Annotated in this window: 187 protein-coding genes, 3 tRNA genes and 1 pseudogene; 91 read left to right on the top strand and 100 right to left on the bottom strand. The window is 46.9% G+C overall.

What is annotated here, in order from left to right:
• The 5 genes from H8K32_RS12280 to H8K32_RS12260 form a co-directional block, all read right to left on the bottom strand.
• On the bottom strand, window positions 1-124 hold a 124-nt coding region (locus H8K32_RS12280), incomplete at its 3' end, for a GTP-binding protein (RefSeq protein ID WP_017454492.1).
• 77 nt (window positions 125-201) lie between these two features.
• Window positions 202-276: transfer RNA gene (locus H8K32_RS12275), tRNA-Thr, on the bottom strand.
• A gap of 34 nt (window positions 277-310) precedes the next feature.
• Window positions 311-384 (bottom strand) — tRNA-Gly (locus tag H8K32_RS12270).
• Window positions 385-433: 49 nt separating this feature from the next.
• Window positions 434-518, bottom strand: a tRNA-Tyr gene (locus H8K32_RS12265).
• 72 nt (window positions 519-590) lie between these two features.
• Complete coding sequence (locus H8K32_RS12260) at window positions 591-1,337, bottom strand: MgtC/SapB family protein (RefSeq protein ID WP_186912821.1); 747 nt, start codon at window positions 1,335-1,337, stop codon at window positions 591-593.
• A 394-nt stretch (window positions 1,338-1,731) separates the two neighbouring features.
• On the opposite strand from H8K32_RS12260, the gene H8K32_RS12255 reads away from it, so the two are divergent.
• From H8K32_RS12255 to H8K32_RS12240, 4 genes are all read left to right on the top strand, one after another.
• Window positions 1,732-1,896 carry a hypothetical protein gene (locus tag H8K32_RS12255; RefSeq protein WP_186912820.1) on the top strand — a complete coding sequence of 55 codons (165 nt, stop codon included), beginning with the start codon at window positions 1,732-1,734 and terminating at the stop codon, window positions 1,894-1,896.
• A 14-nt stretch (window positions 1,897-1,910) separates the two neighbouring features.
• Window positions 1,911-2,273, top strand: coding sequence for an arsenate reductase family protein (locus H8K32_RS12250; RefSeq protein ID WP_186912819.1), 363 nt, complete (start codon window positions 1,911-1,913; stop codon window positions 2,271-2,273).
• Window positions 2,274-2,275: 2 nt separating this feature from the next.
• Window positions 2,276-3,094: a hypothetical protein gene (locus tag H8K32_RS12245; protein ID WP_186912818.1), complete on the top strand. Its 819-nt coding sequence runs from the start codon at window positions 2,276-2,278 to the stop codon at window positions 3,092-3,094.
• A gap of 157 nt (window positions 3,095-3,251) precedes the next feature.
• A complete protein-coding gene (locus tag H8K32_RS12240; RefSeq protein WP_186912817.1) occupies window positions 3,252-3,575 on the top strand; it encodes a YXWGXW repeat-containing protein in 324 nt (107 codons plus the stop codon).
• Between the two features lie 186 nt (window positions 3,576-3,761).
• Here H8K32_RS12240 and H8K32_RS12235 read toward each other — a convergent pair whose 3' ends face one another.
• From H8K32_RS12235 to H8K32_RS12220, 4 genes are all read right to left on the bottom strand, one after another.
• The gene (locus tag H8K32_RS12235; protein ID WP_186912816.1) at window positions 3,762-5,318 is read right to left on the bottom strand and encodes an HDOD domain-containing protein; all 1,557 of its coding nucleotides are present in this window, start codon (window positions 5,316-5,318) and stop codon (window positions 3,762-3,764) included.
• A gap of 147 nt (window positions 5,319-5,465) precedes the next feature.
• Window positions 5,466-7,097 carry a tetratricopeptide repeat-containing response regulator gene (locus tag H8K32_RS12230; RefSeq protein ID WP_186912815.1) on the bottom strand — a complete coding sequence of 544 codons (1,632 nt, stop codon included), beginning with the start codon at window positions 7,095-7,097 and terminating at the stop codon, window positions 5,466-5,468.
• Between the two features lie 203 nt (window positions 7,098-7,300).
• On the bottom strand, window positions 7,301-7,498 hold the full coding sequence (locus H8K32_RS12225; protein ID WP_186912814.1) for a DUF2905 family protein: 198 nt from the start codon (window positions 7,496-7,498) through the stop codon (window positions 7,301-7,303).
• A 283-nt stretch (window positions 7,499-7,781) separates the two neighbouring features.
• Entirely contained in the window at window positions 7,782-8,969 is a 1,188-nt protein-coding gene (locus tag H8K32_RS12220; RefSeq protein ID WP_186912813.1) for a class I SAM-dependent methyltransferase, read from the bottom strand.
• Between the two features lie 45 nt (window positions 8,970-9,014).
• On the opposite strand from H8K32_RS12220, the gene H8K32_RS12215 reads away from it, so the two are divergent.
• From H8K32_RS12215 to ttcA, 3 genes are read left to right on the top strand one after another with little or no spacing between them, the layout of a single operon-like run.
• A complete protein-coding gene (locus H8K32_RS12215; protein ID WP_186912812.1) occupies window positions 9,015-9,842 on the top strand; it encodes an SDR family oxidoreductase in 828 nt (275 codons plus the stop codon).
• Between the two features lie 15 nt (window positions 9,843-9,857).
• On the top strand, window positions 9,858-10,256 hold the full coding sequence (locus tag H8K32_RS12210) for a dihydroneopterin aldolase (protein WP_186912811.1): 399 nt from the start codon (window positions 9,858-9,860) through the stop codon (window positions 10,254-10,256).
• Window positions 10,257-10,261: 5 nt separating this feature from the next.
• Entirely contained in the window at window positions 10,262-11,215 is a 954-nt protein-coding gene (gene ttcA, locus H8K32_RS12205; RefSeq protein WP_246447309.1) for a tRNA 2-thiocytidine(32) synthetase TtcA, read from the top strand.
• Between the two features lie 49 nt (window positions 11,216-11,264).
• Here the strand turns inward: ttcA and H8K32_RS12200 are convergent, their stop codons facing one another.
• The 4 genes from H8K32_RS12200 to H8K32_RS12185 form a co-directional block, all read right to left on the bottom strand.
• Entirely contained in the window at window positions 11,265-12,929 is a 1,665-nt protein-coding gene (locus H8K32_RS12200; protein ID WP_186912810.1) for an ATP-binding protein, read from the bottom strand.
• Window positions 12,930-13,114: 185 nt separating this feature from the next.
• Window positions 13,115-14,095 (bottom strand): substrate-binding domain-containing protein, encoded by a 981-nt coding sequence (locus H8K32_RS12195; protein WP_186912809.1) that lies wholly within the window; start codon window positions 14,093-14,095, stop codon window positions 13,115-13,117.
• A gap of 205 nt (window positions 14,096-14,300) precedes the next feature.
• On the bottom strand, window positions 14,301-14,702 hold the full coding sequence (locus tag H8K32_RS12190; RefSeq protein ID WP_186912808.1) for a DoxX family protein: 402 nt from the start codon (window positions 14,700-14,702) through the stop codon (window positions 14,301-14,303).
• Between the two features lie 29 nt (window positions 14,703-14,731).
• Window positions 14,732-15,334 (bottom strand): FMN-dependent NADH-azoreductase, encoded by a 603-nt coding sequence (locus tag H8K32_RS12185; RefSeq protein ID WP_186912807.1) that lies wholly within the window; start codon window positions 15,332-15,334, stop codon window positions 14,732-14,734.
• A 162-nt stretch (window positions 15,335-15,496) separates the two neighbouring features.
• Between H8K32_RS12185 and H8K32_RS12180 the strand changes: the two genes are divergently transcribed.
• Window positions 15,497-16,417: a LysR family transcriptional regulator gene (locus H8K32_RS12180; RefSeq protein ID WP_186912806.1), complete on the top strand. Its 921-nt coding sequence runs from the start codon at window positions 15,497-15,499 to the stop codon at window positions 16,415-16,417.
• Between the two features lie 103 nt (window positions 16,418-16,520).
• Here the strand turns inward: H8K32_RS12180 and H8K32_RS12175 are convergent, their stop codons facing one another.
• The 15 genes from H8K32_RS12175 to H8K32_RS12105 form a co-directional block, all read right to left on the bottom strand.
• Window positions 16,521-16,868 (bottom strand): LssY C-terminal domain-containing protein, encoded by a 348-nt coding sequence (locus H8K32_RS12175; RefSeq protein ID WP_186912805.1) that lies wholly within the window; start codon window positions 16,866-16,868, stop codon window positions 16,521-16,523.
• A gap of 31 nt (window positions 16,869-16,899) precedes the next feature.
• Window positions 16,900-17,379, bottom strand: a complete 480-nt coding sequence (gene rfaE2, locus H8K32_RS12170) for a D-glycero-beta-D-manno-heptose 1-phosphate adenylyltransferase (RefSeq protein ID WP_186912804.1) — start codon at window positions 17,377-17,379, stop codon at window positions 16,900-16,902.
• Between the two features lie 114 nt (window positions 17,380-17,493).
• Complete coding sequence (locus tag H8K32_RS12165) at window positions 17,494-18,339, bottom strand: ferritin family protein (protein ID WP_186912803.1); 846 nt, start codon at window positions 18,337-18,339, stop codon at window positions 17,494-17,496.
• Between the two features lie 125 nt (window positions 18,340-18,464).
• On the bottom strand, window positions 18,465-19,406 hold the full coding sequence (locus tag H8K32_RS12160; protein WP_186912802.1) for a CysB family HTH-type transcriptional regulator: 942 nt from the start codon (window positions 19,404-19,406) through the stop codon (window positions 18,465-18,467).
• A 70-nt stretch (window positions 19,407-19,476) separates the two neighbouring features.
• A complete protein-coding gene (locus tag H8K32_RS12155) occupies window positions 19,477-20,541 on the bottom strand; it encodes a sulfate/molybdate ABC transporter ATP-binding protein (protein ID WP_186912801.1) in 1,065 nt (354 codons plus the stop codon).
• A gap of 18 nt (window positions 20,542-20,559) precedes the next feature.
• Window positions 20,560-21,468 (bottom strand): sulfate ABC transporter permease subunit CysW, encoded by a 909-nt coding sequence (cysW, locus tag H8K32_RS12150; protein ID WP_186912800.1) that lies wholly within the window; start codon window positions 21,466-21,468, stop codon window positions 20,560-20,562.
• The gene (gene cysT / locus H8K32_RS12145) at window positions 21,465-22,331 is read right to left on the bottom strand and encodes a sulfate ABC transporter permease subunit CysT (RefSeq protein WP_186912835.1); all 867 of its coding nucleotides are present in this window, start codon (window positions 22,329-22,331) and stop codon (window positions 21,465-21,467) included. Before cysT ends, cysW begins: the two co-directional genes overlap by 4 nt.
• Window positions 22,332-22,619: 288 nt before the next feature.
• Window positions 22,620-23,471: an EAL domain-containing protein gene (locus H8K32_RS12140; protein ID WP_186912799.1), complete on the bottom strand. Its 852-nt coding sequence runs from the start codon at window positions 23,469-23,471 to the stop codon at window positions 22,620-22,622.
• A gap of 51 nt (window positions 23,472-23,522) precedes the next feature.
• Window positions 23,523-23,738, bottom strand: coding sequence for a TOBE domain-containing protein (locus tag H8K32_RS12135; RefSeq protein ID WP_186912798.1), 216 nt, complete (start codon window positions 23,736-23,738; stop codon window positions 23,523-23,525).
• Window positions 23,739-23,795: 57 nt separating this feature from the next.
• Complete coding sequence (locus H8K32_RS12130; RefSeq protein ID WP_246447308.1) at window positions 23,796-24,719, bottom strand: ATP-binding cassette domain-containing protein; 924 nt, start codon at window positions 24,717-24,719, stop codon at window positions 23,796-23,798.
• The gene (gene ssuC / locus H8K32_RS12125) at window positions 24,712-25,623 is read right to left on the bottom strand and encodes an aliphatic sulfonate ABC transporter permease SsuC (RefSeq protein WP_186912797.1); all 912 of its coding nucleotides are present in this window, start codon (window positions 25,621-25,623) and stop codon (window positions 24,712-24,714) included. The genes H8K32_RS12130 and ssuC overlap by 8 nt, the downstream gene beginning before the upstream one ends.
• A gap of 22 nt (window positions 25,624-25,645) precedes the next feature.
• Window positions 25,646-26,797 carry an FMNH2-dependent alkanesulfonate monooxygenase gene (gene ssuD / locus H8K32_RS12120; RefSeq protein ID WP_186912796.1) on the bottom strand — a complete coding sequence of 384 codons (1,152 nt, stop codon included), beginning with the start codon at window positions 26,795-26,797 and terminating at the stop codon, window positions 25,646-25,648.
• 24 nt (window positions 26,798-26,821) lie between these two features.
• The gene (locus H8K32_RS12115; protein WP_186912795.1) at window positions 26,822-27,805 is read right to left on the bottom strand and encodes a sulfonate ABC transporter substrate-binding protein; all 984 of its coding nucleotides are present in this window, start codon (window positions 27,803-27,805) and stop codon (window positions 26,822-26,824) included.
• A gap of 142 nt (window positions 27,806-27,947) precedes the next feature.
• Window positions 27,948-28,547 (bottom strand): NADPH-dependent FMN reductase, encoded by a 600-nt coding sequence (gene ssuE / locus H8K32_RS12110; protein WP_186912794.1) that lies wholly within the window; start codon window positions 28,545-28,547, stop codon window positions 27,948-27,950.
• A 70-nt stretch (window positions 28,548-28,617) separates the two neighbouring features.
• Window positions 28,618-29,667, bottom strand: coding sequence for a sulfate ABC transporter substrate-binding protein (locus H8K32_RS12105; RefSeq protein WP_186912793.1), 1,050 nt, complete (start codon window positions 29,665-29,667; stop codon window positions 28,618-28,620).
• 211 nt (window positions 29,668-29,878) lie between these two features.
• Here H8K32_RS12105 and H8K32_RS12100 point away from each other — a divergent pair, with 211 nt between their 5' ends.
• The gene (locus H8K32_RS12100; RefSeq protein ID WP_246447325.1) at window positions 29,879-30,403 is read left to right on the top strand and encodes a glutathione peroxidase; all 525 of its coding nucleotides are present in this window, start codon (window positions 29,879-29,881) and stop codon (window positions 30,401-30,403) included.
• 68 nt (window positions 30,404-30,471) lie between these two features.
• Here the strand turns inward: H8K32_RS12100 and H8K32_RS12095 are convergent, their stop codons facing one another.
• Window positions 30,472-31,095 carry a TetR/AcrR family transcriptional regulator gene (locus H8K32_RS12095; protein ID WP_186912791.1) on the bottom strand — a complete coding sequence of 208 codons (624 nt, stop codon included), beginning with the start codon at window positions 31,093-31,095 and terminating at the stop codon, window positions 30,472-30,474.
• Window positions 31,096-31,291: 196 nt separating this feature from the next.
• Here H8K32_RS12095 and H8K32_RS12090 point away from each other — a divergent pair, with 196 nt between their 5' ends.
• The 13 genes from H8K32_RS12090 to H8K32_RS12030 all read left to right on the top strand — a co-directional run bounded on the left by H8K32_RS12090 (window position 31,292) and on the right by H8K32_RS12030 (window position 40,123).
• The gene (locus H8K32_RS12090) at window positions 31,292-32,602 is read left to right on the top strand and encodes an NAD(P)/FAD-dependent oxidoreductase (RefSeq protein ID WP_186912790.1); all 1,311 of its coding nucleotides are present in this window, start codon (window positions 31,292-31,294) and stop codon (window positions 32,600-32,602) included.
• A 1-nt stretch (window position 32,603) separates the two neighbouring features.
• The gene (locus tag H8K32_RS12085) at window positions 32,604-33,419 is read left to right on the top strand and encodes a DUF1365 domain-containing protein (protein ID WP_186912833.1); all 816 of its coding nucleotides are present in this window, start codon (window positions 32,604-32,606) and stop codon (window positions 33,417-33,419) included.
• Window positions 33,416-34,660 carry an SAM-dependent methyltransferase gene (locus H8K32_RS12080; RefSeq protein WP_186912789.1) on the top strand — a complete coding sequence of 415 codons (1,245 nt, stop codon included), beginning with the start codon at window positions 33,416-33,418 and terminating at the stop codon, window positions 34,658-34,660. The genes H8K32_RS12085 and H8K32_RS12080 overlap by 4 nt, the downstream gene beginning before the upstream one ends.
• Entirely contained in the window at window positions 34,657-35,220 is a 564-nt protein-coding gene (locus H8K32_RS12075; RefSeq protein WP_186912788.1) for a chalcone isomerase family protein, read from the top strand. Before H8K32_RS12080 ends, H8K32_RS12075 begins: the two co-directional genes overlap by 4 nt.
• A 43-nt stretch (window positions 35,221-35,263) precedes the next feature.
• Window positions 35,264-35,818: a DUF3833 domain-containing protein gene (locus tag H8K32_RS12070; RefSeq protein WP_186912787.1), complete on the top strand. Its 555-nt coding sequence runs from the start codon at window positions 35,264-35,266 to the stop codon at window positions 35,816-35,818.
• A complete protein-coding gene (locus H8K32_RS12065; protein ID WP_186912786.1) occupies window positions 35,815-36,582 on the top strand; it encodes an SDR family NAD(P)-dependent oxidoreductase in 768 nt (255 codons plus the stop codon). The genes H8K32_RS12070 and H8K32_RS12065 overlap by 4 nt, the downstream gene beginning before the upstream one ends.
• Before the next feature lie 13 nt (window positions 36,583-36,595).
• The gene (locus tag H8K32_RS12060) at window positions 36,596-37,027 is read left to right on the top strand and encodes a nuclear transport factor 2 family protein (protein ID WP_186912785.1); all 432 of its coding nucleotides are present in this window, start codon (window positions 36,596-36,598) and stop codon (window positions 37,025-37,027) included.
• Between the two features lie 173 nt (window positions 37,028-37,200).
• Window positions 37,201-37,380, top strand: coding sequence for a hypothetical protein (locus tag H8K32_RS12055; RefSeq protein ID WP_186912784.1), 180 nt, complete (start codon window positions 37,201-37,203; stop codon window positions 37,378-37,380).
• A 202-nt stretch (window positions 37,381-37,582) separates the two neighbouring features.
• Complete coding sequence (locus tag H8K32_RS12050) at window positions 37,583-38,125, top strand: hypothetical protein (RefSeq protein ID WP_186912783.1); 543 nt, start codon at window positions 37,583-37,585, stop codon at window positions 38,123-38,125.
• A gap of 99 nt (window positions 38,126-38,224) precedes the next feature.
• On the top strand, window positions 38,225-38,704 hold the full coding sequence (locus H8K32_RS12045; RefSeq protein ID WP_186912782.1) for a hypothetical protein: 480 nt from the start codon (window positions 38,225-38,227) through the stop codon (window positions 38,702-38,704).
• 56 nt (window positions 38,705-38,760) lie between these two features.
• Window positions 38,761-39,078 (top strand): hypothetical protein, encoded by a 318-nt coding sequence (locus tag H8K32_RS12040; RefSeq protein ID WP_186912781.1) that lies wholly within the window; start codon window positions 38,761-38,763, stop codon window positions 39,076-39,078.
• A gap of 19 nt (window positions 39,079-39,097) precedes the next feature.
• The gene (locus tag H8K32_RS12035) at window positions 39,098-39,511 is read left to right on the top strand and encodes a cupin (protein ID WP_186912780.1); all 414 of its coding nucleotides are present in this window, start codon (window positions 39,098-39,100) and stop codon (window positions 39,509-39,511) included.
• A gap of 399 nt (window positions 39,512-39,910) precedes the next feature.
• Window positions 39,911-40,123: a cold-shock protein gene (locus tag H8K32_RS12030; protein WP_186912779.1), complete on the top strand. Its 213-nt coding sequence runs from the start codon at window positions 39,911-39,913 to the stop codon at window positions 40,121-40,123.
• A 573-nt stretch (window positions 40,124-40,696) separates the two neighbouring features.
• Here H8K32_RS12030 and H8K32_RS12025 read toward each other — a convergent pair.
• Both H8K32_RS12025 and H8K32_RS12020 read right to left on the bottom strand, forming a co-directional pair.
• The gene (locus H8K32_RS12025) at window positions 40,697-41,041 is read right to left on the bottom strand and encodes a c-type cytochrome (RefSeq protein ID WP_186912778.1); all 345 of its coding nucleotides are present in this window, start codon (window positions 41,039-41,041) and stop codon (window positions 40,697-40,699) included.
• 54 nt (window positions 41,042-41,095) lie between these two features.
• Window positions 41,096-42,070, bottom strand: a complete 975-nt coding sequence (locus H8K32_RS12020) for an alpha/beta fold hydrolase (protein WP_186912777.1) — start codon at window positions 42,068-42,070, stop codon at window positions 41,096-41,098.
• A gap of 178 nt (window positions 42,071-42,248) precedes the next feature.
• Between H8K32_RS12020 and H8K32_RS12015 the strand changes: the two genes are divergently transcribed.
• The 3 genes from H8K32_RS12015 to H8K32_RS12005 all read left to right on the top strand — a co-directional run bounded on the left by H8K32_RS12015 (window position 42,249) and on the right by H8K32_RS12005 (window position 46,441).
• Window positions 42,249-43,103, top strand: coding sequence for an AraC family transcriptional regulator (locus H8K32_RS12015; RefSeq protein WP_186912776.1), 855 nt, complete (start codon window positions 42,249-42,251; stop codon window positions 43,101-43,103).
• 221 nt (window positions 43,104-43,324) lie between these two features.
• Window positions 43,325-44,785, top strand: a complete 1,461-nt coding sequence (locus H8K32_RS12010) for a catalase (RefSeq protein ID WP_186912775.1) — start codon at window positions 43,325-43,327, stop codon at window positions 44,783-44,785.
• A gap of 273 nt (window positions 44,786-45,058) precedes the next feature.
• Window positions 45,059-46,441, top strand: coding sequence for a YXWGXW repeat-containing protein (locus H8K32_RS12005; protein WP_186912774.1), 1,383 nt, complete (start codon window positions 45,059-45,061; stop codon window positions 46,439-46,441).
• A gap of 107 nt (window positions 46,442-46,548) precedes the next feature.
• Here the strand turns inward: H8K32_RS12005 and H8K32_RS12000 are convergent, their stop codons facing one another.
• Window positions 46,549-46,821 carry a DUF4124 domain-containing protein gene (locus H8K32_RS12000; RefSeq protein ID WP_186912773.1) on the bottom strand — a complete coding sequence of 91 codons (273 nt, stop codon included), beginning with the start codon at window positions 46,819-46,821 and terminating at the stop codon, window positions 46,549-46,551.
• Window positions 46,822-46,955: 134 nt separating this feature from the next.
• Complete coding sequence (locus tag H8K32_RS11995) at window positions 46,956-48,251, bottom strand: acetyl-CoA hydrolase/transferase family protein (protein WP_186912832.1); 1,296 nt, start codon at window positions 48,249-48,251, stop codon at window positions 46,956-46,958.
• A 263-nt stretch (window positions 48,252-48,514) separates the two neighbouring features.
• Here H8K32_RS11995 and H8K32_RS11990 point away from each other — a divergent pair, with 263 nt between their 5' ends.
• Together H8K32_RS11990 and H8K32_RS11985 are read left to right on the top strand one after the other, a co-directional pair.
• Entirely contained in the window at window positions 48,515-48,982 is a 468-nt protein-coding gene (locus H8K32_RS11990; protein ID WP_186912772.1) for a GNAT family N-acetyltransferase, read from the top strand.
• Between the two features lie 124 nt (window positions 48,983-49,106).
• Window positions 49,107-49,607, top strand: coding sequence for a DinB family protein (locus H8K32_RS11985; protein WP_186912771.1), 501 nt, complete (start codon window positions 49,107-49,109; stop codon window positions 49,605-49,607).
• A 160-nt stretch (window positions 49,608-49,767) separates the two neighbouring features.
• Here the strand turns inward: H8K32_RS11985 and H8K32_RS11980 are convergent, their stop codons facing one another.
• Window positions 49,768-50,715: a substrate-binding periplasmic protein gene (locus H8K32_RS11980; RefSeq protein WP_186912770.1), complete on the bottom strand. Its 948-nt coding sequence runs from the start codon at window positions 50,713-50,715 to the stop codon at window positions 49,768-49,770.
• 403 nt (window positions 50,716-51,118) lie between these two features.
• Here H8K32_RS11980 and H8K32_RS11975 point away from each other — a divergent pair, with 403 nt between their 5' ends.
• Window positions 51,119-51,730 (top strand): glutathione S-transferase family protein, encoded by a 612-nt coding sequence (locus H8K32_RS11975; protein WP_186912769.1) that lies wholly within the window; start codon window positions 51,119-51,121, stop codon window positions 51,728-51,730.
• A 51-nt stretch (window positions 51,731-51,781) separates the two neighbouring features.
• On the opposite strand, the gene H8K32_RS11970 is transcribed toward H8K32_RS11975, so the two are convergent.
• Window positions 51,782-52,174, bottom strand: coding sequence for a DUF423 domain-containing protein (locus tag H8K32_RS11970; RefSeq protein ID WP_186912768.1), 393 nt, complete (start codon window positions 52,172-52,174; stop codon window positions 51,782-51,784).
• A complete protein-coding gene (locus tag H8K32_RS11965; protein ID WP_186912767.1) occupies window positions 52,171-53,673 on the bottom strand; it encodes a peptide MFS transporter in 1,503 nt (500 codons plus the stop codon). The genes H8K32_RS11970 and H8K32_RS11965 overlap by 4 nt, the downstream gene beginning before the upstream one ends.
• A gap of 539 nt (window positions 53,674-54,212) precedes the next feature.
• On the opposite strand from H8K32_RS11965, the gene H8K32_RS11960 reads away from it, so the two are divergent.
• Both H8K32_RS11960 and H8K32_RS11955 read left to right on the top strand, forming a co-directional pair.
• Complete coding sequence (locus H8K32_RS11960) at window positions 54,213-54,434, top strand: ParB N-terminal domain-containing protein (protein ID WP_186912766.1); 222 nt, start codon at window positions 54,213-54,215, stop codon at window positions 54,432-54,434.
• On the top strand, window positions 54,431-54,988 hold the full coding sequence (locus H8K32_RS11955) for a GNAT family N-acetyltransferase (protein WP_186912765.1): 558 nt from the start codon (window positions 54,431-54,433) through the stop codon (window positions 54,986-54,988). The genes H8K32_RS11960 and H8K32_RS11955 overlap by 4 nt, the downstream gene beginning before the upstream one ends.
• Before the next feature lie 138 nt (window positions 54,989-55,126).
• Here H8K32_RS11955 and H8K32_RS11950 read toward each other — a convergent pair whose 3' ends face one another.
• Window positions 55,127-58,708, bottom strand: a complete 3,582-nt coding sequence (locus tag H8K32_RS11950; protein WP_186912764.1) for an indolepyruvate ferredoxin oxidoreductase family protein — start codon at window positions 58,706-58,708, stop codon at window positions 55,127-55,129.
• 319 nt (window positions 58,709-59,027) lie between these two features.
• Between H8K32_RS11950 and H8K32_RS11945 the strand changes: the two genes are divergently transcribed.
• Complete coding sequence (locus H8K32_RS11945; RefSeq protein WP_186912763.1) at window positions 59,028-61,343, top strand: methyl-accepting chemotaxis protein; 2,316 nt, start codon at window positions 59,028-59,030, stop codon at window positions 61,341-61,343.
• Window positions 61,344-61,424: 81 nt separating this feature from the next.
• On the opposite strand, the gene H8K32_RS11940 is transcribed toward H8K32_RS11945, so the two are convergent.
• Window positions 61,425-61,922 carry an outer membrane beta-barrel protein gene (locus H8K32_RS11940; RefSeq protein ID WP_222613094.1) on the bottom strand — a complete coding sequence of 166 codons (498 nt, stop codon included), beginning with the start codon at window positions 61,920-61,922 and terminating at the stop codon, window positions 61,425-61,427.
• Window positions 61,923-62,124: 202 nt separating this feature from the next.
• Between H8K32_RS11940 and dapF the strand changes: the two genes are divergently transcribed.
• From dapF to H8K32_RS11885, 11 genes are all read left to right on the top strand, one after another.
• Entirely contained in the window at window positions 62,125-62,976 is an 852-nt protein-coding gene (gene dapF, locus H8K32_RS11935; protein ID WP_186912761.1) for a diaminopimelate epimerase, read from the top strand.
• 8 nt (window positions 62,977-62,984) lie between these two features.
• Window positions 62,985-63,644 (top strand): DUF484 family protein, encoded by a 660-nt coding sequence (locus tag H8K32_RS11930; protein WP_390312249.1) that lies wholly within the window; start codon window positions 62,985-62,987, stop codon window positions 63,642-63,644.
• A 20-nt stretch (window positions 63,645-63,664) separates the two neighbouring features.
• A complete protein-coding gene (gene xerC, locus H8K32_RS11925; protein ID WP_186912760.1) occupies window positions 63,665-64,636 on the top strand; it encodes a tyrosine recombinase XerC in 972 nt (323 codons plus the stop codon).
• 239 nt (window positions 64,637-64,875) lie between these two features.
• On the top strand, window positions 64,876-65,379 hold the full coding sequence (locus H8K32_RS11920) for a Fur family transcriptional regulator (RefSeq protein ID WP_186912759.1): 504 nt from the start codon (window positions 64,876-64,878) through the stop codon (window positions 65,377-65,379).
• Between the two features lie 36 nt (window positions 65,380-65,415).
• Window positions 65,416-66,492: a CobW family GTP-binding protein gene (locus H8K32_RS11915; RefSeq protein WP_186912758.1), complete on the top strand. Its 1,077-nt coding sequence runs from the start codon at window positions 65,416-65,418 to the stop codon at window positions 66,490-66,492.
• A 207-nt stretch (window positions 66,493-66,699) separates the two neighbouring features.
• Window positions 66,700-67,104, top strand: coding sequence for an RNA polymerase-binding protein DksA (dksA, locus tag H8K32_RS11910; RefSeq protein ID WP_186912830.1), 405 nt, complete (start codon window positions 66,700-66,702; stop codon window positions 67,102-67,104).
• Window positions 67,105-67,570: 466 nt separating this feature from the next.
• Entirely contained in the window at window positions 67,571-69,013 is a 1,443-nt protein-coding gene (locus H8K32_RS11905) for an STAS domain-containing protein (protein ID WP_186912757.1), read from the top strand.
• A gap of 138 nt (window positions 69,014-69,151) precedes the next feature.
• Window positions 69,152-69,688, top strand: a complete 537-nt coding sequence (gene hslV, locus H8K32_RS11900) for an ATP-dependent protease subunit HslV (protein ID WP_186884391.1) — start codon at window positions 69,152-69,154, stop codon at window positions 69,686-69,688.
• Between the two features lie 118 nt (window positions 69,689-69,806).
• Window positions 69,807-71,144: an ATP-dependent protease ATPase subunit HslU gene (gene hslU / locus H8K32_RS11895; RefSeq protein ID WP_186912756.1), complete on the top strand. Its 1,338-nt coding sequence runs from the start codon at window positions 69,807-69,809 to the stop codon at window positions 71,142-71,144.
• Window positions 71,145-71,176: 32 nt separating this feature from the next.
• A complete protein-coding gene (locus H8K32_RS11890; RefSeq protein WP_186912755.1) occupies window positions 71,177-71,386 on the top strand; it encodes a hypothetical protein in 210 nt (69 codons plus the stop codon).
• Entirely contained in the window at window positions 71,379-71,888 is a 510-nt protein-coding gene (locus tag H8K32_RS11885; protein WP_186912754.1) for a GAF domain-containing protein, read from the top strand. Before H8K32_RS11890 ends, H8K32_RS11885 begins: the two co-directional genes overlap by 8 nt.
• Window positions 71,889-72,296: 408 nt before the next feature.
• Here H8K32_RS11885 and H8K32_RS11880 read toward each other — a convergent pair whose 3' ends face one another.
• Window positions 72,297-72,623 (bottom strand): hypothetical protein, encoded by a 327-nt coding sequence (locus H8K32_RS11880; RefSeq protein WP_186912753.1) that lies wholly within the window; start codon window positions 72,621-72,623, stop codon window positions 72,297-72,299.
• 901 nt (window positions 72,624-73,524) lie between these two features.
• Between H8K32_RS11880 and H8K32_RS11875 the strand changes: the two genes are divergently transcribed.
• Window positions 73,525-73,737 carry a hypothetical protein gene (locus H8K32_RS11875; protein WP_186912752.1) on the top strand — a complete coding sequence of 71 codons (213 nt, stop codon included), beginning with the start codon at window positions 73,525-73,527 and terminating at the stop codon, window positions 73,735-73,737.
• A 19-nt stretch (window positions 73,738-73,756) separates the two neighbouring features.
• On the opposite strand, the gene H8K32_RS11870 is transcribed toward H8K32_RS11875, so the two are convergent.
• From H8K32_RS11870 to H8K32_RS11850, 5 genes are all read right to left on the bottom strand, one after another.
• A complete protein-coding gene (locus tag H8K32_RS11870; RefSeq protein WP_186912751.1) occupies window positions 73,757-74,755 on the bottom strand; it encodes an NAD(P)H-dependent glycerol-3-phosphate dehydrogenase in 999 nt (332 codons plus the stop codon).
• A 286-nt stretch (window positions 74,756-75,041) separates the two neighbouring features.
• Window positions 75,042-75,491, bottom strand: coding sequence for an SH3 domain-containing protein (locus H8K32_RS11865; RefSeq protein WP_186912750.1), 450 nt, complete (start codon window positions 75,489-75,491; stop codon window positions 75,042-75,044).
• A gap of 66 nt (window positions 75,492-75,557) precedes the next feature.
• Window positions 75,558-76,049 carry a protein-export chaperone SecB gene (gene secB, locus H8K32_RS11860; RefSeq protein WP_186912749.1) on the bottom strand — a complete coding sequence of 164 codons (492 nt, stop codon included), beginning with the start codon at window positions 76,047-76,049 and terminating at the stop codon, window positions 75,558-75,560.
• 375 nt (window positions 76,050-76,424) lie between these two features.
• Window positions 76,425-76,703 carry a glutaredoxin 3 gene (gene grxC / locus H8K32_RS11855; RefSeq protein WP_186912748.1) on the bottom strand — a complete coding sequence of 93 codons (279 nt, stop codon included), beginning with the start codon at window positions 76,701-76,703 and terminating at the stop codon, window positions 76,425-76,427.
• A 14-nt stretch (window positions 76,704-76,717) separates the two neighbouring features.
• Entirely contained in the window at window positions 76,718-77,119 is a 402-nt protein-coding gene (locus H8K32_RS11850; RefSeq protein WP_186912747.1) for a rhodanese-like domain-containing protein, read from the bottom strand.
• A 148-nt stretch (window positions 77,120-77,267) separates the two neighbouring features.
• On the opposite strand from H8K32_RS11850, the gene gpmA reads away from it, so the two are divergent.
• From gpmA to H8K32_RS11785, 13 genes are all read left to right on the top strand, one after another.
• Window positions 77,268-78,014 (top strand): 2,3-diphosphoglycerate-dependent phosphoglycerate mutase, encoded by a 747-nt coding sequence (gene gpmA, locus H8K32_RS11845; protein WP_186912746.1) that lies wholly within the window; start codon window positions 77,268-77,270, stop codon window positions 78,012-78,014.
• Window positions 78,015-78,020: 6 nt separating this feature from the next.
• Window positions 78,021-79,400, top strand: coding sequence for a murein hydrolase activator EnvC family protein (locus H8K32_RS11840; RefSeq protein ID WP_186912745.1), 1,380 nt, complete (start codon window positions 78,021-78,023; stop codon window positions 79,398-79,400).
• A 14-nt stretch (window positions 79,401-79,414) separates the two neighbouring features.
• A complete protein-coding gene (locus tag H8K32_RS11835; protein WP_186912744.1) occupies window positions 79,415-80,890 on the top strand; it encodes a S41 family peptidase in 1,476 nt (491 codons plus the stop codon).
• 112 nt (window positions 80,891-81,002) lie between these two features.
• Window positions 81,003-81,776, top strand: coding sequence for a HesA/MoeB/ThiF family protein (locus tag H8K32_RS11830; protein ID WP_186912743.1), 774 nt, complete (start codon window positions 81,003-81,005; stop codon window positions 81,774-81,776).
• On the top strand, window positions 81,777-82,424 hold the full coding sequence (locus H8K32_RS11825; RefSeq protein ID WP_186912742.1) for a glutathione S-transferase family protein: 648 nt from the start codon (window positions 81,777-81,779) through the stop codon (window positions 82,422-82,424).
• Window positions 82,421-83,200, top strand: a complete 780-nt coding sequence (locus H8K32_RS11820; RefSeq protein WP_343067993.1) for a spermine/spermidine synthase domain-containing protein — start codon at window positions 82,421-82,423, stop codon at window positions 83,198-83,200. Before H8K32_RS11825 ends, H8K32_RS11820 begins: the two co-directional genes overlap by 4 nt.
• A 386-nt stretch (window positions 83,201-83,586) precedes the next feature.
• A complete protein-coding gene (gene acpS, locus H8K32_RS11815; protein ID WP_186912741.1) occupies window positions 83,587-84,003 on the top strand; it encodes a holo-ACP synthase in 417 nt (138 codons plus the stop codon).
• 55 nt (window positions 84,004-84,058) lie between these two features.
• On the top strand, window positions 84,059-84,298 hold the full coding sequence (locus H8K32_RS11810; RefSeq protein ID WP_186912740.1) for an acyl carrier protein: 240 nt from the start codon (window positions 84,059-84,061) through the stop codon (window positions 84,296-84,298).
• 1 nt (window position 84,299) lies between these two features.
• Window positions 84,300-85,466, top strand: a complete 1,167-nt coding sequence (locus H8K32_RS11805) for an acyl-CoA dehydrogenase family protein (RefSeq protein ID WP_186912739.1) — start codon at window positions 84,300-84,302, stop codon at window positions 85,464-85,466.
• 17 nt (window positions 85,467-85,483) lie between these two features.
• Entirely contained in the window at window positions 85,484-86,395 is a 912-nt protein-coding gene (locus H8K32_RS11800; protein WP_186912738.1) for an amino acid--[acyl-carrier-protein] ligase, read from the top strand.
• Complete coding sequence (locus H8K32_RS11795) at window positions 86,392-87,381, top strand: DUF1839 family protein (RefSeq protein WP_186912737.1); 990 nt, start codon at window positions 86,392-86,394, stop codon at window positions 87,379-87,381. The genes H8K32_RS11800 and H8K32_RS11795 overlap by 4 nt, the downstream gene beginning before the upstream one ends.
• A gap of 3 nt (window positions 87,382-87,384) precedes the next feature.
• On the top strand, window positions 87,385-89,952 hold the full coding sequence (locus H8K32_RS11790; protein ID WP_222613093.1) for a glycosyl hydrolase 2 galactose-binding domain-containing protein: 2,568 nt from the start codon (window positions 87,385-87,387) through the stop codon (window positions 89,950-89,952).
• A 2-nt stretch (window positions 89,953-89,954) separates the two neighbouring features.
• Entirely contained in the window at window positions 89,955-91,814 is a 1,860-nt protein-coding gene (locus tag H8K32_RS11785) for an alpha/beta fold hydrolase (RefSeq protein WP_186912735.1), read from the top strand.
• Here the strand turns inward: H8K32_RS11785 and H8K32_RS11780 are convergent.
• Complete coding sequence (locus H8K32_RS11780; RefSeq protein WP_186912734.1) at window positions 91,759-93,063, bottom strand: lipopolysaccharide biosynthesis protein; 1,305 nt, start codon at window positions 93,061-93,063, stop codon at window positions 91,759-91,761. The genes H8K32_RS11785 and H8K32_RS11780 overlap by 56 nt on opposite strands.
• 106 nt (window positions 93,064-93,169) lie before the next feature.
• Here H8K32_RS11780 and queC point away from each other — a divergent pair, with 106 nt between their 5' ends.
• From queC to H8K32_RS11765, 3 genes are all read left to right on the top strand, one after another.
• On the top strand, window positions 93,170-93,883 hold the full coding sequence (queC, locus tag H8K32_RS11775) for a 7-cyano-7-deazaguanine synthase QueC (RefSeq protein WP_186912733.1): 714 nt from the start codon (window positions 93,170-93,172) through the stop codon (window positions 93,881-93,883).
• Window positions 93,884-94,027: 144 nt separating this feature from the next.
• The gene (locus H8K32_RS11770) at window positions 94,028-94,771 is read left to right on the top strand and encodes a metallophosphoesterase family protein (protein ID WP_186912732.1); all 744 of its coding nucleotides are present in this window, start codon (window positions 94,028-94,030) and stop codon (window positions 94,769-94,771) included.
• 1 nt (window position 94,772) lies between these two features.
• A complete protein-coding gene (locus H8K32_RS11765; protein ID WP_186912731.1) occupies window positions 94,773-96,200 on the top strand; it encodes a bifunctional serine/threonine-protein kinase/universal stress protein in 1,428 nt (475 codons plus the stop codon).
• Window positions 96,201-96,285: 85 nt separating this feature from the next.
• On the opposite strand, the gene H8K32_RS11760 is transcribed toward H8K32_RS11765, so the two are convergent.
• Window positions 96,286-97,488 (bottom strand): ABC transporter substrate-binding protein, encoded by a 1,203-nt coding sequence (locus H8K32_RS11760; RefSeq protein WP_186912730.1) that lies wholly within the window; start codon window positions 97,486-97,488, stop codon window positions 96,286-96,288.
• Between the two features lie 416 nt (window positions 97,489-97,904).
• On the opposite strand from H8K32_RS11760, the gene H8K32_RS11755 reads away from it, so the two are divergent.
• On the top strand, window positions 97,905-98,765 hold the full coding sequence (locus H8K32_RS11755) for an SIR2 family NAD-dependent protein deacylase (RefSeq protein ID WP_186912729.1): 861 nt from the start codon (window positions 97,905-97,907) through the stop codon (window positions 98,763-98,765).
• A 19-nt stretch (window positions 98,766-98,784) separates the two neighbouring features.
• Here H8K32_RS11755 and H8K32_RS11750 read toward each other — a convergent pair whose 3' ends face one another.
• Window positions 98,785-99,939: an alpha-D-ribose 1-methylphosphonate 5-triphosphate diphosphatase gene (locus tag H8K32_RS11750; protein WP_186912728.1), complete on the bottom strand. Its 1,155-nt coding sequence runs from the start codon at window positions 99,937-99,939 to the stop codon at window positions 98,785-98,787.
• Between the two features lie 340 nt (window positions 99,940-100,279).
• Between H8K32_RS11750 and H8K32_RS11745 the strand changes: the two genes are divergently transcribed.
• The 6 genes from H8K32_RS11745 to H8K32_RS11720 all read left to right on the top strand — a co-directional run bounded on the left by H8K32_RS11745 (window position 100,280) and on the right by H8K32_RS11720 (window position 104,647).
• The gene (locus H8K32_RS11745) at window positions 100,280-101,164 is read left to right on the top strand and encodes an amino acid ABC transporter substrate-binding protein (protein WP_186912727.1); all 885 of its coding nucleotides are present in this window, start codon (window positions 100,280-100,282) and stop codon (window positions 101,162-101,164) included.
• 11 nt (window positions 101,165-101,175) lie between these two features.
• Window positions 101,176-101,862: a DUF1045 domain-containing protein gene (locus H8K32_RS11740; RefSeq protein ID WP_186912726.1), complete on the top strand. Its 687-nt coding sequence runs from the start codon at window positions 101,176-101,178 to the stop codon at window positions 101,860-101,862.
• 158 nt (window positions 101,863-102,020) lie between these two features.
• The gene (locus H8K32_RS11735) at window positions 102,021-102,326 is read left to right on the top strand and encodes a hypothetical protein (RefSeq protein ID WP_186912725.1); all 306 of its coding nucleotides are present in this window, start codon (window positions 102,021-102,023) and stop codon (window positions 102,324-102,326) included.
• Between the two features lie 32 nt (window positions 102,327-102,358).
• Window positions 102,359-103,078: an alpha/beta fold hydrolase gene (locus H8K32_RS11730; RefSeq protein WP_186912724.1), complete on the top strand. Its 720-nt coding sequence runs from the start codon at window positions 102,359-102,361 to the stop codon at window positions 103,076-103,078.
• A 452-nt stretch (window positions 103,079-103,530) separates the two neighbouring features.
• Window positions 103,531-104,079 (top strand): DUF2726 domain-containing protein, encoded by a 549-nt coding sequence (locus tag H8K32_RS11725; protein ID WP_343067992.1) that lies wholly within the window; start codon window positions 103,531-103,533, stop codon window positions 104,077-104,079.
• 133 nt (window positions 104,080-104,212) lie between these two features.
• Window positions 104,213-104,647, top strand: a complete 435-nt coding sequence (locus tag H8K32_RS11720; protein ID WP_186912723.1) for a hypothetical protein — start codon at window positions 104,213-104,215, stop codon at window positions 104,645-104,647.
• On the opposite strand, the gene H8K32_RS11715 is transcribed toward H8K32_RS11720, so the two are convergent.
• The 4 genes from H8K32_RS11715 to H8K32_RS20665 all read right to left on the bottom strand — a co-directional run bounded on the left by H8K32_RS11715 (window position 104,632) and on the right by H8K32_RS20665 (window position 107,679).
• On the bottom strand, window positions 104,632-104,916 hold the full coding sequence (locus tag H8K32_RS11715) for a helix-turn-helix domain-containing protein (protein WP_186912722.1): 285 nt from the start codon (window positions 104,914-104,916) through the stop codon (window positions 104,632-104,634). The genes H8K32_RS11720 and H8K32_RS11715 overlap by 16 nt on opposite strands.
• 5 nt (window positions 104,917-104,921) lie before the next feature.
• Complete coding sequence (locus H8K32_RS11710) at window positions 104,922-105,515, bottom strand: DUF2975 domain-containing protein (protein ID WP_186912721.1); 594 nt, start codon at window positions 105,513-105,515, stop codon at window positions 104,922-104,924.
• 180 nt (window positions 105,516-105,695) lie between these two features.
• Complete coding sequence (locus H8K32_RS11705) at window positions 105,696-106,466, bottom strand: DUF3108 domain-containing protein (RefSeq protein WP_186912720.1); 771 nt, start codon at window positions 106,464-106,466, stop codon at window positions 105,696-105,698.
• Window position 106,467: 1 nt separating this feature from the next.
• Complete coding sequence (locus tag H8K32_RS20665; protein WP_222613092.1) at window positions 106,468-107,679, bottom strand: DUF3108 domain-containing protein; 1,212 nt, start codon at window positions 107,677-107,679, stop codon at window positions 106,468-106,470.
• Window positions 107,680-107,815: 136 nt separating this feature from the next.
• On the opposite strand from H8K32_RS20665, the gene H8K32_RS11695 reads away from it, so the two are divergent.
• Entirely contained in the window at window positions 107,816-109,090 is a 1,275-nt protein-coding gene (locus H8K32_RS11695; protein ID WP_186912718.1) for a branched-chain amino acid ABC transporter substrate-binding protein, read from the top strand.
• A 42-nt stretch (window positions 109,091-109,132) separates the two neighbouring features.
• Window positions 109,133-110,011, top strand: coding sequence for a PhaM family polyhydroxyalkanoate granule multifunctional regulatory protein (locus tag H8K32_RS11690; RefSeq protein WP_186912717.1), 879 nt, complete (start codon window positions 109,133-109,135; stop codon window positions 110,009-110,011).
• Window positions 110,012-110,254: 243 nt separating this feature from the next.
• Here the strand turns inward: H8K32_RS11690 and H8K32_RS11685 are convergent, their stop codons facing one another.
• The gene (locus H8K32_RS11685) at window positions 110,255-111,154 is read right to left on the bottom strand and encodes a LysR family transcriptional regulator (RefSeq protein ID WP_186912716.1); all 900 of its coding nucleotides are present in this window, start codon (window positions 111,152-111,154) and stop codon (window positions 110,255-110,257) included.
• A gap of 150 nt (window positions 111,155-111,304) precedes the next feature.
• Between H8K32_RS11685 and H8K32_RS11680 the strand changes: the two genes are divergently transcribed.
• The 3 genes from H8K32_RS11680 (at window position 111,305) to H8K32_RS11670 (ending at window position 113,630) form a co-directional block, all read left to right on the top strand.
• A complete protein-coding gene (locus tag H8K32_RS11680) occupies window positions 111,305-112,351 on the top strand; it encodes a YeiH family protein (RefSeq protein ID WP_186912715.1) in 1,047 nt (348 codons plus the stop codon).
• Window positions 112,352-112,506: 155 nt separating this feature from the next.
• Window positions 112,507-112,755 (top strand): DUF3297 family protein, encoded by a 249-nt coding sequence (locus tag H8K32_RS11675; protein WP_186912714.1) that lies wholly within the window; start codon window positions 112,507-112,509, stop codon window positions 112,753-112,755.
• Between the two features lie 155 nt (window positions 112,756-112,910).
• Window positions 112,911-113,630: a hypothetical protein gene (locus tag H8K32_RS11670; RefSeq protein ID WP_186912713.1), complete on the top strand. Its 720-nt coding sequence runs from the start codon at window positions 112,911-112,913 to the stop codon at window positions 113,628-113,630.
• A gap of 61 nt (window positions 113,631-113,691) precedes the next feature.
• Here H8K32_RS11670 and H8K32_RS11665 read toward each other — a convergent pair whose 3' ends face one another.
• Window positions 113,692-114,231: a PadR family transcriptional regulator gene (locus tag H8K32_RS11665; protein WP_186912712.1), complete on the bottom strand. Its 540-nt coding sequence runs from the start codon at window positions 114,229-114,231 to the stop codon at window positions 113,692-113,694.
• A gap of 152 nt (window positions 114,232-114,383) precedes the next feature.
• On the opposite strand from H8K32_RS11665, the gene H8K32_RS11660 reads away from it, so the two are divergent.
• Window positions 114,384-116,399, top strand: a complete 2,016-nt coding sequence (locus tag H8K32_RS11660; protein WP_186912711.1) for an NADPH-dependent 2,4-dienoyl-CoA reductase — start codon at window positions 114,384-114,386, stop codon at window positions 116,397-116,399.
• A gap of 118 nt (window positions 116,400-116,517) precedes the next feature.
• A complete protein-coding gene (locus H8K32_RS11655) occupies window positions 116,518-116,943 on the top strand; it encodes a nuclear transport factor 2 family protein (protein ID WP_186912710.1) in 426 nt (141 codons plus the stop codon).
• A gap of 10 nt (window positions 116,944-116,953) precedes the next feature.
• Here H8K32_RS11655 and H8K32_RS11650 read toward each other — a convergent pair whose 3' ends face one another.
• The 5 genes from H8K32_RS11650 to pabB form a co-directional block, all read right to left on the bottom strand.
• Window positions 116,954-117,706, bottom strand: a complete 753-nt coding sequence (locus tag H8K32_RS11650; protein ID WP_390312266.1) for an ABC transporter ATP-binding protein — start codon at window positions 117,704-117,706, stop codon at window positions 116,954-116,956.
• Window positions 117,703-119,520, bottom strand: a complete 1,818-nt coding sequence (locus tag H8K32_RS11645) for a branched-chain amino acid ABC transporter ATP-binding protein/permease (protein WP_186912708.1) — start codon at window positions 119,518-119,520, stop codon at window positions 117,703-117,705. The genes H8K32_RS11650 and H8K32_RS11645 overlap by 4 nt, the downstream gene beginning before the upstream one ends.
• A complete protein-coding gene (locus tag H8K32_RS11640) occupies window positions 119,517-120,584 on the bottom strand; it encodes a branched-chain amino acid ABC transporter permease (protein WP_186912707.1) in 1,068 nt (355 codons plus the stop codon). The genes H8K32_RS11645 and H8K32_RS11640 overlap by 4 nt, the downstream gene beginning before the upstream one ends.
• Window positions 120,585-120,653: 69 nt before the next feature.
• On the bottom strand, window positions 120,654-121,817 hold the full coding sequence (locus tag H8K32_RS11635; protein WP_186912706.1) for an ABC transporter substrate-binding protein: 1,164 nt from the start codon (window positions 121,815-121,817) through the stop codon (window positions 120,654-120,656).
• 158 nt (window positions 121,818-121,975) lie between these two features.
• Window positions 121,976-123,871 carry an aminodeoxychorismate synthase component I gene (pabB, locus tag H8K32_RS11630; protein ID WP_343067989.1) on the bottom strand — a complete coding sequence of 632 codons (1,896 nt, stop codon included), beginning with the start codon at window positions 123,869-123,871 and terminating at the stop codon, window positions 121,976-121,978.
• Window positions 123,872-124,210: 339 nt separating this feature from the next.
• Here pabB and H8K32_RS11625 point away from each other — a divergent pair, with 339 nt between their 5' ends.
• Window positions 124,211-125,509, top strand: a complete 1,299-nt coding sequence (locus H8K32_RS11625; RefSeq protein ID WP_186912705.1) for a diguanylate cyclase domain-containing protein — start codon at window positions 124,211-124,213, stop codon at window positions 125,507-125,509.
• A gap of 58 nt (window positions 125,510-125,567) precedes the next feature.
• Here the strand turns inward: H8K32_RS11625 and H8K32_RS11620 are convergent, their stop codons facing one another.
• The 4 genes from H8K32_RS11620 to argB all read right to left on the bottom strand — a co-directional run bounded on the left by H8K32_RS11620 (window position 125,568) and on the right by argB (window position 128,678).
• Window positions 125,568-126,047 carry an Mpo1 family 2-hydroxy fatty acid dioxygenase gene (locus tag H8K32_RS11620; RefSeq protein WP_186912704.1) on the bottom strand — a complete coding sequence of 160 codons (480 nt, stop codon included), beginning with the start codon at window positions 126,045-126,047 and terminating at the stop codon, window positions 125,568-125,570.
• Window positions 126,048-126,164: 117 nt separating this feature from the next.
• A complete protein-coding gene (gene slmA, locus H8K32_RS11615) occupies window positions 126,165-126,740 on the bottom strand; it encodes a nucleoid occlusion factor SlmA (protein WP_186912703.1) in 576 nt (191 codons plus the stop codon).
• Window positions 126,741-126,973: 233 nt separating this feature from the next.
• Entirely contained in the window at window positions 126,974-127,672 is a 699-nt protein-coding gene (locus H8K32_RS11610) for a pyrimidine 5'-nucleotidase (RefSeq protein ID WP_186912702.1), read from the bottom strand.
• 82 nt (window positions 127,673-127,754) lie between these two features.
• Complete coding sequence (gene argB, locus H8K32_RS11605; protein ID WP_246447306.1) at window positions 127,755-128,678, bottom strand: acetylglutamate kinase; 924 nt, start codon at window positions 128,676-128,678, stop codon at window positions 127,755-127,757.
• 100 nt (window positions 128,679-128,778) lie between these two features.
• On the opposite strand from argB, the gene H8K32_RS11600 reads away from it, so the two are divergent.
• From H8K32_RS11600 to H8K32_RS11580, 5 genes are read left to right on the top strand one after another with little or no spacing between them, the layout of a single operon-like run.
• The gene (locus H8K32_RS11600; RefSeq protein WP_186912701.1) at window positions 128,779-129,345 is read left to right on the top strand and encodes a sigma-70 family RNA polymerase sigma factor; all 567 of its coding nucleotides are present in this window, start codon (window positions 128,779-128,781) and stop codon (window positions 129,343-129,345) included.
• A gap of 28 nt (window positions 129,346-129,373) precedes the next feature.
• Complete coding sequence (locus tag H8K32_RS11595) at window positions 129,374-129,601, top strand: zf-HC2 domain-containing protein (protein WP_186912700.1); 228 nt, start codon at window positions 129,374-129,376, stop codon at window positions 129,599-129,601.
• The gene (locus H8K32_RS11590) at window positions 129,598-129,801 is read left to right on the top strand and encodes a cysteine-rich CWC family protein (RefSeq protein ID WP_186912699.1); all 204 of its coding nucleotides are present in this window, start codon (window positions 129,598-129,600) and stop codon (window positions 129,799-129,801) included. Before H8K32_RS11595 ends, H8K32_RS11590 begins: the two co-directional genes overlap by 4 nt.
• 55 nt (window positions 129,802-129,856) lie before the next feature.
• Window positions 129,857-130,564 (top strand): GTP cyclohydrolase I, encoded by a 708-nt coding sequence (folE, locus tag H8K32_RS11585; RefSeq protein ID WP_186912698.1) that lies wholly within the window; start codon window positions 129,857-129,859, stop codon window positions 130,562-130,564.
• Window positions 130,565-130,604: 40 nt separating this feature from the next.
• On the top strand, window positions 130,605-131,030 hold the full coding sequence (locus tag H8K32_RS11580) for a BLUF domain-containing protein (RefSeq protein WP_186912697.1): 426 nt from the start codon (window positions 130,605-130,607) through the stop codon (window positions 131,028-131,030).
• Between the two features lie 122 nt (window positions 131,031-131,152).
• Here H8K32_RS11580 and H8K32_RS11575 read toward each other — a convergent pair whose 3' ends face one another.
• The 5 genes from H8K32_RS11575 to H8K32_RS11555 are packed head-to-tail and all read right to left on the bottom strand — an operon-like array spanning window position 131,153 to window position 135,490.
• Window positions 131,153-133,159 (bottom strand): M48 family metallopeptidase, encoded by a 2,007-nt coding sequence (locus tag H8K32_RS11575; protein ID WP_186912695.1) that lies wholly within the window; start codon window positions 133,157-133,159, stop codon window positions 131,153-131,155.
• 26 nt (window positions 133,160-133,185) lie between these two features.
• The gene (locus H8K32_RS11570) at window positions 133,186-133,776 is read right to left on the bottom strand and encodes a LemA family protein (RefSeq protein WP_186912693.1); all 591 of its coding nucleotides are present in this window, start codon (window positions 133,774-133,776) and stop codon (window positions 133,186-133,188) included.
• Between the two features lie 53 nt (window positions 133,777-133,829).
• Complete coding sequence (locus H8K32_RS11565; RefSeq protein ID WP_186912691.1) at window positions 133,830-134,489, bottom strand: BON domain-containing protein; 660 nt, start codon at window positions 134,487-134,489, stop codon at window positions 133,830-133,832.
• Window positions 134,482-135,078 (bottom strand): phosphoheptose isomerase, encoded by a 597-nt coding sequence (locus tag H8K32_RS11560; RefSeq protein ID WP_186912689.1) that lies wholly within the window; start codon window positions 135,076-135,078, stop codon window positions 134,482-134,484. Before H8K32_RS11560 ends, H8K32_RS11565 begins: the two co-directional genes overlap by 8 nt.
• 25 nt (window positions 135,079-135,103) lie before the next feature.
• The gene (locus H8K32_RS11555; RefSeq protein WP_186912687.1) at window positions 135,104-135,490 is read right to left on the bottom strand and encodes a YraN family protein; all 387 of its coding nucleotides are present in this window, start codon (window positions 135,488-135,490) and stop codon (window positions 135,104-135,106) included.
• Window positions 135,491-135,530: 40 nt separating this feature from the next.
• Between H8K32_RS11555 and rsmI the strand changes: the two genes are divergently transcribed.
• Window positions 135,531-136,457, top strand: coding sequence for a 16S rRNA (cytidine(1402)-2'-O)-methyltransferase (gene rsmI / locus H8K32_RS11550; RefSeq protein ID WP_186912685.1), 927 nt, complete (start codon window positions 135,531-135,533; stop codon window positions 136,455-136,457).
• Between the two features lie 37 nt (window positions 136,458-136,494).
• On the opposite strand, the gene H8K32_RS11545 is transcribed toward rsmI, so the two are convergent.
• From H8K32_RS11545 to H8K32_RS11520, 6 genes are all read right to left on the bottom strand, one after another.
• The gene (locus tag H8K32_RS11545; protein WP_246447305.1) at window positions 136,495-137,688 is read right to left on the bottom strand and encodes a septal ring lytic transglycosylase RlpA family protein; all 1,194 of its coding nucleotides are present in this window, start codon (window positions 137,686-137,688) and stop codon (window positions 136,495-136,497) included.
• Window positions 137,685-138,797 (bottom strand): rod shape-determining protein RodA, encoded by a 1,113-nt coding sequence (rodA, locus tag H8K32_RS11540; protein ID WP_186912684.1) that lies wholly within the window; start codon window positions 138,795-138,797, stop codon window positions 137,685-137,687. Before rodA ends, H8K32_RS11545 begins: the two co-directional genes overlap by 4 nt.
• Window positions 138,798-138,799: 2 nt before the next feature.
• The gene (gene mrdA / locus H8K32_RS11535) at window positions 138,800-140,761 is read right to left on the bottom strand and encodes a penicillin-binding protein 2 (protein WP_186912682.1); all 1,962 of its coding nucleotides are present in this window, start codon (window positions 140,759-140,761) and stop codon (window positions 138,800-138,802) included.
• A gap of 45 nt (window positions 140,762-140,806) precedes the next feature.
• Window positions 140,807-141,325 carry a rod shape-determining protein MreD gene (mreD, locus tag H8K32_RS11530; RefSeq protein WP_186912680.1) on the bottom strand — a complete coding sequence of 173 codons (519 nt, stop codon included), beginning with the start codon at window positions 141,323-141,325 and terminating at the stop codon, window positions 140,807-140,809.
• Entirely contained in the window at window positions 141,322-142,449 is a 1,128-nt protein-coding gene (gene mreC / locus H8K32_RS11525; RefSeq protein ID WP_186912678.1) for a rod shape-determining protein MreC, read from the bottom strand. Before mreC ends, mreD begins: the two co-directional genes overlap by 4 nt.
• Before the next feature lie 310 nt (window positions 142,450-142,759).
• The gene (locus H8K32_RS11520; RefSeq protein ID WP_176801730.1) at window positions 142,760-143,803 is read right to left on the bottom strand and encodes a rod shape-determining protein; all 1,044 of its coding nucleotides are present in this window, start codon (window positions 143,801-143,803) and stop codon (window positions 142,760-142,762) included.
• Window positions 143,804-144,272: 469 nt separating this feature from the next.
• Between H8K32_RS11520 and gatC the strand changes: the two genes are divergently transcribed.
• The 7 genes and pseudogenes from gatC to H8K32_RS11485 all read left to right on the top strand — a co-directional run bounded on the left by gatC (window position 144,273) and on the right by H8K32_RS11485 (window position 150,519).
• Window positions 144,273-144,575 carry an Asp-tRNA(Asn)/Glu-tRNA(Gln) amidotransferase subunit GatC gene (gatC, locus tag H8K32_RS11515; protein ID WP_186912676.1) on the top strand — a complete coding sequence of 101 codons (303 nt, stop codon included), beginning with the start codon at window positions 144,273-144,275 and terminating at the stop codon, window positions 144,573-144,575.
• A 30-nt stretch (window positions 144,576-144,605) separates the two neighbouring features.
• Window positions 144,606-146,060 (top strand): Asp-tRNA(Asn)/Glu-tRNA(Gln) amidotransferase subunit GatA, encoded by a 1,455-nt coding sequence (gene gatA / locus H8K32_RS11510; protein ID WP_186912675.1) that lies wholly within the window; start codon window positions 144,606-144,608, stop codon window positions 146,058-146,060.
• Entirely contained in the window at window positions 146,057-146,557 is a 501-nt protein-coding gene (locus tag H8K32_RS11505; protein WP_186912673.1) for a hypothetical protein, read from the top strand. The genes gatA and H8K32_RS11505 overlap by 4 nt, the downstream gene beginning before the upstream one ends.
• Before the next feature lie 31 nt (window positions 146,558-146,588).
• Window positions 146,589-148,070, top strand: coding sequence for an Asp-tRNA(Asn)/Glu-tRNA(Gln) amidotransferase subunit GatB (gatB, locus tag H8K32_RS11500; RefSeq protein ID WP_343067996.1), 1,482 nt, complete (start codon window positions 146,589-146,591; stop codon window positions 148,068-148,070).
• A gap of 56 nt (window positions 148,071-148,126) precedes the next feature.
• Window positions 148,127-148,792 (top strand): orotate phosphoribosyltransferase, encoded by a 666-nt coding sequence (gene pyrE, locus H8K32_RS11495; RefSeq protein WP_186912670.1) that lies wholly within the window; start codon window positions 148,127-148,129, stop codon window positions 148,790-148,792.
• A 78-nt stretch (window positions 148,793-148,870) separates the two neighbouring features.
• Window positions 148,871-149,621: pseudogene (locus tag H8K32_RS11490) on the top strand (IS5 family transposase).
• Between the two features lie 124 nt (window positions 149,622-149,745).
• Entirely contained in the window at window positions 149,746-150,519 is a 774-nt protein-coding gene (locus tag H8K32_RS11485; RefSeq protein WP_186912669.1) for an exodeoxyribonuclease III, read from the top strand.
• Between the two features lie 87 nt (window positions 150,520-150,606).
• On the opposite strand, the gene H8K32_RS11480 is transcribed toward H8K32_RS11485, so the two are convergent.
• The 13 genes from H8K32_RS11480 to H8K32_RS11420 form a co-directional block, all read right to left on the bottom strand.
• Window positions 150,607-152,304, bottom strand: coding sequence for a bifunctional metallophosphatase/5'-nucleotidase (locus tag H8K32_RS11480; protein WP_222613091.1), 1,698 nt, complete (start codon window positions 152,302-152,304; stop codon window positions 150,607-150,609).
• Between the two features lie 144 nt (window positions 152,305-152,448).
• Window positions 152,449-154,845 carry a TonB-dependent receptor gene (locus H8K32_RS11475; protein WP_186912666.1) on the bottom strand — a complete coding sequence of 799 codons (2,397 nt, stop codon included), beginning with the start codon at window positions 154,843-154,845 and terminating at the stop codon, window positions 152,449-152,451.
• Window positions 154,846-155,463: 618 nt separating this feature from the next.
• On the bottom strand, window positions 155,464-156,381 hold the full coding sequence (locus H8K32_RS11470; RefSeq protein ID WP_246447304.1) for a M48 family metallopeptidase: 918 nt from the start codon (window positions 156,379-156,381) through the stop codon (window positions 155,464-155,466).
• A gap of 83 nt (window positions 156,382-156,464) precedes the next feature.
• The gene (metW, locus tag H8K32_RS11465; RefSeq protein ID WP_186912665.1) at window positions 156,465-157,073 is read right to left on the bottom strand and encodes a methionine biosynthesis protein MetW; all 609 of its coding nucleotides are present in this window, start codon (window positions 157,071-157,073) and stop codon (window positions 156,465-156,467) included.
• Entirely contained in the window at window positions 157,070-158,221 is a 1,152-nt protein-coding gene (metX, locus tag H8K32_RS11460) for a homoserine O-succinyltransferase MetX (protein ID WP_186912663.1), read from the bottom strand. The genes metW and metX overlap by 4 nt, the downstream gene beginning before the upstream one ends.
• Window positions 158,222-158,567: 346 nt before the next feature.
• Entirely contained in the window at window positions 158,568-160,334 is a 1,767-nt protein-coding gene (ptsP, locus tag H8K32_RS11455; RefSeq protein WP_186912661.1) for a phosphoenolpyruvate--protein phosphotransferase, read from the bottom strand.
• 95 nt (window positions 160,335-160,429) lie between these two features.
• Window positions 160,430-160,699 carry an HPr family phosphocarrier protein gene (locus tag H8K32_RS11450; RefSeq protein ID WP_186912660.1) on the bottom strand — a complete coding sequence of 90 codons (270 nt, stop codon included), beginning with the start codon at window positions 160,697-160,699 and terminating at the stop codon, window positions 160,430-160,432.
• Between the two features lie 14 nt (window positions 160,700-160,713).
• A complete protein-coding gene (locus H8K32_RS11445; RefSeq protein WP_186912659.1) occupies window positions 160,714-161,121 on the bottom strand; it encodes a PTS sugar transporter subunit IIA in 408 nt (135 codons plus the stop codon).
• Window positions 161,122-161,232: 111 nt separating this feature from the next.
• Entirely contained in the window at window positions 161,233-162,198 is a 966-nt protein-coding gene (gene gshB, locus H8K32_RS11440; protein ID WP_186912658.1) for a glutathione synthase, read from the bottom strand.
• Between the two features lie 33 nt (window positions 162,199-162,231).
• Entirely contained in the window at window positions 162,232-163,530 is a 1,299-nt protein-coding gene (gene gshA / locus H8K32_RS11435) for a glutamate--cysteine ligase (RefSeq protein WP_186912656.1), read from the bottom strand.
• 141 nt (window positions 163,531-163,671) lie between these two features.
• Window positions 163,672-163,974, bottom strand: a complete 303-nt coding sequence (locus H8K32_RS11430; RefSeq protein WP_186912655.1) for an antibiotic biosynthesis monooxygenase family protein — start codon at window positions 163,972-163,974, stop codon at window positions 163,672-163,674.
• 157 nt (window positions 163,975-164,131) lie between these two features.
• Window positions 164,132-165,145 (bottom strand): AI-2E family transporter, encoded by a 1,014-nt coding sequence (locus H8K32_RS11425; protein WP_186912654.1) that lies wholly within the window; start codon window positions 165,143-165,145, stop codon window positions 164,132-164,134.
• 14 nt (window positions 165,146-165,159) lie between these two features.
• Complete coding sequence (locus H8K32_RS11420; RefSeq protein ID WP_186912653.1) at window positions 165,160-165,549, bottom strand: MAPEG family protein; 390 nt, start codon at window positions 165,547-165,549, stop codon at window positions 165,160-165,162.
• A gap of 404 nt (window positions 165,550-165,953) precedes the next feature.
• Here H8K32_RS11420 and H8K32_RS11415 point away from each other — a divergent pair, with 404 nt between their 5' ends.
• Both H8K32_RS11415 and H8K32_RS11410 read left to right on the top strand, forming a co-directional pair.
• Window positions 165,954-166,472: a glycine zipper 2TM domain-containing protein gene (locus H8K32_RS11415; protein WP_186912652.1), complete on the top strand. Its 519-nt coding sequence runs from the start codon at window positions 165,954-165,956 to the stop codon at window positions 166,470-166,472.
• A 182-nt stretch (window positions 166,473-166,654) separates the two neighbouring features.
• Window positions 166,655-168,124 carry a sensor domain-containing diguanylate cyclase gene (locus H8K32_RS11410; protein ID WP_186912651.1) on the top strand — a complete coding sequence of 490 codons (1,470 nt, stop codon included), beginning with the start codon at window positions 166,655-166,657 and terminating at the stop codon, window positions 168,122-168,124.
• Here the strand turns inward: H8K32_RS11410 and H8K32_RS11405 are convergent.
• Window positions 168,109-168,951 carry a Rossmann-like and DUF2520 domain-containing protein gene (locus tag H8K32_RS11405; protein WP_246447303.1) on the bottom strand — a complete coding sequence of 281 codons (843 nt, stop codon included), beginning with the start codon at window positions 168,949-168,951 and terminating at the stop codon, window positions 168,109-168,111. The two genes, H8K32_RS11410 and H8K32_RS11405, sit on opposite strands and share 16 nt — an antisense overlap.
• Window positions 168,952-169,186: 235 nt before the next feature.
• On the opposite strand from H8K32_RS11405, the gene H8K32_RS20590 reads away from it, so the two are divergent.
• Window positions 169,187-170,743, top strand: coding sequence for a methyl-accepting chemotaxis protein (locus H8K32_RS20590; RefSeq protein ID WP_186912650.1), 1,557 nt, complete (start codon window positions 169,187-169,189; stop codon window positions 170,741-170,743).
• A gap of 32 nt (window positions 170,744-170,775) precedes the next feature.
• Here the strand turns inward: H8K32_RS20590 and H8K32_RS11395 are convergent, their stop codons facing one another.
• The 3 genes from H8K32_RS11395 to H8K32_RS11385 all read right to left on the bottom strand — a co-directional run bounded on the left by H8K32_RS11395 (window position 170,776) and on the right by H8K32_RS11385 (window position 173,514).
• Window positions 170,776-170,940 carry a hypothetical protein gene (locus H8K32_RS11395; protein WP_186912649.1) on the bottom strand — a complete coding sequence of 55 codons (165 nt, stop codon included), beginning with the start codon at window positions 170,938-170,940 and terminating at the stop codon, window positions 170,776-170,778.
• A 285-nt stretch (window positions 170,941-171,225) separates the two neighbouring features.
• Window positions 171,226-172,374, bottom strand: coding sequence for a carbonic anhydrase (locus H8K32_RS11390; protein WP_186912647.1), 1,149 nt, complete (start codon window positions 172,372-172,374; stop codon window positions 171,226-171,228).
• A 165-nt stretch (window positions 172,375-172,539) separates the two neighbouring features.
• Window positions 172,540-173,514, bottom strand: coding sequence for an NAD(P)H-dependent flavin oxidoreductase (locus H8K32_RS11385; RefSeq protein WP_186912646.1), 975 nt, complete (start codon window positions 173,512-173,514; stop codon window positions 172,540-172,542).
• Between the two features lie 179 nt (window positions 173,515-173,693).
• Here H8K32_RS11385 and H8K32_RS11380 point away from each other — a divergent pair, with 179 nt between their 5' ends.
• Window positions 173,694-174,548 (top strand): enoyl-CoA hydratase-related protein, encoded by an 855-nt coding sequence (locus H8K32_RS11380; RefSeq protein ID WP_186912644.1) that lies wholly within the window; start codon window positions 173,694-173,696, stop codon window positions 174,546-174,548.
• A gap of 11 nt (window positions 174,549-174,559) precedes the next feature.
• Here the strand turns inward: H8K32_RS11380 and H8K32_RS11375 are convergent, their stop codons facing one another.
• The 10 genes from H8K32_RS11375 to H8K32_RS11330 form a co-directional block, all read right to left on the bottom strand.
• The gene (locus tag H8K32_RS11375; protein ID WP_186912642.1) at window positions 174,560-175,477 is read right to left on the bottom strand and encodes an MBL fold metallo-hydrolase; all 918 of its coding nucleotides are present in this window, start codon (window positions 175,475-175,477) and stop codon (window positions 174,560-174,562) included.
• Window positions 175,478-175,554: 77 nt separating this feature from the next.
• Window positions 175,555-175,761 (bottom strand): DUF1289 domain-containing protein, encoded by a 207-nt coding sequence (locus H8K32_RS11370; RefSeq protein ID WP_186912640.1) that lies wholly within the window; start codon window positions 175,759-175,761, stop codon window positions 175,555-175,557.
• Window positions 175,762-175,775: 14 nt separating this feature from the next.
• Window positions 175,776-176,276, bottom strand: coding sequence for a YbaK/EbsC family protein (locus tag H8K32_RS11365; RefSeq protein ID WP_186912639.1), 501 nt, complete (start codon window positions 176,274-176,276; stop codon window positions 175,776-175,778).
• 157 nt (window positions 176,277-176,433) lie between these two features.
• A complete protein-coding gene (locus tag H8K32_RS11360) occupies window positions 176,434-176,760 on the bottom strand; it encodes a PilZ domain-containing protein (protein WP_186912638.1) in 327 nt (108 codons plus the stop codon).
• A gap of 174 nt (window positions 176,761-176,934) precedes the next feature.
• Window positions 176,935-178,191, bottom strand: a complete 1,257-nt coding sequence (locus H8K32_RS11355) for a TIGR03862 family flavoprotein (protein WP_186912637.1) — start codon at window positions 178,189-178,191, stop codon at window positions 176,935-176,937.
• A 251-nt stretch (window positions 178,192-178,442) separates the two neighbouring features.
• Window positions 178,443-179,549: a substrate-binding domain-containing protein gene (locus tag H8K32_RS11350; protein WP_186912635.1), complete on the bottom strand. Its 1,107-nt coding sequence runs from the start codon at window positions 179,547-179,549 to the stop codon at window positions 178,443-178,445.
• A gap of 345 nt (window positions 179,550-179,894) precedes the next feature.
• Window positions 179,895-180,701: a GIN domain-containing protein gene (locus tag H8K32_RS11345; RefSeq protein ID WP_186912633.1), complete on the bottom strand. Its 807-nt coding sequence runs from the start codon at window positions 180,699-180,701 to the stop codon at window positions 179,895-179,897.
• 321 nt (window positions 180,702-181,022) lie between these two features.
• Window positions 181,023-182,327: an isocitrate lyase gene (gene aceA / locus H8K32_RS11340; RefSeq protein WP_186912631.1), complete on the bottom strand. Its 1,305-nt coding sequence runs from the start codon at window positions 182,325-182,327 to the stop codon at window positions 181,023-181,025.
• A gap of 79 nt (window positions 182,328-182,406) precedes the next feature.
• Window positions 182,407-183,297, bottom strand: a complete 891-nt coding sequence (locus H8K32_RS11335; protein ID WP_186912629.1) for an NAD(P)-dependent oxidoreductase — start codon at window positions 183,295-183,297, stop codon at window positions 182,407-182,409.
• 1,066 nt (window positions 183,298-184,363) lie between these two features.
• Complete coding sequence (locus tag H8K32_RS11330; protein WP_246447301.1) at window positions 184,364-184,867, bottom strand: hypothetical protein; 504 nt, start codon at window positions 184,865-184,867, stop codon at window positions 184,364-184,366.
• Window positions 184,868-185,354 lie beyond the last annotated feature (487 nt).

Raw genomic sequence — 185,354 nt, 5'->3', positions numbered from 1 at the left:
CACCAAATTTTTTGGACAATACTGTCGCAATCGCTGCTGTCAGTGTAGTTTTACCGTGATCAACGTGACCAATTGTACCGACGTTGACGTGCGGCTTGGTGCGTTCGAACTTACCTTTTGCCATTTTGGACTCCTAACGATTTTGATGAGAATACTCAGGCACGCGCCCGACAAATTCAGACTAGACTACACCAGTTTACATGGTGCCCTTGACGTGGATTGAACACGTGGCCTCTCCCTTACCAAGGGAGTGCTCTACCACTGAGCTACAAGGGCAGCTCGTTTCGCACAAACACCATGCAAATAAAACTGGAGCGGGTGAAGGGAATCGAACCCTCGTCATAAGCTTGGAAGGCTTCAGCTCTACCATTGAGCTACACCCGCAGGGGCTACCACTTCAGCCGCATACTTACTAAAAAAATTCTTTTTCCTATGGTGGAGGGGGCTGGATTCGAACCAGCGTACTCAGAGAGAACAGATTTACAGTCTGTCGCCTTTAACCACTCGGCCACCCCTCCGTAGGGAACTCAGAACTATAGAGATGCAAAGAGCTTCTGTCAAGGACTATTTGAAAAAATTGTGGAAATGCCTCAACTTTTTGCGTGCGCAAGCTGAAAAGATTCTACTCCTTCAACTTTTGCCATCTCTTCTGATAAATGACAAATTGACATTGCAAGATGGCGGTTTTCTGCAACAGCAATAAAACGCCATTCCGGGCCGTGCTCGGTGTGATTGATCATCAAAGTCCGGGTCATCATACGGTATCCGCGTTCTTTCGCAACGCCTATCATTTCAGCTTCTTTCGGTTGGTAACCTCTTCTGAAGTGGATAGTAATAGCTATAGCGGCTTGAGATGGGAGCGAGAGTTCAAGTTTATGTACCCAGATCATGCATGCCGCGGACAGCAACGATAATAAGATGGCTGCTGCGTAGAACCCCACTCCAACGAGGATTCCGATCGCCGACGATGCCCAGATCGATGCGGCGGTCGTCAGGCCACTGATGCTAAAGCCTTCTTTCATGATCACGCCCGCCCCAAGAAAACCTATACCCGTTACTACGCCTTGCATGACACGAGTAGGATCTGGTGGCGATGGGCTCAACAATTTGCCACCAAACCAAAACTCAGGGTATCCCGCAAGCACAACCAACGCAGCTGAAGCCATGCAAACAAGACCATAAGTGCGCATTCCCGCTGCTCGCCCATGATAAGTACGTTCGTAACCGACGAAACAACCTAACACCAAAGCACCAGCCAGGTTGAGAAAAATAGTGATGTTCGCGCTTATTTCTGCGGGCGACCAAAATACCATCAACTGACTCAAAAAATCATTCATACAACCTCATTCAATTTCTGGAAAATTTTGCAAGTGTAAGGCATCGCATGGATTTGCGTTAGTGAACATTAAATAAAGATCCCTAAATAAATTGACCGTTCTTGTGTCATTTTTGCATTATCTTATAGGCAATATAGCAGCCGGCTTCAAACTACGTTAGCAAGCACACACATTCATAAAAGTACCGATAGAAAATCATTTATAAAGATGATCGATAGTTTGCAGGTAGTAATTTTTACCGCCTGCGTAGCAGTTTGTACAAAAAGCGCTTCTGAAGAAATCCTATGCTTTATAATCGGTAACACAAGCAAGCCACCCCCGTTTAACACTAAACAAACAGGAACAATTTGTTATTGATTGCCTTTTCGATATTTTGCGCTTAAGGTAAATAGACATGGTTACCTGCCAGCTGGCAAATTGGTACTGGACAAGGCTGGCTCTATGGCTCGAAGCCACGACAGATGACATCCTGGTCGTTGTAATGCGCCCATCACGCTATATTGAATCACCTATGTCGGAGCAAATGGGAAGAAATTCCCACCTACTCCGCGAAATCTAATCCCCATATAAGCAATGATCCGAATTTTCCACAATCCACGTTGTTCAAAATCCCGTGAAACCTTAAGCCTGTTACAAGCAATTTCAGAAGAAAAACAGCTTTCAATTGAGATTATCGACTACCAAAAGACGCCGCTGACTCAGGAGCAGCTAAATACCCTGTTGCATGAGCTAGGTGGAGATGTACAAGTTATGTTGCGCTCCAATGAAGACGCATATTTGGTTCACGGTCTGGCAAATGCTGATGCTCCAAGCGCACTGCAGGCCATCGTCGCCCATCCCATCCTGCTGCAACGTCCTATCGTTAGTTTCCATGGCAAAGCAGCAATAGGCCGGCCACCAGAACAAGTTTTAGCTTTATTTGAAGAAAGTATCTGAACATGAATGAATTCAAACTCGCCGCTGGCAGCGTAGTCAAATTGGGTGCGATCACGACCCAGTTGTATCCTATCCTCAGAAACGGGCTGGCAGCGAATACACCAGCACACCAATTTGACGCCACAGGCGCAAACGATGCAGGCAGGAGCAACACACCAGGTGTACAAATCGGCGAACTGATGGCGTATTTCTCCGCTTGTGCCGGTTTTTGTAGCAATACCAGCGCGGTTCACCATCAGCATGAAGAAGTGATGGGACGATTTGTTACGACTTTGCAGGACAAACGCGGCGAGAAACCTGTTATGCCTGAACTGGAAGAAATTGCCCATCAAGCCGGATTACCTGTCGTACTAGAAATGATACTGGAAGAGGATTGTGTCTTGTTAGCCGACACCCAGTTCGTCAGCGAGTCAGAAATCGACAAAAGCTGGAAATTTTGGCGTAGCGGCTTTTTACAACGTGAAGGCGGCATTCCATCTACCTGGATTAAGCAGTTTTATTTCCCACGCTTGCTTGACTATCGTGATGTCACAGCGGCAAAAAATCCGCGCAGTCTGGAACAAACGACCGATGCCGCATTAATGGTTGGTGGTTTGATGCAAAAGTGGCATAAGGATGCGCCTGGTGATTTATTAGCAGCATTCAGAAAGCAATATGGTCGAATCAACTTCTCTCAGCGCAGCAATTTTGATGAGACATCCTTAGAGCGTTTTTTCAATTTAAACGCAATGATAGATCCGGCAACACGTTTATTAAATCAAATGACAATGTGGCAAGACATTGATGCATTGGCAAAAAAACAGGGCATATCCCTGAACTAAACGCTGGCATTATGTCAATTCAATAAGGCAAACAAGAAAACAAAGCGAAAAACGGTACACCGTTTAGAGTTAGTTCGCGTTATATACCTTAGCTTGGCTCGCGACCTGAAGGCGCATTGACCTTAATGATCGCTTTATTGATATTTTTGGAAACAGCATGAACCGTATCTCATATTTAGTAGCAAGTGCAGTGGTAGTCGCTTCCTTGACTGGCTGTGTAGTTGAAGCACCGCGACATCCTTACTATGTTAGCTCAGTAGTCAGGGTAGCCCCGCCTCCACCGCAAGTGGAAATCGTCAGCGCCCCACCAGTCTATGGTCATATCTGGATCGACGGCGCGTGGTACTGGGAAAGTGGCCGTCATGTATGGCATCCAGGTTATTGGTCTGCGCCACGTCCAGGCTATTACTGGGTTCCACATCGTTGGGAGCATGAAGGCGGTGGCTGGCAATTCCATGAAGGCCACTGGGATCGTCACTGATTTGCCGTGTAATAGTTTGAAACGATGAGCCGTAAGTTCATCTAATCAAAAATAAAAAGAGGAAGTCTGCCGGACTTCCTCTTTTTTCGTCGTCGCACCAGTTTAAATACACAACATATATTTTAAACGTGCGTTTAGTCATAGTTGATCGGTTGCCACCGCTCTACACTGCCCTTATGAGAATTTTTATCCCCCGCGCATCATCGCAGCCAACAATTGGCTTTTCAGGGTCTTAATCAAGGCAGTTTCATCTGCCGGTACGCCCTCTTCCGCAGTCACAGTACGGTCAGCATAAAACAAGCCCAAAGGTTTTTTTTGTATGACTAAAGGCAAAATAATAAAACTGCGGGCGTCTGGTAATAACTCCCGATGCCAGAGAGGCAGCAAAGTCAGGATTTTTGGCACGGTCGCATCAGAGATCATGACATCAACATTATTGCTCATCGATAAATGAAACAAGTCAGCTTCCGCCTTCGCCGGAAAACCGAATCCTTTCTGACGGTCTGCATATTTTTCCCCAACCGCAACACGCGAAACGTAGCGTCCACTCGCCAGATCACGCAGGCAAACCGTCGCAAAGCGAAATCCCATGCTGGTGTACAAGGTTTCCAATACCAGTAAGATAAGGTCGCTTAAACGCAAATCTTCAGACGCCAACATCTGAGTGACATCCTGTACACCGGCCAATAATAAATCACGTGCGTTGAGCGGTTTACCACTAGGATATCGGTCAGATTCTTGTGCCGACACAAGCTCTTCCGATTTCATCAAAAATTCACTCGGAAGCGCCGACGTATGATGCAATTCATCTAATTCTGGATTGTCCATAGCAAGCGAAATATTCATGCTTTTTGCCAGTTGCAAGGTTTCCGCTTCAACTCTGACCAACATGGCATCCATCGTTTTCAGATCGATTTCCAGCGCCTTCCCAAACTTCTTGAGTAAGACATTTGCATAGCCTGGCGATTTGTGTTTACCGCTCATGACAAGGTCTGCTAAAGAGTCGCTAAAACTCGCGACTTGTTTGAGCCAGTCGTTGCGGTGCGTGACTTTTTTTTGTTCGCCATTTGCTAAAGGACCCATCGATTGCACAATAGCATCCGGGATTTTCCATTCCTGCAGTGCCATTTCACCAAATCGTTCAAAGCTACATCCTAAGAGGAGTAGTGAAGCTTCATCAGAAGTTGACTCGGCACCCTCTGAAACTTTTTGTATTTGTGAGTAAAGTTGATGATCAAAGGAGGCAACCAATACCCTGCCTATGTTTTTAAATAAGGCAGCAACGGCAGCCTCTTCACCATCCGGGAAGCGCCCTCTTTGCGACATTTCACGACCAATGATACTGGCACACAAAGAACGGACCAATTCTTTGCGGACACTCACTGCTTGCGCTTTATCTTTAAAAAAATCAACCAACAACATTGCCATGGCACTGGTTTTAACCGTGTCAAAGCCAAGCAAAAAAATGGAACGGGAAATGGTGGTAACCGCAGCCCCAGAAGTGGTACGGTATTGAACGGTGTTGGAGAGTCGTAGAATTTTCTGCGTCAGCCCGACATCTGCAAGAATAAAATGCGCCAGTTTAGAAACCGAATCTTCGCCAGACGACGTGATTTCAACCACCTTGGCAATCGCCGCACCCAGGGTGGGTAAATCGCTTTCATCATTAATTTTTCTCAGCAAACGTTCGCGTGGCGACAGTGTTAGCGAAGAAGGTGATTTTGCTGATTCTATGTGTGCCATAAATTTGCGACTTCACACTAAAAATATTCAAACATGATGAACCAAAGGTCTGGCAAATTTACCGGCAATGCAAACACCGTTTTTCCAGCGTTCTACATACTGGCTTCAAAGTGCACTCAATGGTGGCTATCACATTACAAAAATAAGTTAGGTTTTAGCCACGCGATTGACACTCATGCCGTATTTTTTCTGTAATTCATCATACAAACCACGAATCGCTTTCAAACGAGGGTTCATGGGGTCAAGACGGCGCCCAGCTTCAATCAACATTTTCGCCTGTTCGCCTATGGCATTGTCCCAACCCATATTTTCCAGGCATTTCAAAGCAGCCAACGCGGCGTTTAATACCACCTGTGGATTATCAGGTGATTTGCGCGCAGCAGCGGTCATGAGATCAACTGAACCCCGGAAATCACCTTGTTTTGCTTTTTGCACACCAAGCGCGACCAGATCCATCACTTCGCGTTGGCTACGTTGCGCCAGCTCTTTACCTAACATACCCTTACCGGCACTTTCAAAGATCCCAACGGCCTTGGAAATGACGGATTGATTGCTGGCATTTTTCATGACGTCAAGAATAATCTCAGACGCTTCGCCTTCTTTATTATTTTCAAGGCAAGTTCTTGCTAATCCTAGTTTTGCACCGGTCGATAAGCCAACGTCTTCACGACTGGCATTTACAGCGGCATCCAGTTCGCCATCCAATCTGGAATCGCCCGTTTTAGCATGAACCATGGCGGCAGAAATAGCGCGACAAGCCTCGGTCTTTTTAATGCCGACCATGTTTTTTTCCATGTCGCGAATGACCGATTTAGCTTGCTCTGTGTCGCCTTTTTTAACCAGCGCATTGACCAGATTGAGATGATCTTCAGGATCACGGAATTCAGAAAATTTGGCTTTACTGACGACTTTTTTAAATACATTTTCAGCAGTTTCAATATCACCGGTTTCCATTGCGATCCTGCCCAGATTACGCAAACGGCGCACTGCATGTGGAGAAACGCCAACCGCCGTATCAAGCACTTCCTTGGCCTCTGGTAGCTCACCAATCATTTCATGGGTCTTCGCTAACCAGTCGTAGGCATCCATATATTTATTATTTTCTGACACCAGGCTTTTTAATATCGCCTCAGCTTCCTGATACTTTCCTTGCATGAACAAAGTTTTAGCCAAGCCAAGACGCGCCCAGGCAACAGCTTTAAGTTCAAATAAGTGGGTATATAACTCTTCAGCTTCGGCAGCCTCACCCAGAACAACGTGTAACTCGGCGCGCAAGCGCATGAAATCAATCGCATATTTGGGATATTCGCGTTCACCATGATGACAAGCCGTAATCGCTTCGGCGATCGCGCCGGTTTCCATCAAGTTGTAGACGTCGACGAAAGCTTTCCGTTTTTCCAGTGCGCGAATCACGCGCTCTAGCAACATATCGGCGGTGAAAGGTTTGAGCAGATAATCGGACGGCGCTAATTCTGCCGCGCTGACTACTTTCGCGTAAGAGCGCTCAGCAGTAACCATGACGAAAATCGTCGACAGTGGTGCCAATTTATGGTGGCGCATATCTTCGAGCAATTGCTGACCGTCCTGGCCGACGCCAAGATCATATTCGCAAAGGATCAAATCATAGACTTTGGCCTGAATACTGCGCACCGCAGTCCCAGCGGTCAATGCGTGTTCAATTTTTGTAATGCCACATAAATTCAGCATGTTGTGCAAACTGACCCGCATCCCTTGATGCGGTTCAATGAGCAATGCCCTGATGTCGCTGAGTTCGCTCATTTCAACCTTTAGCGTAATTTCTTGTTGATACTCGCCTTGCAAAATCTGTTCTTTTTGCGGTCATTCCCGTGGCGGGACACAACTTTGTTTTGTTCAAACCATTATATTGAAGTGACGGCGAAATAGCTGAGAAACTTTAACTTATCAAAGTATATTTACTCAAGGATGGATAAATATTTGTAAGTTGCCCACAGTTTTTTGTTTTATTTGAAAAACCGTGCAAGCAATAGCACCACCATTGAAATCAGAATAGTCGAAGCAAAAGGAAACGAATACTGACGCTGCCCTATCCGAAAGCGCAAATCGCCCGGCAGTCGCCCCAGCCCCAGCTTCTCTAGCCACGGGAGCCAGCGAGCGAACACAATCACCACCAGAAAAATCACGACCAGCCAACGTAGCACCAGATACTCCCCCTTCAATTTAAAAATTTGACCTATTTGCCGTTGTTAAATCTAGGTGCTAAGAAAATACTCTTACCCAGTATATTAAGAACAGAGAAAAAACTTAGCGACAAGACTAAACAATATCAATACGCATTTTGCACGGCAGTTACAATCCGCGCGGTAATGCGTACGCAAGCAATTGGCGGGGTACGCTCGTCCTGCGAAGTCTTGGATTTTTCATTGCCTCTATGTTGATCGGCTTTGAGTTGCTAATTGTTGCTGGTCAGAATTGGTGAAAAATTTACAAGCGATGGCAACGATCATGACGTAGCAAGCCATCCGGCAAATCGACGCCATTACCCACGACCAGCACTTTGAATAACTCACCCATTTCTGCCGGGGACACCAGTTTCTGTAAAGCATTAGCCTGTGGTAAATACGCCATCACTTGTTCTGGCGATTGACGCGCCAGCAGGTTCGCTATCCCGGATTCCAGCAAAAAGGCGGCCTGACTGGTATAGCTTAACAAGTCCAGACCACCCGCCAATGCTGCTTTTGCCATGGCCGTAAAGTCAACGTGTGCCGTAATATCCTGCAAACCTGGTAAATAAAATGGATCAGGGTGGGAATGATGACGGTAATGACACATCAAGGTACCCTCATTTCGCTGCGGATGATAGTACTCGTTCGCGGGGAAACCGTAATCAATCAGAATAGCGGCACTGCCGCGTCCGCTTTCGGTTTGTCCGGCTTTGAGCATACGTGCGAGGCTATGCATAAAACCAGTGGCAACTGCATGCACTTCCGTCATGTAGGCTTGCGGCAGCTCTTCAGCCTCTGGTATCTGCGCTAACCGCGCCGGATCGCAAGCGCGCTCGCGATACAATAGCCGTGGTCCGGTTTCGCCATCTGCACCTGCATCTGCGAGTGCCACGCCCAACTCGCACCAGCCTTGCTCCGTCTTCATCACCAGATCAACTGGCATGGCGTCCAACACTTCATTTCCGATAACCAGGCCAGAGAAAGACACCGGCATTTCTTGCAACCATGTCACTTGCGGGAAGTCTTGCAACAAATCTTCCTGACGTGCACGCAGCTCACCGGACAATTCCACGATAAAATAGCGGTCAATCGTAATTCCAGAAAATTGACATTCCGTTAAAAAGTCGCGTGCCAGCTTACCTGTACCGGCACCGAACTCCATGACCTGGGCTGAGGTTTGCGTAAATATGTTGGCGGCTAAATTCGCCAATGTAGCGCCAAATAGCGGCGACATTTCAGGAGCCGTTGTAAAATCGCCGTCCTTGCCTAATTTTGTGGCACCGCCACTGTAATAGCCTAAGTCCGGTGCATATAAGGCCAGTTCCATATAGCGCGAAAAAGGAATCCAGCCCTGATGCTGGTGAATTTCATCAATGATGAGGTGTTGCAAAGCTAGCGATGCAGCCAAGGCATCGGGCGCTGGCAGAGGTAGAGATAATTTTTGCATATCGGCATTGTATAAAAAACGAAGAACACTCAGTAAAGAATTTCCATGAACCAGTCTTTAAATAGTCATTCAAGCAATCAAAGCAATGCTTCTGCTCCGCAAAGCAGGGTGGTGCTCGTGACCGGTGCTGCCAAGCGCATAGGACGGCATATTGCCTTAGCAATGGCACAACAAGGCTGGGATGTCGTAGTCCATTTCGGCACTTCGGCTGTTGCCGCTGCTGAAGTCGTCGCGCAAATTGCCGCCATGGGACAACGTGCTGTGGCGATACAAGCGGATCTGGGCAATGAACAAGCCACGCGTGCATTGTTCAGTTCAGCGCTGGAAACGATGGGCGCGATTCACTGCGTCGTCAACAATGCCTCTTTATTTGAAGAGGACCGCGCCAGCACGTTTTCTCAGCGTTGCCTTGATCAGCACATGCACGCCAATCTGGCAGCGCCGGTGATCCTCGCGCAAGCCTTACATGCAGCAACAACAGATGGCCAGCAAGCCTGCGTCATCAATTTGTTAGATCAAAAGCTGTACAATCTGAATCCTGACTTTTTGTCCTACACCTTATCCAAAGCGGCTTTGCAATGCGCCACCACGATGCTGGCACAAGCCTTAGCACCCAAGGTACGCGTTGCTGGTGTCGCGCCTGGCATCACTATGGTATCCGGACACCAGACCGAAGCAGATTTTAGCGTCGCCCATCAAGCAACACCTTTAGGCTATTCGAGCACACCAGAAGACATCGCCCGCAGCGTTTTGTTTATTGCGAATAGTCCGGCAATTACCGGCACCACGCTGTTAGTGGATGGCGGTCAGCACCTTATCCCTTTGCAGCGCGATGTCATGTTTATCGCAACTGCAACCGAATCACATTCTTAAACCATCGAGCACATTATGTTATCCGTCCTACACCATCCGCAACTCACCGATTGCCGCCGCTTGTTTTTGCGTAATTATGAAATCTCCATCAACATCGGCGTGCATGAGTTCGAGAAAAAAGGCGAGCAACGTGTGTTGATCAACGTTGATTTATATATTCCCCTTGCGGTCTCGACACCTAAAGCCGATCAACTGGAAGAAGTGGTTGATTATGACTTTATCCGCAGCTCAATTGCACAGCGTATCGCTCAGGGCCACGTCCATCTGCAAGAAACCTTGTGTGATGACGTTGCCCAGCTGATGCTGGCGCATCCACGCGTACGCGCCGTGTGCATCTCCACCATGAAGCCAGATGTTTATCCAGATTGCGAAGGCGTCGGGGTAGAAGTTTTCCAGATCAAAAATGAAATGTAAGTACCATGCAAGCTAATCACGAATCCTTGGTCGACGTCGTTCTCGACACCGCAAAAACGCCTCCTGCGGAAACGAAGTCACAAGAAAAAATTACCTACGAAAATAATAAACTGCACAAGCGTTTATGTCGCCTGGTTGGCCAGGCGATTGGCGATTTCAATATGATAGAAGACGGTGACAAAGTCATGGTCTGTTTATCAGGTGGCAAAGACAGTTACGCTTTGCTCGATATCCTGATGACCTTACGCGAACGTGCACCTATCCATTTTGACATCGTTGCCGTCAACCTCGACCAGAAGCAGCCTAACTTTCCGGCGGATATATTGCCTGCGTACCTGGAAAAGCTGGGCATTCCTTACCATATCGAAAATCAGGACACCTATAGCATCGTCAAGCGTCTTATTCCAGAAGGTAAGACAACGTGCTCACTATGTTCGCGTCTACGCCGCGGCATTTTGTACCGCGTAGCTGATGAATTGGGTGCCAATAAAATCGCGCTGGGCCATCATCGTGACGACATACTAGAAACCTTTTTCCTGAACATGTTCTTTGGTGGCAAGCTCAAAGGCATGCCCGCCAAATTGCAATCCGATGACGGCAAACACATCGTGATTCGTCCTATGGCGTATGTCAAAGAAGCAGACACCCAACGCTATGCGGAAGTCAAACAGTTCCCTATCATTCCTTGTGATTTGTGCGGGTCGCAAGAGAATCTGCAACGCAAGCAAATCAAAGGCTTAATGCGCGAGTGGGACAAAAAATTCCCGGGGCGTGTCGATAATATTTTCTCTGCTTTATCAACGGTCGCACCTTCCCATTTGATGGACAAAGATCTGTTCAATTTTAAAGATCTGAAAATTGACGGTGAAGCGCGTCAGGATGGCGATATCGCGTTTGATGAAGAACCATGTTCAACACCTACAACAGGCGTTATTTCTTTGCATCTGGATCAAGACTGATCAAAAATTTCGGCTATTTTCGGCTATTTTGCGATGTTGATATAGCCATTTACATTTTGGCTGCCTCGGTGAAGGCAGCCAATTTACGGCCAGGATTTCTCATCCCACGGATTGGCAAGGTGATGTCAAAACGAGTGCCAGTATCGTGCCGACTGCTTACCTCAATTTTGCCATGCAACAAGCTATGCACAATGTTATAAACTACGTGCAATCCCAGCCCAGATCCACCCATGCCCAATTTTGTCGTGAAAAATAGGTCAAAAATTCGCGGTAAATTTTCTACGGGGATTCCTACGCCGTTATCACTAATTGAAAGTAAGAAATGTGTCGCAGAAATAGTTTGCGCAACGATTTCAAGCTTACCTTGCGGACGATGCTCGAAGCCATGAATCAAGGCATTGTTGAGCAGATTACCAATCACTAATGCTAATGGCCCCGGATAACTTTGCAGACGCAATTCTTTCGGTATCTCTTGAATAATTTCACACGCTACGTTATGCATGGCTGGACGCAATGCAAGCAAACTTTCATTCACGACATCAGACAAATAAAATTCGCAGAATTCTGAATTCTCTTCTTCTGTGGCCAGTTGCTTAAAGCTGTTCACTAATTCGCTGGAACGATTTAAGTTACGCAATAGTATTGCGCTACCCTGCTGCATTTCTTCGACATAGCGATCGAATACTGAGCGGCGCAACTGGCTGTTGGCAATGTCATGTGCAAAATTATCGCTTAGTTCCAACAAAGTACTAGCAGTAATTACACTATTACCTATTGGGGTATTGAGTTCATGTGCGATACCCGCAACCAATGCTCCTAAAGCAGCCATTTTTTCACTTGAAACCAAATCTGCTTGCGTTTGCTTCAACGTAGCGACCATTGCTCCTAATTCGGTATTAGCGCTCTCAAGAGCATCAGTTCGCTCCGCTAATGCATCTCGCATATTGCTCATAACAGACAATAAACTACTGCAATCACCTTTTGCGATATTGATCGTTCCATGAAGATCACCGCTGGCGATTTTATTCGCTATCTGCGCTGCATAATTTGGTTCACCTCCTAGTTGCCTTAGCAATGAGCGGGTGATCCAGACGGTAATAATCAAACTCAAGAGAGCAGCAAAACAGGTCAAAATTAAAATAACTTTATGCGCTAAAAAGTATGTTTGCGATACTTCGCTGCTGGCATTCGCCATCAATTCGCTTTGATAAAGATTGAGCGCATGCAAAGCATCAAAATATTGAATTTGATAAGGATGTAAATCGACCAGCAACAAATTACGCGCTTCGCTCATGCGCTTCTCACCAACCAAATTGACGAAGTCTTCTTGATTAACAATGTAGGCGGAATGAACCACATCAATCTGATGTATCAGTGCACGGCCTCGTTCAGTAGTGATTTCATTTCTCAACTTCTGCAGGGTCACTGACATGCGCTCGTTAGCAGACTGGATATCTTTTAACTGCGTCTGTATTTGCTCGGGCTCAGTGAGAAATAAAGTATTTCGCATTGCCCTGGCGATCTTCTCTAACTCGCCTTTGACTTCATCAACGAGTATTGTTTTTGGATACTTATCTTTAAGTGCATCGTCTGTGGTCGCGCGAAATTCCGATAACATCTGCAAGCTCACCAGACTGGTTACGACTAATAATGCGATCACGGTACCGTAGCTAAGAGCCAAACGTTGCCACAGCTTCAAACGAAAAACGGGCATATGCTGATCATCACAGATAAAAGAAAAGAGTTACTCGTGACAAACACGATTCGTCTTGTAATACACATAGGATTCAGAATGAGATCTGGTGCCAAGGCAAATTCGACTGAATAAATGAACTCATGAATGGTGACAACATTTTTATCCCCCTCTGGGAAGATGCTGACGTTGTCACCAAACCACAGTCACTTCATTTCTAATCCAAAAACTGTCTTATTGGCTGTTGGCAACAATTCATTAATATTCTTATTTGTGGCAATCAATATGGGTACAACGATTTGTTTAGGCGGTGTCTGGCCTTTAATCGCCTCAAATAGTGCGTCTGCCGCCTTACTACCGATCAGATACGGTTGTTGCATCCCTACTGCGACCAAGGAGCCACCCTTGAGAAAATCAACAAACTCAGGAATACCATCAAAAGATCCAACCAGAATATCCATACTTTTACGTTTGTCTTTGAGTGCATTGAGCGCCCCTAATGTGGGTTTATCCACTTCGATGAATAAGCCACGTAACTTTGGATAAGTCGCCAATAACTCTGTCACAAACCCATAGGTTTCTTCTATCGTATAGGTTTGCATTTGTTTGATCGCGACCATATTGGTCAGACCAGCCTCTTTCATGGCATCCCTGAAACCATTGGTTCTGTCCTGACCATTTTTTCTCGCCAATGAAATGGTGCACATCGCAAACTGCTCATTAGTCCAACCGCGTTCTTTCATGGCAGCAGCTAACGCAACGCCAACGCCGTACGCACCTTTGTAATTATCTGATTTAACATAAGAAACAAATTCACCGCCGTTGGTACCAATATCAGCAATCACGACTGGCACCTTGGCCTGACTGGCAACCGCCAAAATTTCAAACGCAGATTTGCTGTCGGTGGGAGAAATCACAATGCCAGCAGCACCTTTAGCAATCGCCGCCTTGACGTGCGCCATTTGATTGGCATCGCTGTTTTTACTATCGAACACTTCGTATTGGTAGCCATTTGCAGTGGCGGATGCCTGAACTCCATGACCTAAGGTTCGCCAGAAGGGCAAATCAAGACCAGGCGTTACATAGACGATTAATTTTTCGGTAGCAAATACTGGAAAACAGAGCGTAGTGCTCACGAGGCAAGCAATACCCAGTTTCAGTAACTGAGACCAGAATGAAAAGCGCATATTACCCCCAAGAAAGTCGGAACAATAAAGCATGATCTGATAAAACTCATACACAACTCATTCTGGTTGCATTGAAACTAAATCAATCAAGATCTAGTCTTCTAAGCATAGCAAACATTAGTAAAAATTACACCCGAGACGTGGCTAGTCCCAGGTGTTGTTACAAATAACGAAACAATAAACTTACGATCTGCAGGTATGCGCTTTATGACTGACGCTCAACGCTGAATTTCCCACTACCATGCACTACAGCAAACAACAAACCACCAGCCATAGAAATATTTTTCATAAAATGGATCATCTGGTTCTGCGCCGCATCGGCACCCGCATTCCAGAAATCATGGAAAATAAAGGCTGCGGCAAACGTGAATAACATCATCGCTAAAGCAGCCCATCTGGCTTTCCAGCCCACCATCAACATTAAGCCACCACCTACTTCTACAATGATGGCACCAATTGCAGCAAGCGCCGGGAATGGCACACCTTTACTTGCGATATAACCAAGTGTGCCTTCAAATCCACTGATTTTTGAAGCACCTGATGCAACGAAAATCAAAGCCATCAAAACACGGGCAACGAGTAATGCATAGTTTTCTGCGGTTTTCATACTATTTCCTTTTCGCTTTCTGATTTTATTTAAGCGCTTACGAGTTCTTCGATTTGTTGTTTTGCTGACGCCAACGCTGCGGCTTCTGCATCTGGCCCCATTGCCAAACCTTCGGCATATATGAAACTGATATCAGTCATGCCTAAGAAGCCAAAAACGCTTTTCAGGTACGGCATTTGCGAATCATTCGGCGTATTGCGATACATGCCACCACGCGTCAGCACCACATACACTTTTTTACCAGTCAATAAGCCTTCTGGACCATTCTGACCATAGCGGAAAGTCACGCCCGCTCTTGCAATCGCATCGACCCAATTTTTCAATTGTGCAGATACGCCAAAGTTGTACATAGGGGCACCAATGACGATGACGTTTGCTGCCTGAATTTCAGCAATCAAGGCATCATCCAATGCGACTCTCGCTTGTTGCTCTGCATTGCGTTGATCAGCTGGAGTAAATAATGCCTGTAATGCCTGTTCATCGAGCACCGGTTGTGGTGTCTGTGCCAGATCACGTGAAACGATATTCGCTTCCGGATGTGCTGAAAGGACACGCTCAACGATCACCTGATTCAAATGTTTGGAATGAGATGCTGATGCACGAACGCTGGAGTTAATTTGTAAAATATTCATATAATCCTCTGTAGTCAATTAGACAATCTAAAATCTGCGATTCAATCTCTGTCTTCATGTTGTTCAGAAAATGAATGGCGATGTAGCTACTTTATATGTTCCAATTTTGATCCGGAAGAGCATAAAATGGATATTATTGTTCCATATTTGGCAAAATAGACGATGCAACTCGAAGCTAATGACCTCTTGCTCTTCGCCCGCGTGGTGGAAGAAGGCAGTTTTAGTAAGGCGGCTGATCGCTTGGCGATGCCAAAATCCAGCCTGTCCCGTCGTATCTCGGCGCTGGAAACGCAGTTAGGTGAGCGCCTGTTATTACGAACGACACGTCAACTAACCATCACCGATTTTGGACTAAGCGTGCTGCAACACGCGCAACAGGTGCAAGACGAGGTGGAGGCAACCTTGGCCTTGACCCAGCATCGACAAGCGCAGCCTTCAGGTCGATTGCGGATATCGATGCCAAACGATTTTGCGAATCGACAAATGAGCCAGTTTTTGTCCTCGTTGATTCAGCAATATCCGGCAATTTCTTTGGAGCTGGATCTGTCGCCAAGGCGTGTTGATTTGATTGGCGAGAATTTCGATGTGGCGATCCGGGTTGGTGATTTACCTGATGATGCCTCATTGGCGGCAAGACGACTGACGGTATTCAAACCCGGCCTATACGCAGCGCCATCGTATCTACAACGACGCGGCATGCCAACAGAACCGGAAGCATTAATGGAACACGACGCCTTGCGTTTGCTAGGTCGTAATGGCGAACCCGCAATGTGGAAATTAAGCCGCCAAAATGAACAATGGGAAGGTATCCCACCAGGACGGGCAACTGCGAACTCACCGGAATTGCTGACACGTCTGGCATTAAATGGTGACGGTATTTTGATGCTGTCGGACACCTTCCTCCAAACTTATCTGGAAAGTGGTGCCTTAGTACCTGTACTATCCGACTGGCAATTACCCACCATCGATGTCTGGGCCGTATTTCCGGGACGCCGCTTAATGCCTGCCAGAACCAGAGTTTTTCTGGACGGTTTGCAGGCAGAATTTGAGAAGCGTCCTTGTGTACAAAGCTTTGATGAGTGATAAAGGCGGGGCCGGTTTATAACACAGATCCCCACCATCAACAGCCCCGCAGAAAAAACCTATTGAGGCGAATGATACGCGCCCGCTGTCTCGGGTTGTGTGTTCAACGTTCTTCAATCACACCTAGCTTGCCATCCGTCACAAAGCGGTCACCGCCGCCATTGCGCCCTTCGTGCGTTGGTTGAAAAGAATCAATCCACTGTATCACCAGCGCACCAGTTTGCTGTAAATCGGCAATCAGCTTATCGCGTTCTTTGTCGACTTCGGCAGCAATATGATGCGTAATTTGGCCGGTGGTATAGCTGATTCCCACACCAGCATCGTAAGTCGCTGCACCTATCCACAACGGCCTGCCTACATCATCTTGCGTATTGGCTTGCCAGAAACGTACGTGATGCGGCCAGAAAGGAAATGCTGCTGGGTTGACATTGCTTTCGCTGGTCTCTGACATGGCGTTTTCTCCTTCCAGACGCAAATCACGATTAGCTGGCGGCGCGAACTTTTTCTAATAAACGGGTGGTCGAACGTTCGTGTTCAAACGCAATCGCCTGCACGCGACCACCATAGGCCAATACGGCCTGACCTTCTGGGATTGCATCCATCTGGTAGTCACCGCCTTTGACGTAAATATCAGGCTGCGCCTGCTGAACCACTTCTAAGGCGGTATTTTCGTCAAACGGCACGACCAGACTCACGGCTTCCAATGCAGCCAATACTGCCAGACGATCTTCACACAAATTGATAGGACGATCATCGCCCTTACCCAGACGTTTAACCGACGCATCGGTATTGACCGCGACAACGAGTGATGCCCCCAGTGCACGTGCCTGGGCAAGATAGGTTACGTGACCACGATGCAAAATATCAAACACACCATTGGTCAACACCACTGGCTTAGGCAAAGCAGCAATACGGGCAGCTAAATCGGTGCGAGAAGCTATTTTTTGTTCAAAATCAGGCATAAATCACTTAACACTTGGCAATAAAATGAAGCGGACACAAAAAAGCCGCTGGGCAGCGGCTATTGTACACGGCAGCTTCGTTCACGCAACGAGATGCGCTCGTGCTATTGTCACTCAAACGGCGGGAACCACCAGACGCTGAGAAATTTCTTTGCGGTAGCGATTCAAGTCTTGCACAGTGTCAAAACTGCGTTCAAAGAGCAAAGACATGTTGTGCAAAATCCTATCGACTACTTTCTTTTCCCATATACCATCGAATTTGATCTGACCATCCAGCCAACGCTCAAGCCAGTCAGGATCTGGCAAGCGGCTTTGAATCGTATCTTGTGGAAATAGTGCCTGATTCACGTGGAGATTGGTTGGATGCAACGGTTTTTCAGTACGACGTGCTGATGCCATCAAGACGCCAATCTTGGCAAACGCAGCGCGTGCGACATCGCCGACTTCTGCCAATGATTTTTTCATGTAGCGTAAGTAAGCGCCGCCGTGACGGGCTTCGTCCTGGCTGATGATTTTGTAGATGTGTTTAATCACTGGCTCGGTATGCCATTCAGATGCGCAGCGGTACCAATGGTTTAAGCGGATTTCGCCGCAGAAATGCAGCATCAGGGTTTCCAGACGGGGGGCTGGATCAAACTCAAAGCGCACATTATCCAGTTCCGCCTCGGTGGGCACCAATTCTGGATGAAAACGGCGCAGATATTCCATCAACACCAAAGAATGCTTTTGCTCTTCAAAAAACCAGATCGACATAAATGCAGAAAAATCACTATCGTCGCGGTTGTCGCGCAAAAACATCTCGGTAGCAGGCAAGGCCGACCATTCGGTAATGGCGTTCATTTTGATAGTTTGTGCCTGCTCCGGTGTTAATTTTGACGCATCGTATTGATCCCATGGAATATCGGTATCCATATTCCAACGCACTTGCTCTAAGGATTTGAACAATTCCGGATATAGCATGATGAGCCTCGAAAAAAATAGACGGCAACAATAAGTTCACCATCCATTCTAGCAGAGACCTATGACAGTTTCACGACACCTGCCAGACCTGCTCGTAGCACCTCAGCTTACGTAGCAAATTTACATCAATCAGCCTGACTGGCATCGGCTTCACCAACGGCCTTGATGATCTCTTCTTTGCTCAAATCAGGTGCAAACTGGCGGATAAAATCATAGGTATAAGTACGCAAATAAGCGCCGCGCCGTACTGCTAAACGTGTGACATTCGGAGTAAATAAGTGATCAACAGCAATCGTCCTTAAATTGTTACCGCGATTGGCTTCAATTGCCATCGACGCCACAATACCGACCCCCAGACCCAGCGCCACATATTGCTGAATCACGTCTGAATCCATTGCTGTCAGGACGATATCAGTGCGCAATTCTGCTTGCTGAAATGCAGCATCAATGTGCCCACGACCAGTAAAGCCTACGTCATAGGTAATCAGCGGATAGTTAGAAATATCTTCCAGACTCACCTGTTCTTTTTTCAACAACGCATGACCTTCAGGAACCACTAATACATGATTCCAACTGTAGCAGGCAAATGACACCAGATCTTTAAATTGCGATAAGCCTTCAGTCGCGATCCCAATATCGGCTTTACCAGACAACACCCATTCTGCGATATGGTCAGGGGAACTTTGTTGCAAGGCAATTCTGACATCTGGAAAAGCCTGACGGAATTGCTGCACAACTTTAGGCAAAACATAACGTGCTTGCGTGTGGGTGGTAGCGATCGTCAATGTGCCCTTGGTCTGGTCAGAGTATTCATTGCCAGCCTGTTGCAGATTCTCCGCTTCCAGCAATAAGCGTTCGACGATAGGCAAAATGCCTTTGCCTGGCTCTGTCAGACCAGTCAGGCGTTTGCCATTACGTTCAAAAATATCGACGCCTAATTCTTCTTCCAACTCTCGGATCTGGCGACTGACGCCCGGTTGCGAAGTGAACAGAACATTGGCGACTTCGGTCAAATTAAAACCGCGGCGGGATGCTTCGCGGATGGATCTTAGTTGTTGAAAATTCATAATAGGCTCTCGATATGGTAATGAGATTCTGGGGCACTGACTCAGTGATTAATATTGTGATTAATATTGACTAATGCGTATCGACAAAGACGTGTAAGCGTTTAGGCTTCACAACCAGCACTTCACCGACTTTGAGTTTTAATTGCTGATAACGCTCGCTGGAAATCATCACTTCGAGCACATCGCCGTTATCTTCGCGTTCCAGTTCCAGTTGCGCCAACGGGCCTATGCTATGAATGCGACGCAGTTGTGCGATCAAACCTTCCGCACCAGGCGAATAGCGATCAATTTCAAACTCATGCGGACGCACATAACCAGTACCGAATGCGTCTTTGGTTTCTGCATGAGCTGGCGCGGAAAACGGCACGCCATCGGCATCCAGAACACCTTCATGCACACGCCCACGGAACAGGTTCACATTGCCCAAAAATCCATACACAAAAGGCGTCGCCGGATGTTGATAAACTTCTGCCGGAGCGCCGACTTGCTCAACTTTACCGTGATTCATCAAGACAATTTTATCGGCAACTTCCAATGCTTCTTCCTGATCATGCGTGACAAAAATACTGGTGACATGTAAGTCATCATGCAGTCGACGCAACCAGCGACGCAATTCTTTACGTACCTTGGCGTCTAATGCCCCAAACGGTTCATCCAGCAACAACACACGCGGCTCGACAGCCAGTGCGCGTGCCAATGCGATACGTTGCCGCTGGCCTCCTGATAACTGTGGAGGATAACGATCTGCGAGCCAATCGAGCTGTACCAACTCCAACAATTTGGTGACTTTTTCTTTGATCTGCGCTTCATTCGGGCGTTGATTGCGTGGCTTAACACGCAGGCCAAATGCAATGTTTTCGAAAATTGTCATGTGTTTGAACAAGGCATAATGCTGAAACACAAATCCAACCTGACGTTCGCGTACGTGCTGTTGCGAAGCATCCTGACCATCGAGCAAAATCTGTCCCTGATCGGCATATTCAAGACCAGCAATAATGCGTAACAAGGTCGTTTTACCGCAACCAGATGGGCCTAATAAAGCGGTCAGTTCACCATCCGGAAAATCCAGCGACACGTTATCGAGCGCGGTAAATTGACCAAAACGTTTTTGTAATTGTTTAACTGCGATACTCATAATTTCTCCGGCAAATACTTAATTAGCTTCAGTCAGTGACGCGCTGTTTTCAGCAGTGCGCCATTCGACCAGTGCTTTTAAGGCCAGGGTCAGCAAGGCCAGTAAAGTCAACAATGAGGCGACAGCAAAAGCGGCCGCAAAGTTGTACTCGTTATATAAAATTTCTACTTGCAGCGGCATGGTATTGGTCTCACCACGAATATGACCGGATACTACCGACACAGCACCAAACTCACCCATGGCCCGCGCGTTACACAAGATCACGCCATACAGCAAACCCCACTTAATATTTGGCAAAGTCACGTACCAAAAGGTTTGCCAGCCCGATGCACCTAATACCAACGCGGCCTCTTCTTCTTCGCTGCCTTGCGCTTGCATCAACGGTATCAACTCACGCGCCACAAAAGGAAAAGTCACAAAAACCGTCGCTAAAACAATGCCCGGTACGGCAAACAATATCTTGATATCGTGGTCACGCAACCACTCACCAAACCAACCTTGCGCGCCGAACAACAGTACGTAAATCAAACCAGAAATCACAGGCGAAACTGAAAACGGCAAATCGATCAATGTCAGCAAAATGCTCTTGCCGCGAAATTCAAATTTGGCGATGGTCCATGCCGCTGCCACACCAAAAACTAAATTCAAAGGCACAGCAATACCCGCTGCGATCAAGGTCAGACGTATCGCTGACAGCGCATCCGGTTCTGAAATCGATTCCAGATAGACATGCCAACCTTTTTTAAATGCTTCTGCAAACACAGCGACCAAAGGTACAAACAAAAACAGCGTCAGAAAGCCAAATGCTGCAACCATTAAGGCATACCGTACCCAGCGTGGCTCTGTGGTTGCTGCCAGACTTAACGGTGGCTCAATGCGACGCGGTGTTGGCAATGGCGGCAATGTTGGCGTAGAAATCGCGCTCATAGTGCTCTCCCCGCAGATTGGCGACGACGCATCCAGGCTTGCAAGGCATTGATCGTCAACAGCATGCTGAACGACAACACCAACATCACGACCGCAATGGCTGTCGCACCGGCGTAGTCGTATTGTTCAAGTTTAGTAATCATGAATAAAGGGGTAATTTCAGACACCATAGGCATATTGCCAGCGATAAAAATAACGGAACCATACTCGCCCGTCGCGCGTGCAAATGCGAGGGCAAAGCCGGTCATCAAGGCTGGCAGAATCGTCGGCAAAGTCACACGGGTAAAGGTTTGCCAGTGATTTGCGCCGAGGCTTAACGCGGCTTCTTCTAATTCTTTTTCAGCCTCTTCGAGTACTGGTTGCACGGTGCGTACCACGAAGGGCAAACCGATAAAGGTTAATGCCACCAGCACACCAAGCGGTGTGAAAGCCACTTTGATACCCAGTGGTGCTAACAATTGACCTATCCAGCCATTTGGGGCATACAGCGTCGCTAAGGTGATACCTGCGACAGCGGTCGGCAATGCGAATGGCAAATCGACCATCGCGTCAATAATACGTTTGCCAGGAAACTTGTAGCGCACCAAAACCCAGGCAACGATGCCGCCAAAAATCACGTTTACCAACGCCGCCAAGGCTGAAGCGCCAAAACTCAGGCGATAGGACGCCATCACGCGGTCTGAAGTGATGGTTTCCCAAAACGCTGGCCAGGTCATGGTGAACGTCTTGAGAAACACCGCTGACAACGGGATGAGCACGATCAACCCCAGATAAAACAGGGTAAAACCTAGCGAAAGGTGAAAGCCGGGAATCACACGCTTGCGCGTCGCCCCGCCTGAAGAATGTAACGCTGCCAATGCCATACCTAGCCCTTTTACAGAATTGACATAGAACGTTCCGGCAAGGGATGGTGGAGAAGCGAGTTTTCCTGGTTTTATTGGTAAAGCCAGGAAAAAGCGCACAAATCGTCACGCTGCCGGGGCGCTCTTGTGTCAGTCCTTATTACGGATTCAACTAAAGAGCTTGCATATTGGCAGGTTTTCCATATATGAAAAACGAATTTTTTGTTATGTCTTTAGACGTTTAAGGTATATCGACGTGTTTTTGTGCGCTAATTTGTTAGCTATCATTGTGTTCGATAGTAGATGCCATCAAACGCAGACATGATCGAGCTGCAGCGGTGCCTCTGTGATCAGGGTTTGCTCTTCTTCTGGATACAAGCTGGCCTTAGGCGTGTCAAATAGAAAACCTTGCACGGCATAAGGGCTCACAGTGTTATTACCCGTTTGCAATTGTTTGAGCTGCCGTTCATTTTCTATTTTTCTGAAAATCACTTGGCACTGTCCGCGATCGGCTTGTTCTAGTAAAACAATCTGTGCCGCCGGATTATTGGCCGCATTGACATCGATTTTCAAGGTGTCTGGCCTGACCCGCGCGAGTAAATCGCTGGCTTGCTCCAGATTGGCGGCGTTCACACCGATTCTGAAACCATTGCGGCGATAATTTTCTGCGACATGGGTCAGCACCCAGCGTTGGCTGGGCGTGATTTGCGGCAGTTGTAAAACGATTTGCTGATGCGGCAACTCCAACACGTCTAAAATGCGTCGAAAAGCCGCACCGTGGTTACCTTCAACCGCAGCTAACAAGCGGCTATGCACACTTAAAAATAAGTCCAATTCCTGTGTTGTCTGCTGGCGATAAAAATTAATCGTATGCAGTAAGCGGCACAAACGATCTAATTCTACCGATTCTTCATCATTGGCAACGTAATCGAGCAGACGCCAGATGTTAAGACCCTGATCATTCGGATCATAGCTACGCGCATAACCTTCAAAAGCGATAGCACGCAAATCATTGCCAGACCGTATCGCCTGAAAAGCGCTTGTCAGACTGGCATTGAAATAGCGACCGCGCGCTCTACCCTGACCATCGATCCACAAATTGCTGCTGGCGAGCGAGCTCTGCAGACGACTCAGATAATTTTGCAAAGTCACATGGCGCATTATTTTTCCTTTCAAATCACTGACTGTTTTTCAGTGATGGCTGATCTAGATTTATAGTTTGGCGATAGAAACGTCAGTCGCCTTGACTAAGGTCACCACCTCACTCCCGACAACCAAATTCAAATCTCTGATTGAGCGCGTTGTAATAACGGAAGTCACGATACCGGCAGGTGTTTCTACATCGACTTCAGAGACAACTGAACCTTCATTAATGGCTTTGATTTTGCCGCGAAATTGATTTCGTACATTGATTGCTTGAATCGTCATGGTGTGCTTTCTTTCATTTGAAGAGCAAATATGCTCGGGGTAAATATAAAAAATAAGTCAGATTGCCCAGGCTAGGGGATTAAACGTCGCCAACGGCGTTATTTCAGTCTGGTTGTTAATGGTGCTGTCAGGCCGCTGTAAAATTCGTGCCAATACATGTTCTTCCAACTCAGCAAACAAGGCATCACCACGTGATCGTGGACGTGGCAAATTGACTTTCAAATCCAGACTCACTTGTCCGTCTTCAATCAAAATTACGCGATCAGCCAACGCAATCGCTTCTTGCACATCGTGCGTGACCAGCAATCCAGTGAAACCCTGCTCTTGCCATAATTGTTCAATCAGGCTTTGCATTTCTATACGGGTCAATGCATCTAGTGCTCCGAGCGGCTCATCAAGTAATAATAACGATGGTTGATGCACCATTGCACGTGCCAATGCAACACGTTGCCGCTGACCACCAGATAACACCGCCGGCCATTCATTGGCACGATCGGCAAGTGCAACTTTTTCTAATGCACCGAGGGCAAGCTTCTTGTTACTGCTTGTATCGCCCGGCAAACCTAAGCGCACGTTGTCGAGCACGGTTTTCCAAGGCAACAGGCGTGCATCCTGAAACATCACACGGGTACCGCCATCTTGCTCACGAATGCTCGCTATCTTCGCTTTGGCACCGGTCTCCAGCACACCGGCGTCCGCTTTTTCCAGACCTGCTAACAGACGCAATAAGGTGCTTTTACCGCAGCCACTACGACCAATCACCGCCACGAATTCGCCCGGTGCAATATCCAGATCAAGTGCATTTAAAACCTGGCGACTGGCATACGACTTTCGTACGCCATGCAAATGGATTGCCGTGCCACGCTGGGGCTTTGGTTCAGACACGGTGCGCTCGATGACAGGATAATCATCATCCAGTTCAAAACGCAGAGCGGCAATACGTGCCGCTGTCATTGATGGATATCCAAATATTTCAGCCATGTTGATTTTTCCTTTGATAGCCGGGATGCCAGCGCAAGGTGTAATGTTCTACTGCACGTGACAAACTATCCGCTAGTTTTCCCAGCAAGGCGTAGAGCAAAATGCCAACCAGCACCACATCCGTCTGTAAAAATTCACGCGCATTCATCGTCATGTAACCGATACCAGATTGTGATGAAATCGTCTCTGCAACAATCAGCAGTACCCAGACCAGACCCAGCGCAAAGCGTACGCCAACCAAGATGGAAGGCAAAGCTCCCGGTAGAATCACATCACGATATAAAGCCCACCCTGACAAGCCATAGCTACGTGCCATTTCTATCAGGCCTTTATCTACTGAACGTATGCCGTGAAAGGTATTCAGATACACCGGAAAAAAGACACCAACCGAGACCAAAAATAATTTTGCTGTCTCATCAATACCAAACCACAAAATCACCAAAGGCATCAAAGCTAATGCCGGGATATTGCGTATCATCTGCAGGCTGGAATCAAGCAAAGTTTCTGCAAATTTAAACGTACCGGTGAACAAACCGAGTAGCAGACCCAAACCACCACCAACTAAAAAGCCCGAGATCGCACGCCATAAACTGGTTTTGACATGAATAAAAATCTCGCCAGAAATAATGAGACTCCAGAAGGCTTTTAATACTGCCAGCGGCTCCGGCAATATCCGGCTCGATAAATAGCCAAACTGCGCCGCCAGTTGCCATGTCACCAGCAAGATGATTGGCACCAGCCACGGTAGCAACCATGGCTTCAGATGCCGGACAAATCTGCCAGCGTGCGCAACTAATGCGTGCAAATCAGCACTGAGTACCTGATTCGGTTGTGCGCTAAAGCCTGCCTGCGGAACTTCCGCATTGCTGCGTTCCGGAGATATGTCAGTGATGAACGGTCCCATTTTTGACTCCCGAAGTTGGCGACTAACTTTGCGAGACTTTGGGCGTAATGCCATTGGCCATGATCTCGCCAAATGGTCCCGTCACAGAACTCGTCACTCTTGGTAAGGTTTTGCCTATCAATGGGAAGACCAATTCCGAAAAACGATACGATTCTTCCAGATGCGGGTAGCCAGAAAAAATAAACGTATCGATACCCAGATCGGCGTATTCTTTGATCCTCGCTGCAACCGTTTCCGGATCACCCACCAACGCAGTCCCCGCGCCACCGCGCACCAGACCAACGCCTGCCCATAGATTTGGCGATACTTCTAATTTGTCGCGCTTGCCGCCATGCAGTGCCACCATTCTTTGCTGTCCGACGGAATCCATTTTGGCGAAGGCTTTTTGAGCGCGGGCGATCACATCATCATCGACATAACGAATCAAATCGTCAGCCGCGGCCCAGGCTTCTTCATTGGTTTCACGCACGATGACATGCAGACGTATGCCAAAACGCAAAGTGCGGCCATGCCTGGCTGCGCGAGCGCGCATATCGGCAATTTTTTCTGCGACAGCGGCAGGTGGTTCACCCCAGGTCAGATACACATCGACTTGCTCCGCCGCGAGTTCATGCGCTGGTTCTGAAGAACCACCAAAATATAAAGGTGGATGCGGTGTTTGCACTGGTGGGTACAAGGTTTTAGCGCCTTTGACCGTCAGATGTTTACCTTCGAAATCGTAACCAGCCTCGCCACCTTCACCTGCTAATGATGCACGCCAGATACGTAAAAATTCATCGGTGATTTCATAACGCTTCGCATGATCAGCGTACAAGCCATCGGCTTCTAATTCACCCTGATCACCGCCAGTGACAATATTGATAAGCAAGCGACCATTCGACAAACGATCAAAGGTAGAAGCCATGCGCACCGCCAAACCTGGCGTCGTTAAGCCAGGCCGTAATGCCACCAGAAATTTTAATTTGCGGGTCGCGCTCATGAGGCTGGAAGCAACTACCCACGCATCTTCGCAAGAGCGTCCGGTAGGCAACAATACTCCGTCAAACCCTTGGGTATCGGCCGCCACTGCAATTTGTCGTAAGTAATCGTAATTGATTTCACGCGCGCCCTTGGTTGTGCCCAGATAGCGGCTGTCACCATGCGTCGGAATAAACCAGAATATATTGAGACTCATACCATGTTCCTTATTTAATGCTGACTATTTGATGCTGAGTTTGAGATCGAAAACAGCGTCTTTAATTTGTATTTTTTTCGGGATCAATTTGAGATCAGCGAACGTGTCGGCAATACCTTGTTGTTCACGTATCACTTGCTCACTAATAGCCTGCACATGAAAGCTAAAACGAGAGTTAGAAAGTTCAACCACATCCGCTGGCAAACCAGTCTGCGCGGAAAAAACTGTTGTGGTTTGCTTGGCGTTTTGCAATACCCATTCATCAGTGCGACCCAACTCATCCAGCAGTGCTTGCAGTACGTCAGGACGTTTTTGCGCATACGGGCGTGCTGCCAGATAAAACTGATGATTGCTGACCGCCCCTTTACCATCGATCAATACACGAGCGCCCAATTGCTTTTCGGCAGCCGCCAGAAACGGATCCCAAATTGCCCACGCATCGACACTGCCGCGTTCAAATGCGGCACGGGCATCGGCGGGTGGTAAGAAAATTGTCTGTACATCGTGATACGCAATACCGGCTTTTTCTAACACTTTGACTAACAAGTAATGGACATTCGAGCCTTTATTCAAGACAATTTTTTTGCCTTTCAATTCGGCAACCGATTTCAGTGTGGAATTTTTTGGAACGACAATAGCCTCGCCACTTGGTGCTGCCGGTTCATTGGCAACATAGACCAGATCCGCGCCCGCTGCTTGTGCGAAAATCGGCGGTGCTTCGCCCGTGGTACCAAAATCGATGCTGCCGACATTTAATCCTTCCAGCAATTGCGGTCCGGCTGGAAATTCAGTCCACTTCACTTCTACGCCAAGCGGTGCCAGACGCTTTTCTAATGCGCCAGTGCCTTTTAAAATTGTCAGCGGGCCGTATTTTTGGTATCCGATACGTAACGTGCTGCTCACTTTATTTTCTGCAAAGCCAGGAATAGCCACGCTGGTCATTCCGCTCGCTAACATGGCAGATAGCATGGCGATGGTTTGGCGGCGATTTTTTTGATGTTGATCCATTTTTGCTATTCCTTTTCTTCTGCTGCGAAAGATTCATAAAGTTGGAGATAAAGCGACGCCCTGCAGCGTTAAACTGCATGTTTAAATACGACATTGAAATTTATTCTGTTAAGTTTTTATGGCTTGAATATGCTTTATTACATCAAGCCTCAAACAGCGCCAGCGTTCGCACTTCGGCCTCTTGTTCTGCTTGACGGTTAGCACGCTTTGCCGCTTTGCATTGCAGGCTGTCGATCAGACTCTCAACGCCTTGCTGCACGCGACCTTCGATTTCTGAGGCAATCTGCAGACCACTGGCCTCATTCCAGACGACTTGCGCTTCAGTAGCATAAATACTGTTCAATACTTGCTGAGCTCCCAAGGCTTGTAAAATAGGGCGCAGACCATAATCCAGCGCCAGCATGTGAGATTGGCCACCACCGACAGCAAGCGGTAACACGATTTTTTCTGCCAGACCTTCTTGCGGCAAAATATCGAGGAAAGTTTTTAATAAGCCACTGTAGGCGGCTTTATAAATTGGCGTAGCTACGACAACCGCGTCGGCTTGTTTGATTAATTGTTGTGCCGCTTGTAGTTCAGGATCACTGAAATCCGCATGCATCAAGGCTTGTGGCGGCAAATCGCGAACGTGGATACTAACCGTTTGCTTCCCAAGAGCGTTCAGACGACGCCCAATTTCATGCAGCAAACGACCCGAGCGCGATGGCGTCGAAGGGCTACCAGATAATAAAAGGATAGACATAATTTTTCTTTCACTCGCTATGCAATCAAATCGAGCGTCTGCATGCTTAGTAGTCAGACGCGCCGCAAAATTATTTTTTTCCGTTCAAATAAATCTGATCAAAAACGCCGCCGTCGGCAAAATGGTCTTTTTGTGCTTTAGTCCAACCTCCAAAGGTGTCGTCAACAGTGAATAATTTGATGTCAGGGAATTTGCTGGCGAATTTCTTCGCAGCACGTTCGTCACTTGGACGATAGAAATTATTACCAATGATGTCTTGTGCAGCGTCGGTATAAAGGTAATTCAAATAGGCTTCTGCCACTTTGCGGGTGCCATGTTTGTCGACGACTTTATCGACCACCGCGACGGATGGTTCCGCCAACACACTGATTGATGGGGTGATGATTTCAAATTTGTCAGCACCAAACTCTTTCAGTGCCAGGTGCGCTTCGTTTTCCCACGACAGCAGGACGTCACCAATACCACGTTCAGTGAACGTCACCGTGGCACCACGCGCGCCGGAATCCAATACCGGAACATTTTTGTAGAGTTTGGATACATAATCTTTAGCGGTAGCAGGCGTACCACCCGACGCTTTTTGCGCGTAGCCCCATGCTGCCAGATACGCCCAACGTGCGCCGCCCGATGTCTTAGGGTTAGCGGTAATGACAGACACCCCAGGCTTAATCAGATCAGCCCAGTCCTTCACTGCCTTAGGATTACCTTTGCGTACCAAAAAGACAATGGTCGAGGTATACGGCGTAGCACGATGTGGCAAACGTTGCTGCCAATTCTTTGCAATCAGACCGCGCTCAGCAATGGCGTCCGTATCGTAAGCCAATGCCAAAGTTACGACGTCTGCATCCAGTCCGTCAATCACCGAACGCGCTTGCTTGCCTGAGCCGCCATGCGATTGTTTGATCGTGACTTTATCACCAGTTTTTGCTTGCCATTGTTTGGCAAAAGCCTGATTTACATCGAGAAATAATTCACGCGTAGGATCGTAAGAGACATTGAGCAGCGTAATGTCGGCGCTATGGCTGGTCAGCGGGAGCAGACTGGCTGCACCTAAAACCAAGGTCGTCACCAAGCGGGAAAAACGGTTTTTGCTACTACTTTTGATATTTTTTGCGATCAACATGAGAAATCCGATGTAATGAAAATTAAATCCGGATCTCAGAATAAATGCTCGCCTTATGTTTTAAAACGAAGTTTTTCGTTAATCTATATTCAAATTCCATATAAAGAGCATCATCAGCAGAATTCTCAGGTCTCAGCTACTATGTGATCCTCTCAATCAGGAGTCCGACATGAACAGCAAATTGATCCTTGGTCTTGCCAGTTTAGTTTTAATGACCGGTTTTTCCGGCAGCGCTTTCGCCGATAGCACCGAAGCGTGCCCGGCGATCTTGCAACATACGTTTAACCGCCTGCAAGACGATAGCCCGCAAAATTTGTGTCAATACAAAGGAAAAGTTGCACTGGTTGTCAATACCGCCAGCTATTGCGGCTTTACCAGTCAGTATGAAGGTTTGGAAAAGATGTACGCCAAATATGCCGACAAAGGCTTAGTAGTATTGGGCTTCCCATCGAATGATTTTGGCAAGCAAGAACCAGGAAGCAGTAAAGAGATTGCTGATTTTTGCTTTAATACCTATGGTGTGAAATTTCCTATGTTCGCCAAATCCTCCGTCCGCGGCGATCAGGTGAATCCTTTACACGCTGAGTTGATCAAAGCGACAGGCACTACGCCAAAGTGGAATTTCTACAAGTACCTGATCGACCGTAAAGGGAATGTCGTTGAGGCTTATTCAAGTATCACAACTCCAGATGATAAGAAGCTTGTGGCTGACATTGAGAAGGCATTGGCGCAGTAAATAAGCGTTTCGATGAAACAATATTATCTTGCAGGGCGGGTCGAACCCACCCTGCACAAGCTATTTGTTTAACCTACCACCCTCGCCTTTTCAGACAAAAACCCACCAATCGTCGCATGCACCATCGCATCCACAATTTGCTCGTGACTGAGTTTTTTATCACGCAATAAAAACTCCATCGTCGGATCACAGGCGCGCGAGTACAAGGTATAGACCAGCACATCATCCGGCACCAACGGCGTCAATGCGCCCTGCTCACGCGCAGCAGCCACCATGGCATGAAATCGCTTATGCACCTTTAACGCCACCATCACGTAATCCAGATTCAACATCAGACTACGTTGCAAGGTCAGACTAGTTGATGGCAAATGCGGCACGCCCCCTTGCAAACGTAAGCGCAGAGACCACGCCAGGATATGCTTGATTTTTTCGATGGCAGGTCTGTCTTCTGACAGGCTGTCGAGCTCTTCCACTGTCGCTTTTAACAAACGTGTCAGCGCAGCCGCAGCTAAACGCTCTTTGGAAGAAAAGTGCTTGTAGAGGCTGCCTTTTGCAATTCCCACCGCATCGGCGACATCGTCCATGGTCATCAGGTCATAGCCTTTTTCTGACAAAAGACGGTTGACGGCATCGATGATCGCTTCTTCGCGTGCGTCAAACTGTTGTTTTTTAAAGGGAATTTTTATTTGCATAATTTTTTCTGCACAAAATAAAACTTTGTAGTATATTTTGTGACCAATGAGTCACGAAATGATTTTATAAGTCACATTTTACTCCAAGCAGTAATGAAGCGTGGTAAAACTTGATCAAATGCGTGATTTTTAACCGATTTTTCACCGCTGATTTGTTTTTTCAGCAATTATATTAATTTCACAACGAGACAGTCACATGACGAAAATCGCAGTGATAGGCTCAGGTATCTCCGGTCTCTCGAGTGCCTACGAGCTCAGCAAAGCTGGCCATGAAGTCAGCTTGTTTGAAGCGAATGACTATTTTGGCGGTCACACGCATACCGTTGATGTGACACTGGACGGAGAAAGCTTTGGTGTCGATACGGGTTTTCTTGTGTTTAATCACAAGACTTATCCCAATTTAGTCCGACTGTTTGCCGAGCTGGAGATAGACACAGCGGCAACCGACATGTCGTTTTCAGTCAAAATGCCCTTGGGTTCCAGAACATTGGAATGGGGTGGTGCCAATCTGAGCACCGTGTTTGCGCAAAAACGCAACCTGCTCAATCCCGGCTTTTTGCGCATGTTGCGTGACATCGTCCGATTCAATCGCCAAACCACAGACTTGGCGCTCAATAAAGACGCGCAAGAATTTCAAACTCCGCTGGGAACATTTCTCGATCAACACAATTACAGCCAGGAGTTCCGTCGCTGGTATTTATTGCCCATGGCAGCCTGTATCTGGTCTTGTCCCACCGCGACGATGATGGCTTTTCCAGTCGCTTCGTTTGTGAATTTCTGCCACAACCACGGCTTACTCCAGATCACTGACCGGCCGCAGTGGTACACCGTGCGCGGTGGCGCGCGACACTATGTCGAAAAAATGCTGCCGCACATCGCGCATCGCCATCTGAATACACCGGTCAAAGCGGTGTATGCCAACCCACAGTCTAAAATCATCGTTCATGCAAAAAATGGTTTGCAAGAATTTGATGAGGTGGTGTTGGCGACGCACAGTGACCAGAGCTTGCGATTGCTGACGGATGCGAACGAACGTGAAAAACAAATTTTGTCGGCAGTTCAATATCAGGACAATCGCGCCGTATTGCATACCGATAGCCGCTTTTTACCTGCCAACAAAAAAACCTGGTCTGCCTGGAATTACCAGGCGATGACCGGTGATGAAAGTCGTGTTTGCGTCCATTATTTGCTAAACCAATTACAACCCTTACCGTTTAAGACACCAGTCATCGTGAGCCTTAATCCCATCGAAGAGCCACGTGCAGAGCTTGTGATTGATAGCTTCGATTATGCGCATCCTGTATTCGACAAAGCGGCTATCCGAGCCCAGCAGCAATTACCTGCAATTCAGGGGCAACGCGGTATCTGGTTTGCTGGTGCGTGGACTAACTATGGTTTTCATGAAGATGGTTTGAAATCCGGTATCAACGTTGCTGCTGCCATCATCGCTCGTGAAAATAACCACGGACATGAGCAAAAACAACATCACCAACACAGAGCAGCATAAGATGATCTCTCCTGACACACTCACTAGTTTGCCAGCCGTTCGGCTGTGTGTAGGTGAGGTCACGCATATGCGTCTGCGTCCGGCCAAAAACACATTCAAATACGGCGTGTTTTTTTTGCGCCTCCCTGTGCGGGCGATGAATACCGATATCGATCTCAACCACTGTCGCTGGTTTTCGCATAATCGTTTTAATTTATTGTCTTTTTTCGACAAAGACCACGGCGATGGAAAATCAACAGCGACAGCATGGATAGATCAACTCCTACACGCTGAACATATCCACGATGCCAAAGGTGAAATCTGGCTGCAATGCTTTCCGCGCGTGCTTGGCTATGTCTTCAATCCGGTATCGTTTTGGTTTTGTCATCGCACAAATGGAAGCTTGCGTGCGATCGTATGCGAGGTAAGGAATACCTTTGGTGAAAAGCATATCTATCTGCTGGAACATGGCACTGAGCTTAAAAATGGCGAAGAGCACCATGCAAAAAAAATCTTCCATGTATCACCGTTTTGTCCGATAGAGGGTCAGTACCGTTTTCGCTTTATACAGAAAACCAGTTCTGACAATGGCGTCACCACACACAAACATATTGCCAGGATTGATTATGACGACGCCTCAGGTCCGCTGCTGCTCACCAGCATTGCAGGCACCGAGTGTGCGCTAAGCGACAGAAAAATTCTAGCCCTGATGTTTAGCTATCCCATGATGACGATAGGCATCGTGCTGAAAATTCACATACAGGCTCTGCGACTTTTTATCAAGCGCGTTCCCTTCTTTTCAAAACCACTCCCACCATCCAAAGAGGTGAGTCGATGAGCACTATACACCCCACTGTTACGCCCGCACACACCCATGAGCGTCAATTGGACACAGGACATTTCCCAGCCGAAGCACGCTTTGTCGTTAGTTTGCTACACAAGCTTGAACACGGCACGCTGACGGTGCAATTTCCTGATGGTCAAATTGCCCAATTTGGGCGCGCAGATGATGGCAATCGCCACGTCACTTTAAATCTGAAGAACTGGCAAATTTATCGTGCAGTGTTGAAATCAGGTGATATTGGCTTTGCTGAAAGTTATATTGCCGGACATTGGACGAGCAGTAGTCTGGCAGGGCTGATCGAGCTCATTACACGTAATCGCTCGCAACTCGAAGATGTGATCTACGGGACCTGGTGGGGCAATTTACTTTACCGCATCAAGCATTTTTTAAATCGTAATTCCAAAGCCGGAAGCAAGAAAAATATCCACGCTCATTACGATATCGGCAATGATTTTTATCGACTATGGTTAGATCCATCAATGACGTATTCCAGTGCCTTGTTCTCTGGCGACCAGGTCGACAATTTACATGACGCACAGCAGACCAAATACCGCCGCATCCTGCAACAACTGAATCTGAAACCAGATGCGAAAGTGCTGGAAATCGGTTGTGGCTGGGGTGGATTTGCGGAAATGGCAACACGTGATGCACAAGCACACGTGACTGGCCTCACGCTGTCGACCGAACAATTACACTTTGCCCGTGAACGTTTGCAGCGTGCGGGTTTGCGGGCGCGTAGTGATTTGCAGATACAGGACTATCGCGATGCCCACGGCGATTACGATGCGATTGCCTCGATAGAAATGTTTGAAGCCGTTGGTGAAGATTACTGGCCAGGCTATTTCGCTTGCTTGCAGCGTAATCTCAAACGTGGTGGGCGTGCTTGCGTGCAAAGCATCGTTATCGCTGACGAGCTGTTCGACCGTTATCGCAAAGGGACTGACTTCATTCAGCAGTATATTTTCCCGGGCGGCATGTTGCCATCGATAGAAATCTTCCAGAAATTAGCACGGGAACACGGCTTAGAAGTAATAGATACGTTCACATTTGGCCTCGACTATGCCCGCACTTTATTGGAATGGCGTCAGACTTTCATGGAGAAACTCAATGAAGTCAAAGCGCAGGGATTTGATGATGAATTTATCCGTACCTGGGAATTTTATCTGGCGTATTGCGAGGCCGGCTTCCGCGCTGGCAATATCGATGTCGCGCAATTTACCCTGGTCAAAACATGAACCCGCGACGCTGGCAATGTGTTGCCATTTTTCTGACTTGGATAATCAGCATCGGTACGCCTGCTGCACTAGCAGAAACGCCAGTCAGTGAGGCCGTGCCGGTACATATTCAAACAGAATTGCCAAAAGCAGTAATGCAAGGGCAAGGCACTTATCGCTGGTTTGGATTGCGAATTTATGACGCTACATTGTGGACCGGGCCTGAGGGTTGGAACGATCTGCAGAAGAATAAAGTTGCACTCGATTTACGTTACGCCAGAAATTTAGTTGGACGAAAAATTGCCGATGCCAGCGTACAGGAGATGGAAAAGTTACATCAAGGTAGTGCCAGCCAACGCCAAAAATGGTTGCAACAAATGACGACGCTGTTTCCCGATGTGAAAGAGGGGACACACATCACAGGCATTTACATACCCAATGAGTCAGCACGTTTTTATCTAGACGGAAAATGGCTGGGCGAAATTCGCGATGCAGAGTTTGCGCGTGCTTTTTTTGCTATATGGCTCGATCCTCAGACTTCAGCACCAGATTTAAGAAAAAAACTTCTTGGACATAGCTAAGAAAAACGATGTCGCTACCAATCTACCAAACTAAGGATGCAATATGAAACTAACAATCGTAACGCGGTATCTTGCTATTCTAAGCCTGGTATTGTTGGCTTCCTGCGCCAGTAAGGTTGATACTGCGATCTATCGCCAGGAAAAGCCAAGCTTGGATTTACGCCAATATTTCAATGGGACGGTCGATGCCTGGGGTATGTTTCAAGATCGCTCCGGCAAAATCGTCAAGCGCTTCACCGTTGTTATGCAATGCAAATGGGAAGGTGATACAGGCACGCTGGATGAGGCTTTTTCGTACTCGGATGGCACAAAGCAACGACGGGTTTGGACGCTAAAGCAAACAGCGCCTGACCGTTTCACCGGCACCGCTGCCGACGTGGTTGGCAACGCTGAAGGCGTTGTGTCCGGCAATACCTTGCACTGGAATTATGTATTGGCCTTACCGGTGGATGACAGTATCTATCACGTCGATTTCGATGACCTGATGGTACTCATGGACGACAAGGTCATGCTCAACCGCGCCATCATGCGCAAGTTCGGGGTAGAACTTGGTAGCGTGACGCTTTCATTTACCAAACGCGATGGCATGATCAAATGAACCCGCCTATCCAGAATTGGAAAGACAAGAAAGTCTGGGTCATCGGTGCCTCCACAGGCATCGGTGCTGAAACCGCGCGTTTGCTATTAAATCAAGGTGCCCGGGTCGCATTATCTGCACGACATCTGACGAGCCTGCAAGAAACAGCGAAGGGATTTCAGCAAGCCTTAATTGAACCTTTAGACATCACCGATCTGACCAGTTTACAAAACGCACATGCACGTATCATCGTCCAATGGCAAAGTATAGATTTAGTGCTGGTCGTTGCTGGCACCTACAACGAAATGCGCGCTGATAGCTTTGATATGACCGCCGCTAATCGCCTGTTAGACATCAATGTGCGCGGTGTTTATCATTGTCTCGATGTGGTCTTACCGACGCTGCTCAAACAAGGTAATGGCGGCATCGGCATCGTCGCCTCGGTTGCTGGTTTATCTGGCTTGCCTAAGGCTTTGGTATATGGTCCGAGCAAAGCAGCGATTATCAATTTATGTGAATCTTTGTATATCGATTTACGCCCCCGTAATATCGCCGTATACCTGATTAACCCAGGCTTCGTAGAAACACCGCTCACTGCCAAAAATGATTTTGAGATGCCCGCGCTGATGAGTGCTCCCGATGCCGCAGTTGCGCTGGTCAAAGGTATAGAAGACGGCGACTTTCATATTCATTTCCCCAAACGCTTCACGAATTGGTTAAGACTGGCACGCTTACTACCGTACCAACTTTACTTCTCACTCGTTCACAAAGTCACTGGCTTATAAGGAGTTGTTCAAGATGGATCACCAAACCAGCTTACATAATCTGGTACGCTTTTTTGAAACACTGACGTTGGCGCAAAGTCAGGATTTATCTGGTGTTTATACGGACGATGCGTATTTCAAAGATCCGTTCAATGAGGTGCGTGGCTTACCAGCGGTGACGCACATTTTTCAACACATGTTTGTACAAGTTGAAAAACCACGCTTTAAAATTACTTCCACAGTGTTGCAAGGTGATACGGCATTTTTGTGCTGGGATTTTTATTTCTACATGAAAAAATTTAATCCAGACGAGCAATGCATACGCGGTGCGACTCACATCCGTTTTGCGGCCGATGGCAGAGTACAAATGCACAGAGATTATTGGGATGCAGCTGAAGAATTATATGAAAAATTGCCGGTACTCGGGAGCCTGATGCGTATGTTAAAGAGGATGGCGAATAAATAGGGCGTGTGATTATTAGGTTTAAGCATTAAGAGAGTTGTGCGGATGTCCGCCCAATTCTCAGCAAGCACAATCACTGTGTGCGCTTCTCTCATTATACAAAATATACAAAACTAGCATTTTTAAGAAAAAAAGCCTATTCTCAATTTCTACAACGATAATTTTGTGAGACGAAGATGGACTACCTATCCAGCACAACAGCATTAATCATTTTTGTATCCTCCGTCGTCATAGGTGTTTTTTTGCATATCAAAGCCTATGGCGGAAAAAATGGTGAACGCTACCGAAAAATGCAAATGCAAGGGCCATTTGTCCCGGTATCAGAAGAAAATACGGAAGAAAACGTCGTTCATTAAGTTCACGATCAGTCTTGGTTAGCAAACCACCTCGGGCGGATACAGTCCGCCTCATCTCAGCAGACTCAATCACCACACGGATTTCACCCGTCATACAAGGCGTGGTCGCGCCATACTATAATTCCCGATAAATTTACATATTGCCATTAATTTGAAAGCATTTTAAGGTGTGGTATTGCTTATTCAACCTCAATAAAAAATCATGCAAAAACTATTTTCAGTCATGTTTTTAACGCTGCTGACGATGACAGTAAGCGCGCAGGAAAAACCACCAGCAAATTACGAAAATTGGGGCGTATGTCCGTTTGAATGCTGCACATATCGCGACTGGACAGCAAATGATGAGGTACCTGTTCATTCACAACGCGATGACAAATCACCCGTTACCTTTAGCGTCCAACGGGGCGAACAAGTGGAAGGTTTAACTGGTGTCGTGGTCACCGAAAAGCCTGGTGTGTTAAAGATAAATAGAACTGTTGATGATGGCTTTATTAAAGGTAGTCATGCCCCGCAACTTAAGCTACATGCAGGCGATGTCGTTTACCTGCTGACACCTTTGGGTGAAGGTTATTTTTTATTTTGGTATCAAGGTAAAGCTTATATAAGCGGTGAAAGTCTGCGAACTATGCCGCGCGATGATGCACAAGAAAATGTGATGAATTGGTGGAAGTTAGTACGGAACAGTAAAGGTGCAATGGGCTGGACACGCGCCGAAAAATTTGACCATATCGATGCCTGTGATTGATATGCAAAGAAAACACTAAACGAAGCTCGTTTTTTTATTGTGCTTCACTAGTTTCATCCACTGTTTATCAATCGTCACTGAATCCATTTGAGAAAAAATATGCGACCATTTCGTTTTCGTTTTCGTTTTCGTTTTCGTTTTCGTTTTTTGCTAAATATTGCCTTGTGGAGTTCGCTCTGTTGGCTAACTGCATGCGCGACAATCAATTATGACCCACAAGCGGATCAACAAATCACAGCATTGACACAACAAATTAATTTACAGTATCTGAGTTGGGAAAGTCAGGCGAAAAGCAATGGGCCAGTCGTCTATGACGCAAAATTTTATGATGCAGTGGAAGCGAGTCTGGCCACACTGGAAATGCGTATGACCGCATCACAAGATGCATCGTCAGCAAAACTGACACAGCTATTTCAAAATCTGATGCAACAGCTTGAGAACGAAAGAAAATTCCATCAGGAGCACGCTTTAGACGCTGGGTATTGCCATGCAGAGCGTTTACTCATCAATATACAACTCAGCGTATTGACGACCTATGAGCTATCGTTAAAAAATAGTGCGGCGAGCAAAGCAAAATAAGATACAAATAAGCTACAAAGAGGCTGGGCGCTTTTTGATTCAATTGGAGATAAAAAATGGCAACAGATTGGAACACGGTACGTGATGCTGCTGTAGTAGCTGGTAAGGAGGCTTTAGGTTCGGCTTGGGCTACTGCAAGTTCCGGTGCAACTGCGCAAATTTCGGCACTGGTTGGGATTGCGGAATATGTACAAGAAAACCAAAACAGCATGAGTGCTGATGAAGTCAGTCATTTAGTCGCACAACAAAAAGCAGCATTGCAAAATGTGCTGATTGGTTATGAAGGTATCGGCTTTGCTGATGCCAACAATGCGGTGGCGGCGACAGTTAATTCTATTTTGTCAGCGGTTCCCGAACTATTAGGATTTGCATAAAAACTGCATCGGAGGAATGATGAACGGTACACCCCTATCGCAATTTCCCGCACATTTAGGTTTAGGTGCTAACGTAGAAATCGAACCTGCATTCACAGGAAATATGCAATGGTATGAAGCTTACGTGAATCGCCATCTGGCTGACGGTGCGGAAGGCAGACTGGTTTCCATGCATACCTCGGATCGTTCCTGGGACTCATGGGAAATGCATCCCCAAGGCAACGAAATGGTGCTGTGTACAGCGGGACAGGTTACCTTTTACCAGGAATTTCCGGACGGTGAAGTCAAACAAGTGATCTTGCGTACAGGAGAATATCTCGTTAATCCGCCTTTAGTCTGGCATACCGCTGATATTGATGTTCCGACGACATTGCTTTTTATTACGTCGGGTATCGGTACTCAACATCGCGGACGTGAAAAAAATCTGGATTGATTTGCACTTGGTTTTTCAGTTGGCTTTTCAGTTGGTTTGCTAATGGAATGGATATACGATGGATATTTTTTAATCTTCTTAAAAATTTTTTATTCTCTATTTCGCCTCAAAAAAATCGCTGTTTTTAGCTATGAAAATCGATGTTTTTAAAAACGTCGATTACGCGGACAAAAAGACACATGCTGACTTTTTAAGCAAATTAAAGCTTGGCACATACAGAATTTGTGTGTATATTTCGGGCTGTACTTGCATCAAGTCGTTATATTGTTGGTCCCAATTCCGCATAGCTGTATCCTCTGGCTGTTCTGTTTTTTCTCCTCCGGTTTTATTCCTTGGTTTCAAGTGCCCACAGGCATTCGGACAATTTCGTCTGAGCCAGATAATAAAAAGGAAAATAATATGAGTACTCAAACAGGAATCGTTAAATGGTTCAATGATGCTAAAGGCTTCGGCTTTATCGCTCCAGACGCAGGTGGTGCAGATTTGTTCGCGCACTTTCAGGACATTCAATCCAACGGCTTCAAAAGCCTGAGCGAAAACCAGCGCGTATCTTTCGAACGCACTTCTGGTCCTAAAGGCGACAAAGCAAGTAACATCCAAGTGATCGCGTAATTTTATTTTTTCAACTGGCTGAATTTTCCGCCTTAATTTGTTGAAATTGAAATTCGTTGTTCGCTGTACCGTTTTCGTCGTATCGATGCTCTGATTGTTCTGAAATACCGGCCTGGTGCACTATGCAGATAGCATAGGTATCTGGTGAACAATCTTCATCTTTGCGACAAACTTTCACATGTCACTAAAACGCTCTCACGCGGATTACTGATGCATCATCCATTCTCACCGGCCAGTGGCACCACGCAGATAGCATGGGTTGTTGGAAAATGGTGTAATGGATGTCAGATGTTTCATCATGCATCCTTTCATCAAAGACTATTGAAATCCATTGCGGCATTCGCTGCATAGAATTCAACGAGGTTTTGCTCTGAAGGATTTGTGAAAGTTCACATTCGTTTTAACTCTGTCATCTGCATAAAGCTGACACAGACAGGAATAGGCGACTCACCCCGCAAGCACCGCGCAGATAGCACGGGCATTGCTCTAGTTGATGGCACCACGCAGATAGCATGGGTTGTTGACGAGTCGTTGCAATGAATGTATCGCCCACCAAGTTTTTGGTGGGCTTTTTTATTTCTTGTCCGCTTGACCTGCAACGTTCTGCAAATACTTCACCAACACTTTAATCTCTTCATCACTCAAACCTGTGATCGTTGGCATTTCACCTTTGCCGTGGCGGATAGCGTTTTCTATTGTTGCCGCATCTGGCTTTAAACTATCGAGGTCAGGACCACTTTCTGCCATCGAATCGGCATGCTTAAGGCTATGGCAGTAAGCACAAGCTGGCACGGCTTTTTGTGTGAATAATTTCTTCCCTTGTTCGTCCACGCTTTGTGCGTGAGCGAGATGACTGCCGAACGGAATACTTAGCGACAAAGCGAAAAAATATAAAGAAATTTTCTGCAAATTTTTCATCACTACTCCTATTTCTCTCATCCTATTTCTCTCATCCTATTTCTCAACAATTATTTACTGCAAAAATATATTTACTGCAGCCAGCGTAACAACGGGGTTTTCTTCTTGTGGTACATGCCCCAGATCATCAAACATAATCAACTTACTGCCCGCGATATCGCGCTGAAACCAGCTTGCATTCTCTGGAGGAATTAATTGATCTTTACCACCCCATAAAATCAGGGTTGGTACGTGAATAGTTTTAATCAGATCAGCATCTTTACCCGCATTCAATTGCGTTAAACGAAGGCGTAGAGCCTCACGGTTGCCTGCCCGACGGGTCATTGCTTCATAGCGATCAACTAAAGCAGGCGTAACTTTTTCAGGGTTACCGTAGACGTTTTTAACACTTTCTTCCATCATAGAACGCGGCAGACAATGATTCATTAGCCAGGACATCTCAGGAATGCGGGCAAGCTGAAAACCGAGGGGAATCGATTTCGGTGTGAACGCATAGCCAGCAGCATCAACGAGTATCAATTTTTCGACACGATTTGGAGCTGCAACGGCGACTTCCCAGGCAATTTCGCCCCCCAAAGAATTTCCGCCCAAAATAGCACGTTGGACGTGTAGCGCATCCATGAGATCAAGAATGAATTGCGTGTAAGTGGCGTTGCTATAGTCATTGCTCTGATTTGGACCAGTCAATCCAAAACCCGGCAAATCCATGGTGATCACGCGGTGCTGCTTTTTGAGTTCTTTCGCCCAACCTTCCCATGTATGCAAGCTCGATGACGTGCCGTGTATCAATATAATTGGTGTAGGATCTTCAATCCAGCCCTCATCGCGCACATGCACGAATAAGCCTTTCACATCGATAAACTGCGACGGTCTTGGCGCCCATTGTTCGCTTAACTCGTCTGCAGTTTTATCCGGCGCCCAGCTCAGTGCTAAGCCGATCACGGCACTAGCAATCAGGCATGACAAGATAATTAAGAGAACAATAATCAGTTTCTTTTTCAAACTGCGTGGTTTGGCGGCGGTAGACATGAACTTCACTTCATCAAATCGAAGTCATGATTATAGAATGCATGGCAACTGCTGACTGGATATTTGCGCAAATCATGGTTGATAGGTGCTTAAAAGTCCGCAAGATTTGTCAAATCACTGCATGTTATTGTGCTGATATTGCAAGAACTTATGCGCAGAACTTTTTACGGATAGCGAGATGTCTGATTATTTAAGTTATGAACGTCGGTTGTTACGTGTCACCAACTATGTGCATGAACATCTGGACGAAGAGCTGGATTTAAACAAGCTGGCAGAAATTGCCTGCATGTCGCCCTATCATTGGCATCGAGTATATCAAGGCGTATTTGGTGAAAGTGTCGTGGCAACGGTAAAGCGCCTGCGCTTGCAACGTGCAGCGACACTGTTGGCGCGTACCACCACGCCAATAGAAGAAATTGGCGCATTGTCCGGCTATCCGAATCTGCAATCCTTTACACGGATTTTTTCAGCGGTCTATGGAATTCCACCGGCACGCTTTCGCAAAGAGGGACGTTACTCTCCCTCGCTATCTTTTCAACCTACAAGGAGTGATTTAATGTTTCCCGTTGAAATCCGCAACGCCACCGAACTATCGCTCATTTGCGTACCGCATACGGGCTCTTATATGGGCATCAGCAAGGCGTTTGATACACTCAATGCGTGTATCACTTCGCGTCAACTGTACACGCCTACTACCCGCTGGATAGGTATTTTTATGGATGATCCGGCTGCTGTCGAAGAAACGCGATTACGCTCTTTTGCCTGCATTACCGCACCAGAAGTACCGACTGAACAAAGTGTAGAGTCACCTCTTATTCGCAAACAATTGGCAGGTGGGACATATGCGGTTCTGCGCTATAAGGGGCCGTATTCCGAAATGCAACCCGTCTATCAATGGTTCTGCGGTATCTGGTTTCCTGCTTCCGGCTACGAGATCGCCGACGCGCCTCCTTACGAAGATTATCTGAATAACCCGCGTGAAACACCACCATCCGAGTTATTGACGGATATATACATTGCTATAAAAGCGTAATTGATTCTGCTTTTTTTTTCCATGGTCAATCTGAAACAGCTTCAGATAGCTTGATTCAGATAGCTTGAAATAGACTTCGTTTATCCTCAAGCTGTTTCAGATTAGTTTTTAACTATTGATTGAATAAAATTAATTAGCTTTTATAAATCACACCCATAACCTATACTTTTTTCCATACCAAGCGCAGTTCCTCCATGACATAACGGTAAAGGAAAAAAACGATGAAACCAACACTGACCACTGCTTCCGGCATTCATGTTGTAGACAACCAAAACTCACTGAGCGCAGGACCTCGCGGGCCTTTGTTGCTGCAAGATTTTCATCTGATTGAAAAGTTGCAGCATTTCAATCGTGAGCGTATCCCTGAACGCGTTGTGCATGCGAAAGGTTCCGGCGCTTACGGTACCTTCACTGTAACCCACGACATTAGCCGATACACCAAGGCGAAATTATTTAATCAGATCGGCAAACAAACTGAAATGTTTGTTCGCTTCTCGACGGTCGGCGGCGAACGCGGTAGCGCCGACACTGAGCGTGACCCACGTGGTTTTGCAATGAAGTTTTATACCGAGGAAGGCAACTGGGATCTGGTCGGCAATAATACGCCAATGTTCTTCATCAAAGATCCGATCAAGTTTCCGGACTTTGTTCATACCCAAAAGCGTGATCCACAAACGAACTTGAAATCTCCAAACATGATGTTTGATTTCTGGAGCAAGGCACCAGAGAGTTTGCATCAGGTTACCATGCTGTTTTCTGATCGCGGTACTCCCGATGGCTATCGCCATATGGATGGCTTTGGTAGTCACACGTACAGTCTGATCAATGCGGATGGTGAACGTGTATTCGTCAAATGGCATTTACGTACACAACAAGGTATCAAAAATTTATCCGCTGCTGATGCTGCGCGTCTGGCCGGAACTGATCCGGATTACGCGCAGCGTGATTTGTTTACTGCCATTGCCAATAAAGAGTTCCCGCGTTGGGAAGTACGCATTCAGGTTGCGACTGAACAGCAATTACAAGAATGGGAAGCCCGCACTGGTTGGAATCCGTATGACTTAACGAAGATCTGGCCGCATTCAGATTTTCCTTTAATTCCGGTCGGCATTATGGAGCTCAATCGCAACCCTGCAAACTACCATGCGGAAGTAGAGCAAGCTGCATTTTCGCCAGCCAATCTGGTACCTGGCATGGGGTATTCGCCAGACAAGATGTTGCAAGGTCGTTTGTTTGGTTACCACGATGCGCAGTTGTACCGTGTGGGTACGAATCACCAACACTTGCCTGTGAATGCACCACGCTGCCCTTTTCATAACCAGCAACGTGACGGCAGCATGGCAATCCACAATGGTGGTGCTGAGGTGAATTACGAAGCGGTTACAGCACAAGGCAGCAATCCATCTGGCTTTGGCCATGGTGATAAAGGCTGGGCATTATCTGGAGTGGCTGGACGCTATGATAGTCGTGGCACGGAAGATGATTACACCCAGGCTGGCAATCTTTTCCGTTTGTTGCCAGCACAAGAAAAGCAAAATTTATTTGATAATCTGGCAGGTCCATTGTCGCAAGTCAGCGAAGAAATTTTGCAACGCCAACTTACCCACTTTGATCAGGCTGATCCGGCGTATGGCCAAGGTGTCAGAGCCGCGATAGAAAAGCGTCGGACGTCAAAAGCGTAATTTTAAATTTTTAAATGTTAGTAAAAGCAGAAGCCATCTGGCTTCTGCTGTTTTTTGCATCACCACGATTGCAAACTGACAAACTGGCATACTGATAAGTTTACTAATGAGATCATAGGCTACTCTACATTGCGTTACATACCCGCTAAACGTGAGGTCATCCAAACTTGTAAGTCTGACGTTGATTACCCATCAACTATAAAAAAATGCGCACCGTTCATCCTGCAGCGTTCTTTTCGGTAGGCATTAGTCCACACCTTCTTTGGAACAAGTATGAAAAAATTAGCCATGGTGAGTCTGATCGGTTTGAGTGGTTGCGTAGTTCAAGCGCCGCCACGCACTGTCTACGTACAACAACCACCGCGCGTGGTGTATCAACCAGCGCCGGCTGCACCAACATATTATCAAGATACAGCGCCGCAACCACAGCAAGAACAAGTCGTCAGTGCCTACGTTGAACCACCAACAGTTCAGCCTGAACCAATTCTGGTGCAATGGGCACCGCCGCCGATGCTGGTTGAGGTTCCACCTCCACAACCGTATATAACTGCGGTGTGGACTGGTGGTTATTGGGTATGGCATGGTGATTGGATCTGGGCGCATGGCCGTTGGGCAGCGCCACCGCAATTTGGTTATTGCTGGATGCATCCATATTATGAGAATCGCGGCGGTGCCGTGGTATTTGTGAACGGCTTCTGGGCAGCACCTGGCGTCCATTTTATTCAGCCCTCTTTGCAACTCCATTTGAATTTTGCAGCTGTCAATGACGGCGTTATTGCAGGTGTACGCCCTATCGGTCCTCAAGGTGTATTTATTCCTGCGCCTCCAGGTTCCGCGCGTGGTCTGATCGTGCCCGCACCGATTGGTACTTCGCCAGCGGTCGTAACCAGTGCCCCACCTATTATTCGTGAAGGTATGCGGGTTCACATTGAGAACAACAGCCATAACGCTACCGTCATTAATAACAATACGACCATCGTCAATAACGTCACTATCGTTGCACCACCAGGTTCAACAGCCAATGGTCAGGCATTCAATAGAGCAGTTCCGGCACAAGCGCATCTGGCGGCTCAAATGACGCCAGTGGTCAAAGCGATGGCGCCAGAACCAGTTTCGACCAAGCCGATACCAAGTTATTCCAATGCGCATGGACCAGTTGCTTTGCCACCTTCGCAAATGGTGCATTTCAATAATCAGGCAACACCAGTTCCTGGCCAGCCACAACACATGCCGACTGCTCCACAGCAGTTGGCAGAACCACAGCAACGCGCTCAAAGCCTACAGCAACACATACAAACTGCGCCACAGCCCGTCAATATGGCTCAACCGCAGCATCAGACCATGCCTGCGTCACAAGAACGTTATCTGCCGCAGGAACATAACTTCATAGCACCAGTGCAGCGCACTACAATCGAAACGCCAAATCAAGCACGGTTTCAACATATGGAAGAACAAAGTCATCCAGTGGCACCCACTCCACATCCAGAGAGTTTTCCTCATTACCAGGAAATCAGACCAATCCAACATAATCCTGCGAATGACATGCGGACACGAGAAGAAATGGAAAGAAGAGCGGTGCCAGTTCAACATGTCGAACCAAGAAATGCCGAACGGGAAAAAGATGCAAAAGCACGTGAAAAAGAACATGAGCGCTAACTCGAAAAATGCTATGCCATATTTTTTCGGCGGTATTTGATCATAAAAAATGGAGCCTGGCGCTCCATTTTTTATGCTTCCTTAACACTTACTCAGTAAGGGAGGTTTTATTTACCCACGCCTTTATCATTTGACTTTAATGTATCCACACCTTGCGCATTTTTTTGCTTTCCGTTAGTTAAAGGCTTCACTTTCACTGCCTTACCTTGAGCTTTGCAAGGATACTCAGACCAGACTGTGTGACCGTTTTCAACGCACTTAAACACCGACGTTTGAGCAAATGCAAAAGTAGGAACTAACAATAACAATATACAGGCCTTGCTGATTTTCTTTATCACGATGTTCTCTGCTTTCTCAGGTTCTGCGGCAATACGATGCACTCTGCTGTCAAGCTACCTCAATCAGGCAGGTTTCAAAGGGATGCATAATACTGAAATCATAGCATACGGCAGAGACGAGTCATATGAAACAGAGACCGCCTACGTGAAACATGGCCTCGGTTACCGACCAAGACCTACATTAAATTTATAAGCTTCGCCTGTGCCGTCAATTCTGCCCTGAAATCAGGATGCGCAATCGATATCATTTCTTTTGCTCGTTGTTTAGCGGATTTTCCACGCAGCTGCGCAACACCAAATTCTGTCACGACAAAGTTAATGTCGTTTTTCCCAGTCGTGACATGCGTACCAGCACTCAAGGTCGGCACGATACGGGTGATGGCATTTTCTTTCGCAGTGGAAGGTAAAACGATGAACGCCTTACCCTCTTTAGAACGGTTTGCTGCGCGGACAAAATCGACCTGACCGCCTGTGCCAGAGTAAGGAATATGTGCCAGACTTTCTGAGCCACACTGACCCAACAAATCGATCTGCAAGGTCGCATTAATGGCGACCAATTTGTCATTCTTGGCAGCCAGATACGGATCATTGGTAAAGTCAACCGGATGCATTTCCATCATGGGATTTCGATGCAGAAACTGATATAGCTTGTTAGATCCCAAGGCAAAGGTTGCTACCATTTTTCCGGGTAGATAATTCTTCTTGCGATTCGTAACGGCACCACTTTCAACTAAAGTCAAAATACCATCGCCGATCATTTCTGTATGAATACCAAGGTCATGCTTACTAGTCAGCTGCATGACCACCGCATCAGGAATGCCGCCATAACCAATTTGTAATGTTGAACCATCATCGATCATGTCAGCGACATATTTACCGATTGCTTCTTGTACAGGACCGATTTTTGGCAGACCCACTTCTGTCACTGCGTCAGCACTTTCCGTGATGGCACTGACCTGAGAAACATGAACGCGGCAATTGCCATGCGCATACGGAACGTTCGGATTCACTTCGAGCACCACTGCGCGCGCTTTAGCGATTGCCGCCATCGTGTAATCGGTCGCCAGACTTAAGGAGAAATAGCCATCTTCATCCATTGGTGATGCAATAGAAAATACCACGTCAGAACGGATATACCCACGTTCAATCAACATCGGCATTTCTGAGAAATAGCTTGGAATAAAATCGATGGTACCAGCCTGACCTCCGGCGCGTGAAGCGGCACCAAAAAAGAAGGCGACATGGCGTACATGTTCGGTCGTCGTCGGATCAAAATAGCCGTATTTTTTTACCGCCAGAATTTGTGCGACTGTAATGTTATGAAACCGGCGTCGGTGTTCAGATAAGGCGGTCAATAAAGCAGGAGGTTCGCCAACACCGGTAGGAACGATGATAGTGTCACCGTTTTTTAGAACTGCCAGTGCATCTTCTGAAGAACACAATTTTTGCTGATATAAATCCTGAAATAACATGTCTAACCACGCTTTCTTATTTATGTAGAATCCAGCAAAGCCACACACTGCAAACCGTGTTGCGATCGACATGAATTCTTTTATGTAATGAGTCTCCGGCTGCTACAGGTGAAGTTTATATTTTGCACATAATTCAATTACCACGACCACAAAAATTACGCATTGAACGCTGAATAAACGACAGCAAGGGCAATCCTACTGGTATTGCGAGCCTTACATGGTACCTGTAGACTTAGCTCTTCATCATTATCCTCAGACCTTACATGAAGATGACATTGCAGCCTGCACGCGACATTGATTTTGAACAAATTTCGGATTGGATCAAGGATCAACAAGCCTGTACGCGCTGGTCTGGTCTTAAGGAGTGCTTTCCATTCGTCAATAAAGATTTGCCTAGCCTGTTACAGAAACCAGGCGCGGTCAGCCTGGTGCTGAGCAACGAACAGGATAAACCACTTGGATTTGCGCAATATTGGCTCAGAGACGAACAACGTACCCATCTGGGGCGCATCATCGTCAATCCAGATCAGCGTGGTCTGGGGATAGGGAAAATTTTGTGCGAACAACTGATCACCGCTGCAAGCGAAGCGACCGGAACACCTATCATCAGCCTGCGGGTATATCGGGATAACCATACCGCTTATCAGCTTTATCAGCAACTAGGGTTTGAAGCGCGTGAAGATGATTCCAGCCCAGAGGTGCTGGCAATGGAAAAGCGGCTTGGGGTTTGAGTGGCTCGGGAAGTTTGTGCAGGGTGGATGCAACCCGCCAACAATAATGTATTCGGCTATTTCAGCGCGAGTTGCACCCGCCCTGTGAAATTTTGTCGGTGCAAATAAAGCGAGAAGGAAACTAATGAATCACTTTTCAAAAAATGATGCGATAAAAAAATGGGCGGATGAGGTATTCCTGCGCACAGTCATCGCACTTTCCGAAAGGGAGCTCACTGCGCCGCGCAGCATTATCTTTGGCAATCTTATTCTCACACTGCATCATTCATCTTTAATTGATTATGTATGGCAATCGCATTTACTGAGCAAGCCGCATGGGCTTACTACAAGAAATCCAGAAACCCATCCAACAATGGCTGAGCTTTACAACGAACAGCAACACATTGATCAATTGTATGTAACTTATACCGATGCACTGACTGACAAGCGACTGGGCGAGATACTTGAATTTGAATTTATCGGCGGCGGTAAAGGAGCGATGGCACGATCGGATATTTTGCTGCATGTCATCAATCATACGACCTACCACCGATGCCATGCAGCAGATATTCTGTACAACATCAAGGTATTTCCACCAACAACCGACTACCCGGTTTTTCTCAGAGAAATGCAGAAGATGACATAGAGATGGACGAGACGGGTATTGGTCTTGCTTAAGATAAAATGGATAATTGATGGCGCGAGTTGCACCAGCGCTAAGGAGTAGTTTCCGCGGCTAAGCGGGCACTGCGTTTATTGGCTCCAGTCACTAGTCATTTACCATCTAAGTTATTCAATGAAAAATTCTAAAAATCAGGTTTGAAAATCGGGTAGCGATCATAACCTTGATAGAACTCTTCAGCCTGCGCATATGCTTTGAATGGGGCGCCTGTACCGTAAGGATCCTTGTACTTCTTTAGCACTTTTAACCATTCTCCATTTAACTTCATTTTCTGCAATTCAGCATCCAAACTCTTGACGAGTCCTTTCTGCATCCAGGGTGACTTTCTTGAAACTTGAAACACCATTTGGAATCTCGTCTCCGGCGTCTCCAGCGCTATCTCTTCAATCACATCTGTCATATGCAGTTTATTCAAAAACCAATTCATCGAGGTTGACGAATTGATCGTTAAGCTGCCTTGCCCCATTCCCATCAAACGCACGATATCTTGCATCTTTGCTGCTTTGTGTACCTTGAACCCGTCTGATTCCTTTAAATGCGCTTCCGTCCATCCATTACCAAAAAAATCCAATATAGGATAGGGTTTAAGATCATCAAGGGTAGTAAAGTTTTTAGCTTTTTTAACTAACTCAGAATCATCTTTCCTGACAAAGACGTTCCAGTAGTTCGGCGTCGTCATTTCTTTCCCAAACACCGCGTAATCAAACCGGTTTTTTGTCGGAGTGGTCATCATCAGGTCGGCCGTACCTTCTTTAATCATCCACTGCGCCCTGGCCCATGGCAAAAACAAAAACTTCGCTTTAATGCCCAACTTGGCTAACACATATTCCGCAATTTCAGGTTGCTCACCCATTGCCTTACCGCCCTCTTCCCAGCAAAGCGGTTCAAGGCCTTCGGCAAATACAACTGTGAGCGGTCGCTGTTCTGCAGCGACCACTGGGTTACCGAATACGAGTCCCGCAATGAACAGCAAAGATTGGAGAAGAATTCCCCTCAATGTTTTTTTCAGAGAACTCGCTGAACCATTCAACGTGTATTCCAAGGCTCTTTCGGATATACGAACGTTGTCCATGTTCTTTCACTATTGATTAGATGTGATTGCAATATATAAATTATTTTTCGCAACAATTTGGAAGAAAGGCGAGTGGGAGATGCTATTTGCATGGGCCAAAACATCTTAATCATGATCGGCTTGATCATTACCGCATTAATTTTTATTAACGCTTGTTTAGAGTATATGTAGAGATACCCAGTTATTCAAGATGGGTATTTGTTTTGTCGATGCCCTGATTGGAGCATGTTAACAGAAGGTTAATCCAAAATGACCTGTAACCAGATTGCGTGTTGTGCCATTTCTAAGCATTCCACAAAAACCACGTCCGTCCAGCTCTATGCGGTACATTACAGCAGGCTTATACAAATCTCGGCATAATGGGGGGCTTGTTTGTTCAACCACTTACTCCATTGAGGCCACCATGATAGAAGTCCATCACCTGAAAGAATCCCGCTCCCGTCGTATTACCTGGATGCTGGAAGAGTTAGCCTTAGACTACACCGTCATCAGCTATGACCGCGACGCGACAACCCGTCTGGCACCACCAGAACTGAAAGCGATTCATCCTTTGGGTAAAGCACCGGTAATTAAAGATAAGGATCTGGTCCTGATTGAATCAGGTGCAATTCTGGAATATCTGGTGGCTGAATATGGCAACGGGCAATTTGTGCCAGCACGTGGCACCGCTGATTATTATCGCTATCTGCAATTCATGCACTATGCCGAAGGCTCTGCCATGTTACCTTTATTGTTGAAGCTGTATGTGGGTCGACTGGGTGACGCAGGCGCGCCATTGCATCCACGCATTCATAGCGAGATCGCAAATCATTTGGGGTATTTGAATACAGAGTTAGAAGGTCGCGATTATTTCGTCGGCACTGAATTGACTGCCGCCGACGTGCAATTGTCGTTTGTGGCGCAAGTTGGCGTGCGCAATGCAGGGCGCCATGCCTTCCCTAATCTGACGCGTTTTGTAGAGATGGTCGAGGCGCGCCCAGCTTACCAACGCGCAGTACAAAAATATAGCGAGTAATCTCTCAGAAGATTAACTCGCTATATTTGAAAATATAACGTCAGACTAGCTTTAATGTGATGACGATGACTGGCGGCGGTAAGCACACCACGCCAGCATCCCCCACGCCACCAAAAATGCGACACCACCTATTGGTGTGATCGCACCCAGCCACAAAATACCGCTCAGTGCCAGCGCATAAAGACTGCCGCTAAAAACAATAATCCCTACTAGCATCGTTACCGCAGCACGGCCTAATAATGTCGCATCGGTCCACTGCGACATCAATATTCCCATACCAAACAAACCCAGCGCATGCACCATCTGGTAATGCACTGCGGTCTGCCATATCGCCAGCATATCTATACTCAGGATAGCTTTAAGTCCATGCGCGCCAAAGGCGCCGGCACCCACTGCAATCAGCATGTTTAGAGCGGCAAGGACGATGCAAGTGGATTGCTTCATGCGCTCACAGTTTCTGGATTAGATTCCGACTCTGCCTCTTTCGCTGGCCCATTCGTAATCAATTTGCGCATAAACGGAATCAACACAAATAACACGACTCCCACCGCAACACTACCCCAACCCAAGATTCCAAAGACGTGGCTATAAGTAGGGTTGGTTGTGAGGGCTGTACCATCTGCTGCTTCTGGCACCATGCCTGAGAAATAGCTGGACAAAATAGACGCGATACCGGTTGCCAGCATCCAGGTACCCATCATTACTCCTTGGTATTTGGCTGGTGCGAGTCGACCTATCATCGCGTAGCCGACTGGAGAAATCAGCAACTCACCAATACTCTGGAAAATATAGCTGATGAAAATCCATTTAAATGCCACCATACCGCTTGCCGGTGCCAAAAAGATACCCAATGGCAGAACCAAAAAACCCAGACCTATCAATAACAGCGCCGTAGCAAACTGGATAGACACATCAATATTCCAGCCTTTTTCCCGTAAGCCTTTAAACCACAATGCCATCAAAGGGCCTCCAAACACAATCACAAAGGTATTGATGTTTTGTATCCATTGCGGTGCGATTTCTACCCCCATTACGATACGATCAACATTGCTGACGGTGAACAGCTGCAAACCGGTTGGTGCCATTTGGTACAGTGTCCAAAACACTAATGAGCCCAAAGTGAACACCAAATAAGCTGACATATTGCGACGTTCACGCACGTCTTTATGAACAACAGTCAGGTAGACCAACACTGCAGCAACCAGGCCGCCGATAGCCAGAATAATCTGCGCCGTCGATTCTGCCTGATGCAGCATATAAAACACAACCGGAACCAGACCAACCAACACAGCTAAACCAACTGCCATTTTTTTCTTAAATTCGGATGGTGTCGACACGGACAATGTTGTATTGCGGTCTTTTAACGTCTTCCAGTTAAATGCGGCCAATACAATTGACATGAAGTTGCCGATGGTCGCAAAGATAAACAGGCTGGAATAATCTTCTTGTAACTGGTAATAACCGGCGGCGCTGAATCCAATAAAAAAGCCGAGATTCATGCCAGCGTAATTCCACAAGAATGCAGCTTCACGGCGATTATCTTCCGGTGCAAATCGTTGCGTCAGCATCATGTTGATGCAGGTCACGTTCAAACCACTACCGGTCAAAAATAAAGCCAGCCCCCAGTACATTTGCATGACGGTACCACCTGAAATGCAGGCACATCCAAGCACTTGCAAAATCATCCCGCCGACAAACAGATTGCGGTTACTGATAAACCGCCCACCCAGATAGCCGCCAAATAAATGCAAACCATAATTGAAGGCACCAAACACGCCCATGATGGCGGTCGCCTCTTTAACGCTGAAGTTGAGTTTTTTGGTCGCGTATAAGACCAAAGTCGAATACAAAATCGCAAAACCTAAAGTCGCAAAAATTTGGATAAAAAATAAGGCAGCGGAGCCTTCCGGCACGCTTGATAATTTTTGTTTAATAATGGACAAAATTGACTCCTGTTTGTGTGGCGAGCATTGTAAAACAGAGCCTGCTTAAGGATGTGGTATTTGTATAGTGCGGTGCGGGATCTCGAATAAGATTCAAACAAATCAGAAATTACCGAACAAAAACCATAATTTCTATAAAAAAACCTATTTTTTAAATGTCTATTTTTCGATCTCTATTTGCTCCTTTCGTTTCTAAATAAAGAGAATGGAAGTGAAATGAGGGGAAATGAGGCATCAACTAAGTTGTAACAAGTATCAGCAAAAATGCAAAATATGTAATTTCGTTTGATTTCGCTTTGTCTCAACAACACAATACAACTCACTGTAATCCATAAAGTCACACACGTGTGTCGCGACGATGAACGATGTCTGCTCACTGGCATTTACGCTCCTAACAGCAGTAAGCCTGTTCAAATAGCATTCATCGTGACGCACCTTGTTTGATAAAGACAGTGAAATAGGAAGTTTTCCATTCTACAAACTGGGCTTGCCTTAACCCCCGATTGTTTTTTATTCATTAGTAAAAAGAAGGAGGGAATATGAATGAAGTCTTCGAGCTTGTGGCGGTTGAAAAACTGATGCCTCATGAAAGAATCAACAATGATGCTGCCGACGAATTACATCAAAAGCTTATACGTGAAAATACCTGGACAGATCCCATCATCGTGAATCCAGGTGCCTGCGACGGACTTGAACGGGCGTTCGCAACCTACCTGCTGGAAAACCATTTAAATCAGAAAACTGAAAAGGATAAACAATGACATTCCCAATCAGACACCTGTCAAAGCAGCTCTTATTAAGGCGTCCAGAGGTGAACGATGCGAGTGCGCTATTTCGTATATTTGGTGATCCTGCTACCAACAAATTCAATCCGGCAGGTCCTCTTGCCGACGAGGCCGCTGCCAGGCAGCTACTCGATAACCTGTTATCTCATTGGGAAAGTTATGGGTTAGGCCCATGGACAGTGTCGCTAAAGTCGAAGGTCGATGAGATCATTGGGTTCGGAGGTTTATCTTATAAACAATATGGCAATATTGAACGGCTAAATTTAGGATTTCGTTTTGCACCATCTTCATGGGGTAATGGCTTCGCCAGCGAACTTACGCAAGCAGCATTAACTTTTGCATTCATGCAGAAGCAGGTTCCAGCAGTATTCGGCTTGACCCGACCACAAAATTTGCCGTCACGGTCAATTTTGGAAAAAAATGGCATGAAAAAATGTGGAACTTTGAACGACGTACCGGGTGAACCAGAAAGCGTTATTTATGTGATCTCCAGGCAAACATGGGAGGAAAAAAATCTTTGTGTTAACTGAAATATTAATCAAAACATGCTTCTACTTTTCCCACCTTCTGTCGTATCGAGAAAAAGCGAGAGACACAGGATATTGACGCCTACTATCAAAAAAAATGACCAGACGAAGCTGGTCATTTTTTATTAGTTGACGACCTGATTACGCCACTTTTTGTGGTGCCTTTGCAGTATTAAATTCCGCAATCAAATTCGCTTCCTTGGTTTTGGCTGCCGCCAGATGACGCTCTTTGACGTGACCGTAACCACGGATATCTTCTGGAATACTTGCTACTGCCACCGCTTTTGCCAAATTATCTGCATTCAACATCGGCAGCAATTTACTGATGGTTTGTTTGTATTCGACTGGCAATGCGCGTTCCATACGGCGTTCTTCGGTGTAGCCAAAGATATCCAACGCACCGCCACGCAACGACTTCATGCTGGCAAGTAAGCCAAATGCCTTCATCATCCATGGGCCAAATTGCTGCTTGACCAGATGACCTTGTGCATCACGTTTGGCAAACAATGGCGGTGCCAGATGGAAGTTGATTTCGTAATCGCCTTCGAACATATCGGCGATTTTTTTCTGGAACTTGCCATCGGTGTACAAACGAGCGACTTCGTATTCGTCTTTGTACGCCATCAGTTTGAACAGATATTTCGCAACTGCTTCTGTTAAACGCAAAGGCTTGCCATCAGCCACTTTCGTTTCTGCCGCCTTCACCTGTGCGACAAAGTCAGCGTATTGCTGTGCATACGACACGTTTTGATAATCCGTCAGGAAAGCGATACGTTTGTTGATCGTATCTTCCAGACTTGGCGCACGTTTCAACTCTACTACTTGCGCTGGCGTCACCAGACGTTTTACAGCGGCCAGATCATGGGCTGCCAGACGACCCCAGTTGAATGCTTGTTTGTTGAAATCAATCGATACAGCATTGAGTTCAATAGCACGCATCAATGCCACGCCTTCGAGTGGCACCCAGCCTTTTTGCCATGCATAACCGAGAATGAACATATTGGTTGCAATATTGTCACCCATCAGCGCCGTTGCGATCGATGCTGCGTCGATCATATCGACACGGCCTTCGCCGCAGGCTTTTACAATATCTTGTTCTGCGGCTTCTCCAGGGAATTGCCAGTTCGGGTTTTTAATAAACGTCGAAGTTGGCGTGCCATTAGCGTTGATTGCTGCAAACGTGCGGCCTTCACCCATGCGTGACAGAGCATCTTTACCCGCAGTCACGATCAAATCGCAACCGATGACCAGATCAGCCATACCGGTACCAACTCGCGTTGACTGGATGTCTTCTGCCTTGTCTGCCAGACGCACGTGTGACATCACCGCGCCACCTTTTTGTGCCAGACCTGTCATATCCAAAACGGAACACGCTTTACCTTGCAAATGCGCCGCCATCGCCATGATCTGACCGATAGTAATGACACCTGTACCACCCACACCTGTGACCAACACACCAAATGGTACTTCGGTTTTTGGCAATGTTGGATACGGCAAGGTATTCACATCTAGAGCGTTACCTGCTTCGATTTTAGTCTTCGCTGGCTTCTTCAGCTTGCCGCCTTCCACCGTCACAAAACTCGGGCAGAAACCGGTCACGCAAGAGAAATCCTTGTTGCATGACGATTGATTGATCTGACGCTTACGACCGAATTCGGTTTCCAAGGGTTCAACAGACAAGCAGTTGGATTGCACGGAACAATCGCCGCAACCTTCACACACCGCTTCATTGATCACAGCGCGTTTGGCTGGGTCAGGGAAAGCTGGCTTACCGTTTTTGTCGAATTTTTTCCGGCGGCGGCGTTTTTCTGAGGCGCAGGTTTGATCGTAAATCATTGCCGACACGCCTTTGCATTCACGCAATTCGCGTTGTACGGCATCGAGCTCGGAACGATGGCGCACAGTCACACCAGCAGCCCATGGATAACCGGCTGGATATTTTTCTGGCTCGTCAGTGACGACGATAATCGGATTGACGCCCTCAGCAGCGATCTGGCGAGAAATCATACCAGGATCTAAGGGGCCGTCGAATTCCTGACCACCAGTCATCGCGACGGCATCGTTAAACAAAATTTTGTAAGTGATATTCACGTCACCGGAAACCGCAGCGCGGATCGCCAGCAATCCAGAGTGGTAATAGGTACCGTCACCGAGATTACAGAAGACGTGTTTTTCATTGGTGAATGAAGCAGCGCCAACCCAGGTCACACCCTCGCCACCCATATGGGTAAAGGTCGATGTTTCGCGGTCCATCCAGGTCACCATGTAGTGGCAACCGATACCAGCTAAGGCACGGCTGCCTTCTGGTACTTTGGTGGACGTATTGTGCGGGCAACCGGAACAGAAATGCGGGACGCGGTCTTTGTTGGCATCTGGCTTGCCAACGCTGTTGAGCATTTGTTCTTTGGCTTCCAGATAAGCGACACGTTCTTTGACGCGTTGTTCTACCGGATGTCCGGCGAAGTAGCGGGTAATACGTGAAGCGATCGCACGGGCAATTTGTGCCGGGCTTAATTCGTACGTCGCTGGCAACAACCATTCGCCATGACCTGAACCATGGACATTACTCCATTCGCCGGAATCATCGAACTTACCAACGACGCGGGGACGGACTTTGTCTTCCCAGTTGTACAGTTCTTCTTTGAGTGCGTATTCGAGAATTTGACGTTTTTCTTCGACCACCAGAATTTCTTCCAGACCAGTCGCAAATTCGCGCACACCTTCAGATTCTAATGGCCAGGTCATACCGATCTTATACAGACGGATGCCGATGTCTTTGGCAACTTGTTCGTCAATACCCAAGTCGGCCAATGCCTGACGGGTATCGAGGTAGGATTTACCCGCAGTGATAATACCGATCTTGGCGCTTGGGCTATCCCAGATAATCTGGTTTAGCTTGTTGGCACGCGCATAGGCTAAAGCGGCGTACCATTTGTAGTTGTTCATGCGCGTTTCTTGCGCGAGTACCGGGTCGGGTGTGCGAATATTCACACCATCGGCAGGCAATACAAATTCGGTTGGGATCACAGGCTTGACGCGATCCGGATCAATATCGACCACCGCACCAGATTCGACGATGTCAGTGACGCATTTCATTGACACCCATAAGCCAGTGTAGCGGGACAAGGCGATGCCGTGTAAGCCGTAGTCCAGATACTCTTGCACTGTGGATGGATACAAGACCGGAATGCCGCAGGCTTTCAGAATATGCTCACTCTGATGTGCCGCCGTGGAAGACTTAGCCGCATGATCGTCACCCGCAACCACCAGTACGCCACCGTGTTTAGAGGTACCCGCCAGATTCGCATGTTTGAACACGTCACCGCAACGATCAACACCCGGGCCTTTGCCGTACCACATCGCAAATACGCCGTCGTATTTTGCACCCGGGAACATATTAACCTGTTGCGTACCCCAGACAGAGGTCGCGGCCAGATCCTCGTTCACACCGGGATGAAATTTCACGTGGTATTTGGATAAATGCTTTTTTGCTTTACCAGCGGTCAGATCGACGTTACCGAGCGGTGATCCGCGATAGCCGCTGATGTAGCCAGCAGTATTGAGGCCAGCTTTTTCATCGGCCTGACGTTGCAACATCATCAGGCGAATTAAAGCCTGTGTGCCAGTCATAAAAGCGCGTCCGCGCTCCAATGTGTATTTGTCGTCCAGGCCAATAGAGGTGTCGATCAGCGCCTGCTGCTCGGGCTTGAGGGGTGCGTTCATGGGGTCTCCGTGCTTTTATATTTTCATGCTGCGATGGTTGTTCACAACAAAACAGAATCACCTTGTGGGTGCATCATATACTTTAAATTGTGGGCGCACATTAACATGCTGTATTGTCCGTCCCAATGGACAGTGAACCACAAAAACACCAGTACAGTATGACTGACACTTTATGAAAGTGTACTGGTCATCATGTCTGTTTTTGGACGATATTGCATATAAATGAAGCAATAAATGTTTTTTTAAAAAGATATTTTGCAATTTATAAATTGATGTAACATAACTGTCATGCAGCAATCAATCCAGATTGGGAAACGTCATGCCGCCGTTTTTTCGCTCTATTCAAAGTGCAATCAGTCATCTCTTGGGTACCTTCACGTTACGGACTAAGTTGCTTGCTGTATTTGCGATGATGCTCATCCCGATTTTCTGTGCGAGCATCTTTGTGTTGCAAAGAGTTAACACTGATTTTGAAACTGCCACATCTGAACTACGTGGGCTTACATTTACCGAGCGCCAAATTGATCTGATGGTTCAGATCCAAAAACATCGTGGTCTGGTTAATTTGAAGTTGGCCGGTGAAAATGTTGATCCTGCGTTGGAAAAGATACGCACACTGATCAAAGCCGAAAGTGATCAAGTCAGCCTGGATATAAAGACAGAACCGCACTGGCAACTTTCATCTGATTGGCAGCCAATATACGACGAACTCCAACACCTCGCTGCCGGGCAAATAGCTACCAACAGTGCTGACAATATGCTTCAGCACACGACCCTGATCAAACGCTTACAACAACTCATATCACTCACGGCAGAACAAAGTGGTTTATTACGTGACCCAGCAGCCAATTCGTATTTTTTAGTGGATGCTTCGATTCAAAAGCTCCCAGTCTGGATTGAGCAAATTGCGCAATTGCGCGGTGTAAGTGCTGGGTATATCAAATCAAAGAATATGCCTCCCGATGGTAAAGCTCGTGTAGCGGCACGCATAGACACCTTGCTCATGGCACAGGAAGCCATGGACAATCTGCGTGGATCTTTGCAAAGATCCGGTGAAGCTTTTCCGAAAGAACAGGCAGTTGCAATTCAAGCTAGTCAGGACTTGATAGCAAGCGCCAGAAAAAACCTCCTGGGAGAGGAGATCATAGGTGATGCCAATATCTTCTTTGAACAGGGAACAGCAACGATTAATAAGGCCTTACAACTACAGGAAGGCCTAAGCACGCGCTTGCACACGCTGTTGAGCCAACGTGAAGGCAGACTTGGATTCATCAAACATCTGATGTTTACATTGATTGCAGTGTTTGGGTTGTTGATCATTTGTTTATTTTCGGTGTTTTATACTAACTTACTCAATGCTGTCGCCGCTCTGGGCGAGTCTGCGAAGGCCGTATCTGCCGGTGATCTGACCAGACAAATCCATCTGGCTGGTAAAGATGAACTTGCCCTAACTGGCAAGCTACTGGAAGAAATGAATCTGAATTTATCTTCACTGGTCGCCAACGTGCGCAGTAATGCCCATATGGTTTCCCAAGTCGGGCAAGGCTTAGCGCACAATATCAGCGACCTTTCCGCGCGCACCGAACAACAAGCATCCAGCCTTGAGCAAACGTCGGCGAGTGTGGAAGATCTCGCTGATACCGTCAAAAACAATGCCGACAGCGCGGCACAGGTCGACCGCATGGCCTCCAATGTCAGCCTCATTGCTGAATCTGGTGGCGAGACCATGCAACAGGCGGTCAAGTCAATGCAACAGATACAGACTAGTGCGCTAAAAGTACAAGACATTATCAGCATCATTGACGGTATCGCGTTTCAGACTAACATTTTGGCGCTCAACGCGGCAGTAGAAGCAGCCCGAGCAGGTGAACAAGGACGCGGCTTTGCTGTTGTAGCGTCCGAAGTACGCAATCTGGCGCAGCGCAGCGCATCGTCGGCCAAGGAAATTCGCTTGCTCATTGACGAATCAGTGCATCAGGTTAAAACTGGCGTTCAGCAAATCAATGACGTCAACCAGACACTCACCGATATCGTCAAAGGCATACGCGATTTGGCGGGTAGCATTAATGAAATATCGATGGCTTCTGTTGAACAAAGCAATGGCCTGAGTCAAATTTCTGAAGCCTTGAAAAATCTCGACGAGATCACCCAAAGCAATGGTCAAATGGCTGATCATGCCAAGCATGTTGCCATCAATCTGGAAGAACGTGCAAATCTGCTGAGTAACGCAGTCGCTGCGTTTAAGCTACGTCAGGGAACCGCAGATGAAGCATTTGCCTTGGTGCAAAAGGCTGTTGCTTTGTATCAACAGGTAGGTCAGCGAGCACTCGCCGCTATTACGACCAACGCGCAGCATCTGTATGCTGACAAAGATATGTACGTGTTTGCTTTTAATCGTGAGGGTCAGTATATGGCTTTTGGCGGCAACGCCGAAAAGCTCAAAGTCAATTTATTCAATCTACCTGGCTTAGACGGTCGTCAATTAGTCCAGGATGCCTTCGCCTTACCTGCTGAAGGAGGCTGGGTGGACTATTCAATCACCAACCCGGTTTCCCAAAAAGTGGAACACAAAACCTCGTATATTGAAGCGGTTGCTGAGAATCTTGTCATCGGTTGCGGCATCTACAAAAGCTAAGCACAAAGCACACCCAAAAAAGAAAAAGGCTACCAGTAAGTGGCAGCCTTTTTTTCATTCGTCAACTATATTGGCTGACGTTTAGAATGCGTAAGTAACACCAACGCTGTAGTTTTTAGTGTCGCTAGCTGGTTTTTGGAATTCCAGACGTGCGCCAACGTTTGCTGTGAATTGGTATTGAACGCCAACGCCATACAATGCGCCAGATTCATTTGCTGAGATATTGTATCCAGCAACAGAAGTACTTACTTTATTGTTGTTATAGCCCAAACGACCAAACACTTGGAATTCCTTAGAAACAGGAATGATACCCAAAGCAGAGATAGAAGCCTGTGTTACGTCAGCCGAAACAGGGCCTACGTTTACTTTAAACAGGTGACGGTAGCCAACTTCAGCTGCGAAGTTTTGATTGAATTTGTAACCAGCAAATGCACCGTAGCTAGTTTTGTCGCCGGACAAACTATCGATCGTTGTGGAACCAACATCAGCACCAACGTAGAAAGGTGTTGCTGTTTGTGCTTGAGCGGAGATAGACAGAGCGGCGATAGCAACTGCAATGCTTAATTTTTTCAACATCATAGACCTTGTAATTATCAATTAATTAACATAAAAAATTCGAGGTCGAATAGTACAATCTAAACTAGGGCTTTATCAAACATTTTTTAACAATTTTGTTGTTTTACAACAAATGACAAACCTGGAAAAGGCCAGTACAAACGCCCTCAGACGAATTCCCTCAGTGGCTTTCGTCTGGCGACGTATCCCGCGATATAATGTCAATATGAAACTCAAATTCACCAAAATGCACGGCGCAGGTAACGACTTTGTCGTGATCGACGCCATTAATCAGGATATCCAGTTCACCCCGGAACAATGGAAGCAGATTGCTGACCGCCGCTTCGGTATTGGTGCGGATCAAATTCTGGTGGTCGAGCGTCCACAACAGCCGGACGTCGATTTCCGTTACCGCATATTTAATGCCGATGGTGGCGAAGTTGAGCAATGTGGTAATGGCTCACGCGCGTTTGTCCGTTTTGTGATTGAAAAAAAGTTGACGGACAAGCGCAACATTCGCGTCGAAACCATGAGCGGCATCATAGAACCACGCATGGAAGCGGATGGTAGCATCACGGTCGATATGGGTGCGCCGATATTGGAACCGATCAAAGTTCCGTTTGATGCAACCGGGCTCCATGGGGTAGCGCTAGCAGACGATATCTTGTGGCCGATAGAAATCAACGCAAAATCCTGTTTGTTTTCGGTGGTGTCTATGGGCAATCCTCACGCGGTGCAAGTGGTTGAGCACCTCGACAGCTATCCAGTCGCTAATGAAGGGCCAGAAATTGAACACCATGTTCGCTTCCCACGTCGCGTCAATGCTGGCTTTATGCAAATCAATGACCGTCAGCATATTTCCTTGCGCGTATTCGAACGTGGCGCGGGCGAAACACTGGCTTGCGGCACTGGTGCCTGTGCGGCCGTGGTGGCGGGCATACGTCGTGGCTTGCTCGATAGCCCGGTTCGTGTAACTATGCACGGCGGTGAATTGTTAATTGCATGGCAAGGTGCAGGAAAACCTGTCATGCTAAGTGGGCCGGCCGTCACGGTCTTCGAAGGCGAAATTAATCTCTGATCAAAGTAATGAATTCAACTGACATCGCAACGTATCTGATCCAGCATCCGCATTTTTTTGAAGAACATGCAGAATTGCTGAGCTCTATTAAACTCACCAGCCCGGTCATGGGTCGCGCTATTTCGCTGCAAGAACGGCAAATGGAAGTGGTACGCGAAAAATACCGTGCATTAGAATTAAAACTCGCCGATTTGATGCGTCATGCTGACGAGAATCTCGACATTACCAAAAAATTTCAGGTGTGGACGCGCACCCTCCTGCTGGCACGCAATGATGTTGATTTGCCTTTCATTTTGACACAAGGTCTGCAGGACATTTTTGCTTTACCACACGCTACGCTGCGCTTGTGGGGCGTAGCGCCTGAATTTACCCATACCTGGTTTTCCGAACCTGCCAGCGAAGATTCCATGCTGTTTGCCAAAGGTTTAAAAACCCCTTTCTGCGGCGCTAATCAGGATTTTGAAGCAGCCAGCTGGATCGATGCCAGCGAACCAGTGCGGTCTTTGGCCATGTTGCCTTTACGTTTATCCGCAACGTCGCCAACCTTTGGCTTATTGGTATTAGGCTCACCTGATCCGACACGTTATACCAAAGATATGGGTACTGATTTCCTGATCAAAATTGCGGATACTACCAGTGCCGCATTAGCTTGCCTGATCGATCAATAAACGCAACGCGGCACATGCTCATGAGTCACCAAAACGCCCATTCTGAAATAACAAGGGATGGGTGTGATGAACATTTTGCGGATAATGCCTGTATCAACGACTATCTGGAAGTTTTGCGCAGTCAGCGCCAACTTTCACCGCATTCAATTAGCGCCTACCAGCTTGATTTGCAAGAATTACAGCAGCTCGCTGGCAAACAAGGGCTGGTAAGTCTCGAAACCAAACATATACGCCGTTTCACCTCTCAATTGCATGCGCGTGAGCTTAATCCGCGCAGCATTGCACGCAAACTGTCGAGCTGGCGTGGCTATTACCATTGGTTGATGGAACAACATGGCTTAGCCAGTAACCCGGTTGAAGGCATACGCGCACCAAAAAAAAACAAACCCTTACCCAAGGCACTCGGTGCAGACGATGCCGTACGTCTGGTCTCGCAAGCTAGCTCTGATCAGGCAACCCCGCTCGCTAACCGGGCGATGTTTGAACTCTTGTACTCCAGTGGCTTACGGGTCTCAGAATTAATTGGCTTAGATATTCAATTTATTCACGAAGGTAACTACAGTTCCGCTGGTTGGGTCGATCTTGAAGAAGCCGAAGTTCATGTCACAGGTAAAGGCAACAAACCGCGTATCGTTCCTGTGGGTGGCCCAGCAATCCAGGCATTGCGGGAATGGATAGCGATCCGTGGCAGCTTGCTCAAAGCAGATCCTCATCCACTGTTTTTAACCGGACGTGGTACCCGTATGTCAGCACGATTGGTGCAACTGCGCATTAAAGCACATGCCCAAAGTCTGGACATCCCAGCCAATGTGCATCCACACATGTTGCGTCATTCGTTTGCTTCGCATGTGTTGCAATCCTCGGGTGACTTACGCGCGGTACAAGAAATGCTCGGACATAGCTCAATTGCCGCAACGCAAGTCTATACATCGCTGGATTTTCAGCATCTGGCGAAGGTCTACGATGCCACCCATCCACGCGCAAAGAAATAAGATACTCCCCCGTCATTTTTTATTTTTATACCATTTGTCACAGTAAATGCAATGGCATTTTTTTATACTCCTACCTAGTATATATTAAACACCCGTCAATACCACACCCCGATATCAGCACACTGGCCTCAGGTTCGCCGCTGCGATTAAGTCAAAACGTTGAGGCGAATATAGCCATCTTTTGCAACTCAATTGCATTTTGATGCATAATATCCGCCTGACCCAAAAGCACATGCATAATGAAAACCGAACCTAAGCAGACGCTTTCCAACGAAGATCTTCCCGCCGCAAACATGCTGGAAGCAAGCGGCGTGCGTGCAACATTTGCTCGACGTCAGGTTCTGGCAGTATTACTGGGCAGCAACCGCGCCATGTCTCATCTGGATGTGCAAGCAGCACTACCAGCCATGGACAGAGTCACGCTGTACCGCGCTCTCGATTGCCTGACCGATGCTGGCATCGCACATAAAATTTCCGGGGATGACAGAGTTTTTCGCTACAACACCGGCAAAGAACAGCCTAAGCACGGACACCAGGCGAACCCACAACATGCACATGGACATTTCAAATGCACCCGCTGTAGCCGCGTGTTTTGCCTCGACGATGACGCACACCACAACATCATGACCGAACCGTGGCAAACCAAGCTAGAAAGTTCACTAGAAACTACGCTGGGCGCTGGTTTTCAAAGTCACGAAATAGAACTGACAATTAAAGGCTGGTGCGCCGATTGCGCACAATAGCTCTCACATAATGCAACCACCAAAAAGACGATACCCATGGCACTGATACCAACCACCATCCTGACGGGGTTTTTAGGCGCAGGAAAAACCACTTTATTGAATCGTATTCTGCAAGAAAATCACGGCTTCAAAATTGCGGTCATTGAGAATGAATTTGGCCAGGAAAACATTGACAATGAAATCCTGGTCCAGGATAGCAATGAGCAAATTATCGAAATGAATAATGGCTGTATTTGCTGCACGGTACGTGGTGATCTGATCGTCGCCTTGTCCAAACTGGTACAACAAAAAAATGAAGGCAAAATTGATTTTGATCACGTGATCATTGAAACCACCGGACTCGCGAACCCTGGTCCGGTTGCGCAGACTTTTTTTGTTGATGAAGAAGTCGGCACCTACTACATGCTCGATGCGGTGGTCACGGTCGTTGATGCGCGTCATGCTATGCAACAATTGGACGCACATGAAGAAGCACAGCGTCAGGTTGGCTTTGCGGACAAAATCCTACTGTCCAAAACCGATCTGGTAGAAGCTGCTGAGGTCGCCACCTTGCGCAGCCGCTTAACGCGCATGAACCCGCGTGCACCGATTGCAGCCGTTGATTTCGGTAAGATCGCAATTGCCGAAGTGCTGGATCTGAAGGGTTTCAATTTAAATGCCAAATTAGATCTGGATCCGGATTTTTTACGCGCCGAAGAAGCAGAACATGCGCATGATCATGAGCACGACCACGAACATTGCGATGCCGACTGCCAACATGAGCACCATGCGCATGAGGATCACAGCCATCAGAATCACCATCACTCGCACCACACGGATGACATCGCCGCTTTTGTATTTAAAAGTACGCGCCCATTCAATACCGGACAACTCGACGAGTTTCTCGGCGGCTTAGTTCAGGTGTTCGGCCCCCGCATGTTGCGCTACAAAGGTGTGTTGTATATGCAAAACGCTGACAGAAAAGTGATTTTCCAAGGAGTTCACCAAATTATGGGCACAGATGTCGGTATGAAGTGGGGCGATGATGAAATAAAAGAAAGTAAAATCGTCTTTATTGGGAAAAATCTGCCAAAAGAGATATTTATTCAAGGTTTAGAGCATTGTTTGGTATAAACTATCGGGCTACTGATAATAGGTATTGTCTGTTGGACAAGTGACAATCTTTACAATATCATTGCGATTGTCAGTAAGGGGAGGATAATTATCTAAGATGAATGTCCATTTTAGATTTTTTCTACGTATTAACCCGTTGTATCGAAAGTAAGCGAAGTGGCAACTAAATCACCTAAATCGACTGCTACAGTCAGCGCCCCCGAAGCTCTGCTCACCGAGGAACAAATCCTCGCGATGGGAGAGAAGGATTATATGAACGCTGCACAACTGGCATTTTTCAAGGCCCGTTTGCAGCAGCTTGAAAAGGATTTATTGAAGAATGCCGATGAAACAACCGAGCATCTTCGTGAAACTGTGCTGGTGCCTGACCCGGCCGACCGCGCAACGATAGAAGAAGAGCATGCTCTGGAACTGCGTACGCGCGACCGTGAGCGCAAGCTTCTGAAAAAAGTACAACAAGCGATCGCCAGCATTGACGAAGGCGATTACGGCTGGTGCGAAGAAACTGGCGAACCTATCGGTGTTCCACGCTTGCTCGCACGTCCAACTGCAACGCTGTCACTGGAAGCGCAGCAACGACGCGAAATGAAACAAAAGCTGTACGGCGATTAATTTTAGGCATCTTTATGCCGTCAAAATTGATGGCAGTTTTAATAAAAAAAGCGCAACTGAGGTCGCGCTTTTTTTTATTTACGCATTAAACCGCTACATCAATGCGCTGTAAATACCCACCAAACCAACGAAAAAAATGTTGGAAAAAACCCAAAAACCTTATAGAAGTTATATTTTCCGACGGAAATAATGTTACCAATTGTAATGGTCTGTTTTCTTAGAATTTTCCCACTATTGGCGCGAAAAAAAGGAATCTTTTGTTTTTCTCGAAAAATCATTATAAATACAGATGAAATTCTTCGAATACAGTATTTTTAAATACTCTCAGGCAATCCTTCGCTTTTCCCTTTTATAAAAATGGTTAAAGCTTGTATCTGCCGCTTACAATTGATACTAAAATCAGAATATACTTAAACCTTGTCAATTTACTGCCGTTTTTTTGGCGTCAATTATTTTCGGGAATACAGTGGGGATTTTTTCTCTTTTTGGTAAAAAAGGTGGCAGGAAAGAAGATCACTCCACCGAGAAATCTTCTGCCAGGAAAACTCGTTCTAAATCTGCGAACACGGTCATTACCGGCTTCCAGGATAGCGAGATCTTTACCAATTCCATCATCGCTCAACGTCACATCGCGCGCGCCACCGAACGCAAGATTGACGCGATTGAGTTTGAAATGTCGCGCGACATCGTTAAAACTCGTCCACCGGCAGTTAGTAAATTAGACATTCCAAAAGCAGTCGGCAAATTAAGCGAAAATAGTCGTTACGACATCACTGAAACTACGCAACCACTTGGTGTGAGACCATCCGCGGTAGAGTTTCAAACGACCCTGCCGATGACGATGCCAACCGACTATCTGCTCGGCCATCATTCAGAAATGTCGGGCGCTGCGGTTTCATATAGCGAATCCGTACCGGTACTCGAAGAAGCAGCGATCCTGTTCGCCAGCGGTCAAAATGATGTCGCTGAGCAAATGCTCAACGCTGCCGTTCACCACCAGAATTTAAGTTCAGCCACCGAAATTGGCTGGCAAATGCTGTTTGATTTGTATCGCATTACCAATAACCAGCACAAGTTCGAGAGCCTCTCTCTGGACTATGCGAACAAATTTGAAACCTCGCCGCCTCTTTGGCCAGAGAACAACGGGTTCGTGAATACAGATACCCTTTCCGAAGCAAATGGCGTGACGCCAAGTATTATGTTTCCGCCAAAACTCGATAGCGGAATCGTCAAAGTACTTGAAAAAATGCAGCAAACAAGTGCAAAGAGCCAATCTCTGCGTTTAGATTTCAGCCGCATTAAAGAAGTTGATCCTATCGGTTGTGGCTTGTTATTACGCAGTCTGAAAAACCTGAAAAAGACCGGCCACGATCTGATGTTGGTCAGCGCACAAGATCTGGCGGAAAAAATTCGCTCGATATTGCAGGTTGGCAGACGTGACGAAACTGAAGCCCCGTGGCTTTTGTTGCTTGAGATACTGCAATTGCTTCACTTTGAACGTGCGTTCGAAGAAGCAAGTATGGATTACTGCATCACGTTTGAGGTGTCGCCACCTTCATTTGAAGCCCCCAAAGTGAATGTCACCAGCTCCTTCCCTGAGATCAAGGCATCAGCCGAGGAAGAATACGCCGATCGATTCATGATGCCCGCTTCTATCGAAGGGCGGGTTGAACCTTTGATCAACCAAATTTCAGACAAAGCTGAACATTTAAATCCTCTGGTGCTTGATTGTTCTAAGCTGGAGCGCGTTGAATTTAGCGCCTCTGCGGAATTACTCAATGGGTTGGCCCCCATTGCCGCTAAACGCGGTATGTCGATCGAATTCAGAGAAGTGAATTACCTTGTCATGATGCTCTTTAATGCCATGGGCTTAAAAAATATCGCCAGCATTACCCTGCGCAAACATTAAAACGCGTTCGCTACCCTCATCTTGTAATTCTTCGGAAGCACCCCATTTTCTTTGAAGTCTGCTTGCGCAATGAGCGCAATCTCCTTGCATTTGTTTTCATTCGAACAAGTGCAGGTTTCAAATTTGCATGAGGAATACATGGAACAATTTCACGGCACCACCATTTTGACGGTACGACGCGGTAATGTCGTCGCCTTAGGCGGCGATGGTCAGGTTACTCTGGGCAATATCGTTATGAAGGGCACAGCGCGCAAAGTGCGCAAGCTGTATCACAACAAAGTACTAGCCGGTTTTGCAGGCGGCACTGCTGATGCTTTTACTCTCATCGAACGTTTCGAATCAAAATTAGAAAAGCATCAGGGTCATCTGATGCGCGCCTCCGTCGAGTTAGCTAAAGACTGGCGTACCGACCGCATGTTGCGCCGTTTAGAAGCAATGTTACTGGTCGCTGATAAAGACACCACTTTAGTGATCACCGGCAATGGTGACGTCTTAGAGCCTAACCAAGGTATTGGTGCAATTGGTTCCGGTGGCACATTTGCCCAATCAGCCGCCATCGCCCTGTTTGAAAATACCGATTTGTCGCCCGTTGAGATCGTCAAGAAGTCGCTGACCATCGCGGGTGAATTATGTATTTATACCAACTTATCACACACGATAGAAACGCTGGAATAGTGCGAACGTACCAACGTACAACGCGTTAATAGCGATCTTTAATCACCAGATTTTGCAAAAAACACTGCCCGCCACGACAAAAAGCGCGGAAAGTGCAAAGAAGCAGATAGGAATAATCATGAACATGACTCCGCAAGAAATTGTTTCCGAACTTGATAAACATGTGGTTGGACAAGCCAAAGCTAAACGTGCCGTCGCCATTGCGCTGCGTAACCGCTGGCGCAGACAGCAGGTGCAAGAGCCCCTGCGTCACGAAATCACCCCAAAAAACATTCTGATGATAGGCCCAACCGGCGTCGGTAAAACCGAGATTGCACGTCGTCTGGCAAAACTCGCCTATGCGCCTTTCATCAAAATCGAAGCGACCAAATTTACAGAAGTAGGTTATGTCGGTCGCGACGTTGACACCATCATTCGTGATCTGGTTGATATCGGCATCAAACAAACACGTGAAGCAGCGACGCGTAAAGTTCGTGCGCGTGCTGAAGACGCGGCAGAAGATCGCATCCTCGATATCCTGCTGCCACCACCACGTGATTTTGGCATTCACCCAGAAAATACCGAAGCTGCGCCAGCGGACAACACCACCCGCCAGACTTTCCGTAAGCGCCTGCGCGAAGGTGCAATGGACGACAAAGAAATCGAAATTGAAGTCGCCGAGCCAGTCACCCACATGGAAATCATGGCGCCACCGGGCATGGAAGAAATGACCGAGCAAATCAAAACCATGTTTTCTGGTATGGGTAACGGTAAGAAAAAGTCCCGTAAGCTGAAAATCAAAGAAGCATTAAAACTCTTGGCCGAAGAAGAAGCGGGGAAGATGGTCAATGAAGAAGAGTTAAAACAAGAAGCGATCCGCAATGTGGAACAAAACGGTATTGTGTTTTTGGATGAAATCGACAAGATTGCGTCACGCTCGGATGTCGGCGGCGCGGAAGTCTCACGCGCTGGTGTGCAACGCGATTTGCTGCCGCTGGTCGAAGGTACCACCGTCAATACTAAATACGGCATGATCAAAACCGACCATATTTTATTTATTGCTTCTGGTGCTTTCCATCTGGCTAAGCCATCCGATCTGATTCCTGAATTGCAGGGGCGCTTCCCTATCCGCGTCGAATTGGAATCCTTATCAGTGGCTGATTTTGAACGTATTCTGACGGGTACCGACGCTTGTCTGACACGTCAATATCAGGCTTTACTAGCGACCGAAGATGTGACTATCGAGTTTTCACCTGCAGGGGTGGAACGTTTGGCTGGTATTGCCTATTCCGTCAATGAAACTACGGAAAACATCGGTGCCCGTCGTTTGTACACAGTGATGGAAAAACTGTTGGAAGAAATTTCTTTCGACGCCCATCAAAACAGTGGCAAGACGATTACCATCGACGCTGAATATGTTGATCAACGCCTGCAAGCTTTGTCTGTGAACGAAGACTTGTCGCGCTACGTACTGTAAGCATCTCGGGTAACACATTTGCGAGTTTCACTATGGCGAATAAAGCATTAGCAACACGTCAAAAAATGCAATTCCGGGTGGAACCCGCACAAATGCCTGCCCGCCTGAAAAATCAGCGCGGTGCGGGTACAATTCCAGCTTATCTGAGACAAAAACCGGTGAAAGAGGTACGGCAAACCAAGTCAGACTCTGACACCAGTGCTGCTTCATCGACCAAACCCAACGGGAACGACAATGTTTGAAACTACCGCAGCAAGCGATAAACCTGACTACGCTCTTCTGTCACGTCAAGTCAGCAGTATTCTGGAAGGTGAACGCAATCTGAGTGCGAATGCAGCGCAATTTTCGGCCTTGGTTTATCACAGCATCAGCGATCTGAACTGGGCCGGATTTTATTTATGCACGCCAGCGAAAAATCCAACGGCTGAATTTCCACAAGATTTGTTGGTTGGCCCATTCCAAGGCAAAGTCGCTTGCGCACGTATTCCCTTCAAACGCGGTGTGTGCGGTACTTCCGCGGCACAACGCCAGACTATCCTGGTCGAAGACGTGCATGCTTTCCCTGGTCATATCGCTTGCGATTCAGCATCAAATTCTGAAATCGTCATTCCAGTGATCAAGGACGGTGTGTTATTTGGTGTATTTGACATCGACAGCCCACGCCTGCGCCGTTTTTCCACCGAAGACCAGCAAGGTCTGGAAGCGATGGTGGCAGCATTTGTAGAAGCCACTGATTTTTCCTAAACAACTTCAGCGGTTATAGACTTTTAAGATATTCCAACTTCCACGCTTTGCCATTCACAAGAAGATGTGGACTATTTTTGATCAGGCTGGCATAGTTTTTTTTATTTCAAATTGAGAGGCTCCGAGAAATCCGGGCCTCTTTGTTTTTGGTTCAACAATCGTTTTGTCTTTGCGACCAATTTAACGGAAATCAATAGGGCGCGAATTCAGATGAAATGATCCACCGATTGCCTTTTCGAAAAAAAGGCCCAGTCATTTTTCAATGAACCACTGATTGGCGTCGAAAATGGAAAGCCGACTTAAGATTTGATCTGAATGCGTATGATCAATTGAGCTACAGTCCCAAGAATGTTTCGCCTCATTAATGAATAACAATCGATGAGCAACGGTTTGCAGACATTCATTGTCTTATTTTGACCTGCCTACACAGTTTCCATCGACATCAGATGTCCAGATCATGGATTCCCTCCCTTCTTCCTTGTCACGCTTTTCACCAAAATTGACACATTCTTGCTCTGTGTTTTTTACATGAGTTGTGGACTTGCTTTCACAACTTCCGTCATTGCCGACTGTCCAGGTTCCGGGTTTCCTTCCTTGCTCTTCATCGTATTTCGCCCCAAATTGCACGCACGTATCTTCTGTCATTGCTATATGATTTTTTTCGTCGATTTTATTTTTGGTGCAGCCCGACAAAAATAAGCTACTAAGCAAAATTAATATTAGAAGCATTTTCATTGTGGTTTCCTTTTGTGTTTTTTGATTTCCATCATTCATGGAAGTTAGGACTATAATTTTTTCGACGATATTAAGAAAAAATATTCATCCGGGTATTCGTGGAAACAGGAATGTATCTTGAAGGACTAGAAGTTGATACGGTAATAACGTAAAAATTTCACCGATTGCCATCTTGAAGAAAGCGGTAAATGTCAAAACCTGGCCGTAAGTTCGCTGAATTCCGTAGCAGATTAAGAAACCACTTACATCCAGATTACCCGAGAGAGGGCTTATAAGCCCTGATCCACGAAATTTTTAGAATATTTTAGACCGCAACGCCAAGGTCTAGCGAGTTGCGTAATGCTGAATGACCGCTAAACTCGGTTAGCCGTCAGTGATGTCTGGCTGGCAGTGACAAGTCAGTGCCCATTGGAGGCAGACGTTTAATCAGAAACCGGACGTTTCTATTAATAGTTTTAGCAGATAAATTACGAATCAATCTTAATATAAAATTATGTGTCGCAAAAATAGCGTGACTTTATAAAGTGTCCGGTCGTATAACTTTTCTGCTGTATAAATGATCAATCCGGATTCAATAGAGCAAAAAAGTACCATTGACCAAAATTGATATGCTGAAGAACTCTCTGATTTTTTACTCTTTTTGTGTAAGCATTTTTGCTATTTGAGGTGAAATAAAATTCAAAAACTTTTGGGTACAGTTTTCTCAATTTCCAAAATGAAATAGCAGCCACACTTGCGATAATTTAAAATTTTAAGAATAGCAACTTTATTTCAGGCACACCGTGATTGATCTCTGCAATTGCTAAAGAGTTTTGCGCTGGCATTTTTCTTTGCAACAACACTAGCAAAGCCTGACCGGGTCATCTAGACTGGATTAATCCAATCCGCTAAGGAATAGACCATGCCTGGATGTCGTCGCCGGAAAACAATGCGCAAATACGCCCGACCTTTGCGGCGTCGGGATATCACCACTCGCTTTTTAGTCGATATTGGTATTTACTATCAAGATGTGCTGGGGCAAGCCAGAGCCATGACTTTTCTCAGGCATCAAGAGATTCCGGAACCAGTTATCCAGCGCGTCTTATATACCCCGGAACTCAGGCGGCATTACTAGCACTTGGACAAATTCGTACTTAGTGCGCTTCCTGTTTGGCGTCCCGCGACAGCAAACGGGCGATCATTTCTGGCGCTGAAATTCCGTCAAACAAAACGCCTGCAACCGCATTGGTAATCGGCATATCGATACCCAGCTTCTGCGCCAGCGACCGTACTGCCTGCGCACATCGCACACCTTCGGCCACGTGCCCCAGATCCTGAACAATCGCGTCTAAGGTTTTGCCCTGCGCCAGCGCCAGACCCACTTTGCGATTGCGTGACAGATCGCCGGTACATGTCAAAATCAAATCGCCGACGCCGGTTAAACCCATCAAAGTTTCGGCTTTACCGCCTAAAGCCACACCAAGCCGGCTGATTTCTGCCAGGCCACGGGTCATTAAGGCTGCGCGGGCATTCAAACCCAATCCCAGGCCATCCGCGACGCCAGTGGCAATTGCCAGAATATTTTTGACCGCTCCACCGACTTCGACGCCAACCAGGTCATCGCTGGAATAGACGCGCATCGCATTCACATGTAGCGCTTGTACGACCAGTTGGCATAGATCAGGAGAGGCAGAAGCAATCGTCAATGCGCATGGCAAACCCCTGGCAACTTCTTGCGCAAACGAAGGACCAAGCAACGCACCGGTACGTACGTCTGCCCCCAGAATCTCCTGTGCAATCTGATGCGGAAGCAATTGCGTTTGTTCTTCAAAGCCTTTACACAACCAGATGACGTTCTTGGGTTGAAAAGACTGGCAGGCCAATAAGGTCGGGCGCAAACCAGATACGGAGGTGGCGATGACCAATAAATCATGTTCACCATTGGCGTGTTGTAGGGCAGCCTCAAAGTTGGCACTCACTTCAAGATTGACCGGCAAAGGAAAACCAGACAAATAGACGGTGTTCTCACGCTGCGTTTGCATGGTATTCATAGCAGCAACATTACGACCCCATAGCAACACGTTATTTTTTGCAGTCAGGGCTATTGCGACCGCAGTACCCCAGGCGCCAGCACCCAATACGCTAATGTTCATGGTCATACCCCATGGTTAAATTTCAACAGCATGATTAATCTTGTCCGAATCGACGTGAATGACCGACAATTCAGATACTCCTATTAGTATATTTTTTATCGCCAGATAAGGCATTGAGAATTGGCTAAAATTTTACTTTATGTAGGGGAGTATATTTAAAACATCCTATTCGTAACTGAAATTCAGAACTAAAATTCAGAACTAAAATTTAGAATTTAATACAAATAAAAAGGACAGCACGCTGTCCTTTTTATTTGTGAGCGACAAGCCAATGTCTGACTGAAAATTACAGTCCCCAGACTTCATTGACCTTCACATAGCCCAATTGTCCATCGCGATGTTTGACCTTAACCCAGCCACTGGTAGCAGGCTCAGCCATTTCCAGCACGACACTTTTATCAGCACTAAATACCAAAGGCGAAGCGTCGTCGGCAGTTTCGCGTACTTTGGCATTTGCTACTCTCACAATCAGATTACGACGGGTAATCAAATCTTTGGATTCGATCCAGCTTAAGTCACCCGACATATCCCGGACTTTACTCCAGGCACCTGAAGTAAATACTACTTCCACTGGCATTCCTCGCGGCGCGACATACAATTTTCCGCCCTTTTGCGAAGGCGCATCGTACATGATGACGGGAGAAGCACCGACCGAACGGAATTCTATGGCTTGCGCAGAGACGCTTGCCAACATAGGCAGCAAGCTAACGCAGCAGGTAGCAATCAAACGACGCATGGACTTCTTTCACAAACAAAACTGGCGTGGCCAGACATGCCGGCCAAACCAGTCAGTTACTGAAAATTATTGGATAGTTGCTGGTGCTGCAGTGTTTGCGCCGTCAGTTGCCAATTTTGCTTGTTCAGCAGCCATTTGCAAACGTTGTGCGTAGAACGCTTCGAAATTGATTTCAGACAGGTGAATCGGTGGGAAACCTGCGCGAGTGATCGCATCAGCTACGTTAGAACGCAGGTATGGATAAATGATGTTAGGGCAACCGATACCCAGCAATGGGTCGAGTTGATCTTCAGGAATATTGCGTGCCTCGAAAATACCAGCTTGTTTGCCTTCAACCAGGAATGCAACTTTGTCGCCGATTTTTGCGGTAACAGTGACTGTCACTGTCGATTCGAAAATACCATCAGCCAGCTTTTCAGAGCCAACATCCACGGATACTTCGATGCCAGGAGCCTGTTGTTCCAGGAAAATTGCTGGGGAATTTGGCTGTTCAAGCGACAAATCTTTCAGATATACGCGTTGAATTTGGAATACGGGCTGCAGATTTTCGTCAGACATGTGAGACTTTCTAAAATTCTAAAAGATTAAATAATGAGGACTTACGCAAAACCGCCCCAACGGTATTATGGCACCTGGCCGCACTCGTACACTGTCACCGCCATCCCTCACCAGGACAATTTTGCGGATGCCCTGACAAAACACAGCGAGACTGACAGATAAGGCCATTTTTGACCATTTCAAGATCGCGCCGTCATATTGTAGCAAGTAGACCCGATAAACAGCAATTTACTGATCAAGTCCGAACAAAATCAGGGGAAAATTCTGAAAAAGGCGAAAAAAAACGCCAACACCGCAGAAAATCACCTCTGGATTTGAGCAAACTACTCTCCAGCGAGATGCTATGGTGCTGACGTTGTTCTACGATGCGGGCAATTACGCTTCCGGATGCAGCAACTCATCGAGCTTACCAGCACGATCCAATGCTGATAAATCATCAAAACCGCCAACGTGGGTGTCGCCAATATAAATCTGCGGCACAGTGCGGCGGCCAGTTTTTGCCATCATTGCTTCACGCACGGCCGGATCCAGATCAACTCTGACCTTTTCAATTTCCTCGACGCCTTTGGATTTCAGCAAGCGTTCTGCCATGGTGCAGTATGGGCAAACCGCGGTGCTATACATCAGGACTTGGGGATTCACGGGTGCAGTCATTTCTTTACTCCTACTTATTTAACAATGGGCATGCCCTGGGTTTTCCAGGCTTCTGTGCCACCTTCCAGGCTAAACACCTGGGTAAAACCGGCTTTGCTTAACAGCGCAGCCGCATTCGCAGATCGTACACCTTGTGCACAGACCGTAATCACCACCGTATTTTTAGACTTTTCGATTTCTTTTATACGATTATTGAGGTCTGCCAACGGAATATTTTTTGCATTCGGCAAATGCCCTGCAGCAAATTCTTCCGCGTTACGCACGTCTAACACCAGGGTTTTACTCTGATTCATATATTGGGTTGCCTGGAATTGCGACACTTTGGCGCCACGACGTTGCAACATCGGGAACAGCAAAGCACCACCAGAAATCAGGGCAATACCGATCAGAAAAATATTATCAAGAATGAATTTCACAGGTTTCCAGTAGTAAAAATGGTTATAAGAAGCCCGTCATTATAAAATAGATGCTGATGACACATATTACTTAAAGCTTTAATGCAAAAATACAAGTATGTGAACGGCTTTTTTTAACGAATACTAACCACGACAATACTACTCCATCATGTACAAAATCGTTTTAATGCGCCACGGCGAATCTACCTGGAACCTCGATAACCGCTTCACCGGCTGGACCGATGTTGATCTGACCCCGAAAGGCGTTGCTGAAGCCACCCAAGCCGGAAAATTACTCAAAGAAGCAGGTTTTAGCTTTGATGTTGCCTACACTTCGGTACTCAAACGGGCGATCCGTACCATCTGGGGCACCCTCGATGAGATGGATCTGATGTGGTTACCAGTAGTACACGACTGGCGTTTAAACGAACGTCACTATGGCGCACTGCAAGGCCTGAATAAAGCAGAAACTGCCGCCAAATACGGTGATGAACAGGTTTTGGTATGGCGCCGTAGCTATGACACACCGCCAAACCCATTGGCAGAAGACGATGACCGCACCTCTTACAAAGACCCACGCTATGCAGGTCTGGATCGCGCCCAAATCCCGGTCACAGAATGTCTGAAAGACACCGTTGCACGCGTTATGCCAGCATGGGAAGACAGCATTGCACCAGCAATACGCTCTGGCAAACGTGTATTGGTGTCGGCACACGGCAATAGTCTGCGCGCCCTGATCAAAATGCTTGATGGCATCAGCGACGAGGATATCGTTAACCTCAATATCCCGAATGGTCAGCCATTGGTCTATGAACTCGATGCCGATCTAAAACCGATCAAACATTACTATCTCGGTGATCAGGCAGCCATTGATGCGGCGTTGAAAGCAGTTGCCAGCCAAGGCAAAGCTAAATAAACCTTGATGCAAAAATCGACCCGATTATTGTGTTCTGCCCTGCTGTGCCTGTCGTTTGGCGGCACAGCCTGCCTGAGTCTTGCCGCTAGTAATGCGCGCACCCAGCAAAAGACCCAGGCAGAAGCCGCACGTGCAGAATTACAACAAAAATTAAAAGCCCTCAAGACCGATATCAACAAAACCGAAAATGCAAAAGACCACGCCAACGATGCACTGGCAGAATCGGAACAAGCAATATCAGAGGCAGATCGTTCTTTGCGCGACTTGCAGGACGAACAAATTCAGACTGAAGACAAACTCAAGCAATTGCTAGAGCAACAACTGGCGCTCAAAACCCAGGTAGAAAAGCAAAAAACGCAGCTCTCAGCGTTCCTGCGCAGCCAATATATGCGTGGTGACAGCGATCGCATCAAATTGTTGCTCTCGGGCGATAACCCTAATCGCATCAATCGCGACTTGCAATACATGGGCTATGTGTCGCAAACACAAGCAAAAATGATAGAAAGTTTGCGTAGTAGCTTGCAAGCTGTAGAAAAAAACACCCAGGAAGCGCAAGATGCTAAAGCGGATCTGGATGATATTGCTGAAGAACAAAAGCAACACAAAGAAGATTTAGAAAAACAAAAGAAAAAACATGCTGCGTTAGTCAGTCAATTATCAGACAAACTATATGCACAAAAAAAACAGGCAGATAATCTGCAAAAAGATGAACAAAGGCTGAGTAATCTTGTCTCACGCTTGAATCAATTAATTGAAGAGCAGGCAAAAGCGGATAAAGCACGCGCTGAACAGGAAGAAAAACAAAGGCAAGAACGCATTGCAGCTGCACAAAAAGAAAAGGCAAGGTTAGCTGAACAAGCTGCAAACGATAAAAAAACAGGTAAAAAACCGGCACCGATCAAAAGTGCAAGTAATAATGCGAGCAATCCAAATGCGATCGACGCGGATGAGCCACCGAAGAAAAACAGGGTGGAAACCACGGCTTCCGGCGAGTTTGATCGTTTAAAAGGCCAATTGCACTTGCCTGTAAAAGGTGAAATTCTCGCACGTTTTGGCACTAAGCGCGGAGATGGGCCGAGCTGGAAAGGCTTGTTTATCAAGGCTGCTGAAGGCACAGAGATAAAGGCCATCGCCAGCGGCAAAGTAATTTTTGCAGATTGGTATAAAGGTTACGGCAACATGGTTATTGTTGACCATGGCGACCAATACTGGAGTTTGTATAGTAATAATCAGGCCGTGTTGAAACATGTAGGCGACACGGTAAAGACTGGCGATATCATCGCCAGCGCCGGAAACAGCGGCGGTAATGAGCAATCAGGTTTATACTTTGAAATCCGTCATCAGGGACGGGTATTTGATCCACTAAACTGGATCGTCGTTAAATAGGCTTTAGGTGAAACATGGGCAGCAAATTTAAGAATTTTAGTTTAATCGGCCTGGGCATGGTCGCTGGCGTGGCAGCATCCATGCAATTTTCAGCAATGGCACAAAAAAATGCTGCCAGCCCACTCCCGGTTGAAGAGCTGCGCCAGTTGGCAGACGTGTTCGGTCTGATCAAATCAGACTACGTAGAACCTGTCGATGACAGCAAATTGCTTTCCGAAGCCATTTCAGGCATGGTCGGCTCATTGGATCCTCATTCAGCCTACCTTGATAAAAAAGCCTTCAAAGAACTCAAAGAAGGTACGCAGGGCAAATTCGTCGGCTTGGGTATTGAAGTCGGCATGGAAGATGGCTACGTTAAAATCATCTCTCCTATCGAAGATTCACCTGCCTATCGTGCTGGTTTAAAACCAGGCGATCTGATCACCCGCCTTGATTCAGTTCCCGTCAAAGGTTTGACACTCGACGACGCAGTTAAAAAAATGCGCGGCGAGCCAAACACCAAGATCACCCTGACGATTGCCCGCAAAAACGAAGACAAACCCATCGTGGTGACGATCACACGTGAGTTGATCAAACAACAGAGCGTTAAAGCAAAAATGGTCGAACCTGGTTATGCATGGTTGCGTATTTCGCAATTCCAGGAGCCGACCGTTGAAGATATGGCGAAAAAAATCCAGACGTTGTACGCCCAGGATCCTTCTATCAAAGGCTTGGTGCTGGATTTGCGTAACGATCCAGGTGGCGTGTTACCAGGCGCAGTCGGTGTTGCTGCCGCATTTTTGCCAAAAGATGTGCCTGTTGTTTCAACCAATGGTCAATTGCCTGATTCCAAAGCCACGTTCTACGCCAAACGTGAATTTTATTCTGGTCGAGTCTCTGGCGATCCTTTAGCAAAATTGCCGGAAGCCGTAAAAAACGTGCCAATGGTAGTGCTGGTCAATACCGGTTCTGCCTCCGCTTCAGAAATTGTTGCTGGTGCTCTGCAAGATTACAAACGTGCCACAATCATTGGCACACAGAGCTTTGGTAAGGGCTCAGTACAGACTATCCGCCAAATTTCTGCTGATACCGCAGTTAAATTGACCACCGCACGCTACTACACGCCAAACGGTCGCTCCATTCAGGCGAAAGGTATCGTGCCTGATTTTAATGTCGAAGAAACAGCAGATGGCGATGGCTTCAATAGTTTGCGTACCCGTGAATCCGATTTGCAAAAGCATCTGAGCAACGATAAAGAAGCTGAATCGACTCGCCCAAAAGTCGATGAACTGGAAGAAGAGCAACGCCTGATTGCCCTGGCGAAGAAAAGTAAGCCTTTAGAATACGGTAGCAAAGATGACTATCAGTTAGCGCAAGCGCTGAACCATCTGAAAGGCTTGCCAGTCAAGGTCACAGAGCCAAAAGACGTTCACGAAAATAAAGAAGGCGGCGATAAGTCTGAGAAGGCTGAGAAGGCTGACAAAGCAGATAAGTCGGACAAGAAAAAATAAGCATCAGTGATCCTGCTAAAGGCCGCGACCAGCGGCCTTTTTTTACGATGATCAGTGTGCAAACTTCAACTACACTTTGACTGAATCTTGATATTTTCTGCCGCTAAGCCTGATGAACGATAATCAACTTCTCCGTTATTCCCGCCACATTTTGCTAGAACAGATCGGCATTGAGGGGCAAGAAAAAATCAATGCGGCCCGCGTGTTGATCATCGGTGCCGGTGGTTTAGGCTCGCCAGCGGCACTGTATCTGGCGAGCGCCGGGGTCGGTCACATGACGCTGGTTGATAATGACACGGTCGATCTGACCAATTTGCAACGCCAAATTTTGCATACGACGGATCGCGTCGGTTTGGCTAAGGTGATCTCGGGACAACAAAGTCTGCAACAGATCAACCCGGAAATTATCGTTATCCCCTTGCAAGAACGGGCGCAAGATCAGAGGCTCGAAGAATTAGTCCACGCGGCCGACATCGTGCTCGATTGCTGTGACAATTTTGTTACGCGCCATGCGGTCAATGCGGCATGTGTAAAGTATGCAGTGCCCTTAGTTTCAGGTGCAGCCATCGGTTTTGATGGACAGATCAGCGTGTTTGATCAACGCGATCGCAATGCCCCATGTTATGCCTGTTTATTCCCCCCTAAAGCACAATTTGAAGAAGTGCTGTGCTCCAGCATGGGTGTCTTTGCGCCATTGGTTGGAATTATCGGTACCATGCAAGCCGCTGAAGCACTGAAGCTGATCATGCACATCGGCGAATCGCTCAAAGGACGTTTGCTCATGCTCGACGCCATGCACATGGAATGGACAACGATAGGAATTCAAAAAAATCCGGCTTGTCCGGTTTGCAGTGGTTCACCTAACTTAACCCATCAGGCACATTAAATGTACACACTTTACTATTGTCCCAGTACCGCCAGCATGGTAGTTCATCTGGCTTTGTTAGAAATTGGTGCTGAACATGAACTCAAACTGGTTGATTTTGAGACCAGACAGCAAAAAGATGCCGCTTATCTGGCGCTGAACCCTAATGGGGTAGTTCCTACCCTTGTCATCGATGGCAAGGCGTATATCGAATCAGCTGCGTTGTTGATGATGTTAGCAGAACGCCATCCTGAAGCCGGGCTCGTCCCCGCTGCGGGCAGTACAGAACACGACCTGTGGCGGCAATGGCTAGTCTATCTGAGCAACGATTTACAATCGACTTTCCGTTTCTGGTTTTATCCTGGTGACCTTGGCTATACCGAACATCCGGAACCTGTGCGTCTGGCCTTACAACATAAGATAGAAACCATCTGGTCACATCTGGAAACGCATCTGAACAAGAATGGACCATATCTGCTCGGTGAACAATTTTCTGCCGCTGATTTATTTCTGACCATGTTAATGCGCTGGTCTCGCAATATGCCCAAACCCGCCACCGAATGGCCTGCCTTGAACGAGCTGACCCATCTGGTTACAAGTCGTCCTAGCTGGAAAAAAATGCACGCTATCGAAGCACTGAGCACTTGGCCTGAGGTGAAACCGGAGTGAAACCGATAGAGATGTATCGCGCCCTGCAAACTACGCAAACGCACCCTGAAGTCAGTATTTCAGAATTTATCGGGGTGCGTAATTTGCATTTATCTTCCGACGCAATTCAGGGGTCTATGCGTCTGGCCATGCCAGACCAGATCGAACTCGAATACGTGCAGCAAATGATGATGTGGTTGCTGTTTAAAAAAAATCCGCAACATATCGCGCAACTGGGGCTTGGCGCTGCGTCCTTAACCAAGTTTTGTTACCGTCAGTTCTCACAGGCCAAAGTGACGGCGATTGAACTCAATCCCCACGTGATAAAAGCTTGTCACGAACATTTCAAACTACCACCCAACGATGAGCGCTTGCAGGTGTTGGAAATGGACGCCATGGAATTTGTCTGCGACAGCAACAACCACCATCAGCTCGATATTTTACAAGTTGATTTATACGATGCCGCCGCCGAAGCACCAGCATTAAGCAGCCCGGCATTTTATCGAGCCTGTGCCGATTGCCTGAAAGACGATGGCATGCTCACCGTCAATTTGTTCGGCAATCCTGACAATTACGAAGCCAACTGCAACGCCAATATTGAAGCCTTAGAAGCCGCCTTTGATGCCGTGGTCTGGTTACCGATGGTACATGATGCCAACACGGTAGCCATCGCTTTTAAGCAAGCCCCCTCCGTCGATTTTGAAGCGCTCTACGAACGCGCGACAGAAATCAGACTCTCCATGAAATTACCAGCAGCCAAATGGGTGAATGGTTTGAAGGCGTGGATGGCTGATTAATCGCATCCAGTTGCATATATCGAGAACATACGGGCCATCAAGGTGGCGGGTTGCAACCCGTCAGAACCACCAGACAAAAGTAATTCCATCGAGGTTACTCAACCCCAAAAATTGCCGTAAATCAAAATCGTCACGTCAGCACTGTCTATTATTTCCTGATAATTATGAAGAAGAAATTTCCACTCGGAAATTTTTCATAAAGTATTCACAAAATATTCTTAAAATAAGCAAAAAACTTAACGTTTTTTAACGCCGAAAAGTTGGCATTCGGCTATTCTAATGGACTTAATTGTAAGCAAATATTACTGCTCATGACGTGTAACCCGGCGTTTCCCCATTTTAAGATGCGTCAGCATCTTGCAAAAAAAACTCGTAAAGGAAGCTTCATGTGTTTGGGAACAGATTTGGTCTGGATTCCTGAAATTGAGCGCTCTATACTGCAATTCGGTGACCGCTATTTGCGCCGCATGTTCAGTGAACAAGAATTGCAGGACTGTCACTCTGCGCAGCAACGAAACTATCCCAGCCTGGCGGCAAGAGTCGCTGCTAAAGAAGCAACCATGAAAATATTAGGACTGAACAAAGATACGGCGCTCTCTTGGAATTCAATCGAGGTTGTGCGTCGTACCAACGGCAGCCCGGGCTTACGCCTACATCGCGAGGCGCAGATATTGGCACGCGTTGCTGGTCTTGACGATTACGTGCTAAGCCTCAGTCATGAACATGAATATGCGATTGCAACTGTCATCGCAACATCAACATTTGGCGGCAAAAAAACAAACAGAATCTCTGTCAGAAACTAAACAACATCACAAAAACCTTACTTCTCCAATTCCATATAGCAATCGAAAGACTTTTATGAGCAAAGAACAAATTCGTCAGGTATTAAAGGAACATGGCAAATTTTCCACCGACATCGACAGTTTGGCTGACGACGCAGATTTGTATGAAGCCGGCATGACCTCCCACGCAAGTGTGAATGTCATGCTGGCTTTGGAAGATACATTTGATCTGGAGTTTCCAGATCGCATGTTAAAACGTAGCGTCTTTGAAAGTATTAATGCGATCAACGCTGCCATTGAAGAACTGACTGCCTGATATGAAAACCGATTCCCCCCTACTCACTTCCGCACGTGTGGTCGCACTGGAATTTGCCGCGCCACATGCTGACGCGGTCGATAAAGCAGCACGTTTCCCAATCGAAGCGGTAAACGCTTTAAAGCAAGAAAAATTGTTGAGTGCCTATGTCCCGGTTGAGCTGGGCGGCGCAGGTGCCAGCCTGAGTGAGTTGGTGGAAATCTGCGATATTCTGGCGCGCCAATGTGCAGCGACTGCGATGATTTTCGCGATGCACCAAATTCAGGTCATTACCATCGTCAAACATGCAGTGAATCATCCCTGGTACCGCAATTATTTGCAGGAACTGGTTCAGCATCAATATCTGATCGCCTCTGTCACCTCAGAAGTCGGCGTTGGTGGTGAAATGCGCCGTAGCCAATGCGCCGTGGAAATTGAGGGCTCACGCTTCAAATTGGTCAAAGATGCGACCACCATTTCTTACGGCGCGCAGGCAGATGATTTGTTGGTCACTGCACGTCGTGCACCAGATGCGGCCAATAGTGATCAGTCTTTAATTCTCGTACGCAAAGCCGATTACACACTCGCACAAAAAGGCAATTGGGATACCATGGGTATGCGCGGTACTTGCAGCCCACCATTCCTGATGACTTCCAGTGGCGATGTTGCGCAAATCATGGAAGCCCATTTTGGCGATATGTCAGCACAAACAGTCGTTCCAGTTTCCCACTTATTGTGGGGTGGATGCTGGACTGGCTGCGCAGCCGCCGCCGTCAACAAAGCACGTGCTTTTGTCCGTGGTCAGGCGCGTGCCAACCCGGGCACAGTGCCACCGACCGCTTTACGTTTAGCTGAACTCGTCAGCATGTTGCAAAGCTTGCGTACCTCAGTCAAAGCCTGCCTGACAGAATACGAAGAATTGGCCGCAGCTGAAGACGCAGCCGACGGTGTTTTGTCCTCCATCGGCTATTCACTCAAAATGAATAATCTCAAAGTAGATGCAACCCAGGCCTTGCCACAGATCGTCATTAAAGCCTTATCGATTTGCGGCATTCTGGCCTACAAAAACGATAATAAATTCAGTATGAGCCGCCATTTACGAGATGCGTTGTCCTCGATGTTAATGGTAGGAAACGACCGCATTTTAGCCACCAATGCGAATCTGTTATTAGTACTCAAAGACGACTAAACCCTAAGAGGAAGCCCATGTCTATCGATTTTTCTCCTGAAATTCTGACCAACGATCTGGTCGAAGCTGGTCATATTATTCCGGTCGGAGTACAAGGTATTTTTGGTCGTGGCCCGGTATTTGAAAAGGTACTACGCCTGTTCGATGATTACGTGTCACGTGTTGCTGCGAATGATAACGCCACCAAAATGTCGTTCCCGCCCTGCCTCGATCGCAAGGTATTAGAGCGCAGCGAATACCTCGATTCTTTCCCGCAATTAGCAGGAACTATTTTCAGTTTTACCGGTACCGAAGCACAGCACAAAGAGCTCATTGAAAACGTACATGAAGGTCGTCCGTGGACGCATCTGCAAACCATGACCGCAGTCTGTCTGACCCCTGCTGCTTGTTATCCGGTTTATCCTAGTTTTACCGGTACTTTGCCTGCTGAAGGCAAATTGGTTGATATGCAGAACTGGGTGTTCCGTAATGAACCCTCACCTGAACCGACCCGTATGCAGTCGTTCCGCGTCCGCGAGTTTGTCCGCGTGGGTACGCCAGAAATGGTCGTCGCATGGCGTGATACCTGGCTACAACGTGGTATCGATATTCTGCAATCACTCGGTTTGCCAGCACATTCTGAAGTGGCGTCCGACCCATTCTTTGGTCGTGGCGGCCGTATGCTGGCTGCGAACCAACGTGAACAACAGTTGAAATTTGAAGTCGTGATTCCGGTGATTTCCCAAGAAAAACCAACCGCTGTCTGTTCGTTCAATTACCATCAGGATCACTTCGGTAAACTATTTGAAATTAACACAGCCAGTGGTGAAGTCGCACACACAGCATGTCTGGGTTTTGGTCTGGAACGTATTGTCATGGCACTGTTTAAAACACATGGCATGGACACCGCAACCTGGCCAACAGCAACCCGCGAAATCCTTGGCTTATGAGTCTGTGCGCATTACCGAAAATTGATGTCAGCAGCTACCAGCCCCATGCATTGCACGGGGCTGAGCGTGCCTGGGCGGAAACCAATTGCTATATCGATGTCTGGGTAGAAGTCTTGCACGCGCAAGATCTTAATCCACTGGCTTGCCTGTCTATGGTATTTGCGAATGACTTTGATGGCGATCAGTGGACTTTTTACAAGCCACCACATGAAGACTTGTTTGCACTGTATGGCATCGACGTACAAGAGCTCAATGTCTGGCGCGGTTTACTACCTAATGCCTGCGAACAATTACGCCGTGGCCGCCTGGTCTTAACTGAATCCGATTCTTTTTATCTGCCAGATACATCGGGTACCGATTACCGCAGCAATCATGTCAAAACCACGATTGCGATTCAGGAAATCGATATCGATGCGCAACGCATGGGCTATTTCCATAATAGTAGCTACCATGAATTACACGGTGAAGATTTTGTCGAAACCTTCCGTATCGGCAAACCATATGATCCAACGTTTATGCCATTGTTCGCCGAATTCGTCAGACTTGATCGCTTACAACGACGCGATGACGCAGCACTTGCAAAGATTGCCCTCAGTTTGCTGCATAAACATATTGCACGTCGGCCTGAACACAATCCGGTCACCGCATTCGCCCCCGTATTTTTGAGCGATGTTGAAAATCTCAAAGAACAGGGCATGGCGGCGTATCACGCTTATGCGTTTGCCACCTTGCGCCAACTGGGCGCAGGTTTTAGTCTGGGAGCGCAATATTTGCGTTGGCTGGAACAACATGGACAAGGGGACTTCCGTATCGCGGCACAAGAATTTGACAGTATTTCTGATACGACTAAAACTTTATTACTCAAAACGGCACGTGCCGTAATGGGAAAAAAAGCCGTTGACCTATCTCCTCTGACACAACAATTGGCACACCACTGGACTCAGGGTATGACCGCACTTACGCATAGCCTGAAAAAGGTAGGCTGAGGCATGATGAGCAACGCATTTAGTCACCCATCAGATCACTCAGCAGACAGCAGCAATCCACTCTTAAGTGCTGACTGGCGTATGGTGATGACAGCGCCGTCGGCATTTTCCTCGCCTTTAGAATTAGCAATTCACGCCAGACAAAGCTTACCGGCAAAGCTTCCCTGCACCGCCGCATCGGTATTACGTGAAGCGAATCAATTTCAATATGGCGAGCATCAATTTGATACGCTCGATATCTGGTTTTTTTGCGAAGCAGAAATCAGTTCTGATGCCGCGTTTTTGCATTTTGATGGGCTCGCTGGGATAGTAGATATTTTCTGGAACGATAGACTATTAACACGTTGCGAGAATATGTTTGTGCGGCATAGTCTGGATCTGCAGGCATTGCAAATCCAAGGTATCGGAACACTCAGTCTGTGCTTCATTGCACTCGACAACTTGTTAGCAGAACGCAGACCACGCCCGCGCTGGAAAACCAAATTAGTCGAACAACAGCAATTGCGCTGGTTCCGTACCAGTCTGATCGGACGTATGCCCGGCTGGTCGCCACCAGTCGCGCCAGTTGGCCCGTATCGCGCCATCAGTCTGGAAATGCGTAACCCGCTTCGTTTGTGCAACCAACAAATGCATAGCCGATTGATGGGCACGGACGGCATCGTTGACGCTGTTTTAGAGTTTGAAACTGGCATTGCGATCAGCCAGGTACGCTTGCATGTGGGTGATCGTGCACAAGAACTCAAACTTGAGCAATCCGAAAAAAAATTAACACGCGCCAGCGGAGAGCTAGTATTTACCGATCCACAATGGTGGTGGCCACACACTCACGGCAAACCACATTTATACACGGCGTTTGTCGAAGTAATTTACCAGCAAGAAGACAAATCGGTCTCTCAATTTTTTGCCTTAGGCGAACTCGGTTTCCGTCATATCCACGTATTCCAAAGCAATGATGATTTTCATTTACATGTGAACGGCGTGTCGGTTTTTTGTCGCGGCGCCTGTTGGACGCCAACCGATCTGCTATCACTCAATGCTGATGAATCAGCACAAAGAAGAATGCTGACATTGGCGCGTGATGCCGGTATGAATATGCTACGCATCGTTGGCACCATGGTGTATGAGAATCCGATTTTTTATCGCCTCTGTGACGAGTTGGGCATACTGGTGTGGCAAGATTTTATGTTCGCTAACATGGACTATCCGGTCGGCGATTTGACGTTCGCACTAAATATACAAAACGAAGCTGAACAATTTTTACAACGCACGCAGATGTCGCCATGTATTGCCGTCTTGTGTGGCAACAGTGAAATCGAACAACAAGCAGCAATGTTAGGTCAACCGCCAGAACTTTGGCGCAATGCATTTTTTGCTGAGACCTTGCCACAACTCTGCCACAACCTGAGACCCGATGCAATTTACTGGCCATCCAGCCCGACAGGCGGCGTGATGCCATTCCAGGTCGATGCGGGAGTCGCGCATTATTTTGGCGTCGGAGCGTATTTGCGCCCGTTAGACGATGCACGTCGTAGCGGCGTACGTTTTACATCCGAATGTCTGGGTTTTTCGAATATGCCAGACGATGCACTGATCGATAGCATTCTTGACAATGGTGTTACGCCAGGTCCGCATCCAGACTGGAAACGGCGCGTACCACGTGACAATGGCACCAGCTGGGATTTTGAAGATGTGCGCGATCACTATATGGCCGAGTTGTATCGCGTCGACCCCATGCGCCTGCGTTATGCCGAACGTGAACGCTATCTGGCGTTAGCCCGTACCACGACTGGCGAAGTGATGGCACAAACAATACAAGAATGGCGTCGTCACGGATCAAGCTGCCGTGGTGCATTGATCTGGTTCTGGCGTGATTTGTGGGCGGGTGCTGGTTGGGGTGTTGTTGACGCGAACGGCAATCCCAAAGCGGCGTATTATTTTTTAAAACGTGCGATGGCACCACTGACGGTTTTTCTGACAGACGAAGGTTTGAACGGATTAGCGATGCACGTGGTAAACGATACACCGAACAACTTCGATGGCGAACTGGAGCTTTGTTTGTACAAGCGTGGTGAAACCTGCGTTGCGCGGGCTCGTCAGCACATCACGCTTGCCGCCCACAGTAGCGTCATGCTAAGAGCTGATGCCATTCTGCCGCACTTTTTAGATACGACTTACGCCTATCGTTTTGGCCCCGCTGGACACCATCTCGCCGGATTGCATTTATATACGACTGGTGCAGAAATACCACTGTGTAGTGATTACCACTTCACTAGCGGTCAGGATCTGGCAACAGAACGCGATCTGGGTTTAAGCGGCGAAATAACACAAGAGACCAATGGTGATTTTTTGCTGACCTTGCAGACGCAACGCGTGGCACAGGCTATTTACATCAATTCTCCCGGCATGACGCCAGACGACAATTACTTCCATCTGAGTCCTGGCATCAAAAAAACAATACGTCTCAGAGCACAACAACTTCCGATCACACCTAAAGTCAGCGTACAAGGTCTGAATATGCAAAGTAGCGTCAAATGTCAGATTCATCTCACCCCCGATCCCTCCGCAGGCTGACCGTGGCAACCCAACTTTATCCTAGTAAAGACATTTTATTTACACCGCAGGCCTTTTGGTTCGGCGAAAATCATGCGCCCCTGTTGGGTTGGTATCATCCAGCCCGTAAGCGTGATCTTGGTGGTAGTCGTCAGTGCGGCGTAGTGTTGTGTCCGCCATTCGGCCACGAATATATGGTCTCGTATTTGTCGTACAAACACTTGGCAAATACACTGGCGAAAGCTGGTTTTGACGTCCTGTTTTTTGATTACAACAATAGCGGTGACTCTGCCAATCTTGACGGCGATAGAGTCGCAATCTGGCAATCCAATATCAGTGCTGCGGCTACGCAGTTACGTCAGATTGCTGGCATCGAACATATTGCCTTGTTTGGTCTGCGCCTGGGTGCCTTGTTGGCGGCCAGCGTTGCCACGGACATCCAGGCCTCGGCGTTAGTGATGTTAGCACCAGCAGTTTCTGGGCGCGCCTATTGCCGCGAATTGCAGGTTTTGAGAAACATGAGCTCCTTGCATTCCACATCAGCTGCAGCACCTGCTGAACAATCCACACCAGCAGAAAAAACTGAACCGGAACAGCAAATCAGCGACGACGAAATAACCGGCTATGAGTTTAGTGCAGAAATGCGCAGCAGTATCGGCAAGCTCGACATGTTGAAAATGCCCGCACCAGACATGCCTGTATTGATTATGTCCAGAGACGATGTCGCCGGACAAGAAGAAAAACTTGCAAATAGCTGGAACCAAAGTAATCCACATTTGCACCTGAGCAGTAGCCCCGGCTATGCGGACATGATGAAACCCGATGCGCATGATACCAAGGTACCAGAAGAAATATGGCTGGAAGTTGCGGCGTGGCTCGCACCTCTGTTCGATATTCAACCCGTACCAATCAACGAGAAGATCAATCTAGAGACAGCTATTACGCTGCAGATTGACGCACAAGTCATCACAGAAAATCTGGTTTCCTTCGAAGAAATGGTAGGCGTTGTCAGCCGTCCCGTTAACTCTGTTTCTCTGACACTCCCTACCGTTTTACTCACCAATATCGGCGCCAATCATCGGGTCGGTAATCACCAGTTGTACGTAAAGTTAGCGCGTGAACTTGCTGCCAACGGGTTTACCGTTTTACGCTTCGATAAAGCTGGCATCGGATACAGCAAAGCTACCCCAGAAGGTAAAGAAAACGACGTGTATGCGAATGGCGGCGTAAATGACATGCGCTCTGCGATGCAGTTTATGCGCATTGCATTTGGTAGCGAACTTTTTGTCATTGGTGGATTGTGCTCAGGTGCCTATTTCTGCTATCTGACCGCAATGGAAGAGGCGAGCGTCAAAGGTATCATTTTAATGAATCAGCTGGTGTACCACTGGAATGAAGGTGATAGCCTGGAGGCGCGGCGAAAAGAATCGATCAAATCGACCCATTTTTATGTCAAAGCGATTCGCAATTTACATACCTGGAAGCGGGTCTTGCGCGGTGAGATTCAATTCCGGCAAATCTTTGTTAGGTTGTCGCAAAGGGTTACTAAGCGGCTACATATTTTGTCGCAAGCCTTTATCACTAAATTTATAGAAAGCCACCATTTCTTGGGAAAAGTGGCACGTCAGTTCAGACAAATGGAAGCGCGTGGTACAGAAATTTTAATGATTATGGATGCGGGCGACAGCAGCGTCGATCTGATGACCGAAAACTTTGGCAGACACGGCGTATTACTAGGGAAAAGCCCGCGTGTCAGGCTGGAAATATTGAAAGGTGCTGATCATACTTTCACGCCACGTTGGGCTCAAAAGCGTGTGATTTCGGTGATTACGACACATTTACAGAAACGCTTTCAAGCGGCTTCTGCAAACGTGGAAAAATAAATTTCCAGACGACGACAGTCTCAAAAATTTCAACAAAGATCAGTGCAAATATGGCGCCCGCCGAACCCCAGTAGGGAATCGAGAAAGACGTTATGCCGACAACCAGGATCAGCGTTACCGTTCCTAAGAAAAACATGGAACGGAACGCCCCACCACTCATCAGCCAGGAAGTGCCTATCCAGCGCACAGCATTCACCGCAAAATAGATACCCCACAACATAATCAAGGGATCAAGTCCATGGTACTTGCTGCCGATGACATAAGTTTCTAATAACGGCAGAGTCAGTATTAAGAAACCAACATAAGCTAAAACAACGAGTTCTATCCCTGCAATCGAAAACAAAGTAAGCTTATTTAAGCGCGACCAATTCTGGCTGGCGATCAGGCGCCCGGCCTCAGGCCGTGCGACACGTGACCAGGCGGCAACTGCCAGCGGAATTGGCATCAGCAATAAGCGAGAAGCATTCAAATCAGCAATCGCTGACAGACCCAACCATGCGCCGGACAAATACACGTAACTATAATTCGACAACCAGCCAACCACCACACCAAGCACCGCCCAACGCCCATGACCAGTAATTGTATCCTGATGTCCGACAATCACTTCCAGATCACCTGGGTCCATCTCTTTAGAATCGGTATTGGTTCGGGCTATCAGGCGTTCCCGTCCAAACAAAGCGCACAGCAATGAAGAGCCCATCAACACAGAAAATACCGAAATCAGGTCAATGTGTTGATAGAACATTAAAGCGGCCAATCCGGTAATGACCGCAAGTACATAAACAAAATCTTGTCTTAGAACACTCTGGATGTCAGATTGGATAAAACCAACAGTACGACCATATTCGCGCAAGCCGTTACCGATGACATAGAGACCAAACACCGATCCCAACAGCCAACTCTTATTCGCATGCTGGGTTGCTGCCGGAACAAATTCCACGATCAAAAACGCTAATCCACCCATCAACAAGGTGCAAAAAATCTGTCGGAACCAATAGCGTCGCAATAAGAGTTTGCGTGTATTCTCATGTACGGCACTGGCAACAGTTGTCAGCGGACCCGCAATCCATGAATCGACCACCAGACCAGCAAGCAGGCCGCCAGCGTACAATTGTCCATATAAGCCGTAATCATTCTTGTCGACCATGCGTATCAACAAGGCGCCGACCAACAAATTCAAGGCACTCAACATGCCTTGATCTATGACGGACAGCAAGGAAGAGGAAAGAAATTTTTTAGAAAAACTCATGGGCTTGCGTTAACATTCGTATCAGACGAACCTTACCATCACTGTAGCTAGATGTAAAAAGAGTTTCCATATTTTACAATTCAGCCTCAACTTTTTACTTTGCGATATGAAACCAATCTTCGAAAACGATCGTGCCCTTGTTCTGTTTAGCGGCGGACAAGATTCTACTACCTGCCTCGCGTGGGCCTTGTCACGCTATGCGCATGTCGAGACGATAGGTTTTGATTATGGTCAGCGACATGCCATCGAATTAACAGTCAGACCAGACTTGCTAAAAAAAATACGTCAATTCTCGCCCGAATGGCAAGCGCGTCTGGGTGAAGATCATATGATCGATTTGTCATTAATTTCGCAATTGTCGCAAACCGCGATGACTGAGGATATTGCCATCGAAATGCAGGAAAACGGCTTACCCAATACCTTTGTACCCGGGCGCAACCTGATGTTTATGATGGTAGCGGCAACATTAGCATATCGCCGCGGTCTCAATGTCCTGGTAGGTGGCATGTGCGAGACGGATTTCTCCGGTTATCCGGATTGTCGTGATGACACCATGAAAGCGTTGCAAGTCACGCTCAATCTGGGCATGGCAACACGCCTGAAACTAGAAACGCCACTCATGTGGATCAACAAAGCCCAAACTTGGGAACTGGCAGAAGACTTAGGTGGCAGCGTCATGGTGGATCTGATCCGCGCTGACACGCATACCTGCTATCTTGGTGAACGTGGTGAGTTGCATGAATGGGGCCATGGCTGCGGTACCTGCCCTGCTTGCGAATTAAGGGCTCGCGGTTATCTACAATACAAAGGCAGTTTGTAATCAGCTTTATGGGGTGATTTGTAAGCTAAGAGTTAGGATCAAGCCTTAATATTCAGAAAGGAATACACTCAATCTGTTCTGGTAGCGCGCCTGCCGCGTAATGACATTCAACATTATTTTTACTTACCTGACGCTGAACATATTATGCTGCTAGCCCTGATGACCGACCTCCATGCGAACCGCGAAGCACTTTCAGCATGCCTGGCTCACGCGGAGCAACAAAAAGTAACGCACTACGCTTTTTTGGGCGATATTGTCGGTTACGGCGCTGACCCGGCATGGGTCTTACAAAAAGTGATGGATTATGTCGCTAAAGGCGCATTGGTATTAATGGGTAACCATGACGCCGGTATCTTGCAAGAAGACAAAGGCGACATGAACCCGGTCGCAAGGCAGGCCGTGGAATGGACACGTGCCCAGCTGAGTGCAGAGCAAATAGCGTTTATCAGGGCGTTACCCTACCGCATAGAATTACAGGATATGTTGCTGGTGCACGCCAATGCCTGGGCACCAGATAAATGGGAATACATTGACGGCGTGATGGAAGCCATGCGCAGTATGCATGCGTGTAAAGCAGCGATTACGTTTTGTGGCCACGTACATATGCCGACCTTGTATCACATGACGCTGACTGGTAAAACCGGAGAATTTTTGCCTACCCCTGAGAGTAGTATTCCGTTAAGCAAACAGCGTCGCTGGCTGGTTATTCCGGGCTCCGTCGGTCAACCACGCGACGGTAACCCTGCTGCCTGCTATGCAACGTTTGATACGGATACGCAGGAACTCACCTATTTTCGCGTTCCTTATGACCATGATAGCGCTGCAAAGAAAATTTTAGCGGCTGGTCTTCCCGCATCTCTCGCGGCACGTTTATTGACCGGAAATTAAAATGAGCACGCGCAGCCTGCAGATCGGGATGGAATTTGATGGTTACCGGCTAGAGGAGAAATTACATACCGGCGGCATGGCGGCCTTGTGGCGCGTCACCGATCTGCGCCAGCGCCATCTCAACAAACCCGGTCTGGAAAACGGTGTTCCGCCGCTGATCATGAAAGTACCGTTGCTATTTTCCAGCGATGACCCGACTGCGATCGTGGCATTCGAAGTCGAACAAATGATCATGCCTAAGCTCAAAGGTGATCACGTGCCGCGGTACTTTGGTGCCGGAGATTTTGATGCACAACCATACATTGTGATGGAACAAATTGCCGGAGAATCCTTGCGCGGTCGCTTTGAAAAAGCACCATTACCACTTGACGAAGTCGTCAGCGTCGGCGTCAAAATCGCCAATGCCCTGCAAGATTTGCATCGTCAGCATGTGATTCATCTCGACATTAAGCCTAGCAACATCATGTTCCAAAATGGACTGGCGGTATTGATTGATTTTGGCTTGTCGCGCCATGACCGCTTACCCGATCTGCTGGACGAAGAATTTCGTCTGCCTTTGGGCACTGGCCCGTATATATCGCCCGAACAAGTGATGGGGGTTCGCAATGAACCGCGTAGTGATTTGTTTGCACTGGGGGTGTTGCTCTATCATCTGGTAACAGGTGAACGTCCATTTGGACATCCAACCTCCGTTTCCGGTTTAAAAAAGCGTCTGTACCGCGACCCGATTCCACCACGCAATCACAGGGCAGATATGCCAGACTGGTTGCAAGAAATTATTTTGCGTTGTTTAGAAGTCGATCCAAATGCACGTTTTGATACGGCGGCGCAGCTGGCTTTTTTGTTGCAACATCCAGAGCAACTGACGTTAACAGCCCGTGCAAAGAAAGATCAGCAAGATGGTTATCTGGCGGTTGTGAAACGCCGATTTAAAGCGGTCGGCGCCGATTTGGTGTTGCAACATAGCGTTTCTGAGCAATTATCAAAAGCACCCATTATTGTGGTGGCTCTCGATTTAAGCCATGGGTCAGAAAAATTAGCAGAGAGTCTGCGGCAAATCACACGCCGTATGCTGCAAACCGAACCCGGCGCCAGACTCGCATGTCTGACGATACGCAAAACCAGCCGCATCGGTATGGATGAAAGTTTGATACAACAAGGTGAAAACATTCACGTTAAACAATTGGTTGAACTCAAACACTGGGCTCGCCCCTTGAATATTAACAGCGATAAAATCACTTTTCACGTTTTGGAGTCACCCGATCCGGCGATGGCGATCATTGATTACGCTCGCAACAACGATGTTGATCACATCATCATCGGTTCACGTGGGAGTTCTGCATTGAGACGCTACCTGGGTAGCGTCTCAGCACAAGTGGTCGCTGAAGCAGATTGTACGGTGACTGTAGTGAAGAACAACGAGAAATAAAACGGCATTTATTAAACCAATTTATTAAGCATGTTTTAGCGCACTAGCTGCTTCTGACATCGCCACCTGGTCTGCTTTTTCTGACTTATTTTTTACGTACAATCAGCGAACTTCTTTCATCTTCTTTATAAGCGTAGATCACTTTTCCGCGACGAATTTCTCCCATGAATAACATATTCTGAGTAATCGCTTCATGATCGTTTTTAGAAAATGGCTTTTTGTAGCGCGTCACCACGGTTGATGTCGTCTCATATTTCATATCTTCTAAAGCGTTTTTAATTTTATCAGGTGCAGTGCTATTAGCCTGCATAATGGCCAAACTGAGTATGCGCAGCGCATCATAGGTCTGCGCCGCTGCAACGGCTGAAGGAATACGTTTGGTATTGTTCAGACGCAAATACGACAGCACAAAACCATCGCTACGGGTAGATTCGTTTTCGATGAAGGTCACTGGCATACGAGCACCTTCAGCATTCGCCCCTGCTTGTTCGATAAATCCATGATGCGACAAAATCCACGAACCAACTAAAGGAATGTTGGCTTTCACCTTGCCCATACTATTAGCCACCGCTGCTGCTTCATTGGCCAGACAATAGGTGACAATAATCTGTGCTCCGGTTTGCTTTGCACGCAGCACTTGTTTCGTCATATCCAGATCGCCAATCTTAAAGCTTTCAACGGCGACCGGCGTCAAGTTGCGACGCTTCATTTCGGCGAGCAGACTATCTTTCCCAAACTGACCATAAGGGGTGTCATCGTGCAAAATCGCAATCTGATTCAGTTTGCGTTTATCAATCACTTCAGTGAGCATGGAAACGGGTTGCAAGCTATCACTTGCGGCAACGCGGAAAATATAGCTATTCGGGACTGCTGGCGGCATAAATTGCTGAGTGACTTTGGCACCAGTCGCACCACTGATAATGAGCGGAATTTTGGCATTTTGAAAAACGGTCGCTGCCTGCAAGGCAACACCAGTATTGGCAAAACCGACGACTGCAACAACTTTTTCTTTTTCGATTAATTCTTTCGCCATCGCCATACCAACTTCTGGTTTGGCTTGATCATCGCGTTCGACTAGTTCGATTTTTCGCCCAAGGACACCACCGATCTGGTTCAAATCGCTTTCAAAAACACGCGCACCACCACGAACACTTTCACCCATGTCCAGCGAAGACTTGGCGCTGAATGGTCCGATAATGCCAATTCGGATTGGCGCCTGTTCTGCAAAACACACAGAAGTTGCGCTCGCGCTGAGTAAGGCACAGATAACAATAGATTTGATACGCATTATTTCTCCAGGATTTTAGGTATGACTTAAGCAAAAATACTCCAGCAGCGATTGGCACCTGGGCGTACAAGTGTAACGCCTTGAGCACCATGCACCGCCGGAATAATCTTCGATAAGACCCAAGACGTGAAAACTTTAAAATCGGATACCGGTTTTCATCGGAGACAGACGCTAACCTTTAGCCACAATGTTGTCAATGAGCAATAAACATTCAAGCGCGAATGTCTTATTAAATTATTATTTAAATTTATTAGTACAATCTCATCACTGATTGCCTTGAAAGTGAAGAGGGTTATAACGCGCAAGCGATCTGCAGTAAGCTGAGTAACAAATACAGGCTTTACTATTGTGTTGCGTAATTATTAATGGCAAAGTGTTGTAAATTCACACGGACAAACACCGCAGGCAAACACATCATGCTTACCGAAAGTCAGTTAAACCATGCCATTGGGCTACTGGAACAATCTGATGCACTGATGATTGCTGCTGGTGCAGGCATAGGCGTTGATTCGGGCTTACCTGACTTTCGGGGTACCGAAGGCTTTTGGAACGCTTACCCAGCATTGGGAGCGCAAAAAATAGCATTTCATGAAATCGCGACGCCAGCCGCTTTCCGTCGAAGGCCTCAGCAGGCGTGGGGATTTTATGGACACAGGTTGAATCTATACAGAAATACCGTACCCCATGAGGGATTTCGCATTTTACTTAAATGGGCCGCCACGAAAGCAGCGGGTTATAGTATTTTTACCAGCAATGTGGACGGCCAATTTCAGCTGGCGGGGTTTGATCCTCAACGCATCAATGAATGTCATGGTTCTATCCACCGACTGCAATGCATGTTGCCTTGCAGTGAGGCAATCTGGTCTGCACACAAATTCGAGCCCGTCATTGATACCATCAAATGCCGGCTCGAAAATGCAGCGCCAACATGCCCCCGTTGTGGTGGCATGGCGCGTCCGAACATTCTGATGTTTCAAGATTGGAATTGGCTGGAGCAGCATCAAGAACAGCAAGCCGATCGGCAGGAACGTTGGTTACAAACAGTGTCCAGACCACTCGTGATCGAAATTGGTGCCGGGACGGCAATACCAACGGTGCGTCATTTCAGTCACAGGATTGTGCAACAGTATGGTGGCAGGCTCATCCGTATCAATGTGCGCGAACCGACAGTCTCAGGCAAGGCAGACCTGGGCCTGGCTGCGGGCGCCGTTGAGGCCCTGTCGGCATTAGATCTTGCATGGAAGGCGCATCACAGCAAAGGGGGATCGCGTCTGTAGCGCGAATAAGACCCGACGTTCAGGCGATTTGGCGTCCTTGCTTCCATACACCGATCACGGCTGGCACTCCCTGAAACATTCTGACACGCAAGAAATCTGCACGTAGCCCGACAGCAATTTCGCCCCGGTCGCTCATGCCTATTTTTTGAGCAGGAGTCCTGCTGACAGTAGCAATAGCCTGCGGCAAAGAGTAACCATGCTCTTGCAATAAAAATGCCCCGTGCAACAAGCTCGCTGGTACGTAATCCGAAGACAAGATATCCAATAAACCGTGCCGCGCTAATTCAGCCGCTGCAACATTGCCTGAATGTGATCCGCCTCTGACGCAATTCGGCGCACCCATCACTATCGCCAATCCCTTCTCGCGCGCGCATTGCGCTGCGACCAAAGTAGTCGGAAATTCAGAAATACTCACACCATCACGCACACCCTCAAACACATGTTCTGGCGTCGTATCGTCGTGCGTTGCCAGTGGAATCACTTGCGTATTGTCATGACAAAGATGCCTGATTTTTTCCCGATTCTGGCTTGCAAATCGCTGTTGCCGATCCGAAAATATCTTCAGCATTGCATCGACTTTTTCGTCACACCATCCATGCCTGCCAGCGACCTGAATACGGTAGGCGTCTAAGTCCGTCCACTGTCGTTGACCGGGAGTGTGATCCATCAAAGAGACCAACTTTAAACGTGGATGTCGGGCTAAGGGTGCAAACAGCGACAATAAGTCCTGCTCTCCTAGTTCAAGGCGCAGATGTAAATAATGCTCGGCACGTAATAATCCAGCTTCGCGCGCATCGTCAAATCCTTTAACGCAAGCTTGAAGCGTCTGCGTTCTGAAACTATCCGGCTCCAGATCTCCGACCGCAATAGCGTCCAATACTGTCGTTATACCAGCTGCAACCACCTGCGCATCGTGCGCCAAAATCGCCGATTGCACAGGCCAACCTACTTTTGGGCGCGGCAACAGGTGTTTTTCTACATTATCGGTATGCAACTCAACTAAACCAGGCAATAAATAATCACCATGCCAATCGTCGCCAGCCAAACCATGGCAGCCAGAGGTCAGTTCGCTGAACTCGCCATGCCCTACATTGACACTGCCAGTAAACGCCTGATCAGCGGTAACGATGCGAGCATTACGAATAGTAAACTCAGTGACTTGCGTAAAATTCATGAACTAATTGCCTTAGAGAAACCACGACGGGCAGCACATTACCATACCTGCCGCGCAAATTACTTACACCATAAGCGAAAGATAAGAAATTTTGTAAAAAAAATAACTATCGCTTTGATGACATTCATTTAAATCATTAACTTTCACGTGATACCACTTTTCCAAGCACAAAATCTTATTCAAGAAAAAAGCCAGAATTCACTCTTTTGTATTGAGAATAGACTGTTAAATTGAATCAGGTAAATCATTTTTTATTTTAACTTTTTTACCTATCGAATTTTTTAGTTTTTATACCTCTCTTTTATCGACATCTGTTTGTCCACTTTATCAGGAATACATTATGCGTTATGCCGTTTTGTACTTTTCCGTTCTGATCAGCCTGCTCACTCCGGCGCATGCTTCTTCATCCGACACGCTGGCAAAAATCCGAAAAACGCAAACACTGACGATAGGTGTGAGAGAAAGTCCTCCATTTGCTTTTATCGGTGCAAATGGGCAGGGCGCGGGCTACGCCATTGATTTATGTTCGAAGGTGGCTGACGCGATCAAGAAAGAATTGAAGCTACCAAATCTCAAAGTACAGTTTACTCCGGTTGACTCGAGTACCCGCTTTAGCGCATTGCTGGAAGACAAGATTGACCTGGAATGCGGTAGTACCACGAATAACGCAGAGCGACGTAAAAAATTTGATTTTACGGTTCCGCATTTTTTCTCTAGCGTCAAAGCTTTAGTCAGGGCTGATAGTGGCATAAAAAATTGGAATCAGTTCCGTAACCGCACCATCGTTACGACCAAGAGCACGACTACCGTGAAACTGCTGGCTGATCGCAACGATATTAACTCACTCAATATCAAACTCATCGAAGGTAACACCGACCAGGATTCGTTCAAAATGGTAGAAGAAAACAAAGCTGATGCCTTCCCTATGGATGACGTGCTGCTATACAGCTTGCGCGCAGATTCCAAAAATCCAGCCAACTTTGCGATTGTCGGCGATGCCCTTTCGGTAGAGCCCTATTCGATCATGATGCGAAAAGATGAACCCGGATTCAAAAAAATTGTCGATACCGAGATGCTACGTATCATCAACGACGGCGAGATTTATAAAATTTACGACCATTGGTTCATGCGCCCCATTCCACCAAAGGGTTCGAATATGAATATGCCTATGGGATTTTTGTTACGTGATTCTTTGCGTTTCCCTACCGATCAGGTCGGTAACTAAACAGTAGAAATATGAGCCGTTACGCACTTTATTTTGCACCAGAACAAGACAGCAAGTGGTGGCATGCTGGCTGCCAGTGGCTAGGGCGCGATCCTGAAACATCAGATAGCATTGAACAAATCCGCATCCCGAGCGTGCTACCCAATGTTTTGCAAAATCTGACTAAAGACGCACGGCGTTATGGCTTCCACGCGACATTAAAAGCACCATTTCGATTAGCTCCCGGACATCAAGTAGAAGATCTGGAGATGGCATTGCGGGCTTTTTGTCGGCGGCAACAAGCGACAGAAGTTCCCTCTCCACAATTGGAATGGATGGGCGACTTTCTGGCGATTCGCCCGGTTGGCGACACCAGCTTATTGAATCAATTAGCGATGCAATGCGTGAGTCAATTTGACCATTTGCGTGCAGCACTCAAGCCAGAAGAATTAGCGCGCCGTCAGCAACAACAATTAAGTGCGCGGCAACTGAGGTTGTTGCAGCACTGGGGATATCCTTATACAGCAGAAGAATATCGGTTTCATATGACGATCACAGATAGTCTCAATAATACTGACTCTGTCGATGCCATGCTGAAAGCAGCTGGTCGTCATTTTGATATCGGCGAACCGCTTGTCATACGCAGTATTGCTTTGTTTCATGAAGCCCATCCTGGAGAAAATTTACGTTTACTACGGCGTTATCCTTTTGGTGATTAAATAATTTTATTTAGCGCCAAAGTCACAATCGAGTTATCTCGTTGTATCGTGCGCTTATATGTTAATTTTAGTTGCATGGTCTTTGTGGAATACTGCCTACTGTCTACAATGAACTAAATCATTTTTTATTTTGATATAGTATTCATGAACTCCGATTTATGACCATCACACCTGAACAGCTCACGTTGTTGATGAAGGAAGTAGAAACCGAAGACCCTATCGACTTCGCGGATCTTCCTTTTGAAGATGATCAGTTAAGAACGTTGATTGCCGACCACTTGTGTGAAATGGCAGAAAAGCTAGATAGCTTCAGCGTCGAAGACAGGCAACTTACGCTACTGGCAGTAGCGGCTAAGCTGGTGCTGGAAAATATGGTTTTACATATTCGATTATTGCGGCAACTCGGAATTCCGTTGAGTGCCGAAGTCGATAACTTGTTACTGAGCTTGCGTCAAAAGAAATAACACCCAACGCAGCCGTTGATGGAAAGCATGAAGTGAAGAAACATGCGCAACACCCTCTCGCCAATGGCACGGATATCGTGCTCATTCCTGGCTTTATGTGCGATACATTTTTGTGGGAAATGATACTTCCGGATCTAAAGGAACTAGGGTCTGTTCATTTTTCCGATTTAAATCATGGCGACAGCATTGATGCGATCGCCTCACGTATCATTTCTCAGTTACCTTCGTCTTGCATACTAATTGGTTTTTCTTTGGGTGGTTATGTCGCCCGCCGCGTCGCCTTGATGGCACCAGAAAAAATCAGCAAACTGATCCTGCTTAATACCTCGGCACGCGCTACGACATCCGAAGAAATAGAGCGCAATCAGCAACAAATAAAAATGCTGAAAATTTTTCCATACAAAGGTCAGACCATCACTGCCTTGAAACGTGCCTTACATCCTGACAATGCCGATAACACGACCTTACTGACGCAAATGCAAAACATGTCTCTGGCGTTGGGCCGAGAAGTATTTATCCGGCAATTGAGCATCGTCCGTGAAGATGGCTATGCCGATTTTGAAAAAATTTTCTGTTCGACACTTGTCGTCGCCAGTCGTCAGGATCAGATGCGGTCTTTGAGTGAGGCAGAAAACATAGCAGCAGCGCTGCCACATCCGACTTTTCGAGTTCTGGATCAGTGTGGTCACATGTCACCACTCGAAAAACCACAAGAACTGGCAAACATATTGCGCAGTTTTATCACCAACTAAGTTTCCCGCCTGGCACCTCGACAACGGTTATCAGAGCACACATATTACGCTCGCCCTGTCATTAAATTGCTCCATCAATAGCTAATAGTGTAAATTTAGCAACAATACCACTTGATATATCAAGCCATGGGATGAAATTACCTATCGCGAAAATTATTGCCGAATGACGAGATGTGTTTAAATTTATATTTTTCCAATGGGAGACTTTTATTGATATTTAGATCAATTTTATTAACTTTAGATCAAAATTAATTTAATTTAAGAGAATTTAAATTAAAAATTTCTCAATTAAAAGAGTATGCCGTCAGCTGCCGACATCTGAAGCAACATGTAAAATTTAAAATAATATACAAAAAACAACAATACCACAGCAAATAAAGTATTGCCTTTTTTATATTAATGTCTCAAGATAGATTTTAGTGACAATATTTTAACTTTTAAAGAGGTTCGCTGTGAAAACGGTCATCATTTTTCTCATCGCTTTTGTTTTAGCACTGATCGTTGGTCGTCTGTTTAAAAAAACACAACGTCCAACCAATAACCAACAAGTTTGGCCTTATTATGTCAAGCGCCCCATGGGAGCAGCCGAACAAGTGCTGTATTTTCGACTGATTAAGGCTTTGCCTGATTACATCGTCCTCGCCCAAGTCAATATGGCGCGGGTTCTCAACATCAAGCCAAGTGCAGATTTTCATGAGTGGAATAATCGTATCAACCGCTTAAGCTTCGACTTTGTCGTCTGCAATAGAGATTTCAGCGTCGTTGCCGCGATAGAGCTAGATGACGCGAGTCAACATAATTTCTACCAGCAGGACGCGGATGCCAAAAAAAATAAAGCATGTAAAGATGCCGAATTGAGACTAATCCGTTGGCACGTTAAACTGTTACCCGAAGAGGAAGCAATACAGGCTGCATTCAGCGAGCATCTGATCACGAAGACCAGTCTGCCTGACCCCGCCCATGACGAACAATTTGATCAAATGCTGTCTAGTGTCGGTTGAGCTTCAAAAGTAAGCAAAATTTTTTATATGTTCGACAAAAAGACCTTGCCTACTCGCAGCAGACAATTTATGGTGTAAACATCATCCAGTTTCCGCGCAACATTACTTTCACCGGGCCACAGGAGCAGAAATCATGAAACGCGCTATGCTTATTGCAACGTTAATGACACTCTGCACCAACGTCGCATTTAGCCAAGAAATCAGACGTACGCCTTTGCGCGCCGATCATCCCTTAGTTGGCGCCTGGAAAATCGAACTACCAGAATTCGCTTGTTACGAAGTGTATAACCTGAGAGCAAATGGCACTAAGCGCACCATCAGTGGCAGAGAGGTGAGTGAATCAGTCTTCCGTATTTCCGACTATCCTAGTGCGCGTGGTTTTTATAAATGGATTGATAAAATCGTCAAACACAATGGCCAAGCTGACTGTACGGGGGACAAATCCCCGATTGGCGACATTGCAATCAACTATATCTTGTTACATCCAGACGGCACACAATTTTTACTCTGCTCTGAAGAAAATCTGCATGAGTGCGTAGGCCCATTTATTCGTCAGGAATCAATCTGATCATCTGCCTCAGATATTGTTGCGCTGTCCAGATCATGGTTATCCGTCTGTGTAACCCCATTAGTATCAGGTGTATAGGCCAAAATATCACCAGGCTGACAGTTCAAGATCGCACAAATTTTTTCTAAGGTATCAAACCGGATTGCCTTGGCTTTTCCGGTCTTCAACACAGATAAATTTTGCACTGTGATACCGACAATGGCTGACAAGGTATTCAGGCGCATTTTTCGCTGTGCCAACACGACATCGAGATTAACAATAATAGGCATAATGATCAGATCGTGAGTTCTACTTCGTCATTGAGTTCAGCGCCAATTTCCAGAGACCAGATAATCAACAAAGAAATTCCTACCCACACCGTATCGCCAAGTGCATCAGCGAAGATCCTGAAAAAATAACTGATCTTGCCATCCTGCCAGAACATCACACTACAAGTCAGCACCAGCAATTGCACGGCGTAATAAAATAAACTACTAAAGAATGCGACATAAAACGCATAACGAGCATGACCAATTGCTTTGCGATTGAAAATTTCTCCACTCGAGAAGCAAGTCAGCAATTGATTCAATTGCAGCATCAGGTATTCCAGACTTGCCGCCAGCGCCACAATACAAAACATCAGAAAAATCCGCGCCTCAGACGTCACACCGCGTCTCTTTATCCAATCAAAGTAATCATCTCCAGGGTTAATGCTTTGGAGTATCAGCCTGACGATATTAAGATCACCGGAAGGAAGGCTCATCCACGTTATGCCTAACGCAGCAAGAGCACACACCAAAATAACGAACATAGAAAGCACGGTGAACCAAATCAGATAAGAACTGACCTGACCGATAGCAACAACGCGTGATTTTGAAGAAGGTGGCATAACAAAGCTCCATAACAGGAAATGATGAAGCTTATTCTAGGCTGATAAAATTAAATATCAAGTATTTTTTATCGTTTATCGATAATTAAATATCGATTATGATGTTTTTAGACATGAGCGTTGAAGACAAGCCGATCGCATCTACCCTGACAACCATCATCGATAAAGGACATCATGCGCCTAAAGCTTAGTCACACTTTCCAAGGTTTGATCGATGTATTCGCCATTCGCGTCACTGAATTTCAACCTGACCGGATACCATTCCATCTCGGGTGATAGCCAGATATCCAGTGTCTGATCTTTGGAATCAGGCGGCGGTGCTTTACTGATATGCACCGTATTAATTTCACCCATAGCGGTAGTGATTTTTTCGCTAGCAACAACCTTGAAAGTCCACTCTTCCGCATCACGGCGACCAGCAACAAACATTTTCCACTCAGAGCCCGGTTTGAATTTCTCGCCCGCTGCTCGCGCTTGTGCAACCAATTGCCATGTTGCGCTGGTACGATCTTGTTCGCCGCCTTTAATTACGTAGGTTTCAGCAGAAGCGGTGAATGAAATAGTTTTGCTATCACGATTAAAACCAGTCGTGGTCGCTGGTTTTCCAAAACGCTTTTCTACAAATTTTTCGGGGGCCAGACCAAAATCATCGATATTACCAACGCTGCTGGCGTCGAGAATTTTGCCAAATAACATGGCGCGTGTTTCAGTCAGAATCTGATAATTGTGGTTGCTCACCATCCATTTAACGCTGGCTGATCCGCCCAAAGAGATACCACTTTGTTTGGCTTTGATGCTGTATTGCAGCTCAGCAGCCGGTGGTAACTGAAATGCAGTTTTACTCGCTATAACGGAATTACTTGCATGTGCCTGCGTCATAATGCCAAGTGTCAATACAGCACTGTATAACAACGTTGAAAAGCGATGAAAAGCAAAAGACTGGAGGCGCATACTATTTTTCCGTAGAGGTATTAAATTGAATCTTGCTGGCTGTTTGAGTCGTAACGGCACCATTCGGTTCCGTATTGCGGATTTGCACCGGATACCAATGATACGCGGGAGCAAACCAGAGTTCTAATGTCGAATTGTATAAGCCCGGGCGCGGTGGGCGTGTGACGTGCCAGGTTTGTAGTTTTCCAAGTGAAGTTTGAATTTCTTCTTGTCCGGAAACAACGAAAGTAAACTTATCCGCTTCGCGATTTTCGGCAACTTGTATCGTTATCTTTTTTCCTGCGACAAATTGTTCTGGCGCGGCGATGCCCAAACCTGTTAATTGCATAAACACCGTCGCCCTGTCCTGCGCACCTTTGCTCATCTCTACGGTATTCGTGGTCGCAGAAAAACTAATCGTGTTCGTGTCGTAATTAAAATGCGTTGCGGTTTCACTACGACCACGCCGGGTTTCGCTCATCATTTGTGGCGCAATGCCATGATCGCCGATAGCACCATCACTTTGTAGCTTATACAGTCGTAGTGTGGTGATCAAAAGATCCAGCGACGCTTCAATTTGCATTTGGTATTTACTATCTTTGATTGACCATTGAATTTCACCCAGACCATAAACTGGGTTCATATTTTTGGCGACGTAAATTACCTTCAAATTCATTTTCCCAGACGGCGGCGGCAAGATACTGAGGCCGGATAAATCAAGGCTGTCATCTGCTGGCGGCTTATTTTCAATTACTGGCTTATCGTCAACGTTGAGGTTCTTCGTTGCGTCCGGAGCAGCAGGAGTATCGTCAGATGCTTTACTGACATGCGTTTCACTGCCTGCCATATTCTGTTCATTGAATGATTCAGCCGTTGGTGCACTATCTTGCACCACGGACGGCTCGGTTGTGGGCGCAGAATCTGCGTCGGTCGTTTTTTCGGTAACCGCTTTTGGCACTGCCTTAGTGAGAGCTTTAGGGGCTGGCTTTGCCACAGGCGGTGCCGTTTTCACTACTACCTTCGTGGTATCTGCGGGCTCCGCTAATTGCACGGTCACCATTTTTTCGCTTATCGGACTGAACGTAGGGGGCTTGGCGATATCTGATACCGCACCCCATAGCAAATAATGGAGCAGCAAGGCCAAAGCGGCAAACACCAGCAAACTAAACCGAAAACGTGAGCGCAAAGTAATAGAGTTAGGCAATGTCATAGGCGTGAGTGTAAACGCTTGCACGAAGATACGCGATATCTGTGATTTTTTGATGCGGTTAAAATACCTGCTTTGTCGTTTATTACTTTTTCGCGCTTTTTTCGAAACTTGCGACAATGTCTTCGTTTTCCATTCAATTTAATAAAACTCCGCCTCACTTATGCCCTTTCACTTTTTAAAACGCCTTACCTGCTTAATTGTAATCAGTGTGCAAATTTCATTGGTCAGCACAGACCATGCGTGTGCTGCACCGGCACCAATCCGTATCGCGATGATAGAAGGCATGAGTGGCCCATTCAGCAATGCTGGCCAGGCAGTACAACGCATTGTACAAATGGCAATCGACAATATCAATGCGCGCGGCGGTGTGACTTTGCCAGAGGGCAAGCATCATTTGGCACTGACCATCATCGATAACAAACAAGGTGTAGAAGAATCCCTCAATGCGCTCAGACAGGTCACCGATCAGCACATTCCTTTTGTCATTCAAGGAAATAGCTCTGCTGTTGCATTGGCGATGGTTGATGCCATCAATAAACACAATCAACGTGCGCCAGACAATCAGATACTGTTTTTAAACTACTCTGCAGTCGATCCGGCTCTCACGAATGAGAAATGCAGCTTTTGGCATTTTAGGTTCGATGCCAATGCCGATATGCGCATGCAAGTGCTCACCGAGGTCATCAAAAACGACACCCATGCCAAAAATGTGTATCTGATTGGCCAAGACTATAGCTTTGGACGTAGCGTCAATAAGAGCGCACGCAGCATGCTGAGCAGCAAACGTCCCGATATCCACATTGTTGGGGAAGATCTGCATCCGATTGGCAAAATCAAAGATTTCGCCCCCTATGCCGCTAAGATTAAAGCCAGTGGCGCTGATACCGTCATCACTGGCAACTGGGGCAACGATCTGACTTTGCTCATCAAAGCAACCAAGGATGCAGGAATGAATCTCAAGTTTTATACCTTTTATGCCAACGCATTGGGGGCACCCGCTGCGATTGGCGAAGCGGGTGTTGGCCACGTCAGAGCGGTCGCCGAATGGCATCCAAACGTGGGTGGTCAAGCCAGTGACGCGTTTTATCAGGCCTTCCGTTTGCGCTACCCTGATCCACAAGAAGATTACCTGCATTTGCGTATGCACGTGATGATAGAAATGTTGAGTCGCGCCATAGAAAAAGCACATACCACGCAAGCGGTTGCAGTTGCTAAAGCACTTGAAGGTACGACGTATTCAAATGGCTTTCATCAAACACAAATGCGCGCGCAAGATCATCAATTATTACAGCCTTTGTACGTTTCGGTGATGCAAAAAAAGGGCGAAGCCGGTACCCGTTTTGATAATGAAGGCAGTGGCTATGGATTTAAAACCGAAGCTTTTTTTGAATCGAGATTGACGGCATTGCCAAGCTCATGCAAGATGAACAATTAATAAAGCCTTCCGCAAATCCGCCGCAAACACAGGAGTATTTTGATGAGTAATCCGTTTTCTGGTTCTGATACATCCGGGTTGAATTCCATGTCCGATCCATTAGGTTTTATAAAAAATCTGTGGGGTAGTTTGAATATCCCAGGCATGGTTGCACCACCTATGTCTCTGGACGAGCTGGATAAAAAAATCAAGGATTTGAAGACGGTAGAATCCTGGCTGAACGTCAATATGAATATGCTGCGCGGTACGATACAAGCGCTAGAAGTGCAACGTGCAACCATCGCCGCTTTGCAATCATTGGGTGAAAGTTTTGCCCAACACGCACAGCAAGCGACTGCACCAGTTGCGCCAGCAACAAAACCAGAAAGCCATACAAGCAACGCTGATTGGCCGATGCCAGCCGGAAGTCACAAGATTCCGGAGCCTGCGGTCGAAGATGAAGAGGATGACGACATCGACATGCCTCCTGAACAGACTGAAACCACCGCAAGCACAAGCGCCGAAGCCACTACCGGCGAATCCAGCGCAAACAATCCATCACAGACCACCAGCACACCAGATGCCAGCACCCCATTCGCAACACCCGCCGCATGGTGGGGATTGTTGCAAGATCAGTTTAAACAAGCGGTCAGCAAAGCTTTAGAAAGCGAACCAGGTGTCACGGAGAGTGTCGCCGCCACGACCAACAATGCCAATAACGACAAAAAATCAGCAGCGTCGACAAAAGCACGAAATAAACCAGGCACTGCTTCCAAAGTAAAGCCGAAAGCCACAACAAAAACAGTCGCCAAATCAGTAACTAAAACCGCTCCTGCCAAAGCGAAGCCTGTCAGCAAGGCAGCAGCTAGCGCAGTCATAAAAGCAAGCGTCAAGCCGCCATCTACTCCTAAGAAGACTGCCGGAAAACCTGTAAAAAAATAGCTTTTGTGGACGGATGCAACCCATTCGAATTCAAATAAAAGTCAGCGCGGGCCACACGCGGCTTGGCTCCACAAAGAGCTATCGTTTATATATTAAAAGTGACGCATTAAGGAGGGCTTAGGATATGCTTGGGTGGGTAGCAGTATCTAGGGCGTTTCGTCAGTCGTGCGTGCTTTTAGCTCGAATGACAAGTTAGCTTTGGATAAGCGTATCTATTCAACGCAACACGTCATTGTGAATCCATCATGCCCCTTGCTCCATTTCCTCAATTAACTTCAATCTACACAATTCCCGAAAACGCTGTAAACCGCCAGAGAGAATTTTTTCCTGGTGATACACCAGATAAAAGCGGCGATTAAGTTGTGCCCATGGCGTATGGATGGGCGCAAATTCGCCATCGGTAAGTTTGTCGCTGATTGCCCGGTTTGACACGCATGCGATACCCAAACCGGTACCCACAGCGCGCGCGATCGCTTCTGCACTTCCTAATTCCAATACGCTATTGAGAACGCCTAAATGTGGCGCGAACGCGGCCTCAGTGACCTCGCGCGAGCCGGAGCCAGGTTCTCGTAGTACCCATGCCGTCTGCTGCAATTGAGCGATGTCCGGCGTCGTACGCGCTAGCGGGTGGCTGGCATGGCAAAACAATTGCATCTGATCATGCAGCCAAGGTTCTGCCACCAGACGGCTGTCGTGGCATGGCGCTTCGATCAGACCAAAATCAGCTCTGAAACTCAATATCGCTTCAACAACATCTTGTGAATTACCGATAGCGATTTCGAGTCGGCTATCTGGTTCCTGACGTAAGAACTGCGCTGCCAGTTCCGGCAATACGTCATTGCCTATCGTCATACTCGCATACAGGCGCAGGCGAACAGGAACGCCCGTTTTAAAGCTCTGCTCAATCTCGCTAGCGCCTTCTAACAGGGCTTCGGCCTTGGGCAGCAAATATCGACCGTTTTCATTCAATTGCAAGCGCTTGCCTACGCGATTGAATAATGGTTCGCCTAATTGATATTCCAGATCACTTAAAGCACTGCTCGCTGCCGATTGCGATAGGGCGAGCTGACTTGCCGCCGCAGTGCCAGTGCCGGCACGGGCGATAGCCACAAAGACTTCTAGTTGGCGTAGCGTGATATGCATCAGGAATGGCTTTCTTTGGCAGGGAAAATGGTCATATTCATTATATCGATATTTCCGATATTGAATATAAAAACAATCTGTTTTACCTATTTATGCAGGCAAACTACACTGGCCTCACTTAAACGTTTTTTGCATAAGCATATACGCATCATGAATAAGCTCAATAAATTAGCGGGTCTAGGTTTAACCGCTGCGATCGCCGCCATTGCTATAGGACTGAGTAGCAGCCAATTGGCGCATCACACCCATGCGTCTGCGTTGACCATCGCTTTATTGTTAGGCATGTTGGTTGGCAACACTATTTATCCACGGATTGCGGCACATACCGCTGAAGGCGTGGTTTTTTCCAAAAAGAACCTGTTACAGCTCGGAATTATCCTTTACGGTTTTAAAATCACGTTCCAACAAATCGGTCAGGTTGGCTGGGCAGGCATGTTGATTGATGCCACCGTTTTATGCTCAACTTTCTTTCTGGCCTATTACATTGGTACGCGTTTTTTTAAGGTTGATAGCAAAACCTCCATTTTGATTGGTGCTGGTAGCGCAATTTGTGGCTCATCGGCAATTCTGGCGACCGAAACCGTAGTCAAAGCCGACGCCGCAAAAGTCGCTGTTGCGGTTTCAACGGTGGTCATCTTTGGCACATTGGCGATGTTTATTTATCCTATGCTGTTTCAATTGAATCACCACCTGGGTTACTTAGTCGATGCCCAAAGCTTTGGCATGTTCACTGGTTCAACCATGCATGATGTCGGTCAGGTAGTTGCGGCGGGTATGCAAATGGATGAAAACACCGCTGCCTCAGCGGTCATCACAAAAATGTTACGCGTTATGATGTTGGCACCATTTTTGGTTTGTTTGTCGATGTGGTGGGATAGCAAAAAAGCACATGCCCACGCTGGACAGGCTGGACATGCACCAGTAAAAGCGCCTATCACGATTCCTTGGTTTGCCCTGTTATTCATCGCCGTTGCAGGTGTGAATTCTCTGAATATATTGCCAACAAACGTCAGTCAATTTGGTCTCACTCTTGACACCTGGGTTTTGGCAATGGCAACCGCAGGTCTGGGTCTGGCGACACATATCCAGGCAATACGTCAGGCTGGTATTAAACCTTTGTTGTTGGCTGGAATCATGTTTGCGTATTTGATTTTTGGTGGAGCAGTGATTAATCACGTCGTCCGGGCCATGTTTTAATCAGAACTTTAGAAATACCGCCTCCGCAGCGCTGTCGCTCATTGCCCGCCAAAACGAACCGAAATAGCCGTTCTCCTGAATTGAAGTGTATTGTTAAATTGGTCAGTCATTAACCGAAGTTGTCCTGTCTCTGATTCTGGTGGATAATTGCGGCCATGAACGATATATCCCAACTCCCCCCATTACCAGACCGCTTGTCGATTGATCCAAGCAGTCCATTTTTTAACCGTGATGTGTTCCAGCACGACGTTGGCATCAAATTCAACGACAAAGAACGCATGGACGTCGATGAATACTGCATCAGCGAAGGCTGGATCAAAGTCTCCGCAGGTAAAACCCTGGATCGTAAAGGTAAGCCTATGTTGATTAAATTAAAAGGCAAAGTCGAAGCGTTTTACCGCTAAGCTTTTCCTGCTTTGTTTTCAGCATCGTGAAAACAAATCACAATGAAACGCACTAAAACGTAATGACAAAACGAACATGGCTAGCCAGGTAAATCCAGCTAGCCATTTTTCTTCTGTTGTACCGCGATGAAATCAAACGGCAGACGAAAGCCACTATGAATATCACCGAACTGCCTTATCGCACGACCAGCGAGCAAGCTTGCAACTGGCTAGCACTACATACTGAAGAAACATGGAATGTGGCACGCTTATTGGAAAACGGCCTCACACCTTACGTCTGGCTTGATTACGACGCCGCAATGCCTGAATTGTTTGGTGATGCGAACGGTGGCTATCCGGCACCGATTTTTTTTAAAGACGATATACAGCGTTTAATTGATGGCTACGAAGACGTAATCATCACCATCACCAAAGACGTAGACAATATTGTCAGCCGCTTACCAGCACCAGGTATATGCAAGGGCTTGCATGAACTACGTTTCTTGAAAAAAGATCTGCAAAAATTGCTCAAACAATTACAGCGGCAAGCATTAGCCGAAACGGCTACGCCCCAAGTCGTCGCCAGCGCAGCGGAATCACAAGATGGCATCAATAAGGCGCAAGTTCTGATCGCCTTTTCAGGTCTGGCAAAAATCAATCTGGAGCAAGCACTCGATAGCGGCCTGGCGCTGTTTGGTGACGAAGGTGCGAGAGTCAAAAGCAGTACCAAAAAAGCCAAAAATAAAATCGTCTGGAACCCAGTAACGTTGGCATTAGGATTCAATGATCTGTATCGGGTACCAATGTCACGCCTGAGTAAGGTATTTCAGACACACGACTTTTTAGAGACGTGGGAAGCAGAGTGGCGGCGTACGTTGGAATTATTAGACTATTGAAAATGCGTCCATCACGTTAATAAGCTTGTTTTAACAGGCTTTGATGATGTTGTTGCCAACGTCAGGTACTTGCTTCTTGCCTCAACATCTTGAGTGCTTCCTTGGTCCACTGCACGCGCCCCGCTTCAAATGCGATACCGGCTTTCAGAATCAGGTAATGAATTTGCGTTTCACGCGGCATGTCGGGATCACTGAAATCACGTAGCTCGATCTCCCGATACGTCTGCAATTCTTGCTCATGCAAACGCAGGCGGCGTTCAAATTCTTCTGCCAACCCCAAAGGCCCGACGGCTGCGTCAGCGCGTAGCTTGACCATCATCTCATCGCGCAAACGAAAAGGTTCGCTTTGCTCGCTCGCCCAACGGCGCAATTCTTTTTTGCCGGCCGCTAAAACTTTAAATTTTCGCTTGCCTGCACGCCCACCTTCTACCTCTACGGAACTGACCCAGCCTTGTTCTTCCATGCGGGCAAGTTCGCGATAAATCTGCTGGTGCGTTGCGTGCCAGAAATAGCCTATCGATTTATCAAAACGACGTGCCAGCTCATAACCAGAACAAGGTTTTTCGACAATAGAAGTTAATAAGGCGTGTTGTAAAGACATAGTTAGAGGGCATGCTCAATCGGATTTGCGTCAATTTTATATGCAACTGGTTGCATAAACAAAGTTGTTTCGTTATTCTCATCGCATTAAGGTTCTATTTTCTATTTTAAGTTGCTTGTTTGCATCTCAAACTCATTCACGAAGGAAACGCCATGTCTTTTTATCCGCACCTGACAAAGCCATTAGATCTGGGATTTACCACCTTACCAAATCGTCTCTTGATGGGTTCCATGCACGTTGGGCTGGAAGAAGTCGACAACGGCTTTGAACGCATGGCAGCGTTCTATTCCGAGCGTGCGCGCGGTGGTGTGGCTTTGATGGTGACGGGCGGCATAGCACCAAACGAACGTGCGCGTCCTATGCATGGCGGCGCGATGCTGACAACAGAAGCAGAGGCCGAGCACCACAAAATCGTGACCAAGGCCGTGCATGAAGCAGGCGGTAAAATTGCCATGCAGATATTGCACTTTGGTCGCTATTCGTATCAGCCGACGCTGGTGGCACCAAGTGCACTGAAAGCGCCGATCAATCCATTCACACCACATGCTTTAACGACGGCAGAAGTGGAAGAAACCATTTCCGATTTCGTCCGCTGCGCAAGTCTGGCACAGTACGCAGGTTACGACGGTGTTGAGGTCATGGGATCAGAAGGCTACCTGATCAATGAATTCATTGCTGCCCGAACAAATCAACGTGATGATGAATGGGGCGGTGAGTATGAAAACCGGATTCGTTTTCCGATAGAGATCGTGCGTCGCATTCGTGAAAAAGTCGGCACAAATTTCATCATCATCTATCGTTTATCGATGCTTGATCTGGTGGAAGGCGGTTCAACGTTAGAAGAGGTGATTCAGTTAGCAAAAGCGATTGAAGCTGCTGGCGCGACCATCATCAACACCGGCATTGGCTGGCACGAAGCGCGCATTCCAACGATTGCCACCAAAGTCCCACGCGCTGCGTTCGCTTGGGTCACACAAAAACTCAAAGGTCATGTCAGCATTCCGTTAGTGGCAACGAATCGCATCAACACGCCAGAAATCGCTGAACAATTGTTGGCAGATAATTTCTGCGACATGGTATCGATGGCGCGTCCTTTATTGGCTGATCCACTGTTCTTCAGAAAAGCAGAACAAGGTAAGGCCGATGAGATTAATACTTGTATCGGTTGTAACCAGGCTTGTCTGGATCACACTTTTGGCGGCAAATTAACATCGTGTCTCGTCAATCCACGCGCTTGCCACGAAACAGAAATCATCGATCAACCAGTAACGACAGTCAAAAAAATTGCCGTCGTCGGCGCGGGCCCTGCTGGTCTGAGCTTCGCCACTACCGCAGCTAAGCGCGGCCACAGCGTGACGTTGTTTGATGCAGCAGCAGAAATCGGCGGGCAATTTAATATCGCAAAGCAGGTGCCTGGCAAAGAAGAGTTCTATGAAACTTTGCGTTATTTCGCAAAGCAAATCGAATTAACTGGCGTGCAATTACGTCTGAATACATTTGTGAAGCCGGACGAGCTGACTGATTTCGACGAAGTTGTTCTGGCAACCGGCATCACACCACGCACTCCTGATATCGAAGGCATAGACAATCCTAAAGTACTGAATTATCTCGATGTCATCAAGGAAAAAGCCCATGTTGGAAAAACTGTTGCGATTATCGGTGCAGGAGGTATTGGCTTTGACGTTGCAGAATATCTGAGCCACTCCGGCACCAGCGCCAGCCTTGATCCTAAAAAATTCTTTGCTGAATGGGGTGTCGATACCGACTACAAACATGTTGGCGGTCTGACCGAAGCGCACATTGAAAAATCACCACGCCAGATTTATTTGTTGCAACGTAAGACTTCCAAAGTAGGCGACGGCCTTGGCAAAACAACGGGCTGGATTCACCGCACTGGTTTGAAGAACCACGGCGTGCATATGTTTGCTGGTGTGACGTACAACAAAATCGATGACGAAGGCTTGCATGTGACCGTTGATGGTCAGCAAAAAACACTGCCGGTCGACAATGTGATTCTGTGTGCGGGTCAAGAACCACGCCGTGACCTGCAAGCAGCACTCGAAGCAGCTGGCAAAGTTGTGCATCTGATCGGAGGTGCGGATGTTGCAGCAGAACTCGATGCTAAACGTGCGATCAACCAGGGCACACGTTTAGGCGCGTCGATTTAAAAATGGTAGGGCGGGTGCAACCCGTCCCTACAAAAAACCGTCGTTTCAGCATTAATTTGCCATGGCTTGTACCACTAAAAATGATATCTAAAAATTGGGAAACGAAAAGGAGACGAAAATGCAAACACTACAACCAAAGGTGGCCGCAAGCCTCGCACAGTGGCATCAAATGGTCGCCACACATGATCTCTCAGGTTTAATTGATATCCTGCATCCGGATGCCATTTTCCGCTCACCTATGGCGCACAAGCCCTACACGAGTGCGATTGCCGTCAATTTGATTTTGACGACCGTCTCCCATGTTTTTAGTGATTTTCAATACCACCGTGAATTCGCTACTGATGACGGTCTCAGCGTGATTCTGGAATTCAGCGCCAATGTTCAGGACAAGCAACTCAAGGGTGTGGACATTATTCGTTTTGACGAAGAAGGCAAGATCGTCGAATTTGAAGTAATGGTCAGACCCATGAGTGCTTTGCAGGTACTCGGGCAAGCAATGGCAAGCAGACTGGCGGCGTTTTTGCCTGCCTACAAAGCATTGTAGGACGCGTAATTTATTTCTTAGCCAATCCCAGATACGTTTCCACCACGCGCTGATCTTCTGCCAGATCAGCGGCGTTTCCTTCGAGCGCGATTGCTCCGGTTTCGAGTACATACGCATAATCTGCGACTTGCAAAGCTGCACGTGCATTTTGCTCCACTAAAAGAATCGCAACGCCAGTTTGCTTTAAGCGTTGGATGATCTGAAAAATCTCTTTAACGATCAACGGTGCCAAGCCCAGGCTAGGTTCATCCAACATCAATAAACGTGGCTTTGCCATTAAAGCTCTGCCGAGTGCCAGCATCTGGCGCTCACCACCGGACAAGGTCCCCGCTTGCTGCGAGCGTCGTTCTTTTAAACGGGGAAATAAATCATAAACAACGCGCATTTGATCCGCGTAATCTTTCTCGCCTGCCTGATAACGTCGGTAACTGCCGAGAAGCAAATTGTCTTCCACCTTCATGCTGGCGAATAGCTCACGTTTTTCCGGCACCAGCGACATACCCAGTGCCACCCGTTTTTCTATTGCGATACCAGTCAGATTTTTTTCGCCAAACAATATTTGTCCAGCTTGCGTACCGTTCGCCGGAAGTGCGCCAGCAATCGCATTGAGCATCGTCGATTTGCCCGCACCATTCGGGCCAATGACGGTAACGATTTGTCCGGCATCGACGGCAATGGCCGCAGGCTGCAAGGCTTGCACCTTTCCATAAAACACTTCAAGATTGCTGACGTGCAGTAAATTCATGGTTGATAAGCTCATCATTCCACCCCGCCAAGGTAAGCTTCTAACACGGCAGGATGCTGCTGTATCATCTGTGGTTCGCCTTCAGCAATCTTGGTGCCAAACTCCATCACGACTAAATGGTCGGTGAGATTCATGACAAAATCCATATCGTGCTCTACTAATAAAATGCTCATTCCTTCGGCACGTAATTTTTTTAACAGCGCTGCCAGCTCTTGTTTTTCCTGATAACGCAAACCGGCTGCTGGCTCGTCGAGCAAGAGCAGAATTGGATCGCAACATAAAGCTCGTGCAATTTCTAAAATGCGCTGTTGTCCCAACGCCAGACTACCGGCCTCTTCATGCATCAGATGCGCGAGTCCGACGCGCTCAAGCTGACTGCTCGCTTCTGCTAACAAGCTAGCTTCTATCTTTCGGTCACGTCGAATGATACTGTTAATCACGTCGACGACTTCATTACCTTTATTACGCAAATGGGCACCGATGGCGACGTTTTCGAGCACACTCATGGCGCTCAGTAGTCGCACGTGTTGAAAACTTCTTGCAATCCCTCTTTGGACAATGTCACGCGAAGGTAATCCAGCGATATTCTGTAAGCCATGATCAGAATAAAAGCGTATCGCACCACCAGTCAGCGGCAAGACACCAGAGATCAGATTGAACATCGTTGATTTGCCAGCGCCATTCGGGCCGATCAAACCCAGGATTTGTCCTGCGTGAACATTGAATTGAACAGCGTTCACCGCAAGCAAACCACCAAATTGTTTGCATGCCTGATCGACTTCTAATATCAAGATGTTTGCGGCTGGTTTGTCACGTTTTGGTAATGCGGCGGCTTGTCGGTTGACGATGAGGGTTTGTTTTTCAGGTAGCCAGTTTTTAAAAAAAAAACGACAAAAACGCGCCAGCGGTGGGAAGACGCCATCGCGTGCATATTGCAACAGCAGCACCAATAACACGCCAAAAACGATAATTTCAAAATTACCTTCCGTACCCAATAAAGCAGGCAAGATGGTTTGTAATTTATCTTTGAGGATTGTCAGTAATGCAGAACCAAGTAGCGCACCCCAAACCTGTCCTGCACCACCAACAACGGTCATGAATAGATATTCGATACCCGCATTTAAACCAAATGGTGTCGGATTGACCGCCCGTTGCAAATGCGCGTACAGCCAGCCTGAGATACTTGCCAGCATCGCCGCTATGACAAAGATCAACAATTTGACTGTAAAGGTGTTCACGCCCATGGCTTCCGCCATCACAACGCCGCCTTTGAGTGCGCGAATAGCGCGTCCGGGTCGCGACTGCAATAGATGCTGGATTGCAATCATGCAGAGTATTAAGATCAGCCAGATCAACACAAACATACTACGTCCACTGTTGAGAACAAAGCCAAAAAAATGGATAGCGGGTATGCCATTGAGCCCATCATACTTACCCAAAAATTCAGCATTTCCGAATAAATAAAACAGCGATAGTCCCCAGGCGATGGTACCCAACGGCAGATAATGACCAGACAAACGCATGGTAATCATGCCAATCGCTAAGGCGGCGATAATCGTGATGCACAAACCAGCAATTAAACCCAGCCACGGTGAATAAGCCAGGGTCGTACTCAAATACGCACTGGTGTAAGCGCCGATACCAACAAAGGCAGCTTGCCCGAATGATGTCAGACCTCCGATACCGGTTAACAACACCAGGCCAAGCGCGACAATGGCATATAAACCGATGTAATTGCCAAGCGTTATCCAGAATTCTGGCACCGGCAATGCAGGAATCAACAACAGGGCGGCGAGTAAAATAAACTGGCCGTGAGCGAGGATTTTTTTCATGCTTCTTCATCCTCATCATGTGTTTTTGTTGTTAATGAACGCCATAACAAGACCGGAATAATCAAAGTAAATACGATGACTTCTTTATAGGCACTGGCCCAAAATGAAGAATACGATTCCAGCAAACCAACCAGAATCGCACCAGCTGCCGCGAGCGGATAACTCACCAGACCGCCAACAATAGCACCGACAAAACCTTTGAGACCGATCAGAAAGCCACCGTCGTAATACACCGTGGTCATCGGTGCAATAAGCACGCCACATAGAGCGCCGATGGCAGCTGCCAACGTGAATGCAAGACGCCCCGCTTGTTGAGTCCCTATCCCCACCAGCTGGGCGCCAAGCCGGTTCACCGCAGTGGCGCGCAATGCCTTACCTGATAAGCTGCGTTCGAAATAAAAATAAAGACCACCGATGAACAATACAGAGACTGCAATCACCACCAGACTTTGGCCGGATATCATCAAAGCACCAATCTCGAAATGCGCATCACTAAATGCCGTAGTGCGTGAGCCTTCAGCGCCAAACATGACCAGACCTAATCCTGTCAGCGCAAAATGTACCCCAACCGACACAATCAACAATACCAGCGTACTTGCCTGGGCCAGGGGTTGATATGCGAGGCGGTAAATCATTGGTCCCATGGGAACCACCATTGCCAGCGCCAACACGACCTGTGCAAACAAAGGCCAGTCTTGTAAAGCAAAGTGACGTGCACTCAAGCACAACATCAATGGCAGTGCGATCAGCGTCAACCCTGATAACAGAATGCCTCTCCAGACGGTATCGGCGTGTGTCTGTACCGATTGCATACGTAAAACAACGAAGGTTTGTTTCAACCAGCAAAGGGCACCAAGTACCAACAATAGACTCGCCGTTTGGGGTGCTTTACCGTTTTGTATAGCCGCCAGCGTTAAGGCGCCATAGGCGACAAATTCACCTTGCGGGATAAAAATAATCCGGGTAACGGAAAACACCAATACCAAAGCGAGTGCCAGCAAGGCATACACCGCCCCGCTGGTAATGCCATCTTGCACCAGAATGGCGGCAATTGATAAATCCATGGAAAGCTAACTTTCTGAATAGAACTGCGCCTGATCAGCATAAAATAACCATCATACGCAGCGAAAAAATTAATATCCTGTGCTAACCAGTTTCCATTTACCGCCAACAATTTGCACCATCACACGTGAACGCTGATCAAAACCCACATGATCGTTGGCATTCATATTGATAATGCCGTGCGATACCGCAAGGTTGCTGGTGTTTTCGATCGCAGTGCGTAAAGCGGCACGGAATTCTTTACTACCAGGTTGGGCTTTTTTGAGCGCCATTGGCACCGCATTGTCGAGTAACATACCGGCGTCCCACGCATGTCCACCGAAGGTAGAAACGCTGCCAGCACCATAGGCTTTTTCATATGCTGCGGTATATCTCAAAGCAGAGGCTTTCACTGGATTGTCTGCGGCTAATTGGGTAGCGACTAATAAAGGTCCGGCTGGCAAGAAGGTACCTTCGCAGTCCTTGCCACAAACGCGTAAAAAATCATTATTAGCGACGCCATGTGTCTGGTAAATTTTTCCTTTGTAGCCACGTTCTTTCAAGGTTTTTTGCGGTAATGCAGCAGGTGTACCTGCACCGGCAATCAAAACGGCATCCGGGTTGCTCGCCATGATTTTCAATACCTGACCAGTGACCGAAGTATCCGGTCTGGCAAAGCGTTCATTGGCAAGGATTTTAATTTTTTTGAGTTCAGCGAGTTTTGAAAATTCTTTATACCAACCTTCGCCATAAGCATCATTAAATCCAATAAACGCCACCGTTTTTATACCTGTGTCAGCCATGTGACTGATAATCGCGGTCGACATATGCGAATCATTTTGTGGCGTTTTAAACACCCATGAACGTTTGGCATCCATAGGTGCAATGATGGAGGCCGATGCTGCCATAGAGATCATCGGTGTTTCGCTCTCTGCAGCCACATCTATCATCGCTAATGATGGAGGTGCAATCGTCGAGCCTATCAACAAATCGACCTTGTCTTCGGAAATTAATTTGCGTGCGTTTTTGACTGCTGTCGTGGTGTCAGAGGCATCATCGAGAATGATGTACTCGACTTTTCTTCCCGCAATTTCTTTGGGCAATAATGCAAAAGTATTTTTTTCAGGAATACCCAACGAGGCGCCAGCACCGGTCGCTGATACGTTGACCCCCACCTTGATCTGTGACCACGCTGGAGTACTTAAAAGCAAAGACATTAAGGCAGGCAGCGCCGCCAGAACAAAACGTTTCTTCATGGGTAGGTCTCCGGAGGTAATGAATGATGTGGGCATGTTCCTGCCCTGATTTTCGAGTGTACCCCCGACGTGAAAAAAGCACAAACGGGGACTCACCCAGACTGTGCTTTTTGAAACAGGATTGCGCTATATCAGCTTATTTCACATTACTCGTGTAACTAGCCAGACACGAAGTCCACACTAAACACTCCCCTGAGTGAATTGCAGAGCATGATTTGTTGAGCATGTTGTAAATCATCCCGTGTTAACGATTTTTCAGATAAGCGATAGCGAGGATCATTCAATAGTTCACCACGCATAATGCCTGGCAATACGCCATCGGATAAGGGTGGTGTGTACCAACGTCCATTAATCTGCAATAGCACGTTGCTGCGCCCGCCTTCTGTCAGACAACCGTGCTCGTTGAAAAACAGCATATCAAACGCACCGCGTTGTTCGGCGGTTTTCCAGGCAGCATCGTATTGCTGTCTCAGGCTGGTTTTGTGTTGCAGAAATAAATTCCGGCTACGGGTCATGGTTTCTGCCATTAAAACCTGAGGCCGCGAATCAAAAGGTGTTAATACGCCAGTGTTGACCGAGACCTGCCCGTTCGGATTGATGCTTAAACGTAGACGATACGGCGTTTGGGGGAGCAGTTCGTCACAGGCTTGTTGCAGCTGGTGTGTGATTTCAGTTTCGTCCCATTTAAAGCCAAAATATTCAGCGGAGTGCCGTAAGCGTTGTAAGTGTTGATAACGGCGACGACAGCCATCTTCATGCGTTGCGTACATGGTTTCGAATAATTCAAACGATGCTTGCAAACCAGTCAGAAAACGTGCTTTGAGCTGGCACTCCGCAAACTCATCACTGGCGACACTATCGTAGACAATGCCTGCACCTACACCCATGACACCATGTCGGATTTGAAGCGCATGCGCTGTATCAGGCGCTTGTAATTGCAAAGTACGGATTGGTACTGACAAACAAAAATCGCCGGGTATTTGTTGCATGCGCAGTTCTTTCGCCGGTGGATCAAACCAACCTATCGCACCGGTATATAAATCACGCGGTGCAGATTCGATTTCACGTATGATTTCCATCGTACGATGCTTGGGTGCACCGGTAATCGAACCACACGGAAATAACGCAGTCAAAATATCCACCAGTGTTAAGTCTTTGCGTAATTGCGCATTCACAGTTGATGTCATTTGCAAGACGCTGGAAAAGCGTGTGACTTCAAACAGTTTAGGAACGCTGACAGTGCCGGTTTCCGCGATACGCCCAAGATCGTTGCGTAGCAAATCAACGATCATCAGATTCTCAGCACGGTTCTTCATATCGGCTGCCAATTCTGCGGCGATTGACTGATCCTGTACTGCGTCACCAGTCGCTGCGGCTGTACCCTTCATGGGGCGAGCTTGTAATTGCCCCTTGCTGTGACGTACAAATAATTCTGGCGACATAGAAACCACCGCCTCGCCATCCGGCAACACAATCAAAGCGCCATAGGGCACTGGCTGGCGCTCACGTAAGCGACGATACAAGTGTAAAGGGCTGCCATACGCATCAAAATGTAATCGATAGGTGTAATTCACCTGATACGTGTCCCCGGCGGCGATATACGCCTGCACTTTCGCAATCCCTGCATCAAATTGAGCTTCATTGACGTTAGCTCGAATATGCGCGATACCCGCAGTTGCATGATGCTGATCTTGCTCACCGTCAGCCATATGCGTGAGAAACGCTACTACCTCATCTTGATTTAATTGATAGCAGGTTTTAAACAGCAGAATTTTTGAAATAGCAGGCGTCTCACGTTCTTGAATGTTCTGTAACTGCGCGCCAGTTTCATACGACAACAAGCTCACCGCATAGTAGCCTTGTTGCAATGCCTGTTCGAGACCTTCTATCAACGTAGGCCATTGCGTTTTCTCTGCACATAGTAATACCTGTTGCAAATCAACATAGAGCCGCGACTGTGCCGACTCAGCAAGAGCGTCGTCGAGCAGTACAAATGCCTGGTTTGCCTTCTGCAATTGCGTGGCAACCATCAAACTATCAAAAATTGAAGACACGATTTTTCTTAAACATGGACTTGTGTCGAAGTTTACTCGCAGATGAGCAGCTTTGCATCAGATGACAAATTTTTAAGTACGATATGGCATCACGACAAATTTCCCATTTAAAAAACAACCTGGCACCTATAAAGTGTGTAGATACGACAAATGCTTGTTGCGCCGATTAAGAATTGGAATTCTTCTTGCTCTCAGTGAAAACTTACGCAAAACTATTCCAAGCAGTTAAGATACCGACAAGAATTAGTATAACGAAGTCTCCAGAAACGTCGCTTTTGCAAAGCAAACACGTAAATACTTCACCTTTATGGTATTGATGCCTAAAAATTAGACAATCAGATGGAAAATAATCACTTACACGCTCCGATCGCACCGTCTATTTTCAGACAACACTTGCTCGCATTGAGTCTGGCAATGGGTGCTGCGCTGCTGTTAAGTACCTTTATTGCAGGCTTTGAAGTCTATAAGCAAATGCACAGCGAATTGCTGCTTAAATCAGTCATGCTGGGAAATAACCTTTCCGATCGACTCATTGCGGGTGATACTCGTGGCATGCAAAATCTGGTGTTGAACACTGCGGGTGATCACGAAATATTGACGATCACCCTGTATGACAATAAAGGACATCCTATTTTGTCGTCAGGCAATGGTAGCTTAGTTAACACTGATAATTATCCGGATATTGTTCCTCAACAGACTTCTAGTTTCGTTTTTTATCCTGGCAATATTTTGATCAGCACACCGATTGCTGACAATAGCGGCATACATGGACAATTGGTTGTACAAAGCCGGACAATGCCTTTGTATCGTCAGATCATTCAACTTTTCATTTGTTTCCTGGTCGGTTTCATCGCGATTACCATCGTGACAGCCTATATACTAACCAAGAAGCAAATGCGTTTATTGCAACCAGCATTGAGTCTTGCTGATGTTGCAGAAAAAGTTGCAAGCACGGGGGACTATAGTATTCGTGCATCGGTAGAAACGACAGGCGATCTGAGTAATTTAAGTATGTACTTCAACCTGATGCTTGCGCGGATGGAAGCATGGGAAGCGGATATGCATAGCGAAGCGCATGAGCGACGCGAAGCAGAAAGCCGCTTGAGCATTTTAGAAAACCACGATAGCCTGACCAAGCTACCAAACCGCCATTTCTTCCACAGATTGCTGACAAATAATCTCGAAGATTCCGTTGCCAATCACGAAATGATGGCATTGATGTTTATCGATCTGGATCATTTTAAAAGCATTAGCGACACCTACGGATACGACGCCTGTGATCAAATTCTGACCATTATGGCGCAACGTTTGTCGGAAGTGTTACGCAGTACGGATACGTTATGCCGGGTCGATGCCGATGAATTTGCGGCAATATTGCCGCGGGTAGAAAAACTCGACACCGTAAAAAGCCTCGCAGAACGTTTGGTCGCCGCGATGCAAAAACCGCTGACGCTCGATGGCAAACATTTTATTGTAACCGGCAGCATAGGCATTGCATGTTGCCCTTTACATGCTGTTGACCAACGCTTGTTTTTACATCTGGCCGATGTGGCACTCAAAGCAGCCAAGCAAGCTGGTAGAAATACCTGGTGCCTCTATGACTCGAATAGTATGGGCGAAGCGGACTTGATACTCTAAATTATCTGCATGCTACCAGCACGTGCAATGCTGGTAGCAATCGTCTTTCAACAGAATTTCAATACTTGATATTCAAGCGACGGTATAGAAACCCAAGGACGAATAAAGGGCCAATCAATAAAAAACGCAGATCCTCAAAGAATGAAGGTTTCTTTCCTTCAATTTTGTGCCCAATAAACTGCCCTATCCACGCAATAACAAAAATCAGCAACGACAGCTTCCAGATATGCGCTTGCGGCAATAGCTGCAAAATCACCAGCATCGCTGCCGACATGACTAGCATGCCAATTGCAAAACGAACGGATAAAAAGAAATAGTAAATCAGGCTAGTCATGACTGCAGCGCAAGCTGCTAAAGGATGTGCTGACCAGATCATGCCTAAAAATGAAAACACGATGGCGGGTACGCAAATGCAATGAATGATTTCATTGGTCGGATGCAAATGGCTTTCGGCATATTTGCTCAGCAATAAATCGATTTGTCGCCGTCGGTTTTGTGCATCCTGGTTGCCATCGAGATGGCTATCAGATAGTTTCATTTCTGTCTCCTGTCACAGTTTACTACTGTGTAATTTTATAATGTCAGAGGTGCGGCGCTTTTTGCGCCGCCGTCACATCATACTGCGGAAACAGAAAAAATGGCGAGCTTTGCGGGCTCAGCGCAACAGCATCGCAATTTGCAATGCTGCCTGTTCGGTAGGTAATTGTTTAAAGCCAGTTTTAGCAAAACGCATCCAGCGTCCAAGCACAAAGCTGCACAGTAAAGAAGCACGTACCGTTGCTTCCGACTCTGGCAGGTGACCTTGCGATGCGGCTAAACGTAAAGATTGCCTGAATGCCATTTCAATGCGTTCTGCCAACTGATTCATACGTACTTGCAGACGCTCATCCTCATTGACCAGTACGTCACCGATCAACACCCGGGTCATGCCTGGATTACGTTCAGAGAAATTGAGCAACATCTGGATAATCGCCTGCGTCTGTAGCAGACCATCTTCTTGTTGTTCGCTGATCTGATTGATTAAGCCAAAAATCGAGCTCTCAATAAACTCAATCAGGCCTTCAAACATTTGTGCCTTACTGGCGAAATGACGATACAAGGCGGCCTCAGACACTTCGACCTTCGCGGCTAAGGCAGCCGTGGTGATCTTTTCGCCTTTCGGGTTTTCCAGCATGCTTGCCAGCGTCTGAAGTATCTGTAATTTGCGCTCGCCAGGTTTGGTACTTGCCATTTTTCTTTGTTCTGAGTAACTAAATAAATTGAATAATTTGAAGCTGATGGGTCACAACTTTGCAGTTCATTGCAGAAGTGTCGACCAACTACGCCTTCCGCACCATCTACGGATGCGGGCTCCAGATTTTATGTGAAACAGGCTATGTATGTGAAGTGATAAAAAGAATATTCTGTCAGATATTCAACTTGACTTCGGTTCATATTTCATCAGCTTAGTCTATTTCACGCGACTTATACTAAAAACTGTCGATATCGCTGAGACAGACCTAAGACCGATGTTGTGCTGAGATCAACGCACGCTGCCGGACGTTGGTGTAAATGTACTGGCGTGTAGCCTTTAATTAAGACCGTGCGGAGTCCTACACTTTTAGCGGCACGCAGATTATCGAGACTGTCTTCAACTAACACGCATTGCTTGGCGCTCAGACGATTCATTGCTAATAATTTATGCAAAAACGGTCGTGATGGCTTGGGTTGCAATTTACCATGCACCCGCATTTGTTCAACTGAGATATGCGCATCAAAATGTCGATGCAATTTCAAATGCCGCATCACACGCTGAGAATAGTCTTTTGGTGCATTCGTAAATAATATTTTTTTACCGGGAAGACGGCGCAAAATACGCACCAGGCCACGCTGTGCCCGGATCATGGCACGCAGATCATCAAACGCATGTGCGGCTTGCAGAAACTCCTCGGCCTTGACGCCATGATGCCTGACCATACCCAGCATCGTGACACCGTAGCGCTGATAATAATCTTGCCGCACGGCGTTCACGGTGGCTTCATCAGCTGGGTTGGTACCATCGCCAAGAACGTCAGCAATATACGCATTCATGTTCCGGTTGATCGCCGGAAAGATCGCATGCGAAGCATTATGCAACGTATTGTCGAGATCAAACAGCCAGACCAGAGAGGATTGCTTTTTCATTGCACACCTCTGCTACTGAGTGTTTGACCTGGAGACGCAAAAAACGTAAAAGGAGATAAAGTTTGCAAATGAACGGTGCGAATTAATGACTGCGGATCATGGTACCGAACGCCTGCTCGGTCAACACTTCCAACAGCAAAGAATGCTCGATACGGCCGTCAATGATATGCACTGTGTTTACACCAGATTTTGCTGCGTCCAACGCAGACGAGATCTTCGGCAACATACCGCCGGAAATCGTACCATCAGCAAACATCTCGTCAATTTCACGTGCTGACAAGTCTGTCACGAGATTACCTTGCTTATCTAACACGCCAGGAATATTGGTCATCATGATCAATTTTTCGGCTTTCAGGATTTCCGCAATCTTGCCTGCAACCAGATCGGCATTAATGTTATATGCCTGACCGTCGTCGCCAAAACCGATAGGGGAGATGATAGGAATAAACGCGTCGTCTTGCAGCGCCTTAACCACCGCTGGATTGATGGCATCAATTTCACCAACATAACCAATATCCAGCATTTCGCCCGGATTTTCGCGGTCTGGCATCAGCATTTTGCGGGCGCGGATCAAACCACCGTCTTTGCCGGTCAAACCAACCGCCTGACCACCATAGTGATTAATCAACATCACGATATCTTGTTGAACTTCACCGCCGAGTACCCATTCAACAACTTCCATGGTTTCTTCGTCGGTGATGCGCATACCCTGGATAAAATTACCCTGCTTGCCCATTTTTTTGAGCGCATTATCAATTTGCGGGCCACCGCCATGGACGACCACTGGGTTCATACCCACCAGTTTCAACAAAATCACGTCGCGTGCGAAGCCGTGTTTCAGACGTTCTTCGGTCATTGCATTGCCGCCGTATTTAACGACGATGGTTTTGCCGTGGAATTTGCGGATATACGGCAGCGCTTCTGCCAGGATCTCTGCTTTGATGACGGGTTCGACGCCAGCTAATTTATCTACTGGTGTTGCTGCGTTTGCGTTCAAATCGCTCATAATGACGGTATCCTGAAGGTATCATGAAGGGTTTATTCGATAGGCCTGAATTTTACAGGATAATGCTAGCTTTTCCGCGCCAATTCATTTTTTGAATTTTATGACATCTTTAATCGACCTGCATCAACAACTGGAAGGTATGCGTCCCGCGTTACTGCGATTCGCGCTGCTACAGTTACGAAATGAAAATGCGGCAGAAGACGCCGTACAGGAAACCTTGCTCGCTGTGCTGGAAAAACCCGACAGTTTTGCTGGTCAATCAAGTTTGCGTACTTATGTGACCGGAATATTAAAATTTAAAATTATCGACCATATCCGCAGCTTGAAAAGAGAAGTCGCGCTCGACACTTCGGACGACGAGTCTGAGACAGATTTGATTGATAGTTTATTTAAAGCCAACGGTCACACTGTTAACATGCCAGCAGCCTGGGGTGAGCCTGAATCAACTCTGCAACAAAAAGATTTTTTCCGGGTTTTAGAAATTTGTCTGGAAAATTTGCCTGAAAAAACGGCACGGGTATTTATGATGCGCGAATGGCTGGAACTTGATACCGAAGAAATTTGTAAGGAATTGGGTTTAACTACGTCTAATCTATGGGTGGTCTTGTATCGCGCCCGCCTTCGGCTACGTGAATGTTTAGACCTGAATTGGTTTGGCAATCATTGATACAGGAAACCAGACAGGAAGCTAATTTATGCGATTTTTCTTATACTCTTGCAAACAAGCACACCGAATCGTCTCTGAGGGACTAGATCGGCCTTTGTCGGTGAGTGAACGTGCCCGTTTAAAAATGCATTTGTCGATTTGCGACGCCTGTACCAATTTTAATGGTCAGATGCAATTGCTACGCAAAGCAATGCACAAAGTATCACACGACGTTGATCCGACAGCAAAACCTGATGCGAAAGATAGGCAGCAATGAGTATTTGCCAGCGCTGTCAGCAAGAATTCACTTGTGCGGTAGCAGACAAATCAGAGCAGCCTTGTTGGTGTATGGTAGTGCCTGCAATGGATTTGTCTTTATTGCCAGATGCCAATATCAAGGCGGATGCGACTTGCCTGTGTCCACGCTGTCTGCCAGTCTGGAAATCTGAACTTATCAACGCAAAAAGCAAAGTGTAAAGATTTCAGTTACCATAGTGAATCCGGTAATAGGCCTTTCCTATAGGAATTTTGCATGTCTAACGATCAGCCCATCGCTTACCAAGCGGTCAACATCCCCACTTCTCAACGTATTCGTGAGCGCTTGCAAGCAAGCAAAACGCGCTTTCACGCCAATGACAATATTGCTAAGTTTATTGAACCAGGTGAATTGGCAGAACTGCAAGCGGAAGTAGAAGAAAAATTACGTGCAGTACTTCAGAGCCTGGTAATCGATACCGAAAGCGATCACAACACGCAGGATACCGGACGCCGTGTAGCAAAAATGTTCATCAACGAAGTGTTCCACGGTCGTTATGTACCTATGCCGTCGGTTACCGAATTTCCGAACGCTTCGCATCTGAATGAGTTGATGATTATCGGACCAATCACCGTCCGCAGTGCATGCTCACATCATTTGTGCCCGATTATGGGTAAGGTGTGGATAGGTGTGATGCCTAACGAGCATTCCAATCTGATTGGCTTGTCTAAATACGCGCGGATTGCTGAATGGATTATGAGTCGCCCTCAAATTCAAGAAGAAGCAGTGGTACAACTGGCCGATGCTTTGCAAGAAAAAATGCAACCGGACGGTCTGGCAGTTGTCATGGAAGCTGACCACTTTTGTATGCACTGGCGTGGTGTTAAGGATACCGAAGCAAAAATGATCAATAGCGTAATGCATGGTTCTTTTTTGAAAGATCCAAATCTACGCCGCGAGTTTTTGTCGCTCATTAAACGCTAATGACGCGCTAATCAAACGTTAATCCAGACAGGAAATTACTATGCTAGTTCGTTTGTTGTATGCCAGCCGTGCCATCGATACGAATATTTGCGATACCGTGCAATCGATCATGTTAACGTCACGTTCACATAATCCACAAAACGGTATCACTGGCGTTTTGTGCCATACCGATACGGTTTTTATGCAGGTATTAGAAGGTGGGCGTGACGCCGTCAATCAGTTGTATAGCCACATTTTGAAAGACACCCGCCACCGCGATGTAATTTTGCTCGATTACGAAGAAATTACTGAACGCCGTTACGGCGGTTGGACCATGGGTCAGGTAAATATGAGCAAACTCAACCCATCAATGTTGCTCAAGTATTCGCCGCTGCCAGTATTAAATCCACACGATATGCCCGGAAAAATGTTGCTGGCGTTGATCGATGAGTTAATGGCTACTGCATCAATTATCGGTCGATCCTGATTAGACTTCCATTGCTTAACTGCCGAAGTCTAAGATAAAAAAATAGCCCGGAATGCGCAGAGCAAACTGGGCTGTTTTTTTATCAAATACAGAAAAAATACAGAAAATCACGTTGCCGAATTTTAGAAATTCGCACCCATTCCAACCACATCTGGTACCGGTGCATCGACCGCTGCACAAATACCGCGCACCAGATCCAGCATCTCTGCATCCATGCGTTCTTGTTGTGGGCGTGTTGCCGCAGCCAATACTGCCTTAATCAAGAACGGTTTTGCCAAAGGGGCGAGTTGATTCAGTTTTTCTAATGCCTGCCGGACGACAAAGAAATCCAGGGTTGCAGGCGGGAGCAAATCACGACTCTGAAACGCTAACTCAGGCAAGGTGGCTGCAGCACGTTGAAAAGCGATACCCGCTTGCGCATCGTCGCTATGGCTACGAGCGACCAGTGACAACAGCAATTGCACTTCTGACTTCAAGGCGGTGACGGCGTTAAACTTGACCTTCACCATACGTCCCGCTTGTGGTCCAAGGCGTCGTTCCAGCACGGTTTGTAGCACAAATTCCGACTGACTCATTTTCTGATCAGCAGCGATCAATTTGGACGCAACGCTCAATAACTGCGCTTTATTTTCAGACGATAACTGCTTCAGTGCTGGCATTGCTAAATCCAGTATCGGCAAACGCGGACTTGCTTGTAGGCTCTCCAGATGGTTCAACAAATTTTCTGTTAACGCTGCTTTTTCTGCTCCCAGTCTGGCGACCAGACTTTGTTGAATTGCATACGCCTGTGGCTCACTGCGGTCAGATAACAAGGCGAACACCAACGCGTCCGCGGTCGTACTGTCGCGAGCGGCGGTCAGGATGAACGGATCAATACCATGCGCTGACGTTGATTGCGGCACAGCAGTTGCTGCGGGCGTTAAGGGCATGCTGAAAGGAATCGTATTCGCGGTAGGAATCGCATGTTGACCAAATTCAGCATTCAAATCAGAGCTTCTCTCAACGGCACGAGCACGTTGAGCTGCCTCCACATTGCGAGCCCCAAATCCGTAGACACCTTCCGGCATGGCTGCTAAGTCCACCGGATCGACAATTTCACTGGCATCGAGAAACTCAACGTTGTGCCCATATACTCGTTGCAAACGTTCTTTTAACGGTGGATGCGTAGCAAACATTCCATCCATTAGGTTTACCTTTGCCGCACCTAAAAACATGTGCGAAATCTGTTCTGCACGAGGATTATTGATACGCGAACCACATTGATTGACCATGGTAAGACCGCCGATTTTTCTGAGCGCACCACCGATGGTCTCCGGGTCACGCGTAAATTGCACGGCACTGGCATCAGCCAAAAATTCGCGCTGCCTCGAAACAGCCGACTTGATCAGGCGCCCAAAAAAGATGCCGACGTAGCCGATCACAAACAGCGCTGCACCAAAGACAACAATCACTAATTGTATTGGTGGGCCTTTTTCGTCGCGATCGCGTGAGCTACCAAAACGGGATGCCCAATACATCATCTCCTGACCAAAGCCCGCAATCATCTGTATCCCGAACAGCACACCGATGAGCTTGATATTCATGCGCATATCGCCATTGAGGATGTGGCTGAATTCATGTCCGATCACACCTTGCAATTCGTCTCTGGTAAGTCGGGTCAGGCTACCCTGAGTTACCGCGACGACTGCCTCGTTTTGATGATACCCAGCCGCAAATGCGTTGATTGCATCTTCGCGATCGAGTACATACACACGGGGGCAGGCGATACCAGAAGCCAACGCCATTTCTTCGACGATATTTAACAGACGCCGCTCTTTGGCATCGGTCGAGTCTGGCATCACCAGTCGTCCACCAGCCATCTGGGCCACGGCATCGCCACCATCGCGCAAACGGAAAGTTTCAAACATCGTCCCGCCGACGATAAATAACAAAGTAACGGCAGTATTGATGAAGAAAAAACCGGTGGGATAACCAGGATGCCCTGGGGTGCGCATCGCGAAACCCCATTTCCAGATCAGCGCGAGGCTGACATTCACTGCGACTAAAATCGCAATGACCGCCAGGGCAAACAGGATTAATAGCTTGCGACTCTGGCGGTGCGCCTGATCTTGCTGTTCAAAAAAGTCCATATCGATGCAAGGCCCAGGGCAAGATTTCAGAAGGAAACTTTAACGGCTTTACGTTCTTCTGCTGATTCCGTTGCTTGCAATAATTCAGCGTTTTTAAAGCCAAAATTATTAGCAATCAAAGAACCTGGGAATTGCTCAATACCTGTGTTGTATTGCATGACACTGTCGTTATACGCCTGACGCGCAAAGGCAATTTTATTTTCCGTGCTGGTCAATTCTTCAGTGAGCTGTATCATGTTCTCATTGGCTTTCAGATCTGGGTAAGATTCTGATAAGGCGAACATTTTTCCTAACGACGCGGTCAAGGTACCTTCTGCCGCAGACAATTGCTGCACCGATGCAGCATCGGCTGGATCCAGACCGGCTTTACTGCTGGCGGAAACCGCCTGATTACGTGCCGCGATCACCGCTTCGAGTGTTTCACGCTCGTGCTTCATATAGCCTTTGGCGACTTCCACTAAATTCGGAATCAGGTCGTAACGACGCTTCAATTGCACATCAATTTGTGCAAACGCATTTTTAAAGCGATTACGTAAAGTGACCAAACGGTTATAGACGCCGATGACCCAAAACACGATCAAGGCAACAATAGCTAAAAATACGATCAATGTAATCATTTTCTCTCCAGAAAAAAGAAAACCGATGAAAAGTCATCGGCTACGGTTTTAACTTAATTATTGGCTTCGGTTTTTTCTGTCTTTACAGGTTGAACCACCATCGCCTTCAGTTCTTCTTCACTGATGTATTCAAACACTTTTACCACTTTACGTACACCGCTCACTGTACTGGCAACATCAGCTGCATGATTACCTTCACGCTGGGTCACGCGACCCATCAGATAAACAACACTTCCTTCAGTAATAACTTTAAACGAACTCGCGTATAAGTCTTTGGTATCAACAAATGCAGCCTTTATTTTGGTCGTGATCAACGCATCGTTGGAACGCGCTGAGAAGTTCGAAATGCCTGAAATTTGAATCTCATTCATCACCGTCACAACACCTTCAACCGTCTTGAGTTCGTTTTCTGCCTTGTCTTTGGTTTGTTGATCTGCGACTTCACCAGTCAATAATACGTGACGATTAAACGAGTTGACATTCACATGAGCGGTATCGCCCAGTGCTTTTGAAAGACGTAACTCACCTTTAACAGCGATAGATTTATCCTCTGTTTGCGCGCCCAAAGTCCGACGATCCGCGGCAGCGAAAGTACCCATGACGGCACTACCAACAACGAGTTCTACGCAACCCTGCAAACTCAAAAGCGCAGAACCACACAAACCAGCTACTAGCAAAGATCGTGAAAACTTACCCAGACTTTGTTTAATCATCAACATCACCTCCAAAGAGCGCAGTATCAATACCGTCGCAGATACAATGTATGGTCAACAGATGGACCTCCTGAATACGCGCCGTTTTATCGTGCGGAACGCAGATATGTACATCCATTTCACCTAATAAATTTTTTACCTCGCCGCCACCCTTACCAGTCAGGGCCACAACCCGCATATCGCGTTCTAACGCGGCATTGATAGCATTAATCACGCCGGGCGAATTACCCGATGTAGAAATCGCCAGCAAAATATCGCCCGACTGTCCAAACGCCTGCACCTGTTTGGAAAATACTTCTTGAAAACTATAGTCGTTGGCAATGGCCGTCATAATCGAACTATCGGTCGTCAATGCCATTGCAGGCAACGGCAAACGTTCGCGCTCAAAGCGCCCAACTAGTTCCGCAGCAAAATGCTGGCAATCTGCCGCCGACCCGCCATTCCCGCAAGCGAGAATCTTGTTACCGTTAGACAGTGCCTGAAACATAAGTTCCACTGCTTGAGAAATAGGAAGCGCCAGCTCTTCAGCGGCCTTGATTTTTAATTCGGCACTTTCATTGAAGTGCGCCAGGATACGTTGGTTTGTCATAGTGTGTCAGATTATACGATAGTCGCTAAGCAACAATTACGTTTTGTAACCAATGAATTGTACCCGCTTCGATGGCAATCACGTCAAACCGGCATGGTGGTTGTTGTTTCAGTTGAAGTAAGAATACCTGTGCCGCATGCTGCATTTTTCTTTGTTTTGCAGCAGTTATGCTGGCGATAGCGCCACCAAATTGCATAGAGGCACGTTTCCTTACCTCCACAAACACCAAGGTTTTGCCATCACGCATGATCAGATCAAGCTCACCGCCCTTGCAAAGGAAATTTTTTTGTATCAACTTAAGGCCGTTCTGTTCCAGATACTGCAAGGCGTGCAATTCACCATCATCTCCGCTACGGCGGCGGCTGGTTCTCTTGTCATGGGGAGCACTTTCTTGAACGGGTTCGCGTCTCATTGTCGTACAATCTGGTTTTGATTAAATTGGAATACCGGGTATGAGTACTACCGAATCCACAGCAGAATCCATCATGTTCACCAGCCCAACCATTATTGATGCGGTGGTTCGGCAAAATTACCCGGCCGGAACATTATATGTAGTCGCTACGCCGATCGGGAATGTTGCAGACATTTCCTTACGTGCTTTACACCTGCTAACAATAGTAGATGCAATTGCCTGCGAAGATACGCGCAATACGGCACAACTGCTGGGGCGATATGGGATTCATAAGCCCTTAATTGCCGCCCACCAGCATAATGAACGTGAAGTGGCGGAAAAAATCCTGCAACGTTTGCAAGCGGGCGAACGAATTGCGCTGGTATCCGACGCTGGTACGCCAGGCGTGTCTGACCCGGGAGCAAAAATTGTTGATGTGTTAAAGGCTGCCGGGGTGCCTGTGACGCCATTACCTGGTGCATCGGCAGCGATCAGCGCTTTGTCTGCAAGTGGTTTGTTAGCCGATCGTTTTTATTTTGTTGGTTTTTTACCAGCCAAAGCAGGGCAGCGCGAAACGACACTGCGTAGCTTACTCAACGTACCCGCCAGCCTGATTTTTTACGAGGCACCGCATCGAATTACAGAAACCGTGCATGCCATGTTGGACGTATTTGGTGATGATCATCAAATCGTATTAGCTCGTGAGGTCAGTAAGTTATTTGAAGAAATTCACCGTTGTCCGTTGAGCGCAGCGCCAGCATGGCTGGCAGCAGATGCCCACAGAGAAAAAGGCGAATACGTGATTTTGCTCGACGCTAGCCAAGCGGCTGAAGGCGAAAATGATCTGGAAGCACGCCGGGTACTAGGTATTTTGCTCGAAGAATGTTCCGTCAAACAGGCGGCCAACCTGGCAGCACAATTAACCGGGTTGAAAAAAAATGCTTTATACCAAATAGCATTGGAAATGAAGCAAGCCGAGTCTGATTAAGCGTAGTGCGCAGTAGCTACCCAGAGAAGCCTCAGGCTCAGCGTTGCACCACCATTGGACGTCCTACGCCCAGATTACCGGCTTGTGCTAATGCTGACATAGCTTCTGAACGACTATGAAATGGTCCGCTGACCAAGCGGTACAGGCTACCTTGCTGCACAATATCAAAGTCGGGCAGACGACTCTCGGCACGGCTTTTTAAGTGGCTCATGATAGATTCAGCGTTCGAGCGAATCGCGTATGCACCAAATTGCAAATAATACGCGCCACTGCCTGCAGTCTGCGTTGGTACAGATACCTTGTCATTGTTCACTGGTTCTGTATTACTGGCTTGTGCAGCTTCTTTAGTTTGTTGGGAAGCCAACAAATCTTCCATACTTATCGTGTCAGCTTGCGGTGCCGATGCGCCGGAGGACGCAAGAACTGGTTTGCTGGCGACGACAGCGGTAGTCACTGGCAGAGCCTGAACCACTTGTGGCGTTGGTATCTTGGCCACCGGCTGGTTATGCGATATATCATTCGCCGCTATCGCACGAGAATTATTGTCAGGTTGATTTTTTCGGTTTTCTGCCATGCGCTCTATGTCGGCTGGCAGTAAGCGTTCAACCTCAATCTGACTGCTTCCTTTCCCCAACAAATCCAACTTCAATGCGCCAGTGTACGAAAGGTCAATAATCCGGTTCGAATGGAAAGGCCCACGATCATTAATGCGAACGATAATTTGCTTGCCATTACTCAGATTAGTAACTCTGGCATAGGAAGGAATTGGTAAGGTTGGATGAGCAGCGGTAATTTTGTACATGTCGTACAACTCACCCGATGAAGTCTTCTGCCCATGAAATTTTTTGCCATACCAGCTGGCAATTCCACGCTGAATGAAGGGCGTAGAGTTATCGACTATAGGTGTGTAAGTTTTGCCAAATACCGCGTAGGGCTTATTCGCTGAGCGCGAAAAATCTTCCATGACTGGAATCGGGTCCATCGTGAATTCCAAACCTGGTGGTGGATTATCACCCGGGCCATCATCTTTGTAATAGCCACCTTTGCCCGAACCTGCTTTTGGTAATACCGGCGCGGGGCTGCTAATGGTTGGCGTTTTCGTTTGTGGACGGTTGGTATCGGCAATGATAGTCGGCTGTTTTGGTGCAGTTCCGCAGGCTGCCAGCAGCACTGCTGGTGCCGCCATCAGATAACATCGTTGCAATTGCTTGTTTGAAAAAATTTTCTTCATGTCTGCACCAGCTTACGATTTCGTTGAACGCTCATCATAATACCCGCCGCCATACCCAGCGTGACCAATGCGGTGCCGCCATAGCTAAGAAAAGGCAGAGGCACACCGACCACAGGCAAAATCCCGCTAACCATCCCCATGTTCACAAACGCATACGTGAAGAATATCATGGTTACTGAACCCGCCATCAATCTGGCAAACAGGGTAGGAGCATTAGCTGCAATCATAAGACAACGCAATATTAATAAAAAGTACAAACTAACTAATATTACATTGCCAATAAAACCAAATTCTTCGGAAAACACTGCAAAAATAAAATCGGTAGTACGTTCCGGAATAAATTCCAGATGCGCCTGTGTCCCCTTCAACCAGCCTTTGCCATGCAATCCACCAGAACCCACGGCAATTGTTGATTGAATAATATGAAAGCCTTTGCCTAAAGGATCACGGGTTGGGTCTAGCATTGTCAGTACACGGTCACGCTGATAGTCATGCAACATATATGGCCAAACCACGGTCGGCGTCACAATAGCAACGAAGGTGATCAAGGAAATTAAGATTTTCCAGGACAATCCAGCCAAAAAGATGACCGCAAATCCGGCAGCAACCACCAGTAGCGCCGTTCCGAGATCGGGTTGTTTTGCGATCAACCCCGTTGGAATTAATAAAATGACTGTTGCCACGACAAAATCTTTTAAACGCAAAGCACCCTCACGTTTTTGAAAATACCAAGCCAACATCAATGGTGTGGCAATTTTCATAATTTCGGATGGTTGGATTGGTGTACCAACATTGAGCCAACGGCGCGCGCCTTTCTTCACCATCCCGAATGCTGCCACCGCAAGTAACAAGGCGACACCAAAGCTGTAAATCGGAATGGCAAACCGCATCAATGTCTGCGGCGGGATATTGGCGAAAATCCACATAATGACAAACGACACCAGAATATTGCGCAACTGATCCTCTACCCTTCCCGGGAAATCGATGCCAGCTGAGTAAAGCGTAATAATTCCAGTCGACATAATCAGAAACAGCAAAATTGCCAACGGCGCATCAAACACCATAATGTATGAGCGCATGGATTGCCAATTAAAGCGTGAATGTTGCATCGTCAATCCCTTATTTCTTGTGCCGCCGGAACAGCTGTTGTGTCAACTTGTGCTGGTGACGCAGATGTGACGTCAGTTTTGGCAACAGGCGGTTTATCCTTATCAGAAGGACGTTTTCCTAACAGATAATAATCGAGGGCTTTACGTGCTATCGGGGCCGCAAACTCAGAACCAAAACCAACGTTTTCTACCACCATGGCCAGCGCAATTCTCGGCTTATCAGCGGGCGCAAAGGCGATATATAGGGCATTGTCACGCTGCCGTTCTGCCGTCGTTTTGGCATTATATTTTTCACCTTTTTTGATACCTACTACCTGCGCTGTCCCGGTTTTACCACCTGAGATATATTCAGCATCATGAAATTTCATGTAACCGGTACCACCTGCCACAGTGGTGACACCGACCATCGCATGTTTAATGAAATCAATATTTTCCTGCTTCAAAGGAATACGATAACTTTCTTTTGGTACGGTCAAGGTCTTCTGACGCGTCTTAGGGTCTTCTGTCATTTTGACCAGATGCGGCTTCATGACGATGCCATTGTTGGCCAGAGTTGCCATGGCGTGCGCCATTTGCAGTGGCGTAAAATTGTTATACCCTTGCCCGATCCCCAAGGAGATTGTCTCGCCGGCATACCATTTTTGCTGTGCAGCTTTTTTATAGGCAGTCCGCTTCCATTCAGTCGACGGCAACAAACCCGTCTTTTCATGTTCCAGATCAATACCGGTTTTCTGACCAAAACCAAATGGCTTCATGAAATCATGAATGGTATCTACACCGAGATCATTTGCGAGCATGTAGTAATACGGATCACATGACACGACGATAGAACGGTACATGTCTACAATGCCGTGACCGCCAGGTTTATCGTCATTAAACCTATGTCCACCAAACATGAAAAAGCCGGTATCTGCAATCGCTTGTGAAGGCGTGCGTTTGCCTAATTCCAGTGCCGCTAAAGCCATATACGGTTTATAGGTAGAACCCGGTGGATAGGTACCTGACAATGGGCGATTCAACAGCGGCCTGTCTTCTGATGTATTTAATTCGTTCCAGCTTTGTTGATCGATACCCTCGACAAATAAGTTAGGGTCGTACGAAGGTTTAGACACAAACGCAAGAACGTCACCAGTTTCGGGTTCAATCGCAACCAAGGCACCACGCCGATCACCGAACGCTTCTTCAATGACCTTTTGTAATTCGATATCCACTGAAAGGATTAAATTTTGTCCCGACGTCGGTGGCGTGCGTGACAGTGTGCGGACGGCGCGCCCATTGGCTGAGACTTCCACACGTTCAAAACCGGTCGTGCCATGAAGCGCCGTTTCGTAGCTTTTTTCCAAACCTTCTTTGCCGATATAGTCAGTGCCTTTGTAATTTGCACTGTCCTCCATATCGTCAATAATTTCCGCATCCTTAGGACTGATACGACCAATGTAACCAATCACATGCGAAGCACTGTCGCCTTGCGGATATTGACGGAATAAGCGCGCCTGAATATCAACGCCGGGAAAACGAAAACGTTGTGCCGTAAAACGCGCGACTTCATCGTCGGTCAAACGGGTACGAATCGGCAGACTTTCAAAATTTTTAGATTCATCCAGCAACTTTCGAAAGCGCTTACGATGCTTGGGTTGGATATCAACCAGTGCCGACAGGTTATCAATCAGTAAATCCATATCCTGGGTAATTTTGGATGGCGTAATTTCCAGGGTATAGGCCGAATAATTCTGCGCCAGAATGACGCCATTTCTGTCCATAATCAGACCGCGGTTAGGCACCACCGGTACTACGTCAATCCGATTATCATCAGCCTGCAGTACATAGTCGTCATACTTCACTATCTGCAACCAGACAAAACGCGAAATTAAGACAGAAAAGCAGGCGAACACGAAGATGCCGATAAAAATCAGCCGCATACGGAAATAATAGAGCTCGCGCTCCGTGTTCTTTAGTTCATTCATGATGTTTAGTTTGCTTACAGCTGCGACAGGAAATACACATGATGGTCAAATGGGACGCGTATCGTCTTTGTTGATCGCACGACGTTGTGGAGCAAGCAGTATCAGCGTTGCAATCGGCCATAATGCTGTGGTCACGACGCTTTCAGAAAAATACAGCCAGCCAGGAAAATGCGCATCAGGCGCGACGATAAGACGCACAGCAATTTGCAAACATTGGACAAACAAAAACAAAGGAAATACATACAAAGACTGCGTCAATGGATGAAACCATAAAACGCGGCGATGAATGGTGATCGCAAAGTAAGTCAATAAGGTGTAGGCAAGTGCGTTTTCGCCAAGGTGTATGGCATCATGCACATCCATCAACAAACCCATCGCAAAGGCGACGCCAATCCCAACCTTACGTGGTTGATGGATACTCCAGAATACTAATACCAGTGCAACAAAATCCGGCACGGCAATAAAGCCACCCCAAGGTAAAAAATTAAGCAAAAAAGCCAATGCCAGACTAAACGCAATAAACAATGGATTGACCGGCAACAAAATGTAATGCGGTTGTGTCATTTTGCGGTTTCCTTATTCGCTGGCTTCACTGTCTCAGCTTTAGCGGGTTCAACTTTTGCAGGTTCAATTCTTATAGCGTCAGATTTGGACGCACCTGTTTTGCTAACGTCGATTTTTGGCGATACTACCCGATTAGACTCTAACGTTGCCGCATCTTTGCTGGCGGTCTGTGCCAGCGATTGCTGATCAACCGGTTTAATATCGCTTTGTGGTGGTGTCGTATCACGAGTCACTTTACGATTGATTTTTTCTTTTTTCGCGCGCACATCTTCGGTATCTGGTCGCGGCAAGTTATCTGTGGAGACTTGTAAAATCAATAGTTGCTTATTACGATCTATACCAGCAGCAGGTATGCATAAAATATTTTCCAGTGTGGTCACGGCCTTACTCTCGACCTGCGCGACTTTTGCAACGGCAAGGCCCGGTGGGTAGATACCATCAATACCCGACGTGACCAATTGATCACCATTTTGAATATCCGCGTTCGACGTCAGGCGCATATCAAGATAAGCGGATTGTCCGCGTCCATAAGCGACACTGCGCAAGCCATTACGTAAGATTTGAACCGGAATTGCCTGATTTTTATCCGTCAACAAGGTTACTTCTGCCGTCAAAGGAAAAACCCGGGTCACCTGTCCGACCACACCCAAATCGTCGATCACTGGCTGTCCCAGAGCAATACCATCTTTGATACCGCGGTCAACAATCACCTTGCTGGTGGATGGGTCGCGCGCATCGTAGATGATTTCTGCCAGGACTGATTTCACAGGCAAGCGTTCGCGGGCATTGAGCAATTGCCGCAGGTGGTTATTTTCTGACTGCAATTGCGAAGTTTGTTGTAGTACGTCGGCATTTGATGTCTGCAAACGCTTGAGATGCGTGTTTTCTTTTTCCAGATCATTCAAAGACACAAAGTAATGCGAAATGTTTTTGTAGGTCAGGCTGGGTACCACGGCCACCATTTGCACAGGATAGAGAACGGTACCTATTATCTGGCGAACTAAGGTCAGAGATTTGAGACGGGAATCAACGACCAGCAAAAAAATGGCAAGAATCGCGAAAAAAATCGCTCTGGCACGGGCTGATGCGCCTTGTTTGAAGAGAGGTGGCGGACTGTAATCCATACTATATCAATCATCAGAAACAGGTTTGCCTGTTCGCAGCACAGTGCTGGGTCAGCCTGCGAGCGTTCTAAAAGCAAAAAGCCGACACATCGTAAGCCGGCTCTGCAACAATATTTTTACATCCAGATCAGATCAGCAGACATCAATAAAATCACAATTTTGCCTTGCACTTATCCATTCGGACGCTCTTCTCAATCTTATCAACTGAAGCCAACTGTGTTTGCGGCACATATGAGTAAGGCCGTACATTTATTCCAATGAGTACGGCCATAAGCTTTATGCAGAAACGACAGTTTCGCGATTTTTTTAATTACTCGTAGGAGAAGATAGAACCGAGTTTGTCCATGCGCTCTAAAGCCATACCCGAGCCACGTACCACGCAAGTCAAAGGATCTTCAGCTACGATCACTGGCAAGCCTGTTTCTTCCATGAGCAAGCGATCCAGATCACGCAACAAAGCACCACCACCGGTCAGCATCATGCCTTTTTCAGCAATATCTGCGCCGAGTTCTGGTGGGGTTTGTTCAAGTGCGTTTTTTACTGCAGAAACGATGTTATTCAAAGGATCAGTCAAGGCTTCCAGAATTTCATTGCTGGAAATAGTGAATGAGCGTGGAATGCCTTCTGACAGATTGCGTCCTTTGACTTCCATTTCTTTCACTTCGGAGCCTGGGAACGCAGAACCGATCGCTTTTTTGATCGCTTCAGCAGTTTGTTCACCGATCAGCATGCCGTAGTTACGGCGAATGTAGTTGACGATCGCTTCGTCGAACTTGTCGCCGCCGACGCGCACTGAGCCTTTGTAGACCATGCCGCCCAGAGAAATGATACCGACTTCCGTAGTACCACCACCGATATCCACCACCATAGAACCAGTCGCGTCAGATACTGGCAAGCCAGCACCAATCGCTGCTGCCATTGGTTCTTCAATCAGATAAACCTGAGAAGCGCCAGCGCCGAGTGCTGATTCACGAATTGCACGACGCTCAACCTGGGTAGAACCACAAGGAACGCAAATGATGATACGTGGGGACGGTTTGAAGAATTTTGTATCGTGCACCATACGGATGAACTGCTTGAGCATTTGCTCGGTGACCGTAAAATCAGCAATCACGCCGTCTTTCATCGGGCGAATCGCTTCAATATTACCCGGCACTTTGCCCAACATTTGCTTAGCTTCTTTACCAACAGCCTGGATCGTCTTCTTACCATTAGGTCCGCCTTCCTGGCGAATTGCCACAACGGACGGCTCATCAAGGACGATGCCCTGACTACGAACATAAATCAATGTATTTGCTGTACCCAGATCGATCGCCAGATCATTTGAAAAATAACTACGTAAGAAACCAAACATGTATTGTCCTGTATTTTAACTATTACTTTAACTATTGTTGCGTGCAGAATCTTAGGCAAATCGCCGCGATAAAATTTATACCAATTATCACACCAATGCCTAAGTCGCTACACCACGAATTTTGTACCCTATCTACCGTCTTAAAAATGCTATACAAATCCAAGGCTAAGACTAAGTTGAGGGATTTAGCACACCTTTAGGGCATTAACCCATCATTCTACCTTATAATCTTCTTAAATTTACTTGATACCAACACCTAAAAATGCAGTATCGGGATTTATAAATATTTACATGGAATTAACACCGCTTTGTGACATTAAGTAACTAAACGAGAGAAAATTCTATTTTTTAAATAGAGTCAACTCAATGCTTATAAGTTCACTCGCCAGTGCTGCAATTTTGTAACAATTCCATCACTCTTTTTTGACACTCTTTTGGACTTTTTTTGCGCCTTAAGCGCCCATAAATCATGTCACTGACACTTAACGATGTAACTCGCATTGCCAATTTGGCAAAGTTAAAAATTTCCGATACGGAAGCAGACTCGACGCTCGACAAACTCAATGGGATTTTTGCCCTGGCGGAACAACTTAAAGCCATTGATACCACTGGTGTAGCACCGCTGAGTCATCCTATTGCTGCTTTATTGCCTGAGATGGCATTGCGTTTGCGGGAAGATGTGGTCACAGAAAGCAATCACCGCGAGGAATACCAACAGTGCGCGCCAGCAACCCAGGATGGCTTATACCTGGTACCTAAGGTGATTGAATAAGATTTTCGGAAAAGAATTCGGAACAAACAAATGCATACAAAAACCCTTGCCCAATTATCTGACCTGCTGCACAGCAAACAGGTTTCTGCGACTGAACTCGCGCAACATTTTTTAGATCGCATTGCTGTTAGTGATCTGAATGCCTTTTTGCATGTCGATCCAGCACTCACCCTCAAACAAGCAGCTGCTGCCGATGCGCTGTTGGCGAGTGGCAAAGCCACTGCGCTGACTGGCATTCCAATTGCACACAAAGATATATTTGTGACACGTGATCTGCGCTCGACTGCCGGTTCACACATGCTGGAAAACTACGTCAGTCCATTTGACGCTACTGTTGTTGAAAAACTCGCGCAAGCTGGCATGGTGACACTTGGCAAACTCAATTGTGATGAGTTTGCGATGGGTTCTGCGAATGAGAATTCATTTTTTGGAGCAGTCAAAAATCCTTGGGATAAAACCGCAGTACCAGGTGGATCTTCCGGTGGTTCTGCCGCAGCAATCGCCGCGCGTCTGACGCCAGCTACTACCGGTACAGACACTGGTGGCTCCATCCGTCAACCAGCCGCTTTTTGTGGCGTAACGGGTATCAAACCAACCTACGGTAGCGTATCGCGTTACGGTATGATTGCGTTTGCTTCTTCACTCGATCAAGGTGGCCCGATTGCGCAAACGGCTGAAGATTGCGGCATGCTGCTCAATGCCATGGTGGGCTTTGATGAAAAAGATTCTACCTCAGTAGAACGCAAAGCCGAAGACTTTAACCGTGATTTGAACAAATCTCTGCAAGGCTTGCGCATCGGTGTGCCGAAAGAGTTTTTCAGCAAAGGTCTGGCGGCAGACGTTGAACAATCTGTTCGTGCTGCACTGGCAGAATACGTCAAGCTCGGCGCGACTTTGGTGGATATTTCTTTACCAAAAACCGAACTATCCATTCCTGTTTATTATGTGATTGCGCCAGCTGAAGCCTCATCCAATCTGAGTCGCTTTGATGGCGTACGTTACGGCCATCGCGCAGCGGATTACAAAGACCTCAACGACATGTATCGCCAGTCGCGTACCGAAGGTTTTGGCGACGAAGTCAAACGCCGTATTCTGGTCGGTGCTTACGTGTTATCGCATGGTTACTACGATGCATATTATCTGCAAGCACAAAAAATTCGCCGCCTGATTGCGCAGGATTTTGCTGCAGCCTTTGAAAAATGTGACGTCATTATGGGGCCAGTTGCCCCAACCGTGGCGTGGGATTTGGGCGCGCAGTCTGATGATCCGGTGGCTAACTATCTGGCTGATATTTTCACATTGTCGACCAGCCTCGCTGGTTTGCCAGGCATGTCGATACCTTGTGGTTTTGGACAAGGTGAAAAAAATTCCAAGCGTCCGGTCGGCTTACAATTAATCGGCAACTACTTTGATGAGGCACGCTTATTAAATGTAGCTCATCAGTACCAACAAGTGACCGACTGGCATCAACGCTCACCTGTATGAAAACACGCCACTTTAAGCTCAGTTTAGTGACTGCTTTGCTGTTTAGCACAGCCAGCATAACCACGTTAGCACAAGAGCCAGCGCTGGATTTGCATGTGCAGTGTACGCAGACCAAGCTTGAAGATGGTAATGGTGAGCGCCTGATTTTTGCCGATCAGGCACATATAAAATTGCATGGCAATACCATCGATGATTTTCAGTGGGAATCATCTTTGTTTCGCACCGATCATGGTCATGAATGCAGCATCGATAAAGATGATCAGTTACTAGCTGAAGTGACTGAAAAAGGTTGGCGTATCAGTTTAAAAGATGCAATCGCCACCCGAACTCAGCGTGGCTATGATTTTGATCGCGGTTACCAATGCAGCATCCGCGTTGAACGCGAGGGCGAGATGGTACATATCAGACCGACCTGCCCCGCTTTATGTGGGTCAAGAATGAATTTTACTGAACTCAAAATCAATACCAGCAACGGTCAATGCGAGTATCAAGACTGAGTCAATGTAAGCCAGATTAAAACAGATTAAGATTAAATACGAAGGAACTACTATGCAATGGGAAGTGGTTATCGGTTTTGAGACACACGTACAACTTAAAACCAATTCAAAAATTTTTAGCGGTTCATCGATACAATTTGGCGCAGAGCCAAATACGCAGGCCAGCCCGGTTGATCTGGCGTTGCCAGGTGTATTGCCAGTGATGAACAAAGCGGCCGTAGAAAAAGCCATCCAGTTTGGTCTGGCAGTCGGCGCGACAATTGCGCCAGAATCGATTTTTGCACGTAAAAATTACTTCTATCCTGATTTGCCAAAGGGCTATCAGATCAGTCAGTTTGAAATCCCGGTAGTTCAAGGCGGCTACGTCGCTTGCGTGGTTGAAAAAGACGGCAAATCAGAAGTCAAAAACATCCAATTGACACGCGCACATCTAGAAGAAGACGCGGGTAAATCGCTGCACGAAGATTATCAAGGCATGACCGGTATCGATTTGAATCGCGCTGGTACTCCATTGCTGGAAATCGTCACTGAACCAGTCATGCGTAGCGCCGCCGAAGCAGTTGCTTACGCCAAAGCCCTGCATTCATTAGTAATGTGGCTAGATATCTGTGACGGCAATATGCAAGAAGGTTCGTTCCGTTGCGATGCCAACGTCTCTGTGCGTCCGGTGGGTCAAAAAGAATTTGGCACCCGGGCTGAAATTAAAAATTTGAACTCCTTCCGTTTCCTGGAAGAAGCGATCAATCACGAAGTACGTCGCCAGATCGAACTGATCGAAGATGGTGGCACCGTTGTGCAAGAAACTCGTCTTTACGATCCGGACAAAAAAGAAACGCGCTCTATGCGTAGCAAAGAAGATTCACAAGACTATCGCTACTTCCCTGACCCAGATTTACCACCACTCAAAGTCAGTGCTGAGTGGGTAGAAAAAGTACGCTGCACCATGCCTGAATTGCCAGGCGCGATGCGTAGCCGTTTTGTAGAACAATTTGGTTTGCCTGAGTACGACGCAACTGTCCTGACGCAGTCCAAAGGCATCGCTACTTATTTTGAAGCAGTCGTCAATGCGGCTGGTGTAGCACAAGCCAAACCCGCTGCCAACATGATGATGGGCGATGTCGCATCTACCTTGAATCGTGAAGGCATAGAAATTAGTGCGATTCCTGTCAGCGCAGCTCAATTGGCAGTCCTGTTGCAGCGCATTGCTGACGGCACGATTTCCAACAAGATCGCTAAAGAAGTCTTTGCCGCAATGTGGCAAGCACCGTCCGCTGATGTGAATCTGGCAGACCAGGTGATTGAATCCAAAGGCTTGAAACAAATCTCCGATGTCGGCGCTCTCGAAAAAATCATCGATGAAGTCATGGCAGCCAATCAGCAATCCGTTGACGAATATCGTGCAGGCAAAGAAAAGGCCTTTAACTCACTGGTTGGACAAGCGATGAAAGCCACCAAAGGCAAAGGCAATCCAGCACAAGTCAATGAACTGCTCAAAAAGAAATTAGCAGGCTAATCCCAGTGCTGCATGTACTACATGCGGCACATTTATAGCGATTAAGAAAGAACATCATGAGCAATTTAAGACAAGAATTTATCGAGTTTTCCGTCAAAGCTGGCGTTATCCGTTTTGGTGATTTTGTGACCAAAGCAGGTCGTAACTCACCTTATTTTTTCAATGCGGGTCTGTTTAACGATGGCGCTAATTTAGGCAAATTAGCGGCTTTTTATGCTGACACGCTGATCAATTCCGGCGTTGAATTTGATATGTTGTTTGGCCCAGCATACAAGGGCATCACACTTGCATCCGCCACCGCGGTAGCGCTGGCAGCACGCGGTCGCAATGTGCCATTCGCCTACAACCGTAAAGAAGCCAAAGACCACGGCGAAGGCGGCACCATCGTTGGTGCAGAACTCAAAGGCAAAGTAGTAATCATCGACGACGTGATTTCTGCAGGCACATCTGTCCGCGAATCCGTAGAAATGATACGTGCGGCAGGTGCTACCCCTTGCGCCGTACTAATCGCCCTCGACCGTATGGAACGCTCAGGCAAAGACGACGCTTTATCTGCCCACTCAGCAGTGCAAGAAGTGAGCAATACCTACAACATGCCAGTGGTTTCTATTGGGAATTTGAATGACTTGTTTGACTACCTGTCTGCAGCTGGTGCCGATGCGCAATTAACACAGTACAAGCAAGCTGTGGCGGCGTATCGGGATAGGTATGGGGCGGTTTAACCAGGACATGATGACATATAAAAAGCTGTTAACTTTTCCCGAAGTATGTTTACGTTCTGGATTTTAAAGAATGAAGCGATGCTGCGACTGATGTTAAGAGATGATCAATGGGAACGAATTGCGCCTTTATTACGTGGAAAAGCAGGCGATAGAGGGCGTGGTCGGCTTGATAACCGTCGGTTGTTGAGGCAGTATTTTGGATAGCACGTACGGGTAGCCCTTGGTGAGATTTACCAGTCGAGTTTGGTAAATGGAATAGCATCTATATCCGGTTTGCCCGTTGGTCGAATAAAAATGTGTGGCAAAATATTTTTGCTGTATTGCGTGAAGATGCAGATATTGAAGAAGTCTCAAGAGACAGTACGGTGATCCGAGCGCACCAGCATGCCGCTGGTGCTGAAAAAAAAACGGTGAGCAAGCGCTTGGTCGATCTCGAGGAGGCTTCGGCACTAAAATCCATGCCTGCGTTGAAGGATTTGGACAACTAGCACGATTTGTACTGACGGGTGGGCATGTGCATGACTCAACACAGGCAGAGATTTTATTGAAAGAAATTGAGCCGCAAGCAGTATTAGCCGATAAGGCGTACGACACCAATGCGCTACTGGAGTGTATTGCCATGAAAAAAGCTAAGGCAGTTATTCCACCAAAAGAGAATCGAAAAGAGCAGAGAGAATTTGACCGCTACCATTACAGAAGCCGGAATTTAGTAGAAAGATTCTTTGCTCACATCAAACAATATAGGCGGTTTGCCACGCGATACGACAAACTTGCTGAACGATTTGCTTCATTTGTGGCAATTGCAGCTTCGATGCTTTGGTTAAAATAAATGTCAACACGCCCTAGTATAAAGGTAAAAAGCTGAATTATACTCAATGCAATTTTCTGCAACGGGTTCTCATTTTTACTCTTTTATTCCCCCCCCCAAGAGTCTACGTTTTTAAATTACATCCATGACAAAAATCATCTCCGCCAACCTGAACGGCATCCGCTCCGCTGCAAAAAAAGGTTTTTTTGAGTGGATGGGAAAAGAAGATCCTGACTTTGTTTGTGTGCAAGAGCTCAAAGCGCAAGCGCCGGATATGACGGATGATTTTCTGGCACCGCATGGCTTTCACGGGCATTTTCATTATGCCGAGAAAAAGGGTTACTCCGGTGCGGGTGTATATAGCAAGAAGAAGCCTGATGCCGTACACATTGGTTTTGGCAGTGCGGAGTTTGATCCTGAAGGCCGCTATGTGCGCTGCGATTTTGGTGACTTATCGGTGATCTCTGTTTACTGTCCATCGGGTTCTTCTTCCGAAGAAAGACAGGAAGCTAAATTCCGCTTTATGGATGAATTTTTTCCACATCTGGAAAAATTAATCGCTGAAGGTCGTGAGCTGGTGATTTGCGGCGACTGGAATATTGCGCATAAAGAAATTGATTTGAAAAACTGGAAAAGCAATCAGAAAAATTCCGGCTTCTTGCCTGAAGAACGTGCATGGATGACACGTTTGTTTGATGAGTTAGGTTGGGTTGACGTGTATCGTCATCTGCACCCTGACACCACTGCGGAAGCTTATACGTGGTGGAGTAATCGGGGTCAAGCGTGGGCAAATAATGTTGGTTGGCGTATCGATTACCATGTCGCAACACCGGGTATTGGGCGTAAAGCGAAGTCGGCGGCGATTTACAAAGAAGAGCGTTTTTCTGACCATTCACCGTTAATCATTACTTACGGTTGAAATTTTTTGTAGCACGGGTTGCCACCGCCCTATAAAGGTTGCCATTCCTGCGTTTTTTTAGCAGGAATGGCTTATCTACCGATCAAATTATTGTTTGTGCTCGACCCGGTTCAAATTCAAACCATGATCAATCGCTGTGCCGTGACTAACAAGGTAGGCTTCCAAAGCATCGAGATCGCGCCCGATGATTTGACGGTTACGACCTTGTTTAAACACTTTAAAACCATCCCCACCGTCAGCTAAAAAATTATTGGCGACGACGGTGTATTCTTGGTTTAAGTTCAGTGGCTGACCTTTAATTGTGACGTTGCTGATTTGGATGTCAGAAGCATCTCCTCGTTTCCATGAATAGGAAAGCGAGTCTGATGCAAACAATTTTTTGGGCTCATTTGCGGTTTTATCGCTCCATTGCTGCTGCAAAATTTCCATAATTTGTGCACCACTCAGTTGCATCCTGATGAGCATATTTCCAAATGGCTGGACGGCGTAAATATCCCCGAAAGTAATGTTGACCGGCGATGCTTGAGAGCCTGAGGGCAGATCGCTACGAATACCGCCTTGATTCATAAATGCGATATCTACATTCCCAAGTTGGCTCGCGAAATACAAATGTGCATCGGCAATGACATCACCCAAAGGACTATCGAAATGTTGAGCATCGCTTGTTCGTAGCAACGGTTTGTTGAGTGTCACCACTGGCCGCAAACGCATTGCTGCCGTTTGTGTTGTCACTTGATTGACTAATTTTTGTGCAATGGGATCGGCCGTAATTTGCTGCTGATCGATCAGATGATTGACTGCAACGACGTTCACGACTTGATGAGTTTGTTTGTCTATTGTTAAAGTTGATTCTGTCAAAAATGCGCCGTAGCTACGCCCTTGTACCACTAAACGACCGTCAATTTTGCAGGTATAACCTTGATGTGAATGTGCCGAAACCACCAGGTTAATTGCTTTGTCTAATTTTTTACTGATGTCAATAATCGGCCCCTGCAAGCCTTCGCAGCGATAGCTAGGATCATTCTCGTTTCCTTTGTACATCGCTCCTTCATGGATCAACACGACGATGGCATTCACGCCTTGTTTTTGTAACTCGGGCACATAACGATTGATGGCGCTTGCTTCATCTTCAAAACGTAACTGCTTGACCGCATCGCCTGCAACCAGATTGGGCACGTCGGAAGTCACGGCACCAATAAAGCCGACCTTTACATCACCGACCTGGCGAATCACATAGGATTTCAGCCATGATGCGTTGCTTCCCACTTGATATACATTTGCGCCAAGATAGTCATAATTCGCACCATGAAAACCCATATAGGAGCAGCCACTAGTTGGGCAAGTACCTTGAATTTTGCGCATCAATTCGTCAGGGCCACGATCAAATTCATGGTTACCGACGGCGGTCACTGAGAGATTAATTTGATTCAAGGCTTCGATCACCGGTTCATCTTGAAGTAATGCTGATCCCATCGGCGAAGCGCCCATCAAATCACCAGCGCCAACCAAAATACTGGCGTGCACTGCCGCCCGACGCTCTTTAAGCTTACTCGCTAAATAAGCATAACCACCAGCAGGAACTTTGATGAATTGACCTGGGTGTTGGACATCTGGTTTGCTGGCAAGGTATGGAACTGGCTGATCAGCCTGTAAATTGCCATGAAAATCATTGATGCTGAAGATTGTAATGTCTTCATATCTGGTGCCCTGGCTGAAATTGCTAGTGGCACAAGCTGACAAGCCAGCGAGGATCATCAAGGCCGAAATACGTTGAATAGCGTTCATGGATTTAATTTTTTTCAATGTCATTTTCTGATAAGTAAAAAAGCATTCGCTAAAGAAAAAGGTCTGCAACATGTCATTGTCGCAGACCTTCTAGTGTCAGACAGTTTGCTGTGTTTATGTCACAGCAAAATGCATGTCTTCAGATTAGTAATCAACAGAGAACGTGACTGAAGTAAAGCGTGGTGCACCAACATAGTAGTTAACATTTTGTTTTGCGTAAGTTGGCGTAGCTACCGCATTTGTTACGTTGAAACTAGATGGGTTACGATATTGCTTGTTCGTCAAGTTGCTGACATTCAAACGCAAGGTTGGTTTTTTCATCCAGCCATAATTTGGGAATTGATAACCAGCATCCAGACCCAATAACGTGTAAGCAGGCACTAACTCATCGTTAACCATTGTTGCCCATTGGCTGCTAGTGTATTTGGCTTTCAAACGTGTATACCAAACGCCTGTTTCATATTGAACGCTTAAGCCAGCTTTGCGCTCAGGAACCAAGGTCATGTTTTTACCAGCAGTTGGCAAAGTAGCTGTGGCGCTCACAACCAAATCACTTTGGATTTCACTCTTCGCGTAACCAAAAGATCCGTAGAAGGACCAGCCATTGATTGGTGTATTACCCAATTCAGCTTCAAAGCCGTGCGTTTTTACCGTGCCGATATTAGTGTAGCTAGCAACCAGTGTATTTGGATCATAGGCTGTTGCTTGACGATCACGGAAATTGATCTGATACGCTGTCAATTGCGCTGTCAATTTATCGCTTTGCAAGCGGTAACCAACGTCCAGATCCCAGGAAGTTTCAGTTTTGACGTTATTCGCTAAAACTGGGCTACCGTTCACCACTGGCAAGTTTTGATACACAAAATTTGGCGGTGCTTTCATGTTCTTTGCCAAGCTGGCAAATACTTGATTGTCGTTATCGATTTGATATCTAGCGCCCAACTGTGGCAACAACTCAGAGTACTTGCGGCTCAATGTATAGCCAATTGGTGCTGCCTCATTTGCGTAGTTAGTGAAATCACGCTTCATTGTTGGTGCACGCAAACCAAGATTCACAGACAACTTGTCGTTCATCAGGTTGATTGTATCTTGAGCAAAGAACTGATATGCAGTACTGATCGTTTTTACGTCGCGTGATTGGTAAGGCGTACCATCTTGGCGTAAAACGCGACCATTTGTGAACCAAATGTCTTTAGCTGTGCCGTCATTACTGACCAGACTCATTGGACCGAATTGCTCGTGTGCAGCACGTTCGAACCAGAAACCAGCCAATACTTGGTGGTTGTCAAAATTGTGTGTAACAGAAGCAGTAACACCAGGACGATTCGTACGTGTCACGCTACCGGTCGCAACAATAACGGTGTCTTTTACGTCGCCATCGCCATTCAAATCTACATTACCCACCAAAGTTGTCTTACCGGTTTTAGGATCGACCACGGCTGGAAGGAATGAACCTGCCTCTGTCTTGGTTTTTTGTTGCGTGCCGCCATTGCCAAAACCATACCAGTAGTAAGGTACGATCTTGATATCTGTATCTTCACCGACACGGAATTTTGCAGTTGCGGAAGCAATCACATTCTGGAACGGATTTTGTGACAGTTGGTAGTATGCAGCCGCGCCTGGAGGGGTTGCAGGATCAACGTCTTTACCTGGTGTTGGAGTTGCATGACCTGGGAATGTCGTTGCGTAATCGTAGGTGTAACCCTTAGCATTCAATTCCGGTAACGTCGGATTGTAAATGTTGTTATTTTTTGCACGATTCATCAACACTGTAGCGCTGATAGAATTAAAGCGATCCATGTCAGTACGATAGCCCATATCTACGTGATCACGGTTTGCTTGTCCGAGACCTTTCCACTTGTCAGTGTGAGCTTGAGACGCAGAGATAAAGAAACGAGATTTACCATCTTCCCACAAGCCTGTGTCATAGCGCATGTAGGTTTTGTACATATTCAGTTCACCGATCGTTTGCGCAACGTGGAAACGTCGTTCTTTGGATGGGTCACAAGTTGTGATACCGAAGTTACCACCAGTTGCACCGATTTGTGGTGAGTCAACGTCAGTAGAGCCTTGTGTCACGAATTGTGTGCACGTATTTTCCGGATCGATGAATTCTTGTGGATATACCGCGAAGTTACCTGAATCATTCACTGGTACGCCGTTAATCGTGGCACCAATTTGATCGCTGTTGAAGCCGCGCAGTGTCAAACCACCGCCGAACAAACCAGTCGCATCGTAGTTGTAGCTATTAACCGCAGGCATCAATTCCAGCGCTTCATAGGCATTGCCTGTCGGGCGTTGTTTTGAGATTTCTTCGGCAGTAATCGTGCTACGGGCTTTTGGCGCGTTTTCTTGCACCATCAAGCCCATACCGACTTTTTTGCCAGTAATAGTCACTTGTTTGGAATCAATTGGATCATTGTTTGTTTGTGTCGCTTCTGCAGCATAGGCAGAAGACATACTCATACATACCAATTGGCATGCAATAGCGACCATCGACATGCGTGGCATCAACGCTGACGATTTAGCGGTTTGTTTCATTGACTGCTCCCTGATCAGATTTTAGATAAATAATAATTAATTTTAAATTTGCATCAAACCTGGTATGTGGTTTCAAGCAATAGAGCTAGCTTGATCACATTTCCTTCACCACACATGTTTGCCAGATCTATTAGTTTTATTGCCTTAATACAACTATTCGCGGACCGTGATATCGCCTATTACTGAGATCGTCGTTTCAACGCGCAAACGATTGCTACAATGATTGTGGATTGTTCCGTCGATATTGCGCAAACGATTGCTTATTTGGTAAAAAAAACAGACGAAGGTATAAATTCGTCTATTTTGTGCGATATTCACTATTAAAAAGAATTTATAAAATTACAAATTCTTACGAATTAGATATATCGATATACGAAAAAGTCTATCACAGAAGTTTTCTGAATCTTGCAGAGTGTTACATCCAATTATGAAAGGATGATGACAGAACTAGGAAATTGACTAAAAAGTGTCACAAACAAGCCACAAAAGTAATTTTTGACCAAGTTTTTACCTTAAGGAGATGAAAATAGGTAACAACTAGTAGCACCATGAAACATTACGATATTTGACAGTATTTCTTTTTGGAAATATACGCTGTCATAATCATGATTGTCCTGTTCAGGGATAAGTCACTGGTTCGATGCCCTTTACGTTCGGACGATATGGTGCAAGCTGATTGACATTAAAACCATGGGCCTTAGCATATAGAGGCATGACTTCCGGCAAGTGTTTTTGAATTTCAGCAATCCGGTTATTTCCTGCAGGATGCGTCGATAACCATTGCGGTGGTGCAGATTTATTAATCATGCCCATTTTTTGCCACAGCACAATACCGGCGCGCGGATCGTAACCAGCACGTGCGGCGATATCAAGGCCGACAATATCTGCTTCGGTTTCGTCTTGCCGCGAGAAAGCCAACATACCAACCTTTGCGAGAGTTCCTGCCGCGGCACCAGCAACACGCGTATCGTAACCTTTCAAACCGGCAAAAATCTCCGCCAACTGTACGCCAAAGTTTGCAATCCTCGCTTTGCCTTCACGTTCAGCACCATGCTCACGCAAGGCATGGGCAATCTCATGCCCTATTACAATAGCGACTTCATCGTCAGTTAGTTTCAGTGTATCGAGGATGCCAGAATAAAACGCAATTTTTCCACCCGGCATGCAGTAGGCATTGACTTGTTTAGAGGCGAGTAAATTGACTTCCCATTTCCAGTTCTTGGAACGGGCATTCCAGCTCAAAGTGTATGGAATTAATTTATTGGCGATGGTACGCAAACGAACCACTTGCGGGAAGTCATCCGGGCCAAGCGCACGTGCTTGCTGCGCCTGTTGGATGACCTGCGCGTATTGCATAGCCGCTTGTTGTTCGAGAGCGCCTTTTGGCACAAAATTGCGTGCCCATGACATCCCCCCCACCTTCACGCCGTCGTCACGTGGTGCATCTTGTGCTACGGAAAATGGAGCACTGACAACACTACACACGAACAGGCCAAGCAAAACCCATGACGACATTGATGGTGAAACAAATTTCATGACCAAGCACCGTAAATAATTGATACTAAGATGGTAGCAGAATCATTACACCAAAGGGCAACCTCAGCCTCAACGAAAGCCACTTAGGCACTTCGTTTGCGCAAACGAAATACCGCCAGACTACCGCGCCAGTTCGGCAATACATGCACTGGTTTTCCTTCATGCAAAGCCACGCACTCCAGGACTTCTAGTCCGACTTCGTTGGCTAACTCTGCGAAGTCATAAATCGTTGCACAGCGCACGTTTGGGGTGTCATACCATTGGTAAGGTAAAGATTTGGAAACCGGCATTTTTCCCATGAATAACGCGGTGCGGTGCGGCCAATAACCAAAGTTGGGGAACGAGACGATCGCGTCTCTACCAACCCGTGCAATATCGCGCAGCAAGGCTTCCACATGTTTCATCATCTGCAAAGAATTCAGACATAACACGGTATCAAAAGCATTATCATCAAACATGCTCAGGCCGTTTTCCATGTCTTGCTGAATCACATTGATATGTCGCTTCGTACACGCCAACACTTTGTCGTCAGCGATCTCAATCCCATAACCAATGCAATGCTTATCCGATTGCAGATAATCGAGCATCACGCCGTCGCCACAACCAACGTCAAGTACATGCGTATCAGGTTTAATCCAGTCGGCAATAAATGCAAGATCGGGGCGTAGTTGATTTAATTCTGAAAAATTCATACGGATGTTCCTTGCAATTGTGCGTCGATGCGATCGAAGTACGCTGCGATTAAATTCAGATAGCGCGCATCATCAAGCAGGAAAGCATCGTGACCATGTGGAGCATCAATTTCCGCATAGCTGACTGTACGTTTATTTGTGATTAAAGCACGCACAATTTCACGGCTACGTTCTGGAGAGAAACGCCAATCCGTCGTGAACGATGCCAATAAGAACTGTGCTTTTGTATTCCCCAGTGCCTTACTTAAGTCACCATTTGTATGGCGTGCCGGATCAAAATAATCGAGTGCTTTGGTGATCAGCAAATACGTATTAGCATCAAAATAATCAGAGAATTTATCGCCCTGATAACGCAAATACGATTCGATTTCAAAATCAACGCCATAACCAAATTGATAGTCACCAGACTTGAGATCACGGCCAAATTTTTCCGCCATATCGTCATCGGACAGGTAGGTGATGTGACCTATCATCCGAGCGACTCGTAAGCCGTTGCGGGGCACCACACCATGCGCATAAAAATCGCCGCCGTGAAAATCCGGATCGGTCAATATCGCCTGTCGTGCGACATCATTGAAGGCAATATTTTGCGCCGACAACTTGGGTGTGGAGGCAATCACCACACAATGTTGGAGGCGATCCGGGTACAGAATACTCCAGGCCAAGGCCTGCATACCTCCCAATGAACCACCCATCACCGCGGCAAACTGCTGGATCCCCAATTGATCGGCAACCCGCGCCTGAGCATTGACCCAATCTTCGACCGTCACTACCGGAAAATCTGCCCCATACGGCTTACCAGTATTCGGATTGTTATGCATAGGGCCAGTAGAGCCAAAACAGGAACCTAAATTATTGATGCCGATCACAAAAAAACGATTGGTATCGACTGGCTTTCCGGGGCCGACCATATTGTCCCACCAACCAATATTCTTAGGGTCGTCGGCATAATAACCGGCCACATGGTGCGATGCATTTAGGGCGTGGCAAATCAAAACGGCATTCGATTTATCGGCATTCAGGCTGCCATACGTTTCTACCATCAAGGTATATTCAGCGATACTGGCACCACTTTGTAGTGGCAACGCCTGCTCGAAAAAAAACGCTTGTGGTGTAACAGCACCAATAGATTGAGGTGAAACTGACATACACACTTCCATCGAGAAATTTCTCGTTCAAAAAAAATCAAGGAAGGCTAAAAGGTGGGCTGAATGTGGAAGAGAGAAAAGCTGCATTCAAGCTCGCTTTAGCCGTATTTATTGTCTGAAACGTCCAGACCGCGCCCGCAAGCTGATTTTCAAATCGGCGCACTTTTTTACATCAAATTTGTTATAAAGAACCTGCATTGCATCGCTGACAAAAACCAGTCAGCGGATTATTCCTAAATTTTATGCAACGTTTTCAAATTCTTAGTTGCTAAGCATAACCAAGTCTACCGCTGACGTCAAACCTCAATCTGCAAGCGTACAACGTCCTTGGCGATCACCCTATTGATCAATGTACGGTCTGCCCAAGCATTTCCATCGCAGCCAGCGTCTCACGTATCACGACGGGTTCGTAACTGCGTAAGATCTTTTTTACATACGGCTGTACGTTTTCCAGATGGGTGTTCAAAATTGCCTGTTTAATTTCTGGCAATAGTGCCGCTGGCATCGATAATTCGCGAAAACCCATGCCTGTCAGCAAGCGGGTCAGGCGCACATCACCCGCCATGCCGCCACAAATCGAGACTGGAATTTCAGCTTTCTCCGCAGTCGTAACGATGGTATGCAAGAGCTGCAAAATAGCGGGGTGCAAATCGTCATACAGATGCGCCACTTCGTGATCGGCACGATCAATCGCCAGCGTATATTGAATCAAATCATTGGTACCTATCGACAGGAAATCGAGTTTTTTGACAAACATAGGCAAAGCCAATGCTGCGGCAGGAATTTCTATCATCGCTCCGACTGGTACGTTGGCATCGAACTCTTTTGATTCAGCCTGTAATTCTTTTTTGGCCTGAGCAATCAGGTTCAAGGTCTGGTCGATTTCAAAACTATGCGCCATCATCGGTATCAAAATCTTGACTGGGCCAAAAGCAGAGGCACGCAAAATCGCGCGTAATTGCGTCAAAAATAATTGTGGCTCGGTCAGGCAATAACGGATTGCACGTAATCCAAGTGCAGGATTTAGAATATTGTGTTCTGTCGTATCGAGCGGTTTGTCAGCGCCAACGTCAAGCGTACGTATTGTGACGGGACGGCCTTTCATGCCTAATACGGCAGCGCGATATGCTTCAAATTGCTCTTCTTCGCTTGGCAGTTTGTGCTCTTGCCCACTGCGTTCCATAAACAAAAATTCGGAACGGAACAAACCCACACCGCTCGCTCCTGCGTCCAGCGCATGCGCTGCATCTTCGGGCAATTCAATATTAGCAAGCAAGGTCACTTCTACGCCATCCTGGGTTATCGCTGGCGTTTTTTTCAGCTTGCCTAATTTTTTTCTCTGCTTTTGCAGAAGAACCTGACGTTCGCGATATTGTTCCAACACCAAAGAGGTCGGCGCCACAATCACCACACCGGCATCGCTATCGATAATCAACCAATCGTCTTGCTCAATCAGATGTGAAGCATTGCCCATACCGACCACGGCTGGAATGCCGAGGCTACGCGAAACAATCGCGGTATGCGAATTCTGACCACCTTCGTCGGTCACAAAACCGGCAAACGCGACATCACGAAATTGCATCATATCCGCCGGAGATATATCTCTGGCGACGACGATCATATTGGCGCTGCGCTCATCGATGCCATCAGAACGTGGAACAGAATTGGCGCTACCAGTCAGCACCTTCAAAATACGTTCAGCAACTTGTTGAATATCAGCCTTACGTTCACGCAAATATTCATCTTCAATTTCATCAAACTGTGCAGATAGTTCGTCTACCTGGGTAACCAGCGCCCATTCAGCATTGTAATGACGCGAGCGGATGATATCGAGCGGTGCTTCCGACACCATAGGGTCAGACAAAATGAGGACATGAACGTCAATAAATGCACCAAGCTCTGTCGGTGCATCTTGGGGCAGATCTGCCCAGATCGATTGCAATTCTTTATGCACCTGCGCAATGGCAGCCTGCAAACGTAATACTTCTGCCTCAACCTGTTCCTGGGCAACGAGGTAATGTTCAACATCCAATGCAGCAGGACGTAAGAGATGTGCCCTGCCTATCGCAATACCGCGAGAAACTGGGATGCCTTGCAAAGTAAATGACGCCATGCTTTGTCCCCAATCTGCTATTTATTCAGATCCATCTATATGTGACGGACTTTTGTGCTGCTATCAAGAACTTTCAGAATTCCTGATGTCGTAATTTACTCGCCTTCACCGAATTTATCATTGATTAATGCTTGCATAGCGGTAAAGCATTCTTGCTCATCACCGCCGTCGGTTTCCAACAAAATTTTGCTGCCTTTACCTGCTGCCAACATCATTACGCCCATGATGGATTTACCATTCACACGACGATTATTGCGGGTGACCCAGACTTCGCTTTTGAACTTACTGGCGAGCTGGGTGAATTTTGCCGATGCACGGGCATGCAAACCCAGTTTATTCACGATTTCGATTTCTTGTTGAATCATTTTTTACTTTCCACTTAATTGGGGGACAGCCGAACCCGATTATCGATACGAACAGCACCATTTTGCCCACCTGCCAAGGCCATTTCAACGACGACATCAAGGTCGTCCTGGCGATAGGTGATTGCTCTGAGCAACATAGGCAGACTAATACCGGCAATGATTGCCACCTGATCAGGTTCACCGAGTTGGCGACAGCAATTGGATGGTGTACCGCCCATAATATCGGTCATCACCAACACACCCGAACCATCGTTGAGTCGTTCTACAGCAGCATGCGCTAACTGATTGACTTCTTCCGTATTCTGATCAGCGATCACGTCGATCGCTTCGATCCGTTCAGGCTTGCCACGAAAAACATGCGCCGCTGCTTGTATAAAAGCAGAACCCAAGGGAGCATGTGTCATCAAGAGTATTCCGACCATAATTTCTTTACCCTGGGAGTATGCGAAAAAAATAGCCGCATACTCAGTTATTTCATCAAGGCAATTAAAATACTCGACAGGAGTATATTAAATGCATGTGTAAAATGTGTGTCAAACACTTGTTTTTTTGTAAGGACTTGTGACGGCTACTTCGAGTGCATCAGTGAACATCGCAGCAACATCAAAACCTTTTTGCTGCGTAATTTCTTGAAAACATGTCGGGCTGGTGACATTCACTTCGGTCAGACAATTACCGATCACATCTAATCCTACCAGCAACAGACCTCTTTCATATAGCTGTGGTGCTAAAGTCTGCGCAATCTCAAGATCGCGCTCCGACAAATCTTGTGCTACACCCACACCACCTGCTGCCAGATTTCCGCGCACTTCGCCATTCTGCGGAATCCGCGCCAAAGCGTAAGGCACTACTTTACCGCCGATCAATAGAATCCGCTTATCGCCATGTACGATTTCTGGAATATAGCGCTGCACCATGATGGTACGAGTACTGTTCAGTGTCAGTGTTTCAATCACTGAACCGAGATTCATGCCATCTTCACGAATACGGAAAATCCCAGCGCCACCCATACCATCGAGCGGCTTGAGGATAATGTCCTGGTGGGCACGGTGGAATGCGCGTATGCGTTGCTCATCGCGCGTGACCAGAGTCGGTGTTGTAAATTGGCTAAACTGAGCAATACTCAATTTTTCGTTGTGATTACGGATCGCTGCTGGTTTGTTAAAGACCCGCGCACCCTGCTGCTCTGCCATTTCCAGCAAGTATGTGGCATAGATGTATTCCATGTCGAACGGCGGATCTTTGCGCTGTAAGACAGCATCAAAGCTGCTGAGGGGCATAGAAACCGCTGCTTCAGCACGATACCAGTCTTCACTATCACCAGTCAGCGTGATTTTGCTGATATTCGCAATCACCTGACCGCCTTCCAGCGCCATATCCTCAGGGCCAAATGCATAAATCTCGTAGCCACGGCGATGGGCTTCGCGCATCATCGCGAAGGTGGAGTCTTTGTAAGTCTTGAACTGCGATAACGGGTCAGTCAGGAAAGCGATTTTCATAGCAAAGTTCCACAAGCCGGGGCTGCCGGCAGTTTAATAAATTTCGGGGTTTGGATCAGTTTTTTCCATCTCTAAAGACGCCGCCAATAAGGCTAATCGCGCGACCACGCCATACATGTAAAAGCGATTTGGCGCCGCAGTGCCAGGCTTAGCACGCATATCCGGCACGGCGTGTTGTTGCGCAAACGCCAGTGGCACAAAATGCATGCCCGGTGTATTGAGATTTTCATCGACGCCACGTTCTTCATGGAAGCGATAAAAACCACCCACCACATAGCGATCTATCATGTACACGACCGGTTCGGCGACGGATTCCTGAATCTGCTCAAAAGTATATACGCCTTCTTGCACAATGACGTCGCGCACTTCCATGCCGTCTTTGACCACTGACATCTTGTTACGTTGCTTGCGGTTCAGATCGCGTACTTCATCGGAATTGTGGACCGTCATAATGCCCATGCCATAGGTACCAGCATCCGCTTTCACGATCACGAAAGGTTTTTCTTTAATACCGTATTCTTTGTATTTTTTACGGATTTTTGCCAGGATAGTATCAACCGCGGCCGCCAACGCTTCTTCACCCGTGCGCTCATTAAAATCAACGTTTTTGACTTTGGTAAAAAACGGATTGAGCATCCAAGGATCAATATCGACCATCTTGGCGAATTTTTTCACCACTTCATCATAAGCAGAGAAATGATTGCTCTTACGACGCAAAGCCCAGCCAGCATGCAAAGGGGGCAACAAGGTTTGCTCGTTGATGTCTTCTAAAATCGCCGGAATACCTGCCGACAAATCATTGTTGAGCAAAATAGTACAAGGATCAAAGTTCTTCAGACCCAGGCGACGTCCATTTGCTGAACGTTCCAAAGGTTCTAAAATCAGTTGCGTGCCATCGGGCAAATCGATCGGGGTGGGTTCTTTGATATCAGCAGACAAAGAACCAAGACGCACATTCAGACCGGTCTGACGGAAAATCTGCATCATCCGTGCCACGTTTTGCAGATAAAAAGTATTACGGGTGTGGCTTTCCGGAATCAACAACAAATTTTTTGCATCCGGACAATATTTTTCTATGGCTGCCATCGCAGCTTGCACGGCGAGAGGCAACATCTCATTAGCAAGGTTATTAAACCCGCCAGGAAATAAATTCGTATCAACCGGCGCCAGCTTAAAGCCTGCATTGCGTAAGTCTACTGAGCAATAAAATGGGGGCGTATGCTCTTGCCATTCCATACGAAACCAACGCTCGATTGCAGGCGTTGCTTCGAGGATTTTCTTTTCTAAATCGAGCAAAGGCCCATTCAGAGCCGTGACGAGATGCGGAACCATATTGACCTTTTGATGAGCTGCCTGTTTGATCGGCAGCTTGAGCAAAATATACGTAGCAGACTACCGATGTCTTGATGACTTTCCTAGCTTGGGGTGAAACGACAGGAATCAAGGATTAACTGCCGATAATCCCTACAGTCATCAGGCTGATTTTGCCAATAAATTGAAATGTTCGACCACAGGTGCCTGTGCAAAAAATGGGCCTACTATTGCACGCCATTGCAAAAATGCCGGGGACTCACGAAAATCGACCGTGTGATTTTCTAAAGTTTCCCAGTAAATCATCAGCACGTAACGCTCTGGCGACTCGATACCGTGGTTAATTTTAAAGCCGCTAAATCCTTTTGCATGACATATCACTTCATTAATACCACGTTGTATCGCAGCATCAAATTCAGCTTGTTGTCCGGGATGAATACGAATATCAGCAATTTCGAGTATCATTTTTAGCTCTTGTTAAGTGTGCAAGTTAAGTGTGCAAGTTAAGTGTTTAAATTAGTCGTTACAGCAATGCCTCATCAGGACGCTAAGGTCACATCACTTCAGCCCACCTGAATTATGGCACCAAATAGGTCAAAATCAGCTGAAAGTCAGGCCAAAGTCAGACCAAACCCTGATCACTCAGTTCTTTTTTCAAATATGCATAAAACACAGGCGCAGCGACCAAGCCTGGTACACCAAATAAAGTTTCCATCACCAGAATAGCCGTCAGCAGCTCCCACGCTCTGGCATTGATCTGGGCACCGATGATGCGGGCATTCAGAAAGTATTCGCCTTTATGTACCAAGACCATGAACACGAGTGAAGCGATTGCGATATTGAGAGAGTGCGATAAAGCAACGATCACGAGTACTGTGTTTGAAAATATATTACCAGCCACCGGAATCAGACCCGCAAGAAAGGTCACCGCTATCATCGTTTTGGTTAATGGCAAATGTACACCAGATAAGGGTAAAATGACCAAGAGATAAATCGCTGCCAGAACCGTGTTAATGAAGGAAATTTGTACTTGTGCGAATACGATTTTTTCGAAAATCCGTCCTAAGGTACCGATCCTTTGCTGCAGGGCGGCGGCAAACGGTCTGAGATCTGAATCGTCGATGGTTTCGCGCAAAGCGACCATGCAACCGATGATCATGCCTAGCAACAAATGTACGATAAGATGACCTGCTTCCGGCACCAGTAACTTTGCTTCTCCTGCGTGTTCACGCAGCCATTGCGTAATCATTTCTTGCAAAGCACCGACATCTTCTGGAAAGTTAGTACTCACCCAGTCAGGCATTTGACTACGTGATGCCTCGATAATATCCGCCAGTTTTTGTAGCAAACTATGCAAATTTCCACCGTCGCTACGTAAAAACAAATGCATACCCCAAGCTGCCAACATCACGCTGATGATCAGCACGGCAGCCAACAAACCTACCGCAATTGCACGTGGCCGACGCTGATTGAAAGTGCGGGCGATAGCAGGGGCCATCAAGTGGATTAGTGAATACATCAACAGACCGGAAAACAGAGCCACTAATAAGCCAGCTTTCAAAACGATAAGCAGGCCGATCCCAATCAGAACATATGAAGCAATGACAGAAACATTATTTTTGGTGCTGACAGTCATCGTTGCATCCTTATTTAATGAACCAAACCAGTTAATCCGACAATGGCACCAAGCCACAAAGCGAGGGAAGCTAGCGTAGCAACCGCAAATCCGGCGCCGCGTTTTGAAGGATCTTTTAAATAAGCCAGAGCATACAAAATACGACCTACCACCCACACAACACCTGCAATTGCCGCAGTCTTATCACTAAACCAGAGCGCACATAACCACAATGCAGGAAAAAAGAACACCATTTGTTCCACGGTGTTAGCCTGTACGCGCAAAGCACGCTGAAAATCTTCCGGACCTTCAACCGAAGGTGCCTTTACGCCATATTTTCCGCGCGCTTTTCCGACGGTAACTACGTTCCAGAAATACATCGCTAAAACAACGAGTGTTAGCCAGGACGTCCATAAAATTTGCATGATAGCTCCATTGGAAATTAGATTGATCAGTGTGGTCACGATCTTAACCTAACATCGCTACTCATATGTGGATGATTGAAATACTTGCAAGAAATTTGTTTTACGGAATGAATAGAAATAGCTGGCTGATGATTTGAGCAAGTATTGAAATAAGCCAACCGATCACAAGCTAAACCGACAAACAGCCTGATTCGACAACCTGCTCAGGCAGTAACAGTTGCACTCGGCCAGCGATTTAATATAGGTAAGATATACATTAGGACATCATGTCAGCAGCGATATTTTGTACAATGAAACTATTATCGCGATGACGATCGGAAACTTTTTTTTGTTATTTGTCTTCTTTTTGGGAACTTCGCGCGTTAAATACTGACTAAATGATGACAAATGTACCGGAGTAAAAAATGAAACTGACACTGAAGCAACTTACGATTTCTTCATCTCTGCTAGGTATGGCATTCGCAATGCCTGTAGTTCATGCCGCAGATTTTGAAGAATATGCACGTATCGTCAACGTCGTTCCTCAAGTTGAACAAATGAACGTTCCTCGCCAAGAATGTCAGACGGTATATGAAAATGTTCAACAACCACAAGAACGCAGCAATACCGGTGGCATCATCGGCGGGATTGCAGGCGGTTTGTTGGGCAGCCAGGTTGGCAATGGTAACGGTCGTATTGCCGCTGCCGCTGCTGGTGCGATTACCGGCGCCATTGTTGGTGATCGTGTCGACAACAACAATAACGCACAGCCAGGCTATACCACTCGTCCGGTTCGTCAATGTCGCAATGTTGATAACTGGCAATCACGCACTAACGGTTATGCGGTCACGTATGAATACAATGGTCGCAGCTATACGTCCGTCATGCCATACGATCCAGGTTCACGCGTGCGTCTGAGAGTGTCCATTACACCAATTCCTTAAAGCCGGAATGCTGGAAAATTAGTTAATTAAATAAAAAAATGCCGCCCTTTGCGGCATTTTTCACAAATATTGCCGTAAAACAAGTTTAAACGAACACTATATTGAGCAGAAAGTGTGCAGGTTTATAGTATGATCTTGCAGCAAACTTCACGCACATCTTCCGTCTACAGCTCATGAAAAACATGTTAAAAAAATACGGCTGGCTGATTTGGCTATTTGTTATTCTTGTTATTGGATTCACTGGCACTTCCCTCGCCAGTTTTTTTATTTCCAAAACAACACTGACGAATACACTCAATGAGCAGAGTTTACCTGTGCTCAATGACAGTATCTATGCAGAAACTCAAAGATTAATGCTCCGACCAAACTTCATCTCAGGTCAAATAGCGAGTAGCACAGTTGCCCGCGATTGGCTGCTTAATGGTGAAGAAGAACCAGAGCAAATTAATCAATATTTGAAAGACCTCAAAAATAAGAATAATGCTCTGACAAGTTATTTAATTTCAGATCAGACGCGTCATTTGTATAACGGCGTTGGTATCGCCAAAACAATGAATAGTGCTGATCCAATCGACAATTGGTACTTTCAACTCAGAAATCTGAAAGCGCCGTATGAAATTAACTTTGATTCAGATCCTCTCACCCATGATCCAACCAGTTTCTCCGTCAACTATAAAGTAGCTGACACAAATGGAAAGTTAATCGGTATTGTTGGCTTGTTCGGCATTAAGCTCAATCTCGATAACTTAAAAGGCACCATTGACGCTTACCAGCAAAATTTCCACAGCAACATTTATTTTCTCAATAAGCAGGGCGACATTGTATTTTCCACTGCGAAAGGTAATGATCGCCATGACAATATCAGCGGCGTCAACGGCATCAAAAATATTTCAGCACAAATTGTGGCGAATCAAAAAAATACTGCCACGTCTTTAGAATATAACGCTGATGGAATTTCACACCTTGTCAGCATCAGAAACATACCGGATTTAGGCTGGCAACTTGTCATCGATAAAAATCTCGATGACGAGCTCAAACCACTGGTCAATGTCCTGCTAGTTAATTTGGCTGTGGGTGGCGTCATGACACTGACACTGATGGTGCTGGCATTCTTCACCATCAAAAAATATCAGAACAAGCTGGAAAAATCAGCGACCACCGATACCCTGACAAATCTCTTAAACCGCCACGCGTTTGATTTTATTTTCCAACAAGCATTACTCGATGCTGAACGCTCTCGCCAACCGATGTGCGCAGTGTTACTGGATATCGATTTTTTTAAGAAAATCAATGATAAGCAAGGGCATCAAGTCGGCGATCACGTACTCAAAGAAATAGCAGCGATTGCTAAGCGATCACTGCGCGAGAGCGATGTAATTTGCCGTTGGGGAGGTGAAGAATTTTTAATTTTATTGAAAAATTGCACTCTCGAAAAAGCGACGTCGATTGCTGAAAATTTGCGTGCCACGATCGCTAATAACGATTTTTCACGCACCACCGACCTGACGCGCACGCGCTTAAGCATTACAGTCAGTATGGGTGTGGCTGAATGCCGCGATAGTGAAACTGAAGATAGCGTCTTTGAACGTGCCGATCAGGCATTGGCGCAAGCCAAAGAGAACGGCCGCAACAGCGTTTATTTTTCTGAATAATTTTTACGTGCCGCCAGCGCTTGCGTTGGCGGCGTAAATGCCTGATACAAGTCCCCGGCCTTCGCATCCCAACTACTTACAACAGCTTGTTGACGCGCAACTGTCTGCATATCACCGCGTGCAATCGGGCCAGTTAAGGCCTCGGCAGCGCCCAATGCAAATACGTTTTCCATCGACTGCCGCGCCAAAGGTGCTGCCATTGCCAGCGCCAACTCTGATGGTATTCCCGCGGCCTGGTAAGCGCGTAATGCTGTATCCAACAATGTCACCAGATAGTTACTGGCAAACACCGACCCGGCGTGATACAGCAATTTAGTTTCGGCACTGATTTGCACAACTTGTGCACCAATCGCCTGTATTGCTGGCAACAACACGGCAAGCGCTCGCTGATCTCCTTCAATACTGCAGATCGTGCCGGGAAAATTTTCCACCACGTGTTGCAGGTTCGCAAAACTAGCGACTGGATGAATACTGGCCACAGCGGCACCTGTTTCCATCGCTGCCACCAACTCCGTCGATGCCTTAGAACCACTACAATGAAAAACAATACTGTCGACATTCAACACCCCTTGCTCTTGCAACATTTGGCAAGCGGGAATGATCTGATCATCATTAACGGCCAACATCCAGATGTCTGCCTCCTGTAACTGCTTGCGATCGGCTAACGCAGCAACGTTGTCTATACCAATAAATTCACAGGCATTTAAGGCACTTTGAAGATGACGATTCAAAATCTGTACAACGCTGAAAACGCCACGTTGTTGAAAGCGACGACCGAATACTTTTCCTACCTTACCTGCACCAATAATCGTTAATTTTTTCATCATGATATTTGTTTCTACAACAATAGTACGCAAACGACATTAGTGCGAAGCCAGGCACCCATCTTATCCGGGATCAAACATCGCCACGTAAGCGTGATCAAAGCAAGCATTTTTCTTGTTTATTGCGCCACATATCTACGTTCTGTTATACCCTTACATATATTAATTTGATAATGCAGATTTGCAAATAATTTGCCTCAGAGAATTTTTCATTGCTCAATCGCGTTTAGGCACCCATATGAAAATATCTAACTTAAAAGTTAACACTCGACTGATCGCAGGATTCTTTATTGTCCTTTGTCTATTGTTGATGATCACATTGCAGGGCATCTGGCGTTTACACAAAATTGATCAGGACATGAAAATGATGGTCAATGAGGTGATGCAAAAAGAACGCTTATTCTCAGAATGGTCAGCCAGCACCAACCTGAATGGCGCCAGAACTATGGTGGTCGCAGAGTCTAACGATCCAGAACGCCAAAAACACTTTGAAGCCCTGATCAAAGAAACCAGCAGCCACATCAGCGAAATACAAAAGACACTGGAAACATATACTAAATCACCGGAAGAAGGGCAACTCATTGCTGCAGTAGGTGAACAAAGAAAAATTTATCTGGCAGTCCGCAACGATATTTTTCAAGAGAAAAAATCCCATCCGGAAAACATAACGCAGTTATTGCAAAGTAAACTGGAACCAGCCTTAAATAACTACGTCGATAGCATTAAAAAACTTTCCGCTTACCAGAATGCCAGCATTGCTCAATTATCCACAATTACTAGCGCCGATTCCTCAACATCCCGACTCGTACTAGCAGTATTAGGAGCTCTCTCCATTTTGGTGGGGATGGTAGTCAGCACCCTGATCACCAATAGTATCAAAAACCAGCTAGGTGGCGAACCAAGCGAGGCAATTTCAATTGCCGATCATATCGCAGAAGGGGATTTATTTACGCGAATTGATATCAAAGCGGGAGATCAAAGCAGCATGCTACATGCCATTAATAAAATGCGCGATAGCATTGCTGACATCGTCAGAGAAGTCAGTCAAGGCACTGACCTGATCACGGCTGCATCACGCGAAATTGCGTCTGGAAATATCGACTTATCGTCCCGAACTGAGCAACAAGCCCAAAGCCTGGAACAAACGTCCCTATCAATGGAAACACTCACCAAAGCGGTGAAACTCAATACGGAAAATGCCGTTGCCGCCAATACGCTGGCACTGAATGCGGCTGGTGTCGCAGAAAAAGGCGGGCTGGTTTTCAGTCATGTGGTGAACACGATGAGCTCGATTCATGCCTCATCCAAAAAGATTGCCGATATTATCGGCGTCATTGATGAGATCGCTTTTCAAACAAATATTCTGGCTTTAAATGCTGCGGTAGAAGCTGCGCGTGCAGGCGAGCAAGGACGTGGGTTTGCCGTCGTTGCCTCCGAGGTACGCAATCTGGCGCAACGCTCTGCCAACGCAGCAAAAGAAATCAAACATCTGATTACATCGTCTGTAAATAGCGTTGATGCAGGATCAAAATTAGTTGATGAAGCAGGTGCGACGATGAATGATATTGTGACCAGTATCAAGCATGTGACCGAAATCATGACGGAAATTACCAGCGCCAGTCAGCAACAAAGCGCAAATATTGAGGATGTTAATTTATCCGTCAAGAACATGGATAAAGCGACGCAACAAAATACGGCCATGGTAGAAGAAGCTGCTGCAGCTGCGGAATCTCTATTAGATCAGGCGAACAACTTATCACAAGTTGTCAGCCGGTTCAAATTGCAGCCTGTTTAGATCAGGATGTGCGAAACTTTCTTGCGAACAAATTACCAACGGCGGTAACCATAACCCCAGCCAGGTGCAACGACAACTGGGGTGGGAGCGACAACATAGGCGCGTGGCGGAGTCGCGTACACGGCGCAGCCGCTGGTCATGGCAGACGCTGCAATGATTGCTAATAAAGTGATGCCAGAGAAAGTGGGGACACGCATGATGGGCTCCTTTAACGCTTAATTAGGGGTAACCAAGGATTGATTACCGATATGTCGTTAAGCGTTTGGCCGTCACTTTGGTTGACCGACTTTATGTATGCGTATGTAGCAAGGGATACAACAAATGTAACGTAAAAACTGGCTGGCACTTTTTACAACGTCAGCCGTAAAAAACGCAAGCAAAAAAATACACCCATGGAGTATTTTTAAATGTCATTGCGAATATTGATCTGCAAAAGCATTTTGAAAAAAAACTAGGGGAGTATCTTCACGCTGCTTTGACGATTAATTTGATTCTTTAATCAGACGTCCGCTACTTTTTTGGATAGGGCGGGCATTCATGGAATACAAACGATTGAAAATCCCGATCTGTTCCGGCGACAACTCTATCGGTTCTTTCATGACCATCCACAACACGCCCTCTGTGCATGGTGGTGTCGTCAGCGATCCCATATAGGTATAGTATTCGCGTTTCTGTGGCAAAACCTTATTCAGATCAAGCGGCATCAAGGCTTCCTGAGGAATAGTCTTTTCAAGAGGCAGATTATTCCAGACTTGCTGGATTGCGCTATGTGGCTTGCCACGTTCGATCAAAACGGCAATCACGGCATATTTTCCATCTGCATCTTTGTGCACCAGATGCACAACCATTTCGAAACTTTTGCCGTTAATACGTTCTTCCGAGGGTTTATGAAAGTGGAATTGCACCAATTCATAATTACGCCCCATTACCGTAATGTAATTGCCGGCACCAACATTGACCTGTACCGTGTGGCCATTGTCGATGACATTAAAGCCAGAAATGCGGTAATCGAATACGATAGGGTCCAGATCGACGCGAATACCGTCGCGAATATCAATCGGTGATTGACGATCTCCGATATCGCATTTGCTATTAGCCGGACTTAATTTCCCCCAACTCAGAGGACCCGTCTCGCCTTGATAACCCCAAGCGCCAGCGCCGTGGGCATCCATTGCCGCAGCAATTGCGGCAGCGCCGTGATCTGACATTGCCGATGCTGACGCCACCATCTCAGCTTTTGGTTTCACTGGTTCGGCGCGCCGTGGAGTATAGACTGGACGCATTACTGAACGTGCCGAGGCGCGGGAATTAACCTCTTCTTTTTCTTTGCGTAAAACAGCCAGTCGCTCGGCGATTTTTGCTGCCAATTCATCGGCAGCGAGTGCTTCCTTCGCAGATTCTTTTGCAGCGTCTTTACTTTCTTTCCCTTCCTTGCCTTCTTTGGACGATTTGCGTCCTTCTTTTTCTTTGGCAGGGGGTGCTTCTTCTTTCTCTTTTTCCTTGTCTTTTTCCTTCGTCGACGACTGCTTTATCGGTTTGGAAGGCGGTGACGACGAAGGCGACGAACTTTCGTTCGCCGAAGCGGATATCGCCAACAACAAGGAAAGCAGTAATACGGAGTAGCGGCGCATAATCGACAGAAGTTGGATGGGATAGTCCGGTTACGGCAACTCTGTCTTTAAACTTGAATCTTTTTGATGCGTTCAGGACACACTACGATTATTCAAGGAGATGCAAATGGCTTGCAACCTGCCATTAAGCCAATTTGCATCATTGTGTTGCATCAGATGTGAAACTCAGGCTGCCAATACGCGGGCTTTTGCAGCCTGGTATTCGTCTTGCAAACGTTTGACAATCTCGGCAACGGTAGGAGCGTCATCCATCAGACCAACGCCTTGACCAGCGCCCCAGATATCGCGCCAGGCTTTGGCTTTATTGCCACCCGTACCAAAATCCATCTTCGTCTTATCAGCGACCGGTAAATTGTCAGGATCAAGCCCCGCCGCGATAATTGATTTTTTCAGGTAATTGCCATGCACACCGGTGAACAAATTAGTGTACACAATGTCAGCAGCGGTGGATTCCAGAATGGCCTGACGATACGCATCGTCCACATTGGATTCTGGCGTTGCCAGCCAACGCGAACCAATATACGCAAAATCGGCACCCATTGCCTGCGCTGCGAGCACCGCATCACCCGTCGCAATCGAGCCTGACAATGCAATCGGTCCCTTAAAGAACTTGCGCACTTCGCCAACTAAGGCAAACGGTGACAAACCACCAGCATGGCCACCGGCGCCAGCGGCAACCAGAATCAAGCCATCAACACCGGCCTCTAATGCTTTTTGAGCATGACGAATTGAAATCACGTCATGCAAAACGATGCCACCATAACTATGAATCGCGTCCAGCATCTCTTTTGGCGGTGCGCGCAGCGACGAAATGATGATAGGCACCTGATGCTTGACGCAGACCGCTACATCATGTGCCAGCCTGTCGTTTGACTGGTGGACAATTTGATTGACTGCGATAGGACCAACTTTGGCATCTGGGTTGTCAGCCTGAAATTGAGCGAGCTCCGCTGTTAAATCGGTCAGCCAGGTATCAAGCAGCTCAGCAGGACGCGCATTGAGTGCCGGAAACGAACCAACAATTCCGGCTTTGCATTGCGCCGCAACCAGCCTAGGGCCGCTGGCGATAAACAAAGGAGAGGCGATCACGGGTAAAACGAGGTTTTGCAAAATTTGGGGCAGATGCGCGTTACTGGACATAGATCTATCTCGATACGTGTAGGTATTTGTTGGGACTGAATGGGATTTGTAAGAATTTTATGAAGCCGACTGATATCATGTTATCAGAAAAAACATAGTTATTTACCGTGGGGCTGACACAATAACATCCCCGTGCGAACCATCTTCATTTCACTCCAACACGCAGCCAAGGAATCCTTATGACTTACCAGTGTTTTGACTTCAGTATCGACAATAAAATCGCCCATTTGCGTTTTAACCGGCCCGATAGCCTCAACACCATGCAGCCGGTATTCTTCAGAGAATTGGTCGAAATCCTGCAGCAATTGCAAAATCAGGCCTCCGCCCGGGTGCTGGTGATTTCATCCACCGGCAAACATTTCACTGCTGGGATGGCCTTGGATGTCTTTGCAGGTGGCGGCATTGCGCTGGACGATAACAGTGCCATTGGACGGGCAAATATTGCGTTGATACTGAAAGATATGCACCATTCATTTAACCTCATTGAACAATTACGCATGCCAGTCATAGCGGCTGTTCAGGGTGGTTGCATTGGCGGCGGCGTTGATATGGTATGTGCAGCGGATATCCGTTTGGCAACGACCAATACCTTTTTCTGCATACAAGAAATTAACATTGGCATGACCGCCGATCTGGGCACCTTGCAACGCTTACCTAAGCTGATACCGGAAGGGATAGTGCATGAAATGGCCTATACTGGTCGTCGTCTGAATGCCCAGCGTGCACTCAACTGCGGTCTGGTCAATGACGTATTTGAAACGCCAGAAGCGATGATAGAAGCCGCGTTGCAGATGGCCAAAGAAATTAGCGAAAAACCACCAGTCGCGATCTGGGGCAGTAAGCAAGCGATACACTACGCGCGCGACCATAGCACGCAGGATGCATTGCAACAAATGGGTTGGTTGCAATCAGGTATCTGGCAGAGCGCCAATCTGATGGAAGCATTTATGGCGAAACAACAAAATCGCCCAACCAACTATCCTGATCTCGCACCAGTGCAAGCATTTAGCGATGCACCCTATCAGCTGAAATAAGCCAGATATTGCTAACAACTCAACAGGTGCTCCCCCTCAAGACGGGCGGCGCCTGCTTTGATGAGCTCCTGTATCAGCTGTGGCAATAAATGTTCAATGGGTAGCGCCAAATGCGCCGCAGCGATACGCATCATGCGAACCTGATTCAGGCAAGCAGACAACTGAGTCAGCGTCATTTCGCGTCTGTCTAACAACATAAAAGCCATCAATACTTTGATCGCGTTTCGGGCATTTCTTTTTGGATCGGCGGACAGATAGTCGAGGCGACTACGCGCTCTGCCCACGGCAGCTTGCTTATCCGTAAATGCCGCACCGTGACCAGGAATCACTAAACGAACATCTAATTCTTCAATCAATTGCAAAGTCGCAGCTTGCTCGGCAAAGCCGGACTCACCTTCGAGCTCAGGAAAAATTACGCCAAAGCCGTTTTCCCACAACGCATCGGCCGAAATTAATATGCCTTCTTGGGCACAATACAAGATGACCGAATGCGGATCATGGCCGGGAGCCGCTAAGACTTGCCAGGACAAATTCGCCAGTAGCAATTGATCACCCGCTTTAAGCACGTGGTCAAAGCGAAAACGTGGACATTCCTGTCCCGTGGCGGTAAACGATAATTGCTCTTCATCCCAATTTGTTACAGCATGTACGTCAGCTTCCGGAATCAAAGTCTGACAGCCATAAGTGTGCTGCAACAAAGCATTCGCGCCACAATGGTCAGAATGCAGATGCGTATTGATCAGTAAATCAAGTTGACGACCTTGCAAAGCGTGCTGCACCAAAGCCAACGTCTGTGCAGCGTGGCTGACATAACCAGAATCAACTAAAGCTGTTTGGGTATCGCAGATGAAAAGAATATTATTGGATGACAACCAGCCACGCTGAAATATCTGCATACCATGCGGGAGCTTCAGCGTTTCGTCATCCATGAAGTCACTTTCAAAAAATGCCGTAAAAAAGAAACAAAAACCCGGCAAAGATCAATCTGCCGGGCTATAAAATCATCTCAAAACATCCGGTGTTTTACTAAACGCCAGACCTGCAATTTGCTCTGATTGCTGGCAGTGCTCCAAGCAGTCAATTCGTCAATGGTACGAAAACAACCCGCGCACCAACCTGCCTTCTCATCCATTTTGCATACGCCGACACACGGTGAGGGAACTGGTTCAGTCGCTACTGCGGTTTCGGGATCAAAGTCGTACAAAATACTCATAATACTTATTCAATTCAAGAAAGTAAGGCAATGTCCGCTACAGGGGCATTGGTCATTGCAATTAATTGTTGTGGTGTCAGGGCAAATACAGCATGCGGATGACCAGCTGCGACCCAGACTTGAGGATATTGCAACAAATCCTGATCGATCAGCATGACGCTTTTTTCGACATGACCGATAGGACATACGCCACCAATCGCATAACCAATTTTTTCACGAACAAATTGGGCATCAGCCTTGCCCAAGGCACCAACCATTGCCGCAACTTTGTCCACATCGACCCGATTGCTTCCGCTAGCAACCACCATGACGGCAGCATTGTCAGAAAGTCGACGGAACACGATAGATTTAGCAATTTCTGCAACACTACAGCCCAATCCTACTGCCGCTTCAGCTGCCGTTTTTCCAGAAGCAGGCAGTACGACGATCGGCTGATCGTGGCCAATTTCAGATAATAGAGCAGCAACTCGCAAAGAAGAATCAGGTAATTTTTGTTCAGTAAGGATGGTATTCATATTCGCGATATTGAAAGTTCACTCCGGACCAAGCTGAGGACTGATCACGTATCCCTAAAGGAACGTGTTTTTGGCGGGCTGTACCCACCCCATCAGATTGCCATTTATAACACGGGGGAAAAAACTTTGCTTTGGTAAGCCTTGCAGGCCGAAGCGCTTAACCGCCCCAGCTTTCTAATAGCTCGCGGTGTTGCGGTGGGAAATCAGAGCACTTCATTCCGGCACGGTATTCATTGCCGCTCAAGATAGTGTAGAGACAAGTTGCTTTGCAAACGACCTGCGTACGCGATGAGGCATCTTTGTGACTTGGTACTTCCATCATCATCTGGTAGATCTGTTTTTCTTTGAGCATCACACTGGTTTGTAGCTGTATGCCTGAAGCGGAAAAATTAATTATTTTTGCTGGCACAATTCTGCCCACCGCTACTTGAATAGCGGCGCGCCAGGCAACCGAAAGACGTGGTGAATTTCGAGAATCACTCATAAGTAAGACGTTCTGAACAACAGTGTGAAAATATAAGCCATGAAGCAAGCCCGAGATTGTAACAACTTATAAGCGAAACTTGATGGTTGAATCAGGAAAACATCGATTTTTTCATCTCTTATTTTGCTTATTACTTCTTGATCAAGTAAGCATTACGTACTCTTTAAGTACTCTTTAAATACTCTTTAAATAACCAAGTACAGACTGTGCGCTGTGCTTGCCACTGGCGAGGCAAGCGGTGAGCAAGTAACCGCCAGTGGGCGCTTCCCAATCGAGCATTTCACCTGCGCAATATACACCCTGACGCGCGAGCAACATACCGTACTGATCTAAGGCATCAAATTTGACGCCACCTGCGCTACTAATCGCTTCGTCGATTGGACGGGCGGACAGCAAACGAATCGGACATTTTTTTATAGTACCAGCAAGTGCATTCAGCGACTGCATTTGTTCTTTACTCAATACTTCATGTATTAAGGCAATCTTGAGACTATCTAATCCCAATTTAGTCTTCAGATAGCTCGCAAAAGAACGCGCACCCGGTCCGCTGCCAAGTTCTTTAAGCACACGCTCCATACTTTTATCGGGCAATAAATCCAGCTCCAGTATTGCTTCTCCAGCACAATTAATTTCTTCACGTAAAGAAGATGATAAAGCATAAATCAGGCTACCTTCAACACCTCCTGCAGTGATGACAAATTGCCCCTTACGCATACCCCTATGATTGCCACGAAGCTGCGCCGCAACAGTGAGTAATGGTTCTCCGGCAAATTTATTTTTAAAAAAATCTGTCCATGCAACATCAAAACCACAATTCGCCGCCTGGAGCGGCGCGACATCAATACCTTGCTGCTGCAGTAGTGCTACCCATTTGCCATCTGACCCAAGGCGCGCCCAGCTGCCCCCGCCAAGAGCGAGTATCACTGCGTCCGACTTGACGAGCGATGCACCAGCGGGGCTATCAAAACGTAAGGATTGCGCATCATCAGTCCATCCTAACCAACGATGACGCATATGAAATTGCACCCCTTGTTCACGTAAGCGATGCAACCATGCGCGTAGCAAAGGGGCTGCTTTCATATCCACCGGAAAAACCCGTCCTGAACTGCCGATAAAAGTCTCTATACCCAACCCCTGCGCCCATTCACGCACAGCCTTACCATCAAAATTTTGCAGCATTTTCTGAAGATTTGCGGCGCGGTTACCATAACGGGACAAAAACGTACTAAATTCCTCAGAATGCGTCAGGTTCATGCCGCCCTTACCGGCCAACAAAAATTTTCGTCCCACTGTTGGCATTGCATCATACAAATCAACCCGTATTCCTTTTGCTGAAAGTACGTCAGCGGCCATCAATCCTGCGGGACCACCGCCAATCACAATGACATGGCGCGCGGATGCAGTATGGATGTCTTGGTTCGTTGTTTGCATGAATAAAATAAAAGATAACTAACGGCTGTAGTTGACGAGCCAACGCAGTATAGAAAATACACTCAGGGGCGTAATGATACGCCTTCCTGCGAAGCCTGTGATTGTCAGGCGACAGTGAGATGGGGTTTCAGTCGAAAACGACGATGGGAATCGATGCAAACGAAAACAATTTTGGCTAGCTTATGAAAATGTTGCAATAACAATCACATAAGTTAGCCGCACGTCATTGGCTCAGAGAACCAGAAAGCATTTTATTTAAGCCAGCTTTGTTGATAGTGATTGCGATAATCATTTGCCGGATCAAATAAATTTTTTGCGCCGCCGTCGTAGGCAATATTTTGGGCGGTTACCAAATGTACCGGCGTCACGTAGCCGCTTGGAGCCTGACCAGTCATGGCACGATTCAATTCGTCGACGAGTTGCCACGCATGCATCACCAGCGGCTCTGGAACGGTTCCAGTTTGTACATCATTAGCGCGGATACGTTTGTAGGCTGTCGGTGAACCGTCTCCCGCTGATACCCCCACCAATTTATTTGCCGCGACCAAAGGAGCAATCGACGATGCATTGAGGAGGTCAAAATAATAGTCGTTAACGGCAATCACGTGTGTCCATTTGTTGCCATGGCGCTTCACTAGGTTGTCAACCACCGATTTCATTTTCAGATAAGCATCACTCAAAGCAACGTCTTCTACACTTAATAAACGACAGCCTTCGCATTGTTTAATAGTTTCAATAATCGCACTGGATTTGGCCAACATATAGGGATTAGTCGAATCGGTGAATACAACAATGCCAGCTTTATTATTTGATTCAACCACCGTGTACAAAGCAGCCAATTGCGCGACTTCTTTTGGGTTGGTGGTGATATTCGTAAATAAACCATCGACGGGACCGCTCTTAACCGATGCATGCCAACCAACAACAGGAACTTTAGCTTTAGCTGCGGCAGCCATGCCTTTTGCCTGCGTTGTAACGTCGACACCTGCCAAAATAATGCCGTCTGCCTTCATATCTAATGCCTGCGCGATGATCGCTGCGCCTTGGTTGCAGCGCCCCCGACAATCAATCGACAGCGTTTCCCACGCTCCTGCGGTACCTGCTTCGCGCACACCATTGAAAACACTCGAAATTCCGGCATCACTCATATCGCCGGCAATAAAAATAATTTTCTTTTTCTTTTGAATTTTTGGGCCATCGAGCGGACCTTCCCATCGATTTTTTAAAGCCTCAGCACGGGCAACTTTCGCATTCGCGCTACTCAAAAACTGCATAGGATTTTCTTGGGCATAGACGCCCGAGATGAAACAAAACGCAATAAACAACGCTGTCAGGCACTTACTTTGAATAGTAATCATGGTTCCAGATCGGTCAGGTTGGTAGCGAACCTGCGTTGTCGAGCGCAGGTAAAACATTTTATTTTTGAAACAAATACTTACATCTGCGCGATGATTATTACAGAAATTTTTCCATGCAAATAGAGTTTCACTACCAACGACAAATCGATAAAATTTTATTTATAAAAACAATAAATTATCAATATAAAAAATGGATAATGTTTTTAAAATTCATTAAATATTTTTCCATTCACAATAAGATGTTTATTGCACAAGAGTAATTTACAACAATTAATTGGTGGTAGATATATTTGCCAAACTAAAAAACGCGGACAATCGATATGATTAACAGGTTTAACCATGAATTTACTGCCAGATAATCTGGCCAGAACCGCGATGCTCCACATGGCGTCTTATTGGATTACCTAAAATTCGTAAATTGCCACTTCCCAATGCAAATGCTGAGATTTCAGTATTCACATACACTGCCACATCCGCAGAGCCGGTCAGATTGAGAGTGCCTTGTTGTGCTCGCATTGCGGTAGCGTTGAGTCCACCGGCGCCAGACACTTGTGCATCAAAATTTTTTGTTTGACCATTGAGCAAGATTGGTCCCTTTCCTTGTGAATTTATTGAGATAGTTTGCATGTTTTGTAACCGCAGTTGTACTGTTCCACTTCCTGTCGACCTTATTTTCAAATTAACATAATCGGCATCTAAGATGAAATTGCCGCTACCACGCAGGTCGAGATCTAGGTTATCGCCTTTAAAACCGATGACGGAGCTATCACCATTCGCAGAGCACTGCAGTTTCTCTATCTTTGGTAAATGTATTTCCACGATGGTTTTCTGCGTTTTTCCCGCTGCAATAAAAATACCTTTGGTTGCTATATATAAAGTATTACCGTCAATTATCGTGGTGACTTTGGTTACTAGGGATGGGTCACCGGTGACATATAAATCGGGAACTATGGACGGTTTTAAAATAAACTGAATTGGTCCACTCATCACCACATTCGTGACGCGGGCATCGATAGATCTGCGCTCTCTTGCATGTCCACCGCGCACTTCAGAAACAGCTTGGGCATCTGCTACCAGTACCGTTTCTAATATCGTGCACAAGCCGATATAAATGAAAAGACGAAAGATACGGCCGGATAAAAAATTTTTCATCATTGACTCCTTAACAAACACCAACGCAAATCCAAAATAGTGCCTTCGGCAGTTTCTGCAGATATACATTGAATATGCTCGAAGCGCGTCATTGCAACCGATGAATAAGAACTTCGATGAATTGCAAATGGATCACCTGACGGGAGCATAAGGACTAGACGTAGCAAAAGCGATTAGCTTGCGACAGTATGTGAAAAGTTGAGGACAGAACGAAAAAAAGGCGGCTCGTTTGAATCTTAGGTTTTGCAAAAATCAGACGTAAAACGTAGATGAATAAAAAACGGGGCTGCAACGCAACCCCGCTTTTACTGCTTATTCTGCTTATTCTGCAGAATCACATTCTAAGAATTGCTCTTCTTCAGTTGACCCTTTAAGTGCAGCAGTTGATGCATTGCTTTCGATCGCTGTAGTGACGGCGTCAAAATAGCCAGTGCCCACTTCACGTTGATGTTTTACTGCGGTGAATCCTTTGTATGAAGATTCAAATTCCCTTACCTGAAGCTCAACGAACGCGCTCATCTGCCGTTGAGCATAACCGTAAGCCAATTCAAACATAGCGTGGTTGAGACTATGAAACCCAGCTAAAGTAATGAATTGAAATTTGTAACCAAGAGCGCCAAGTCTGTTTTGAAACTTAGAAATGGTTGCATCATCAAGATTTTTCTTCCAATTGAAGGAAGGAGAACAGTTATAAGCAAGCATCTTCCCTGGAAACTTGTCGTGGATGCGACGAGCGAACTCCTCCGCAAAATCCAGATCAGGTTTGCCAGTTTCACACCACACCATGTCCACATAAGGACAGTAAGCTAAAGCACGCGAAACTGCTTGATCCATGCCGTTACGAGCGCGGTAGAAACCTTCTATGGTGCGTTCGCCTGTAAGGAACTGTTGATCATTTTCATCAATATCTGAAGTCACCAGGTCAGCCGCTTCGGCATCGGTTCTTGCGATGAGAAGCGTAGGTACACCCATGACATCCGCGGCTAGGCGTGCTGCAACTAATTTAGCGATGGCTTCGCGAGTAGGTACCAACACTTTCCCTCCCATGTGACCACATTTCTTGACAGAAGCAAGCTGATCTTCAAAGTGAACACCCGCAGCACCGGCTTCGATCATGGATTTCATTAATTCAAATGCATTGAGCACACCGCCGAATCCGGCTTCAGCATCAGCAACGATAGGCACAAAATAATCAATCTCCTCTTTTCCTTCATTCCATTGAATTTCATCAGCACGTTTGAATGTTGCATTGATTTTTTTAACCACCTTAGGTACAGAATCAACTGAATACAGTGACTGATCCGGGTACATTTCACCATTAGTATTGGCGTCACCTGCGACTTGCCATCCAGAGAGGTAGATTGCTTTGAGACCCGCTTTTACTTGTTGCATTGCCTGGTTACCTGTAAGCGCACCCAAACTGTTGACGTATGGCTCGGTATGAAGCAAGTCCCATAATTTTTGGGCGCCCTGGCGTGCCAAGGTATGATCGAGTTGCAAAGACCCCCGCAACGATACGACTTTTTCTGCGGAATACGGGCGGAAGACATTTTTCCAACGTGGATTGGTCTCCCAATCATGTTGAATTTGTTGGGCTTGATAGGCGCGTGAAAATCTTTTAAACATATAAAAATCCCTTACGAGTTGGTTATTACTGGTTGTTTGTTGGCGAGGCACATAGAGGCAAGCGCCTTGTCACCCACGTTCACGCAGCTTGGTATTGCGCAGTTTGTTCCCGGTAGATGCGTGCCAGAGCAACAGCATCGAGATCACCAAAGCCTGCGGCACTGGCTTTACGGAACACTAAGTTGGCAGCCTCAGTCATATGGCAGGGGACACCATGTGTTTTGCATTGCGCAATATGATTGGCAGAGTCTTTGATTAATTGATTGATTTTTACTCGTGAAGTCTCGTTGCCGTCCAACATATAGCGCGCCTCCCTTACACCGCGTGCCGAGAAGGGAGCCGTTGATGCAGCGATCTCTAAGTAACGTTTGGCATCTTTACCTGATGCCAAAAGAAATGCGATCATTTCTGCCATGGCTGCGTATTCGAGAGCGAGTTTGCTGTTAATAAGCAATTTTAGGGAGATTCCATCAAGTGGATCTCCTGCATGGTTGATCTTTTGTCCCATCGCCATGAGAATGGGCTCCACTTTAGAAAAGGCTTGCTTGCTTGCACCTGTGGTAAATATCAATGTCTTGGCATCCGCTTCAGGTAGTGATCCTGACATTGGTGCAGAGACAAACTCCACATCCTGCGCTTCCGCCGCTTTCATCAACCTTGCTTCGTGCTCAACGGTTAAGGTTGCACATTCAATTGCGACAGCGCCTTTTGAAAGTGACTGCATTGCACCAATTTCGGGATCAAGCCACACGTACGCTGAGGCGGCATCATCCCAGACCATTGCAATAACAAAATCAACCCCCACCGCAGCCTCGCGAGGCGTAACAAATGCTTTAGCGCCCAACGCAACTATAGGTTCACAGGCATTGCCGACAACGTTGTAAATGTGGAGGGTATGCTTAGCTTCAATCAATGCTTTCGCCATGCGCGATCCCATTGCACCCATTCCTAGTAATGCAATTTTAGACATATCATATTTCTCCATAAACTATTGGCATTCTGGCGGCAGCCAGTCTGGGAAACAGAGCAAGTCGCCGCTTCTCAAAAATAGCAATCGTAGATCGAACGATCAAATGACTTATGCTTTGCCAGTTTGTCGTCTCATCTATTGATGGAATGCGCTGTAGCTAAGGCGGATGAAGCGAAAGATAAGTGCAACGTAATGATCGACATACAAAACGCTGAAGCGGATTTTTTCTTCCTTGCTCGCCAAATCCTTGAACTAATTGCAATCCGTATCTCGTTGATCTCATGTACCAAAAGAAACGTTCAGACTCGCCACTATTTTTTAAGATACTTCTTTGACATGTTTTAGAGAACTTTGTAGCTGGGGCTTTCAGTTCGTTGTCAATCAGGCTTGCAGTACTGCGGGGAAGGCTGATGAGCTTATATTGGCTTGCTCGAGGCGGATTGGATAATTGAATAACTGCAGGCTGCCCAACACGGCTTTTTAATTTCGTGTACGTGTCATTACTGGAAATTTTTCGTGTTATCGCATGGAACTTAGCAAGGAGTGTTGGATAAAGTTTCCCCTGTTTTGACCGCGAAATAGAACGATGCTCGTCGCTACTCGCGCGTATAGGATTAGGGCACAAGGCGAGTCCAAAAATAAAGACTTTGCACAAGGAAAAGTGGTCGACATCACCGAGTAACATTTGCCCTCCCAATACAACATTAATATAAAGTTCGTTACTTAACGATACTTATTATAGGTGCAGGGAAACAAAAAAGTAGTTATCGGTTGGGAGGAATAATGTAAGACTTTATTTCTTTCATTACATTTAAACTGCAAACAAAATATTGCTAGAAAAAAATGTAACAAACTGAATCTAAAAAAGCAGATTGACGAGATGAGTGCGGGGGCAATCATGGGAACATGTGTGCGACGGCTCCGGAAATGCTTACAAATAAGCTCGTGGCAAAAAAGAGCAAAGCCCTGGAAGGGGAGAGATACAAAATAAGCGAGAAATTAAGTAATCAAAGAAAAATTTGACACAACTCCAGATCACAAAGCACGTTGGCATAAATAGGATTGCTTAATGCAAAAGTCGGCACGCGTCGTAAGTACGGAGCCAGGTCAATTGTAAAATACGCGCATCGTTACTAGCTCTATGTCGACCAACATTAAGGTCAATTTCAACCTGCCTTTTTGTCTGATGCCACAGTTCTTCCTGCTTGGGAGAAATAATTTCTCTAAAATCCGCCAAACGAAATCCAGGTTGAAGGTCAGCCGCATCAAACAAGCGAGCAAGCCAGACGTAATCATGTGCCCATCCGTCGGTATATACGGTGTGCCCTGCTAAAATGAGATTCAAGGTTACAGCGACATTTGCGACAGGCCGACCTCGTTCAACCAAAGTTTCGCGAGGGATTTTATGCACTTGCGCAGCGCTTTCGTCCCAGTGCTCCCAATCCTCCTCTGGGCGAATCAAGGTACACCACCCTTCACCGTGGCGCCTTGAAAAGCCGACTTCAATTGGATAGCTGCCAGCACCAAAGCCAGATGCTTCGATATCCATCACGATAGGAACGGTCATCATGGCTTGTTCTCCCCCGGAAAACGTGAATTAGTCTGGACTATACTCAGTTTTATACGAAATATGAGAGTCTGCAAGGTCTTTAAACATATTTGTAGTCACGACGAGAGGGGTAGATATGGTCTTAGTGATTTGTCATTGGGGAGCAGACACCGGATTGAGTCCGACTAAAACAACTTGACTTTCTCCGCTCAAGCCCTCCCGTAACACACAGAAAAATCAAATTCTTGTGTAGATCGGGTGTTGAGCCGCACGGCAGATGTAGAGCATAAAAGCGAGTCATTGTGGGGCGAAGAACTGAGAACGGTGAACGGAGAATGGGATTTGATAACCTTGGTGATTGTAGAAGAATTTCTGAATCACAAAAGCAAAACCCCTCGCTGTTTTCACAGAGAGGGGTTGCAATTTGGAGCCTGACGATAACCTACTTTCACACTGGTTGCAGCACTATCATTGGCGCAGAGTCGTTTCACGGTCCTGTTCGGGATGG

It is taken from the genome of Cognatundibacterium jejuense, assembly GCF_014284255.1.
GTDB lineage: Bacteria > Pseudomonadota > Gammaproteobacteria > Burkholderiales > Burkholderiaceae_D > Undibacterium > Undibacterium jejuense.
This window is presented reverse-complemented; position numbering and strand designations above follow the sequence as displayed.

What these genes read in the sequence shown, in the direction of transcription:
- H8K32_RS12260 (WP_186912821.1), bottom strand. Translation starts at nt 1,337, where the DNA reads ATGAATGATTTTTTGAGTCAGTTGATGGTATTTTGGTCGCCCGCAGAA.
- H8K32_RS12255 (WP_186912820.1), top strand. Translation starts at nt 1,732, where the DNA reads ATGGTTACCTGCCAGCTGGCAAATTGGTACTGGACAAGGCTGGCTCTA.
- H8K32_RS12250 (WP_186912819.1), top strand. Translation starts at nt 1,911, where the DNA reads ATGATCCGAATTTTCCACAATCCACGTTGTTCAAAATCCCGTGAAACC.
- H8K32_RS12245 (WP_186912818.1), top strand. Translation starts at nt 2,276, where the DNA reads ATGAATGAATTCAAACTCGCCGCTGGCAGCGTAGTCAAATTGGGTGCG.
- H8K32_RS12240 (WP_186912817.1), top strand. Translation starts at nt 3,252, where the DNA reads ATGAACCGTATCTCATATTTAGTAGCAAGTGCAGTGGTAGTCGCTTCC.
- H8K32_RS12235 (WP_186912816.1), bottom strand. Translation starts at nt 5,318, where the DNA reads ATGGCACACATAGAATCAGCAAAATCACCTTCTTCGCTAACACTGTCG.
- H8K32_RS12230 (WP_186912815.1), bottom strand. Translation starts at nt 7,097, where the DNA reads ATGAGCGAACTCAGCGACATCAGGGCATTGCTCATTGAACCGCATCAA.
- H8K32_RS12220 (WP_186912813.1), bottom strand. Translation starts at nt 8,969, where the DNA reads ATGCAAAAATTATCTCTACCTCTGCCAGCGCCCGATGCCTTGGCTGCA.
- H8K32_RS12215 (WP_186912812.1), top strand. Translation starts at nt 9,015, where the DNA reads ATGAACCAGTCTTTAAATAGTCATTCAAGCAATCAAAGCAATGCTTCT.
- H8K32_RS12210 (WP_186912811.1), top strand. Translation starts at nt 9,858, where the DNA reads ATGTTATCCGTCCTACACCATCCGCAACTCACCGATTGCCGCCGCTTG.
- ttcA (WP_246447309.1), top strand. Translation starts at nt 10,262, where the DNA reads ATGCAAGCTAATCACGAATCCTTGGTCGACGTCGTTCTCGACACCGCA.
- H8K32_RS12200 (WP_186912810.1), bottom strand. Translation starts at nt 12,929, where the DNA reads ATGCCCGTTTTTCGTTTGAAGCTGTGGCAACGTTTGGCTCTTAGCTAC.
- H8K32_RS12195 (WP_186912809.1), bottom strand. Translation starts at nt 14,095, where the DNA reads ATGCGCTTTTCATTCTGGTCTCAGTTACTGAAACTGGGTATTGCTTGC.
- H8K32_RS12190 (WP_186912808.1), bottom strand. Translation starts at nt 14,702, where the DNA reads ATGAAAACCGCAGAAAACTATGCATTACTCGTTGCCCGTGTTTTGATG.
- H8K32_RS12185 (WP_186912807.1), bottom strand. Translation starts at nt 15,334, where the DNA reads ATGAATATTTTACAAATTAACTCCAGCGTTCGTGCATCAGCATCTCAT.
- H8K32_RS12180 (WP_186912806.1), top strand. Translation starts at nt 15,497, where the DNA reads ATGCAACTCGAAGCTAATGACCTCTTGCTCTTCGCCCGCGTGGTGGAA.
- H8K32_RS12175 (WP_186912805.1), bottom strand. Translation starts at nt 16,868, where the DNA reads ATGTCAGAGACCAGCGAAAGCAATGTCAACCCAGCAGCATTTCCTTTC.
- rfaE2 (WP_186912804.1), bottom strand. Translation starts at nt 17,379, where the DNA reads ATGCCTGATTTTGAACAAAAAATAGCTTCTCGCACCGATTTAGCTGCC.
- H8K32_RS12165 (WP_186912803.1), bottom strand. Translation starts at nt 18,339, where the DNA reads ATGCTATATCCGGAATTGTTCAAATCCTTAGAGCAAGTGCGTTGGAAT.
- H8K32_RS12160 (WP_186912802.1), bottom strand. Translation starts at nt 19,406, where the DNA reads ATGAATTTTCAACAACTAAGATCCATCCGCGAAGCATCCCGCCGCGGT.
- H8K32_RS12155 (WP_186912801.1), bottom strand. Translation starts at nt 20,541, where the DNA reads ATGAGTATCGCAGTTAAACAATTACAAAAACGTTTTGGTCAATTTACC.
- cysW (WP_186912800.1), bottom strand. Translation starts at nt 21,468, where the DNA reads ATGAGCGCGATTTCTACGCCAACATTGCCGCCATTGCCAACACCGCGT.
- cysT (WP_186912835.1), bottom strand. Translation starts at nt 22,331, where the DNA reads ATGGCATTGGCAGCGTTACATTCTTCAGGCGGGGCGACGCGCAAGCGT.
- H8K32_RS12140 (WP_186912799.1), bottom strand. Translation starts at nt 23,471, where the DNA reads ATGCGCCATGTGACTTTGCAAAATTATCTGAGTCGTCTGCAGAGCTCG.
- H8K32_RS12135 (WP_186912798.1), bottom strand. Translation starts at nt 23,738, where the DNA reads ATGACGATTCAAGCAATCAATGTACGAAATCAATTTCGCGGCAAAATC.
- H8K32_RS12130 (WP_246447308.1), bottom strand. Translation starts at nt 24,719, where the DNA reads ATGGCTGAAATATTTGGATATCCATCAATGACAGCGGCACGTATTGCC.
- ssuC (WP_186912797.1), bottom strand. Translation starts at nt 25,623, where the DNA reads ATGGGACCGTTCATCACTGACATATCTCCGGAACGCAGCAATGCGGAA.
- ssuD (WP_186912796.1), bottom strand. Translation starts at nt 26,797, where the DNA reads ATGAGTCTCAATATATTCTGGTTTATTCCGACGCATGGTGACAGCCGC.
- H8K32_RS12115 (WP_186912795.1), bottom strand. Translation starts at nt 27,805, where the DNA reads ATGGATCAACATCAAAAAAATCGCCGCCAAACCATCGCCATGCTATCT.
- ssuE (WP_186912794.1), bottom strand. Translation starts at nt 28,547, where the DNA reads ATGTCTATCCTTTTATTATCTGGTAGCCCTTCGACGCCATCGCGCTCG.
- H8K32_RS12105 (WP_186912793.1), bottom strand. Translation starts at nt 29,667, where the DNA reads ATGTTGATCGCAAAAAATATCAAAAGTAGTAGCAAAAACCGTTTTTCC.
- H8K32_RS12100 (WP_246447325.1), top strand. Translation starts at nt 29,879, where the DNA reads ATGACCGGTTTTTCCGGCAGCGCTTTCGCCGATAGCACCGAAGCGTGC.
- H8K32_RS12095 (WP_186912791.1), bottom strand. Translation starts at nt 31,095, where the DNA reads ATGCAAATAAAAATTCCCTTTAAAAAACAACAGTTTGACGCACGCGAA.
- H8K32_RS12090 (WP_186912790.1), top strand. Translation starts at nt 31,292, where the DNA reads ATGACGAAAATCGCAGTGATAGGCTCAGGTATCTCCGGTCTCTCGAGT.
- H8K32_RS12085 (WP_186912833.1), top strand. Translation starts at nt 32,604, where the DNA reads ATGATCTCTCCTGACACACTCACTAGTTTGCCAGCCGTTCGGCTGTGT.
- H8K32_RS12080 (WP_186912789.1), top strand. Translation starts at nt 33,416, where the DNA reads ATGAGCACTATACACCCCACTGTTACGCCCGCACACACCCATGAGCGT.
- H8K32_RS12075 (WP_186912788.1), top strand. Translation starts at nt 34,657, where the DNA reads ATGAACCCGCGACGCTGGCAATGTGTTGCCATTTTTCTGACTTGGATA.
- H8K32_RS12070 (WP_186912787.1), top strand. Translation starts at nt 35,264, where the DNA reads ATGAAACTAACAATCGTAACGCGGTATCTTGCTATTCTAAGCCTGGTA.
- H8K32_RS12065 (WP_186912786.1), top strand. Translation starts at nt 35,815, where the DNA reads ATGAACCCGCCTATCCAGAATTGGAAAGACAAGAAAGTCTGGGTCATC.
- H8K32_RS12060 (WP_186912785.1), top strand. Translation starts at nt 36,596, where the DNA reads ATGGATCACCAAACCAGCTTACATAATCTGGTACGCTTTTTTGAAACA.
- H8K32_RS12055 (WP_186912784.1), top strand. Translation starts at nt 37,201, where the DNA reads ATGGACTACCTATCCAGCACAACAGCATTAATCATTTTTGTATCCTCC.
- H8K32_RS12050 (WP_186912783.1), top strand. Translation starts at nt 37,583, where the DNA reads ATGCAAAAACTATTTTCAGTCATGTTTTTAACGCTGCTGACGATGACA.
- H8K32_RS12045 (WP_186912782.1), top strand. Translation starts at nt 38,225, where the DNA reads ATGCGACCATTTCGTTTTCGTTTTCGTTTTCGTTTTCGTTTTCGTTTT.
- H8K32_RS12040 (WP_186912781.1), top strand. Translation starts at nt 38,761, where the DNA reads ATGGCAACAGATTGGAACACGGTACGTGATGCTGCTGTAGTAGCTGGT.
- H8K32_RS12035 (WP_186912780.1), top strand. Translation starts at nt 39,098, where the DNA reads ATGAACGGTACACCCCTATCGCAATTTCCCGCACATTTAGGTTTAGGT.
- H8K32_RS12030 (WP_186912779.1), top strand. Translation starts at nt 39,911, where the DNA reads ATGAGTACTCAAACAGGAATCGTTAAATGGTTCAATGATGCTAAAGGC.
- H8K32_RS12025 (WP_186912778.1), bottom strand. Translation starts at nt 41,041, where the DNA reads ATGAAAAATTTGCAGAAAATTTCTTTATATTTTTTCGCTTTGTCGCTA.
- H8K32_RS12020 (WP_186912777.1), bottom strand. Translation starts at nt 42,070, where the DNA reads ATGTCTACCGCCGCCAAACCACGCAGTTTGAAAAAGAAACTGATTATT.
- H8K32_RS12015 (WP_186912776.1), top strand. Translation starts at nt 42,249, where the DNA reads ATGTCTGATTATTTAAGTTATGAACGTCGGTTGTTACGTGTCACCAAC.
- H8K32_RS12010 (WP_186912775.1), top strand. Translation starts at nt 43,325, where the DNA reads ATGAAACCAACACTGACCACTGCTTCCGGCATTCATGTTGTAGACAAC.
- H8K32_RS12005 (WP_186912774.1), top strand. Translation starts at nt 45,059, where the DNA reads ATGAAAAAATTAGCCATGGTGAGTCTGATCGGTTTGAGTGGTTGCGTA.
- H8K32_RS11995 (WP_186912832.1), bottom strand. Translation starts at nt 48,251, where the DNA reads ATGTTATTTCAGGATTTATATCAGCAAAAATTGTGTTCTTCAGAAGAT.
- H8K32_RS11990 (WP_186912772.1), top strand. Translation starts at nt 48,515, where the DNA reads ATGAAGATGACATTGCAGCCTGCACGCGACATTGATTTTGAACAAATT.
- H8K32_RS11985 (WP_186912771.1), top strand. Translation starts at nt 49,107, where the DNA reads ATGAATCACTTTTCAAAAAATGATGCGATAAAAAAATGGGCGGATGAG.
- H8K32_RS11980 (WP_186912770.1), bottom strand. Translation starts at nt 50,715, where the DNA reads ATGGACAACGTTCGTATATCCGAAAGAGCCTTGGAATACACGTTGAAT.
- H8K32_RS11975 (WP_186912769.1), top strand. Translation starts at nt 51,119, where the DNA reads ATGATAGAAGTCCATCACCTGAAAGAATCCCGCTCCCGTCGTATTACC.
- H8K32_RS11970 (WP_186912768.1), bottom strand. Translation starts at nt 52,174, where the DNA reads ATGAAGCAATCCACTTGCATCGTCCTTGCCGCTCTAAACATGCTGATT.
- H8K32_RS11960 (WP_186912766.1), top strand. Translation starts at nt 54,213, where the DNA reads ATGAATGAAGTCTTCGAGCTTGTGGCGGTTGAAAAACTGATGCCTCAT.
- H8K32_RS11955 (WP_186912765.1), top strand. Translation starts at nt 54,431, where the DNA reads ATGACATTCCCAATCAGACACCTGTCAAAGCAGCTCTTATTAAGGCGT.
- H8K32_RS11950 (WP_186912764.1), bottom strand. Translation starts at nt 58,708, where the DNA reads ATGAACGCACCCCTCAAGCCCGAGCAGCAGGCGCTGATCGACACCTCT.
- H8K32_RS11945 (WP_186912763.1), top strand. Translation starts at nt 59,028, where the DNA reads ATGCCGCCGTTTTTTCGCTCTATTCAAAGTGCAATCAGTCATCTCTTG.
- H8K32_RS11940 (WP_222613094.1), bottom strand. Translation starts at nt 61,922, where the DNA reads ATGATGTTGAAAAAATTAAGCATTGCAGTTGCTATCGCCGCTCTGTCT.
- dapF (WP_186912761.1), top strand. Translation starts at nt 62,125, where the DNA reads ATGAAACTCAAATTCACCAAAATGCACGGCGCAGGTAACGACTTTGTC.
- H8K32_RS11930 (WP_390312249.1), top strand. Translation starts at nt 62,985, where the DNA reads ATGAATTCAACTGACATCGCAACGTATCTGATCCAGCATCCGCATTTT.
- xerC (WP_186912760.1), top strand. Translation starts at nt 63,665, where the DNA reads ATGAGTCACCAAAACGCCCATTCTGAAATAACAAGGGATGGGTGTGAT.
- H8K32_RS11920 (WP_186912759.1), top strand. Translation starts at nt 64,876, where the DNA reads ATGAAAACCGAACCTAAGCAGACGCTTTCCAACGAAGATCTTCCCGCC.
- H8K32_RS11915 (WP_186912758.1), top strand. Translation starts at nt 65,416, where the DNA reads ATGGCACTGATACCAACCACCATCCTGACGGGGTTTTTAGGCGCAGGA.
- hslV (WP_186884391.1), top strand. Translation starts at nt 69,152, where the DNA reads ATGGAACAATTTCACGGCACCACCATTTTGACGGTACGACGCGGTAAT.
- hslU (WP_186912756.1), top strand. Translation starts at nt 69,807, where the DNA reads ATGAACATGACTCCGCAAGAAATTGTTTCCGAACTTGATAAACATGTG.
- H8K32_RS11890 (WP_186912755.1), top strand. Translation starts at nt 71,177, where the DNA reads ATGGCGAATAAAGCATTAGCAACACGTCAAAAAATGCAATTCCGGGTG.
- H8K32_RS11885 (WP_186912754.1), top strand. Translation starts at nt 71,379, where the DNA reads ATGTTTGAAACTACCGCAGCAAGCGATAAACCTGACTACGCTCTTCTG.
- H8K32_RS11880 (WP_186912753.1), bottom strand. Translation starts at nt 72,623, where the DNA reads ATGAAAATGCTTCTAATATTAATTTTGCTTAGTAGCTTATTTTTGTCG.
- H8K32_RS11875 (WP_186912752.1), top strand. Translation starts at nt 73,525, where the DNA reads ATGCCTGGATGTCGTCGCCGGAAAACAATGCGCAAATACGCCCGACCT.
- H8K32_RS11870 (WP_186912751.1), bottom strand. Translation starts at nt 74,755, where the DNA reads ATGAACATTAGCGTATTGGGTGCTGGCGCCTGGGGTACTGCGGTCGCA.
- H8K32_RS11865 (WP_186912750.1), bottom strand. Translation starts at nt 75,491, where the DNA reads ATGCGTCGTTTGATTGCTACCTGCTGCGTTAGCTTGCTGCCTATGTTG.
- secB (WP_186912749.1), bottom strand. Translation starts at nt 76,049, where the DNA reads ATGTCTGACGAAAATCTGCAGCCCGTATTCCAAATTCAACGCGTATAT.
- grxC (WP_186912748.1), bottom strand. Translation starts at nt 76,703, where the DNA reads ATGACTGCACCCGTGAATCCCCAAGTCCTGATGTATAGCACCGCGGTT.
- gpmA (WP_186912746.1), top strand. Translation starts at nt 77,268, where the DNA reads ATGTACAAAATCGTTTTAATGCGCCACGGCGAATCTACCTGGAACCTC.
- H8K32_RS11840 (WP_186912745.1), top strand. Translation starts at nt 78,021, where the DNA reads ATGCAAAAATCGACCCGATTATTGTGTTCTGCCCTGCTGTGCCTGTCG.
- H8K32_RS11835 (WP_186912744.1), top strand. Translation starts at nt 79,415, where the DNA reads ATGGGCAGCAAATTTAAGAATTTTAGTTTAATCGGCCTGGGCATGGTC.
- H8K32_RS11830 (WP_186912743.1), top strand. Translation starts at nt 81,003, where the DNA reads ATGAACGATAATCAACTTCTCCGTTATTCCCGCCACATTTTGCTAGAA.
- H8K32_RS11825 (WP_186912742.1), top strand. Translation starts at nt 81,777, where the DNA reads ATGTACACACTTTACTATTGTCCCAGTACCGCCAGCATGGTAGTTCAT.
- acpS (WP_186912741.1), top strand. Translation starts at nt 83,587, where the DNA reads ATGTGTTTGGGAACAGATTTGGTCTGGATTCCTGAAATTGAGCGCTCT.
- H8K32_RS11810 (WP_186912740.1), top strand. Translation starts at nt 84,059, where the DNA reads ATGAGCAAAGAACAAATTCGTCAGGTATTAAAGGAACATGGCAAATTT.
- H8K32_RS11805 (WP_186912739.1), top strand. Translation starts at nt 84,300, where the DNA reads ATGAAAACCGATTCCCCCCTACTCACTTCCGCACGTGTGGTCGCACTG.
- H8K32_RS11800 (WP_186912738.1), top strand. Translation starts at nt 85,484, where the DNA reads ATGTCTATCGATTTTTCTCCTGAAATTCTGACCAACGATCTGGTCGAA.
- H8K32_RS11795 (WP_186912737.1), top strand. Translation starts at nt 86,392, where the DNA reads ATGAGTCTGTGCGCATTACCGAAAATTGATGTCAGCAGCTACCAGCCC.
- H8K32_RS11790 (WP_222613093.1), top strand. Translation starts at nt 87,385, where the DNA reads ATGATGAGCAACGCATTTAGTCACCCATCAGATCACTCAGCAGACAGC.
- H8K32_RS11780 (WP_186912734.1), bottom strand. Translation starts at nt 93,063, where the DNA reads ATGAGTTTTTCTAAAAAATTTCTTTCCTCTTCCTTGCTGTCCGTCATA.
- queC (WP_186912733.1), top strand. Translation starts at nt 93,170, where the DNA reads ATGAAACCAATCTTCGAAAACGATCGTGCCCTTGTTCTGTTTAGCGGC.
- H8K32_RS11770 (WP_186912732.1), top strand. Translation starts at nt 94,028, where the DNA reads ATGCTGCTAGCCCTGATGACCGACCTCCATGCGAACCGCGAAGCACTT.
- H8K32_RS11765 (WP_186912731.1), top strand. Translation starts at nt 94,773, where the DNA reads ATGAGCACGCGCAGCCTGCAGATCGGGATGGAATTTGATGGTTACCGG.
- H8K32_RS11760 (WP_186912730.1), bottom strand. Translation starts at nt 97,488, where the DNA reads ATGCGTATCAAATCTATTGTTATCTGTGCCTTACTCAGCGCGAGCGCA.
- H8K32_RS11755 (WP_186912729.1), top strand. Translation starts at nt 97,905, where the DNA reads ATGCTTACCGAAAGTCAGTTAAACCATGCCATTGGGCTACTGGAACAA.
- H8K32_RS11750 (WP_186912728.1), bottom strand. Translation starts at nt 99,939, where the DNA reads ATGAATTTTACGCAAGTCACTGAGTTTACTATTCGTAATGCTCGCATC.
- H8K32_RS11745 (WP_186912727.1), top strand. Translation starts at nt 100,280, where the DNA reads ATGCGTTATGCCGTTTTGTACTTTTCCGTTCTGATCAGCCTGCTCACT.
- H8K32_RS11740 (WP_186912726.1), top strand. Translation starts at nt 101,176, where the DNA reads ATGAGCCGTTACGCACTTTATTTTGCACCAGAACAAGACAGCAAGTGG.
- H8K32_RS11735 (WP_186912725.1), top strand. Translation starts at nt 102,021, where the DNA reads ATGACCATCACACCTGAACAGCTCACGTTGTTGATGAAGGAAGTAGAA.
- H8K32_RS11720 (WP_186912723.1), top strand. Translation starts at nt 104,213, where the DNA reads ATGAAACGCGCTATGCTTATTGCAACGTTAATGACACTCTGCACCAAC.
- H8K32_RS11715 (WP_186912722.1), bottom strand. Translation starts at nt 104,916, where the DNA reads ATGCCTATTATTGTTAATCTCGATGTCGTGTTGGCACAGCGAAAAATG.
- H8K32_RS11710 (WP_186912721.1), bottom strand. Translation starts at nt 105,515, where the DNA reads ATGCCACCTTCTTCAAAATCACGCGTTGTTGCTATCGGTCAGGTCAGT.
- H8K32_RS11705 (WP_186912720.1), bottom strand. Translation starts at nt 106,466, where the DNA reads ATGCGCCTCCAGTCTTTTGCTTTTCATCGCTTTTCAACGTTGTTATAC.
- H8K32_RS11695 (WP_186912718.1), top strand. Translation starts at nt 107,816, where the DNA reads ATGCCCTTTCACTTTTTAAAACGCCTTACCTGCTTAATTGTAATCAGT.
- H8K32_RS11690 (WP_186912717.1), top strand. Translation starts at nt 109,133, where the DNA reads ATGAGTAATCCGTTTTCTGGTTCTGATACATCCGGGTTGAATTCCATG.
- H8K32_RS11685 (WP_186912716.1), bottom strand. Translation starts at nt 111,154, where the DNA reads ATGCATATCACGCTACGCCAACTAGAAGTCTTTGTGGCTATCGCCCGT.
- H8K32_RS11680 (WP_186912715.1), top strand. Translation starts at nt 111,305, where the DNA reads ATGAATAAGCTCAATAAATTAGCGGGTCTAGGTTTAACCGCTGCGATC.
- H8K32_RS11675 (WP_186912714.1), top strand. Translation starts at nt 112,507, where the DNA reads ATGAACGATATATCCCAACTCCCCCCATTACCAGACCGCTTGTCGATT.
- H8K32_RS11670 (WP_186912713.1), top strand. Translation starts at nt 112,911, where the DNA reads ATGAATATCACCGAACTGCCTTATCGCACGACCAGCGAGCAAGCTTGC.
- H8K32_RS11665 (WP_186912712.1), bottom strand. Translation starts at nt 114,231, where the DNA reads ATGTCTTTACAACACGCCTTATTAACTTCTATTGTCGAAAAACCTTGT.
- H8K32_RS11660 (WP_186912711.1), top strand. Translation starts at nt 114,384, where the DNA reads ATGTCTTTTTATCCGCACCTGACAAAGCCATTAGATCTGGGATTTACC.
- H8K32_RS11655 (WP_186912710.1), top strand. Translation starts at nt 116,518, where the DNA reads ATGCAAACACTACAACCAAAGGTGGCCGCAAGCCTCGCACAGTGGCAT.
- H8K32_RS11650 (WP_390312266.1), bottom strand. Translation starts at nt 117,706, where the DNA reads ATGATGAGCTTATCAACCATGAATTTACTGCACGTCAGCAATCTTGAA.
- H8K32_RS11645 (WP_186912708.1), bottom strand. Translation starts at nt 119,520, where the DNA reads ATGAAAAAAATCCTCGCTCACGGCCAGTTTATTTTACTCGCCGCCCTG.
- H8K32_RS11640 (WP_186912707.1), bottom strand. Translation starts at nt 120,584, where the DNA reads ATGGATTTATCAATTGCCGCCATTCTGGTGCAAGATGGCATTACCAGC.
- H8K32_RS11635 (WP_186912706.1), bottom strand. Translation starts at nt 121,817, where the DNA reads ATGAAGAAACGTTTTGTTCTGGCGGCGCTGCCTGCCTTAATGTCTTTG.
- H8K32_RS11625 (WP_186912705.1), top strand. Translation starts at nt 124,211, where the DNA reads ATGGAAAATAATCACTTACACGCTCCGATCGCACCGTCTATTTTCAGA.
- H8K32_RS11620 (WP_186912704.1), bottom strand. Translation starts at nt 126,047, where the DNA reads ATGAAACTATCTGATAGCCATCTCGATGGCAACCAGGATGCACAAAAC.
- slmA (WP_186912703.1), bottom strand. Translation starts at nt 126,740, where the DNA reads ATGGCAAGTACCAAACCTGGCGAGCGCAAATTACAGATACTTCAGACG.
- H8K32_RS11610 (WP_186912702.1), bottom strand. Translation starts at nt 127,672, where the DNA reads ATGAAAAAGCAATCCTCTCTGGTCTGGCTGTTTGATCTCGACAATACG.
- argB (WP_246447306.1), bottom strand. Translation starts at nt 128,678, where the DNA reads ATGAGCGATTTGAACGCAAACGCAGCAACACCAGTAGATAAATTAGCT.
- H8K32_RS11600 (WP_186912701.1), top strand. Translation starts at nt 128,779, where the DNA reads ATGACATCTTTAATCGACCTGCATCAACAACTGGAAGGTATGCGTCCC.
- H8K32_RS11595 (WP_186912700.1), top strand. Translation starts at nt 129,374, where the DNA reads ATGCGATTTTTCTTATACTCTTGCAAACAAGCACACCGAATCGTCTCT.
- H8K32_RS11590 (WP_186912699.1), top strand. Translation starts at nt 129,598, where the DNA reads ATGAGTATTTGCCAGCGCTGTCAGCAAGAATTCACTTGTGCGGTAGCA.
- folE (WP_186912698.1), top strand. Translation starts at nt 129,857, where the DNA reads ATGTCTAACGATCAGCCCATCGCTTACCAAGCGGTCAACATCCCCACT.
- H8K32_RS11580 (WP_186912697.1), top strand. Translation starts at nt 130,605, where the DNA reads ATGCTAGTTCGTTTGTTGTATGCCAGCCGTGCCATCGATACGAATATT.
- H8K32_RS11575 (WP_186912695.1), bottom strand. Translation starts at nt 133,159, where the DNA reads ATGGACTTTTTTGAACAGCAAGATCAGGCGCACCGCCAGAGTCGCAAG.
- H8K32_RS11570 (WP_186912693.1), bottom strand. Translation starts at nt 133,776, where the DNA reads ATGATTACATTGATCGTATTTTTAGCTATTGTTGCCTTGATCGTGTTT.
- H8K32_RS11565 (WP_186912691.1), bottom strand. Translation starts at nt 134,489, where the DNA reads ATGATTAAACAAAGTCTGGGTAAGTTTTCACGATCTTTGCTAGTAGCT.
- H8K32_RS11560 (WP_186912689.1), bottom strand. Translation starts at nt 135,078, where the DNA reads ATGACAAACCAACGTATCCTGGCGCACTTCAATGAAAGTGCCGAATTA.
- H8K32_RS11555 (WP_186912687.1), bottom strand. Translation starts at nt 135,490, where the DNA reads ATGAGACGCGAACCCGTTCAAGAAAGTGCTCCCCATGACAAGAGAACC.
- rsmI (WP_186912685.1), top strand. Translation starts at nt 135,531, where the DNA reads ATGAGTACTACCGAATCCACAGCAGAATCCATCATGTTCACCAGCCCA.
- H8K32_RS11545 (WP_246447305.1), bottom strand. Translation starts at nt 137,688, where the DNA reads ATGAAGAAAATTTTTTCAAACAAGCAATTGCAACGATGTTATCTGATG.
- rodA (WP_186912684.1), bottom strand. Translation starts at nt 138,797, where the DNA reads ATGCAACATTCACGCTTTAATTGGCAATCCATGCGCTCATACATTATG.
- mrdA (WP_186912682.1), bottom strand. Translation starts at nt 140,761, where the DNA reads ATGAATGAACTAAAGAACACGGAGCGCGAGCTCTATTATTTCCGTATG.
- mreD (WP_186912680.1), bottom strand. Translation starts at nt 141,325, where the DNA reads ATGACACAACCGCATTACATTTTGTTGCCGGTCAATCCATTGTTTATT.
- mreC (WP_186912678.1), bottom strand. Translation starts at nt 142,449, where the DNA reads ATGGATTACAGTCCGCCACCTCTCTTCAAACAAGGCGCATCAGCCCGT.
- H8K32_RS11520 (WP_176801730.1), bottom strand. Translation starts at nt 143,803, where the DNA reads ATGTTTGGTTTCTTACGTAGTTATTTTTCAAATGATCTGGCGATCGAT.
- gatC (WP_186912676.1), top strand. Translation starts at nt 144,273, where the DNA reads ATGTCACTGACACTTAACGATGTAACTCGCATTGCCAATTTGGCAAAG.
- gatA (WP_186912675.1), top strand. Translation starts at nt 144,606, where the DNA reads ATGCATACAAAAACCCTTGCCCAATTATCTGACCTGCTGCACAGCAAA.
- H8K32_RS11505 (WP_186912673.1), top strand. Translation starts at nt 146,057, where the DNA reads ATGAAAACACGCCACTTTAAGCTCAGTTTAGTGACTGCTTTGCTGTTT.
- pyrE (WP_186912670.1), top strand. Translation starts at nt 148,127, where the DNA reads ATGAGCAATTTAAGACAAGAATTTATCGAGTTTTCCGTCAAAGCTGGC.
- H8K32_RS11485 (WP_186912669.1), top strand. Translation starts at nt 149,746, where the DNA reads ATGACAAAAATCATCTCCGCCAACCTGAACGGCATCCGCTCCGCTGCA.
- H8K32_RS11480 (WP_222613091.1), bottom strand. Translation starts at nt 152,304, where the DNA reads ATGAACGCTATTCAACGTATTTCGGCCTTGATGATCCTCGCTGGCTTG.
- H8K32_RS11475 (WP_186912666.1), bottom strand. Translation starts at nt 154,845, where the DNA reads ATGAAACAAACCGCTAAATCGTCAGCGTTGATGCCACGCATGTCGATG.
- H8K32_RS11470 (WP_246447304.1), bottom strand. Translation starts at nt 156,381, where the DNA reads ATGAAATTTGTTTCACCATCAATGTCGTCATGGGTTTTGCTTGGCCTG.
- metW (WP_186912665.1), bottom strand. Translation starts at nt 157,073, where the DNA reads ATGAATTTTTCAGAATTAAATCAACTACGCCCCGATCTTGCATTTATT.
- metX (WP_186912663.1), bottom strand. Translation starts at nt 158,221, where the DNA reads ATGTCAGTTTCACCTCAATCTATTGGTGCTGTTACACCACAAGCGTTT.
- ptsP (WP_186912661.1), bottom strand. Translation starts at nt 160,334, where the DNA reads ATGGCGTCATTTACTTTGCAAGGCATCCCAGTTTCTCGCGGTATTGCG.
- H8K32_RS11450 (WP_186912660.1), bottom strand. Translation starts at nt 160,699, where the DNA reads ATGATTCAACAAGAAATCGAAATCGTGAATAAACTGGGTTTGCATGCC.
- H8K32_RS11445 (WP_186912659.1), bottom strand. Translation starts at nt 161,121, where the DNA reads ATGGTCGGAATACTCTTGATGACACATGCTCCCTTGGGTTCTGCTTTT.
- gshB (WP_186912658.1), bottom strand. Translation starts at nt 162,198, where the DNA reads ATGAAAATCGCTTTCCTGACTGACCCGTTATCGCAGTTCAAGACTTAC.
- gshA (WP_186912656.1), bottom strand. Translation starts at nt 163,530, where the DNA reads ATGGTTCCGCATCTCGTCACGGCTCTGAATGGGCCTTTGCTCGATTTA.
- H8K32_RS11430 (WP_186912655.1), bottom strand. Translation starts at nt 163,974, where the DNA reads ATGATACTCGAAATTGCTGATATTCGTATTCATCCCGGACAACAAGCT.
- H8K32_RS11425 (WP_186912654.1), bottom strand. Translation starts at nt 165,145, where the DNA reads ATGACTGTCAGCACCAAAAATAATGTTTCTGTCATTGCTTCATATGTT.
- H8K32_RS11420 (WP_186912653.1), bottom strand. Translation starts at nt 165,549, where the DNA reads ATGCAAATTTTATGGACGTCCTGGCTAACACTCGTTGTTTTAGCGATG.
- H8K32_RS11415 (WP_186912652.1), top strand. Translation starts at nt 165,954, where the DNA reads ATGAAACTGACACTGAAGCAACTTACGATTTCTTCATCTCTGCTAGGT.
- H8K32_RS11410 (WP_186912651.1), top strand. Translation starts at nt 166,655, where the DNA reads ATGTTAAAAAAATACGGCTGGCTGATTTGGCTATTTGTTATTCTTGTT.
- H8K32_RS11405 (WP_246447303.1), bottom strand. Translation starts at nt 168,951, where the DNA reads ATGATGAAAAAATTAACGATTATTGGTGCAGGTAAGGTAGGAAAAGTA.
- H8K32_RS20590 (WP_186912650.1), top strand. Translation starts at nt 169,187, where the DNA reads ATGAAAATATCTAACTTAAAAGTTAACACTCGACTGATCGCAGGATTC.
- H8K32_RS11395 (WP_186912649.1), bottom strand. Translation starts at nt 170,940, where the DNA reads ATGCGTGTCCCCACTTTCTCTGGCATCACTTTATTAGCAATCATTGCA.
- H8K32_RS11390 (WP_186912647.1), bottom strand. Translation starts at nt 172,374, where the DNA reads ATGCGCCGCTACTCCGTATTACTGCTTTCCTTGTTGTTGGCGATATCC.
- H8K32_RS11385 (WP_186912646.1), bottom strand. Translation starts at nt 173,514, where the DNA reads ATGTCCAGTAACGCGCATCTGCCCCAAATTTTGCAAAACCTCGTTTTA.
- H8K32_RS11380 (WP_186912644.1), top strand. Translation starts at nt 173,694, where the DNA reads ATGACTTACCAGTGTTTTGACTTCAGTATCGACAATAAAATCGCCCAT.
- H8K32_RS11375 (WP_186912642.1), bottom strand. Translation starts at nt 175,477, where the DNA reads ATGGATGACGAAACGCTGAAGCTCCCGCATGGTATGCAGATATTTCAG.
- H8K32_RS11370 (WP_186912640.1), bottom strand. Translation starts at nt 175,761, where the DNA reads ATGAGTATTTTGTACGACTTTGATCCCGAAACCGCAGTAGCGACTGAA.
- H8K32_RS11365 (WP_186912639.1), bottom strand. Translation starts at nt 176,276, where the DNA reads ATGAATACCATCCTTACTGAACAAAAATTACCTGATTCTTCTTTGCGA.
- H8K32_RS11360 (WP_186912638.1), bottom strand. Translation starts at nt 176,760, where the DNA reads ATGAGTGATTCTCGAAATTCACCACGTCTTTCGGTTGCCTGGCGCGCC.
- H8K32_RS11355 (WP_186912637.1), bottom strand. Translation starts at nt 178,191, where the DNA reads ATGCAAACAACGAACCAAGACATCCATACTGCATCCGCGCGCCATGTC.
- H8K32_RS11350 (WP_186912635.1), bottom strand. Translation starts at nt 179,549, where the DNA reads ATGATTACTATTCAAAGTAAGTGCCTGACAGCGTTGTTTATTGCGTTT.
- H8K32_RS11345 (WP_186912633.1), bottom strand. Translation starts at nt 180,701, where the DNA reads ATGAAAAATTTTTTATCCGGCCGTATCTTTCGTCTTTTCATTTATATC.
- aceA (WP_186912631.1), bottom strand. Translation starts at nt 182,327, where the DNA reads ATGTTTAAAAGATTTTCACGCGCCTATCAAGCCCAACAAATTCAACAT.
- H8K32_RS11335 (WP_186912629.1), bottom strand. Translation starts at nt 183,297, where the DNA reads ATGTCTAAAATTGCATTACTAGGAATGGGTGCAATGGGATCGCGCATG.
- H8K32_RS11330 (WP_246447301.1), bottom strand. Translation starts at nt 184,867, where the DNA reads ATGATGACCGTTCCTATCGTGATGGATATCGAAGCATCTGGCTTTGGT.